Origin of the sequence: Pseudomonas azotoformans (assembly GCF_900103345.1) — a bacterium.
GTDB lineage: Bacteria > Pseudomonadota > Gammaproteobacteria > Pseudomonadales > Pseudomonadaceae > Aquipseudomonas > Aquipseudomonas azotoformans.
In genome coordinates this window covers 975430-1206115 of sequence record NZ_LT629702.1, presented here as the reverse complement: position 1 = coordinate 1206115, position 230686 = coordinate 975430, and the positions used below count along the sequence as shown (strand labels likewise).

At 61.4% G+C, this 230686-nt stretch carries 190 protein-coding genes and 2 pseudogenes (2 of these 192 running past the window's edge); 112 read left to right on the top strand and 80 right to left on the bottom strand.

The window, feature by feature from the left end:
- Positions 1-473, top strand: partial view of a hypothetical protein gene (locus tag BLR69_RS05165; protein WP_071495769.1) — the 3' portion only. The gene continues 55 nt to the left of window position 1, outside the view; only the last 473 of its 528 coding nucleotides appear in the window; its start codon lies beyond the left edge, outside the window; the stop codon is at positions 471-473.
- Between the two features lie 67 nt (positions 474-540).
- Here the strand turns inward: BLR69_RS05165 and BLR69_RS05160 are convergent, their stop codons facing one another.
- Positions 541-924 carry a hypothetical protein gene (locus BLR69_RS05160; RefSeq protein WP_071495770.1) on the bottom strand — a complete coding sequence of 128 codons (384 nt, stop codon included), beginning with the start codon at positions 922-924 and terminating at the stop codon, positions 541-543.
- A gap of 294 nt (positions 925-1218) precedes the next feature.
- On the opposite strand from BLR69_RS05160, the gene BLR69_RS05155 reads away from it, so the two are divergent.
- Positions 1219-1917, top strand: coding sequence for a hypothetical protein (locus BLR69_RS05155; RefSeq protein WP_232000954.1), 699 nt, complete (start codon positions 1219-1221; stop codon positions 1915-1917).
- A gap of 66 nt (positions 1918-1983) precedes the next feature.
- Here the strand turns inward: BLR69_RS05155 and BLR69_RS05150 are convergent, their stop codons facing one another.
- Positions 1984-2367 (bottom strand): hypothetical protein, encoded by a 384-nt coding sequence (locus BLR69_RS05150; protein ID WP_071495772.1) that lies wholly within the window; start codon positions 2365-2367, stop codon positions 1984-1986.
- 281 nt (positions 2368-2648) lie between these two features.
- The gene (locus BLR69_RS05145) at positions 2649-3671 is read right to left on the bottom strand and encodes an AraC family transcriptional regulator (protein ID WP_071495773.1); all 1023 of its coding nucleotides are present in this window, start codon (positions 3669-3671) and stop codon (positions 2649-2651) included.
- 167 nt (positions 3672-3838) lie between these two features.
- Between BLR69_RS05145 and efeU the strand changes: the two genes are divergently transcribed.
- From efeU to efeO (BLR69_RS05125), 4 genes are read left to right on the top strand one after another with little or no spacing between them, the layout of a single operon-like run.
- The gene (gene efeU, locus BLR69_RS05140) at positions 3839-4684 is read left to right on the top strand and encodes an iron uptake transporter permease EfeU (protein ID WP_071495774.1); all 846 of its coding nucleotides are present in this window, start codon (positions 3839-3841) and stop codon (positions 4682-4684) included.
- A gap of 10 nt (positions 4685-4694) precedes the next feature.
- Positions 4695-5897, top strand: a complete 1203-nt coding sequence (efeO, locus tag BLR69_RS05135) for an iron uptake system protein EfeO (RefSeq protein WP_071495775.1) — start codon at positions 4695-4697, stop codon at positions 5895-5897.
- 14 nt (positions 5898-5911) lie between these two features.
- A complete protein-coding gene (gene efeB / locus BLR69_RS05130; RefSeq protein ID WP_071495848.1) occupies positions 5912-7216 on the top strand; it encodes an iron uptake transporter deferrochelatase/peroxidase subunit in 1305 nt (434 codons plus the stop codon).
- 28 nt (positions 7217-7244) lie between these two features.
- Entirely contained in the window at positions 7245-8063 is an 819-nt protein-coding gene (gene efeO, locus BLR69_RS05125) for an iron uptake system protein EfeO (RefSeq protein ID WP_071495776.1), read from the top strand.
- 60 nt (positions 8064-8123) lie between these two features.
- Here the strand turns inward: efeO (BLR69_RS05125) and pssA are convergent, their stop codons facing one another.
- Positions 8124-9467, bottom strand: coding sequence for a CDP-diacylglycerol--serine O-phosphatidyltransferase (gene pssA / locus BLR69_RS05120; protein ID WP_071495777.1), 1344 nt, complete (start codon positions 9465-9467; stop codon positions 8124-8126).
- A 125-nt stretch (positions 9468-9592) separates the two neighbouring features.
- Here pssA and BLR69_RS05115 point away from each other — a divergent pair, with 125 nt between their 5' ends.
- Together BLR69_RS05115 and BLR69_RS05110 are read left to right on the top strand one after the other, a co-directional pair.
- Complete coding sequence (locus BLR69_RS05115; RefSeq protein WP_071495849.1) at positions 9593-10156, top strand: TetR/AcrR family transcriptional regulator; 564 nt, start codon at positions 9593-9595, stop codon at positions 10154-10156.
- Positions 10157-10208: 52 nt separating this feature from the next.
- Complete coding sequence (locus tag BLR69_RS05110) at positions 10209-10688, top strand: nuclear transport factor 2 family protein (RefSeq protein ID WP_071495778.1); 480 nt, start codon at positions 10209-10211, stop codon at positions 10686-10688.
- 71 nt (positions 10689-10759) lie between these two features.
- On the opposite strand, the gene BLR69_RS05105 is transcribed toward BLR69_RS05110, so the two are convergent.
- Together BLR69_RS05105 and BLR69_RS05100 are read right to left on the bottom strand one after the other, a co-directional pair.
- Positions 10760-11917, bottom strand: a complete 1158-nt coding sequence (locus BLR69_RS05105) for a PQQ-dependent sugar dehydrogenase (protein ID WP_071495779.1) — start codon at positions 11915-11917, stop codon at positions 10760-10762.
- Positions 11918-11929: 12 nt separating this feature from the next.
- Entirely contained in the window at positions 11930-12244 is a 315-nt protein-coding gene (locus BLR69_RS05100; protein ID WP_071495780.1) for a hypothetical protein, read from the bottom strand.
- Between the two features lie 185 nt (positions 12245-12429).
- On the opposite strand from BLR69_RS05100, the gene ku reads away from it, so the two are divergent.
- Both ku and ligD read left to right on the top strand, forming a co-directional pair.
- Positions 12430-13263: a non-homologous end joining protein Ku gene (ku, locus tag BLR69_RS05095; protein ID WP_071495781.1), complete on the top strand. Its 834-nt coding sequence runs from the start codon at positions 12430-12432 to the stop codon at positions 13261-13263.
- Between the two features lie 3 nt (positions 13264-13266).
- Positions 13267-15732 (top strand): DNA ligase D, encoded by a 2466-nt coding sequence (gene ligD / locus BLR69_RS05090; protein WP_071495782.1) that lies wholly within the window; start codon positions 13267-13269, stop codon positions 15730-15732.
- Positions 15733-15748: 16 nt separating this feature from the next.
- Here ligD and lpxO read toward each other — a convergent pair whose 3' ends face one another.
- On the bottom strand, positions 15749-16648 hold the full coding sequence (lpxO, locus tag BLR69_RS05085; protein WP_071495783.1) for a lipid A hydroxylase LpxO: 900 nt from the start codon (positions 16646-16648) through the stop codon (positions 15749-15751).
- Between the two features lie 278 nt (positions 16649-16926).
- Between lpxO and BLR69_RS05080 the strand changes: the two genes are divergently transcribed.
- On the top strand, positions 16927-17313 hold the full coding sequence (locus tag BLR69_RS05080; protein WP_071495784.1) for a TIGR03067 domain-containing protein: 387 nt from the start codon (positions 16927-16929) through the stop codon (positions 17311-17313).
- An 8-nt stretch (positions 17314-17321) separates the two neighbouring features.
- Here the strand turns inward: BLR69_RS05080 and BLR69_RS05075 are convergent, their stop codons facing one another.
- A complete protein-coding gene (locus BLR69_RS05075; RefSeq protein ID WP_071495785.1) occupies positions 17322-18134 on the bottom strand; it encodes a class I SAM-dependent methyltransferase in 813 nt (270 codons plus the stop codon).
- Positions 18135-18288: 154 nt separating this feature from the next.
- Here BLR69_RS05075 and BLR69_RS05070 point away from each other — a divergent pair, with 154 nt between their 5' ends.
- The 3 genes from BLR69_RS05070 to BLR69_RS05060 all read left to right on the top strand — a co-directional run bounded on the left by BLR69_RS05070 (position 18289) and on the right by BLR69_RS05060 (position 22653).
- Positions 18289-19527, top strand: a complete 1239-nt coding sequence (locus tag BLR69_RS05070) for an MFS transporter (RefSeq protein ID WP_071495850.1) — start codon at positions 18289-18291, stop codon at positions 19525-19527.
- Between the two features lie 142 nt (positions 19528-19669).
- Positions 19670-21256 carry an ABC-F family ATPase gene (locus BLR69_RS05065; RefSeq protein ID WP_028616043.1) on the top strand — a complete coding sequence of 529 codons (1587 nt, stop codon included), beginning with the start codon at positions 19670-19672 and terminating at the stop codon, positions 21254-21256.
- 221 nt (positions 21257-21477) lie between these two features.
- On the top strand, positions 21478-22653 hold the full coding sequence (locus tag BLR69_RS05060) for an MFS transporter (RefSeq protein WP_071495786.1): 1176 nt from the start codon (positions 21478-21480) through the stop codon (positions 22651-22653).
- On the opposite strand, the gene BLR69_RS05055 is transcribed toward BLR69_RS05060, so the two are convergent.
- Together BLR69_RS05055 and BLR69_RS05050 are read right to left on the bottom strand one after the other, a co-directional pair.
- Positions 22647-23684, bottom strand: a complete 1038-nt coding sequence (locus BLR69_RS05055; protein WP_071495787.1) for an alpha/beta hydrolase family protein — start codon at positions 23682-23684, stop codon at positions 22647-22649. The two genes, BLR69_RS05060 and BLR69_RS05055, sit on opposite strands and share 7 nt — an antisense overlap.
- A gap of 206 nt (positions 23685-23890) precedes the next feature.
- Entirely contained in the window at positions 23891-24502 is a 612-nt protein-coding gene (locus BLR69_RS05050) for an FMN-dependent NADH-azoreductase (protein ID WP_058426150.1), read from the bottom strand.
- Between the two features lie 231 nt (positions 24503-24733).
- Here BLR69_RS05050 and BLR69_RS05045 point away from each other — a divergent pair, with 231 nt between their 5' ends.
- Entirely contained in the window at positions 24734-25924 is a 1191-nt protein-coding gene (locus tag BLR69_RS05045) for an MFS transporter (RefSeq protein WP_071495788.1), read from the top strand.
- Here the strand turns inward: BLR69_RS05045 and BLR69_RS05040 are convergent.
- The gene (locus tag BLR69_RS05040) at positions 25890-26816 is read right to left on the bottom strand and encodes an AraC family transcriptional regulator (protein WP_071495789.1); all 927 of its coding nucleotides are present in this window, start codon (positions 26814-26816) and stop codon (positions 25890-25892) included. The two genes, BLR69_RS05045 and BLR69_RS05040, sit on opposite strands and share 35 nt — an antisense overlap.
- 157 nt (positions 26817-26973) lie before the next feature.
- On the opposite strand from BLR69_RS05040, the gene BLR69_RS05035 reads away from it, so the two are divergent.
- The 3 genes from BLR69_RS05035 (at position 26974) to BLR69_RS05025 (ending at position 29749) form a co-directional block, all read left to right on the top strand.
- On the top strand, positions 26974-28353 hold the full coding sequence (locus BLR69_RS05035) for an NAD-dependent succinate-semialdehyde dehydrogenase (protein ID WP_071495790.1): 1380 nt from the start codon (positions 26974-26976) through the stop codon (positions 28351-28353).
- A 134-nt stretch (positions 28354-28487) separates the two neighbouring features.
- Positions 28488-29396: a LysR substrate-binding domain-containing protein gene (locus tag BLR69_RS05030; RefSeq protein WP_071495791.1), complete on the top strand. Its 909-nt coding sequence runs from the start codon at positions 28488-28490 to the stop codon at positions 29394-29396.
- A complete protein-coding gene (locus BLR69_RS05025; RefSeq protein WP_071495792.1) occupies positions 29393-29749 on the top strand; it encodes an MmcQ/YjbR family DNA-binding protein in 357 nt (118 codons plus the stop codon). The genes BLR69_RS05030 and BLR69_RS05025 overlap by 4 nt, the downstream gene beginning before the upstream one ends.
- Here BLR69_RS05025 and BLR69_RS05020 read toward each other — a convergent pair.
- Positions 29738-30121 carry a DUF1294 domain-containing protein gene (locus BLR69_RS05020; protein ID WP_071495793.1) on the bottom strand — a complete coding sequence of 128 codons (384 nt, stop codon included), beginning with the start codon at positions 30119-30121 and terminating at the stop codon, positions 29738-29740. The two genes, BLR69_RS05025 and BLR69_RS05020, sit on opposite strands and share 12 nt — an antisense overlap.
- Entirely contained in the window at positions 30118-30948 is an 831-nt protein-coding gene (locus BLR69_RS05015; RefSeq protein WP_071495794.1) for an undecaprenyl-diphosphate phosphatase, read from the bottom strand. Before BLR69_RS05015 ends, BLR69_RS05020 begins: the two co-directional genes overlap by 4 nt.
- A gap of 219 nt (positions 30949-31167) precedes the next feature.
- Between BLR69_RS05015 and BLR69_RS05010 the strand changes: the two genes are divergently transcribed.
- The 3 genes from BLR69_RS05010 (at position 31168) to BLR69_RS05000 (ending at position 34127) form a co-directional block, all read left to right on the top strand.
- A complete protein-coding gene (locus BLR69_RS05010) occupies positions 31168-32802 on the top strand; it encodes a methyl-accepting chemotaxis protein (protein WP_071495795.1) in 1635 nt (544 codons plus the stop codon).
- A gap of 246 nt (positions 32803-33048) precedes the next feature.
- Positions 33049-33612, top strand: a complete 564-nt coding sequence (gene pnuC / locus BLR69_RS05005; protein ID WP_071495796.1) for a nicotinamide riboside transporter PnuC — start codon at positions 33049-33051, stop codon at positions 33610-33612.
- A complete protein-coding gene (locus BLR69_RS05000; RefSeq protein WP_071495797.1) occupies positions 33609-34127 on the top strand; it encodes an AAA family ATPase in 519 nt (172 codons plus the stop codon). The genes pnuC and BLR69_RS05000 overlap by 4 nt, the downstream gene beginning before the upstream one ends.
- A 109-nt stretch (positions 34128-34236) precedes the next feature.
- On the opposite strand, the gene ggt is transcribed toward BLR69_RS05000, so the two are convergent.
- Positions 34237-35961 carry a gamma-glutamyltransferase gene (gene ggt, locus BLR69_RS04995; RefSeq protein ID WP_071488448.1) on the bottom strand — a complete coding sequence of 575 codons (1725 nt, stop codon included), beginning with the start codon at positions 35959-35961 and terminating at the stop codon, positions 34237-34239.
- A gap of 160 nt (positions 35962-36121) precedes the next feature.
- Here ggt and BLR69_RS04990 point away from each other — a divergent pair, with 160 nt between their 5' ends.
- Positions 36122-36769 carry a TetR/AcrR family transcriptional regulator gene (locus BLR69_RS04990; protein WP_071495798.1) on the top strand — a complete coding sequence of 216 codons (648 nt, stop codon included), beginning with the start codon at positions 36122-36124 and terminating at the stop codon, positions 36767-36769.
- A gap of 120 nt (positions 36770-36889) precedes the next feature.
- Here the strand turns inward: BLR69_RS04990 and BLR69_RS04985 are convergent, their stop codons facing one another.
- The 4 genes from BLR69_RS04985 to BLR69_RS04970 all read right to left on the bottom strand — a co-directional run bounded on the left by BLR69_RS04985 (position 36890) and on the right by BLR69_RS04970 (position 42952).
- The gene (locus BLR69_RS04985; RefSeq protein WP_134434920.1) at positions 36890-40423 is read right to left on the bottom strand and encodes a molybdopterin cofactor-binding domain-containing protein; all 3534 of its coding nucleotides are present in this window, start codon (positions 40421-40423) and stop codon (positions 36890-36892) included.
- A complete protein-coding gene (locus BLR69_RS04980; protein ID WP_071495799.1) occupies positions 40423-40905 on the bottom strand; it encodes a (2Fe-2S)-binding protein in 483 nt (160 codons plus the stop codon). The genes BLR69_RS04985 and BLR69_RS04980 overlap by 1 nt, the downstream gene beginning before the upstream one ends.
- A 404-nt stretch (positions 40906-41309) precedes the next feature.
- Entirely contained in the window at positions 41310-41744 is a 435-nt protein-coding gene (locus BLR69_RS04975) for a MarR family winged helix-turn-helix transcriptional regulator (RefSeq protein ID WP_010210647.1), read from the bottom strand.
- 155 nt (positions 41745-41899) lie between these two features.
- Positions 41900-42952 (bottom strand): 2,5-dihydroxypyridine 5,6-dioxygenase, encoded by a 1053-nt coding sequence (locus BLR69_RS04970; RefSeq protein ID WP_071495800.1) that lies wholly within the window; start codon positions 42950-42952, stop codon positions 41900-41902.
- Between the two features lie 306 nt (positions 42953-43258).
- Between BLR69_RS04970 and BLR69_RS04965 the strand changes: the two genes are divergently transcribed.
- The 6 genes from BLR69_RS04965 (at position 43259) to BLR69_RS04940 (ending at position 49167) form a co-directional block, all read left to right on the top strand.
- Entirely contained in the window at positions 43259-44392 is a 1134-nt protein-coding gene (locus BLR69_RS04965; protein ID WP_071495801.1) for an FAD-dependent monooxygenase, read from the top strand.
- Positions 44389-45186, top strand: a complete 798-nt coding sequence (locus BLR69_RS04960) for an alpha/beta fold hydrolase (protein ID WP_071495802.1) — start codon at positions 44389-44391, stop codon at positions 45184-45186. Before BLR69_RS04965 ends, BLR69_RS04960 begins: the two co-directional genes overlap by 4 nt.
- Positions 45187-45200: 14 nt before the next feature.
- Complete coding sequence (locus BLR69_RS04955; RefSeq protein WP_010210656.1) at positions 45201-45953, top strand: maleate cis-trans isomerase family protein; 753 nt, start codon at positions 45201-45203, stop codon at positions 45951-45953.
- A 67-nt stretch (positions 45954-46020) separates the two neighbouring features.
- On the top strand, positions 46021-46653 hold the full coding sequence (locus BLR69_RS04950; protein ID WP_071495803.1) for an N-carbamoylsarcosine amidohydrolase: 633 nt from the start codon (positions 46021-46023) through the stop codon (positions 46651-46653).
- Positions 46654-46751: 98 nt separating this feature from the next.
- Entirely contained in the window at positions 46752-48062 is a 1311-nt protein-coding gene (locus BLR69_RS04945; protein WP_071495804.1) for an MFS transporter, read from the top strand.
- Between the two features lie 28 nt (positions 48063-48090).
- A complete protein-coding gene (locus BLR69_RS04940; protein WP_071495805.1) occupies positions 48091-49167 on the top strand; it encodes a nucleoside hydrolase in 1077 nt (358 codons plus the stop codon).
- Between the two features lie 8 nt (positions 49168-49175).
- On the opposite strand, the pseudogene BLR69_RS04935 reads toward BLR69_RS04940, so the two are convergent.
- A pseudogene (locus tag BLR69_RS04935) lies at positions 49176-49379 on the bottom strand (PLP-dependent transferase); the annotation flags it as partial.
- A gap of 541 nt (positions 49380-49920) precedes the next feature.
- On the bottom strand, positions 49921-51294 hold the full coding sequence (pdxR, locus tag BLR69_RS04920) for a MocR-like pyridoxine biosynthesis transcription factor PdxR (protein ID WP_071495808.1): 1374 nt from the start codon (positions 51292-51294) through the stop codon (positions 49921-49923).
- Between the two features lie 131 nt (positions 51295-51425).
- Between pdxR and BLR69_RS04915 the strand changes: the two genes are divergently transcribed.
- Genes BLR69_RS04915 through BLR69_RS04900 form a run of 4 tightly spaced genes read left to right on the top strand, consistent with a single transcriptional unit; the run spans position 51426 to position 54130 of the window.
- Complete coding sequence (locus BLR69_RS04915) at positions 51426-51902, top strand: carboxymuconolactone decarboxylase family protein (protein WP_071495809.1); 477 nt, start codon at positions 51426-51428, stop codon at positions 51900-51902.
- Positions 51895-52335, top strand: coding sequence for a GNAT family N-acetyltransferase (locus BLR69_RS04910; protein WP_071495810.1), 441 nt, complete (start codon positions 51895-51897; stop codon positions 52333-52335). The genes BLR69_RS04915 and BLR69_RS04910 overlap by 8 nt, the downstream gene beginning before the upstream one ends.
- On the top strand, positions 52332-52925 hold the full coding sequence (locus BLR69_RS04905; RefSeq protein WP_071495811.1) for an FMN-dependent NADH-azoreductase: 594 nt from the start codon (positions 52332-52334) through the stop codon (positions 52923-52925). The genes BLR69_RS04910 and BLR69_RS04905 overlap by 4 nt, the downstream gene beginning before the upstream one ends.
- 59 nt (positions 52926-52984) lie before the next feature.
- Positions 52985-54130: a MalY/PatB family protein gene (locus BLR69_RS04900; protein ID WP_071495812.1), complete on the top strand. Its 1146-nt coding sequence runs from the start codon at positions 52985-52987 to the stop codon at positions 54128-54130.
- A gap of 59 nt (positions 54131-54189) precedes the next feature.
- Here BLR69_RS04900 and BLR69_RS04895 read toward each other — a convergent pair whose 3' ends face one another.
- Positions 54190-58599 (bottom strand): hypothetical protein, encoded by a 4410-nt coding sequence (locus BLR69_RS04895; protein ID WP_232000953.1) that lies wholly within the window; start codon positions 58597-58599, stop codon positions 54190-54192.
- A 222-nt stretch (positions 58600-58821) separates the two neighbouring features.
- Here BLR69_RS04895 and BLR69_RS04890 point away from each other — a divergent pair, with 222 nt between their 5' ends.
- A complete protein-coding gene (locus BLR69_RS04890) occupies positions 58822-62172 on the top strand; it encodes a hypothetical protein (RefSeq protein ID WP_071495814.1) in 3351 nt (1116 codons plus the stop codon).
- Between the two features lie 37 nt (positions 62173-62209).
- On the opposite strand, the gene BLR69_RS04885 is transcribed toward BLR69_RS04890, so the two are convergent.
- From BLR69_RS04885 to BLR69_RS04870, 4 genes are all read right to left on the bottom strand, one after another.
- The gene (locus BLR69_RS04885) at positions 62210-62425 is read right to left on the bottom strand and encodes a TOBE domain-containing protein (RefSeq protein WP_003173733.1); all 216 of its coding nucleotides are present in this window, start codon (positions 62423-62425) and stop codon (positions 62210-62212) included.
- 138 nt (positions 62426-62563) lie between these two features.
- Positions 62564-63490, bottom strand: a complete 927-nt coding sequence (locus tag BLR69_RS04880; protein WP_071495815.1) for a FecR domain-containing protein — start codon at positions 63488-63490, stop codon at positions 62564-62566.
- Positions 63487-64005, bottom strand: a complete 519-nt coding sequence (locus BLR69_RS04875; RefSeq protein WP_071495816.1) for a sigma-70 family RNA polymerase sigma factor — start codon at positions 64003-64005, stop codon at positions 63487-63489. Before BLR69_RS04875 ends, BLR69_RS04880 begins: the two co-directional genes overlap by 4 nt.
- Positions 64006-64097: 92 nt before the next feature.
- A complete protein-coding gene (locus BLR69_RS04870; protein WP_071495817.1) occupies positions 64098-64715 on the bottom strand; it encodes an LbetaH domain-containing protein in 618 nt (205 codons plus the stop codon).
- Positions 64716-64828: 113 nt separating this feature from the next.
- On the opposite strand from BLR69_RS04870, the gene BLR69_RS04865 reads away from it, so the two are divergent.
- Positions 64829-65794 (top strand): threo-3-hydroxy-L-aspartate ammonia-lyase, encoded by a 966-nt coding sequence (locus BLR69_RS04865; protein ID WP_071495818.1) that lies wholly within the window; start codon positions 64829-64831, stop codon positions 65792-65794.
- Positions 65791-66171 (top strand): RidA family protein, encoded by a 381-nt coding sequence (locus tag BLR69_RS04860; protein ID WP_071495819.1) that lies wholly within the window; start codon positions 65791-65793, stop codon positions 66169-66171. Before BLR69_RS04865 ends, BLR69_RS04860 begins: the two co-directional genes overlap by 4 nt.
- Here the strand turns inward: BLR69_RS04860 and BLR69_RS04855 are convergent.
- Positions 66159-66785: a helix-turn-helix transcriptional regulator gene (locus tag BLR69_RS04855; RefSeq protein WP_071495820.1), complete on the bottom strand. Its 627-nt coding sequence runs from the start codon at positions 66783-66785 to the stop codon at positions 66159-66161. The genes BLR69_RS04860 and BLR69_RS04855 overlap by 13 nt on opposite strands.
- Positions 66786-66855: 70 nt before the next feature.
- Here BLR69_RS04855 and BLR69_RS04850 point away from each other — a divergent pair, with 70 nt between their 5' ends.
- A complete protein-coding gene (locus BLR69_RS04850) occupies positions 66856-67959 on the top strand; it encodes a DSD1 family PLP-dependent enzyme (RefSeq protein ID WP_071495821.1) in 1104 nt (367 codons plus the stop codon).
- A 107-nt stretch (positions 67960-68066) separates the two neighbouring features.
- On the opposite strand, the gene BLR69_RS04845 is transcribed toward BLR69_RS04850, so the two are convergent.
- The 7 genes from BLR69_RS04845 to BLR69_RS04815 all read right to left on the bottom strand — a co-directional run bounded on the left by BLR69_RS04845 (position 68067) and on the right by BLR69_RS04815 (position 77516).
- The gene (locus BLR69_RS04845; RefSeq protein WP_071495822.1) at positions 68067-69680 is read right to left on the bottom strand and encodes a GMC family oxidoreductase; all 1614 of its coding nucleotides are present in this window, start codon (positions 69678-69680) and stop codon (positions 68067-68069) included.
- A gap of 26 nt (positions 69681-69706) precedes the next feature.
- The gene (locus BLR69_RS04840; protein ID WP_008432553.1) at positions 69707-70924 is read right to left on the bottom strand and encodes a mandelate racemase/muconate lactonizing enzyme family protein; all 1218 of its coding nucleotides are present in this window, start codon (positions 70922-70924) and stop codon (positions 69707-69709) included.
- Position 70925: 1 nt separating this feature from the next.
- The gene (locus tag BLR69_RS04835; protein ID WP_071495823.1) at positions 70926-72236 is read right to left on the bottom strand and encodes an MFS transporter; all 1311 of its coding nucleotides are present in this window, start codon (positions 72234-72236) and stop codon (positions 70926-70928) included.
- A gap of 76 nt (positions 72237-72312) precedes the next feature.
- Positions 72313-73737, bottom strand: coding sequence for an aldehyde dehydrogenase (aldA, locus tag BLR69_RS04830; protein ID WP_071495824.1), 1425 nt, complete (start codon positions 73735-73737; stop codon positions 72313-72315).
- A 122-nt stretch (positions 73738-73859) separates the two neighbouring features.
- Positions 73860-75305, bottom strand: coding sequence for a mechanosensitive ion channel family protein (locus tag BLR69_RS04825; RefSeq protein ID WP_071495825.1), 1446 nt, complete (start codon positions 75303-75305; stop codon positions 73860-73862).
- A 68-nt stretch (positions 75306-75373) separates the two neighbouring features.
- Positions 75374-76234: a pirin family protein gene (locus BLR69_RS04820; protein ID WP_071495826.1), complete on the bottom strand. Its 861-nt coding sequence runs from the start codon at positions 76232-76234 to the stop codon at positions 75374-75376.
- A 76-nt stretch (positions 76235-76310) separates the two neighbouring features.
- Complete coding sequence (locus BLR69_RS04815) at positions 76311-77516, bottom strand: multidrug effflux MFS transporter (protein ID WP_071495827.1); 1206 nt, start codon at positions 77514-77516, stop codon at positions 76311-76313.
- 101 nt (positions 77517-77617) lie between these two features.
- Between BLR69_RS04815 and BLR69_RS04810 the strand changes: the two genes are divergently transcribed.
- From BLR69_RS04810 to BLR69_RS04785, 6 genes are all read left to right on the top strand, one after another.
- Complete coding sequence (locus tag BLR69_RS04810; protein ID WP_071495828.1) at positions 77618-78724, top strand: efflux RND transporter periplasmic adaptor subunit; 1107 nt, start codon at positions 77618-77620, stop codon at positions 78722-78724.
- A gap of 2 nt (positions 78725-78726) precedes the next feature.
- Complete coding sequence (locus BLR69_RS04805; RefSeq protein WP_071495829.1) at positions 78727-81810, top strand: efflux RND transporter permease subunit; 3084 nt, start codon at positions 78727-78729, stop codon at positions 81808-81810.
- A gap of 134 nt (positions 81811-81944) precedes the next feature.
- The gene (locus tag BLR69_RS04800) at positions 81945-86738 is read left to right on the top strand and encodes an RHS repeat-associated core domain-containing protein (RefSeq protein WP_083365844.1); all 4794 of its coding nucleotides are present in this window, start codon (positions 81945-81947) and stop codon (positions 86736-86738) included.
- Between the two features lie 7 nt (positions 86739-86745).
- Positions 86746-87162 (top strand): hypothetical protein, encoded by a 417-nt coding sequence (locus tag BLR69_RS04795; protein ID WP_071495203.1) that lies wholly within the window; start codon positions 86746-86748, stop codon positions 87160-87162.
- Positions 87163-87269: 107 nt separating this feature from the next.
- Positions 87270-87614: an RNase A-like domain-containing protein gene (locus BLR69_RS31465; RefSeq protein WP_307636825.1), complete on the top strand. Its 345-nt coding sequence runs from the start codon at positions 87270-87272 to the stop codon at positions 87612-87614.
- Positions 87611-87934 (top strand): contact-dependent growth inhibition system immunity protein, encoded by a 324-nt coding sequence (locus BLR69_RS04785; protein ID WP_071495204.1) that lies wholly within the window; start codon positions 87611-87613, stop codon positions 87932-87934. The genes BLR69_RS31465 and BLR69_RS04785 overlap by 4 nt, the downstream gene beginning before the upstream one ends.
- Positions 87935-88120: 186 nt before the next feature.
- On the opposite strand, the gene BLR69_RS04780 is transcribed toward BLR69_RS04785, so the two are convergent.
- From BLR69_RS04780 to BLR69_RS04770, 3 genes are all read right to left on the bottom strand, one after another.
- On the bottom strand, positions 88121-89350 hold the full coding sequence (locus tag BLR69_RS04780; RefSeq protein ID WP_071495205.1) for a M20/M25/M40 family metallo-hydrolase: 1230 nt from the start codon (positions 89348-89350) through the stop codon (positions 88121-88123).
- 47 nt (positions 89351-89397) lie between these two features.
- Complete coding sequence (locus BLR69_RS04775; RefSeq protein ID WP_071495206.1) at positions 89398-90456, bottom strand: diguanylate cyclase; 1059 nt, start codon at positions 90454-90456, stop codon at positions 89398-89400.
- 73 nt (positions 90457-90529) lie between these two features.
- Complete coding sequence (locus BLR69_RS04770; protein WP_071495207.1) at positions 90530-91162, bottom strand: LysE family translocator; 633 nt, start codon at positions 91160-91162, stop codon at positions 90530-90532.
- Positions 91163-91285: 123 nt separating this feature from the next.
- On the opposite strand from BLR69_RS04770, the gene BLR69_RS04765 reads away from it, so the two are divergent.
- From BLR69_RS04765 to BLR69_RS04755, 3 genes are all read left to right on the top strand, one after another.
- Positions 91286-92713: an aminotransferase-like domain-containing protein gene (locus BLR69_RS04765; protein WP_071495208.1), complete on the top strand. Its 1428-nt coding sequence runs from the start codon at positions 91286-91288 to the stop codon at positions 92711-92713.
- 213 nt (positions 92714-92926) lie between these two features.
- The gene (locus tag BLR69_RS04760) at positions 92927-93667 is read left to right on the top strand and encodes a response regulator (protein ID WP_028616631.1); all 741 of its coding nucleotides are present in this window, start codon (positions 92927-92929) and stop codon (positions 93665-93667) included.
- A complete protein-coding gene (locus BLR69_RS04755; protein WP_071495209.1) occupies positions 93664-94968 on the top strand; it encodes an ATP-binding protein in 1305 nt (434 codons plus the stop codon). The genes BLR69_RS04760 and BLR69_RS04755 overlap by 4 nt, the downstream gene beginning before the upstream one ends.
- 437 nt (positions 94969-95405) lie before the next feature.
- Here BLR69_RS04755 and BLR69_RS04750 read toward each other — a convergent pair whose 3' ends face one another.
- A complete protein-coding gene (locus BLR69_RS04750; RefSeq protein WP_076955316.1) occupies positions 95406-96335 on the bottom strand; it encodes a LysR substrate-binding domain-containing protein in 930 nt (309 codons plus the stop codon).
- A 235-nt stretch (positions 96336-96570) separates the two neighbouring features.
- On the opposite strand from BLR69_RS04750, the gene BLR69_RS04745 reads away from it, so the two are divergent.
- The 6 genes from BLR69_RS04745 to BLR69_RS04720 all read left to right on the top strand — a co-directional run bounded on the left by BLR69_RS04745 (position 96571) and on the right by BLR69_RS04720 (position 103946).
- Complete coding sequence (locus tag BLR69_RS04745; protein WP_071495211.1) at positions 96571-98214, top strand: ABC transporter substrate-binding protein; 1644 nt, start codon at positions 96571-96573, stop codon at positions 98212-98214.
- Between the two features lie 47 nt (positions 98215-98261).
- A complete protein-coding gene (locus tag BLR69_RS04740) occupies positions 98262-99215 on the top strand; it encodes an ABC transporter permease (protein WP_071495220.1) in 954 nt (317 codons plus the stop codon).
- A complete protein-coding gene (locus BLR69_RS04735) occupies positions 99212-100048 on the top strand; it encodes an ABC transporter permease (RefSeq protein ID WP_071495212.1) in 837 nt (278 codons plus the stop codon). Before BLR69_RS04740 ends, BLR69_RS04735 begins: the two co-directional genes overlap by 4 nt.
- 2 nt (positions 100049-100050) lie before the next feature.
- Positions 100051-101691 (top strand): dipeptide ABC transporter ATP-binding protein, encoded by a 1641-nt coding sequence (locus tag BLR69_RS04730; RefSeq protein WP_071495213.1) that lies wholly within the window; start codon positions 100051-100053, stop codon positions 101689-101691.
- An 84-nt stretch (positions 101692-101775) separates the two neighbouring features.
- Positions 101776-102945, top strand: a complete 1170-nt coding sequence (locus BLR69_RS04725) for a hypothetical protein (protein WP_071495214.1) — start codon at positions 101776-101778, stop codon at positions 102943-102945.
- Between the two features lie 125 nt (positions 102946-103070).
- Positions 103071-103946, top strand: a complete 876-nt coding sequence (locus BLR69_RS04720) for a LysR substrate-binding domain-containing protein (RefSeq protein ID WP_071495215.1) — start codon at positions 103071-103073, stop codon at positions 103944-103946.
- Here the strand turns inward: BLR69_RS04720 and BLR69_RS04715 are convergent.
- The 3 genes from BLR69_RS04715 to fae are packed head-to-tail and all read right to left on the bottom strand — an operon-like array spanning position 103893 to position 106931.
- The gene (locus BLR69_RS04715) at positions 103893-105377 is read right to left on the bottom strand and encodes an NAD-dependent succinate-semialdehyde dehydrogenase (RefSeq protein WP_071495216.1); all 1485 of its coding nucleotides are present in this window, start codon (positions 105375-105377) and stop codon (positions 103893-103895) included. The two genes, BLR69_RS04720 and BLR69_RS04715, sit on opposite strands and share 54 nt — an antisense overlap.
- Positions 105374-106408: an aldo/keto reductase gene (locus BLR69_RS04710; RefSeq protein WP_071495217.1), complete on the bottom strand. Its 1035-nt coding sequence runs from the start codon at positions 106406-106408 to the stop codon at positions 105374-105376. The genes BLR69_RS04715 and BLR69_RS04710 overlap by 4 nt, the downstream gene beginning before the upstream one ends.
- 10 nt (positions 106409-106418) lie before the next feature.
- Positions 106419-106931: a formaldehyde-activating enzyme gene (gene fae, locus BLR69_RS04705; protein WP_071495218.1), complete on the bottom strand. Its 513-nt coding sequence runs from the start codon at positions 106929-106931 to the stop codon at positions 106419-106421.
- A 300-nt stretch (positions 106932-107231) separates the two neighbouring features.
- On the opposite strand from fae, the gene BLR69_RS04700 reads away from it, so the two are divergent.
- Both BLR69_RS04700 and BLR69_RS04695 read left to right on the top strand, forming a co-directional pair.
- Positions 107232-108482, top strand: coding sequence for a ribonucleotide-diphosphate reductase subunit beta (locus BLR69_RS04700; protein WP_076955315.1), 1251 nt, complete (start codon positions 107232-107234; stop codon positions 108480-108482).
- Positions 108483-108632: 150 nt separating this feature from the next.
- Complete coding sequence (locus tag BLR69_RS04695; protein WP_071492556.1) at positions 108633-109121, top strand: DUF1289 domain-containing protein; 489 nt, start codon at positions 108633-108635, stop codon at positions 109119-109121.
- A gap of 35 nt (positions 109122-109156) precedes the next feature.
- On the opposite strand, the gene mdeB is transcribed toward BLR69_RS04695, so the two are convergent.
- Entirely contained in the window at positions 109157-111805 is a 2649-nt protein-coding gene (gene mdeB, locus BLR69_RS04690) for an alpha-ketoglutarate dehydrogenase (RefSeq protein ID WP_071492557.1), read from the bottom strand.
- 191 nt (positions 111806-111996) lie between these two features.
- On the opposite strand from mdeB, the gene BLR69_RS04685 reads away from it, so the two are divergent.
- From BLR69_RS04685 to BLR69_RS04675, 3 genes are all read left to right on the top strand, one after another.
- Positions 111997-112911 (top strand): class I SAM-dependent methyltransferase, encoded by a 915-nt coding sequence (locus tag BLR69_RS04685; protein WP_071492558.1) that lies wholly within the window; start codon positions 111997-111999, stop codon positions 112909-112911.
- Between the two features lie 149 nt (positions 112912-113060).
- On the top strand, positions 113061-113777 hold the full coding sequence (gene pcsA, locus BLR69_RS04680; RefSeq protein WP_071492559.1) for a phosphatidylcholine synthase: 717 nt from the start codon (positions 113061-113063) through the stop codon (positions 113775-113777).
- Between the two features lie 182 nt (positions 113778-113959).
- Positions 113960-114739 (top strand): TSUP family transporter, encoded by a 780-nt coding sequence (locus BLR69_RS04675; RefSeq protein ID WP_071492560.1) that lies wholly within the window; start codon positions 113960-113962, stop codon positions 114737-114739.
- Here the strand turns inward: BLR69_RS04675 and nudC are convergent.
- Complete coding sequence (nudC, locus tag BLR69_RS04670; RefSeq protein ID WP_071492561.1) at positions 114707-115540, bottom strand: NAD(+) diphosphatase; 834 nt, start codon at positions 115538-115540, stop codon at positions 114707-114709. The two genes, BLR69_RS04675 and nudC, sit on opposite strands and share 33 nt — an antisense overlap.
- A gap of 5 nt (positions 115541-115545) precedes the next feature.
- A complete protein-coding gene (locus BLR69_RS04665) occupies positions 115546-116358 on the bottom strand; it encodes a crotonase/enoyl-CoA hydratase family protein (protein ID WP_071492562.1) in 813 nt (270 codons plus the stop codon).
- Positions 116359-116550: 192 nt separating this feature from the next.
- Here BLR69_RS04665 and BLR69_RS04660 point away from each other — a divergent pair, with 192 nt between their 5' ends.
- Complete coding sequence (locus tag BLR69_RS04660) at positions 116551-117819, top strand: chloride channel protein (RefSeq protein WP_071492563.1); 1269 nt, start codon at positions 116551-116553, stop codon at positions 117817-117819.
- 62 nt (positions 117820-117881) lie between these two features.
- Positions 117882-118436 (top strand): UPF0149 family protein, encoded by a 555-nt coding sequence (locus BLR69_RS04655; RefSeq protein WP_071492564.1) that lies wholly within the window; start codon positions 117882-117884, stop codon positions 118434-118436.
- Positions 118437-118442: 6 nt separating this feature from the next.
- On the opposite strand, the gene BLR69_RS04650 is transcribed toward BLR69_RS04655, so the two are convergent.
- On the bottom strand, positions 118443-119072 hold the full coding sequence (locus BLR69_RS04650; protein ID WP_071492565.1) for a lytic polysaccharide monooxygenase auxiliary activity family 9 protein: 630 nt from the start codon (positions 119070-119072) through the stop codon (positions 118443-118445).
- Positions 119073-119403: 331 nt separating this feature from the next.
- On the opposite strand from BLR69_RS04650, the gene BLR69_RS04645 reads away from it, so the two are divergent.
- Positions 119404-120660, top strand: coding sequence for a 3-phosphoshikimate 1-carboxyvinyltransferase (locus BLR69_RS04645; RefSeq protein ID WP_071492566.1), 1257 nt, complete (start codon positions 119404-119406; stop codon positions 120658-120660).
- Positions 120661-120787: 127 nt separating this feature from the next.
- Entirely contained in the window at positions 120788-121177 is a 390-nt protein-coding gene (locus BLR69_RS04640) for a hypothetical protein (protein WP_071492567.1), read from the top strand.
- Position 121178: 1 nt separating this feature from the next.
- Here BLR69_RS04640 and BLR69_RS04635 read toward each other — a convergent pair whose 3' ends face one another.
- Positions 121179-121778, bottom strand: coding sequence for an NAD(P)H-dependent oxidoreductase (locus BLR69_RS04635; RefSeq protein WP_071492568.1), 600 nt, complete (start codon positions 121776-121778; stop codon positions 121179-121181).
- A gap of 70 nt (positions 121779-121848) precedes the next feature.
- Between BLR69_RS04635 and BLR69_RS04630 the strand changes: the two genes are divergently transcribed.
- Positions 121849-122442, top strand: a complete 594-nt coding sequence (locus BLR69_RS04630; protein ID WP_071492569.1) for a TetR/AcrR family transcriptional regulator — start codon at positions 121849-121851, stop codon at positions 122440-122442.
- A gap of 198 nt (positions 122443-122640) precedes the next feature.
- On the opposite strand, the gene BLR69_RS04625 is transcribed toward BLR69_RS04630, so the two are convergent.
- Positions 122641-123306 (bottom strand): GNAT family N-acetyltransferase, encoded by a 666-nt coding sequence (locus BLR69_RS04625; RefSeq protein WP_071492570.1) that lies wholly within the window; start codon positions 123304-123306, stop codon positions 122641-122643.
- A gap of 21 nt (positions 123307-123327) precedes the next feature.
- Entirely contained in the window at positions 123328-124233 is a 906-nt protein-coding gene (locus tag BLR69_RS04620) for a LysR family transcriptional regulator (RefSeq protein WP_071492571.1), read from the bottom strand.
- Positions 124234-124346: 113 nt separating this feature from the next.
- On the opposite strand from BLR69_RS04620, the gene BLR69_RS04615 reads away from it, so the two are divergent.
- The 3 genes from BLR69_RS04615 to BLR69_RS04605 all read left to right on the top strand — a co-directional run bounded on the left by BLR69_RS04615 (position 124347) and on the right by BLR69_RS04605 (position 128827).
- A complete protein-coding gene (locus BLR69_RS04615) occupies positions 124347-125561 on the top strand; it encodes an MFS transporter (RefSeq protein WP_071492572.1) in 1215 nt (404 codons plus the stop codon).
- A gap of 81 nt (positions 125562-125642) precedes the next feature.
- Positions 125643-126494 (top strand): CAP domain-containing protein, encoded by an 852-nt coding sequence (locus BLR69_RS04610; RefSeq protein WP_071492573.1) that lies wholly within the window; start codon positions 125643-125645, stop codon positions 126492-126494.
- A 152-nt stretch (positions 126495-126646) separates the two neighbouring features.
- Positions 126647-128827 carry a GAF domain-containing protein gene (locus BLR69_RS04605; RefSeq protein WP_071492574.1) on the top strand — a complete coding sequence of 727 codons (2181 nt, stop codon included), beginning with the start codon at positions 126647-126649 and terminating at the stop codon, positions 128825-128827.
- A gap of 280 nt (positions 128828-129107) precedes the next feature.
- On the opposite strand, the gene BLR69_RS04600 is transcribed toward BLR69_RS04605, so the two are convergent.
- From BLR69_RS04600 to BLR69_RS04585, 4 genes are read right to left on the bottom strand one after another with little or no spacing between them, the layout of a single operon-like run.
- Entirely contained in the window at positions 129108-130274 is a 1167-nt protein-coding gene (locus BLR69_RS04600) for a GGDEF domain-containing protein (RefSeq protein ID WP_071492575.1), read from the bottom strand.
- Positions 130275-130325: 51 nt separating this feature from the next.
- Entirely contained in the window at positions 130326-132563 is a 2238-nt protein-coding gene (glgB, locus tag BLR69_RS04595; RefSeq protein WP_071492576.1) for a 1,4-alpha-glucan branching protein GlgB, read from the bottom strand.
- Positions 132560-135907, bottom strand: coding sequence for a maltose alpha-D-glucosyltransferase (treS, locus tag BLR69_RS04590; RefSeq protein WP_071492577.1), 3348 nt, complete (start codon positions 135905-135907; stop codon positions 132560-132562). Before treS ends, glgB begins: the two co-directional genes overlap by 4 nt.
- A gap of 34 nt (positions 135908-135941) precedes the next feature.
- Complete coding sequence (locus BLR69_RS04585; RefSeq protein ID WP_071492578.1) at positions 135942-137930, bottom strand: alpha-1,4-glucan--maltose-1-phosphate maltosyltransferase; 1989 nt, start codon at positions 137928-137930, stop codon at positions 135942-135944.
- A 205-nt stretch (positions 137931-138135) separates the two neighbouring features.
- Between BLR69_RS04585 and BLR69_RS30885 the strand changes: the two genes are divergently transcribed.
- Positions 138136-138294, top strand: a complete 159-nt coding sequence (locus tag BLR69_RS30885; protein WP_166794340.1) for a hypothetical protein — start codon at positions 138136-138138, stop codon at positions 138292-138294.
- 207 nt (positions 138295-138501) lie between these two features.
- The gene (locus BLR69_RS04580) at positions 138502-139464 is read left to right on the top strand and encodes a M10 family metallopeptidase C-terminal domain-containing protein (protein WP_166794341.1); all 963 of its coding nucleotides are present in this window, start codon (positions 138502-138504) and stop codon (positions 139462-139464) included.
- A gap of 10 nt (positions 139465-139474) precedes the next feature.
- Here the strand turns inward: BLR69_RS04580 and BLR69_RS04575 are convergent, their stop codons facing one another.
- Positions 139475-139975, bottom strand: a complete 501-nt coding sequence (locus BLR69_RS04575; protein WP_071492579.1) for an MgtC/SapB family protein — start codon at positions 139973-139975, stop codon at positions 139475-139477.
- Between the two features lie 121 nt (positions 139976-140096).
- Between BLR69_RS04575 and BLR69_RS04570 the strand changes: the two genes are divergently transcribed.
- From BLR69_RS04570 to BLR69_RS04555, 4 genes are all read left to right on the top strand, one after another.
- Positions 140097-140336, top strand: coding sequence for a DUF3203 family protein (locus BLR69_RS04570; protein WP_071492580.1), 240 nt, complete (start codon positions 140097-140099; stop codon positions 140334-140336).
- A 184-nt stretch (positions 140337-140520) separates the two neighbouring features.
- Positions 140521-141930: a cytochrome c oxidase accessory protein CcoG gene (ccoG, locus tag BLR69_RS04565; protein WP_071492581.1), complete on the top strand. Its 1410-nt coding sequence runs from the start codon at positions 140521-140523 to the stop codon at positions 141928-141930.
- 31 nt (positions 141931-141961) lie between these two features.
- Positions 141962-143371, top strand: a complete 1410-nt coding sequence (gene mapR, locus BLR69_RS04560) for a GntR family transcriptional regulator MpaR (RefSeq protein ID WP_071492582.1) — start codon at positions 141962-141964, stop codon at positions 143369-143371.
- A 94-nt stretch (positions 143372-143465) separates the two neighbouring features.
- Entirely contained in the window at positions 143466-143906 is a 441-nt protein-coding gene (locus BLR69_RS04555) for a hypothetical protein (RefSeq protein WP_071492583.1), read from the top strand.
- A gap of 11 nt (positions 143907-143917) precedes the next feature.
- Here BLR69_RS04555 and BLR69_RS04550 read toward each other — a convergent pair whose 3' ends face one another.
- From BLR69_RS04550 to tpx, 7 genes are all read right to left on the bottom strand, one after another.
- The gene (locus tag BLR69_RS04550) at positions 143918-144664 is read right to left on the bottom strand and encodes an SDR family oxidoreductase (RefSeq protein ID WP_071492584.1); all 747 of its coding nucleotides are present in this window, start codon (positions 144662-144664) and stop codon (positions 143918-143920) included.
- A 54-nt stretch (positions 144665-144718) separates the two neighbouring features.
- On the bottom strand, positions 144719-146815 hold the full coding sequence (locus BLR69_RS04545; protein WP_071492585.1) for a putative bifunctional diguanylate cyclase/phosphodiesterase: 2097 nt from the start codon (positions 146813-146815) through the stop codon (positions 144719-144721).
- Positions 146816-147134: 319 nt separating this feature from the next.
- Positions 147135-148676 carry an efflux transporter outer membrane subunit gene (locus BLR69_RS04535; RefSeq protein ID WP_071492586.1) on the bottom strand — a complete coding sequence of 514 codons (1542 nt, stop codon included), beginning with the start codon at positions 148674-148676 and terminating at the stop codon, positions 147135-147137.
- The gene (locus BLR69_RS04530; protein WP_071492587.1) at positions 148673-151780 is read right to left on the bottom strand and encodes an efflux RND transporter permease subunit; all 3108 of its coding nucleotides are present in this window, start codon (positions 151778-151780) and stop codon (positions 148673-148675) included. The genes BLR69_RS04535 and BLR69_RS04530 overlap by 4 nt, the downstream gene beginning before the upstream one ends.
- Positions 151777-154878 (bottom strand): MdtB/MuxB family multidrug efflux RND transporter permease subunit, encoded by a 3102-nt coding sequence (locus tag BLR69_RS04525; RefSeq protein ID WP_071490594.1) that lies wholly within the window; start codon positions 154876-154878, stop codon positions 151777-151779. The genes BLR69_RS04530 and BLR69_RS04525 overlap by 4 nt, the downstream gene beginning before the upstream one ends.
- Positions 154875-156176, bottom strand: coding sequence for an MdtA/MuxA family multidrug efflux RND transporter periplasmic adaptor subunit (locus BLR69_RS04520; protein WP_071492588.1), 1302 nt, complete (start codon positions 156174-156176; stop codon positions 154875-154877). The genes BLR69_RS04525 and BLR69_RS04520 overlap by 4 nt, the downstream gene beginning before the upstream one ends.
- 231 nt (positions 156177-156407) lie before the next feature.
- Positions 156408-156908, bottom strand: coding sequence for a thiol peroxidase (tpx, locus tag BLR69_RS04515; protein WP_071492589.1), 501 nt, complete (start codon positions 156906-156908; stop codon positions 156408-156410).
- Positions 156909-157066: 158 nt separating this feature from the next.
- On the opposite strand from tpx, the gene BLR69_RS04510 reads away from it, so the two are divergent.
- From BLR69_RS04510 to BLR69_RS04465, 10 genes are all read left to right on the top strand, one after another.
- Positions 157067-158356 (top strand): glycosyltransferase, encoded by a 1290-nt coding sequence (locus BLR69_RS04510; protein WP_071492590.1) that lies wholly within the window; start codon positions 157067-157069, stop codon positions 158354-158356.
- Positions 158357-158428: 72 nt separating this feature from the next.
- Positions 158429-159334, top strand: a complete 906-nt coding sequence (locus BLR69_RS04505) for an AraC family transcriptional regulator (RefSeq protein ID WP_071492591.1) — start codon at positions 158429-158431, stop codon at positions 159332-159334.
- Between the two features lie 218 nt (positions 159335-159552).
- Positions 159553-160836, top strand: coding sequence for an ABC transporter substrate-binding protein (locus BLR69_RS04500; RefSeq protein ID WP_371858640.1), 1284 nt, complete (start codon positions 159553-159555; stop codon positions 160834-160836).
- 160 nt (positions 160837-160996) lie between these two features.
- Complete coding sequence (locus BLR69_RS04495) at positions 160997-161923, top strand: carbohydrate ABC transporter permease (protein ID WP_071492592.1); 927 nt, start codon at positions 160997-160999, stop codon at positions 161921-161923.
- Between the two features lie 10 nt (positions 161924-161933).
- The gene (locus tag BLR69_RS04490) at positions 161934-162764 is read left to right on the top strand and encodes a carbohydrate ABC transporter permease (RefSeq protein WP_003173672.1); all 831 of its coding nucleotides are present in this window, start codon (positions 161934-161936) and stop codon (positions 162762-162764) included.
- A gap of 22 nt (positions 162765-162786) precedes the next feature.
- Entirely contained in the window at positions 162787-163890 is a 1104-nt protein-coding gene (locus BLR69_RS04485; protein ID WP_071492593.1) for an ABC transporter ATP-binding protein, read from the top strand.
- An 18-nt stretch (positions 163891-163908) separates the two neighbouring features.
- The gene (locus BLR69_RS04480) at positions 163909-165390 is read left to right on the top strand and encodes a mannitol dehydrogenase family protein (RefSeq protein ID WP_071492594.1); all 1482 of its coding nucleotides are present in this window, start codon (positions 163909-163911) and stop codon (positions 165388-165390) included.
- Positions 165391-165529: 139 nt separating this feature from the next.
- A complete protein-coding gene (gene xylB / locus BLR69_RS04475) occupies positions 165530-167011 on the top strand; it encodes a xylulokinase (protein WP_071492595.1) in 1482 nt (493 codons plus the stop codon).
- Between the two features lie 12 nt (positions 167012-167023).
- On the top strand, positions 167024-167962 hold the full coding sequence (locus BLR69_RS04470; protein WP_071492596.1) for a carbohydrate kinase family protein: 939 nt from the start codon (positions 167024-167026) through the stop codon (positions 167960-167962).
- 84 nt (positions 167963-168046) lie between these two features.
- Positions 168047-168316 carry a DUF2790 domain-containing protein gene (locus tag BLR69_RS04465; protein WP_071492597.1) on the top strand — a complete coding sequence of 90 codons (270 nt, stop codon included), beginning with the start codon at positions 168047-168049 and terminating at the stop codon, positions 168314-168316.
- A gap of 109 nt (positions 168317-168425) precedes the next feature.
- Here the strand turns inward: BLR69_RS04465 and BLR69_RS04460 are convergent, their stop codons facing one another.
- Together BLR69_RS04460 and ilvA are read right to left on the bottom strand one after the other, a co-directional pair.
- Positions 168426-168692: a DUF1652 domain-containing protein gene (locus tag BLR69_RS04460; protein ID WP_071492598.1), complete on the bottom strand. Its 267-nt coding sequence runs from the start codon at positions 168690-168692 to the stop codon at positions 168426-168428.
- 208 nt (positions 168693-168900) lie between these two features.
- On the bottom strand, positions 168901-169932 hold the full coding sequence (gene ilvA / locus BLR69_RS04455; protein WP_076955314.1) for a threonine ammonia-lyase, biosynthetic: 1032 nt from the start codon (positions 169930-169932) through the stop codon (positions 168901-168903).
- A gap of 273 nt (positions 169933-170205) precedes the next feature.
- Here ilvA and BLR69_RS04450 point away from each other — a divergent pair, with 273 nt between their 5' ends.
- Together BLR69_RS04450 and map are read left to right on the top strand one after the other, a co-directional pair.
- Positions 170206-170406, top strand: coding sequence for a ParD-like family protein (locus tag BLR69_RS04450; RefSeq protein WP_003190946.1), 201 nt, complete (start codon positions 170206-170208; stop codon positions 170404-170406).
- Complete coding sequence (gene map, locus BLR69_RS04445) at positions 170406-171164, top strand: type I methionyl aminopeptidase (protein WP_071492599.1); 759 nt, start codon at positions 170406-170408, stop codon at positions 171162-171164. Before BLR69_RS04450 ends, map begins: the two co-directional genes overlap by 1 nt.
- A gap of 90 nt (positions 171165-171254) precedes the next feature.
- On the opposite strand, the gene BLR69_RS04440 is transcribed toward map, so the two are convergent.
- Positions 171255-172178 (bottom strand): magnesium transporter CorA family protein, encoded by a 924-nt coding sequence (locus BLR69_RS04440; RefSeq protein WP_071492600.1) that lies wholly within the window; start codon positions 172176-172178, stop codon positions 171255-171257.
- A 7-nt stretch (positions 172179-172185) separates the two neighbouring features.
- On the bottom strand, positions 172186-173772 hold the full coding sequence (locus BLR69_RS04435; protein WP_071492601.1) for a RimK family protein: 1587 nt from the start codon (positions 173770-173772) through the stop codon (positions 172186-172188).
- A gap of 94 nt (positions 173773-173866) precedes the next feature.
- On the opposite strand from BLR69_RS04435, the pseudogene BLR69_RS04430 reads away from it, so the two are divergent.
- A pseudogene (locus BLR69_RS04430) lies at positions 173867-174313 on the top strand (GNAT family N-acetyltransferase); the annotation flags it as partial.
- A 44-nt stretch (positions 174314-174357) separates the two neighbouring features.
- On the opposite strand, the gene sfnG reads toward BLR69_RS04430, so the two are convergent.
- Positions 174358-175482, bottom strand: coding sequence for a dimethylsulfone monooxygenase SfnG (gene sfnG / locus BLR69_RS04425; RefSeq protein WP_071492603.1), 1125 nt, complete (start codon positions 175480-175482; stop codon positions 174358-174360).
- Between the two features lie 253 nt (positions 175483-175735).
- Here sfnG and BLR69_RS04420 point away from each other — a divergent pair, with 253 nt between their 5' ends.
- The gene (locus tag BLR69_RS04420; protein ID WP_071492604.1) at positions 175736-176977 is read left to right on the top strand and encodes an acyl-CoA dehydrogenase family protein; all 1242 of its coding nucleotides are present in this window, start codon (positions 175736-175738) and stop codon (positions 176975-176977) included.
- Between the two features lie 730 nt (positions 176978-177707).
- Here the strand turns inward: BLR69_RS04420 and BLR69_RS04415 are convergent.
- Together BLR69_RS04415 and BLR69_RS04410 are read right to left on the bottom strand one after the other, a co-directional pair.
- Positions 177708-178493, bottom strand: a complete 786-nt coding sequence (locus tag BLR69_RS04415) for a sulfite exporter TauE/SafE family protein (protein WP_058424851.1) — start codon at positions 178491-178493, stop codon at positions 177708-177710.
- Positions 178494-178584: 91 nt separating this feature from the next.
- Positions 178585-179355, bottom strand: a complete 771-nt coding sequence (locus BLR69_RS04410) for a class I SAM-dependent methyltransferase (RefSeq protein ID WP_071495998.1) — start codon at positions 179353-179355, stop codon at positions 178585-178587.
- Positions 179356-179493: 138 nt separating this feature from the next.
- On the opposite strand from BLR69_RS04410, the gene BLR69_RS04405 reads away from it, so the two are divergent.
- The 3 genes from BLR69_RS04405 (at position 179494) to BLR69_RS04395 (ending at position 181396) form a co-directional block, all read left to right on the top strand.
- Positions 179494-180018 (top strand): DUF3455 domain-containing protein, encoded by a 525-nt coding sequence (locus BLR69_RS04405; RefSeq protein ID WP_071495999.1) that lies wholly within the window; start codon positions 179494-179496, stop codon positions 180016-180018.
- 185 nt (positions 180019-180203) lie between these two features.
- Complete coding sequence (locus BLR69_RS04400; protein ID WP_172832127.1) at positions 180204-180731, top strand: sigma-70 family RNA polymerase sigma factor; 528 nt, start codon at positions 180204-180206, stop codon at positions 180729-180731.
- Positions 180728-181396, top strand: a complete 669-nt coding sequence (locus BLR69_RS04395; protein ID WP_071496001.1) for an anti-sigma factor — start codon at positions 180728-180730, stop codon at positions 181394-181396. The genes BLR69_RS04400 and BLR69_RS04395 overlap by 4 nt, the downstream gene beginning before the upstream one ends.
- Here the strand turns inward: BLR69_RS04395 and BLR69_RS04390 are convergent, their stop codons facing one another.
- The gene (locus BLR69_RS04390; RefSeq protein ID WP_071496002.1) at positions 181397-182698 is read right to left on the bottom strand and encodes an ATP-binding protein; all 1302 of its coding nucleotides are present in this window, start codon (positions 182696-182698) and stop codon (positions 181397-181399) included.
- A 3-nt stretch (positions 182699-182701) separates the two neighbouring features.
- Positions 182702-183403 (bottom strand): response regulator transcription factor, encoded by a 702-nt coding sequence (locus BLR69_RS04385; protein WP_071496003.1) that lies wholly within the window; start codon positions 183401-183403, stop codon positions 182702-182704.
- A gap of 321 nt (positions 183404-183724) precedes the next feature.
- On the opposite strand from BLR69_RS04385, the gene BLR69_RS04380 reads away from it, so the two are divergent.
- The 8 genes from BLR69_RS04380 (at position 183725) to BLR69_RS04345 (ending at position 194196) form a co-directional block, all read left to right on the top strand.
- Positions 183725-184867, top strand: a complete 1143-nt coding sequence (locus tag BLR69_RS04380) for an efflux RND transporter periplasmic adaptor subunit (RefSeq protein ID WP_071496004.1) — start codon at positions 183725-183727, stop codon at positions 184865-184867.
- Positions 184868-184873: 6 nt separating this feature from the next.
- Positions 184874-187966, top strand: coding sequence for an efflux RND transporter permease subunit (locus tag BLR69_RS04375; protein ID WP_071496005.1), 3093 nt, complete (start codon positions 184874-184876; stop codon positions 187964-187966).
- Positions 187967-188112: 146 nt separating this feature from the next.
- The gene (locus tag BLR69_RS04370; protein WP_071496006.1) at positions 188113-188754 is read left to right on the top strand and encodes a DUF1345 domain-containing protein; all 642 of its coding nucleotides are present in this window, start codon (positions 188113-188115) and stop codon (positions 188752-188754) included.
- A gap of 254 nt (positions 188755-189008) precedes the next feature.
- Positions 189009-190073: a LacI family DNA-binding transcriptional regulator gene (locus BLR69_RS04365; RefSeq protein WP_134435006.1), complete on the top strand. Its 1065-nt coding sequence runs from the start codon at positions 189009-189011 to the stop codon at positions 190071-190073.
- 94 nt (positions 190074-190167) lie between these two features.
- Positions 190168-190950 carry a sugar phosphate isomerase/epimerase family protein gene (locus BLR69_RS04360; protein ID WP_071496007.1) on the top strand — a complete coding sequence of 261 codons (783 nt, stop codon included), beginning with the start codon at positions 190168-190170 and terminating at the stop codon, positions 190948-190950.
- Positions 190943-191884 (top strand): sugar kinase, encoded by a 942-nt coding sequence (locus tag BLR69_RS04355; RefSeq protein WP_071496008.1) that lies wholly within the window; start codon positions 190943-190945, stop codon positions 191882-191884. Before BLR69_RS04360 ends, BLR69_RS04355 begins: the two co-directional genes overlap by 8 nt.
- Before the next feature lie 45 nt (positions 191885-191929).
- A complete protein-coding gene (locus BLR69_RS04350) occupies positions 191930-193222 on the top strand; it encodes an MFS transporter (protein ID WP_071496009.1) in 1293 nt (430 codons plus the stop codon).
- Complete coding sequence (locus BLR69_RS04345) at positions 193219-194196, top strand: 2-hydroxyacid dehydrogenase (RefSeq protein WP_071496010.1); 978 nt, start codon at positions 193219-193221, stop codon at positions 194194-194196. Before BLR69_RS04350 ends, BLR69_RS04345 begins: the two co-directional genes overlap by 4 nt.
- 130 nt (positions 194197-194326) lie before the next feature.
- On the opposite strand, the gene BLR69_RS04340 is transcribed toward BLR69_RS04345, so the two are convergent.
- Positions 194327-195952 (bottom strand): methyl-accepting chemotaxis protein, encoded by a 1626-nt coding sequence (locus BLR69_RS04340; RefSeq protein ID WP_071496011.1) that lies wholly within the window; start codon positions 195950-195952, stop codon positions 194327-194329.
- A 234-nt stretch (positions 195953-196186) separates the two neighbouring features.
- On the opposite strand from BLR69_RS04340, the gene BLR69_RS04335 reads away from it, so the two are divergent.
- A complete protein-coding gene (locus tag BLR69_RS04335) occupies positions 196187-197614 on the top strand; it encodes a nucleobase:cation symporter-2 family protein (protein WP_058424869.1) in 1428 nt (475 codons plus the stop codon).
- A 12-nt stretch (positions 197615-197626) separates the two neighbouring features.
- The gene (locus BLR69_RS04330; protein ID WP_071496012.1) at positions 197627-198088 is read left to right on the top strand and encodes an LEA type 2 family protein; all 462 of its coding nucleotides are present in this window, start codon (positions 197627-197629) and stop codon (positions 198086-198088) included.
- A gap of 27 nt (positions 198089-198115) precedes the next feature.
- On the opposite strand, the gene BLR69_RS04325 is transcribed toward BLR69_RS04330, so the two are convergent.
- Positions 198116-199042, bottom strand: a complete 927-nt coding sequence (locus BLR69_RS04325; protein WP_071496013.1) for a carbon-nitrogen hydrolase family protein — start codon at positions 199040-199042, stop codon at positions 198116-198118.
- 206 nt (positions 199043-199248) lie between these two features.
- On the opposite strand from BLR69_RS04325, the gene BLR69_RS04315 reads away from it, so the two are divergent.
- Complete coding sequence (locus tag BLR69_RS04315) at positions 199249-200163, top strand: LysR family transcriptional regulator (RefSeq protein WP_071496047.1); 915 nt, start codon at positions 199249-199251, stop codon at positions 200161-200163.
- Here BLR69_RS04315 and BLR69_RS04310 read toward each other — a convergent pair.
- Positions 200135-200389: a hypothetical protein gene (locus BLR69_RS04310; protein ID WP_058424873.1), complete on the bottom strand. Its 255-nt coding sequence runs from the start codon at positions 200387-200389 to the stop codon at positions 200135-200137. The two genes, BLR69_RS04315 and BLR69_RS04310, sit on opposite strands and share 29 nt — an antisense overlap.
- Positions 200390-200552: 163 nt before the next feature.
- On the opposite strand from BLR69_RS04310, the gene BLR69_RS04305 reads away from it, so the two are divergent.
- Positions 200553-200873 (top strand): DUF883 family protein, encoded by a 321-nt coding sequence (locus BLR69_RS04305; protein WP_032887039.1) that lies wholly within the window; start codon positions 200553-200555, stop codon positions 200871-200873.
- 37 nt (positions 200874-200910) lie between these two features.
- Here BLR69_RS04305 and BLR69_RS04300 read toward each other — a convergent pair whose 3' ends face one another.
- A complete protein-coding gene (locus BLR69_RS04300) occupies positions 200911-201939 on the bottom strand; it encodes an Ldh family oxidoreductase (protein WP_071496014.1) in 1029 nt (342 codons plus the stop codon).
- A 189-nt stretch (positions 201940-202128) separates the two neighbouring features.
- On the opposite strand from BLR69_RS04300, the gene BLR69_RS04295 reads away from it, so the two are divergent.
- Positions 202129-207285 (top strand): dermonecrotic toxin domain-containing protein, encoded by a 5157-nt coding sequence (locus tag BLR69_RS04295; RefSeq protein WP_071496015.1) that lies wholly within the window; start codon positions 202129-202131, stop codon positions 207283-207285.
- Positions 207286-207303: 18 nt separating this feature from the next.
- Here the strand turns inward: BLR69_RS04295 and BLR69_RS04290 are convergent, their stop codons facing one another.
- Positions 207304-207573, bottom strand: a complete 270-nt coding sequence (locus BLR69_RS04290; RefSeq protein ID WP_071496016.1) for a PepSY domain-containing protein — start codon at positions 207571-207573, stop codon at positions 207304-207306.
- Positions 207574-207727: 154 nt separating this feature from the next.
- Here BLR69_RS04290 and BLR69_RS04285 point away from each other — a divergent pair, with 154 nt between their 5' ends.
- The 7 genes from BLR69_RS04285 to BLR69_RS04255 all read left to right on the top strand — a co-directional run bounded on the left by BLR69_RS04285 (position 207728) and on the right by BLR69_RS04255 (position 213758).
- Positions 207728-208723, top strand: a complete 996-nt coding sequence (locus BLR69_RS04285; RefSeq protein ID WP_071496017.1) for a FecR family protein — start codon at positions 207728-207730, stop codon at positions 208721-208723.
- A gap of 330 nt (positions 208724-209053) precedes the next feature.
- Positions 209054-209515, top strand: coding sequence for a hypothetical protein (locus tag BLR69_RS04280; protein WP_058424878.1), 462 nt, complete (start codon positions 209054-209056; stop codon positions 209513-209515).
- Positions 209512-210063 carry an adhesin gene (locus BLR69_RS04275; RefSeq protein WP_071496018.1) on the top strand — a complete coding sequence of 184 codons (552 nt, stop codon included), beginning with the start codon at positions 209512-209514 and terminating at the stop codon, positions 210061-210063. Before BLR69_RS04280 ends, BLR69_RS04275 begins: the two co-directional genes overlap by 4 nt.
- Positions 210064-210130: 67 nt before the next feature.
- Positions 210131-210880 carry a hypothetical protein gene (locus tag BLR69_RS04270; RefSeq protein ID WP_071496019.1) on the top strand — a complete coding sequence of 250 codons (750 nt, stop codon included), beginning with the start codon at positions 210131-210133 and terminating at the stop codon, positions 210878-210880.
- A 61-nt stretch (positions 210881-210941) separates the two neighbouring features.
- Positions 210942-211622, top strand: a complete 681-nt coding sequence (locus BLR69_RS04265) for a C39 family peptidase (RefSeq protein ID WP_071496020.1) — start codon at positions 210942-210944, stop codon at positions 211620-211622.
- 38 nt (positions 211623-211660) lie between these two features.
- Positions 211661-212404, top strand: a complete 744-nt coding sequence (locus BLR69_RS04260) for a hypothetical protein (protein ID WP_071496021.1) — start codon at positions 211661-211663, stop codon at positions 212402-212404.
- A 49-nt stretch (positions 212405-212453) separates the two neighbouring features.
- Positions 212454-213758, top strand: a complete 1305-nt coding sequence (locus tag BLR69_RS04255; RefSeq protein WP_071496022.1) for a hypothetical protein — start codon at positions 212454-212456, stop codon at positions 213756-213758.
- Positions 213759-213944: 186 nt separating this feature from the next.
- Here the strand turns inward: BLR69_RS04255 and BLR69_RS04250 are convergent, their stop codons facing one another.
- Positions 213945-215270: a sigma-54 dependent transcriptional regulator gene (locus BLR69_RS04250; RefSeq protein WP_071496023.1), complete on the bottom strand. Its 1326-nt coding sequence runs from the start codon at positions 215268-215270 to the stop codon at positions 213945-213947.
- Between the two features lie 344 nt (positions 215271-215614).
- Here BLR69_RS04250 and BLR69_RS04245 point away from each other — a divergent pair, with 344 nt between their 5' ends.
- On the top strand, positions 215615-215875 hold the full coding sequence (locus tag BLR69_RS04245) for a hypothetical protein (protein ID WP_058424885.1): 261 nt from the start codon (positions 215615-215617) through the stop codon (positions 215873-215875).
- Position 215876: 1 nt separating this feature from the next.
- Here BLR69_RS04245 and BLR69_RS04240 read toward each other — a convergent pair whose 3' ends face one another.
- The 4 genes from BLR69_RS04240 to gnd form a co-directional block, all read right to left on the bottom strand.
- Entirely contained in the window at positions 215877-220613 is a 4737-nt protein-coding gene (locus BLR69_RS04240; RefSeq protein ID WP_071496024.1) for a dermonecrotic toxin domain-containing protein, read from the bottom strand.
- 94 nt (positions 220614-220707) lie between these two features.
- Positions 220708-221553, bottom strand: coding sequence for a Cof-type HAD-IIB family hydrolase (locus tag BLR69_RS04235; protein WP_071496025.1), 846 nt, complete (start codon positions 221551-221553; stop codon positions 220708-220710).
- On the bottom strand, positions 221550-223073 hold the full coding sequence (zwf, locus tag BLR69_RS04230; RefSeq protein WP_071496026.1) for a glucose-6-phosphate dehydrogenase: 1524 nt from the start codon (positions 223071-223073) through the stop codon (positions 221550-221552). Before zwf ends, BLR69_RS04235 begins: the two co-directional genes overlap by 4 nt.
- Positions 223070-224053: a phosphogluconate dehydrogenase (NAD(+)-dependent, decarboxylating) gene (gene gnd / locus BLR69_RS04225; protein ID WP_071496027.1), complete on the bottom strand. Its 984-nt coding sequence runs from the start codon at positions 224051-224053 to the stop codon at positions 223070-223072. Before gnd ends, zwf begins: the two co-directional genes overlap by 4 nt.
- 270 nt (positions 224054-224323) lie before the next feature.
- Here gnd and BLR69_RS30880 point away from each other — a divergent pair, with 270 nt between their 5' ends.
- The 4 genes from BLR69_RS30880 (at position 224324) to BLR69_RS04210 (ending at position 229131) form a co-directional block, all read left to right on the top strand.
- The gene (locus BLR69_RS30880; protein WP_255337132.1) at positions 224324-224503 is read left to right on the top strand and encodes a DUF6026 family protein; all 180 of its coding nucleotides are present in this window, start codon (positions 224324-224326) and stop codon (positions 224501-224503) included.
- A gap of 161 nt (positions 224504-224664) precedes the next feature.
- Positions 224665-226422: a phosphoethanolamine transferase CptA gene (locus BLR69_RS04220; RefSeq protein ID WP_071496028.1), complete on the top strand. Its 1758-nt coding sequence runs from the start codon at positions 224665-224667 to the stop codon at positions 226420-226422.
- A 114-nt stretch (positions 226423-226536) separates the two neighbouring features.
- A complete protein-coding gene (locus BLR69_RS04215) occupies positions 226537-228765 on the top strand; it encodes a TonB-dependent siderophore receptor (RefSeq protein ID WP_071496029.1) in 2229 nt (742 codons plus the stop codon).
- 144 nt (positions 228766-228909) lie between these two features.
- Positions 228910-229131, top strand: a complete 222-nt coding sequence (locus BLR69_RS04210; protein ID WP_071496030.1) for a hypothetical protein — start codon at positions 228910-228912, stop codon at positions 229129-229131.
- Positions 229132-229220: 89 nt separating this feature from the next.
- Here the strand turns inward: BLR69_RS04210 and BLR69_RS04205 are convergent, their stop codons facing one another.
- Both BLR69_RS04205 and zapE read right to left on the bottom strand, forming a co-directional pair.
- Positions 229221-229712 carry a GNAT family N-acetyltransferase gene (locus tag BLR69_RS04205; protein ID WP_071496031.1) on the bottom strand — a complete coding sequence of 164 codons (492 nt, stop codon included), beginning with the start codon at positions 229710-229712 and terminating at the stop codon, positions 229221-229223.
- 172 nt (positions 229713-229884) lie between these two features.
- A protein-coding gene (gene zapE, locus BLR69_RS04200; protein WP_071496032.1) for a cell division protein ZapE crosses the window boundary here: on the bottom strand, positions 229885-230686 show its 3' portion. Its footprint extends 302 nt past the window's final position; 802 of the gene's 1104 nt are visible here — the last part of the coding sequence; its start codon lies off the right edge, out of view; its stop codon occupies positions 229885-229887.

Below are 230686 nucleotides of genomic sequence, written 5' to 3'. Positions count from 1 at the left end.
ACCCCATCAAAAACCCTGGGCAAGTTGTCAATCAATTCACCATCACCGAAGAAGCGGAGGCAACAGAAACTTTAAAACTCGTGCAGCAGGAAGACATCAGCGAGTTGAAGAATTCCCTGAAGGACTATGATATGACATCGATCAGCAGTGACGACCTCAAGAAAATCGGAAGCCAGCTTTATCGTAAAGGTCTCATTGATTCACGTGCTTTTTGGCTATTTATGGACGGCAGTCGAGCGGTTGATGCATACGGATTTCCGGCAGACACCCACGTTAAATTCAATGCGATTGCGTTATTCAATGAAACGTTGGAGGGGTATGTAGACTTGTTCAAAAGCAATCCCTACGTGGCGCGTCAGGAAGGGGCCTCGGATTTTATGAAAGGGCTGGTAACGGCTAATCATGCCCTCGCTGCTTTGTCCTATTTTGCGACCTCTTCAAATAATAAGTTATCGGTGGACGAGCGCGTCTAATTTCAGAATTAACGCTACAGGATACAGTGTGCCGAATAGCTGCCTGGCACACTGCACCTGCTCAGTTTCAACGACCGTATCTGACAGTGCCTGAATAGACTTTCGGCTCTGAACCTTCGTTACGCACCCTCACTCTATAGGTGCCAAACGGCCCCACCCAAAACGCGTTACTACCGATACTGTAGGTCAACCGCTGCCATGATCCGCCACCCACATCGCCTTCAATAAAGATCTCGGGCGTTTTGCCAGTTCCTGTGGGCGTTACCATCGCCTCAATGTTGGCATTCAAGCAGCCGTTCGAAGGGGTGATTTCAAATGGCCCTTTTGCTGTGACGGTCATCTCCGGCGGGATAATACCTCCATAGCTGTCAGTAATATAGGTACACAACGCCGACGCCTGCGCCGACATCAACATCAACCCCGCAAAAACCAACGCTAAACTACTTTTCATGATTTCCACCTCAAGCCATTAAAATTTTGGGTACTCATCTACCTGTTCTGTTTTTATTTACTCATAGGCTGCCCTCGATTCAGCAGCGCACACCCGCCATCGCGGGTAAGCGCAGCACATTTATCGAATCTTCCAATAGAAGTACTCAGGTACCGTGAGGATAACTATGCATGAAGAATAAACAGCGGCAAGCCGAGCACTTCCTAAAATAGCGAAGGACCTTTCTGTAGTCCCTTGAGACAAGTCAGGCGGTTCAGGACTTATCTAAAACAACGTCAGACAGTTCTGTCAGGCATGAAAGTAGTCCCACATGCATACACTCCTAATACCATGCCCGCCTGCACAACCCCACACAACCGCTCAACACTGACAATAACGCCAACCCAATACGAAACATTTTCAGCACTTAAGAAACTCACCAACTTGTCGACAACCCGATATAACCCCAACTATTTGAGGCTTTTTATGGTTACCTTATCAGCGACAGGTCAAGTGCAGAACTCAATGGCAACCCCTGCTTACACCATCAAAAATCCTGAACAAGTCGTGAACGCATTCACTAAGACTGAAGAAGCAGAAGCGGCGGAGACACTGAAGTTTTGGCAGCAGGAGCAAATCAGTGAATTGAAAAGTTTTCTGAAGGGCTACGACATGACTTCAATCAGCAGTGACGACTTGAAAAAAGTGGGTGGTGAACTCTACGACAAAGGCATTATTGATTCCCGCGCTTATTGGCTGTTCGTCGTAGGAAACGGAGCGTTTGATGCAAACGGACTTCCTACAGAGACCCATGTCAAATTCAATGCCGTCGCGTTATTTAACGAGCAGCTGGAGGGATATATAGACTTTTTCAAAAGCAATCCATACGTAGCACATCAGGAGGGTGCTTCAGATTTTATGAGAGGACTGGTAGCAGCGAATCACGCGCTCGCCGCATTGGCCTATTTCGCAAATTCTTCAAATGATGATTTATCAATTGACGAGCGTGCATGATTTCTGAATTTTTTCCACAGGATGCAGTGTGCCGGATAACTTCCGGCACACTGCATAGGTTCGGTTTCAGCGACCGTACCTGACACTTCCCGAGTAGACTTTTGGTACCGAATCGTCGTTATACACCACCACCCTGTACTTACCGAACGGACCAACCCAAGAAGCGTTGCTGCCGATGCTGAATGTCAACCGTCGCCATGATCCGCCTCCCACCTCGCCTTCGATATAGATCTCTGGGGTGTTCCCTGCACCGGTGGCTGTTACGATGGCATCAATACTGGCGTTCAAACAGCCATTAACGGAGGTGATCTCAAAAGGCCCTTTGGCAGGTATCGCCGTTTTCGGCGGAATAGTGCCGCCGTAGCTCTCCGTAATATAGGTACACAACGCCGACGCCTGCGCCGACATCAACATCAATCCCGCAAAAACCAACGCAAAACTACTTTTCATGATTTCCACCTCAAGCCATTAGGATTGTTGGTGTTCATGTAATCGTTCTGTTTTTATTTGCGCATAGGCTGCCCTCGATTCAGCAGCGCACACCCGCCGTCGCGGGTAAGCGCAGCACATTGATCGAATCTTCCAATAGAAGTATTCAGGTACCGTGAGGATAACTATGCACGAAGAATAAACAGCGGCAAGCCGAGCACTTCCTAAAATAGCGAAGGACCGTTCTGTCATCCGAAAGAAGAAGAATGTAAGTTATTTCCTAATCCCGCACATCCACGCCGTTACCGCTTGTTTGTTTCGTTCAAAATCAAATTTCGATAATGCCCCGGGTTCGACCCCACCCATTTACGAAACGCCTTATAAAACGAACTTGCATCGGCAAAGCCCAGTCGCTCGGCAATTTCGGCAAAGCTGATCTGCGGTTCCGCCAACCACACAATCGCCAGTTCCTTGCGCACGCTGTCCTTGAGCCCCTGATAGGTCTGCCCTTCTTCCGCCAGCCGCCGGCGCAGGGTCGAGGCAGAAATGCACAGGCTGGCGGCGAGGCCGCAAGTTTCCGGCCAGGTGTCGGGAGACATCTGGCGCAGGTCGTGCTTGATGCGGGTCGCGAGGCTGGCGGGGTCGCGGTATTTGACCAGGATGTTGGCCGGCGCGTGGGCCAGGAAGCGCTTGAGCTCCTCCGGGCTGCGCTTGATCGGCAGGTCCAGGCAGTCGGCGGAGAAGATCATGCGGGTGCGGGGCCGGTTGAAACGCAGGTTGTCGGAGAACATCACCTGGTAGTCATCGCAGAAATCCGGTCTTGCACACCGCAGTTCAATCGCCAGGATGGGGATCCGCCGCCCGGCCAGCCAACAGGCCACACCGTGCACGATCATCCAGTAGGTAAAGTAAGTGAAGGCGCGATTGGGTTCGGACTCGGGCTCCTGCAATACAATCTCCGCCAGGCTTTGTTGACGCACCAACTCGGCAGGCAGGCGCTCCAGCATCAGCGACAGAAATCCCAGGCCGGTTTCCAGCCCGGTGCCCAGGGTGGGTTGCGCCATCGCGGCACGGCAGAGAAACGCCAGGCTGCCGGACTTGAGTTTGCGCGGGTCCATGCCAAAGAACTCATCATCCATGCGTCGCGCCAGCAGGCGCCACAGGCGTGCGTAAGTAGTGGCCGAGACCCGCGCGTTGGGCTCGGCCAGCAGTGCCGGGTCAATCCCGGCTTTATGCAGCACTTCGGCACTGGCCGCGCCGGGTGCGCAGCTTTGCAGCAAGGCTTCGCGCACGAGGTGCAGGGAGATGGTGTCTTTTTCCGACATGGCGAAACGGGCATCCGGCGGCGCAAATAATGGCACGCATCATAAGGTGGGATGCGTTTTGCCACCACCGTTCAGCCACGGTTCAGCTATTGTCAAGATTGCCTGTTTAGTAATGAGTATCATTATGTTACAACTTAGCCTCCTATCTAGTTGTGACGCGGTGCCGAATGCTCGTTCCTTTTCTCATCATGCTGCGCGAAGGCATTGAAGCCGCATTGATCGTCGGCATTATCGCCAGTTACCTGCAACAGACCGGTCGTGGCCAGTGGATGCCTGCGGTGTGGATCGGCGTGTTTCTCGCCGCCGCGCTGGCCCTGCTGGTGGGTGGCGGACTGGAACTGGTCAGTGCCGAGTTCCCGCAAAAGCAGCAGGAACTGTTCGAGGGTATCGTCGGCCTGGTCGCCGTGGGCATCCTCAGTTCCATGGTGTTCTGGATGCGCAAAGTGGCGCGTTCCATCAAACACTCCCTGCACGAATCCCTCGATCATGCGTTGGCCGGTTCCAAACACCAGGTCACCGCGCTGATCCTCATGGTGTTTTTCGCCGTGGCCCGTGAAGGCCTGGAAACCGTGTTTTTCCTGCTGGCGGTGTTCCAGCAGAGCGAAGGCCCCGGCGCACCGATTGGCGCCCTGCTCGGCCTGATCCTGGCGATCATCGTCGGGTTCCTGATCTACACCGGTAGCATGCGCCTGAACCTCGGTGCGTTTTTCCGCTGGACCGGCTTGTTCATCCTGGTGGTGGCCGCCGGCATCCTCGCCAATTCGGTACAGGCCCTGCACGAAGCGGGCGTGTGGAATCACCTGCAAACCGTGCTCTTCGACTTCAGCGCCGCGCTGCCCATGGACAGCCCGCTGGGCTCGGTCCTGGCCGGCATGTTCGGCTATCAGGAAGCGCCCACCGTCAGCACCCTCGGCGCCTACCTGATTTACCTGGTGGTGGCTCTGGTGATGTTCTTCCTGCCCGCCGCGCCACCCAAGCCAGCCGCCACCCCCTCTTCCGTTTCCAGCCAGTAAGGACCGTCTCTTGTCCAACCCAACCCCTCAACCGGCTTCGCCACCCCGCGCCCTGCGCTGGGCCGTGGCGGGCTCGGTGGTCGTGATGATCGCCGCCGGTGGCCTGTTCTATTACGCCTCGCAACTGGCCGCCAGCAAGCGCCAGGCCAACCACAATGAAATCGCCGTGACCATTCATGGACACGCCTGCGAGCCGAATGAATTGACGGTCCCCGCCGGCCGCGCCAGCTTCCGCATCATCAACCGCTCCGACCGTGCAGTGGAGTGGGAGATCCTCGACGGCGTGCTGGTGGTCGAAGAGCGCGAAAACATCGCCCCCGGCCTGAGCCAGGTGATCAACGCCAACCTGCTGCCCGGTGACTATGCGATAACCTGCGGCCTGCTGAGCAACCCGCGTGGCACCTTGCACGTAACGCCGACCGCCGAGTCCGACGCCCAGGCCAAGGCCAAACCGTCGATGGTGGCGTTCATTGGCCCATTGTCGGAATTCCGCGTGTACTTGAGCGGCCAAGGCAGCGCACTGGTCAAGGCGGTCAGCGCGTTGCAACAGGCCATCGACCGCGGCGACCTGGCCCAGGCCCAAGCGCTCTATGTACCGGCCCGGGAGGCTTACCAACGCCTGGCCCCGGCATCGCAACGCCTCGCGCAACTGGACAACGCGATCAACGCCCGTGCCGACTATTTTGAAAAACGCGAACAGGACCCGGCCTTCAGCGGCTTCCATCGCCTGGAATACAGCCTGTTCCAGCAACGCAGCCTTGACGGCCTGGCGCCGGTTGCCCAGCACCTGCTGACCGACGTCAGCGCCCTCAAGCAACAATTGCTGGCCCAGTCCCTGCCGCCGGAGCAGTTGGTCAGCATCGTGGTGCGCAACCTCAACAGCCTGGCCGATGTACGCGCCATCAGTGGTGAAGAAGAACGCTACAGCCACGTCGACCTGAATGGTTTCGCCGCCAACCTGGAGGCCGCCCACAAGGTGGTCGAGCTGATGCGTCCGTTGCTGACCAAATCCGCCGCCGACCTGCTGCCCAAAATCGACAGCGCCCTCACCGCCTTCGACAGCGAGCTCAATGGTTTGAAAGTCGACGGCCAGTACCGCCGCTACGACAGCGTGACCGCCGATCAGCGCAAGCAGATCGCCGACAAGGCCAAGGCTCTGGCCGTTGCACTCGATGGAATCGACCCCGCCCTTGGCCTTTCCGGCCTGCAGTGAAGACGACCGCACACATGAGTGATTCAGAACACACCAACCTTCAGCGTCGCCGTGTCCTGCTGGGCATGGCCGCCACCGGTGCCGCAATTGCCGGCAGCGCCCTGACCTGCCCGGCCATGGCCGCTGCGGCCGAGCAAGTCACCACCGCGCCGCGCAGTGACAAGACCCAGGACCACCACGATTTCTTCGGCAAACACCAGAGCGGTATCGTCACCCCACGCCCGGCGTGCGGCATGATCGTGGCGTTCGACGTGCTGGCCAGCGACCGTGAAGACCTGGAGCGCCTGTTCCGTACCCTGAACGAACGCATCGCCTTTCTCATGACCGGCGGCACCGTGCCACAGGTGGACCCGAAACTGCCGCCCACCGACTCCGGCATCCTCGGCCCGGTGGTCACCCCGGACAACCTCACCATCACCGTGTCCGTAGGCGAATCGCTGTTCGATGAGCGCTTTGGCCTCACGGCAGTCAAACCCAAGCGCCTGAGCCGCATGGTCGGGTTCCCCAACGATGCGCTGGAACCGGCGCAATGCCACGGCGACCTGAGCCTGCAATTCAGCTCCAACACCCCGGACACCAACATCCACGCCTTGCGCGACATCGTGAAAAACCTGCCCGACCTGCTGCTGGTGCGCTGGAAGCAGGAAGGCAGCGTACCGCCCCAAGCGCCTGCCAAGCCCGGCGAGCCGGCCCAGAGCGCGCGTAACTTCCTCGGCTTCCGTGACGGTTCGGCCAACCCGAACTCCAACGACGCCAAGGCCATGGATCAGATTGTGTGGGTACAGCCCGGCAGCGACGAACCGGCATGGGCCGCCAACGGCAGCTACCAGGCCGTGCGCATCATCCGCAACTTCGTCGAGCGCTGGGACCGCACCCCGCTGCAGGAGCAGGAAAGCATCATCGGCCGGGTCAAGCCCACCGGTGCGCCCATGGATGGCCACAACGAAACCCAGGTGCCCGACTACAGCAAGGACCCGGAAGGCAAACTGACCAAGCTCGATGCCCACATCCGCCTGGCCAACCCGCGCACCCCGCAGACCCAGGCCAACCTGATCCTGCGTCGGCCGTTCAACTACTCCAACGGCGTCAACAAGAACGGTCAGCTGGACATGGGGCTGTTGTTCATCTGCTACCAGGCTGACCTGGAGAAAGGCTTTATCAGCGTGCAAACCCGGCTCAACGGCGAGCCCCTGGAGGAATACCTCAAGCCGGTCGGCGGCGGGTATTTCTTCACCTTGCCAGGCGTCACTGGGGCCCAGGATTTCATCGGGCGCACGCTGCTTGCTGCAACGCACCCTCAAACCACTGCCAATACCTGAAAAACACACTCAGAGCGGATACCGTCCCATGAAGAAGTCGACTATTGCGTTGTCGTTGTTGCTGACCCTTTCGCCGCTGGCAGCCTTTGCCGCCACCGCGCCGCTGGACCTGGTAGGGCCGGTGTCGGATTACAAGATCTACGTCACCGAGGAAATCGGTGAGCTGGTCACCCAGACTCAGGCGTTCACCGACGCCATCAACAAGGGTGACCTGGCCACCGCCAAGAAGCTCTATGCGCCGACCCGCGTGCACTATGAGTCCATCGAGCCGATCGCCGAGCTGTTCAGCGACCTCGATGCCTCCATCGACTCCCGCGTCGACGACCACGAAAAAGGCGTGACCGCCGAAGACTTCACCGGCTTCCACCGTATCGAATACGCGCTGTTCTCGCAGAACACCACCAAGGGCCTGGAAGCGCTGACCGCCAAGCTCAACACCGACGTCAACGACCTCAAGACCCGCGTCGACGGCCTGACCTTCCCGCCCGAGAAAGTCGTAGGCGGTGCCGCAGCGCTGCTGGAAGAAGTCGCCGCCACCAAGATCTCCGGCGAAGAAGACCGCTACAGCCACACCGACCTGTATGACTTCCAGGGCAACATCGACGGCGCGAAGAAAATCGTCGACCTGTTCCGTGGGCAGATCGAGAAGCAAGACAAGGCCTTCCTGGCCAAGGTCGACAAGAATTTCGCCACCGTGGACAAGATCCTCGCCAAGTACAAGACCAAGGATGGCGGTTTCGAAACCTATGACAAGGTCAAGGAAAACGACCGCAAGGCTCTGGTGGGTCCGGTCAATACCCTGGCGGAAGACCTGTCCACCTTGCGGGGTAAGCTGGGCCTGAACTAAGCAGCACAAAAAAAGACCCAGCCCTGTTGAAGGGGCTGGGTCTTTTTTTGCCTGCGGGTTTTACAGGATCCGATACAACAACCGCTCGATTCGTACCCGGCTGACCCGGCGCAGGAACTTGCCGACCGCCTCGGGATAATCAGGCAGCGTCTGCAAGTCCTGGTACCGTTCGATACGCGTGGTGTGCTGGAAAATCTGCGCCAGCTCGGTACGTCTCGGCTCCAGCCATTCGCCCTTGGGATCATCGATCAGCAAGGCGTTTTCCAGGTCGAGGCGAAACGCGCGCGGGTTGAGGTTGTTGCCGGTGAGCAAGGTGTAGCGCTGGTCGACCCACATGCCCTTGAGGTGGTAGGTGTTGTCGTCGTGGTGCCACAGGTGCAGGTTCAACTGGCCCTGGTCGATGTCGCGCTGATGGCGCTTGGCGAAGCGGCGCAGGCTGATCTCGTACAGGTACGGCAGCGCGGCGATCACCTTGAACGGCTCGCTGGGCGGGATGTAGAAGTCGTTGGCGGTCTTGTCGCCGACAATGATGTCGATCTTTACCCCACGCGCCAGCGCGCGGTTGATCTCGCGGGTCACTGGCAGCGGCAGGTTGAAGTACGGCGTGCAGATGGTCAGTTGATGCTGGGCACTGGCGATCAGCTCCAGGATCACCCGGCTCAACGGATTGTTCTTGCCCACGCCCAGCAGCGGGCTGACCGACAGATGGCCGTTGGGCAATTGCCCGGCGGTGGTGTCGTATGCGGCGTGCTTGAGACGGCTGCGCAGGTCACCGATGTCGTTGCGCAAGCTACGGGTGGTGGGCGGGTTGGGCAGGTCCAGGCGATGCACCGCCTTGGACGCCACAAGGCCGTGTTCCACCAGATGCTGCATGGAGTCGGCGAGCGGTTGGCTGTGGATCAGGTGGTAGCGGTCGTAGCGGTACTTGTCGAACTTGTGCAGGTACACGTTGTTCAGGCTCGCGCCACTGTAGAGCACCGTGTCGTCGATCACAAAACCCTTGAGGTGCAGCACGCCGAACAGCTCGCGGGTTTGCACCGGCACGCCATACACCGGCACCTCACTGGCGTGGTCCTGGGTCATGGCCTGGTACCAGGCACTGTTGCCCGGCTGCTTGCCGGCGCCGATCAAGCCACGCTGGGCGCGCAGCCAGTCGACCACCACCACGATATCCAACTCCGGTCGCGCTGCCTTGGCGGCGTGCAGGGCGTCGTAGATCTCCTGGCCCGCCTCGTCCTGCTGCAAGTACAGCGCGACGATGTAGATGCGCCGGGTGGCCTGGGGGATTTTCTCCAGCAGGCAGCGGCGATAGGCATCGGCGCCGCACAGCACGTCAATCGCATCAGGAGTGAGGGGAAAACCGCGCAGTTTGGGCAACAGGGAGCGTTTGAAGAACGACGGCATAAGGCTCGCAATGGGTCGAATCCGAAGAGGCCCCGAGCTTACACCATGGGGGGCCTCAGGTCTTGCCGTGGCGCATGGAAAAATTCTGATTGACCAAGAAGAACGATCGTTCTACTGTTCGCAACATGAACGACATGACCAGTAATGAAACCCGCGACATCATTCTCGACGTCACCGAAAAGTTGATCTATCGCCACGGCATCGCCGCCACCGGCATGGACTTCCTGGTGAAAACCGCTGGCGTCTCGCGAAAAAGCATTTACCGCTACTTCGCCAATAAAGACGATTTGGTGATTGCCGCCCTGCAGCGTCGCGACGAGCGCTGGATGCAGTGGCTGCGCACAGAGGTGGAATGTAGCGAAGGCACCGGAGAACGCCTGCTGGCGGTGTTCGATGCACTGAAAACCTGGTTTGGCTCCGCCGATTTCCGTGGCTGTGCCTTCATCAACACCAGCGGCGAAACCGGCGACCCGCAGGACCCGGTGCGCCAACTGGCCAAGGCCCACAAACAGAAACTGTTCGAGTACCTGCTCGAACTGTGTCAAGCACATGGCACCCCCGACCCTGAACGGCAGGCCGCGCACCTGCTGATCCTGGTCGATGGCGCCATTACCGTTGCCCTGGTGATGGGCGATTCAACAGCTGCCGATAATGCGCAATGCATGGCGCAAACCTTGTTGGGACTTTGATCGCACAACGGCGCAACTTTCAACCCACCCTGATTGTTTGAGGAACTGCCCCATGTCATCGACTGCAGAAACACGTCCGCCCCTGCCGCCGTTTACCCGCGCATCGGCCATCGAAAAAGTGCGTTTGGCCGAAGACGGCTGGAACTCCCGCGACCCCCACCGGGTGTCCCTGGCCTACACCCTTGATACGCAGTGGCGCAACCGCGCCGAGTTCGCCCATAACCGCGAAGAAGCCAAGGGTTTCCTGACCCGTAAATGGGCCAAGGAGCTGGATTATCGGCTGATCAAGGAGCTGTGGGCGTTTACCGACAATCGCATTGCGGTGCGGTATGCCTATGAGTGGCACGATGATTCGGGCAACTGGTTCCGTTCCTATGGCAACGAGAACTGGGAATTCGACGAGAACGGCCTGATGGCCAATCGTTTTGCCTGCATCAACGACATGCCGATCAAGGAAAGCGAGCGCAAGTTCCACTGGCCGCTGGGACGGCGCCCGGATGATCATCCGGGGCTGTCTGACCTGGGCCTGTAAACCTTGCCGGCGATGGCGTTGCTTGAATCGCCATCGCCGGCCAGCCGGGCGCCTAAAGGTTGTTGTCGGCTTCAGTCCTGATTGAGGCCGACTCGGTATAGCACGCCATCATCCTCATCTGTCAGCACATACAAAAAGCCATCCGGCCCCTGCCGTACATCGCGAACCCGCGCTTTCAAAGCGCCCAGCAAACGCTCCTCGTGAATCACCTTGTCACCGTCGAACTGCAAGCGGATCAGTTCCTGGCTGGCCAGCGCGCCGATGAACACATTGTGCTGCCAAGGCTTGAAGCGGTCTGCATCGTAGAATGCCATGCCGCTGATACCCGGTGATTTTTCCCAGACATGATGGGGCGGCACGGTGCCTTCCGCGGTCTTGCCTTTGGCTTCGGGAATCGGTGCCAGAGAGTAGTTGATGCCGTGGGTCGCCAACGGCCAGCCGTAATTCTTGCCACGCTCGATGATATTGATCTCGTCCCCCCCGCGTGGCCCATGTTCATTTTCCCAGATCGTGCCACTCCAGGGATTCAGCGCCAGGCCCTGGGGGTTGCGCTGGCCGTAGGACCAGATCTCCGGGCGCACGCCTGGCTGGCCGACGAAGGGGTTGTCATCCGGCACGCGGCCGTCGGGGTAGATGCGCACCACCTTGCCCTGCAGTTTGTCGAGGTCCTGGGCGGTCGGGCGGTCGTTGTTTTCGCCCAGGGTCACAAACAAATAACCGTCGCGGTCGAAGGCCAGGCGTGAACCGAAGTGATTGCCGGTGGACAGCTTCGGCTCCTGGCGCAGGATCACTTTGAAGTCGGTCAGGCCACTGAGGTCAGCCGCCAGACGTCCACGCCCTACCGCAGTACCGGCTGTTCCGCCCTTGCCGCCACCTTCGGCGTAGGAAAGGTAGACCATGCGGTCCTGCTTGAAGTCCGGCGACAGCACCACGTCCAGCAAGCCGCCCTGCCCTTTGGCCCACACTTCAGGCACGCCCGTCAGTGGCGCGGACAATTTCCCGTCAGGGCTGACAAAACGCAGGTGGCCAGGCCGTTCGGTGACCAGGAAACCTTGCTTGTCCGGCAGAAAAGCCACGGCCCAGGGATGGTCAAGGCCTTTGGCGATCGGCGTGACAGTGATGCTGCCTTGTTCACTGGGGAACTGCCGGGCATCGGCTGCGAAACTAGCCGTCAACGGCAGCAGAGAGGTTGCGCACAGCGCGGCTAGCAGGGTTTTGCGTAGAAACATAAGACGGAATCCTTACCGGCGATTGCCGTTGGCATCATAAGTGGGGGCTTTGGTTTCGGTGGCCGGGCGGCTGGGAGCGGCATCGCGCTTGGGGTAGCTGTTGCCAATGCCGCCGTTTTCCAGGGTCGGCGTGCGGGTGGTCGGCCCGGTCTGAATCCCGCGAATCGCCGGCGCGTTGGGCTGGGTGCCCTGCATGCTGTTGGGGTTGGCCCGGTGGATCGGGCCGTTGTTGGCGTTGTTGCTGCCGGGCAGGTTTTGCGCCTGGACCACAGGAACCAGGGCCAGGCCCAACAGCAGCGCTGCAACGTGACGCATACAAGTGTTCATTGACAAAGCCTCTCGGGAGTGAGGAGTACGTGCTTTCGATAACACGCTACGCCTTGGGTTCGGCTTTCGACACTAAATAGTTTCTCATCAGGTGTAACACGATCTGTCCGCGCATCCGCCTGGGGAAACTTTTCATACCGGCGCCGAGTCACCAGAACACAACCTCAACTCAAGGAATCGCACCTATGCCACGAGCCATCTGGAAAGGCGCCATCAGCTTTGGCCTGGTGCATATCCCGGTGTCGCTGGTCTCGGCCACTTCATCGCAGGGCGTTGACTTTGACTGGCTGGACAAGCGCAGCATGGACCCGGTCGGCTACAAGCGCATCAACAAGACCACCGGCAAGGAAGTCACCAAGGACAATATCGTCAAGGGTGTCGCCTTCAAGAAAGGCCGCTACGTGGTGCTCAGCGAAGAGGAAATCCGCTCGGCCCACCCCAAGTCGACCCAGACCATCGAGATCATCGCGTTTGTCGCCAGCGACCAGATCCCGCTGCAGAACATCGATACGCCCTACTTCCTGGCGCCGGACAAACGCGGTGGCAAGGTCTACGCGCTGCTGCGGGAAACGCTGAGCAAGACCCGCAAAGTCGCGCTGGCCAACGTGGTCCTGCACACCAAGCAACATCTGGCGGCACTCATGCCGCTGGAGTCGGCGCTGGTACTGGTGATGCTGCGCTGGCCTGCCGAAGTGCGCAGCCTGGACGAACTGGAACTGGGCAGCGACGTGACCAAACCCAGCCTGGCCAAAGGTGAGCTGGACATGGCCAAGCGCCTGGTCGACGACATGAGCGCTGACTGGAAGCCTGATGATTACCGCGACAGCTTCCAGGAAAAAATCATGGCGCTGGTGGCCAAGAAGGCCAAGTCCGGCAAGATCGAAGATGTGGAAACCCGCCAAGACAGTGAAGAGCGCAAGTCCGCCGACGTGATCGACCTGACGGAATTGCTCAAGCGCAGCCTGGCCGGCAAGCCCGCCAAGAAGCCCGCCGCAAAGAAAACCACCAAGGCCTCATAAGTCATGCCCAAGCCCCTGAGCGACTACAACCGCAAGCGCGACTTCGGCATTACCGGCGAACCGGCAGGCCGTGCGCCCGCAGGTAAACGCAAGGCGTCGGCGCTGTCCTTCGTGATCCAGAAACATGCCGCGCGCAACCTGCACTATGACTTTCGCCTGGAGCTGGATGGTGTGCTGCTCAGCTGGGCAGTACCCAAAGGCCCGAGCCTGGACCCTGCACAGAAGCGCCTGGCTGTGCATGTCGAAGATCACCCCCTCGACTACGGCAGCTTCGAAGGCAATATCCCCGCAGGCCAGTACGGCGCGGGTGAGGTCATTGTGTGGGACCGTGGCGTGTGGCAACCCCATGACGATCCGCGCAAAGCCTACGCCGCCGGCAAGCTCAAGTTCACCCTGGTCGGCGAGAAGCTGGCCGGCGATTGGGCACTGGTCCGCACGCGCTTGAAGGGCAGCGGCGATAAGGAGCAATGGCTGCTGATCAAGGAACAGGACGCGCAGGCACGCCCCGCCGAAGACTACGATATTGTCCAGGCCCAGCCGGACAGCGTGCTCAGCGCCGCCTCGGTGGGTAAACCCAAGCCTCGCGCAAAACCCCGGAAAACCAAGGCCGCCCTGCCAGAGCACTTCACCCCGCAATTGGCCACCCTGGTGGATCGCGCGCCCGAGGGCGATTGGCAGTACGAAATCAAGTTCGACGGTTACCGCATGCTCGCGCGCATCCGCGACGGCGAGGTGCGGCTGTTCACGCGCAACGGCCACGACTGGACCGACCGCCTGCCGCGCCAGACCAAGGCCTTGCAAGCTTTGAAGCTCAACGACAGCTGGCTCGACGGCGAAGTCGTCAGCCTCAACGGCGACGGCCTGCCGGACTTCCAGGCGCTGCAAAACGCGTTTGATATCGGACGCAGCCTGGACATTGTCTACTACCTGTTCGATGCGCCGTTCCTGGATGGCCAGGATCAGCGCGAAGCCCCCGTCGAGGATCGTCGTGCAGCGCTTAAGACTGCGTTGGCTGGCAGCAGAAGCAAACTATTACGGTTCTCCGAAGCCTTTACCGCCCATCACCGGGACATTTTTGAAAGCGCCTGTGACCTGGCCCTTGAGGGCGTGATCGGCAAGCGCCTGGGCAGCCCTTATGTGTCCAGTCGCAACGCCGATTGGATCAAGCTCAAATGCCGCCTGCGCCAGGAATTCGTGATTGTCGGCTACACCCGCCCGCAGGGTTCGCGCAGCGGTTTCGGTGCACTGCTGCTGGCAGTGAATGACACCTCGGGATTGGTGTACGCCGGACGCGTAGGCACCGGGTTTGATCAAGCGTCACTGAAGGCGATCCATGCGCAACTCAGGCCATTGGAGCGTAAGTCATCGCCCCTTGAAAAAGCCCTGCCCAGAGCCCAGGCCCGTAACGTGCACTGGGTGGAACCGACACTGGTCGGCGAAGTGCAGTTTGCCGAATGGACCCGTGAGGGGGTGATCCGCCAGGCGGCGTTTGTCGCGATGCGCACCGACAAACCGGCCGCACAGGTCATTCATGAGCAACCGCGCACGGTCAAATCCATGAAATCTGCGAAAAAAACCACCGGCACCGTGAAGATCACCCACCCGGACCGCGTGATCGATAAGCAGAGCGGCATGCAGAAGGAGCAATTGGCGCAGTTCTACAACAGCATCAGCGAGTGGATCCTGCCTTTTCTGCGTCACCGTCCCGTGTCACTGCTGAGGGCACCCGAAGGCATCGAGGGCGAGCAGTTCTTCCAGAAACATTCGGAGCGCCTGGCCATTCCCAACATCAAGCAGTTGGAACAGGCACTCGATCCCGGCCATGCGCGCCTGATGGAAGTCGACAGTACCGAGGCGTTGCTCGGGGCGGTGCAAATGGGCACCGTGGAGTTTCATACCTGGGGCGCCACTGTCGACAAGATCGAAACCCCGGACCTGTTTGTACTCGACCTCGACCCCGACCCCGCGCTGCCGTGGAAAAGCATGCAGGAAGCAGCGCAACTCACCCTTTCGGTCCTGGACGAGCTGGGCTTGCAAGCCTTCGTCAAAACCAGTGGCGGCAAAGGCCTGCACCTGGTCGTGCCGCTGGCGCGGCGGGACAACTGGGATACCGTCAAGGCATTCGCCAAAGCGATTGCCCAGTTCATGACCGAGCAACTGCCGGAACGTTTTACCGCGACGTCAGGACCGAAAAACCGGGTCGGCAAGATCTTCATCGACTACCTGCGTAATGCGCGGGGCGCCAGCACCGTGGCCGCCTACTCTGTGCGGGCGCGGCCGGGATTGCCGGTGTCGGTGCCGGTCAGTCGTGAGGAATTGAAGGGGTTGCGCAGTGCACAGCAATGGACAGTGGCCAACCTGCAGCAGCGTCTGGACGGGTTGCAGGGCGATCCCTGGGAAGGCTATGCCAATCGGCAGAAGATCAGCAAGAAGATGTGGGACAAACTGGGCGCTCATCCACCGAAGTGAATGACGCCCGAAACAGTCAGATCAGCAGGAAAATGGCCGCCAGCCCGGCAAAGATCGCCCATTTTTCCAGGTAATAACGTGTACGGTTGCGCTTTTTCAGCTCTTTACCGCGCAGCCGAATTTTGTACAGCCGGGTGAAGGCGCGGTTGAGGCCGCCCGTCTTGTCACCGGCATCGTTGGGCGAACCGGCAGCCGCCATCACGGTACGGCTGAACCAACGATTGAACGCTGCGGCCCAACGGTATTTCATCGGGCGCTCGATATCGCAGAACAGAATGATGCGGTTCTGTTGCGTGGTGTTTTCGGCATAGTGGATGTAAGTCTCGTCGAACATCACCGGCTCGCCATCACGCCAGTAGTAGTTCTCGCCGTCCACGTTGATGTAGCAGCCCGGGTCGTTCGGCGTGTCCAGGCCCAGGTGATAGCGATACGAACCGGCATACGGGTCGCGGTGGCGCACCAGCTTGGAGCCCGGTGGCAGTTCGGCGAACATCGCAGCCTTGATCGAACCGATGCCCTGCACCAGCTCGGTGGTACGCGGGCACAGTTTCATCGCCGATGGGTGGCTGTCGCCATACCATTTCAGATAGAAGCGCTTCCAGCCCGACTTGAAGAACGAATTGAAACCCACGTCGTTGTACTGCTCCGAACGCTTGATTTCGCCGGCGCGCAGCAGGTTCTGGCCTTCCTCGCGGATCTCCTGCCAATGCTCCTGGAGCGGGCTCAGGTCAGGGAAATCGCTGGGCGACAGATAGGGTCGGCTGGGCAGTTTGGAGAAGAGATAGAGAAAGCAGTTGATCGGCGCCAGGAAGGTCGAATGATCGCTGAGTTGGCGGCCCAGCTTATGCCGCACCCGCCCACGCACGTGTACATACGCAATCGAGGCAACGTAGAGAACAACAATGATGAGTTTCAAGGGATTTCGTCACAAGTCAGAAGAGAACAGGCTGCTCCTGCGTGCCCACAACGGACGAGGATGGATAGCAGCACCTGAAATCACAATTCACACAATCGGCACGACCGGCTGAGTGACCACCCGGCGCGTGGCCCTTTGCAGTTATTTAGCCACAGGTTGTAACCAAAAGTTAACTAAGAGTTGTGAAAAGCTGTCTTGCGAATGTGCTGCGTAATCAGGCCTCAAATGATAAAAGGCATCGCCATCGACGATTTCCCCTTCAACAAAAAGGAATTTGTATGTCATCCCTTTCAGACCCAGACTTTCAAGCCCTCCAAGGTGCGTGGGAGCAGATCTCACTCGAAGACAGCGGCCTGCTCAACCCCATCGACGCGCACACGGCCCCTGGCGCAATCACCACGATCAGCGGCGACGGCTTCGAAGTGAAGACGGTCAGCGGCGAGGTATTGCTGGCAGGACGTTTTTTCCTGGACAGCAGCACCGTGCCCAAGCGCATTACCTGGATCGACTCCATGGGTGATGACGCAGGCAAACACTTGCCCGCCAGTTATCGCCTCGACGGTGATGAATTTGTGTTCATTGCCGCCGACGAAGGTATGCCCAGGCCAACCACGTTCAGCACAGGCCCTGGGCAAACCATGCGCACGTTCGTGCGCCGCGACTGAAAGACGCCTTAGTCGAGACGCTTGGTAGCGGTCAAGGTAAAGCACATCGGTAATTGTGCGGGTTGGTGCTCGTATTGGTCGTAGAGTTCTTCGCGGTTGGAGTGGGGATACTCCTGCAGGTGACCGATCTGCAACTGGGCACCAACCGCGGCACTGACCACCTCGCCCAGGGTGTGCACATACCAATAGGACGTCGGCCCGGCCACTTCGCCCTGCCCCTCATAGACAATCGACTCCTGCAGTACGAAGGGCTCGCGCTGAAAGTAGGAACTGGCCGGCATGAACGGGTTTTGCGCCCGTGGATCGAACACCTCCAGAAACGGGTGGGTTTCGTACATGACCAACGTGCCACCCGGTTTCAGGGTGCTGGCAACATGCTGCATGAACAACGCTACATCCGGCATCCACCCCAACACGCCAATGGTCACCAGGGCGATATCGAAACGCCCGTGCAACGGTGGCGGCAGGTGATGGATGTCACTCTCGATGAACTGCGGGTTGTGCGGAGAGATATCAGCCAGTTCCCGGGCCTGCTGGAGGAACGCCGGGGATTGGTCCACGCCCACCACCGAGCGTGCGCCGAGGCCAAACAGCGACAGGCTTTCGCGGCCATTGTTGCAGCACAGTTGCACCACATCTTTGCCGGCCACGCCAACGTCTTGCAGCAGCCCGGTAATCGTAGGATCCAGGCAGGAAAAGTCCGCCTGGCCGACGCTGTTGAGCAACGCGTTCCAGGTGTCGGTGGCCTTGTGCAAACCGGCCGATTGATCCCAGGCGTCTTTGTTGCAGGCAATCGCCTGTTGAGCTGAGGGCATGTCCATTGCGTCTCCAGATAATCCATACAGAGGGGCTCAGAAAATAAGCCATGTACCCGCGGAATAAAACCCAGTTAATACACGAAACTTAACGCAATGCCTGCGGGTCACTAAGGCAATGCGTGTTCAGTCCATGAACGCCGCTTGCGAAGTGCTCGCCGTGGCCAAACATTCCGACCTGCGTAACACCTTGTCCCTCGACAGCCTGAATTTCTTCCTGGCGGATGTACGCGACGGACTCGGACCCTATCTGGCCATTTACCTGCTGGCCGTGCACCAATGGGACCCGGCCAGTATTGGCGTGGTCATGACCCTGGCAGGTATCGCCGCATTGATCACCCAAGGCCCGGCGGGCGCATTGATCGACCGCACCCGCAGCAAGCGCGCGGTGATCGCGCTGGCCGCCATTGTGGTGACCGCCAGTTGCCTGCTGCTGCCCTTTGTCAGTTCCTTCAGCCTAGTGGCATTGACCCAGGCCGCCAGTGCTGTCGCCGCCTCGGTGTTCGCGCCGGCGATTTCCGCGATCTCCCTGGGGATCACCGGGCCGCGCGCGTTCACCCGCCGCACCGGACGCAACGAAACCTTCAACCACGCCGGCAATGCCGTGGCCGCCCTGTTGGCCGGCGGCCTGGCCTACCTGTTTGGTCCGGTGGTGGTGTTTTACCTGATGGCGTTCATGGCACTCGCCAGCATCATCGCAATCAGTTGTGTGTCCGCCGAAGCCATCGACCATGAAGTGGCCCGCGGCTTTGACCCGGCACATCACACCGACCATGAGCAACCGTCCGGCATGAAAGTGCTGCTGGCAAATCGTCCGCTGCTGCTATTTGCCATCTGCTGCGCGTTGTTTCACCTGGCCAATGCCGCCATGCTGCCGCTGGTCAGCCAGAAGCTGTCGCAGATCAACCTGCAGATGGCCACGCCACTGACCTCGGCGTGCATCGTCGCCGCCCAGTTGGTGATGGTGCCGATGGCCTGGCTGGTCGGGCTCAAGGCCGACCTGTGGGGTCGCAAACCGCTGCTGATGGCCGGTTTCATGATCCTGCCGCTGCGCGGCGTGCTCTACACCTTGTCCAGCGACCCTTATTGGCTGGTGGCCGTGCAAATGCTCGACGGCATTGGCGCGGGGATCTTCGGCGCGCTGTTCCCGGTGATCGTCAAGGACCTGACCCAGGGCACCGGCCGTTTCAACGTCAGCCTGGGCGCCCTCTCCACCGTGTTTGGCCTGGGCGCAGCACTGAGCAGCAGCCTGGCGGGTTTCGTGGTGCAGCAGGCCGGGTACAACGCGGCGTTCCTGACCCTGGCCGGGGTCGCAGCGCTGGCCTTGGCGTTGTTATGGCTCGCAATGCCGGAGACCCTGGCGAAACCTTCCTTCGCCGGACATACAACTGTCGCCTGACATATGCGACAATGCGCGCCAAATTCCAACACACATCCCCCATTTTCTGCTCAGCGACCGGGTTTCGCGCCTTGATGTCGCTGTTGACGCATGCCTGAAGGCTCCTGCCGACACGCTCGCAACCCATTGATAGGTAAAGTAATTGATCTCCACAGCTAACATCACCATGCAGTTCGGCGCCAAGCCGCTCTTCGAGAATGTCTCGGTCAAGTTCGGCGCTGGCAACCGTTATGGTTTGATCGGTGCCAACGGTTGCGGCAAGTCGACCTTCATGAAAATCCTCGGCGGCGACCTCGACCCGTCCGGCGGCCAGGTCATGCTGGAGCCGAACGTGCGCCTGGGTAAACTGCGCCAGGACCAGTTCGCCTACGAAGAGTTCACCGTGCTCGACACCGTGATCATGGGCCATGAAGAACTGTGGAAGGTCAAGGCCGAGCGCGACCGCATCTACTCGCTGCCGGAAATGAGCGAAGAAGACGGCATGGCCGTGGCCGAGCTGGAAACCGAGTTCGCCGAGATGGACGGCTACACCGCCGAGTCCCGTGCCGGTGAGCTGCTGCTGGGCCTGGGTATTCCGCTGGAACAGCATTTCGGCCCGATGAGCGAAGTGTCTCCAGGCTGGAAACTGCGCGTATTGCTGGCCCAGGCGCTGTTCTCCGACCCTGAAGTGCTGTTGCTCGACGAACCGACCAACCACTTGGACATCAACACCATCCGCTGGCTGGAAAACATCCTGACCCAGCGCTCCAGCCTGATGATCATCATCTCTCACGACCGTCACTTCCTGAACAGCGTGTGCACCCACATGGCTGACCTGGACTACGGCGAGCTGCGCCTGTTCCCGGGCAACTACGACGAGTACATGACCGTGGCGACCCAGTCCCGCGAGCAACTGCTGTCGGACAACGCCAAGAAGAAGGCGCAGATCTCCGAATTGCAATCCTTCGTCAGCCGCTTCTCGGCCAACGCCTCGAAAGCCAAGCAGGCCACCTCCCGTGCCAAGGCGATCGACAAGATCCAGCTGGCCGAAGTCAAGCCATCGAGCCGGGTGAGCCCGTTCATCCGTTTCGAGCAGAACAAGAAGCTGCACCGCCAGGCCGTCATGGTCGAAAAAATGGCCAAAGGCTTCGACGGCAAACCGCTGTTCAAGGACTTCAGCTTCCAGGTCGAAGCCGGCGAGCGCGTGGCGATCATCGGCCCGAACGGTATCGGCAAGACCACCCTGCTGCGCACCCTGGTCAACGAACTGACCCCGGACGCCGGCAGCATCAAGTGGACCGACGCCGCGGAACTGGGCTACTACGCCCAGGACCACGCCCACGACTTCGAAGATGATGTGACCCTGTTCGACTGGATGGGCCAGTGGACCCAGGGCGAGCAAATGATCCGTGGCACCCTGGGCCGCATGCTGTTCTCCAACGACGAGATCCAGAAATCGGTCAAGGTGATTTCCGGTGGTGAGCAGGGCCGCATGCTGTTCGGCAAGCTGATCCTGCAAAAGCCGAACGTACTGATCATGGACGAACCGACCAACCACTTGGACATGGAATCCATCGAAGCGCTGAACCTGGCGCTGGAGAACTACCCGGGCACGCTGATCTTCGTCAGCCACGACCGTGAGTTCGTCTCGTCCCTGGCCACCCGCATCATCGAGTTGAGCGCCACCGGGGTGATCGACTTCAGCGGCACCTATGACGATTACCTGCGCAGCCAGGGTGTGGTGTTTTAAGAGCAGCCATTAGCTGCAAGCTGTAAGAAGAAGCCCTGTCCATCGTGACGGGGCTTTTTGCTTTTTTATGTAGGAGCGAGCTTGCTCGCGAAGAACTTAATAACACCGCAGTAAATCAGGCTGAACGCGTTATCGTTGATGATTTTCGCGAGCAAGCTCGCTCCTACAGAAAGGCAGGTTATGCCATCATGCCCGCACCGCCCGCCCGCGAACGAGTGCCCATGCCTGCCGCCGCCCCCAACTCGATATCGATCACCCTGCAGATCGTCTCCATCGTTTTCTACACCTTCATCGCGTTTATCTGCATCGGCCTTCCGATCGCGGTCATCCCTGGCTATGTGCATGAACAATTGGGTTTCAGCGCAGTAGTGGCCGGGATCACCATCGGTTCGCAATACCTGGCGACGCTACTCAGCCGCCCAATGGCCGGGCGCATGTCAGACAACGTCGGCACCAAGCGTGCGATTGTGCTGGGCTTGGCCGGGATTCTGCTGAGTGGTGTACTGACGTTCTTCGCCACGCTGCTGGCAAGCCTGCCAACGTTGAGCCTGGGTATCCTGATCGTCGCGCGACTGCTGCTGGGCGTGGCCCAGGGCCTGATCGGCGTGGGCACCATCAGTTGGTGCATGGGCGCCGTTGGTGCGGAGCACACCGCACGGTCGATCTCGTGGAATGGCATCGCCTCCTACGGTGCCATCGCCATTGGCGCACCGCTTGGCGTGGTGATGGTTGCGGAATATGGCTACAACAGCCTCGGCATCGCACTGACAGTATTGTCTGCGTTGGGGCTCGTACTGATCCGCAATAAACCGTCGGTGCCGGTGGTGCGCGGTGAACGGCTGCCGTTCTGGGCGGTGTTCGGACGTATCGCGCCGTTTGGCGCCAGCCTGTGCCTGGCCTCGATTGGCTACGGCACCCTCACTACCTTTATCACCCTGTACTACCTCAATCGCGGCTGGGCCGGCGCGGCGTACTGCCTCACGGTATTCGGCGTGTGCTTTATCCTGTCGCGACTGGTGTTTATCTCTGCCATCAGCCGTTTCGGCGGTTTCCGCGCAGCCATTGCCTGCATGACCATCGAGACCCTCGGCCTGACCCTGCTGTGGCTGGCGCCGTCTACCGGCGTAGCATTGATTGGCGCCGGCCTGACCGGCTTTGGCTTGTCGCTGGTGTACCCGGCGCTGGGTGTGGAAGCCATCAAGCAGGTGCCCAACAGCAGCCGTGGCGCTGGGCTGAGTGCGTATGCGGTGTTTTTTGACCTGGCCCTGGCGATTGCCGGGCCGTTGATGGGCGCCGTGGCGTTGAACCTCGGCTACGGCTGGATTTTCTTCTGCGCGGCGCTGTTGTCGGTCACCGCCCTGGGCGTGACCCTGTTGCTGATGCGCCGTGCTTATTGATCAGCCGTCTGCAAACCGGCGCGAGTGGGTTGGCCGAGTGTGTGGGTGAAGAACCGCCCCGCCTCGGAGATCAAGTCGCGGTGAATGCCTTCGCGGTCCACACCATCGGCATCGGTACAAATCGCCGGCATCGTCGCCAACTGGTCGCTGTCACACGGCGACAGGAACACAAAGTGCCCCGCCCCTGCCAATAGCTTGAAGTCCGGAGGCTCCGGCAGTTTGCGCGCCAACGCAGCCGCGTTCTTGTCCACCGCCACCAGTTTGTCGCCATCACCACTGTAGAGCAGCACCGGCACATGCACATCGGCTAGAGTGTGGCGACCGAACATCAGGCTCAGCGGTGCCATCAACATCAGGGCATGAATGCGCGGGTCGGATTGCGGTTGCAGGTCATCACGGTCCACCACCAGTTCGCCTTTGGTGGTGCAGGCGTCGCGATCTTCGGGGCGCTCCTGGCAGTAACGGCGCAGGCGGTCGAAGTCCGGCTTGGCGCCAGCCAGAATCAGCGCGGTCTCACCCCCGGCTGAGTAACCAATGACACCCACCTGATCCACGTTGACGAACGGCGACAGCATCGGGTCGCCGAGAGTGGCAGTGATCGCTTCGGAAATCTGGATCGGCCGGCCGTACAGGTTGCTTACCGTACCCAGGCGGCTGTGATCCTTGTAGTTGTCACCTGGATGCAGCACGGCCACCACCACAAAACCCTTGCGCGCCAGCGAAGTGGCCAGGTCATGCAGGGCCAATGGCGTACCGGTGTTGCCATGGGACAACATCAGCATTGGAAACCGGCCGATGGCGATCTTGGAGTCTTCGGTGGCGGCGACGTGATAAGCCCCCACCTGCGTGGTGTGTTCAAGACCGGTAGAGGGATAGAAGGCGATCGCCTTCATCGGTTGCAAGTCCAGCGGATCGAGAAACGTCATGCGATGGAAGCCCACACTCCAGTGAGGGTGCGGCGCAGGTGCGGCGTGCACTGAAATCAGGCCGCCGAGCAGGGAAAGAACCATAACAGCACAAAGACGCATCATGGGGATGTCCACCTTTGCTGCGTGAGAACCGACATATCGAAAAAAGTCCAGGGTGTTAAACCCATGCTTGCACAACCTGGGCCAAAGTAATGACAGCGCACAAACGAAAAAACTCCGTACTCCGTTCGTTTTGAGGCGAGCAGAATACAGAGTTTAGGCGCCCGGCTTCAGAATGAAACCGAGAGAAGGCGGAATTTACACAAGCCTTACGCGGCGGCGAACAATTGTTCGTTGATGACTACGTTGGCGTCGTTCAGGGACTTGCTGCGCACTTCATCACCGTAGGCCAGGCCTTCGGCACGCACGATTTCGATATCAGTGATACCCAGGAAGCCAAACAGCAGCTTCAGGTAGCCTTCGTGGGCAGCGCCCGAGGCCTGGCCGGCGTGCAGGCCGCCTGCAGTGGACACGATGATGACTTTCTTGTTGCCGCACAGGCCTTCAGGGCCAGCTTCGCTATAGCGGAAGGTCTGACCGGCGACGGCGATACGGTCGATCCAGGCTTTCAACTGGGTCGGAATGGTGAAGTTGTACATCGGCGCACCGACCACTACCGCGTCGGCAGCGAGGAACTCAGCCAGCGACGAAGCGCTCAGGTCAGCCTCATGCTTCTGCGCGGCATCACGCAGCTCAGCGGCAGTGCCCAGGGCACCGAGGGTCGCGCCGGAAAAGTGGTTGATGCCTTCGCTGGCCAGGTCACGGTAGGTCACTTCCACACCCGGTTCAGCCGCTTGCCAGGCCTTGACCACGCCCGCGCTGAGCTGACGGGACGCCGAGTTGTCGCCGAGGATGCTGGAATCGATATGCAACAGTTTCATGCGGGATCTCCAAGTGAGGATCGCGGTGAGGCGATCAAGTGAGGTTAATCCTACAGATGATCCGAATAAAGGATTAGACCGTTGAAACGCGACTGTTTGTCCCGCCAGTGAGACAATCCAACCACAGCATGGCCTGATCCAGCCGAGTTATTGCCCAATCCTCTGCAACGCTGGATTTGGCGACAGCTTCGCTGCATTCTCGCCGCCATTGCGATCACCATTGAGCCCGCCATGCAGCCACACGCCCCTGCCCTGACCAAGGGCCTGACCCTGATACTCGCCATCTGCTGCGGGTTTTCGGTCGCCACGATTTACTACAACCAGGCCATGCTGCCGCTGATTGCGGACACATTTGGGGTGTCCACCGCCCATGTCGGGCAGATCGCGATGCTCACGCAGTTGGGTTACGCCTGCGGGCTGTTGCTGTTTGTACCGCTGGGCGACCGCATCAGCCGTCGCACCTTGATTCTTGCGGTGTTGTGCCTGAACTTTGCCAGCCTGCTGGCCTCGGCCACCGCACCCTCCTATGCCGGGTTGCTGGTGGCGAGCGTGCTGCTGGGCCTCTCGGGTATCAGCGCCCAAGTGATCATCCCCGCCGCGTCCGACCTCAGTGACCCCACGCAAAAAGGTGCGGTGCTTGGCCTGATGGTCAGCGGCCTGTCCGCCGGTGGCCTGCTGGCGCGTACCGTGAGCGGCGTGGTCAGCGGCTGGCTGGGCTGGCGCGGCATGTTCGCCCTCGCCGCCGCACTGGATGTGCTGCTGTTCATGGCGATCCTGACGCGCATGCCCGCCTCGGTCTCCACCAGCAAACTGGCCTACGGGGCCTTGCTCAAGTCCCTGTGGGGCCTGGCGACGCAGTACCCCGCCCTGCGTCAATCGGCGATCAAGGCTGCGCTGGTATTTGGTGCGCTGAACGTGTTCTGGGGCTCAATGGCCGCGCTGCTGGCCGCGGCACCCTACGGGTTCTCCAGCGCCCAGGCGGGCCTGCTCGGGTTGTCCGCCATCGTCGGCATTCTCTGCGCCTCGACCATCGGCCGGCAGACTCGGCGCCACGGCGGTTTGCTGGAATGGCTCGGTATTACTACCGTGCTGGCGGCCTTCGTGCTGATCTACCTGTTCGGCCCCCAGGGCTGGTGGTGGCCGATCCTGATCGCGGCGACCTTCCTCGACCTCGGCAACCGCATCAACCAGCTCGCCAATCAGACCCGCGTGCTGGCCCTGGAGCCGGCCGCCACCAGCCGCCTGAACACCGTTTTCATGGTGGTCTACTTCATCGGAGGCGCCCTGGGCTCGGCCAGCGGCGCCTTTGCCTCAGCGCACTACGGCTGGCAAGGACAGGCGCTGACCGGCGCAGCATTCGCCGGGTTGGCGCTGCTGCTGACCCTGCTCAATGGGACGACACGTATATCGACGCCGACGTAGGCGCCGGCAACGCATAGGTGCGTTTCATCCACTGGATTTCTGCCTGGGGCGTGCGCCCGAAGAAGCGTTTGAACTCGCGACTGAACTGCGACGCGCTTTCATAGCCGACCTTGGCACTCGCCGTGGCGGCGGTGATATCGCTGCGCAGCATCAGCAAACGCGCCTGGTGCAGACGCGTGGACTTGAGGTACTGCATTGGCGAGGTGTCGGTGACCGTGCGGAAATGCGCGTGAAAGCTCGGCACACTCATCATCGCCTCCCGGGCCAACGCCTCCACGTCCAGATGCTGGGCATAACACCCATGGATCTTGCGAATCGCCCGCGCCACCTTGCCGAACTGCCCCTGGCGATTCAACGCGGCGCGCATCGAACCGCCCTGCTCGCCCGTGAGGATCCGGTAGTAGATTTCGCGCATCAGCGCCGGGCCGAGGATGTGCGCGTCCATCGGCGTACGCATGGCTTGCAGGAAGCGCAACAACGACTCACCGAGCAAGTCATCCATGGGCGATGAATACATGCCGCGCGGCTTGGCGTCGACCAGCGCCGGAAACTCATCCAGCGCCACCATCAGCTCCGCCGCGAGGGTGAAGTCCAGGCGCAGATACACCCCCAGCATCGGCTCGGCTTCACTGGCGTCGGTCTCCATGGTGAACGGCACCGGCACTGACACCACCAAATAGTGCTGGGCGTCGTACAGGTAAACCTCATCCCCCAGATATCCGCGCTTGCGCCCCTGGCAGACAATCACGATGCCGGGGTCGTACAGCACCGGCACACGCTGCAACGGGCGGTTGGAGCGCAGGAAGCGCACGTCGTCCAGTGCGCTCAGGTTATAGCCCTCGACAGGCGCCAGGGTGTCCATCAGCGCGACGATTCTGTCTGTACGGTCCATGGATCCGGGCCTCTGTGCAAAGTGCCACGGTAACGCGCAATCCACATCCACGCTACGTCCTCATAGGAATAGGCAATCAGCACATTGGAATGGATATTCGCTCAAACACTGTCTCTGCGTAGCCTGAAACAGCACTTTCAGCCCTCGGAGATTCCCCATGCTTATCGTCTACAACCCTGCTACCGGTGAAGAAGTCGGCCGCGTCGCCCAGAACACCACCAGCCAGGTCAAGGCCGCCGTCGACCGTGCCTGCGCCGCCTTTCCCGCATGGTCCTCCAGGCTGGCCAAGGAGCGCAGCGACCTCCTGCGCCGCTGGCACGACGCGGTCAAGGCCGACAAGGAAGCCTTCGCCGAATTGCTCTGCCGCGAAAACGGCAAATGCCTCAGTGAAGCCCGTGGCGAGATCGACTACGGCCTGGGTTTTATCGAGTGGTATGCCGAAGAGGCCAAACGCGTGTACGGCGACACGATCCCCACCCATGACCGCAACGCCAATGTGCTGGTGACCAAGGAAGCCATCGGCCCGGTCGCCGCGATCACCCCATGGAATTTCCCGTTCATGATGATCACCCGCAAGGTCGCCACGGCCCTGGCCGCCGGTTGCACCATGGTGATCAAGCCTGCCGAGGATACGCCGCTCACCGCGTTCAAATTGCTCGAATACGCCCGCAAAGCCGGGATCGCGGAAGGCGTGCTGGAGGTTGTAGTGGGCGATCCCAAGGCGATCGGCCTGATCCTCACGAGCGACCCGCGCATCCGCAAAATCTCGTTTACCGGCTCCACCGGCGTTGGCAAATTGCTCGCCGCACAATGCGCGGCGAGCATCAAGAAGATGACCCTGGAATTGGGCGGCAATGCGCCGTTTATCGTGTTCCAGGACGCCAACCTGGATGAGGCGGTGAAGGGGCTGGTCGGTGCCAAGCTGCGCAACTCCGGCCAGGTATGCATCTCGCCGAACCGGATCTTTGTGCAGCACAGCATCCTCGACGACTTCATCACGCGCGTGAAGCACGCCGTGGCCGAGATCGAAGTGGACCAGGGCCTGCGTGAAGGCTTTGTGGTCGGCCCGCTGGTCAATCAAGCGGGTTTTGACAAGGTCGTGCGCCTGGTGGAGGCCGCCAAGGCTGCCGGAGCCAGCGTGCTTATGGGCGGCAAACCCCACGCCAAGGACGGCCTGTTCTACGAGCCGACGATATTGACCGGCTTGCAGGACGACTCCCCCCTGGCCACCGAGGAGATCTTCGGGCCGGTGTTCGCCATCTACTCGTTCAAGGACGAAGCAGAAGTGATCGCCCGCGCCAACCAGACGGAATTCGGCCTGGTCGCCTATGCCTACACCAGCGCACTGGGGCGCTCGTTGCGCCTGTCGCGCCAGTTGGAGGCTGGCATGGTGATTCTCAACTCAGGGTCGGTCGGCACTGCCTCGGTGCCGTTTGGCGGGATCAAGCAGTCCGGGTATGGCCGTGAAGGCAGCTACTACGGGATCGAAGAGTACGTGCAGGTGAAGTATGTGTTGATGGCAGGCGCGCAGTTCTAACGCTCGCTGCACACCTGTAGGAGCGAGCTTGCTCGCGAAAATCCCGAGAACACCGCGATAAACCCGGTGCGCTGCGTTATCGTTGACGTTTTTCGCGAGCAAGCTCGCTCCTACAGTTCCCCCCGAGGCGGATCATGCAAGACCTCAACGACCTCTACTATTTCGCCAAAGTCGTCGAAGCCGGCGGTTTCGCCGCCGCCGGCCGGCTGCTGGGGATTCCCAAGTCGCGGCTGTCACGGCGTATCGCCGAGCTGGAAGAGCGCCTCGGCGCGCGCCTGCTGCAACGCACCACCCGCCAACTTACCCTCACCGCTGTCGGCGAGCGCTACCTGCGTCATTGCCAGGCGATGCTGCTGGAAGCGGAAATGGCCGATGAGGCCGTGGCCAGCATGTCCAGCGAGCCCCGTGGGCGACTGCGGGTGAGCTGCCCGGTGGGCATGGCCCAGCACATCCTGCCGGAGCTGGTCGCCGGTTTTCTTGCCGCCCACCCTCAGGTGCAGTTGGAGATGACCCTGGTCAACCGCCGCGTCGACCTGGTGGCCGAAGGCATCGACGTGGCCTTGCGCGTGCGCGAACTCGGCGATGAAGACCCGCTGTTGGTGACCAAACGCCTGCGCCAGGCCCAGACCGTGCTGGTGGCCAGCCCCGCACTGATGCTCGGGCGCCAGGTCGCGACCCTGGATGACCTCAAGCAGTTGCCGATTCTCGGCGCGCTGGAGGCGGACCGCCTGGTGCATCAACGCATTCTCGACCCCCAGGGCAACGCCCACGACCTGGCGATGGAAGCCCGCCTGGGTATCGACGACTTTATCGTGCGCAAAGCCAGCGCCATCATGGGCCTGGGCTTTACCGTACTGCCGATGATGTACTGCGAAGAGGAACTGGCGAACGGCCGATTGGTGCAACTGCTGCCCGAATGGTCGTTGCCCGGCGGTTGGCTGCAGGCGGTCTACCCGCATCGGCGCGGCGTGCTGCCGGCGATCCGGGCTTGGATCGACTACCTTGAGGAAGGCTTCAAAGGCTGTGGAGACCGCTTGCTATGAAGATGACCGAAGCACAAGTCGCGGCGTTCTGCCTGGCACTGCCCGGCGCGCGCGAAGACTACAAATGGGGTGGCGTGCGGGTGTTCTCGATTGCCGGCAACAAGATGTTCGCCCTGCAAAACCTGCGCGGTGACTCGCTGGCGTTCAAGGTCGACAAGGAACTGTTCCTGGGCCATGTGGACCGCCCGGGCATCCACCCGGCGCCGTACCTGGCACGAGCGCAGTGGATCATCATGAACACGCCCTACCCGCTGGGCGCCGAAGAACTGCGTGGCTTATTGCAACGCTCCCACCAGTTGGTAGTGAGCAAGTTGCCCAAGCGCACGCAGGTCGGATTGCTGCTAGAGGACTGAGAGCAAAGTGCCGCCGAGGAACAACTGGTCCAGCCAGAACACCTCATGCAGCAACACGATCACCCAGAACAGCACCTGGTAAGACACCTTGCGCGTCTTGTGCCGAAACACCTGCTGGGCAATCAACGCCCCCGGCCAGCCGCCCGCCAGCTCCACGGCGTGCAGGATGTTTTCCGGGGTACGCCAGCGGTCGGTCTGCGCCTTGCGCTTGTCGCTCCAGTACAGGAAAAACGCGATCACGCTGACCACGCCATAGGCCGCCAGCGGGATCAGCGTCTCGCCGCGATACCAGGCCAGCGCGGCCCCTATCAACGGCGCCGCGCACAACACTATAAAGATCGCCGCCTTCAAGCGCGGATACTGGATGTTCAAGGCTTGACCGCCGTCCAGTCGATCCAGCCGAACTGCCAGGTCGCCAGGATCAGCAGGCCGAACGCAATCCGGTACCAGGCAAATGCCGCATAGCTGTGGCTGGCGATGAACTTGAGCAAGCCCTTGACCGCGATCATCGCGAAGATGAACGAGGTCACGAAGCCGATGGCGAACACCGGGAAATCCGCCGGCTGGAACAGGTCACGGTACTTGTAGCCCGAATACAGCGCAGCACCGACCATGGTCGGCATGGCCAGGAAGAACGAAAACTCGGTCGCGGTCTTGCGCGACAGGCCGAACAGCAGGCCGCCAATGATGGTCGCACCGGAGCGCGAAGTGCCGGGGATCATGGCCAGGCACTGGGCGAAGCCGATCTTGATCGCATCTTTCCAGGTGATCTCGTCAACGGACTCGGCGTGGGTCCGGTGCTGGCGCCGCTCGGCCCACAACATGATGATGCCGCCGACCACCAGGGCGGTCGCCACGGTGATCGGGTTGAACAGGTAGTGCTTGATCAGGTCGGCGAAGATCACCCCCAATACCACTGCCGGCAACACGGCAATGATCAGGTTGACCGTAAAGCGCTGGGCATTGCGCTGGCTCGGCAAACCGATGACCACGTCGAGGATCTTGCGGCGAAACTCCCAGACCACGGCGAGGATCGCACCCAGCTGGATGATGATGTTGAAGGCCTCGAAACGCTCGCCGCCGAAGCCGATCAAGTCGGCAACGATGATCTGGTGGCCGGTGCTGGAAATCGGCAGGAACTCGGTCAACCCCTCCACAACGCCAAGAATCAATGCCTGTATGGCGGTCCAAAAATCCATGCTTCCCCCAAAGGTCTTGCTCTATGGCAAGCCTTGTTGATCTTTTTAATGGTTCACTGACGACAAGACCCGGGGCTGATTCTCAACCCCGGCACGCAAAAATCTTGTGAAAAATCAGACAGTATTCAGGTTTTCCGAATACAGGCCGAAAGCCTATCAGACAAGGCGGAAAAGTCGATGCGGCGCCCACAATTATAAAAAGCACGGAGTGACAGGACGATGAACAGTTTGCGCAATATGTCGATCAGCCGGCGTCTCTGGCTGATCCTGATAGTCGCCGTGCTGATGCTGCTGGCCCTGGGTTTGCTGATGCTCAAGCAGATCCACGGCGACCTTTACCAGGCCAAGCGCCAACAGACCCAACACGTGGTGCAGACCGCCAGCGGGATCCTGACGTTTTATCACGGCCTCGAAACCACTGGTGTGATGACCCGCGAAGCGGCCCAGAAACAAGCCCTGAGTGCCGTGCGCGGTTTGCGCTACGACCATGACGACTACTTTTGGATCAACGACCTCACGCCCGTGATGATCATGCACCCGGCCAACCCCAAGCTCGACGGCCAGAACCTCTCGGCCATCCGCGACCCCGACGGGTTTGCGGTGTTCAACGAATTCGTGAGCCTGGCCAAGGCCAAGGGCGCCGGCATCGTCAACTATCGCTGGCCAAAACCCGGTGCCGAAGCGCCGGTGGCCAAGACCTCGTACATCCAACTGTTCGAGCCGTGGGGCTGGATCATCGGTTCCGGCGTGTACGTGGACGATGTGCAGGCCGAGTTCAGCGGCCAGGTGTGGAAAGCCTCGTTTATCGGCCTGGGTATCGCGGTGCTCATGGCGTTGCTGGTGGCGCTGATCGCCCGCAGCATCGTGCGCCCGTTGCAGGACGCGGTGAACGCCATGGGCAACATCGCCAGCGGCGAAAGCGACCTGACCCGCAGCCTCGACACCCACGGCCAGGACGAAGTCACCCAACTGGCCCGGCACTTCAACAGCTTCACCGCCAAGCTGCGCCAGGTGGTCAGCCAGTTGCAGGAATGCGCCAACGCCCTGGGCCAGTCGTCCCAGGAACTGGGCACCAATGCGACCCAGGCCCATGATCGCAGCCAGCAACAGTCCCAGCAGATGGAACTGGTGGCCACCGCCATCAACCAAGTCACCTACGGCGTGCAGGACGTGGCCAAGAACGCCGAACACGCCGCCAGCGAAATGCGCGACGCCCAGGCCCAGGCGCAGCAAGGCCAGGTCAATATCGACGGCAGCCTGCAGCAGATCGACCAGCTCTCCGGCACCATCAGCCAGGCGGTGGAGGTGATCCGCACCCTGTCCGCCGAAAGCACCCAGATCGGCAGCGTGCTCGAAGTGATCCGCTCGATTGCCGACCAGACCAACCTGCTGGCCCTCAACGCCGCGATCGAGGCAGCCCGCGCCGGCGAGCAAGGCCGTGGCTTTGCGGTGGTGGCCGATGAAGTGCGGCTGCTGGCCCAGCGCACACAAAAGTCCACCGCCGAGATCCAGGGCATGATCGAGCGCCTGCAAGGCCACTCGGAGGCCGCGGTCAAGGTGATCAGCGACAGCCACAGCGCCTCGCAACTGACCATCGAGCAAGCCGGCCAGGCCGGGGCCAGCCTGACCGCCATCGGCCAGGCGCTGCGCAACCTCAACGGCCTCAACGCCTCGATTGCCAGTGCGACGCTGCAGCAGGCCCATGTGGTGGAAGACATCAACCAGAACGTTACCCAGGCGGCGGGTTTGTCCCACAGCACGGCGCTGGCGGCGGAGCAGTCGAGTGTGGCGAGTGCGCAGTTGCGTGGCCTGAGTGAACAGCTTGACGGCCTGTTGCGCCAATTCAAAGTCTGATGCCGCTTCTGGCGAGCCCGCTTGTTGTGGTGAGCGGGCTTGCCCCGCGCTGGGCTGCGCAGCAGCCCCAATAAATACGCCGCGTACTGCCTGACAGTAGGCGGTGCCGGATTTCAGGGCTGCTACGCAGCCCAACGCGGGGCAAGCCCGCTCGCCACGACAAGCCCGTTCATTACAGAGATAATGCCTACGCCAATCTTCTTTGGTTACAATCCCCGCCCTCTCCAACTTTCCCAAGGAACCACCATGTCCGGGCTTGAACTGTTCGCCGCCGCCCTCGGGGTGATCGCGGTATGGCTGACGGTCAAGCAAAACCCCTGGTGCTGGCCAATCGGGCTGGTGATGGTGTTGCTGTACACCTGGGTGTTCTTCGACGTAAAGCTCTATTCCGACATGCTTTTGCAGGTGGTCTACGCCGCGCTGCAGGTCTACGGGTGGTGGCAGTGGACCCGCGCCGGCGAGGTCAAGCAAGGACGCCAGGTCACCAGCCTGGGAGTGCCGGCGATCATCGCCAGCCTGGCCGTGGGTGCGGTGGGCAGCCTGCTGCTCGGCGCTGCCATGGCCCACTGGACCGATGCCGCGCAGCCCTGGCTCGACGCCGCCCTCACCGGCTTCAGCCTGGTGGCGCAGATGTGGATGGCACAGAAGCGCGTGCAGTGCTGGCCACTGTGGATCGCCGTGGATGTGATCTTCGTCGGGTTGTTCCTCTACAAAGGCCTCTACCTTACCGCCGCGCTCTACGCGCTATTCACCGTGATTGCCGTGCAAGGCTGGCGTGAATGGCGCGCCGACCCGGCGTTGCACGCATGAAGGTGGTGGTACTGGCCGGCCCGGAATCCAGCGGCAAAAGCTGGCTGGCGGCAGAGTTGCAAGCGCATTTCGGCGGGTTGATGGTCGGTGAATACGTACGCCATTTCATCGATCACCATCAGCGCGACACCACCCTGGCCGACATCCCGGCCATTGCCCGTGGTCAACTGGCCTGGGAAGACGCCGCCCGCGCCCGGCAGCCCGAACTGCTGATCCTCGACACGCACCTGCTGACCAACAAACTCTGGAGCCAGACCCTGTTCGGCGACTACCCCGCCTGGCTCGACAGCGAACTGCTGGCCCGCCACTACGACCTGCACCTGCTGCTCTCGCCGGACGATGTGGAATGGACCGCCGACGGCCAGCGCTGCCAGCCGGACCTGGCCGACCGCCAGGCGTTTTTCCAGTGCAGCCTGGAGTGGATGCAGCAGCATCAACAGGCGGTGCTGGTGATACGAGGGGATTGGCAAGCGCGCCGAACGGCGGCGTTTGCTGCGGTAGAGAAGCTACTGTAGGAGCGAGCTTGCTCGCGAAAAACGCAAGGGCACCGCGATAATCCAGAACGCCCGCGTTATCGTTGACGTTCTTCGCGTGCAAGCTCGCTCCTACAGTGAGCTACAGCGTTTAGTAACCCAGGGACAGGCCGGTATTGCGACGCGGGTCATTCGCCCCATAGAAGCGGTTGTTACCCACCGGCTTGCCATCCAGCGACGGTGCGCCGACCAAGATCGCCGCCAAGTGGTTGGCATCCTGCGGCCCGGCAAACTTGTGACCCCAGCTTTCGAGGATCTTCTGGGTGTCCGGGCTCACTGCAAACCGCTCGAGGTTGGTGGTTTCCGGCATCCACTGCTGGTGGAAACGCGGCGCGTCCACGGCTTCCTGGATGTTCATCTTGTAGTCGATGACATTCAGGATAGTCAGCAAGGTCGCGGTAATGATGCGGCTGCCACCTGGCGTACCGACGACCATCACGGCCTTGCCGTCCTTGGTCACGATGGTCGGGCTCATCGACGACAGCGGCGCCTTGCCCGGTGCGATGGCGTTGGCTTCACCCTGGACCAGGCCGTACATGTTCGGCACGCCGACCTTGACGGTGAAGTCGTCCATTTCATCGTTGAGGATCACCCCGGTCTTGCTCGCCATCACGCCCGCACCGAACCAGTCGTTGAGGGTGTAGGTGACGGACACCGCGTTGCCCCACTTATCGACGATGGAGTAGTGAGTGGTGTTGTTGCCTTCATGGGGCGACACACCTGGCTTGATCGCCTGGGAGTCACCGGCTTTTTGCGGCTCGATGGCGTCACGCAGTTTGGCCGCGTAGTTTTTGTCCAGCAGGTGTTCGATCGGGTTCTTCACGAAGTCCGGGTCACCGAGGTAGCTGTTGCGGTCCACATAGGCGTGGCGCATGGCCTCAATCTGGTAGTGCAGACCCTGGGCCGAGTGATAGCCCAGGTCGGCCATCGGGTAGCCTTCGAGGATGTTCATGATCTGGCAGATCACCACGCCGCCCGAGCTGGGAGGCGGTGCCGAAACGACATGGTAGCCACGGTAGTCGCACTCGATAGGCGCCAGTTCGCGGGTCTTGTACTTGTCGAGGTCGGCCTGGGTGATGATGCCCTTGCCGGCCTGGCTGGAATCCACCAGCGCCTTGGCCACCCAGCCTTTATAGAAACCGTCGCTGCCCTTGGCCGAGATTTCCTTGAGGGTCTTGGCCAGGTCCTTCTGCACCAACTTCTGGCCGACCTGCATCGGCTGGCCGTTGTGCAGGAAGATTGCGCGCATGTCCTTGTCTTTTTCAAACTCGCCGGTGGCTGTGTGCAGCAGGTCAATGTCGCCCTGCTCCAGCGCAAAGCCGTTTTCCGCCAGCTTGATCGCCGGGGCGATGACCTGGGCACGCTTGAGGGTGCCGTATTTGCTCAGCGCCAGCTCCATGCCCGACACGGTGCCGGGCACGCCGACAGCCAGGTGGCCCTTGGCGCTGAGGCCGTCGATGACGTTGCCGTCCTTGTCCAGGTACATGTCGGCGGTGGCCGCCAACGGGGCTTTTTCGCGGAAGTCGAGGAAGGTCTTGCGCCCGTCCGCCAGTTGCACGGTCATGAAACCGCCGCCGCCCAGATTGCCCGCCGCCGGGTACACCACCGCCAGCGCATAGCCCACGGCCACGGCAGCGTCGACCGCATTACCGCCGGCCTTGAGTACGTCGACACCCACATGAGTTGCCAAATGCTGGGCCGTTACCACCATGCCATTTTCACCGGCCACCGGGGCCTGGGAGGCGGCTTGCACACCACTGACGGTCAACACCAGGGCTGTGGCAATCAAGGTACGGCTGAAAGGTTGGTATTTCATCCATGGCTACTCTAGTTATTGAGACGCACCAAAATAGCCCGTTGCGGGTTTAATCCCCAGCGCAATGGCGTTTTTATTACAGAACTTGTCGGTCATAGAACGGACGTGAAAAAGCCCATGCTATATTTCGCGCCCTGACTGTCCTGCAAGGCGCTCTGACATGGTGATCAAGAAGACCGGCATCCGCGCCCAACAGGCCGACCAGACCCGCGCGCGCATCCTCCAGGCGGCGGTCAAGGTGTTCACCCGTGACGGTTATTCCGGCGGGCGTGTCGACACCATTTCCAAGGAAGCCGACTCCAACGACCGCATGCTTTATTACTATTTCGGCAGCAAGGAACACCTGTTCGTCTGCGTGCTGGAACACATCTATGAGCAGTTCAACAAAGCCGAAAGCAAGCTCAAGCTGGACCTGGACGCACCGGAGCAGGCCCTGCGCGACCTGGTGGCGTTTATCTGGAATTACTACGTCAAGCACCCGGAATTCGTGGCGATCCTGAGCATCGAAAACCTGCACCAGGGCAAGCATGCCCAGCAATCCGGCGAGATGCGCAGGTTGTCCGGGGAAGCCGTGGGCGTCTTGAAGCCGATCATCGAAGCTGGCCAGGCCCAGGGCGTGTTTCGCCAGGATATCGACCTCAAGCACGTGTACTTGATGATCGCCTCGCTCTGCTACTTCTATAACTCCAACCGGCATACCCTCAGCTCATTCCTCGGTGAGGACCTGGCGAACAAAGGGCAGCAACAGAATTGGCTGAGTTTTATCAGTGATTTAGTGATACGTGGCGTCACCCCGCCCTCCCTGTAAACACCCAATCAAAATGTGGGAGGGGGCTTGCCCCCGATACAGGTACATCAGCCAGCCTATGTCTAGCTGACCCACCGCCATCGGGGGCAAGCCCCCTCCCACCTGTTTTACCCCATTGCGTCAATGGGTACCGGGGTTGGCGCGCAGATGCGCCACCTTCTGCTCCACCCCCTTCCACTGCGGCGCATTCGGCGCAAATTGCCCGCGCAGATACGCCACCAGATCCGCCACCTGGCTGTTCGACAAACTGTCCTTGAACCCCGGCATATACCCCAGGTCCTTGGTCGCCGGGTTACTGATGCCTTGCAGAATCACCTTGATCAGGTTATCCGGCTGGTCGCTGTGCACATTGGTATTGGTCGCCAGCGACGGGCTCACCCCAAACAGCTTCGGTCCCAGCCCATCGGCATGGCAGGCCTTGCATGAACCTTCAAATACGCGTCGGCCATTGGGATTCGGCACGCTGACCGCGGCCGCCACCTGGGCCTCGGCTGCGGCTTCGCCATTGAGCGATGCCAGGTACACCGCCATGGCGCGAATATCCGCCTTGGGCAGTTTCGACAACTCACTCACCACCGGCCCCATCGGGCCTGCGGCCACGCCATGGGCATCGGAATAGCCGGTACTCAAGTAGGTGAACAACTGATCTTCGGTCCATGGCGTCGGCGCCTTCGACAGCCCTGTCAACGCTGGCGCCTCCCAGCCATCGACCATGCCGCCCGCCAGGAACGCCTTGCCGCCCTTCTCCGCGCCCATCCAATTGCGCGGTGAATGACAGGCCGCACAATGCCCCAGGCCATTGACCAGGTAATTGCCGCGATTCCATTGCTCGCCACGTTCAGGCCGCGGGGTGATTTCGCCACGCCGCAGGTTCAACGCGTTCCACCCCGCCATCAACGGCCGGATATTGAACGGAAAGCGCATGGCATTCGGCGTCGGCGCCTGGCTCACCGGCGCCTGGGACATCAGGTAGGCATACAGCGCCTGCATGTCCGCATCGTTGATATTGCGAAACGCCGTGTAGGGAAATGCCGGGTACAGGTTGCGCCCGTCGCGGCCAATGCCCTCGCGCATCGCGCGCTCGAACGCCGGGTACGACCAGGCACCGATTCCGGTCTTCACATCCGGAGTGATATTGCTGCTGTACAGCGTGCCGAAGGGGGTTTCCATCGCCAGCCCACCGGCATTGGTCGCACCGCCCGGTGCCGTATGGCACACCGCGCAATCACCGACTGCCGCGAGTAAGCGCCCGCGCTCCAGGGTGGCCTTGGACCAGGTGCCGGCGCTGGGCGGCGCAATCGGGGCGATTTCATTATGGAAGGGCCAGGCCGTCGCCAACACCGCGCCCAGGGTGGCGAACAGCGCGCCGAACCACCATTTGCGCCGTTTCTCCGGCGACTTGGCCGGCTCGCCCAAGGTGCCCGCATTCAGCGCCGCCAATACGCGCTCCGGGGTGATCGGCAACTCGCGAAACCGAATGCCGGTGGCGTCGTAGATCGCATTGGCAATCGCCGCCGCACTGGGCACCGACGCCGACTCACCGGCGCCCATCGGCGGCTGGTCCTGGCGCGGCATCATCATCACGTCGATCTGCGGTACTTCAGGGAAGGTCAGGATCGGATAGCCGCCCCACTCCTTGCTCGCCACCGTCGACTCCTCAAAGGTCACTCGCTCCTTCAGCACACGGCTGGTGGACTGGATCACATTGCCGTGGATCTGGTGCTGCACGCCGGCCGGGTTGATCATCATCCCCGAGTCATGGCCGATCACCACGCGGGTCACCGACACATCGCCAGTCTGCTTGTCGATGGCCACGTCCGCCACCCAGGCCGCCCAGGCCGCGCCGAAACCGGGAAACTTGCTGTGGATGTAGCGCGCGTAGGCAAAGCCCCGGCCACGCAGCAGATGGTCCTCATTGGCGGTTTGCATCGGCGCGGTGCGCGGCGTCCAGTTGGCGCGTTCGGCGGTGGATTTGACCAGGTCGATGGCGCGTTCGTCCTTGAGGTAGCGCAGGCGGTATTCCACCGGGTCGACACCGGCGGCGAAGGCCAATTCATCGATATAGGATTCGTGGGCGAAGGTGTTGGGCAGCGCCGACACACCGCGCATCCACGAGGCGCGCACAAGGGGCGCCATGTCGTTGATGCTCACGCGCATGTTGTCGATGTCGTAGGGCGGAATCGAGGTGCGGTCGCCCATCTCGAACATCGCCGCCACCGGTTCCACGCGGCCGGTCAGCAACAACGCCAGGGTTGGCGCACCGTTGGAGGGGTAACTGGTTTCAAAGTCGTAGGCGGCAATGCTGCCATCGGCGTTGAGGCCGCCATCCACATCCATCAACTGCGCAGTGCCCTTGGGCTCCCACAGGTGTTCCTGTTCACGGGTCAATTGCACGCGCACCGGTTTGCCGACTGCACGGGACAGCAGCAAAGCATCGGCACACACATCATCCGCACAATTGCGCCCATAACAGCCGGCGGCTTCCATGCGGATCACGTCGATCAGCGCCTCATCACACTCCAGCAGCCACGCCAGGTCGGCGCGCAGCAGGTGCGGGTTCTGGCTGCCCGACCACACCCGGCTGCCGGCCGGCGAGTAATCCGCCACGCCACAGGAGGGGCCGATCGAGCCGTGCATCTGGTACGGCCACAGGTAACTGCGCGGCATGCGCTGGCTGGCACCCGCCAGGGCTTCATCGACATGGCCCTGGTCAAGCACGGTGCGGCGCACGCGAGGGTTGTCGCGGATGGCCTGCTCGACATCACTCATGTCCGGCAAGGCGTGGTTCCAGGGCTTCCAATGCACCTGCAAGGCGCTGGCAGCCTTGATCGCCTGCTCTTCACGCAACGCGACCACGCCGACAAAATCGCGGATGACCACCACCGCAACAATGCCGGGAATATCGGCGATGGAGGACTCATCCACGCTCAACAGGCTGTTGCCGACAAAATCGCCGCAATCGAGCCCCGCATACGGTGGGCGGATCACCCGTCCATGGAGCATGCCCGGTACGCGCATGTCGTGCACGTAGGTCAGTTCGCCAGTGGCCTTGCCGGGGATATCCACCCGTGCGGCGCCCTTGCCCACCAGGCGATAGTCCGCAGTGGCCTTTAACGGCGCGTCACCGCTGATGCGCAGCTGGTCGTGCTGGCCGCTGACCAGTTCGCTATAGGTGGTGGTGCGCCCGTCCGGCGCTCGAATAACGCCAGCCTCCACTTTCAGGCTGGCGGTGCTCACGCCCCAGCGTCCCGCTGCCCGCGCCAACAGAAAACGTCGGGCTTCAGCGGCCGCGTTGCGCAGGGGAACTGCTGATATCTGCAACGTAGCGCTGGCAATGGTCGCGCCCTGGTTGGGCACGCGCTCGGTATCCCCAAGCACCATCTGCACCTGCTCCATCGCCAGGTCCAGTTCCTCGGCCACGACCTGCGCCAGTGACGTACGGATGCCGGTGCCCAGGTCCACATGGCCGTTGAACGCATACACCAGGCCGTCATCGTTGACCGCAATAAACAGCCCCAGCTCCTTGGGCTTGACCGTGGGCGTGCCGCCCTTGGCCACCGGCCCCGAGGGCGGCAGCACCTCATCGACGATCAACAAAACGCAGGCCTTGGCCAGCCATTGGTCACGGGAAAGCGGTAGGTTCGGCATGGTCATCAATCCACGGTCATCAGGCGGGCCGCACGCAGCACGGCGCGCAGGATTTCAATATGGGTGCCGCAGCGGCAGAGGTTGCCCGACAGCTCGTTGCGCACCTGGGCTTCGCTGGGGTTGGGGTTACGGTCGAGCAAGGCCTTGGCGGTCATGATCATGCCGTTGAGGCAGTAGCCACATTGCGCGGCCTGCTCATCGATAAAGGCTTGTTGCACCGGGTGCGGCGCCTGGCGCGTGCCCAGGCCTTCGAGGGTGACAATCTCGCGTCCCACGGCCCCCGACAACGGAAACACACAGGCGCGCGCCGCCACCCCATCGATGATCACGGTGCAGGCACCGCACTCCCCCAGGCCACAGCCATATTTGGGACCATTGAGTTCCAGGTCATTGCGCAGCACCAGCAACAGCGGTGTGTCCGCCATAGCGCTGACTTCGCGCCTTTGCCCGTTGACCTCAAGCGCTACTGTGATGTGCTGGCTGATCATGTGCTTCGCCCGTAACAGTTGGTGAAGTACTCACTACATGAAAAAGTCAAAAAAAAGCATCGCGGACCTGGGGCCTCGCGACACACTTGACTGGTGAAGTGGTTACTACATGAACTTAGAGCAAGATCGGTGCCAAGGGGTGTTGTGGCGAATGGGGATGTTGTGGTGAACGAGCTTGTTGTGGTGAGCGGGCTTGCCCCGCGTTGGGGCGCGAAGCGGCCCCGAAACCAGGCTCCGCGGTTTATTTGGAAGAATGCGGCGGCATTATTGGGGCGGCTTCGCCACCCAACGCGGGGCAAGCCCGCTCACCACAACATCCCCCCTCACCACAACAATCCAGCTCACCACAACAAGCCCGCGCGCCACAAAAACTGCGCTCACCACAGCATGCGCGCCTGCCCCAATCAGTCCTGGGGATCGTCAATCATCTTGCGCAACAGGAACAGTACCGCCACCCGTTCGGCCGGGTTGAGATTGCTCATGGTCAATTCACTGATCTGCGCCGCGCGCGGAGCGGTCTGGGCGACCAGTTCGGCGCCTGCCGGGGACAGGTCCACCACTACCTTGCGCTTGTCCTGCGGGTCCGGTTCCAGGCTGATCAGCTCCTTGGCCTTGAGCCGCTCGACGATCCCGCGAATGGTCGCCTGGTCCACGGCGGTCGCCTTGACCAACTCGGTCAGCGAACTTGCACCGTGATCGCGCAGTGCGCACAGCGTCACGAACTGCACGGCGGTTAGCTGGGAGTCGCCGACATTCTGCTGAAAGATCGCCAGGTGGCGCTGGTAGGCCTTGCGCAGCAGGTGGCCAACTTGTTCAGAAAAGACGTAGGAATCAGGCACGGCGGGGCTCGGTGGGTGGCTGGCGACGGGGAAACATATTACCCCTGTAGGAGCGAGCTTGCTCGCGAAGGTCGTCAACGATAATGCGGGCGGTCCGGATGAACGCGGCGCCTGTGCATTCTTCGCGAGCAAGCTCGCTCCTACAGAGGTAGGGCTCAGCGGGCCAGGGAGCCTGATGGGGCGACCACATCCCCCGCAATCACAACCGCCTCATCATCCAGGTACACGTCGCAATTACGCAGCGGAATATCCATATGGCACGGCGTCTTGCGTGTCCCGCCGACCTCGGTGTTCGGCCCGGTGGAGAACAGGAAATTGCCGTAGAACGCCCGCGCATCCATGCACATGCCGTCGTTCTTGTCGTGCAGGCCCATGGCCGTCCACTGCGCCCGTGGCTGCAGGCCCCAGCCGATATGGGAGATGCCGTACACCTCGGGGTCGTTGAAGTATTTCATGTAGTCACGCAGGTATTCGGCCTCGAACCCTCCATGGATTTGCGTGATGAAGCCCTTCTCGATTTCCAGGGTGATCTTCTCGCGGGTGTAGGTCTTGAAGGGCAGCAGGATGTCGCCGATGTCCAGCACCAGCACGCCCTCGGCGGTTTCTTCGTTGGGCCAGGAGAACAGGAAGCCGCTAGGCCAGTGGTCCCAGCGCCCCGGTTCATCGGCAAAGCCGTACTCGGTCACAGAGGGGTATTGCCCCAGGGCGGCACGGAAATCACTGCCGGCGCGGGATTTGACGTGGATCGAACGTGCCTTCTTCAACAACTGCTCGGCTGCCAGCACCCGCACCTTGTCTTCCTCGGTGGGCAGCATGCGCGCCAGCACTTCCGGCGGCTCCACGGCCAGCAGGATGCGCGTGCCGGTCTTGAGGATCTGCTCCTGCTCCGGCGAGTGCAGCAGCATCATGGTGTCGACGATCAGGTCCGCCGCCTCAAGGGCGCGCTGGGCGGCGATATTGCCGGTGAGTGCGGTGTCGCCGCAGTAGGCGGTCATGTCGTTGCCCATCGCCTTGGGATGGTTGAACGATGGCAACTCCACCGCATACACCTTGGCCCCCAGGCGCTGCGCAGCGTCCATCGCGGCACGCACGGTGCGCGGGTCGGAGTAATGGCTCTTGAGCACGGCGACGCTCTGGGTCGGGTCAACCTTGGACAGCTTCAACACGTGCTCGAACATCTGGGTCAATTCGCAATCGCTTACCGGCATTTTCCTGTCTCCTGTGGGCCTGCACCAAGTTCAGGCACTGCGCTTCACTCTAGTGCATTTTTATAGCGTACACGCCATTTAATAACGATGAGACCCGAATTAAGAACAGACTGCAAGCAGCGCACCACAACGTTACCTATCGAAACATTCCCAGTATTTGCTAGCCACATAGCGTTAAACAGGATAAATATGGCCAAAAAATAAATTTGCCAAGACAGGCTTCCCATTTCAAAAAATGAGCGTATACACTTTAAAACCTTGCGGACAGTCACCGCCAACAATCACAACGAAAGAGGAACACGCCCCATGGGAAGCACGCAAAAAATCGCCATCGTCGGCGCCGGCCTCGGCGGTGCCGCCGCTGCCACCCTGTTGCAGCAAGCCGGCTTCGACGTCGATGTGTATGAGCAGGCGCCGGAGTTTTCCCGGTTGGGCGCAGGGATCCACATGGGCCCCAATATCATGAAAATCTTCCGTCGCATGGGCATCGAAAAGCAGCTGGACCTGATGGGCTCGCACCCCGAGCACTGGTTCAGCCGTTGCGGCGAAAGCGGCGACTACCTCTCGCGCATCCCGCTCACCGGCTACGGCGCCTCCTACATCACCGTGCACCGTGGCGACCTGCATGCGCTGCAGATGTCCACCCTCAAGCCCGGCACCCTGCACTTCAACAAACGCCTGGAAAGCCTCGAAGAAACCGACACCCAGGTGCGCCTGACCTTCGCCGACGGCCAAGTGACCTACGCTGACATCGTGATCGGTGCCGACGGCATCAATTCCAAGATCCGCGAAGAACTGCTGGGCGTGGAAAAACCGCTGTACAGCGGCTGGGTCGCGCACCGCGCACTGATCCGTGGCGACCAGCTCGCCAAATACGATCTGAAGTTCGAAGACTGCATCAAGTGGTGGACCGAGGACCGCCACATGATGGTTTACTACACCACCGGCAAGCGCGACGAGTACTACTACGTGACCGGCGTCCCCCACCCCGAATGGGACTTCCAGGGCGCGTTCGTCGACAGCAGCCGCGAGGAGATGTTCGACGCCTTCAAGGGCTACCACCCCACCGTGCAAGCCTTGATCGAATCCACCGACAGCGTGACCAAATGGCCGCTACGCAACCGCAACCCATTGCCGCTGTGGAGCCGTGGTCGTCTGGTACTGCTCGGCGACGCCTGCCACCCAATGAAGCCGCACATGGCCCAGGGCGCCGGCATGGCCATCGAAGACGCGGCGATGCTCACCCGCTGCCTGCAGGAAACCGGCATCAGCGACTACCGCACGGCCTTCGAGCTGTACGAAGCCAACCGCAAGGAACGCGCCTCGCGGGTGCAAGCAGTGTCCAACGCCAACACCTGGCTGCGCACCCAGGAAGATCCGGCCTGGGTCTACGGCTATGACCTGTACGCCCAGGAACTGAAATCGGGGGTGGCCGCGTGAGCACCTTCCTTTACGGCGGCAACGTGCAGGCCAACGGTATTCGCCAGCATTACTTGCGTTACGGCGGCAAAGGCCCGGCGTTGATCCTGATCCCGGGCATCACCAGCCCGGCGATCACCTGGGGTTTCGTCGCGGAGCGCCTGGGCGAGCAGTTCGACACCTATGTGCTGGACGTGCGCGGTCGCGGGCTGTCCTCCACCGGCCCCGAACTGGACTACAGCGCGGACACCTGCGCCGCGGACATCGGTGCCTTTGCCGACGCGCTGAGCCTGGGCAGCTATCACCTGATGGGCCATTCCATGGGCGCCCGTTTTGCCTTGCGCAGTGCGGTCAAGCATCCCCGGGGCGTGAAGCGCGTGGTGCTGATCGACCCGCCGGTGTCCGGCCCAGGTCGGCGTGAATACCCGAGCAAACTGCCGTGGTACGTCGACTCGATCCGCCAATCCCTGGCCGGCATGGACGCCGAGGCGATGCGCGCCTTCTGCGCCACCTGGACCGACGAACAACTGCAACTGCGTGCCGAATGGCTACACACCTGTTATGAGCCCGCCATCGTGCGCGCCTTCAATGACTTCCACACGGTGGACTTCCACCAGGACCTGCCCCACCTCAAGGCCCCGGCCCTGTTGATGGTCGCCGGTAGCGGCGGGGTGATCCTCGATGAGGACATTGCCGAAATCCAGGACCTGCAATCGAACATCCAGGTCGCCCGCGTACCGAATGCCGGGCACATGATTCCGTGGGATGACTTCGACGGTTTCTTCCACGCCCTCGGCGACTTCCTCACACAATAAAAACGGAGACCACCATGCAGAAGCCTTACCGCATCGGCCAGATCGTGCCGAGCTCCAACACCACCATGGAAACCGAGATCCCGGCGATGCTCACCGCGCGCCAGGCGATCCGTCCCGAGCGTTTTACCTTTCACTCCAGCCGCATGCGCATGAAGCAGGTGCGCAAGGAAGAACTGGCGGCCATGGACGGCGAATCCGACCGTTGCGCCGTCGAACTGTCCGACGCCAAGGTAGACGTGCTGGGTTATGCGTGCCTGGTGGCGATCATGGCCATGGGGCTCGGATATCACCGCAACTCCGAACAACGCCTGCGCAAGGCCACCGCCGACAACGATGCCAACGCCCCGGTCATCACCAGCGCCGGCGCCTTGATCGAGGGGCTGAAAGTGATGGGTGCCAAGCGCATCGCCATCGTCGCGCCGTACATGAAACCGCTGACTGAGCTGGTGGTGAACTACATCCGTGAGGAAGGCTTTGAAGTCGTAGATTGGCGCGCCCTGGAGATCCCCGACAACCTCGAAGTGGCCCGCCACGACCCGGCCAACCTGCCGGCCATCGTCGCCGGCATGAACCTGGAAGGCGTCGACGTGATCGTGCTGTCCGCCTGCGTGCAGATGCAGTCGCTGCCGGTGGTGGCCAAGGTCGAGGCGCAAACCGGCAAGCCAGTGCTCACCGCCGCTATCGCTACCACCTACGCCATGCTCAAGGCCCTGGACCTGGAGCCTATCGTGCCTGGTGCGGGCGCCCTGCTCTCCGGAGCCTATTAACGTGTGGCGAGCGGGCTGCTGTGGCAACCCCGCTCACCACCGCAAACATGAATGAGGAGTTGAGAAGATGAGCGAACAATCCGCCGACGCCAACTACCAAGGCGTATGGGGCAACCGCATCGGCTTTGGCAAAAAGGCCGCGCTGCTGATGATCGACTTCATGCAGGGCTACACCACCGAAGGCGCGCCGCTGTTCGCGCCGGGTGTGGTCACGGCCGTGGCTGAAAGCGTGGAGCTGCTGGCCAGCGCGCGCCAGCACGGGATTGCGGTGGTGCACACCAATATCCGCTACCATCCCGGCCATTTCGTCGATGGCGGAATCTGGGTCAAGAAGGCCCCGGTGATGAAAGACATGGTCGAAGGCAACCCACTGGCGGCGTTCTGCCCCGAAGTATTGCCCCAGGCCGATGAAGTGGTGATCACCAAGCAGTACGCCAGTGCGTTTTTCGGCAGCAGCCTGGCGCCGATGCTGCATGCACAAGGCATCGACACCGTGGTACTGGCTGGCTGTTCCACCAGCGGCTGCATCCGCGCCACGGCGGTGGATGCCGTGCAACACGGGTTTCGCACCATCGTCGTGCGCGAATGCGTCGGCGACCGGCACCCGGCACCCCATGAAGCCAACCTGTTCGATATCGACAGCAAGTATGGCGACGTGGTGAGCAAGCAGGAGGCGATGCGCAAATTCAGGGAGCAATAAGGTTTTAGCCATAAAAGCGCCATAAGAGCGCGGTCCGCGACCCTACACCAACTGCCGGCTGTATAAAAAAACCATAAGTCACCGCCAGGAGACACCCGATGCCCATTGCGAATGCAGCGCCGGCGACCACGGTCGCCGATCCCGTCAACACGCTCTACCACAAGATCACCTGGAAGCTGATTCCGTTCCTGTGCTTCTGTTATCTGGCCGCCTACCTGGACCGCATCAACATCGGCTTCGCCAAGTTGCAGATGCTCGACCAGTTGCAGTTCAGCGAAACCGCATTCGGCCTCGGTGCCGGCCTGTTCTTTGTCGGCTACATCATCTTTGAAGTACCGAGCAACCTGGTGCTGGAACGGGTCGGCGCGAAGATCTGGATTGCGCGCATCATGATCACCTGGGGCCTGCTCTCGGCCTGCACCATGCTGGTCACCTCCACCACCCAGTTCTACATCCTGCGCTTTCTGCTCGGCGCCGCCGAAGCGGGCTTTCTGCCGGGCGTGCTGTACTACCTGACCACCTGGTTCCCCACCCACCGGCGCGGGCGCATCATCGCGCTGTTCATGATCGGCCTGCCGCTGTCCAGCGTGATCGGCGGCCCGCTGTCCGGCTGGATCATGGGCCACTTCGACCACATGGGCGGCCTGCGCGGCTGGCAGTGGCTGTTCCTGATCGAGGCAGTGCCCAGCGTATTGCTCGGCGTGCTGACCTTCTGGGCGCTGCCCAACACCTACCAGCAAGCCAAATGGCTGTCGGACGAGGAAAAGACCTTGCTGCAAACCGAGCTGCGCAAGGACGACGCCGATGGCGCCGCCAGCAAGCACAGCTTCCGTGACGGGTTTTTCAACCTCAAGGTATGGATGCTCGGCGGCATCGACTTCTCGATCCTGCTCAGCGCCTATGCCATGGGTTTCTGGATGCCAACCTTCATCCGCAACGCCGGGGTCACCGACACCTTTCATATCGGCGTGCTCACGGCCTTGCCGAGCGTCGCCGCCCTGCTCGGCATGCTGTTGATCGGCGCCAGTTCCGACAAGCACCGCGAGCGCCGCTGGCACATCATCGTGCCGTTTTTCATCGGCGCGGCGGCGATGGCCACCAGCACCTTCTTCACCCACAACGTGGCGGCCACCGTGGCGCTGTTCGCGATTGCCTCGGCGGCGATCATCGGTGCGGTGCCGGTATTTTTCAGCCTGCCGGCGACCTTCCTCAAAGGCACCGCGGCGGCCACCGGCTTTGCCCTGGCCTGTTCGGTGGCGAATATCGCCGGCCTGGTGAGCAACTCACTGATGGGCGTTGCGATCGACGTCACAGGCAGCAGCGCGGGTGCCTTGTGGTTTTTCGCCGGCTGCCTGATTCTCAGTAGCTTCCTGGTCATCGCCTTGCCGGCGAAACTGGTGAACCGTTGATAACCACAATTTTTTCGGATGAATCACCATGCAAGGCTTCTTGAAACGCTGTGCGTTGCTTGTCGCGGTCGGCCTGTGTGCCGGCACCACCCAGGCGGCAGAAAAGGTCATCTTCGACACCGACTTCAACGTGCTCAACGATGACGGCCAGGCCTTTATCATGCTCGCCCAGCTGCATGCGCAAAAACGCATCGAGCTGCTGGGCATAACCCTGGTCAGCGGCAATGCCTGGGTGGACCAGGAACAGGTCGACGCCCTCAAGGCCGTGGAACGCATGGGCGTGGAGAAAGAGGTGGGCGTCTACTCCGGCGCCGCCTACCCGCTGCTGCATGACTACGCCACTTATGAGGCGGAAAAGACGCTGTTCGGTTCCGGATGGCCGGGGGCGTTCAAACACCCTCGCCCGACTTCTCCTTCGCAGTTGGTCGCACCACCGGATGGTATGGCCACCCACACCCAACTGCGCAAGGAAACCGCCGCGCAGTTCATCGTCGACAGCGTGCGCGCCAACCCGCACCAGGTGACGATCCTCGCCGTCGGCCCGCTGACCAACGTCGCCCTGGCGATTCGCTCGGCACCGGACATCGTGCCGCTGATCAAGCGCATCGTGTACATGGGCGGCGCCCTGGAGATTCCGGGCAACACCACGCCGGCGGCGGAGTTCAACTGGTGGTTCGACCCGGAGGCGGCAAAGATCGTGTTGCGCTCGCCCATCGAGCACGTGATTTTCCCCAACGATGTGTGCGAGAAAGTCACCTTCGACAAGACGGTGTACCAGCGCGTGATCGCCCGTAAAGGTGCGATTGCCGACCTGTACAAGCATGAGTTCGGCCCGCTGTTCGACAAGGACCCGAGCTACCACAGCTTCACCTGGGACAGCCTGCCGGCGCTGTACCTGGTCAACCCCGCAATCGTCACCGAATCCCGCGACCTGTGGGTGGATGTGGACGCCACCTTCGGCGCCGACTACGGCCGCGCACTGGGCTACGCCAAAGGTGCCCCGGTGGGCACGCAAAAGGCCAAGGTGGTGTTCGGCGTGGACCAGAAGCAATTCTGGGATGGCTACGTCAACCTCGTGACCCTGCCGACCCCGGTCAAGCACTGACCGGCCGGGCGCGAGACCAGGGTGCGCGCACCGCGCAGGATCAGGTAGGCGTCGTCGGCACTCACCGCATTGCCGAAGGTGTCGCTCATGCGCCGCAGCGCCGGCCAGGCCGCCTGGGTGGTGGACACGCTGCCCATCATCACGTCGCTATGGCCGCCGAGGTATTTGGTCGGGGCCATGATGGAAATATCCGCGCCCTGCGCCAGCGGGCGTTACAGGGGTTGTGATTGGGTACATATCCGTTAGCGTGTTTGACGGGGCGCCTAAGATCAAAATCAAAAGCAGATCAAGAGCCAGAGCCAGAGCCAGAGCCAGAGCAAGAGCAAGAGCAAGAGCCAGAGCCAGAGCCAGAGCCAGAGCAAATCACCCTTCAACTGATACATGAAGATCAAACTGTGGGAGGGGGCTTGCCCCCGATGGCGGTGTGTCAGCCAACTCATCAGTGACTGACCCACTGCCATCGGGGGCAAGCCCCCTCCCACACTTTGACCGAGTACCAGCCATACAATCCGGTCGGCTCTAAGGCCGCCGCGCTCTTGCTTTTGATCTGGGATCGCCCCGTCAAACACGCTGGCCGAACGCAGGCTTGACTCCGTGGCTAGCCCACGGAGCCAAGCCGGAGTGAGGGAACACGGAGCCTAAGCGAGGTGCCGAGTGTTGGGGCAAGAGCCCTTTGCTTACTTTTGACTGGGCCGGCATTCCGGCTTTTCAAAAGTGAGCCGCTGTAAGAGCGGAACCCTAAGTAGCCGTTACCTAAATACCGGATATACACCCGCCAATCACATCACGCAAAACCATGGCAACCACAACCGCGTCAGACGCCGAAGCCACATTGGTAAACCCCATCAACACCCCCTGCCCCCGCCCAGCCTCAAGCGTCCAGGAAGACAACGCCTGCACCGCCAACCCCGCTCTACCAGCGGCCTCAACCACGACAAGGTCCGGCACATCCACCACCAACCGCGCCAGCAAATTGATCCCCCCCGCCTGCTCATCCACCCGCAGATACCCCGCGCAATGCACACGCAACGCCTCCACCAGATACCCCCTGCGCTGCGCATACAACTGGCGCATCTTCTTCAAATGCCGGGTGAAATGTCCCTGCTCGAGAAAATCCGCGGCCGTCAGCTGCAACAACTGCGCCCCACGCTGCTGCAATGCCTCGGCCGCCCCAGCAAACGCCGACACCAACGACTCAGGCACCACCAGATAACCCAAGCGCAACCCCGGAAACAGCATCTTGCTGAAGCTCCCTGCGTAGATCACCCGATCATCCCCATCCTGGCTCTTGAGCGCCGCCAACGGCTGGCCGCGATAGCGGAATTCACTGTCATAGTCATCCTCCACTACCCAACTGCCCTGCTCCCGCGCCCATTCCAGCAAGGCCTGCCGCCGCGCCGGGCTCAGCGCCACACCCAAGGGGCTCTGGTGCGCCGGGGTGACGATCGCCAGTCGCGCCTCCCGCCCCCGTGCGATGCCCTGCGCCACATCCAGCCCATCGCGATCCACTGGCACCGGCACCAGCTCCACACCGCGATGCTTCAACAACTGCCGTGCATGCAAGTACCCGGGGTCTTCAAACCAGCAGCGCTGCCCCGCCATTGCCAGCGCTTCGCAGACCAGGGTGAGGCCGCCCGCATACCCGGCACACACAAACACCTGCTGCGGCGTGCATTCCACGCCGCGATACAACGCCAGGTAGCTGGCAATCGCCACGCGCAGCGCCTGGGTGCCGCGCACATCGCCCATCGCCAGGCTGTCCGCATCGGTGCGGCGCACTTGCTGGGTGACCAGGCGTGCCCACAGTTTGCGGGGGAACGCATCCAGGGCGGGCAGGCCCATTTGCAACGGCCGAGGGCCTGACGTCACCGGCAGCGCAACCGGCATGGGTTTCACCGAGACCTGCGGCAACGCCTCGGCAATCACTGTGCCCGCTTGCCCGCGCGCTTCGAAGAACCCTTCGCTGACCAACAGTTGATACGCCGCCTCCACCGTACCCCGCGCTACCTTGAGTTCCTGGGCCAGCGCCCGCACCGAGGGCACGCGCTCGCCGGGGCGCAGTTGGCCCTGGTCGATGGCCTGGCGAAAACGCCGGTAGATTTCCTGGTATTTGGGCAGTGACGACATCGCAAGAGGCTCGGCGGGAAGACAGGGCGAAGTCTGATCATGTCCCAACCGACTTGTCCAATCATGCCCCTGTCAGCCCACCCGGCCAGCCACGAAAATGGCGCATCCCTTCACCGCCACAAGGATCGCTCATGAAACACCGCCTCGACTACGCCCTGGCCGCACCCGCCGGTTATAAAGCCCTGGGCTCGGTGCACAGTTATATCCACGGCTGCGGCCTGGAAAAAGAACTGATCGACCTGGTGTACCTGCGGGTCTCGCAGCTCAACGGCTGCGCCTATTGCCTGGACAGCCACTCCCGCGACCTGCTCAAGCTGGGCGTGAGCCTGGAAAAGATCATGTTGCTGGCCGCCTGGCGCGAGGGGCTGCCGCTGTACACCCCGCGTGAACAGGCCGCCCTGGCCTGGGCCGAGGTGGTCACGCCGGTCGCGCAAACCCAGGTGCCGGATGCGGACTACGCGCAGGTCGCAGCAGTGTTCAGCGACAAGGAAGTCGCCGACCTGACCCTGGCCATCAGCTTGATGAACGCCCTCAACCGTGTCGCCATCAGCTTTCGCAAAGTGCCGGCGGCGGTCAAGGCCCACCTGGAGAACCACAGCCATGAATGAACACGTCGAATTCGTCCACATGGAAACCGAGGCCGATTACCTCGCCAGCTTTGCGGTGATGCAGCAACTGCGCCCACACCTCAGCGACGCCACGGCATTCGCCGAGCAAGTCCAGCGCCAACGGCAAAACGGCTACCGCCTGCTCGCCGCATGGGAGAACGGCCAGGTGATCGGCCTGGCCGGCTACCGGCTGACCGAGAACACCCTGTATGGCCGCTTTATCTACGTGGATGACCTGGTGGTAGACGCCACGTTGCAGCGGCGCCGCCTCGGTGAACAACTGCTCGACCGCGTGCGTGAAGAAACCCGCGCCCGTGGCTATCGCTGGCTGGTACTGGACACCGGCATGCACATGGCCCTGGCCCAGCGCTTCTATTTCCGCCAGGGCCTGTTGCCCCTCGGCATGCACTTTTCCCAGGACCTCAGTCAATGACCCGCGCCCTGCTCCTCGGTTTCAGCCCCCACGGCAAAGCCGCGCAGACCTTCAAACTGGCCCGTGCCCTGCTGCGCGACCTGGTGCCGCACGCCGAGGTGACCGAGCGTGACTACGGCGGCCAGGCGCTGCCGCCGCTGACCCGTGAATACGCCAACGCACTCACCACATCCGGGGGCCTGAGCGGCAGTGCCACGGCACTCTCGGAACAATTGATCGTAGAACTGGAAGCCTGCGACCTGCTGATCCTGTGCACCCCAGTGCACAATTTCACCGTGCCGGCGGCGCTCAAGGCCTGGATCGACCATGTGGTGCGTATCCAGCGCAGCTTCACGGTGAATGCGCAATTCGCCAAGGTCGGCTTGCTGGAGGACAGGCGCACCTTTGTGCTGGTCAGCTCGGGTAACGCCCGCAAAGGCCATGAACCAGACTTCCTGACGCCGTACATGACCGCCATCCTGGCGACCGTGGGCATTGAGTCAGTGGATTTCGTGTACCTGCCGGCCATGGTGCGCGGTGAAGACGCTGTCAATCGCGCCCTGGAACAGGCGCATCGGCAACTGTCGCTCGCAATCAGCTCTGGCCTATAAAAATAATGGCGCTAGAATCAGCGCCATTCCTGCGCCTGACGCCCTGATACGAGCCCCCCATGAGCTTTGATTTCGACACGATCCACTCCCGCCTCGGCACCGGCAGTACCAAGTGGAACCGCTACCCGCAAGACGTTCTGCCGATGTGGATCGCCGACATGGACATCGCCGCCCCGCCCGCCGTGCTGAAGGCCCTGCACGCACGTCTCGACCAACAGGTGCTGGGCTACAGCGTCGCCGGTCCGGAGGTGCGCGAGGCAATCATCGCCGACCTGTGGGCCAAGTACGCCTGGCGCGTGCAGCCGGATGAGCTGCTGTTTTTGCCGGGCGTGGAGCCGGGTTTCAATATGGCGCTGCATGCGTTTGTCCAACCGGGGCAACCGGTGGTGCTGCAAACCCCCAACTACCGGCCGATCCGCCTGGCACCGGGGCATTGGAACCTGCCGCGCATCGAAGTGCCGTTCGAGCTGGTCAACGGCGAATACCTCACGCCACTGCCAGCGATGCGCCAGGCGCTCACCGGCGCCGGTGCGCTGTTGTTGAGCAACCCGCACAACCCCATGGGCAAAGTCTTCCCCCGTGAAGAACTGCTGGCCGTGGCCAATGCCTGCCTGGAACACGGCGCGTTGATCATCTCCGACGAAATCCACGCCGAGCTGTGCTTCGACGATCGCCGCCACATCCCCACCGCCAGCCTCAGCCCCGAGATCGCCCAGCGCACCATCACGCTGATGTCGGCGAGCAAGGCCTATAACGTCGCCGGCCTGAAGACTTGCTTCGCCGTGGTGCAGAACGCCGAGATCCGCGAACGCTTCAACCACGCCCGTTGCGGCATGGTCGACAGCGTCAGCCCCCTGGGCCTGGAAGCCACCCGCGCCGCCTACAGCAAATGCGCCGACTGGCTCGACGCCTTGGTGCAGTACCTGCAAGCCAACCGCGACTACCTGCTCAACGCCGTGCAGACCCGCCTGCCCGGCGTGGTCATGCACGCGCCGCAAGGCACCTACCTGGCCTGGCTGGATTGCAGCGCCCTGGGCCTGGATGACCCGCAGCAGTTCTTCCTGGAACAGGCCAAGGTCGGCTTGAGCGCCGGCATCGAGTTCGGTGATGACAGCCAGCAATTCGTGCGCCTGAACTTCGGCTGCCCACGGGCGATGCTGGAGGAAGGCTTGCAGCGTATGGAGCGCAGCCTGCAACAACGCTGAGATTGACTGGCACTGTATCCAGTGCCAGCCACCCCATGCTGTTGCTACTGCGCGGGGACTCAGGCTTGGGGCATGGGACCTTCGACTTTGACACTGTTGACCTGCACAACACGTGTGCCTGAACCAGGCTGGCGTGGCGCGTTGATTGCCATCATCACACCGTCATTGGTGATAAATGCGGGCCGTGCCTTGTCACTCGTTGAATCGCTGGGGAAAGCATTCTGGACCACCAGTTGACGTTCGCTTCCAGGCTCATCCCCCTTAAGGTTTACAGTCAAGTCCCCCGAGGCTGAAACCCTCCATCCCGACACCTGTGCCGAGCTGTAGTCCAACTTGATCACACTGTCGTTCGGGTCCTTGATGGTGACCCCCTTATCGCTTTTGTTGACGATGTAGGTATTGGGGCCGCCCTCTCCGACAATTTTAGCGCCGCCATTGATCACGACAACATTGGAGCCCTTGCCGGTCAAAACCACATCTTCCTTGCCGTTCAGGGTAAACAGATTGCTCTGGTCATCACCCACGATATAACTTTCGCCATTTTCAACTGTGGCGGCATTTGAAAACTCATGAAAATAGGCAATGGGAGAAGTACCTTCTGTTTTCGAGTCTGGCGTACTGACTGAAATCAACCCGGTCTTGAAGTCAATGACATGCCCTGAATAGCTGGCGGTTTTAGTGTCTTTGCCTTCGGCGTAAGTGGTGCTCAAGCTGCCGGAAAACACCAGTGTATTACGGCCCTCCCCCCCCCAGAGTTCAGTGGCTTTTTTACTGAATCCTTTATTATTCTGAGTATCCCAGACCTGCTCTGCCTGCTGCAGGGTCTGACGTGCATCAGCGCTAAAGATAACCGAATCATCAGCCTCTCCCCCACTGATCAGTTTTTTCCCTCCCCCCAACAAGAAGAAGTTGGGTTTGCTGAATACTCCCGCCACCTCGTCATCGCCATCGCCCAGGTCCCACAGCGTGGCCTTTCCTGACCCCTGTGCACCCTCCACAGGCTTGACTGACATGCCGTTCCAGGAGTCGGCAGGCGCATTGATACGATCATTACCCCCCCTGATGTTAACGGATGGGACTTTCCCATCCACTTTGATCAGGTTCAGCAAATAAGTGATCGGAAGCCACCAGTGCTGGCCTGTCAGGCCAACCTTTCCCGGCACCTGCGTGACGACTACGTCCCCAGCGCCAAATACAACACGTTCGAAATGGTCTTTGCCCGGGCCGTCCAGGAAGGCCTGATGGTATGTCCTCTTCTGCGTGTCGTACTCCTTGGCATATTTCGCCTCCAGATAAGGCTTCATGACATCAAAGCCAGGCTCAAACCCCAGGAATGTTTTCAGTCCGACTTCGAACTTTTTCGAACCGGACAGCGGCGTGTATTCATTGATGTCTTCCACAGTACGCACGGCCGAGTAAATCGCTTGTGCGGTCATCAATATTGCCGCCACTGCAAGTCCCACCGGCCCGGCAGTACTCGCGCCGGCCAGAAATGCGGCGCTCAAAGCTATCGAAGTCACCGCATTGGTGACGGCGAATGCACCGTTGACATAGTGATCCTGCGCTTCCTTACCGGTACTGCCAGCCGCTTTATTGAACGAATCGACGGCATTGTTGATATCAAAAGGAACACTGATAGCGGCGCTGGCCCCACCCGCAACCTTTCCAATCATCTTGCCTATCGTCGAGGACTTGAAGCCCATTATCGTCGGCGTCGTGGTTTTGACTGCCGACTGCGCCATTTTGTTGAGGCCAGCCTCTACACCCATCCCGACATAGTCAGACGCTACAGCGCCCGCTGCGATGGCACCCGCCGTCGTATCGCCACGTTGAAAACTCTCTATGGAACTGCGCAGCCCGTGGAATGTGCTGAAGGCCTGGAAGCCGAGGCCGGCGGCTTTAGTCGCCCCCGGCTTTCCCGATGTTTCTGCCGGGGAGAAAAAATTTGCGGGCAGCGGTTTGCCGCTGCCCTGCACGTCACGTATCTCAGCAGCCTGTCGTGATGTGTCACGTAGTTGCTTCTGGAAGTGTTCAGGGACGGGACTGCCGTCGCTACGGGTCGCCAAGGGAGCCGTGACAGGGCTGCGCTTGGCAGCAATTTCACTGACGATGGATGTCACGCGCGCCCCAACTTCAGGCGATGTCGACTTCAAAAAAGCCACAAGACGGTCGTAGTCGATTTCCACGTCGCCGCTGATACGCCCCTTGGCATCCATGGGCACTGTGTTTTCAACTGGCTTACCCTTGACGTGCACGCCCATTTTATAGAGTTCGACTCGGCTGACGCTCGCTTCCCCTATTTGCAAGGGCGCGCGGGTTTCATCAAGTGCTTGCAGGCGTTTTACTTCAGCCTCGTCAATCGTCCCCCCCGCTGTGGTCGGTGATGCTCCCGTATTGACCGGCAGAGTCGGCGTGCTCGGTGGCTGCGGGGTGGTGGGTGGTGGAGCGTTGGCTGCTGGAGCGAAAAGCCTATTGAGGGCAGCATCGGTTTCACTACCGACCTTTCCATCGTACACACGTGCGGTGAAGGTCTCCTCCATGAAATCACCTGGGCTTCTGGCGGCGCGTGCGCTGACGTTACTGCCTCCGTCGCGAAAGGGCTCCTTGTTGTTAACCACCTCAAGGAACCCTTGGGAGTCAGCTTTGTAATAGCCCAGCATCCCTAGCTTGCCCACAATCAGCGCAGCCTGCCTGGACGCTTCGACCTTTCCTCCGTCCGCCTGAGCTTGATGGCCGATTCGATCGGCGACCGTAGCGTCAGTTGCAGGGGGTGACGCAAAAAAATCATCACCAATGATCAATGTCGGCGGACTGTTAAAGTGCAGCCGCGTTTCTTGTTGATCGCCAGGGTTGGCAATAATCACCCTGACTTTTCCCCCGATCGCCTGCGCCGCTGCCGGATCGCTCTGCGCGAGCTTCTTCAGAGCGTCGTCTACAGCATCTCTTACCCGTACTGCCCTATCGGGGTCACCACCACCATTACTCTTTATATCAACGGTCTTGCCCTGAATGGCTTCACTTTGGAAATGCTTCGGCAAGCCGACTTTACCCTCGGCCAACTCCACACGATCTTGCTCCATACGCTCGAAAACATAGGGATACTCAACAGGCGTAGTTGCCTCGTTGATCGCACTGGTCAAACGTTTCCTGAGTGTCTCCATGGCCGGTACGAGCGCGGAAGCAGGGTGGCTGCTGATGAATAGATTGACGGCCTCCAGAACGGTCTTTGCCTGGTGATACTGCGGCATGCCTCTGCTGGCCTGCATGTTGTCCAGCCCTTGCACCACCCGCTCATAATCTTTGATGGCGGTGTGTTCGGGGGAATGCGCCTTGAGGTGGGAATCCTGAACCGTCGGCAGCCGTGAAGTATTGAGCACTGTGACAGTGTCCAGCCCACTCAGAGGACGGTCGTACATGAACTTGATGTCGTTGGATGCGCCGGATATCTGCGGAATGTAATCACGATTAAACACACTGATAAGATATTTCGGCTCACCCGGGAAGCCTTTCAAGGGTTGAATGAAATGTTTCAGAGCGGGGTCGGTAAATATCTTCGCCAGTACATCTTTAAATAGTTGCTCAGACACCGACTCAGTAAAACCCGTATTAGGATCACTGAAGTAATACGTACGCCCCCCCTTTGGGTCAACGATAACGCCAGCGGTCAGACGATGGCCCTCACTGCTGATCAAGAGCGTTTTGGTGGCAGGAGAATCGAGCAACTGGGGGGCGATATCTGTGTAGGGCGCAACCTTCACGGTAGCGGGATCATGCGCAACCCCACGTTTTTTTACACGGGCCTGTACCTCGGTAATTTTCTGGAAAAACGCCTGGGACTCCGGCGTATCCGGATTGGCAACCGCGTAGTAGAGGTTACTCAGAAAAGTCTCGTGTTTCCCTTCTGCCACCGCCAGGGAAAGTATATGTGAAAGCCCGGCACACTCACCTCCCGCTAGCTGGTTGACCATGGACAGATAGTAACTCTGTGGCGCAGGAGTGACCTTTACTCCATGGGTTGAGATTACCTTCGTGAAGGTAGCCAACGTGCTTTGAGTACGGTTGATAACCCGCTGCTCAGCCAAGCGCTGCAACGCGCCCATTTGCTCCGGGCTTAGTGTGTTATCCACCGCAAGCCTCATGAGCGCCACATCGCTCATTGATCTGGAATAACCCGGCAGTGCCACTGAAGCAGGCGCGTTATAACCTCGCAAGTAGTCAGCGCGGGTAAACTCATGTTTAGCGACTGTAACTTTTGCATGAAACAATTCGGGAACATCCGCATCCGGAATGCCGTTGGCGTGAGTATGTCGATCATCCCCGGATGCACCCGACACATCCCGACGCATGCGAATGTGGTCGGGTGTTCCTTTGTATTGGGCGCGGGGAACGTCACTATCAGGCAGATTGGCAGGCTGAGTAGTCTGCACGGCGATGGAGGATGATATCGGCACGGGAAGTCTCAAGGTCATGATATGAGGTTTACCATCCCTGTAGTAAATGGTCCTGACTCTGGCCAACCTATCGACCTGGCAACATTGCGCCCATCAGAGTTTTCCGCTCACGCCTTACAGTGGTGTGTACATTTATGTCGCCGGCAGACTCAATTCACAACTTTTCGCAACGAGCGCCGAACCCCTGCTGTTACTGTTTTTGCCGACCGCCGCAATCGGCAACAGCAGGAGTTCCATGGCATGACGACCCAGCCCCTCGATCGCTCGTCCGACCCCAAAGCCCTTCCCCGCACGCCGCCCAAGTCCGGCGTGCAGTTCCATGCGTTGCTCAAGCAAAGCGCCAACAACAAAAAGGTTGAGGCCCAGGACAAGCCACCATCGGGGCTGGATGCGAGTAAAAAAGACGGCTACGAACTCGCCGCCAAGGATGCCACGCCGCCCAAGGCATTGGCCGACTACAAGGCCATCGGCCCGCCCGATGAAGTCGGCCCTGGGCTGATCCGTTATGAAACCCAGGACGGCAAGAAAGTCATCGTCAGCGAACAGGACAGCCCCGAGCTGTTCAAGCAGGTCAGCCAGGACTTCAAGTCCCTCTCCGGCGTGATCGCCAGCCAGAATGCCGGCTACCAGAGCCTCGGTGCCGATGGCACTGCGCCGGGCAAACTCGCCGATTACAAATCCCTCGGCGCACCGGATGAAACCGGCCCGGGTGTGATCCGCTACGAGACCCAGGACGGCACCAAGGTCGTCATCAGCCAGCGCGACAACCCCGAAGCCTTCCAGAAAGCCAAGGACGCCTACGCCAGTTTCACCGGACTCGCCACCAGTGAAGACGCCGGCTATAAGCGCGCCAGCGACAACGAAGTGTGGCCGCCCTACGCCGGCACCACGGTGGGCCCTGTGGATGAAGTCGGCCCAGGCCTGATCCGCTTTGAAAGCAATGGCCAGAAAATGGTGGTGGCCCGCGACGACAACCCCAAGCTGTTCGACTACCTGGCCGGCCTGCACGCGGTCTACACCGACCCCGGCAAGAAAGCCGTGGTGGAAGGCGAGCTGAATAACGGCGCGGTACTGGCCGATGCCAACACCCCGGTGCCGGGCCTGAACGACTACAAGAACTTCAATTGGAACAACGACCAGAAAGACCACATCCTCACCTACGAGCTGCATGACGGCACCAAGGTGGTGGTGTCCTCCGACGTCAGCCCCGAGCTGTTCAAGAGCGTCGCCACCGCCAATGACACCTGGGCCAAGATCCACACCAGCGAAGGCGAAGGCTATAAATTGGCCGGGCCGAATGACTTCCTGAAAAACACCGACATCACCTTCGGCTCCCCGGATGAACTGGGCGACGGCCTGATCCGCTACGAAACCAGCGAAGGCAAGGTGATCGTCTCCAAGGAACTCAGCCCGCAGCTTTACGACGACGTGGCCGCCAAGTGGGAAGCCTGGAGCGCCAGTTCGGTGGACGACACACGTGCCAAGCACAACCTGCCCAAGGCCGATGACCTGGATGTGCTGAACCTGGACACCGGCGTGCACGCCGATGAAAAGGACGACAAATCACCGACCCTCAGCGTCAGCGAGCTGGCCACCACGCAACTGATCGACACCTACCGCGAAGGCGTGAAGAACGGTTCGATTGCCAAGGACGACCCGCGCGCCAAGCTGGTCCGCGCCCTCGAAGCGCAAGCCGCGTACCAGAACGGCCACGGCATCACCGGCTACGAAGAAGCCAAGCGCCCGTTCAACACCACCTGGCGCGAGTTCGATGACAAGCAGACCCAACTGACTTCGGCCGACATGCACGACATCATCGACGGCAAGGCCGTGCAGAAGCAGATCGGTGAACTGTTCAACGACCCCACCGTGCAGGCCGACTACAAGTCGAAGATGGACGAGGCCATCAACAAGCTGCCGAACAAGGACGAGATCAAGCAGAAGCTGCTGGACCTCACTTCCAACCCGGACTACGTGTTGTACCTCAAGGACCTGCAAAGCCAGGGCAAAACCTACGAGGCACAGAAAGACCTCAGCGATACCCTGACGTCGCTGTCGCTGTTCGACCCGGCTGCCGCCAGCAAAGCCGCGCAGAACATCCAGGCCGACGGCTTGACCACCGACCTGAATGCCATTCTGTCGGACCCGAGCAAAATCTCCGACGAGAACAAGGAGCTGGCCACCAAGGACCTGTTCGGCCTGCTCAAAGGCGTGCTCAAGGGCAACGTACTGGACTTGCCGCGCCGCACCCAGGAAACCCTGGAGAAATTCCTCAACGAAGGCCTGCAAGGCAAGGAAAAATCCGCCGCCGTCACCAAGGCCCTGGAAGAACTGGGCGCCGTGTACCAGAAAAACGGCGCGATCAGCGAAGCCGACCTGAAAACCGCCCTGAGCAAACCCTACATCCCGGTGGCCGATCGCGGCATGCTCGGCGAGGTGTTCAACACCCTCAACAGCAAGGGCATTCTCGGTTCCCTGGGCGCCGGTGTGAGCCTGTTCTCCGGGATTTACCAACTGGTGGGCAAAGGCGGCAAGCTGGGCGAAACCCCGGCGCAACGCATGACCATCGCCAAGGACTTCCTGAGTTTTGCCGGCGGCTCCAGCCACTTCGTGCGCCTGGGCGACAAGATCGGCGAAAGCCTGGGCAAAGGTGGCCTGGTGGACTTCCTAGGGCTGGACAAGACCCTGCCGGAGATCTGGGGCAAGACCGGCATGCAGGAGCCGAACTTCGAGTTTCGCGTCAGCGAACTGCCCTCGGATGTCAAAGCCAAGATCGCCACCGCCCTCGATGCGGTGCCGGACAGCCAGTACGACGGCATCTCCAAGCTGTTCGGCGAGGGCGACAAGGCGGTCACCGAAGCCACCGAGGGCCTGGCCACCCACCTGGATGACGGCCTGGCCGCTGCGGGTGCGGCCAAGCTGGGCGCGTCCAAATCAGCGAAGATCGCCGGTTCCGTAATCAAGGTGCTAGGCCCGGCCACGGACATTGCCGGCGGTTTTGCCGACATCGTACTGGGCGCGCTGGCGATCAAGAGCGGCGTGAAGGACAAGGACCCCTTGGCCCAGGCGGCCGGTGGCCTGCAAGTGGCCGGCGGTGCGTTCGGCGCATCCGCCGGGGTGCTCGGCGCTGCGGCGCTGTTTGGCGCGGGCACGGCGGCGGCGTTGACCGGGCCGCTGTTCCTGGTGGGCGTGGTACTGGCAGTAGTGGGCGGGATCATCGGCTACTTTGTCGACCACAACAAAAAACAGAAGGCCACCGAGAAGGAAAACGACTGGTATCGCGACCTGGCCGGCGACGGTCTGTTGCAGGACAACTGGGCCGACAAGGTCGAATACGCCCACTACGAAATCCACCACTACGGTGGCCGTGACACGCCGACCGACGACAGTATCTTCCGCTTCCAGCAATCGGAGTGGGAACACTTCGACGAGACGCCGCAGAAAGGCGGCTCGTCGAGCAATCGCCTGGATGGCGGCTTGCACAAGGGCTACAAAGACCCGAACGCAAAACCCAAGAGCCTGCCGACGGATGCACCGCCGGAGAGACCGCAGCCGCATCCACCGGGTGGCAGTGGACCGAAGATCGCTTGAGTCATGACCGCCCCCGCCTGAGTGCGGGGGCAGTCGTTTACAACTTGGCGATGGACACTTCGGTGGACTTCACAAAGGCAATCACTTCACTGCCCACTTTCAATTCGAGGTCACGCACCGAGCGGGTGGTGATCACCGAAGTCACAATGCCGGACGCGGTCTGCACGTCGATTTCCGACACCACTTCCCCCAGCAGAATTTCCTTGATCACGCCCTTGAACTGGTTGCGCACGTTGATCGCTTTAATGGTCATGTCGGCTTTCCTTCTGGCTGTTGGGTCAATCCGCACGAATGCGCAGGCCCTCAAAATGCGCTATCGACAACGACAATAAAAGGAATATATAACTCTTTATTTATTCTATATAGATATATAAGAATTACCGCACCCGCATCAGGTGAGCGATTTGCGCGGTGTCAGGGTGACCCAATAGCGTGTACGTGCGTGCAGTTCCAGCCCCAGGGTCTGGGCCAGCAAGTTGAGGATGCGGTCGGTGTCGTCCAGGCGAAAACTGCCGGTCACTCGCAACGTTTCCAGGCTCGGATCCCAGCGCAACACACCGGGACGATAACGTTCCAATTCCCGCAAGAAGTCGCCCAGCGCCTGGTTCTGTGCGGTCAGCACGCCGTCGCGCCAACCCAGTTGCAACACATCGAACGGTGCCCAGGCGCCGAGCCCGCCGGCTTGCAGCGAGGCTTGCTGACCACCCGGCAACGTCGCCATTTGCCCGTTCAGGTCGCGTACCTGGACCGCGCCCTTGAGCACCGACACCAGACAACCCTTGGCCAGCTGCCGGACACACACCTCGGCCTGGCTGACCCGCAATTCGCCATAGCGGGTCTGCACCGTCATCGCCGCCGCCCCGGGTACATTCAGCGCCAACTCACCGTCTACGAGTGTGATGCGCCGCTGTGCAAGGTCCATGTCCACTGCTGTCGCCGTGTTGAGCTGCAAGCTGCCGCCATCGGCCAAGGACATGCGCTTGCGCTCGCCGGTGGCAGTGTGCAGGTCGGCGCGCCACGCCTCGATGGGCAATTGGCGGCTGACCAGCCAGGCCGTTGGCACCAAGGCTGCGATACCCAATGCACGCTTGAGCACCGCGCGCCGCCCCGGTTGCGGACGGTCGAGACTGGCCATCGCCAGGGCCTGGGGCAAGTCGCTGAAACGCTGGCGCAGGGTCTGGGCTTTTTGCCAGGTCTGCTCGTGCTGGGGGTGGCTGTCTCGCCAGTGCTGCAACGCGGCGTGGTCACGCTCGGTGGCCGCGCCGGATTCGAGCAGCGCCAGCCATTGGGCGGCGGCGCGGGCAACGTCACGGCTCAAAGTTCCACCAGCAGGCAATGTTCGTAGGCTTGGGCCATGTAGCGTTTGACCGTACGTTCGGACACGTCCAGGCGCTCCGCGATCTCCCGATAGCCCAGGCCTTCCAATTGGCTCCAGAGGAAAGCACGGCGCACCGGCACCGGCAAACCATCCAGCAATTCATCCAGGGCTTGCAAGGTCTCCAGCACCAACCAACGCTGTTCGGGCGACGGCACGCAGGTTTCCGGAAGACTTGCCAAGGCATTCAGATAGGCCTGCTCAAGGCTGCGCCGCTGATGGAAATTCACCAGCAGGCGCTTGCCGACGGTCACCAGATAAGCACGCGGCTCCTGCATCTGCGCAATCGGCTGGGCGCTGGCGAGTACGCGCAGGAACGTATCCTGGCTCAGGTCGGCAGCATCCCAGGCGTTGCCCAGGCGCCGGCGCAGCCAGCTTTCCAGCCAGCTGCGATGGTCGCGGTACAGGCTCGACAAGGTCAGTTCGGGGGCGTGGGTCGGAACAACAGCATCATTCATGGCAAGCGACCTGCGCGGCGCGAGTGAGTCTCAAATGAGATTCATTCTATTTAATATCGCGCCGACTGACCATGATCTTTTCAACACGGTGTTTATAGGGAGGCTTCAGCATCGAACACCTGCCCGCGCCCCACCACACTGGCAGGCTTGAGCACCGCTCCCGGCGCCAACACCGCATTGGCGCCGATACGGCACTGATCACCGAGCAACGCGCCAAACTTGTCGCAACCGGTACGCTGCAACGTACCGTCGACCCGCACCCGCACTTCCTTGTCATCACGCTCATTACGGTAATTGGCGACGATGCTCCCCGCTTCCAGGTTGATGCCGTGCCCCAGCACCGAATCACCGACGAAATTGAAGTGCGCCAGCTTGCTGCCGCTGAACATGAAGGAGGTCTTCAACTCGGCACCCGGGCCGATGATGCAATGTTCATCCAGCCAGCACCCCCCGCGCAGCAGCGAACCACTGGCGATAAAGCAATGGGCGCCGATGATCAGGGGCGGCTTGAGCAGCGCACCCGGTTCGACGGTGGCGGTACGGTGGATGGCCATCTCATCCTGGATGACGTACTGGTCTGCCGGCAGTTCGGCCAGGAGTTGGCGAACAACGGCAGGCGCCTGGGCGGCCAGCGCCCAGGGCGCGAGGTCCGCCCACGGTGCCAAGGCAGATCGAGAAAAGTCGGCGATATAGTCGGTAAGGCGGATCAATGTTGAATCCTCCAGCGGTCAGAGAAGTGCAAAACGCTAACATGCACACAGCAACCTTTACTATTTGTCTTGTTATGGATATTTTATCCATATCAGCCAGTGAGGTTCGCCCCATGCCATTGCCGACTTACCACGACGTCATCGCCGCCGCCCAACGCCTTGACGGTGTTGCTCATCACACCCCAGTGCTCACCTCGCGCACCCTCGACACACTGACCGGCGCCCAGGTGTTCATCAAGTGCGAGAACCTGCAACGCACCGGTTCCTTCAAGTTCCGGGGGGCGTTCAATGCCCTGTCGCAGTTCGATGCACAGCAGCGCAAGGCCGGGGTGGTGGCATTCTCGTCTGGCAACCACGCCCAGGGCATTGCCCTGGCGGCGCAGTTATTGGGCATGCCGGCAACCATCGTGATGCCCAGCGATGCGCCGGCGGCCAAGGTCGCCGCCACCCGCGAATACGGCGCCCGCGTAGTCCTGTATGACCGTTTCACCGAAGATCGCGAGCAGATCGGTCGCAACCTGGCCACCGAACACGGCTTGACCCTGATCCCACCCTACGACCACCCGCACATCCTCGCCGGACAAGGCACCGCCGCCAAGGAACTGCTGGAGGCCACCGGCCCGCTGGATGCATTGTTCGTTGGCCTTGGCGGCGGCGGCATGCTCTCGGGCACCGCACTGAGCACCCGTGCCCTCGCGCCCGACTGCCTGCTGTATGGCATCGAGCCCGAAGCCGGCAACGACGGCCAGCGCTCGTTCCGCAGCGGCAGCATCGTGCATATCGACACGCCAGCCACCATCGCCGATGGCGCCCAGACCCAGCACTTGGGCGACTACACCTTCCCGATCATCCGCGACAAGGTGAACGACATCCTCACCGTGACAGATGCCGAGTTGGTCGGGGCGATGAAGTTCTTCATGCAGCGCATGAAGCTGGTGGTAGAGCCTACCGGCTGCCTGGGACTGGCGGCATTGCTCAACCAGGGCGACCGGTTCAAAGGTCAGCGCGTGGGCATTATCGTTACCGGTGGCAACGTCGATATCCAGAAGTACACCGCGCTGTTGAGCGAGGCGTCATGACCATCATCCAGACGTCCAACGCCGCCAAACCCGCTGGCCATTACTCACAAGCCATCCGCCACGGCGACACGCTGTACATCTCCGGGCAATTGCCGGTGAGCCCGGATGGACGGCATAACCTGTCAGCGCCGTTTGCCGATCAAGCCGACATTGCACTGGGTAATCTGCTGGAGATTTTGAAAGCTGCCGGCGGTACACCAGACGATCTCGTGAAAGTGACGGTGTACGTCGCTGGCGTCGAACACTGGCCTGCATTCGACCGCGTGTACGCCGCTGCGCTGGGCGACCACCGCCCTGCCCGCGCGGTGGTGCCGGTGCCCGAATTGCATCACGGATATCTGGTGGAGATTGAAGCCGTGGCGCGCTACTTGGCGTAGGTATAGACCGCTGCGCGCGACACGCCCAGATGGGACGCCACGGTTTCCATGGCCCGGCGAATGTCCAGGCAACCCGAGTCCTTGAGTTCCTGCATCAACACACGCCGGTCCGCCGTCTTCAGCGCACGCGGGGTGGTGGCCAGGCGTGCGGCGAACTGGTCGATCCGCGCACGGATCACGTCGGCGCCGGAAGGGTCCAGGGACTCGATGAGCTTGTCGCCGCTGACCGAGCCGAATTGCTCCAGCATGCTCTGCAAGCCCCGGAACAATGAGAGATCGACGTTCATGCACAACGCTGCGACGTACTCGCCGCCGGCGCCCTTGATGCCGATGGAGGTGCTTTTGACCTGGCGGCCGTCGCTGAACTGGTTCTGGTAGTTGGCGATGACTTGCGGGTAGTCGGGGTCGGCAATGCGCGCCAGGCCCAACTCGGTGGTCGGGTCGCCCGGCGCACGCCCGGACAGGTTGTTGTGGATGGCCAGGATCGAGTGCCGGGGGTCGCGCAAGTCGTGCAGCACCACTTCGCAGAAGGGGCTGAAGGTCTTGCTCAAGCCCTCGGCGATCTGTTCGAGCTGGCTGATCAAGTGAGTATCGTTGGGAGAGGTGTTTTTCATGCAAGACAACATATCCAGTCCTGGACAGGGCGTCAATTTACCCCCTGCCCCTCATTGTGGAGCCCGCACCATGGATACCCCCGCCGCATTGATCGACACGCTGAAAATGCAGCGCAATATCCAGCGCATGCAACAGCGTGCCAATGCCCTTGGCGTGCACCTGCGCCCCCATGTCAAAACCCATAAGTGCGCTGAAGTGGTCGCCGCGCAAGTCGCAGCAGGCGCCCGTGGCATCACGGTTTCGACCTTGAAAGAGGCCGAGTACTTCTTTGACCTCGGTATCGCCGACATCCTCTACGCCGTAGCGATGGCCCCGCACAAATTGCCTCAGGCCCTGGCGCTGCGTCGCCGGGGATGTGGCTTGACACTGATCACCGACAGCCTGGCCGGTGCCCAGGCGATCATGGATTTCGGCCAGGAACAGGGCGAAACCTTTGCGGTGATGATCGAGATCGACTGCGACGGCCACCGTTCCGGGGTGAAGCCGCAGGACCCGCTGCTGCTGGACATAGCCCGCCTGCTTGGGGCCAGCCTCACCGGCGTACTGACCCATGCCGGTGAAAGCTACGGGCTGGATACACCTGAAGCATTACAGGCCATCGCAGAGCTGGAGCGTGCGCGGTGTGTCGAGGCGGCTGAGCAGATTCGTGCAGCTGGAATGCCCTGCGCCCAGGTCAGCGTCGGCTCGACACCCACCGCATTATCCGCCCTCAACCTGGAGGGCGTGACCGAACTGCGTGCCGGGGTTTACGCCTTCTTTGACTTGGTGATGCACAACATCGGCGTGTGCCGTATCGATGAACTGGCGTTGAGCGTGCTGACCACCGTGATCGGCCATCAGCCGGAAAAAGGCTGGATCATCACCGACGCCGGCTGGATGGCGATGAGCCGCGATCGCGGGACGCAGTCGCAGAAGCGGGACTTTGGTTACGGCCAGGTGTGCGATGAACGCGGTGAGCCGATTGCGGGGCTACTGTTAAGCAGCGCCAATCAGGAGCATGGGGTGGTGCAATTGCAGGGTGGCACTGTGGATGTGGCGGCGCAGTTCCCGTTGGGCACGCGTCTGCGCATTTTGCCCAATCACGCCTGCGCCACAGGAACCCAATTCGGCAGCTATCACGTATTGCTGGACAATGGCGACAGACAGGTGTGGGAACGCCTACGCGGCTGGTAACCGATACCCTTGTAGTGAGCGAGCTTGCTCGCGCTGGAGTGCGCAGCGCTCCTGTTGTTTTTGGGGCTGCTTCGCAGCCCAGCGCGAGCAAGCTCGCTCACTACAGGTCAGGAGGCATCCTCCAGGATCAGGTCGGCGCCCTTCTCTGCCACCATCAACACCGCCGCATGGGTATTGCCCGACGTCACGTTGGGGAAGATCGACGCATCGACAATGCGCAACCCTTCCAGCCCATGCACCTTCAAGCGCTTGTCCACCACTGATACCTGCGGGTCCGAGCCCATGGCGCAGGAGCCGCACAGGTGGTAGATCGAGCCACTGTTTTCGCGGAAGTATTGCAGCATCTGCTCGTCGGTCTGCACCGCCGCGCCGGGCAACACCTCAGCCACGGTGATGCCCTTGAGGGCCGGCGCCTGCATGATCTTGCGCATCAACCGGCTGCCCTGGATCACCTCGTCGATGTCTTTCTGGGTACTCAAGTAGTTTGGGTCGATCAGCGCCGCGTCCCGTGGGTTCTTCGAGGCAATGCGGATGGTGCCACGGCTGGTCGGACGGCACGGGTTGAAGCACAGCAGGAAGCCGGAATACGGCTCGGGCTTGAGGCTGGCCTTGTTGTTTTTCGGGATCTGGTACGACAGCGGGTTGAAGTACAACTGCAGATTCGGGTCCTTCTGTTCCTCGTTTCCACGAAAGAAGCCCCCGGCCTGGTTGACGCTCATTGCCAGCGCACCCTTGCGCGTGAACAGGTACTTGAGGCCGAGTTTCAATTGGCCGAACAGCGAACTGAGTTCGTCATTCAATGTGGGGATATTGGCCTTGTAGTAGTAGCTGGCGCACAAATGGTCCTGCAGGTTCTCGCCCACGGCCGGCAGGTGCTTGACCAGCGGGATGTTGTGTTCGGCCAACATTCGCTGGTCGGCCACGCCGGACAATTGCAGGATCTTCGGCGTGTCTACCGCACCGGCACACAGGATCACTTCCTTGCGCGCGGTGAAGGTGCGCGCAACGCCGTGTTGGGTCACGGCAATACCGGTGGCGCGCTGCTGGTCGTCGAACAGCACCCGATCAACCAAGGCATGCAGCTCAACGGTGAGGTTCGGTCGCCCCAGCGCCGGATGCAGGTGGGCAAAGCTGCTGGAACACCGCTCGCCATTACGGGTGTTGACGTCATACAGGCCCGCACCTTCAAAATCAGGACCGTTGAAGTCGTCGCTGTGGGCATAGCCCAGCTGTTCGCAGCCCTTGAGGAACACGTCGCAGATCGGGTGGGTCTGGCCCTTCATCGGCGTGATGCTGATCGGGCCGCTGCCGCCGTGGTACTCGGTGTCGCCCAGCGGGTGGTTTTCCAGCTTGCGAAAGTACGGCAGCACGTCCGCAAAGCCCCAGCCGTCGTTGCCGTTGGCCGCCCAGTCATTGAAGTCGTGGGCCTGGCCGCGCACGTAGATCATCGCGTTGATCGAGCCCGAACCGCCTTGCACCTTGCCGCGTGGCGCGTAGATTTCGCGCCCGCCCAGCTGCTTTTGCGGCTGGCTGTAGTACATCCAGTTGAAGGTCGGGTTGTAATACATCTTGGCGAAACCAACCGGGATCTTGAACCACCAGGAACTGTCCTTGCCGCCGGCTTCCAGCAGCAACACGGAGTGTTCGCCCGAGGCGGACAGCCGGTTGGCGAGGATGCAGCCTGCGGCGCCAGCGCCGGCGATAATGTAGTCATATGTCATTCACGGTTACCGCATCAGTCGTTTTTTTAGCCCTTGGCGGGCGAGGTGTCTTTCACGTCAGCCGGGGTCGGTGCCATTTGCAGGTGCAGGCGTTCGCCGGTGTACGGCGTGTGCTTGCGTACCACGTCCATGTTCAGCTCGACGCCCAGGCCCGGCTCGGTGGACGGAATGATGTAGCCGTCCTCCCATTGCAACGGCTTGGTCAGTACTTCGGCGTGGAAGCCGCCCCAGGTCATGATGCTTTCCTGGATCAGGAAGTTCGGCGTGCACGTGGCCAGCTGGAAACTTGCCGCCGCGCCAATCGGCCCGTTGTACAGGTGCGGGGCGATCTGCGCGTAGTAAGCCTCGGCCATGCTCGCGATTTTCTTCGCCTCCAGCAGCCCGCCACAGCGCGCCACGTTCATCTGCAGGATCGACGCACCGCCGGCTTGCAGCAGCTTGAAGAACTCATACTTGGTGGTCAGGCGCTCGCCGGTGGCAATCGGGATGCTGGTCTTGGCCGCGACCTGGGCCATGGCCTCTTCCTGGCCGGGCGGCACCGGTTCTTCGAACCACAGCGGGTCGTACTTCTCCAGGCGCTTGGCCAGGCGGATCGCCGAGGACGGCACCATCTGCCCGTGGGTGCCGAAGAGCAGGTCGCACTTGTCGCCCACCGCTTCGCGGATCTTGCGGCAGAAGGTCTCGCAGCGCTCCAGCACTTCCAGCGAAATCTGGTGGCCGGAGTACGCGGTATACGGGCCGGCCGGGTCGAACTTCACGGCGGTGAAGCCTTTGTTCATGTTCTCGATGGCGCATTCGGCAGCCAGGTCCGGGTCGTCGTAGTCGTACTCGCCTTTGCTGTTGACCGGGTAAAGGTAGGTGTAGGAACGCAGGCGCTCGTTGACCTTGCCGCCGAGCAGCTCGTAGACCGGCTTGTTGGCGGCCTTGCCGATGATGTCCCAGCAGGCCATTTCCAGGCCGCTGACCACGCCCATCATGGTCAGGTCCGGGCGCTGGGTGAAGCCGCTCGAATAGGCCTGGCGGAAGAACCGCTCGATATGGTGCGGGTCATGGTTGAGCAGGTAGCGCTCGAACACGTCCTCGATGATCGGCAGCATGGCCTTGGGGCCGAAGGTGGCGGCGTAGATCTCGCCGACGCCTTCGATGCCGCAGTCGGTCTTGAGCTTGACGAACAGCCAGTACATGCCGCCGATGTGCGGCGGTGGGACGGCAACGATATGGGTTTCAAGGGCGACGATTTTCATCTCAGGCACCTGTCTGGTTGAATTTTTTACGGTTAATTCGGGCGCGCAGGGTCAAGGCCGCGAGAGTGCCGAGCACGCCGATGAACGCGATGTAGCCGAAGTACAGGTTGTAGCCGGCCTTGCCTGGGTAGGTGTCGGTCAGGTAGCCGTTGATCAACGGGATAAAGGTATCGGGCAGGTAACCCACCACCGAGACGATGCCAATCGCCAGGCCGGTGATGCGCAGCGGGATGTCGCAGCTGTCGAGAATCGCCCAGTACAGGCCGCGAATCGCGTAGGTCATCAGCCCGATGAAGATCACCGTGCCGATCAGCAGGCCCAGGCTGTTGAAGGCTGGGAACACGATCAGTCCGACCATCGCCAGGCTTACCAGGGCCAGCGCGACGATCAGCACCGAGATGTTGGAAAACCTGTCCCCCAGCCAGCCGCCGCCGATGCCGCCGATGGGGCGCATCCACAGCTTGATGGTGGTGATGGTGCCGGCCATCACGGCGGTCATGCCGCTGCCTTGCAGGTAGTCGGAGAAACTGTAGGTGGCCCAGAACATGTGATAGCCGCAGAACACGATGGCGGTGACCAGCCACAGCTCGGGGATTTTCACCAGGGTTGCCAGGTCGGCGAGCAGGTTGAACCTGCCCTTCTCTACCGCCGCTGTTTCGGCCAAGGATTTTGGGTCTTTGAGCAGCACCAGCACGCAACCGATGGCAATACAGGTGAAGGAATACAGGTAAACCACGTGCTTGAAGCCTTCGGCCGCCGACTGGCTGCGCGTTTCGGTGGCGTAAGCGAACAGGCCCAGGGCCACGGTCGCCAGCAGCGCTTCGACCAGCCCTCGCCCGCCATCGAGGATGCCGAAGAACCGGCCTTGCTCGCGGTGGTGGGCGATCATTTTCACGCGCTTGAGCACCGAGGCCCAGAACGTCAGGCCGGTGGTCAGGCCCCAGCAACCGAAGATGATCATCAGGCCGGTCATCGACGGCACGCTGGAGTACCACAGGCCCAGCGCACCGGTGGCGACCAGTGAGAAGAAGATCAGGAAGCGCGGCGGCAAACGGTCCGCGAGCCAACCACTGGGCAAATAGCTGAGCAAAAAGATCGTGCCGAGCATGGAGTACAGGTAGCCCAGCTCGCTGTGGTTGATGTGGAACACCTCAAGCATGGTGGTCTGGTAGACCTGGCGCAGGTAGAGGATCGGGTAGATCGCCCCTGCGGCCAGTACCAGCAGCATCAATTGGAAGTAGCGACTGGCGGTGTCGCTGTTTGCCGCGGACACGGCAACGGAAACCTGGGCAACGGGTGCAGGCTTGGACATCGTGTAGACCTCAGGCGCCCGATGCGCGGGCGCCCTGATAATTGTTTTTATTAAAGGTGCTGCGGGTATTCGTGGATCAGTACTTCATGACCACCAGACGGGTCTGGGTGAACTCAAGCATCCCGTGCTTACCGTCATCGCCGCCCAGCCCTGAGCGTTTCCAGCCGGCGTGGAAACCCTGATACGGGTCCGCCGGGGTGCGATTGACGTACAACTCGCCGGCTTCGATGGCGTTCGCCACTTTCATCGCCGTGCGATAGTTCTCGGTGTAGAGCACCGACGACAGGCCGAATTGGTGGTCGTTGGCCAAGGCCAGGGCTTCGTCGATATCGCGGTACTTGAGCACCGGCAACACCGGGCCGAAGATTTCTTCCCTGATGATTTCCATGTCCTGGCGGCAGCCGCTGAGCAAGGTCGGCGGGTAGAAATGGCCGGGACCTGCTGGCAGCACGCCGCCCACTTCCAGTACAGCACCGGCGGCGACGGCGCGCTCGACCATGGCGTGGATATTCTGTTGCGAACTGGCGTTCACCAGTGGGCCCATCAGGCTGGCATCGGTTGCACGGTCGCCAAACTTCACCGCGCTGATTTTGCTTTTCAGCAAGGCGAGGAATGGCGCGTAGATACTTTCGTGCACATACACCCGCTCCACCGCAGTGCACAGCTGGCCGCAATGGGTGGTCTTGGACGCGACGATGGCGCTGGCCGCCTGCTCCAGGTTGGCGTCGGCCTCGATGATCGCCGGGGTCTTGCCGCCCAGTTCCAGGGACGGCTTGGCGATGTTGGCCTTGCAGTAGTCCAGCACGATGCGCCCGGCATTCACGCTACCGGTGAGGGTAATCAGACCAACTGCCTTGTGGGTGCAGACGCTGGCGGCGGTGGCGTGGTCCATGGTCAGGATATTGATGACACCCGCCGGGATTCCGGCCTTGACCACCGCCTTGGCGATTTCGAACGCCGACAGCGGCGTGTTGTTGCTCGGCCGCACCACCACGGTGTTGCCCGCGATCAGCGCCGGGGCGATCTTGCGCAGCAGGGTGTAGACCGGGTAGTTGAACGGGATCAAGCAGGCCACGACGCCAATCGGCTCGCGTTGCAGGAACAGGTTTTCGTCCGGGGTATCGCTGGGGATGATCTCGCCTTCGATGCGCCGCGCCCATTCGGCGTGGTAACGGGTGATCTGCGCGGCGTAACGTGCTTCATTGCTGGCATCGCTGAGGCTCTTGCCGGACTCGCTGGCCAGGGCCGTGCCGATAGCGTCGGCGCAGGCGTCCAGGGCATCGGCGAATGCACGCAGGTATTCAGCGCGTTCGATACTGGTGAGTTTGCCCCAGGTTTTCTGGGCAATGGCGGCAGCGTCGACAGCAGCAATCGCCTCATCGGCCGTGGCGGCGCTGACATGGCCGACCAGGGTTTCGGTGGCCGGGTTGTAGACAGCGATCAATGCATCGCTGGCGGGTTCGACAAAATGACCGTTGAAAAAATTGCGCTGGAGTTGCATGTGGTTTGCCCAACGTTTTTGTTATCCGAGTGACATGCAGTTTTGTCATCGGCCAGCCGTTGGACAAACGATTTATTGCGTAGGGTAACGTGCAAAAAACGCAGGTTAGTCGGTTTTTACCCTCACAGACCGCGCTGGCGCAGCCACTGCAGGAAGCCCTTCTTCACCGGCACCACCGGCGCCTCCTGGGTCAAGGCCTGCGCGGCGTGCACGCGGAAGTCCAAGAGCGCCTTCATCGCCTCGCCGATGTCGTGGCGCGCATCCAGGCACGGCTTCAAGTATTCCTTCTCGATGCGGTACAGGGTGCAGAACGTCTTGGCCGAGAAATCCGCCAGCGTCGCCTCATCCGACAGGATCCCGGCCTCGCCGATCACCTCGCCCGGCCCCATGCGCCCGGCTTCGAATTTGTGCCCGCCCTTGGTCAGCATCACCGAGACCACACCCGACTCAACGATGAACAAATGATCGCTGACCTCCCCGGCCGGCAGGATCATCTCGCCGGCGCGATAGGTGTGCAGGGTCATGTTCTGGCTGAAGGTGTCTTTCTCTTCCTGGCGCAGGGTGGAAAAAATCGACGAACGCTCCAGTAACGCGCGCGCCGCGGACATCGCCGGTGGCGCGCTGTTTTCAGTGGCCGACAGCAAGCCGACGCCCGCCGCCTGCAAATGCCGGAAGGCCAGGTCGTACAGCTGGTTGCGCACTTCGCGCTTTTGGGCCATGGCCGGCACGAACCCGCTGATTTCATACTCGACGCCACCGCTGGCCGAGGTCTTGAACGCCACACTCGGCGCCGGCTTGCCCAGCAGCGGTCGACACCCTTGCATCGCCCGCTCCAGCGCTTCGATCACCGTTTGTGGGCGCGCATGGGGGCTGACCTGCAGGCTGACCGCCAGGCCAAACATGTCCGCCGGACGCGAAAAGTTGATGATCTTGGCCTTGGCCGCCAGGGAGTTGGGAATCACCGCCAGGCTGCCCTGGGAGGTTTGCAGGCGCGTGGCGCGCCAGTCGATGTCCGTCACCCGGCCTTCGGTGCCGTCGATGGAGATCCAGTCATCGATTTGATAAGGCTTGGTGGTGTTGAGGACGATCCCGGAGAACACATCGCTCAAGGTACTTTGCAGCGCCAGGCCGACAATGATTGCTACAGCGCCAGAGGTGGCGAGTACGCCCTTGACCGGCAGGTCGAGCACGTAGGCCATGGCAGCAATGATCGCAATCAGGAAGATCACCGCCCCCATCAGGTCCTGCAACAGGCGCCCGGTATGCCCGACCCGCTGCATCATGAGCGTGCCGAGCAACACCGTCAGCGTGCGCGCCGCGAACAGCCACCAACCGATCTGCAATGCCGTGGCGGCCAGGTGCAAGGCGGTGTTGTCCGCATAGGGCGCCAGTTGCATCGGGTTCATGCCGTCGTTGAACAGTACGGCGCTGAACACCGCAAAGATCACCAACCGCGCCGCCAGCTTCCAGTTGGCGAGATTGGCGGAAATAAGACGCCACACGGCGATGTCGATCAAGATCAGCGCCAGGGCAGACAACATCGGGTGATCAGCGATAAATGAGGGCATCCAGGCGACTCCAGGGCGAATGCCGTGAAGATCGCATGAAATGCCGCGCCAGGGTATAGCGGGTGTGCTTACATCTGCCCGAAACGACCCGACTGAAAGTCGGCGAACGCCTGATGAATCTCCTGCTCGGTGTTCATCACAAACGGCCCATGGCCAACGATGGGCTCGTCAATCGGTTCACCGCTGAGCAGCAGCACCTTGGCGTCGTCATTGGACTCCAGCGTGAGCTGGCTGCCATCGCGCTCGAACAACGCCAATTGCCCCTGGCGCGCGACCTCCTCGCCATTGACCAGCACCGTGCCGCGCAGGATCACCAGCGCGGTGTTGCGACCTTCGTGCAGGTCCAGGGTGACCGGCTTGCCGGGGTTGAGGCGCAGGTCCCACACGTCAATCGGCGTAAAGGTGCGGGCCGGGCCTTGGGTGCCGCCGAACTCACCGGCAATCAGGCGCAGCCGCCCGGCGCCGTTGGCCAGGGGCAGTACCGGGATGTCGCCATCCACCAGGGTCTGGTAGCCGGCTTCAGCCATTTTGTCCTTGGCCGGCAGGTTGACCCACAGTTGCACCATCTCCAGCGCACCGCCTTGGCGGGCGAAGGCTTCAGAATGGAACTCTTCGTGGAGGATGCCTTTGGCGGCGGTCATCCATTGCACGTCGCCGGGGCCGATGGTGCCGCCGGCACCGGTGGAATCGCGGTGTTCGACCTCACCGTCGTAGACGATGGTCACGGTTTCAAAGCCGCGATGAGGGTGCTGGCCGACGCCGCGACGTTGCTCAGTCGGGGTGAAATCGGCCGGGCCGGCGTGGTCCAGCAACAGGAATGGGCTGATGTGCTTGCCCATGGCGTCGTAGGAAAACAGCGTGCGCACCGGGAAGCCGTCGCCGACCCAATGGGCGCGGGGGCTGGTGTAGATGCCGATCAGTTTTTTCATGGTGTACCTCCAAAGTGCCTACACCATAAGGCTGCCAACTGTTGAGCACTAGCCGGCAAAAGCAGCCCTGTTCGTCCTACGTATAGGACAATCCCTTGACCTGACGTTGACGCAGCAGGTGAAACGCCACAAAGGCGATCACCGCGAAGCTGGCCTGGATGATGATCATCGGCGCGGCACTGCCGTCACGCAGCTGGCTGAGCAGGATGCCGCTGCAGGTGGCGCCGAACATCTGCGCGAACCCCATCAGCCCTGCCGCCAAGCCTGCACGATGTGCATTGGGCATGACCCCGCCGGTAACCGCGCCCGGCAACACCAGGCCACCGCCCAGGGTGACCAGGGCAATCGGGATGTCCAGGCCGAGCACCGACAGGCCGAACAGTTCGTAAATCACCACGGCCGACACCCCGCCAACCGCCACCATCGTCACGCCCATCGCTACAATCCGCTGCGGCCCCAGGCGCATGATGTTGCGGCGAGTATAGGTGGACCCCACGATCAGCATCGACACGATCAGGCCGAAATTGATGCCGTATTCCAGGCTGCTGAAGCCCAGCAGGTTGATGAACACCGCCGACGAACCGGCGATTACCGCAAACATGGCGCCATAGGTGCACGCCAATGCCACGGCGAACGCCCGGTACTGGCGGCCCTTGAGCAGGTCCAGGTATTGCCCGCCGAGGGTACGCCAGTGACCGGCCTTGGGGTCTAGGTAGTGGTTGCTCTCGCGAAAGAACAGCAACGCCAGCAACAGCACCACGCTGCCAATCGCCAGCGCCAGGAGGATCGGCGCGTGCCAGCCGAACAGCTTGATCAGCAGGCCACCGACCATCGGCGCCACCACGATGGCGTAGAGCATGCCGATCATGGTCAACGCCAGGGCCGGCCCGGCTTCGGCCTTCCACACATCCCGCACCACCGTGCGCGCCAGCACCAACGCAGCACAGGCGCCCAGGCCTTGCAGCACGCGGGCGGCAATGAACTGGTGGATGTCCTGCACCAGCAACATCGACAAGGTCGCCAGCACGTACAGCGCCAGGCCGCCGATCAGCACCGGGCGCCGACCAATGCGGTCCGACAGCGGGCCGAACAACAGTTGCCCAAGGCCGAAAGCGGCGACAAATGCCGAGAGCGCCATCAGTGCCGAACCGACTGGCGCAGCCAATGCCTGCTCGATGGCACCCAGGCCGGGAATGATCAATTGGGTCGAGACCTCACCCAGTGCCGTCAGGGCCACCAGTAGAAACAGCAAGCTTCGCGATGGGACCGGGGCGTTTGTCATGGGGAACATCCGGGGGGCTGGATTAATTTATATTTCGACCATAATATGCGTAAAAAATTATGTCCATAATTTTTTGCCCAATGGTTACCCCGGAGCCCGCCATGCACCCTCTCCCCCTGCGTCTTCTCACGCCCCTGGCCCTGTTGATGGTCCTCAATGGCTGCAACAGCAAGGCCGACACCGCCGCCGAAGCCCCCCCACCTCGCCCGGTCCTGGCTGCCAAAGTCGAAGCGGCCGGCACCCAGCAAAGCGCCTATACCGGCGTGGTCGCGGCACGTACCGAAAGTGACCTGGGCTTCCGGGTCGGCGGCAAGGTCATTGAACGCAAGGTCGACCCCGGCCAGCATGTGTCCCGTGGCGATACCCTGCTGGTGCTGGACATCGGCGACTTTGAACTGGCCCTGCGCTCGGCGAAGAACCGCGTCAGCGCCGCCCAGGCACAATTGCGCCAACGCCGTGACGACGAAAACCGCTACCAGCGCCTGGCCAGCACCGGTGCCGTGTCGCGGCAGATCTTCGACCAGTCGGCGACCAACCTGCGGGTGGCCGAAGCCGAACTGGCCGCGGCGCAATCCGATGCCAGCCAGATCGAAAACCGCCGCACCTACTCGGTGCTCAAGGCCGATGGCGACGGCATCATCACCGACGTCCGGGTGGACCGCGGCCAAGTGGTGGCTGAAGGACAGATCGTTGCGCGCCTGGCCCACGACGGAGCCCGTGAAGCCATCGTCAATCTGCCGGAAAACCAGCGCGACCAAGCCTCGCAGAAAGCCCTGGCCTTCCCCTTCGGCGCCCCGGACCAGGCGGTGACCGCCACCTTGCGCGAACTGTCCGCCAGCGCCGACCCGACTACCCGTACCTACCGCGCTCGCTACGTGTTGCATGGCACCATCGAGCGTTTCGCCCTCGGCTCGACCATCACCGTGCGCCTGCAAGGCAACGGCCAGGCCGCGCAAACCCGCGTGCCCATCGGCGCCTTGCAGGACGCCGGGCAAGGCACTGGCGTGTGGGTTATCGGTGCAGATGACACGATCAGCTTCGCCCCGGTGAACGTCGCCAGCCTCGGCCAGGAAGACGCACTGCTCGACAGCGGCGTGGCGCCCGGCCAAATCGTCGTCGCCCTGGGTGCACACCTGCTGCACGAGGGTGACGCCGTACGCCTGCTGCCCGCCCAGGCATTGGCCCTCAACCGCAAACAGGACAACTGAGCATGCGCGGTATCAACCTCTCTGAACTGGCGGTCAAGCACCGTGCGGTCACGTTGTTCCTGATTATTGCGATCCTCGCCGCCGGGGTGTTCTCGTTCGGCAAACTGGGGCGCGCCGAAGACCCGTCTTTCACCGTCAAGGTGATGACCATCACCGCCGCCTGGCCCGGCGCTACCGCCCAGGAAATGCAGGAGCAAGTGGCCGACCGCCTGGAAAAACGCCTGCAGGAACTGGACTACTACGACCGCGTCGAGACCATCGCCCAGCCGGGTTTCGTGTCGATGCGCATGACCTACAAGGAGTCCACGCGGCCCAGTGAAATCCAGGACCTGTTCTACCAGACCCGTAAAAAACTCAGCGATGAAGCCGCCAAGCTGCCCAAGGGTGTGATCGGGCCGTTCTTCAACGATGAATATTCCGATGTGTACTTTGCGTTGTACGCCCTGGAGGCCGAGCACCTGCCCCATCGGCAACAGGTGCAGATGGCCGAAGAATTGCGCCAGGGTTTCCTCAACCTGCCAGGGGTGAAGAAGGTCAATATCCTTGGCGAGCAGGCGCAACGGGTGTTCGTCGAGTTTTCCTATGAGCGCCTGGCGACGCTGGGCATCAAGCCGGAGCAGATTTTTTCGGCGTTGGCCGCGCAAAACGCCGTGGCGCCGTCGGGCTTCGTCGAGACCGCCGGGGCCCGCGCCTACATCCGTATCGACGGCGCGTTCGACAGCCTGTCACTGATCGAAAACGTGCCGCTGGAAGTCAACGGCCGCGTGCTGCGCATCGCCGATGTGGCCACCGTCAGCCGCGGCTATGAAGACCCGCCCAGTTACCGCATCCGCCACCAGGGCGACCCGGCGCTGATGCTCGGCGTGATCATGGAGAAACACTGGAACGGCCTGGAGCTGGACACGAGCCTCAAGGCCCAGGAAGCCAGAATCCAGGCCGACCTGCCGCTGGGGGTGAACTTCGCCAAGGTCTCCGACCAGGCGAAAAACATCAGCCTGGCGGTGAATGAGTTCATGCTGAAATTCTTCGTCGCCCTGGCGGTGGTGATGATCATCAGCCTGCTGGCGCTGGGCTTTCGCGTGGGGCTGGTGGTGGCCGCGGCGGTGCCACTGACCCTGTCGGTGGTGTTTGTGATCATGCTGCTGACCGGGCGTGAATTCGACCGCATTACCCTGGGCGCGTTGATCATTTCCCTGGGGCTGCTGGTGGATGACGCGATCATCGCCATCGAGATGATGGTGGTGAAACTGGAAGAAGGTTTCGACCGCATCCACGCTGCCACCTTTGCCTGGAGCTCCACGGCGGCGCCGATGCTCACCGGCACGCTGGTGACGATCATCGGCTTTCTGCCGGTGGGTTTTGCGCGCTCCGGTGCCGGGGAATATGCCGGCAATATCTTCTGGATCGTCGGCTTTGCACTGATTTCCTCCTGGCTGGTAGCGGTGGTGTTCACGCCATACCTGGGCGTGAAGCTGCTGCCGCAGATCAAGCCGGTGCCTGGCGGCCATGATGCAATCTACGCCGGGCGTTACTACCAGAAGCTGCGCACGCTTGTGGAAGCGTGCGTGCGTGGGCGCTGGCTGGTGACCGGGCTGGTGGTGGCGGCGTTTGTGCTGTGCGTGCTGGGCATGGGCGTGGTGAAGAAGCAGTTCTTTCCCAACTCCGACCGTTCCGAGCTGATTCTTGAGGTGTACATGCCGCCGGGCAGTGCGTTCAAGAGCACCGAAGCGGTGGCCGCACAGCTGGAAAAAGCTCTGCTGCAAGAGCCGCAAACCACGATGGTCGACACCTATGTGGGCGGCGGTGCGCCACGCTTTTTCCTGTCGCTGAACCCTGAACTGCCGGACCCGGCGTTTGCCAAGCTGATCGTGCAGACCCCGGATTCCCATGCCCGCGATGCATTGAAACTGCGCATGCGCGAGCGGATTGCGGCCGGTGAATTCCCGGCGGCACGGGTGCGCGTCACGCAACTGCTGTTCGGCCCGCCCGTGCCGTTCCCGGTAGTGTTCCGTGTCTCCGGCCCGAATGTGGATGTGCTGCGTGGCATCTCCGAAAACGTGCGCAAAGTTGTCGCCGCCAACAAACTGACCAAGGACGCCTTCCTCGATTGGGGCGAGCGCACCAGCGGGTATCGCCTGGTGCTGGATCAAGACCGCCTGCGCCTGCTGGGCTTCACGCCTAACGAGGTCAAATCCCAGCTCAACGCGTTGCTCAGCGGCAACCCCATCACCGAAGTGCGCGAAGGCAACCGCACCGTCTCCGTGGTCGCCCGCGCCCAGGGCAGCCAGCGCGAAGACCTCGGCAACCTCAACAACATGACGCTCACCAACAGTGCCGGCACCTCCGTGCCGCTGGCCCAGGTCGGGCATTTCCAGGCGGTGATGGAAGAACCGATCCTCAAGCGCCGCAACCGCGCAACCACCGTCGAAGTACGCGCCGACATCATCGACGGCGTGCAACCGCCCGACGTGGAAATGGCTGTGTACAAAGACCTGCAACCGCTGATCGCCAAGCTGCCGGCCGGCTACCAGATCGACATCGGCGGCCCGGTGGAAGAAAGCGCCAAGGCCAACGTCGCCCTGGCTGCGCTGTTCCCGATCATGATCCTGCTGACCCTCACGGTGATCATGTTCCAGGTGCGCTCGTTCGGCGTGATGTTCATGGTCTTCGCCACCGCCCCACTGGGCTTGATCGGAGCGGTGCCGACCTTGCTGCTCTTCAACCAGCCGTTCGGGTTCAATGCAATCCTGGGCTTGATCGGGATTGGCGGGATCCTCATGCGCAACACGCTGATCTTCACCGACCAGATCCGTCAGAATCAGGACCACGGCATGGCCATTCACGAGGCGATCGTCGAGGCCACCGTGCGGCGTGCACGGCCGGTGATCCTGACCGCGCTGGCGGCGGCGCTGGCGTTTATTCCGCTGACGTTGTCGGTGTTCTGGTCGTCCCTGGCCTACGTGCTGATCGGCGGGGTGCTGGTGGGCACGCTGTTGACGCTATTGTTCTTGCCGGCACTGTGCAGCCTGGTGCTGGGGCGGGAGAAGACGAGAGTTGTCGAAACGTCCCACGTAACCGCCGGATAAGCTCTACTCCCCTCCCCTGAAAAGGTCCGCAAAGTCCCTCGCCTGAATACACAGTGCGAGGGATTGCAGATGGACTTTCTGGTTGTTGGAGCTGTTTCTTGAACCCGGCCATTGGCAGGCTGGCCCTGACCCCAATGGATGTGAAGACGGTCGATGTCGAAAGCGTCTTTCGCGATTTCCGGGAATGCCTGAACACCTTTGACGAATGGGCTTCGAGCTTTTGGTGCTTTTCGGCGCTGGATGTCGAACAAGTCTTCAAGGTCGGGGATGAAGTGGCGCTGGTCGCGCCGATCAATCGTTCTCTATACCCAAGCACCACCGTTGCGACTTGCCAGGCCAACGGCAAGTTGACCCTGGTGCACCTGTTCCAAAGCACACGATTGGTCCCCATCGGCAACACGCCGGTGATGTTGCAGCGTGTCGACCCCAACGGCGGCCCACTGGGCGAGCCGATCCACAAGACCATCGGCCCGAGCGGCATTCTCGAAATCGACGAGTGCGCGCGCGACCAGCCATACCGGGTCAGCTTCTATCCCAACGTTTCCAAGGACCACGTCAAGGCACTGTATGCGTCTTATCAGTCGGTGATCGATGGGTTGGAAGTTCGCCTGCGCGAGGAGTGGAAAAACACCTTCGAAGCCCAGTGGAAGGACTACACGGACGCCAGCCCGCTTGATCAACGCAGGTTATTGGAGAAGGCCTTTCTTCATGGAATGGGTAAGGCGCTTTACAGCCTTTGGGACAATTTCACACAACTGTACGAGCTGCTGGCGGACCTCCAGAGCAACAGCCAGAAGCTGCTGCAATACATCTCCCAGGCCGAACTGGATGAACTGCTGAAACTGGGCAAGGACGCCATCGCCCAGGGCCTGCTCGTGCTCAGCGATGAGCCGTTGATGTTTATCTACCTGTCGGCGATCTGCAGCTGGATACGGATGTTGCCGCCGCAAGCGATGAGCGAGGTGATGGGGGAAGTCACCGGCGACGTGTTGATCGCTTTGCTGTTGGTGAGGGTTGCGGGAGCCATGGGCGTGACCGTGCGCCTGGGTGCCCAGGTGCTGAGTCACATCAAGCCTGGCCGGGCTCGCCAGTGGCTGGAGATGCTCGCGGAACAGTTGGTCGGGCCTCGGTTGGACGCGCATGTCGAGGCGGCCAGGCCGTTGCTGCTGGGGAGTCGTGCGACGCCGATCAGGTTGATTCCGGATGCGCCGTTGAAGGCTGGGGATCAAGTGGTTGCCAACGCGGTGCCGGTGGTGCGCAGCAAGTCCCAGCGAACCGTGCTGGTTCAGCAAGAGCATGTGGATGATGTGCCGGTTTCTGCTCGAAACCCGAATGGGGATGCGGCGGCGCCTGCGGACAAGACCGCCACCAACGGCTGCCCGGTGTCGATGGTCACCGGCGAGGAATTGCTGACCCTGACCGATGGGACGCTGGACGGGATCTTGTCGTTTGAGTGGACCCGGTTGTACCGCACCAGTGCGGTGGAAATGGATTGCGGGCTGGGGTTTGGCTGGAGTCACTCGCTGGCGCATCGGCTGGTGGTTGAGGGTGATTCGGTTGTTTGGACCGATCATGAGAATCGGTCGACGACCCTGCCCTTGCCTACGGCTTCTCGGCCTGCGATCACCAACAGTCTTGCAGAAGCGGCGATCTATTTGGGTTCGCTGCCTGATGAACTGATGCTGGCTCAGGCGTCACGTTTCTACCACTTTCGCGACGGTGTGCTGACAGCGATCAGCGATGCGTATGACAACCGCCTGCGCATTTCCCGCGATTTTCTGGGGCGTGTTGAGCGGGTGGATAACGGGGTCGGGCGCTCGTTGCATTTGCGCTATGCGTCGGGCCGCATCGTGGCGGTGGATTACCAGATTCATCGCGTCGTGGATGACGGTCCGTTTGTTTGGGTGACGGAGCAGACGGTTGTTTCCTACGCCTATGACGAGCTGGGACGACTGGTTTCAGCGACCAACGCGGTCGGCGAAAGCGAGGTTTATCGGTACGACGAACAGCACATCATTCTTGAACGCGGTTTGGCCGGTGGCGCGAGTTTTTTCTGGGAGTGGGAACGGTCTGGCAAGGCCGCGCGATGTGTGCGGCATTGGGCGAGTTTCTCGCAGATGGACACGCGTTATGCCTGGGATGACAACGGCCAGGTCACGGTGTTTAACGCCGATGGTAGCCAGGAAGTCTACGTGCATGACCAGCGGGCGCGGCTGGTGCAGCGGGTGGATCCGGACGGGGCCGAGCACTTTAAATCCTACGATGAAAAAGGCCGGCTGACGGTTGAGCAGGATCCGCTGGGAGCGATCACGGCGTATCAGTACGACGAAGCCGGGCGCTTGGTGGCGGTGTTTCCGGGGGACGATGAGCCGAAGACCTACGAACATGACAATGGGTTCGTACGGGTTGTAAGGCGGGGTCAGGCGGTTTGGAAGTATGAGCGCAATGACCAGGGCGATGTCATTCGCAAGATCGATCCTGACGGTCACGTTACCGATTACACCTACAACAAATATGGGCAGCTGATTGGAGTTTGGTACCCGGATCACAGCTGTCAGCGGCTGGTGTGGAACGAGCGTGGGCAGTTGCTTGAGGAGCAGTTGCACAATGGTGGGATCAAGCGTTATCGCTATGACGATCTCGGGCGGCAGATTGCGCGGGAAGATGAACACGGCGGGCTGACCCAGTATCAGTGGGACAGCGTGGGTCGGTTGACTCGCGTTGTGCTGCCAGGCGGCGAGTTCAGGGAATACAGCTACAACCCCTACGGAAAAATCACCGCCGAACGCGATGAACTCGGGCACGTCACCCGCTACGAATACGCCGACGGCCTGCACCTGATCAGCCGCCGCATCAATGCCGATGGTACACAGGTCAACTACCGCTACGACAACGCGCGGTTACTGCTGACTGAAATCGAAAACGAAGTTGGCGAGACCTACCGACTCCAGTACCACAACAACGGCCTGATCCAGCAGGAAACCGGCTTTGACGGTCAGCGCACGGCGTACGTGTACGACCTCAACGGCAACCTTCGGGAAAAGACCGAACACGGCGATGACGGCAGTCAGTTGGTTACCCGCTACGAGCGCGATTACGCCGGACGCCTTGTCAGAAAAACCCTACCCGATGGCAATACCGTCGATTACACCTACGACCGCCAGGGCAACCTCCTCAGCGTCGAAGACGGCCACTGGTCCCTGGCCTACGAGTACGACAGCCAAAACCGCCTCACCGCCGAACACCAAGGCTGGGGCACCCTGCGCTACGGCTACGACGCCTGCGGCCAGCTGCAAAACCTGCGCCTGCCAGACAACAACCGCCTCACCTTCAATCACGACAAAGGCGGTCACCTCGCCACCGTCGAACTGAATGGCTCGGTACTCACCTCACACCTGTTCAAGGCCGGCCGCGAACAGCAACGCCAACAAGGCCAACTGCTAAGCCACTACCAACACGACCACCAGGGACGCCTGTTCAACCAGAGCATCGTTGATGCCGAAGGCCCGGTCTACCGACGCCACTACGACTACGACAAATCCGGCAACCTCACCCGCCTGCTCGACACCCGCAAAGGCGAACACCGCTACCACTACGACCCACTCAGCCGCCTCACCCGCGCCGATCACACCCAAGGCGAGCAAGAACGCTTCGGCCACGACCCCGCCGGCAACCTGCTCATGCACAACCGCCCCGGCCCCGACATCGTCGCCGGCAACCGCCTGATGATCCAGGGCGACCACCATTACGACTATGACGCCTTCGGCAACCTGATTCGCGAACGCCGCGGTAAGGGCCATCAACTTGTCACCGAATACCGCTACGACTGTCAGCATCGTCTGATCGGCGTTAAGACGCCCAACGGCCAGACCGCCAGCTACCGCTACGACCCGTTTGGGCGGCGTATCAGCAAAACCGTTGATGGGATTACGACCGAGTTCTTCTGGCAAGGCGACAAACTCATCGCCGAACACCACGCGGATCGGCACCGCAGCTACCTCTATGAACCGGACAGCTTTCGCCCGCTGGCGCTGCTGGAAGGTTTCGGCCCCAAGGAAACCAAGGCCTATCACTACCAACTTGACCATCTGGGCACGCCGCAGGAACTCACCGCCCCGGATGGCGAAATCGTCTGGTCCGCGCATTACCGTGCCTACGGCGAAATCAGCCGACTCGACATCGGAAAAGTCGACAATCCGCTGCGTTTCCAGGGCCAATATTTCGATCAAGAAAGTGGGCTGCACTACAACCGCCATCGCTACTACAATCCGGATGTTGGTCGTTACCTGACGCCGGATCCGGTGAAGCTGGCGGGTGGGATCAATGCGTACCAGTACGTGCCCAACCCTACCGGATGGGTAGATCCGCTGGGCTTAAGTAGCTGCCCTGGCGACGAGTGTAAACCTAACGTTCCTCCTACCCCTCGGAGGCCTAACGTCGATGAAGGCGCACCTGCTCTACCTCAACTACCGCGAACTAATGGACAGTCGAGAATAGATGCACTGACAGAGGCAAATGCAAAACGAAGGGTGCTGAGCTGGGAGCAGGAATACGATATGCATACGGTTGAAAAGCATGGCCCAGAGATACCAGATAGCGCGTTAAAACAACGATCTATTGATGGAACAAATCCAACGACTGGGGAGAGCGGGTATATCAGCTCCAGCTCCCAATTTAACTCTTGGAAAATGCAACTCCACGCTATAAACAAGGCCTTGGGCAAGATGCATGGCGATTCGCCATCCCCCACAGGTTTGGATAATGCAGGCAACCCAGTGGTCGTGGTCGAACTGCCTGGGGCCGGGCGAGGCTATAAACCTAATACCGGGGACTTGAACAACCCCAGATACATTGAAAGCCTGGACAGAGCAGAAATCAGATTTGATCGACACAATCCGACTCGACCATTCACCGCTTTCCCGAAGTGAGCAGATCATGCTGAAATCCCCATTCATGGACACACCCTACACTCCTAATGTCTCTCATTTATTAGGAGCCTTATCGATATACGACCTTGAGGAAACGGTTGGAAAAGAGCTATGGAAGCATGACCCTAACAATCATCAAGACAGGGAAAAAATCATAATTTCTTTCGTCCTGAAAGACCTTATGCACCTTTCCTACAGGCATCGTTTTATACTGATTTCTGCTCTCAAAGACGCATTAGACAACCCCGACTTTGACTTTTCGAAAGAATTTGAGAACGATTACGACAAGTACATAACCATGGCTTGGACCGAAACAGAAATAGCCGACCCCCGAGGCTTCTTCGCCGACATCTATCGACTCGCCAACAAGGTCTGGAAGGAAGACCTCCAAAAAGCCAGCCTCGAAGACCAGTCAACCTGGTAACCCAAACACCGCCCTCCAAGGCAACACAACCCCTCTGTGGCGAGCAGGCTTGCCCTGCGTTGGGCCGCAAAGCGGCCCCAATCCAGGCGATGGGTGTTTTCAGGTAAATCAGCATTGTCTGTTTTGGGGCTGCTGCGCAGCCCAACGCAGGGCAAGCCTGCTCACCACAACAAGAGCCACACATCCCGGCAGCCTCAACCTTCCACGACAGATCAACAGCAGAGCGAGAAATATCGAGCGTACTGGATCAAAACAAAGTCAAAATCGGTAACTTTTTAAAAGGGACAAACAATCAAATTGTCATCATTCAAAAAACTGAACACCCCACAGGCACAAGATTTAAAAAGAACAGCACAACAGCCGTTTCGGGAAAGGAAATTTACCTGATAATCCGTAGAGACCATAACATGCATACTGGCTACCGAATTCATACTGGATTTCCAAACCCATGAATAAAGACTATCCCAAACTACAGCAGTTTCTTGCCTGCTACTTCAATCAAGACTGGGTTTACGACCACGAAAAAGCGGACGATGCTATTGAATTCTTTATCTCTGAATCATCTGAAGATACGATACTAGAAGTACAAGCAGAACTAAATAAACTAATGTGCAGCGGAAAGACAGAGCAAGAGCTTGAAAATTACTTATTCAGCGATATCGGTTGCTACTATTATTATCGTAGCGAATGGTCCGACGGACTAACTTGGTTGAGGCATGTTGTGTCAATCCTAAAAAACGGAACCCCTCAAATCAAAGATGAAAAAATCTAAATGGTGGCAAAGGGTGCTATATCCGCTCATGTGGCGAGCAGGCTTGCCCTGCGTTGGGCCGCGAAGCGGCCCCAATCCAGGCGATGAGTATTTTCAGGTAAACCGGCATTGTCTGTTTTGGGGCTGCTGCGCAGCCCAACGCAGGGCAAGCCTGCTCACCACAAAAGGGTGTCAATCAGCGGAAAATCACCGCTTCGAAAGCTCCATAATCATCCGACTCAACAGATACACCCGCGGCACCACACTCTCCACCTCCGCATACTCCTCCGGCGTATGAATATTCCCGCCAACAATCCCAAACCCATCCAACGTCGGCGTGCCCACCCCGGCTGACAAGCTGGCATCCGCCGCGCCGCCACTGCCTTCGATCGTCAAGGTCTTGCCCAACTCCCCATAAATCCCCTGGGCAATCGCCACCAATTTGTCCGACTCCGGCGTCTGCGGCATCGGTGGCAGCCCACGCTGCAAGCTGGTCTTCACTTCGGTTTCGGGGATCAGTTTGTTCGCCGATACCCGTGCCAGGTCTTGCTCGATGCGGTCAAACTCTTCCGGCAATGCCGCGCGCACGTCGGCCTTGGCGGTGGCCTGGTCGGGAATGACGTTGGTGCGGTCGCCGGCCTTGATCACGGTGAAGTTGATGGTGGTTTTCTTCTCAGCATCCCCCAGCTCGCCCAGTTGCAGGATCTGGTGTGCCGCTTCCATGGCGGCGTTGCGGCCGAGTTCCGGGGCGACGCCGGCGTGGGCGGCTTTGCCTTTGACTTCGACCACGGCGGTGGCGCTGCCTTTGCGCCACACCACCAGGCCGTCGGCTGGGCGCCCGGGTTCGAGGTTGAGGGTGACGTCGTGGGCCTTGGCGGTTTGGCGGATCAACTCGGAGGCGGCGTCGGAGCCGGTCTCTTCGCTGGCGTCGAGCAGGAAGGTGATTTGCGCGTAGTCCTTGAAGCCCTGGTCCTTGAGGACTTTGAGCGCGTAGATGCCGGCGACGATGCCGCCCTTGTCATCCATCACGCCAGGGCCATAGGCGCGGCCGTCCTTGATGTGGAACGGACGCTCGGCGGCCGAGCCTTCCTTGAACACCGTGTCCATGTGGGCCATCAGCAGGATTCGGGCTTTGCCGGTGCCTTTGAGGGTGGCGACCACGTGGCTGTTGTTGGCGGCCTTGTCCGGCACCAGCTGGATGGAAAAGCCCAGCTGTTTCAACTCATCCACGGCGATGTCGCGCACTTGGGTCAGGCCTGGTTCATAACCTGAACCCGAGTCGATATTGACCAGGCGCTCCAGCAGTTTCAGGGCGTCGGCCTTGTACTGTTCGGATTGGGCCTGGATCTGTTTATGGGGCTCGGCGCTGTAGGCCGGCACGGCGAAGGACATGGCCAGGGTGGCGGCCAGGAGGGTACGGCGGAAGGTGAAGAGCATGAACCGATCCTTGTTTTTGTTGGAAGGTGCCGCCACACCCTACCCCACTAGACCGATCGCAACCAACCCTCCTGCGCGGCACTGACACGATTGCGCCCACTGCTTTTGGCGTCGTACAAGGCCTCGTCGGCGTCATTGAGCCAACTGGTCGAATCCGCGTGGGTCGGTTGATACGGCGCCAGGCCGATGCTCAGGCTGGCGCGCAGGGTCGGGTCCTGGGCGTAGGCCAAGGCGTTGAAGCGATCGCGCAAGGCGTCCATCACTTCGGTGGCGCGGTTGAGCGGCATACCCGGCAGGATCACGCAGAACTCGTCGCCACCGTAACGCCCGGCCAGGTCGGTGGCGCGCAGGTTCTGGCGCAGCACTTTGCTCAGCTGGCGCAGGACGATATCGCCGGTGACATGGCCGTAGGTGTCATTGATGGTCTTGAAATGGTCAATGTCGATCAGCGCGATGGCGGCGCCCATGGAATCCCGGCGACAGCGTTGGAACTCGATTTCAAGGTGGTCCTTCCAGGCACCGTGGTTGAGCAGGCCGGACAAGCTGTCGGTGCGACTCAGGGCCAACAGTTCACGCTTGTGGCGGGCCAGGGTCACCGCCTGGCGGTAGCAGATCCAGCCCAGGGCCAATGGGTACAGCATCAGGATCGGCAGGCAGGCGTAGAGCTGCGCCTGGCTGGTGACGGCAATGAATGCCGGCGCGAAGATCAGCAGCGCCGCGCCGATACCCAGCCCCTGCGCCACCCACCCCGCCAGCATGAAGCGCGGACCGCCGATGGCCACGTTGTTCATGGTCATCATCGACAGGGTGGTCACGCTGGGCAGCGGGTTGAAGTGCATGGCGCCGACCCAGAACCCACCGCAAAAGGAATCAAACAGCAGGTTGCGCCGTTCACCGCGCAGTGCGTTGGTGGTGCGCAAGGTCAATTGAAACGCCAGGTGCGGCCAGATGAACGCGTTGATCACCATCCAGGCCCACACCCACCAGGCGGGGTCCAGGGGATACATCCCGAACACCACGCAGACAAAACCGAGCGTCAGCCCGAGGGTGCGGGATTTGTACAGCCGTGAAGCGAGCGGAAGTCCGTTTCCTTCTGCAGCTGACATGGCGGGGTGAAATCCTGAGTGAATGCCAGGAGTCTATCAGGGCACCGGCAATTCGCCACTACCACTCATAAGCTCAGTGGGCAAAGCCCCGCGCCAGCATCAACGCCACGCCCAACAGCAAAACAGCCGTGATGCGTTGCAGCAGCACACGCCGCCTGGGGTTTTCCAATACATGCTTGATGCGCTGGCCGAAGTAGCAATACAGGCAGCCGCTGGCGAATTGCAGCAACAGGAACGTCAGCCCGAGAATACCAATGTCCACCGCCGAACTGTGCCCCCCGACGCCGGCGAACTGCGGGAACACCGCACTGAACAGGATGATGGCCTTGGGGTTGGAAAACCCGGTGAGCAAACCCTTGCCGAACAGGCTGCGCGCACCCTCCACCGCACCGGCACGGTCCAGCGCCAGGCCGCTGCTGGTCCACTGTTTGTAGGCCAGGTAAAGGATATAGGCGACGCCGACCAGCTGGATGCCCTGGGTGATGGCCAGGTTGCCCTTGATCAACTCCGAGAAGCCCACAGCAAAGATCAGGATCGAAATCAGGTACGACACACTGGCGCCGATCTGCGCCGGGATCGAACGGCGCAGGCCGTCGCGCAGGCCCAGACTCAACAGCAGCAGGGTCATAGGCCCGGGGCTGAAGGTGATGGTGGCGCAAAACAGCAGGAAGTACAGAAACGAAGAAAGGGTCAACACGCTTGTCATGGCCACAGACCTGAGGAATAGAGCGCGCAGTCTAGGCAGTCGGCGTTGCGCAAAGCAGGTAAAGTGAGGCCTAATCCGCCCGAACTTCACCGGTAAAATCACCGGCAAAGATAAGGAAGCTGCATGTTCGTATCGGCCATCGCCTTTGTAGAGGGCACCCCCAAAGTGCAACAGATCGTCGAGGCGTTCAGCCAGGCCATCGAAAACGGCGAATGGGCACCCGGCAGCAAGTTGCCCTCGGTGCGCGAACTGACCCAGACCCTGGGCGTGAGCAAGTTCACCCTCAACGAAGCCCTCGACCGTCTGCGCGGGCGCAACCTGCTCACCTCCAGCCAAGGCCGCGGCTATTTCGTCGCCGCAGACAGCGTCCGGCCGGCCCTGGCCGCGTGGGTCGAGTTGCTGCCCCAGGACCTGTTGAGCGTCTTGCGCCGCCCCCTGGCCACGGTCTACGGCGACCTGCGCCCCGGCGGCGGTCACTTGCCCGAGGCCTGGCTGGACAGCGAAGCGATCCGCCAAGCCATGCGCAGCGTGGTGCGTGCGCCTTCGTTACGTATCGCCGGGATGGGTACGCCGGCCGGGCTGCTGCCGTTGCGCCAGGCGCTGCAACAGAAACTGCACGGCGAAGGTTTGTCGGTCTCGGTGGAACAGATCATCACCACCCCCAACACCGTGCAAGGCCTGGACATGCTCATGCGCCTGCTCGCACGCCCCGGCGACACCGTGCTGCTGGACACGCCGTGCTACTTCAACTTCCACGCCAACCTGGCGCTGCATGGGGTCAAGGTGGTAACGATCCAGCGCCGTCCCGACGGTTTTGACTTCGCGGCCCTCGAACAACTACTGGCAGAACATCGTCCCAGCCTGTACCTGACCACCAGCGTGCTGCAAAACCCGACCGGTCATACCTTCAGCCCCGGCCAGGCCTTTCGCCTGCTGCAACTGACCCAACAGTACGCTTGCCATATCGTCGAAGACGACCTCTACGGCGACCTGCACCCCAACCCACCGCCGCGCCTGGCAGCCCTCGCCGGACTGGACCAGGTCACTTACCTGTCGGGCTTCTCCAAGAGCCTGAGCGCCAACGCCCGCGTCAGCTTCGTGGTGGCAGCGCCGCAACTGGCGGCGAACCTGACCAACATGAAACTGATGAGCGGCGGTGTCACCTCCGAACTGTTCGAGCAGATCGTGTACCGCATGCTCAGCGAAGGCAGCTACGCCAAGCACCGCAAGCGTATGGTGCAGCGCTTGATGGAAGCCGGCGGACGGGTCGAGCAATGGCTCAAACGTTGTGGCTGCGAACTGCCGATGGGCTATGAAGGCGGAATGTTTATCTGGGCGCACCTGCCGCCCGGCGTGAACGGTGAACAGCTGGCCCAGGAAGGCTTGAAACAGGGCATGGTGCTGGCGCCCAGCACACTGTTTGGCTACGACGCGACACACCGTGACGCCATGCGTTTCAACGTGGCCCACAGCGATGATCCCCAGGTGCAGCAGGTGTTTGAAGCCCTGAGCAGATCCGCCACCTGTAGGAGCGAGCTTGCTCGCGAATAAACACAACAATAACGCGTTAAGGCTGGATGTCCGCAGTGCCTATGAGGTCTTCGCGAGCAAGCTCGCTCCTACAGGGTTAGGCGTTCGTGCCAGTATTTTTGCCTCGTCGTGTATCTCCTTATCGCCAGATACACTGCAATACAAAGGGCACAAGGCAAGGCCGTCGCCAATGGCTAGACTGCGCTCCAACGAGCATTTAACGAGGAAGGCAGCATGGATCATGTCGATCACATCCTGATCGTCGATGACGACCGGGAGATCCGCGAACTGGTGGGCAACTACCTGAAAAAGAACGGCATGCGTACCACGGTGGTCGCCGACGGCCGCCAGATGCGCAGCTTCCTCGACACCACCCCGGTGGACCTGATCGTGCTGGACATCATGATGCCCGGCGACGACGGTTTGCAGCTGTGCCGCGAGCTGCGGGTGGGCAAGCACAAAGCCACGCCGGTGTTGATGCTGACCGCACGCAACGATGAAACCGACCGCATCATCGGCCTGGAAATGGGCGCGGACGATTACCTGGTCAAACCGTTCGCCGCCCGTGAGCTGCTGGCGCGCATCAACGCGGTGCTGCGCCGCACACGAATGCTGCCGCCGAACCTGGTGGTCAGCGAAACCGGGCGGCTGATCCGCTTCGGCCGCTGGCGCCTGGACACCACCGCCCGCCACCTGCTCGACGAAGACGACACCCTGGTCGCCCTGAGCGGCGCCGAATACCGCCTGCTGCGGGTGTTCCTCGATCACCCCCAACGCGTGCTCAACCGCGACCAGTTGCTCAACCTGACCCAGGGCCGCGACGCCGATCTGTTCGACCGTTCCATCGACCTGCTGGTGAGCCGCCTGCGCCAACGCCTGCTGGACGACGCCCGCGAACCGGCCTACATCAAGACCGTGCGCAGCGAGGGCTACGTGTTCTCCCTGCCGGTGGAAATCCTCGGGGCCGAGCAATGACCTTAAGGTTTGGCTGGCCGCGTACCCTGGCGTCACAGTTGTCGCTGATCTTCCTGATCAGCCTGGTGTGCGCCCATGGCTTGTCCTTCAGTGCGCAGTTCTATGAGCGCTACATCAGCGCGCGCACCGTCATGCTGGGCAACCTGGAAAACGACGTGGCCACCTCGGTGGCGATCCTCGACCGGCTGCCCGCCAACGAGCGCGCCAGCTGGCTGCCGCGCCTGGATCGGCAAAACTACCGCTACCTGCTCAACGCCGGGGAAACCGGCGAGCCGATGCGCAGCGACGACGTGCCCATGGCCGCTACCTCGATTGCCGATGCATTGGGTGAACACTACGCGCTGACCTTCCGCGACATCCCCGGGATGCAGAAACACTTCCAGGCCCACCTGACACTGGCCGACGGCAACCCGATCACCCTCGACGTGCGCCCCTCCATGCTGCCCGTGGCGTACTGGCTGCCGGTGGTGCTGGTGCTGCAACTGGCGCTGCTGCTGGGCTGCACCTGGTTTGCCGTGCGCCTGGCCATCCGCCCGCTGACCCGCCTGGCGCGCGCCGTGGAAACCCTCGACCCCAACGCCCATCCCACGCCGCTGGACGAAACAGGCCCCACCGAAGTGGCCCACGCTGCGGTCGCGTTCAACGCCATGCAACAGCGTATCGCCGAATACCTCAAGGAACGCATGCAGATCCTCGCGGCGATTTCCCATGATCTGCAAACCCCGATCACCCGCATGAAACTGCGCGCCGAATTCATGGAGGATTGTGCCGAACGCGACAAACTCTGGAGCGATCTGGGCGAGATGGAACACCTGGTGCGCGAAGGTGTGGCCTATGCCCGCAGCGTCCACGGCGCCACCGAAGCCAGCCACCGCATCAACCTCGACGCCTTCCTTGACAGCCTGGTGTTCGACTACCAGGACATGCACAAACAGGTGAGCCTCAGCGGCAAAAGCGCGGTCGTACTCGACACGCGCCCCCACGCCCTGCGCCGGGTGCTGGTGAACCTGGTGGACAACGCCCTCAAGTTCGCCGGCGCCGCGCAGCTGGAAGTCGGGTCGACGGCCGATGGCGAGCTGTCGATCAAGGTGCTGGACAACGGCCCAGGCATTGCCGAGGACGAGCTGGTGCAGGTGATGCAGCCGTTCTACCGCGTGGAAAGCTCACGCAACCGCGGCACCGGCGGCACCGGCCTGGGGCTGGCGATTGCGCAACAACTGGCCGTGGCCATCGGAGGCTCCCTGACCTTGAGCAACCGCGCAGAAGGCGGATTGTGCGCACAGATCAAGATCAAGTTGTGACGTGGCACCGGTTAAAAACCCCATGTAGGAGCCGGCTTGCCGGCGATACAGACACCGTTGCAATCAGGCAGACCGAATCGATGCCATCGCCAGCAAGCCGGCTCCTACAGGACCGCGTATCTACGATGCGAAGCGAGTCGCTCTTGATCTCGATCTGGCTTTTGATCTTAGGCGCCCCGTCAAACACGCTGGCCGGAATTCGACAGGGATTTGGGGGGTAAACCGGCAGGGATGCCGGTTTAGCCGCCCCGCGCCATGGATGGCGCGTGGCGGCGGCCCCCCAAATCCCTGGCGGATTACGGGCACACCGAGCGTGAGCGAGGTGCCGAGTGTTGGGGCAAGAGCCTTTTGCTTACTTTTGGGCTTTTCAAAAGTGAGCCGCCGTAAGGGCGGAACCATAAGCGGCCATTACCCAAATAACGGATATGTACTCCCAATCAACTAACCGCCGTAGAAGGCTCCAACTGCCGCTGCGCCAACCAGATCTCCTCCTGCAACCACTGGCTGAACACCTGCAACTGCGGCATGTCCGTCTGCTCCGGCCGGGTCACCAGCCAATACGACTGATGCCCCTCCACATGCACATTGAGCACCTGGGTCAACTGCCCGGATGCCAGCTCCGCCGCCACCATATGCCAGTCGGCAATGGTGATGCCCAGCCCGTCGGTAGCGGCGCGGATCGCCAGGTCCAGCAGGTCGAACTCATAGCCGCCCTGGGTGTCCACGCCCTGGATGCGCGCCGCGTCCAGCCAGTGTTTCCACGTCAGGTAGCGCTGGTCCTCACTGGCCAGCACATGCAGTAACGTCATGCGATTGAGGTCGACACCATCGCTGCATTCACGGGCGTACAACGACGGCGCACACACGGCGATATGCCGCTCCTGGATCAACAGCGAACTGTCCAACCCATCCCACTCACCATTGCCAAATCGAATCGCGCAATCGAGGGTGCTGGTCTGCGCCAGGCTGTCCTGCAGGCACGTGGTGATGCTCAATTCAAGTTCAGGGTGGGCTTCGCGCAGGCGCCCCAGGCGCGGCATCAACCAACGGCTGGTGAAGGTTGGCGGCGCGTTGACGTGCAGGCGGTTGGAGTGGGTTTTCTGCTGGATACTGCGCACCGTCAACTCGATCTTGTCGAAGGATTGGTGCAGCGCACGCAGCAACACGCGGCCGGCGCTGGTCAGTTCGAGGTGATGGTGGCGGCGCTCCAGCAGGTGCTCGCCCAACTGTTCTTCCAACTGCCGAACCTGACGGCTGACCGCACTCTGGGTCACGTTCAACAGCTCGGCAGCCCGGGTAAAACTGCCGGTACTGCCGGCTACTTCGAACGCCTTGAGGGCATTGAGACCGGGCATTTTGCGTTTCATGACGAGCACTCGAAGACGACTGACGAGACGCCAAGCATCCCATGAGCCGTAGGAAATTTCCTAGCCAACATGATTTTTTGTATCAACCGGCGCGTCTATCTCGACGCCTTTAACCCGTGGCGCGGACTAACATGCATTTAACGCACGTTTAACCGCTGATTTAATCGTTTGTCGATCTTTGCGCGGATGACAAAACTGCGGGCATCTCTAATAAAAACAACATGAGAGCAGCCCCATGTCCGACTCCAACGTTCTAGCGACCCTGGACGGTAACGCGCCGCACCCCGCCGTCGACGCACTGTGCAACCAAGTGCAACGCGGCGAGATCAACCGCCGCCAATTCCTGCGCACCGCCGCCCTGCTCGGCATCACAGTGGCCAGTGCCTCCAGCTTCATCGGCTCGGCCCTGCTGGGCAACGACGCTCAGGCTTCCGACGGCACGCCCGCCCGTCAAGGTGGCAGCCTGCGGTTTGCCTGCGCCATCCAGGAAATCCAGGACCCGATGCTGATTACCTGGATCGAAGCCTCGAACCTGTTGCGCAACTCTCTGGAATACCTGACCTGGGTCGACGCCGACAACATCACCCACCCGTACCTGGCCGAAAGCTGGAGCCCCTCCGACGACCTCACCACCTGGACCTTCAACCTGCGCCAGGACGTGAAGTGGAGCAACGGTGACGGGTTCAACGTCGACGACGTGCAGCACAATATCCAACGCTGGATCGCCGCCGACTCCAAGTCGGTCAACCGCACCGCGTTCCAGGACATCAAGGCCTTCGAAAAAGTCAGCGACTACCAGTTCCGCCTGCACCTCAAGCGACCGATCCTGGCCATTCCGGAAATGCTCAACGCCTTCACCTGCGCCATCGTGCACCGCAGCTTCAAGGCGGGCGATGACTGGGCCAGGAACCCACTGGCCACCGGTCCGTTCAAGCTGGTGTCGTTTGCGGTGAACAAGCAGGCGACCTTCGCCAAACGCGCCGACTATTGGGACAAACCGGCCAACCTCGACGAATTGCGCTACATCGACATGGGCACCGACGTGTCCACCCACCTCGCCGCCCTGCAAGCCGGGCAAGTCGACGTGCTGTACCGCGTGACCGTGGCCGAACTGGACCTGGCCAAGCGCCTGCCCGGTGCACAGTTGCTCAGCTGCAAATCCGCGCAGACCGTGGTGATGCGTATGGCCTGCGACCAGCAACCGTTCACCGATGTGCGGGTGCGCAAAGCCGTGGTGCTCTGCGCCGACAACGCGCAAATGCTCAAGGTCGCCTATCGCGGCATGGGCACCCTGGGCGAAGACCATCATGTGGCGCCGTCCCATCCCGAATATTTCCCGCTGCCCAAGCGCGAACGCGATGTGGCGGCGGCGAAAAAACTCCTGGCCGAAGCCGGCTTTGCCAATGGCCTCGACATCGATCTGATCGTCGGCAACACCCAAGGCCGCTATGAGCAGGACTGCGCGCAGATTCTGCAACAGAATTGCCTGGAAGCCGGTATCCGCATCAACCTCAAAGTGGTGCCCGCCGCGCAGTACTGGCCGATCTGGGACAAGGCCGCCTTCAGCCTCACCTACTGGGCGCATCGCCCGCTCGGCGTGATGTCCCTGGAACTGGCCTATCGCGGCGGTGGCGCCTGGAATGAAAGCCACTACAGCGACCCGGCCTTCGATGCCGCCCTGGACAAAGCCATGGGCATCATCGACCCCAAACAACGCGCCGTGGCCATGCAAAACGTCGAGCAGATCCTGCAGGACGCGTGCGTGATCGTGCAGCCGTTCTGGGGCGACAAGTTCACCGCCGTGAGCAAAAAGGTACAGGGCTTCCAGGTGCACCCTTCCGACTTCTACCCCATGGGCAATGTCTGGCTGAGCGCCTGAATCACGGGCGCAACACCCTTCCCATCACCCGTCGGAGCATGCACCTGATGGCTCATTTTCTATTGCGCAAACTGCTGATGCTGCTGGCGACGCTGCTGTCGGTGTCGCTGATCGTGTTCCTGGCCCTGGAACTGAACATCGAGGACGTGGCAATCAACGTCCTCGGCCCCTACTCCGCCGCCGACCAGCGCGCGGCGTGGCTGCTGGAACACGGCTACAACCAACCCTTTGTGTGGCGCTACCTGGTGTGGCTCAAGGACTTCGTCAGCGGCGACTGGGGCACCTCGGTGTACTTCCGCGAGCCGGTGCTCAAGCTGTTGCTGCCCAACCTGTGGCAAACCCTGACCCTGGCCGGGCTGGCCTTGTTGGTGATGGTGCCGGTGGCGCTGACCCTGGGCATCTTCGCCGGGATCCGCCAGGGTTCGTGGGTCGACCGATTGGTGTCATTCCTGTCGATCGTCACCACCTCGATTCCGGACTTCGCCAGCGCGGTGTTCGTCTCGGCGATCTTTGTGTTCTGGCTTAACTGGCTGCCGGGCGTGAGCAGCATGAGCGACGGTTTCAGCGTGGTGGAACTGCTGCTGCCGCTGATGGTGCTGTGCCTGTTCGGCATCGGCTACCTGGCGCGCATCACCCGCGCCTCGATGGTCGAGGTGATGCAGGCGCCGTACATCCGCACCGCACGGCTCAAGGGTGCGTCGACCACGCGCATCGTGTTGCGCCATGCCCTGCGCAATGTGCTGATCGCGCCGGTCACGGTGATCATGCTGTACATCCCGTGGTTGCTGTCGAACGTGATCGTGGTGGAGGTGTTTTTCGCCTACAAGGGCTTCGGCTCGCTGCTCTACACCGCGTCGCTGAACCATGACGTCTACCTGATCGAAGCCTGCGCGATGATCAGCGGCGTGGTGGTGGGCGTCAGCAAAATCTTTTCTGACCTGGCCTACACCTGGCTCAACCCGCGCATCACCCTGCGCAGTCTCGGCGGAGGCAGCCAATGAACCTGCTCAAATCCTTCAAGCATCCCCTGGCCTTGCTCGGCCTGTTGCTGGTCGGCGGCTGGGTGCTGATTGCCCTCTGTGCACCGTGGCTCGCGCCCCATGATCCGCTGGAAAGCTTCACCCCGCTGCTCACGCCGATGACCGCTGGCGATGATGGCACCCGCTTTTTGCTCGGCACCGACATGATCGGCCGCGACATCCTCTCGCGCCTGATCTGGGGCACGCGCACCGTGCTGTTCTGGTCGATCCTCGCCACCCTCACCGCGTTTGCCGTGGGCATCGCCATGGGCCTGTGCGCCGGGTACTTCAATGGCTGGGTCGACGCTGTGCTGTCCTACGTGGCCGACACCGTGCTGTCGTTCCCGGTGCTGGTGCTGTACATCGTGATCATCATCGCCCTCGGCGCCTCGGCGCTGAACATCCTGATTGCGGTGACCTTTACCAGCGCCCCGGCGATCTTCCGCATCATGCGCGCGCTGACCATCGACATCCGTTCACGCGACTACGTGCTCAGCGCCATCACCCAGGGCGAAGGCTCGCTGCGCATCATGCTGGTGGAGATCCTGCCCAATTGCGGCGGCCCGCTGATCGTGGATTTCTGCCTGCGCATCGGCTACACCGCGATCATGATCGGCGCCCTGGGCTTTCTCGGCCTCGGCCTGCCGCCACCCACGCCGGACTGGGGCGGCATGATCAACGACGGCCGCGCCATGGCCATTACCTTTCCGCACCTGGTGATTTTCCCGTGCATCGCCATCTCCACCCTGATGCTCGGCTTGAGCCTGCTCGCCGACGGGCTGGACGAACACGCGCAGCAAGGCGCAAGGAGTTGAGCATGAGCAGCCATCAAACTGTATTGCGGGTCGACAACCTGTGTGTCGAACTGCCCAAGGGCGCCGACCGCAGCCATGCCGTGCACGGCATCAGCCTTGACGTGCGCAAGGGTGAAATTCTCTGCGTGATCGGCGAGTCGGGCTCGGGTAAATCCGTGCTGTCAGCGGCGATCATGGGCGACTATGCCAAGGGTTTGCGGCATGCTGGCGGGGTCATCGACTTTCTTGGCGACGATATCTGCACCCTCGACGAAGCCCGCTTGCGTGCCCTGCGTGGCAACCGCATCGCTATGATTTTCCAGGAGCCCATGGCGGCGCTCAACCCGGCGATCCGCATCGGCAAGCAAGTCGAAGAAATCTTCGACATCCACGCACCGCAGATGCCGGCCACCGAGCGGCGTGAACGCATGCTCGCGTTGCTGGAATCCACCCAACTGCCGGACCCGCCGCGCATCGCCAACAGCTTTCCCCATCAGTTATCCGGCGGCCAGTGCCAACGGGTGGTCATCGCCATGGCACTGGCGATGAACCCCGACCTGCTGATCGCCGATGAACCCACCACCGCACTGGATGTGACCACCCAGGCCCAGGTGCTGAAACTGGTGCGCGACCTGCGCGGGCGCGGGCAGCACGGCATCCTGTTCATCACCCATGACTTTGGCGTAGTGGCGCAGATCGCCGACCGCATCGCGGTGATGGAAGGCGGGCGCCTGGTGGAAATCGGCGAGCGGGACCAGGTGCTGAACGCACCGACCCATGCGTATACGCGCAAGTTGATCGCGGCCGTGCCGGCGTTGCACCCGGAGCTGCATGCGCCGAGTGCCGACGGCGAAATGGCGCTGCGCATCGAGCACCTGACCAAGACCTACAACGTCGGCGGCAGCGCGGTGGCGGCGCTGCGCGATGTGTCGCTGAACCTGCCACGGGGCAAGACCCTGGCGATTGTCGGCGAGTCCGGCTCGGGCAAAAGCACCCTGGTCAAAGCCGCGATCCGCCTGGTGGACAGCGACAGTGGCCATGTGTGGGTCGGCGACACCGACTTCCTCGCCCTGAGCGGCTCCGTGTTGGCGACCCATCGACGGCGTATCCAGATGATCTTCCAGGACCCGTACGGCTCGCTGAACCCGCGCCACCGCGTCGGCGACATCATTGCCCGCGCCGCGCAACTGCGTGGGTTGTCGGCCAAGGACGCCTGGGCCGAGGCCGGTGACTTGCTGGAGCAGGTCGGCCTCAAGCGCGACGCCCTGCAGCGCAAGCCCCGGCAGTTCTCCGGAGGGCAGCGCCAGCGCATCGGCATCGCCCGCGCCCTGGCTATGCGCCCGGAAGTGCTGATCGCCGATGAAAGCGTGTCGGCGCTGGACGTGTCGGTGCAAAAGCAGGTGCTGGAGCTGCTCGCCGAGCTGCAGAAGCAACTGAACCTGAGCATCCTGTTTATCACCCACGACCTGCGCGTGGCGGCGCAGATCAGCGATCACATCGCGGTGATGCGCCAGGGTGAAGTGGTGGAGTACGGCACCGCCGAACAGGTGCTGCTGCGTCCGCAAAACGCCTACACCCAAGCGTTGCTGGCCGCCGCTCCTGGCGCTTCTGAGTTGCCCGCCGGTGGGCCGCCGCTACGGCTGATCCGCCCCGCTACTCACTGAGTTCAACCCTTTTCCCTGCGTCGCAGCGTTCGCTGTGACAACGGGCTGCTGTTGCCCAAAAAAACTAAAAACGAGAGTACAACCATGCGACCAACGATGCGCTGCTTCACCCTCATCCCCGTGCTCGGCGCCCTCGCGGCGCCGGCCATGGCCGTGCAGGTCACCGACAACCTCGACCTCGGCGGCGCCATCCGTGCGCGCTGGGACTATGACCCGGATCGCGACATCCAGAAGTTCGGCCTCGACACCGTGTTCCTCAGCGCCAAATACAACTCCGACAGCTGGATCGGCGAGGCGCAATACCGTTTCTACGGGCGTTCGTATCCTTACCAGTACACCAAGAACTACGGCGATATCCAATTCGCCAAGTTCGCCTGGGTCGGCTACAAATTCAACCCCGAACAGCAAGTGCAGGTGGGCTTGAACACGGTGCCGTTCGGCCTGCAGCCGTACTTCGGCAGCACCTTCTACGAAACCCTGGGCAATGTGATCGGCCTGGAAGACGTGCAGCAAGTCGGTGCCAAATACGTGCAACAAACCGGCGACTGGAATATCCAGGCGGGCTACTACCTGCGCCCGGCGTGGCAAGGCAAAGGCACCAGCAAGGGCGTGACCTACTCCAGCGTGGTCTCCGGTGCCGACAGCTACGTGGCGGACGGCAGCGATAACCAGGAGCGCAACACCGTGGTGCTGCGCGTGGCCAAGGCCCTGGACCTGGGCGACTGGAAATCCGAAGTCGGCCTCTCCGGCCTCACCTCCACCCTGGAGAACAAAGACACTGGCAACGACGGCCGGCGCAACGCCGTGGCCATCCACTACCTGGGCAAGAACGGCCCGTGGGGCCTGCAATTGCAGGCGGCGCGCCAACAGATGTCGCCGCGCAACGCCGGCACCGACGAAGTGGTGACCCTGGGCGGCTATGACGGCACCTTCAACGTGGCCAGCCGCGGTAACCTGTATGTGGCGGACCTGAGCTATGACGTGGGCGGCAAGTACCTGTGGGACCAGGTCAGCGGTGTGAAGCTGTATGCCAACTACAGCGCCTTCGACAAATCCGCCGACGCGTTCAAGACGTCGCAGCGGGTGATCCTCGGCACGTCGTTTTCGTTCAGCAAATTGTGGATTGCGACGGAATGGCTGATCGGCAAGAACGATCCCTACATCGGGGGCAGCAGCTATACCCAGAGCCTGGGGGCTGGGGGTAGCAACCAGTGGGAGAACCAGCTGTATATGAACATTGGCTATTACTTCTAATAGGCCACTGACGCCATCGCAGGCAAGCCAGCTCCCACATTTGTAATGCATTCCCCTGTGGGAGCGGGCTTGCCCGCGAAGAAGCCAGCACAAACACCATAAAAACAATGTGTGGAACTCGAACCATGCGCCACCTCCCCGCCCTCAACATGCTCCGTGTCTTCGAAGAAGTCGCCCGCCATCGCAGCTTCAGCCAGGCCGCCGTGGGCCTCAACGTCACCCAGGGCGCGGTCAGCCGCCAGATCAAGCAACTGGAAGACTACCTCGGCGTCGCCCTCTTCATCCGCACGCCCCAGGGACTGTCCCTCACCGAAGCCGGCTTCGCGCTATCGCCGCACCTGAGCGACGCCTTCGACCACATCGAACGCGCCCTGCACGCCGTGCGCGTGCCCAACTTGCGCCAGCGCCTGCGCATCGTCGCACCGCCCACCTGGGCCACGCGTTGGTTGTCCGCGCATTTGCGACGCTTCTGTGAGCGCTACCCGGATATCAACCTCAGCGTCGCCCACCAGGCGACCCACGACAACCTCGCAGAAGTCGACTGCCAGATCCGCTTCGGCCTGGAACCTGCGGCCCATTGCAGCAGTGAGCTGCTGGTGATGGAGCGACACATCGCGGTCGCCAGCCCGGAGCTGTTCAGCGACGGCCAACCGCCCGACCTGCAGCGATTTGCGCTGCTGCATATCCTGCACGACGGCAAGCGCTTGAAGGTCTGGGAAAACTGGTTGGCGGCCATGGGCCGAGAAGACGTGGATGCGGGTCAGGGCCTGGAATTCAGCACCCTCGACCAGGTGATCCATACCGCCCTGGCCGGCGGTGGCCTGGCGGTGATCGACCGACAGATGATCGAACGCGAGTTGGCGACCGGCAGCCTGTTGCCGATCACCCCTATTGAGGTGATCGGCCCTTATGGCTATTGGTTGGATGTGGCGACGGATAAACAGGGCTTATCCAAGGTGCGGTTGTTTACGCAGTGGCTGGGGCAAGTCAGCAATCCCTGATAGCCCACCCATCAACAGGTACTTGATCTCCAGGTAGTCATCCAACCCATACTTGGACCCTTCACGTCCCAGGCCCGATTCCTTGATACCGCCAAACGGCGCGACTTCAGTGGAGATGATCCCTTCATTGATCCCGACCATGCCAGCCTCCAGGCCTTCGGCCATGCGCCATACGCGGCCGATGTCGCGGCTGTAGAAGTAGGCGGACAAGCCGAACGGCGTGTCATTGGCGCGTTGCAGCACTTCGGCTTCGTCCTTGAACCGGAAGCACGCGGCCACCGGGCCAAAGGTTTCTTCCTGGGCAATCAGCATGTCGCCGTTGGCCTCGGTGAGGATGGTCGGCTCAAAAAACGTTCCGCCCAACGCATGGCGACGGCCGCCGCACAACAGCGTGGCGCCCTTCTCCAAGGCATCACCGACGTGGGCTTCGACCTTGGCCAGGGCCGCCGCGTTGATCAGCGGGCCCTGCTCGGTTTCGCCTTCCAATGCACTGCCAACACGCATGGCGCTGACCGCCTCTGCCAGTTTGCGGGTGAAGGCATCGTACACGCCGTCCTGAATGAAGAAGCGGTTGACGCACACGCAGGTCTGCCCGGTATTGCGAAACTTGGAGGCCATGGCGCCTTTGACGGCGGCGTCGAGGTCGGCGTCGTCAAACACGATAAACGGCGCGTTGCCACCCAGTTCCAGCGAGACCTTTTTCAAGGTATCCGCCGCCTGGCGCATCAACAGTTTGCCGGTGCGGGTTGAACCGGTGAACGACAACTTGCGCACCACGCTGGAGGCTTGGAGTGCACCGCCGATTGCCACGGCATCGCCGGAGACGATGTTGAACACGCCGGCCGGAATGCCTGCCTGCTCGGCCAATACCGCCAGGGCAAAAGCCGATAATGGGGTTTCTTCCGAAGGCTTGAGGATCATCGTGCAACCGGCCGCCAGCGCCGGACCGACCTTGCGGGTGACCATCGCCAGCGGGAAGTTCCACGGCGTGATCGCCGCGACCACACCAATGGCTTCCTTGACCACGATGATGCGCGCATCGGCCTTGTGGCTCGGGATCACGTCACCGTAGGCGCGTTTTGCCTCCTCACCGAACCACTCCAGGAAACTCGCGGCGTAGACCACTTCACCCATGGCTTCGGCCAGCGGCTTGCCCTGTTCCAGGCTGAGCAAGTGGGCCAGGTCTTTCTGGTTGCTCAGCATCAGCTCGCTCCAGCGCTTGAGGCGCTGGCTGCGTTCCTTGGCAGTGAGCTTGCGCCAGGCCGGCAAGGCACGGTTGGCGGCGTCGATGGCCAGGTGGGTTTGTTCGGCAGCGGCGCGCTGTACATCGGTAATCAGCGCACCATTGGCCGGGTTGAACACTGGGTACGTCGGACCACCGCTGGACCATTGGCCGTCGATGTAGTTGCCAGTACGAATCAACGGGTTCATGCCACGGCCTCGGTCAGGTTGAAACGGTCCAGGCCCGGACGGGCCTCACGCAGGATGCGCTTGCCGGCGGTGTAGTCGTTGATCACATCGCACGGGGTGTAATTGCGTTCCAGCTCGTGCAGTTCCTCGGCATCCAGTTGGGTGTCCAAGGCCGCCAGCGCGCTGTCGAACTGCTCGGTGGTGTCGGCGCCTACCAGCATGACGTCGACGCCCGGGTGATTGGCGACCCAGGCCTGGGCGATCTGCGCGTTGGACACGCCACGGGCACGCGCCACGCGTTGCACCGAATGGGCGATGTCGAACGACGCCTGGTCGCTGTACATCTGCTGCGTGAAGAAGTCAGTCTGGTTGCGGGTCGACTGCACCTCGCCGGTGAGCAAGCCGCGAGCCAGCGGGCTGAACACCGAGACGCCCAGGCCCTGATCGCGGCAGAACGGGATCATCTCGCGCTCTTCCTCGCGGTAGGCGCAGTTCAATTGCAGTTGCATGTTGATCGGCTTGACCCAGCCGTTGCGCTCGCAGGCCATGAGGATCTTCGCCAACTGGCCGGTGAGCATGGTGGATACGCCGATGTAGCGCGCCTTGCCGGAATGCACGATGTCGTTCAGTGCGCTCATGGTTTCTTCCACCGGGGTATTCACGTCGAAGTAATGCAGCATGAACACGTCGACGTAATCCATCCTCAGGCGGCTCAGGGACGCGTCGATGCTGTCCAGGATGTGCTTGCGCGAATGGCCGCTGGCGTTGATGCCACTGCGGGTGCCGTAGCCGACCTTGGTGGTGACCACGAGGTCGTCACGTCGCGCCACGCGCTTGAGGATGCGCCCCACCACTTCTTCGCCGACGCCGGCGGAGTAGAAGTCGGCCAGGTCGATGAAGTTGACGCCGTTGGCCAGGGCGTGGGCGACGATGGGCTCGCTTTGCTTTTCGTCGAAGATCCACGGTTTCCAGTCCGGGGTGCCCATGTTCATGGTGCCCAGGCACAGGCGCGAGACTTGCAGGCCGGAGTTGCCCAAACGGGTGTATTGCATGGCAGTCTCCTCAGGCCTTGGGCGTGTAGAAAGGGTTGCTGATCTGGTTGACCACATCCGCCAGTTGCGCGGTGAACGGCGCTCCGGTCAAGGCCGCACGGATCGCGGTGCGGCAGGCGTTGTAGTTGTTCAGGTAGACCGCATCGAGGTCATCGCAGGCCGGGTTGACCCAGTTGGCGGTGACGATGGCCCACTCGTCTTCGGCTTCCGGCGGCAGGGTGCCGTCGAGCAAGGCCTCCAGGACCGCCTTGGCGATACCGGCCTGGGACGCGCCCCAGGTGGCGTTGCCGTGCAAGTCGCTGCCGATGGCGGCCTTGTTGACGTAGAGGGTCATGGGCTTGACCGGGATATTCGGCTGGGCGATCACCATGAACGGGCAATGGCCCTGGCTTGGGGACGCAAGGCTGTTGGCAAACGCCTGGCCGGCCGGGCCATTGCGTGGGCCGATCAGGATGTTGATGTGGGCCGCGTTGACGCCCGGGCCTTCGAAACCTTCGCCGATGTACAGATCCAGTGTTTTCATTGCGCAAACGCTCGTTGTTGTTATGGGGAGCTGGTTGGCGAATTTTTAGCACTGGCGGTGAAAACGGCCGTAACCATTAAAAGTCATGGGGCGGTGAGTTTTGCTCATACCCCTGCGACGACGGGTGCCGTCTTGTGCGTTGACCAAGTTTGTTACACACCATATAGTGTGCCAATAAACAGAACAGACCACTACATAGTGTGCAGTATCGGTATTTATCGACCACACTATGGGCAGTATTTCAATGCCTTGAAGCCTGCAAAAACACTTATTTTTCGAATACCAGGAAGGAGCATTTCCATGCTGAGTTGGGATGAAGTCGACAACGAAGACACCGGTGCAGCGGTGATCAAGGGCGCCAACGCCGGCCACGCCAGCGAAGCCAATATGGACCGCCTCGACGGTGCCGGCGCTGCTGCTGCGCTGGAAGCCCGTAACGTGACCGCCAACGACTCCGCCGCGATCATCCGCGCCAAGGCCGCCCTCGACAAACTCGACGTCGCCGAAGGCCTCGCCGAACTCGAAGGCGCCTCCGCCCGTGTCGCCGTTGACGAAAAGCGCATGATCAACTGCCGCGCCGACCTCAACCAACTCGTACCCTTCAAGTACGACTGGGCCTGGCAGAAGTACCTCGACGGCTGCGCCAACCACTGGATGCCGCAAGAGGTCAACATGACCGCCGACATCGCCCTGTGGAAAAACCCCGAAGGCCTGACCGACGACGAACGCCGCATCGTCATGCGCAACCTGGGCTTCTTCTCCACCGCCGACTCCCTGGTCGCCAACAACCTGGTGCTGGCCGTGTACCGCCTGATCACCAACCCGGAGTGCCGCCAGTACATCCTGCGCCAGGCCTTCGAAGAAGCGATCCACACCCACGCCTACCAGTACTGCATCGAATCGTTGGCCATGGATGAAGGCGAGATCTTCAACATGTACCACGAGATCCCATCGGTCGCCAAAAAGGCCGCCTGGGGCTTGAAATACACCCGTTCGATCTCCGATCCGAAGTTCGAAACCGGCACCGTCGAGACCGACAAGGAACTGCTGCGCAACCTGGTCGCCTACTACTGCGTGCTGGAAGGCATCTTCTTCTATTGCGGCTTCACCCAGATCCTGTCCATGGGCCGTCGCAACAAAATGACCGGCGTGGCCGAGCAGTTCCAGTACATCCTGCGCGATGAGTCGATGCACCTGAACTTCGGTATCGACGTGATCAACCAGATCAAGATCGAAAACCCACACCTGTGGGATGCAGAGATGAAGGAAGAAGCGACCCAGATGATCCTGCAGGGGACGCAGCTGGAGATTGAATATGCGCGCGATACTATGCCTCGCGGTGTATTGGGCATGAACGCAGCGATGATGGAGGATTACCTCAAGTTCATCGCCAACCGTCGTTTGTCGCAGATTGGCTTGAAGGAAGAGTATCCGGGGACGACCAACCCGTTCCCGTGGATGAGCGAGATCATGGACTTGAAGAAAGAGAAGAACTTCTTCGAGACCCGTGTGATCGAGTACCAGACTGGCGGCGCGCTGAGCTGGGATTAATCAACGACACAGACCTAACTGTGGGAGCGGGCTTGCTCGCGAAAGCGGTGTATCAGTTACCAGATTTATCAACTGACACTCTGCATTCGCGAGCAAGCCCGCTCCCACATTGGGTCTGCGGTGTTTTACAGACTTTGCAAATTGCCTCTTATGCCCAATCAAACCATCAAGACCCCCTGCATAGGCCTGTGCTCCACCGTCTACGGAGACCTGGTCTGCCGGGGCTGCAAGCGCTATCACCACGAAGTGATCCAGTGGAACGGCTACAACGCCGAAGAAAAACAGGCGGTGTGGCTGCGCCTGGAGCAACTGCTGGTGCAGGTGATGGCCAGCAAGCTGGAAGTGTTCGACGCGCACCTGCTGCGCCAGCAACTGGAGAATCGCAAGATCCGCTTTATGCCGCACCAGTCGCCCTATTGCTGGGCTTACCAGCTGATTGCGCGGGGCGCACGGGTGATTTCCAAACTGGAAGCGTATGGGTTGGGGTTGCTGCCGGAATTTCGTGAGCGCCCGCTGGCCGACCTGCGGGATGCCATCGACCGCGAGTTTTTCCTGTTGTCCGAAGCGCACTACGAGCGCTATATCGCCCCAGGTTTCCTCAAGGAAGCGTTTGGGCCGGCCCTGATAGCGACCCTCTAAAGACCAGCCCGCTCCCACATTTTGATTTGCGCCTGTCAGGAGTTCCAGGACGCCGCACGCTCCGTCTGTAAGCCGTACTTCTCAATCGCCAGCTGACACATCCGCGCATCCAACGCCGTCAGTGCCGCCAGCACGATGTGATACCGATCCACCTCAAAAAAATCGCGCAACGCCGCCCGCGTATCACTGCGCCCGAACCCGTCAGTGCCCAGCACGGTGTAACGCGAATCCAGGTACGACGCGATCATCTGCGGCACCGCCCGCACATAATCCGACACGGCGACAACCGGCGCCCCTTTGGGCAAGCATTCAGCCAAATGGCTGGTCCGTGCAGCCTCTTGCGGATGCAGGCGGTTCCAGCGTTCCACCTCCCGCGCTTCCCGCGCCAGTTCGCTGAAACTGGTCACGCTGAACACCTCGCTCGCCACCCGCCAATCCTCCGCCAGCAACTGCGCCGCCGCTTGCGCCTCGCGCACCAGCGTGCCGGAACCCAACAGGCGCACCTTGGCATCGACCGTACCTTGCAAGCGATACATGCCCTTGATGATCGCCGTCTCCACGCCTTCCGGGAGGCTCGGCTGCGGGTAGTTTTCGTTCATCAGGGTCACGTAGTAGAACTCGTCCACATCGTGCTCCAGCATCTGGCGCATACCGTGGTCGAGGATCACCGCGAATTCACCGGCAAACGCCGGGTCGTAGGCGCGGCAATTGGGCACGGTGGCCGCCGTGAGGTGGCTGCTGCCGTCCTGGTGCTGCAAGCCTTCACCACCCAGGGTGGTGCGCCCGGCTGTGGCGCCGAGCAGGAAGCCACGGGCGCGCTGGTCGGCAGCGGCCCAGATCAGGTCGCCGACGCGCTGGAAGCCAAACATCGAGTAATAGATGTAGAACGGCAACATGCGCAGGCCGTGGACTGAATAACTGGTGGCCGCCGCGACCCAAGAGCTGATGGCGCTGGCCTCACTGATGCCCTCCTCCAGGATTTGCCCATCGGTGGCTTCGCGGTAACTGAGGATCGAGCCGATGTCCTCTGGCTCGTAGCGCTGGCCCACGCTGGAATAAATGCCGATCTGCTTGAACAGGTTAGCCATGCCGAAGGTGCGCGCTTCATCGGCGACGATGGGCACGATACGCGGGCCCAGGGCCTTGTCCTTGAGCAGGTTGGTGAGCATGCGCACGAACGCCATGGTGGTGGACATCTCCTTGCCGTCGGCGGCCGTGGCAAAACCGGCGTAGCCCGATATCGCCGGCACAGCGACCGGCGCCGCGGCCTGGCCGCGACTGGGCACGTAGCCGCCCAATGCGTTACGCCGCTGGTGCAGATAACGCAGTTCGACGCTGTCGTCTGCCGGTTTGAAAAAGCTCAGGGATTCGGTCTGTTCATCGCTCAGCGGCAATTGGAAGCGGTTGCGGAAGGCGATCAGTGCATCGCGGTCGAGTTTCTTCTGCTGGTGGGTGGTCATCTTGCCCTGCCCGGCCTCACCCATGCCGAAGCCCTTTTTGGTCTGGGCCAGGATCACCGTGGGCTTGCCCTTGACCCGCCGCGCCGCGTGGTAGGCCGCGTGAATCTTGACCATGTCATGGCCGCCACGCTTGAGACGGTCGATCTGTTCATCGCTCAGGCCCTCGACTAGCCGGGCCACGGAGTCACTCTGGCCGAAGAAGTGCTCGCGGTTGTAGGCGCCATCCTTGGCGGCGAAGGTCTGGAACTGGCCGTCGACGGTGGTGGACAGGGTATTGACCAACGAACCGTCAGCATCCTTGGCCAGCAACGGATCCCAGTCCGAGCCCCAGACCAGTTTGATCACGTTCCAGCCGGCGCCGGCAAACAAGGCTTCCAGTTCATCGATGATGCGCCCGTTGCCGCGCACCGGGCCGTCGAGGCGTTGCAGGTTGCAATTGACCACCCACGTGAGGTTGTCCAGGCCTTCGCGGGCGGCCAGGGTCAGGGCGGACATGCTTTCCGGCTCGTCCATCTCGCCGTCGCCAAACACGCCCCAGACGTGGCGGTCGGTGGTGTCCTGCAAGCCGCGATGTTGCAAGTAACGCATGAAGCGCGCCTGGAAAATCGAACTGATGGGGCCGATCCCCATGGAACCGGTGGGGAACTGCCAGAAGTCCGGCATCAGCCAGGGGTGGGGATAGCTGGACAGGCCACGTGCGCCGCCCTTGGGCCCGCCGATCTCCTGGCGATAGTGTGCCAGGTCGGCTTCACTCAAGCGGCCTTCAAGGAACGCCCGTGCATAAATGCCGGGCGCGGAATGCGGCTGGTAGAACACCAGGTCACCGCCAAAGCCGTCGCTGCGGGCACGGAAGAAATGGTTGAAACCCACCTCGAACAAGTCTGCTGCGCTGGCGTAACTAGCGATATGCCCGCCGAGTTCGCCATAGGCCTGGTTGGCGCGCACCACCATGGCCAGGGCGTTCCAGCGCACCAGTGAAGCCAGGCGTTCTTCGGTAGCGAGGTCGCCAGGGAACGCCGGCTGTTGCTCGACGCTGATGCTATTGATGTAGGGCGTGCCGTGGCGCGGTTTCCAGTCGATGTGCGGGGCACTGGCATCTTGGGCCAGCAGGTCGAGAATTTGCCGTGCCCGTGCGGCGCCGGCGTTGGCCACCAGCGAGGCCAGGGCGTCGCGCCATTCATCCAGCTCTTGCTGGTCAATCAGCGCTTTCGTGAAACCGTTCATGGGCACCTCCGGGCTTTTTTTCCAGTTTATGTCGGCGCCGGAGGATATTTTGCCTGTTATCAGGCGCTGTTTTCAGCATTTTGAGCATGAATCACTGCGCCATGGCTTTTTCGCAGCACGTTGTGCTCAAGCCACCCACGACCCTGCAACTGTGTTTAAAATGCCGCCCGCTCAATGAATGACGTTTAACGATGAACCCAGACGCACTCGCCACCCTGCACGCTCATTTGCTCGCCGTCCTGCAAACGCCACCGAGCGAAACCCGCCGCCTGTTCCATGGCCGTGGTCGCTGCTGGCCGGGCCTTGAGCAACTGACGGTGGACTGGTTGCAAGGGGTGCTGCTGGTGTCGTTGTTCAAGGAGCCCGACGCGGCACAGCTGGACGCCTTGAAACAACTGCTGCACAGCCAGTTCGGCCGTTATACCGTTGCCCTGCAACACCGCTACCTGCCGCAAAGCACCACCGAATGGCTGGCGGGCGAGCCCGTCGAAGAGCAAATCATCGTCGAAGGCGGCCTGCTCTACCTGATCGACTTGGGCAAGAAACAGAATAGCGGGCTGTTTCTCGACATGCGCTACGGCCGTAATTGGGTGCGCGAACAGGCCAGGGGCATGCGTGTGCTCAACCTGTTTGCCTACACCTGCGGGTTTTCCGTGGCGGCCATCGAAGGCGGCGCCGCGCATGTGGTGAACCTGGACATGGCCCGCGGCGCCTTGAGCCGTGGCCGCGATAACCATCGACTTAACGGTCATGACTTGAGCAAGGTGAGTTTCCTCGGCCATGACCTGTTCAAATCCTGGGCCAAAGTGACCAACAGCGGCCCCTACGACCTGGTGATCATCGACCCGCCCTCGTTCCAGAAAGGCAGCTTCCTGCTGACCAAGGACTACCAACGCGTGCTGCGCCGCCTGCCGGATTTGCTTACGCCACAGGGCACGGTGCTGGCGTGCATGAACGACCCGGCCTTCGGCGAAGACTTCCTGATCGACGGCGTCACACGCGAAGCGCCGGGCCTGCACTTTGTGGAACGTCTGGCAAACCCGCCGGAGTTTCCCGACATCGACCCGCAAAGTGGCCTGAAGGCACTGGTGTTCCGCCAGGGCTGATGCCGAAACGTCTTACGCTTGCTACGCTAAGTGATACGCCGGGGCGGTGAACCTTCTTGCCCCCTTCCCGGTCGATACCTGCATTCCCCGGCCAGACTCGACGGCGTCACGTTGTCGGCTGCCCCGTTTCACCTTTTGGAGAACCGCCCGTGATATCGACCCTGCATGTAGCCAGACTAAAAGCCTGGGGCGCCCACGGCTTTACCGCCACCGGTGTGGTATTGGCCTTCCTGGCCACCCTGGCGCTGCTGGAAAACTCGCCGAAGGCCTGCCTGCTGTGGCTGGGCCTGGCATTGGTGGTGGACGGAGTCGACGGTTCACTGGCACGCCGGGTGAATGTCAGCACGGTATTGCCAAGCTTTGACGGCTCGGTGCTGGACCTGGTGATTGATTACCTCACCTATGTGTTCATTCCCGCGCTGTTTATCTACCGCTATATCGACCTGCCGGACTTCACCCACCTGTTTACGGTGTCGGTGATCCTGGTGTCGTCGCTGTTCTGCTTCTGCAACGTGAACATGAAGAGCAAGGACAACTACTTCGTCGGCTTCCCCGCCGCCTGGAACGTGGTGGCGCTGTGCGTGTATATCATCCAGCCGGAAGCCTGGGTCACCTTGCTCACGGTGATCGGCCTGGCCCTGCTGACCGTGACACCGATGAAGTTTTTGCACCCGTTCCGGGTAAAGCGGTTCATGCCGATCAATATCGCGGTGACCACGATCTGGTTGCTGTGCAGCTTCCTGATGGTGGTGGATTACCCGAACACCAACCCGTGGACGTTTGGGTTGTGGTCGGTGATGTCGGCGTATTTCCTCGGGATTTGTATCTGGCGCACGGCGCTGGAGTGGATCGAAACACACAAATGACCCGGTGAACACTCTTCAAATGTGGGAGGGGGCTTGCCCCCGATAGCGATGGGTCAGCTAAAGATGAGTTAGCTGGAGCACTGCCATCGGGGGCAAGCCCCCTCCCACATTGGTACTGCATAGATCAGGCGAGTAAGATGGCGGCCTTTCGCATAGCGCCCTGCCAAGAATAAGCCCTGCCCATGCCCTTCGAACTCAGCGTAGACCTCACCACCCTCGCCATTCTGGCGGTGGTCGCCTTCATTGCCGGATTCATCGACGCCATCGCCGGCGGTGGCGGCCTGCTGACCACCCCCGCCCTGCTCACCGCCGGCATGCCGCCGCATTTGGTACTGGGTACCAACAAGCTCAGTTCCACCTTCGGCTCGGCCACCGCGAGCTTTACCTTCTATCGCCGCAAACTGTTCCACCCGCGCCAATGGGTGCACGCCATCGTCGGCACGCTGATCGGCGCACTGACCGGCGCCGTGGTCGCCCACTACCTGCCGGCTGAAGCCCTGAACAAGATGCTGCCGGTGATTGTGTTCGCCTGTGGCGTGTACCTGCTGTTCGGCGGCACACCCAAGGCGCCGCTGGATGCCGACGCGCCGATCAAGAAGAAATGGCAGGCCACCCAGGGCTTCGGCCTGGGCTTCTACGATGGCGTTGCCGGCCCGGGCACCGGGGCGTTCTGGACCGTGAGCACGATGCTGTTGCACCCCATCGACCTGGTCAAAGCCAGCGGCGTGGCGCGCAGCATGAACTTCGTCAGCAACGCGGCGGCGCTGACGGTGTTCATCATCAATGGTTCGGTGGACTGGATCGTCGGCCTGGCCATGGGCCTTTCGGTGATGTGCGGCGCGTTTTTTGGCGCCCGCAGTGCGATCAGCGGCGGCGCCAAATTCATTCGCCCGGTGTTCATCACCGTGGTCCTCGGCCTGACCGTGCGCCTAGCCTGGCAGCACTGGTTCAGCGTGGCCTAGACGGCGGGCCAGGTAGAGGTCGATCAGGTAACGCGCAATCGAACGTGACGCCGGCAACGGCGGCAGGTCGTGGATGTTGAACCACTGCGCGTCCTCGATCTCATCGGCCTGGGGCACGATGTCGCCACCGGCGTACTCGGCGTGGAAGCCCAGCATCATCGAGTGCGGGAACGGCCAGCACTGGCTGCCCATGTACTGGATGTTCTTGACCTCCACCTGCACCTCTTCGCGGACCTCGCGGATCAGGCAGTCTTCGGCCGACTCACCCGGCTCGGCAAACCCCGCCAGGGTGCTGTAGACCCCGCTGACAAAACGTGGCGAACGCGCCAGCAGGATCTCGTCGCCACGGGTCACCAGCACGATCATGCTCGGCGAGATCCGTGGGTAGCTGCGCAGGTCGCAGGCCTGGCAATGCATCGCGCGTTCCCGTGGCACCTGGACCATGGCCTGGCCGCAACTGCCACAAAACCTGTGCTCGCGTGCCCAGGTGCCGATCTGCGCCGCATAGCCCAGCACTTTGTACAGGGTGTGATCGCCTTGCAGCATGAAGCCGCGCAGGCCCTGCCAACTGCAGCCCGGCACTTCGCCCGCCGCATCGAGTTCCAGCAGGTACACCGGCTCGCCGTCGAGGTGGCCGATGCCGTGTTCGGCAAACACCGACAGGTCCTGGCGCTTGAGCCATTCCCGGGGAAACAACGGGCCGTTGGTGTCATGCAAAAAGCCATCGCGGCTGCGGGCGACGGCCCAGCCGCCAGGGGTGTCGTTGTCCAGCAGCGTTGTGGTAATCCAGCCTGGGGTCATGTCAGTCAATCCACGAATTCGGGTTTCTGCTTGCTCATATGGGCCGCGATGGCCACGCGCAGGTCGTTGGATTGCAACATAGCCGAGTTCCAGGTGGCAACGTATTCCAAGCCGTCATTGACCGTGTGGTCACGCATGTAGCTGATCATGGCCTTGGTGCCGGTGACCGCAATCGGCGATTTGGCGGCGATTTCATGGGCAATCTCCATGACGCCGGCCAACAGGCTGTCCTGATCGGGATAGACGCGATTGACCAGGCCGATGCTGCGCGCCTCCTCGGCGCCGAACTGGCGACCGGTGTAGGCCAGCTCGCGCAGCATGCCGTCGCCGATGATGCGCGGCAGGCGCTGCAGGGTGCCGACGTCGGCGGCCATGCCGATGTCGATTTCCTTGATCGAGAATTGCGCGCCTTCGGCGGCGTAGCGCATATCGCAGGCGCTGATCAGGTCGATGGCGCCGCCGATGCAGTAACCCTGGATCGCCGCCAGCACCGGCTTGCGGCAGTTGTCGACGGCGTTGAACGAGGCTTGCAACTCAAGGATCTTGCGGCGCAGCAGGCGTGCGTTGCGGCCAACGTCCTTGCCAAAGTCATTGGCGACCGAGGCGAGCATCATCAGGTCGATACCGGAGGAGAAATGCTTGCCGGCACCGCTGAGCACCACGACGCGCACCGCGTCGGTGTCTTCGACCCACTGGAAGATGTCGATGATTTCGGTCCAGAACGCGGCGTTCATCGCGTTGATCTTTTCCGGGCGGTTGATCTGCACATGGGCAACGTTGCCGGTGAGTTCGACGACGAAAGCTTGGTATTCGGACATGGCAGTGATCCCTGACTGGCGAGTGATAAGGCCAGAACTATAACAAGTGTGTATGACGGCACATCGGCCAAAAACGGGACGGGCAAACGTAATGGAATGTTGTGGGCGCAAGGTTCATGCAGCCCCGATACATTTCATCCCGGAGGCCCGGCTTATCGGCTATACAATCAGGGCCCTTGCCTGGAGCCGTCTATGCCGTCCACGTTGCGTTCGTCGCTGATTCTTGCCCTGGTGGTGGTGTTGACCGGTATTGGCGCGGGCCTGGGCGGCATGCTCCTGGCCCTGCTGCTGCACGGTATTCAGCACCTGGCGTACGGTTACAGCCTCGACAGCCTGGTCAGCCATGAAACCTTTTTGTGGGGCGTGACCGCCGCCGCGCCGGAGCGCCGTTTGCTGGTGCTGGTGGTGTGCGGCCTGGTCGCCGGGTTGGGCTGGTGGACGCTCTATCGCTACGGGCGCCCGCTGGTGAGCATCAAGCAGGCGGTGTCGGAACAGATGCCGATCATGCCGCCCAAGACCACCCTCGCCCACGCGCTTTTGCAGATCATCACCGTGGCCCTCGGCTCGCCGCTGGGGCGTGAAGTGGCGCCCCGTGAGGTCGGTGCACTGGCCGCCACCTGGCTGTCCCAACGCGCCCGACTCGAACCGCCCATGCACCGCCTGATCGTGGCCTGCGGCGCGGGTGCCGGGCTGGCGGCGGTGTACAACGTGCCGTTGGGCGGCGCGGTGTTTGTACTGGAAGTGCTGGTGGGCGCATTCAGTTGGCCGGCGGCGCTGATTGCGCTGGCGACCTCAGCGATGGGTGCAGCGGTGGCGTGGATCGGGCTGGGGGCAGAGGCGCAGTACGTGGTGCCGCATTTTGTGCTGAGCCCGGCACTGATCGCCTGGGCCGTGGTGTGTGGGCCGGTATTCGGCGTGGCGGCCTATGCCTTCACCCGGCTGACCGGCGCAGCAAGGGCAAACGCCGCCAGAGGCTGGCGCCTGCCGGTACTGGCGCTGATCAACTTCAGCGTTATCGGCGGCCTGGCGATGCTGCTGCCGCAAATCCTCGGCAATGGCAAAGGCCCCGCGCAATTGGGTTTCGACAATGAACTGACCATCGGCCTGGCCGCACTGTTGCTGGTGGTCAAGGTGCTGATCACCAGCAGCAGCCTGCGCGCCGGGGCCGAAGGTGGCCTGCTCACCCCCGGCCTGGCGAATGGCGCGTTACTGGCGATCATCCTCGGCGGCGCCTGGAGCCTGGTGTGGCCGGGTGTGCCCCTCGGAGCGTTTGCAATCATCGGCGCGGCGGCGTTCCTCGCCGCCAGCATGAACATGCCACTGACCGCAATCGTGCTGGTGGCGGAATTTACCCGCGTCGACCATGACTTCCTGGTGCCGATCATCCTCGCGGTGGTCGGCGCGGTGTGCGTGAGCAAGCTGTGCCAACGCATGGAAACTGCTGGAAAAAAGCCGGCCTAAGCGCCATCCTTCGCGCTTTAAGCCGCCCCATTCGCGGCGCTCGACGTTGAAAGGATATGCCCATGCACGCCCAACCCCTCACCGCCGCCGAATTCGAGTTCATCGAAGACACCCTGCTCAAATACGGCGATGACCATTCGGTGCTGAACCTGGCCGAACTCGACGGCTACTTCACCGCGCTGGTGTCCAGCCCGGTGCAGGTGGATGTGGCGGAGTGGTTCCCGGCAATCTGGGGCGGCCAGAACCCGGAATGGGACAACATGGACGAAGCGCAACGCTTCCTCGAACTGTGCGTACGCCATATCAACACCCTTGCGGGGCAACTGGCCACCGACGCCAAGGGCTTCAAGGCGCGCTTCGACGAAACCGAACACCAGGGCCGCACCGTGACCCTCGCCGAGGAATGGTGCTTTGGCTACATCCGCGGCGCCGCCATCGGCAACTGGCCGGAACTGCCAGCCGGACAGGCTGCGCAGTTGGAGAAGATTTCCTGGTGCGCCGAGCAGGACAACTTCGAGTTGCCGGCCGACCTGGATGTAGACGCCCACCAACAGCGGGTCAGTGAAATCGAACCGGCGGCGCGGGCGCTACATGATTACTGGTCGAGCAAGCGTTAACCGGGCTTATTTGAAGTCCAGGTCAAACGCCTGGTAGAACGCGTTGCCGGTGTTGGCCACGATCCACATCAGCACCACCACATGTCGGCCTTGCTTGCCCTTGGGCAATGTCACCTGATGCTCGACCTTGGCTTTCAGTTCGTCGGCATGCTGGTAGTACGGCACCTGGGTATAGAAGTCCTCGAAGAACGGCTGGGTGTCCAATTGAGCGCGGCTGATGCGCTGTTTCGGGTCCCAGCCATCCTTGGTGATGAACCAGCGGTAACCACGGGTAACGTGGGCGGCGGTGTATTCCCACCGCACCTTGAAGACCTGTCCGGCCTCGACATTCAGCAATGGCCAGGTAAATGGCGTGTTGAGTTTTTTGCTCATCTCCTCGTCGGTGAAGTTGATGCAATCGCGCTCGTCGGTTTTGCCGCCGCTCAAGATATGCCCATCGGCTGGCGGCGTCACACTCTGGTCGTCGGTTTGATAGGGCGCGGGGAACGGCCCGGCAGTCAGCGCCGGGAAGTTCTTGCCGCCTTCCATTTCGTTGACTTGCCAGTTGCCCAGCAGCCCGCGTTCAACAGCCACCGAGCCACGGCTGGCCGGCGTCACGACGCGGCCATGTCTGAGTTGAGTCTGGGGTTTGTTCATTTCAGTCACTCCTTGATTGAAAACGCCCCAGGATGGGACGCGCTTTGAACTTACCCTATCGACCCAGCTTGTCCATCGAGGCGCCGCGTAGGAAAAGTTACACACCTCCTGCATTTCATTGACCGGACGCGTTTGTCCTGCGACCGGTTGGGGCGCACGCCTACCCTGCCAAGGGCAATCCGCCTACAGCGCGTCCCGATAATCGACAACCCTGCCGAAAATGCCGGCCGGCGGCGTTCCCTGCTCGACAAGCACTGTGTCTATGCCCGATTATTCGGGTCCGCCCGTCGGCCACTCCGTGCCACCTTGCCTTGATCAGGAGCCCTGTACCTTGAGTTCGCAGAAAACCGTGACCGTTACACCGCCCAACTTCCCCCTCAATGGCAAGGTCGCGCCCCCCGGCTCCAAATCCATTACCAACCGCGCCCTGTTGCTGGCGGCCCTGGCCAAGGGCACCAGCCGTCTCAGCGGCGCGCTGAAGAGTGACGACACGCGCCATATGTCGGTGGCCCTGCGCCAAATGGGCGTGACCATCGATGAGCCGGACGACACCACCTTCGTCGTCACCGGCCACGGCAAACTGCACCTGCCGGGACAACCGCTGTTCCTCGGCAACGCCGGCACTGCCATGCGTTTTCTCACCGCTGCCGTGGCCACGGTCGAAGGCACGGTGGTGCTGACCGGCGACGACTACATGCAAAAACGCCCGATCGGCCCGTTGCTGGAAACGCTCGGCCAGAACGGCATCCAGGTCGACAGCCCGACCGGTTGCCCACCGGTCACCGTGCACGGCGTCGGCAAGATCAAGGCCAAGCGCTTCGAGATCGACGGCGGTCTGTCCAGCCAGTATGTGTCGGCCCTGCTGATGCTCGCGGCCTGCGGCGAAGCGCCGATTGAAGTGGCGCTGACCGGCAAGGACATCGGTGCCCGTGGCTATGTCGACCTGACCCTGGACTGCATGCGCGCCTTCGGTGCCCAGGTTGAAGCGGTCGACGACACCACCTGGCGCGTGGCCCCGACCGGCTACACCGCCCACGACTACCTGATCGAACCGGACGCCTCCGCCGCCACTTACCTGTGGGCCGCGCAAGTGTTGACCGCAGGCCGCATCGACATCGGCGTGGCGGCGCAGGACTTCACCCAGCCGGACGCCAAGGCCCAGGCCGTGATCGCACAGTTCCCGAACATGCAGGCCACGGTGGTCGGCTCGCAGATACAGGACGCGATCCCGACGCTCGCGGTGCTCGCTGCGTTCAATAACACGCCGGTGCGCTTCACCGAGCTGGCCAACCTGCGGGTCAAGGAATGCGACCGTGTGCAGGCGCTACATGACGGCCTCAACGAAATCCGCCCGGGCCTGGCGACTATCGAAGGCGATGACCTGTTGGTAGCCAGTGATCCTGCGCTGGCCGGCACCTCGTGCACCGCGCTGATCGACACCCACGCCGACCATCGCATTGCCATGTGCTTTGCCCTGGCCGGGCTGAAGGTTTCGGGTATCCGCATCCAGGACCCCGACTGCGTGGCCAAGACCTATCCTGAATATTGGAAAGCCTTGGGCAGTCTTGGGGTGCAGTTGACCTATTGAACCCTGTAGGAGCGAGCTCGCTCGCGAAGAACGTCAACGATAACGCGGGTAACCTGACGAAACGCGGCGCCCTCGCGTTTTTCGCGAGCAAGCTCGCTCCTACAGTTTTGCTGTGACGGGAGGGTCAATGAACATTCGCCAACCCTGCCCACCCGGTGCCTGTGTCTGCGACCGCGAACAGCTGCTGGAGACGCCGGGCGCCGACCAGCGCATCCTCCAGCTCACGCGCCAGGAAGAGAAGAAGCTGCTCGACCGTCTTGAAGACCTCAAGAGCCTGCAAGACCTGGAGCGCATGCAACAGCTCATGTACCAGCAATTGGGCATCCGCGTGCATATCGCCCCCGGCCATACCGAGGTCAAGAGCATGCGCGGGATTCAGATCGTCATCGACGATTTGCCGGGGATGTGTCGCAAGACCCGCCAATCGATCCCGGCCGCGATCCGCCGAGGCCTGGAAAAACGCCCGGAAATCGCCTACCGCCTGCTGGACGCCCACGACCTGTTTCGCGAAGGTTGAATCAACCGGCGACTGCTTCGGTTTCAAACATGCCCCGGCCAACCGCCTTGGCTTTGTCCAAGTGAGCTTGCGCTGTGCCGCTTTCCGACTCCAGCAACAATTCGGACGTCACCACCTGCGCGCCACAGTAATCAAAAATCCCGTAGTCGATCTGCGTACGCATCGCCTTGGCATAACCGTGTCGATCAAAGGCATCGTCATCCGCCGCGCCCAGGGCCAGCAGGTGCACCTGCAGGTGCCGCAGTTTTTTCACCACCGGGGTATCGGGGCCGTAATCGATGGCCCAGCCGTTGACGAACACGCGGTCGATCCAGCCCTTGAGCAAGCCCGGCAGCGACCACCAATAGATCGGGAACGCCAGCACCAGGGCGTCGGCGCGGTCGAGGCGCGCCTGTTCCGCCAGCACGTCGGCCGGGGGCGTGGCGCGGCTGCGGTGGACCGCATGGTCAGCGGCGTTGTAGCGCGGGTCAAACCCTTCGGCGGCAAGGTCGGCGATCTCGAACGTGTGGCCGGATGCGTCGAGGCCGGCGGCCACCTGCGCGGCAACGCTGTGGGTGAGGGATTGCGGGTCGTGATGGGCAACAACAATCAACGCATGCATGACAAAAACTCCCGTTTAGGGTTAGGCTGGGCTTAAGTTACGATTAGTAAGTTACTTTTGGTATATAAGCATGTCAAGCCCTGCATCCCCTGCCCCACGCCGTCGCATGTCCCGTGAAGATCGCCTGCGCCAATTACTTGAAGTGGCCTGGCAACTGGTGCGCGATGAAGGCACCGACGCCCTGACTCTCGGCCGCCTGGCGGAGTTGGCGGGCGTGACCAAGCCGGTGGTCTACGACCATTTCGTCACCCGTGCCGGGTTGTTGACCGCGCTGTATGAGGACTTCGACGCGCGCCAGAACCAGGTGTTTGTCGACGCCATCGAGGCCAGCAGCGCCACGCTTGAGGATCGTGCCTGGGTGATCGCCGCGTCCTATGTGGACTGCGTGCTGTTGCAGGGTCGGGAAATTCCGGGGGTGATTGCCGCGCTCAGCAGCTCGCCGGAGCTTGAGACACTCAAGCGCCAGTACGAAGCGATCTTTCTCGATAAATGCCGCGATGCGCTGTCGCCGTTCGGCCGGATCTCCCAGGCGGGTCTAAGGGCGATGCTGGGGGCGGCGGAGGCGTTGTCCCAGGCGGCGGCCAGCGGTGAGATCAGCCGTGAAGAGGCGCAGCAGGAGTTGCTGGCGACCATCTTGGCGATGGTCAATCGTGGGCGTGTCTAGAAAGTTTTTGGTGACGACGCAACAACCGACACGGCGGCGGCAACTGACAGCTCACATTGCCACATTGTAGTGAGCGGGCTTGCCCCGCGTTGGGGCGCGAAGCGGCCCCAAGCAAGATCGCCGTGGTTATGCGGACAACTGGGGGGCTGCTACGCAGCCCAACGCGGGGCAAGCCCGCTCACCACAAAAAAAGTTCACTCAACGCCCGGCAACAAACACCTGCACCTTGCGCGCCAGTTGATCGAGGTGCCGATCACGCTGCTTCTCCGCGTCCACCATGGCGCGCTTGCCATGCTTTTGCAGCAGGTACGTATGAATCTGCCGCACTTCCAGCGAGCTGTAGATCGCTGCCACATCCAGCACCCCCATCAAGCCATCGGTGCCGTAGTCCCGCGTGTTCATCAATACCTGGGTGCCCCGTGCACCGCGCACTTGAAAGCCCATGCCCTCAAAGGCGGGCACCTTCTCCACTGAGCACGCCAGTTCCGCATGGGGATACCGGCTCAGTACGTCACGCATCATTGCGCGGGCCACACCCTGGCGCCGATAGCCGACTTGCACCGCCATGAACGCCACACCGCAGGCCTCTGGATCATCCTTCACGGGCAGGTACAGGCAAAAGCCCGTCAGCTTTTCGCCGTCCATTGCCACCACCAACTCGACCGCAATGCCTTTGGCACCGTTGAGCGCTTCGAGGTACAGGTGCACTTCAAAGCCCGTGGCGTATTGGTAGATGTTGTACAGCAGGTTGCTCGGCGGCAGCGCTACGCTGCTGATGTCAGTGAGGTTATCCACCACCAGTTGCAGGATCTGACTGTTGATCGGTTCGGGGCACGGGGTGGTGTAGCGGGTAAGGCTGTACATGCACATTCCTGGGGTTCAGCGTCAAGGCAGCGCGGATTGTACCTGTTCGGCGCATACCTCACGCAAACACCCGCGCAACCAACGGTGGGCAAGGTCGGCATCCAGCCTCGGGTGCCAGAGCATCGCCACGGTAAAGCCCGGCAGCGTCAGTGGCAGCGCAAAGCTGTACAGGCCTGCACGTTGATGGGTGGTGTAGCGCTCGGGCACGCTGGCGATCAGGTCGGTGTCGCGGGCCAGGGCGATGGCGGTGGCAAAACCGGCGACGATGGTGCTGATCTGCCGCGTGAGGCCCAGGACTTCCAGCGCATCGTCAATCTGGCCACGGTCCTGCCCGCGTCGGGACACGTAGACGTGCTGGCCCGCAGCGTAACGCTCGGCGCTGACCGTGGCCTGGCTGAGGGCATGGCCACTGCGCACCACGCCCACCAGACGGTCGCGGAATAATGCCTGGGTCAGCAGTTCCGGGCTGGCGCTGGGGTCGACCACGCCGGTTTCCAGGTCGACACGGCCTTCGCGCAGCATTGCACTGTCCTTGTCGGTCTTGTTGATGAACCGCAGGCGCACGCCGGGCGCCTCCCCGGCGATGCGCGCCAACAAGGCCGGGCCGACATTCTCGACGAACTCTTCGCTGGTGCGCAGGGTAAAGGTGCGCTCGACCTGGGCCATGTCCAGCGATTGCACGGGGCGTAGCGCGGCGTGGGCTTCCTGCACCAGGCGACTGACCTGTTCACGCAGTTCCACCGCCCTTGGCGTCGGCACCAGGCCCCGCCCGGCACGCACCAGCAATGGGTCGCCGGTGGTCTCGCGCAGACGCGCCAGGGCGCGACTCATGGCCGATGCGCTTAGCCGCAGGCGTTTGGCCGCCGCCGCAACGCTGCCTTCGGCGAGCAATGCATCCAGGGTGATCAGCAGGTTGAGATCGGGCATCGGTACTCCTCATAAGGCGTCACATGCAGGTATTAACTGCAATCCATGCGTCTTCCGCCATCTTAGGCCGCCCCGTAGATTTGTGACAGTTGCGTTCACTCAAGGAATCATCCATGCACACGTCTTCCCGTGGCAGCCTTGTCAGCCTGTCCCTGTCCATGTTGCTGGCCTCACTGGGCACCAGCATCGCCAACGTCGGTTTGCCCAGCCTGGCGCACGCGTTTGATGCCTCGTTTCACGCCGTGCAGTGGGTGGTGTTGGCCTACTTGCTGGCAATCACGGCGGTGATTGTGAGTGCCGGGCGCCTGGGTGATCGCCTGGGGCGCCGGCGATTGTTGCTCGCCGGGTTGGTACTGTTCACCGTGGCCTGTGGACTGTGCGGCATGGCGCCGGCACTTGAATGGCTGATTACCGCGCGCATCCTGCAAGGCCTGGGCGCGGCGGTCATGATGGCCATGGCCCTGGGCATGGTTGGCGATACGGTGACCAAGGAGCGTACCGGCCGGGTCATGGGCTTGCTCGGCACAATGTCAGCCGTGGGTACCGCCATGGGGCCAAGCATGGGGGGCCTGTTGCTCAGTGTGTGGGGCTGGCGCGCTATCTTCCTCGTCGGCATACCACTGGGATCGGTGGCCGCCGCCATCGCCTACCAGTATTTGCCGGTTGATCGGCCCTGCGCGCCATCGTCCATAGGCCGAGGTTCCTGGTCCTTCCTGAAGGCGCCAACGTTACGCGCCGGCCTGGCCATGAGTGCCTTGGTCGCCGCCGTGATCATGGCCACCTTTGTGGTCGGGCCGTTCTATCTGTCCCGCGGCCTGGGCCTCGCCCCTGAGTGGATGGGCCTGGCGATGGCGCTCGGCCCCTGTGTCGCGGCCTTCACCGGCGTACCGGCCGGACGTCTCACCGATCGCTTCGGCAGCCAACGCGTGACACTCGCCGGGCTGGGAGTGCTGGCCTGTGGTGCACTGCTGTTGTCGCTGGGGTCCGGACTGATCGCCTACCTTGCCTCGCTGGTCGTTTTGACGACGGGCTATAGCCTGTTCCAGGCCGCCAACAACACGGCGGTCATGAGCGATGTGGACAGCTCGCAGCGAGGCACTGTCTCGGGGCTGCTGAACCTGTCACGCAATCTCGGGTTGATCGTCGGCACGTCCGTACTGGGTGCAGTGTTTGCCTGGGCCAGCCCGGACGTGACTCGTGCCCTGCCCCAATCCGTGGCCTATGGCCTGCATACCACGTTCAGCGTGGCGCTGGGGTTGATCCTGCTGGCCAGTGTGATGGCATGGCGCCGCTTCAGCGCTTGTAACGGCCTCCAGAACACCCATTGAGGCAAAAAAACAAAAAAGGCGTTGCGCCAGACCGGGTTACATCGCGCATCATGGGCACTTTCAAGCTCAAGGGTAACGTCCATGCGCGTTCTGTCATTGATGATGGGTCTTACGACGCTGGCCGCCACTACGGTGTTCTGCGCCAGCGCGATGGCGAATGAAGAAAGTCAGTTGGTGCAACAGATCAACCAATACCGCAGCCAGGTGCAGCGCTGCGGCGACCAGGGTTCCCAGGAACTGCCACCGCTGGCCAGCGACACACGGCTGGTGCTGCCGGCCACCAATGTGGGCGACTTGCAGCAAGCGCTGGCACGCGCCGCGTATCCGATGGTCAACGTGCAGGCCATCAGCCTGTCCGGGCCCAAGGATGCCCAGGCGGCGATGAAGGCCGTGCGCGAAAGCTTCTGCCGCGTGGTGCTGGACCCGCAATTCGTCGATATCGGCGTGAGCAACAGCGGCCAGGACTGGCGCATCGTGCTCGCCCGCCCGCTGCTGACCAGTGGCCTGGGCGACTGGCAGACCGAAGGCAGGCAACTGCTCAACCTGATCAACACCGCGCGGTCTCAGCCACGGCAATGCGGCCCCCAGGCGTTTACCGCCACCACGCCGTTGTCGTGGAATGACGACCTGGCCGGCGCCGCCAACAGCCACACGCGCAACATGGCCAACGGCAACTTCTTCGACCACCTCGACCACGACGGCCGCACACCGGGCGACCGTGCGGAGTTGGCCGGGTACATCGCGAAGAACATCGGCGAAAACATCGCCGCCGGCCTGGACACGCCACGCAAGGTGGTCGACGGTTGGCTCGCCAGCCCGGGCCATTGCGCCAACCTGATGAACCCGCAGTTCCGCGAGCTGGGCGCGGCCTATGCGATGGACCCGAAGAGTGACGCGGGGATTTATTGGACGGCGGTTTTCGGCGCGCAATAAGCAGGTTTGCACATCTATCCATACGGATAGTGCATCAAATTGCTATCACCGCGATAATCCCGCTGAACTGCCAGCGGGCTTTCCGGTCTGTTGCTTGTCAGGCCCTCCCTTCCAGGCGTTAAACAGACCGCGGTAAACAAGGTGTTCTTGCAATGATGAATTGGCTGCAAAGCAGCAGCGAGATGGCTGAGCGGGTGCGCCAGCATGATTGGGCGAGTACGCCCCTGGGTCCGCTGGAACAGTGGCCGGATGTGCTCAAGACCACAGCCGCACTGTGCTTTGCCTCAAGCTTCCCCCAGGCCATCATTTGGGGGCCGCAGTTGATCACGCTCTACAATGACGCGTTTATCCCGATCCTGGGCGATAAACCCGACGCATTGGGCCGCCCTTTCAGCGAAACCTGGCACGAAGTCTGGGACCAGGTCAGCCCGATCGCCGACGCGGCCTTCCAAGGGCACGCGACCTACATCGAAAACTTCCCCTTGGTGATCGAGCGTGGTGCCGGGCCTGAACAGGCGTATTTCACGTTCTGCTACAGCCCGATCCGGGACCCCAATGGCAAGATCGTCGGCATGCTCGACACGGTCACCGAAACCACCACCACCGTGTTTCTCACCCAGCGTCTGGCGGCCCTGGACACCATCGGCAACGCGGTCGCCACCGCCACCGATGCCGAACACATCATGGCCACCACCACCCGCCTGCTGGCCGAGCACCTGCAAGTCTCCAACTGCGCCTATGCCGACATGGATGCCGACGAAGACGGTTTTACCATTCGCGGCAACTGGGCAGCGCCCGGCTCGCCGAGCATCGTCGGCCATTACAGCCTGGCCTCGTTCGGCGCCTTGGCGGTGCAGCGCCTGCGCGCTGGCGAGCCGCTGGTGGTGCAAGACAATCGCCTCGAGTTCACGCCTGAAGACGCCGCCAGCTATCAGGCCTTGGGCGCATTGGCCACCGTGTGTTTCCCGCTGATCAAGCACGGCCGTCTCACGGCGTTGATGGCCGTGCATGACAAAGCGCCTCGGGTCTGGTCACCCTACGACCTGGCGTTGGTGGGCGAAGTCACCGAGCGCTCTTGGGCGCACATCGAGCGCGTGCGCGCTGACGCCGCCGTGCGCGAAGGCCTGGCAGCCTTCACCGAACTCAATGCCACACTGGAACAACGGGTGCAGGAACGCACCGCTGCCCTCACCCAGGCCGAAGCTGCGTTGCACCAGTCGCAGAAACTTGAAGCCATCGGTCAATTGACCGGCGGCGTGGCCCACGACTTCAACAACCTGTTGACGATCATTCGCTCCTCGGTGGACTTCCTGCGCCAGCCGGGGTTGTCCGAAGACCGTCGCCAGCGTTACATGGGGGCGGTGTCCGATACGGTGGAACGGGCCAGCAAGCTCACCAGCCAGTTGCTCGCCTTCGCCCGTCGCCAACCGCTGAACCCGGAAGTCTTCGATGCGGGCCAGCGGGTCAAGAACATCGCCGAGATGCTCGAAAGCGTCACCGGCGCACGCATCCGCGTACAGGTGCAATTGCCAGAGCGCCCCTGCCATGTGCGGGTTGACTCCAGCCAGTTTGAAACCGCCCTGATCAACATCGCCCTCAACGCCCGGGATGCCATGGACGGCCAGGGCACCCTGACCCTGCGCGTCGCCACGCTCGACGCACTGCCGTGCATCCGCGGCGATGCGCAGGCACTCCAGCCATTTGTCAGCGTCTCCCTGACCGACACCGGCAGCGGTATTCCGGGCGATACCTTCGAGCGCATTTTCGAGCCGTTCTTTACCACCAAGGCGGTCGGCAAAGGCACTGGTCTGGGCTTGTCCCAGGTGTTCGGGTTTGCCAAGCAGTCCGGTGGCAACGTCGACGTGTCCAGCCGCGTGGGCCAGGGCACGGTGTTTACGTTGTACCTGCCGGAAGTGGCCCCGCAAGCAATGCCCGACGTGCAGCAGCAGGAGGATCTTGCGCCGGTCCACACCGCAGCGCAGCGCCATATCCTCATCGTGGAGGACAACCTGGAAGTGGGCCGCTTCGCCAACCAGATCCTTCAGGACCTGGGCTACCAAACCACGTGGGCCACCGATGCCGAACAGGCCCTCGCGCTGGCCGGTGCCGACGCCCGGGCCTTCGATGGGGTGTTTTCGGATGTGGTGATGCCCGGCATGACCGGCGTGGCCATGGCCAAGGTACTGCGTCAGCGGCGCCCGGACTTGCCGGTGGTGCTGACTTCCGGCTACAGCGAAGAGCTGGCCGACAGCGGCTACGAAGGGTTCGAGTTCCTGGCCAAGCCCTACTCGGCCGATCAGGTGGCGCGGGCACTGACAAAGGCGATGCCCTAGCGAACATCCGTGGTGAACGCGGGCTCCTGTGGTGAGCGGGCTTGCCCCGCGCTGGGGCGCGAAGCGGCTCCCTCTCTCAGGGCCACATCGCTGTTTCAGGTAGACCGAGGTGTTAGGATTGGGGCTGCTGCGCAGCCCAACGCGGGGCAAGCCCGCTCACCACAAAAAGCCTGTTCACCACAGCAAGCCCGCTCACCGCAGCAAGCCCGCTCACCACAGCAAGCCTGTTTACCACACAGGCCTGGTTGCCAAGGAAGCCGGCCGGCCACAATTTGAAGTCTTACTCCGCCACCGCCACCTGATTGCGGCCCTGGGCCTTGGCGCGATACAGCGCCTTGTCAGCCGTATTCATCAGGCCGTGCAGGTCTTGATCCTGAGTGTGGGTGGACGCAACACCGAGGCTGGCCGTCAACCCATGCACCGGCGCGGAGGACAGGCCGGAGATCGCCTTGATCAATTGTTCAGCGATAACCCGTGCGGTTTCCAGCGAAGTGTTGGGCAGCAACACCGCAAACTCTTCGCCACCCAGGCGGCCGTACACATCGGCCTGGCGGAACGATGCGCTGATCACCCCGCCAATCTGGCGCAACACCTGGTCACCGGCCTGGTGGCCGTAGGTGTCGTTGATTTCCTTGAAGTGGTCCATGTCCATCATCAGCGCACACAGCGGCTGACGATTGTGGCGGCATTGTTCGTACAACACCTGGGCATGCTCGAAAAAGGCGCGGCGATTCATCAGGCCGGTGAGTTCATCGGTCTGTGCGGCGCGAGTGGAAATGTTGTGGGCACGCTCCATTTGCCGGGTCAGGCGAAAGGCTTTCTCCAGGGCATCGGACAACTTGCGCGTGGCGCTCACCACAAAGGTGGAAAACACCAGTACCGCGACGGCCACGCCCACTTGCATCGAGGAAGGCTGGAACAGCAACCATAGGGTACATGGCAGTAAAACCAGGCCCATGGACCCCAGCGTCATATAGCGATAGGCCGAGTAACACGACACTGCACTCACCGACATGCCCACGGTGAACAGCATCACCAGCGCCTGGGAGAGCCGGTCATCGGTGGGCATCACCGCCAATGCGCCAAAGCCCCAGATACCGGCCGACAGCATCAGCGTGGTCCAGTAGCGGCGCTCCCAGCGATCCGGGGTGCGCTCGGCGTTGGGGCAACGAAACCACTCCATGAACATCTGCAGTCGCAGCAACGTCGAGGCTGCCAGCGTCAATAGCCAGATCAGCATGACTTGATGATCAAACCGGTCCCAACACAGCCAGCAGAGCATCATGGCGCCCAAGTAGCTGCCGAAGATGGCGGCAAATGACTGCCGGAACAGCTGGTGCAAACGATCGGTTCGCACCTGCTCCTCTATAAAGCAATCCTGGTCCTGCCCACGCCCAAGGCCATTCATGAAATTCGCCTGATTCGACTGCTGCGACAAAGGCGCCATTGTGGCACCCTGCCAGCAGCGTGGACAACAGAATCCAGCACAGTAGAGCCTTTAAAGCGCTTCCGGACGCAGAATCAACACGCCAAGGGGTGGCAGATTCAGCGCCAGCGACACCGCTTGACCATGACGGGGTTCATCCTGGGTGAACACCTCGCCCCCATTACCGTAATTGGAACCTGCGTACATATCGGCGTCACTGTTGATCACTTCGCTCCAGCGCCCGGCAAAAGGTACACCGACGGCATAACCCTCACGCGGCACCGGGGTGAAGTTGGCCACCACCAGCACCGGCTTGCCGTCCTTGCTCCAGCGCAGCCAGGCATAGACGCTATTGATCGCGTCATCGCCGATCAGCCACTGGAAGCCCTGGGGTGCGTCGTCCTGTTCATGCAAGGCCGGCTCTTCGCGGTACAGCCGGTTCAAGTCGCCCACCAGCTTTTGCACGCCTTTGTGCTCGGCGTATTGCAACAAGTACCAGTCCAATTGCTGGTCATGGTTCCACTCGCGCCATTGGCCGAACTCGCAGCCCATGAACAGCAGTTTCTTACCGGGATGCATCCACATGAACGCCAGGTAGGCGCGCAGGTTGGCGAATTTCTGCCAGCGGTCGCCGGGCATCTTGTCGATCAGCGAGTGCTTGCCATGCACCACTTCGTCATGGGAGATCGGCAGGATGAACCGCTCGGACCAGGCATACACCAGGCCGAAACTCAGTTCGTTGTGATGGTGGGCACGGTACACCGGGTCCTGCTGGATGTAGTGCAGTGAGTCGTGCATCCAGCCCATGTTCCATTTGTAGTTGAAGCCCAGCCCGCCCTGTTGGGTCGGCTGGCTCACGCCCGGCCAGGCGGTGGATTCCTCGGCAATCACCAACGCACCCGGCGCTTCCTGGGCCACCACGTCGTTCAAATGGCGCAGGAAGTCGATGGCTTCGAGATTCTCACGGCCGCCATGGCGGTTCGGCACCCATTCGCCGGCCTTGCGCGAATAGTCGCGGTAGAGCATCGACGCCACGGCATCCACGCGCAACCCGTCAATGTGGAAATGCTTGAGCCAGTGCAGCGCCGAAGCCAGCATGAAGCCGTGCACCTCGGTGCGGCCCAGGTTGTAGATCAGCGTGTCCCAATCCTGGTGGAAGCCTTCCAGCGGGTTGGCGTATTCGTACAGCGCAGTGCCGTCGAATTGCGCCAGGCCGTGGGTATCGGTAGGAAAATGCGCCGGCACCCAGTCGAGGATCACACCGATATCGGCCTGGTGCAGCGCATTGACGAAGTAGGCGAAATCCTGCGGCGAACCGAACCGCGCCGTGGGAGCAAATTGTGACAACGCCTGGTAGCCCCAGGAGCCGCCGAACGGATGCTCCATGATCGGCATCAACTCGACGTGGGTGAAACCCAGTTGCTGCACATAGGGAATCAGGCGTTCGGCCAGCTCACGCCAGTTGTATTGCCGGGCCACTTCGCCCGCCTCGTCCAATTCGCACTGCCAGGAGCCCACGTGCAGCTCATAGATCGACAACGGCGCGGTGGCCTTCTGCTTGTCGACCCGCGCCTGCATCCATTCATGATCCTGCCAGTCCACCTGCAACGGTTCGGCCACCTTGGAGGCAGTGTCTGGCGGCAACTGGGTGGCCAGCGCCACTGGGTCGGCCTTGAGCGGCAGGATCCCATGGGCACCGAGAATTTCGTACTTGTAGGCCGCACCCGGTTGCAGGCGTGGGATGAAGATCTCCCAGACGCCGGAAGGATGGCGCAAGCGCATCGGATGACGCCGACCGTCCCAGATATTGAAGTCGCCCACCACCGACACCCGCCGCGCATTCGGTGCCCACACGGCAAAGCGCACGCCCGCCACGCCATCGACGCTGGTCACCTGGGCGCCCAGGCAATTACCAAGGTCGCGGTGATTACCTTCGGCGAACAGGTACAGGTCCATTTCACCCAGCAGCAGTTGCTGGAAGCTGTACGGGTCTTCGGTGATTTGCTCACCACCGGCCCACTGGATTTTCAACAGGTACGGCTGACGGGTCTTGAACTGGCCGACAAACAGGCCCGGCACTTGGCTCGCGTCCAGGCTGCCCAGCGTCTCGCCGCCGTCGCGTGCCAGCACCTGCGCACTCAAAGCCTCGGGCAGGAATGCACGGATAAAATGGCCGCCGTGATCATCATCGTGTGGCCCGAGAATCGAGAACGGGTCGTGGTGTTCGGCGCGGACCAGCGCTTCGACGTCCTTGGACGCCGGCAATGCAGTCAGTTTCGGTTGCAGCGGTTCTTTATGTGTATAGCTCATGACGTCTCCCCACCGCGTGCAGTGTTCGATATAGGTGCGATACCGCTCAACAGGCCGTGCAACCCTCGCAGGGGCACCGGCAACCAGGTCGGGCGGTTTTCCGCTTCGTAAGCCACTTCGTACGCGGCCTTCTCCAGGCTGAACAACGTCAGCGCGGCGTCCTGGCCTTTGGCATCCTGCCAGTCATGCGCCAGTGTAGCCGTCGCCGCCTGATAAGCCCGGATAAAGGCCTGGCGTGCTTCCTTGAGGTAACGCTCTGTCACGCGTCTGCGCGCCTGGTCCGCCTCGGGCGAGTGATCCACCCCTTGAACATTCAAGGCCATTGCTGCCGCATAGTCGAAGGAGCGCAATACGCCGCTCACATCTTTGTACGGACTGTGCTTGCCACGTCGCTCATGCAACGGCCGCGCCGGCTCCCCTTCGAAGTCGATCAGGTAAGCATCGCCCTTCACCACCAGCACCTGGCCCAGGTGCAAGTCACCATGCACGCGGATGCGCAACCCGCCCGCCGTGGCTTTCGCCAAAGCCTGTACATGGCTGGCGATGGCTTTTTTCTGTGCCAGCAAATCACTGACCAGCGCTTGATCCGCCGGGTTCAACTGGCTTTGATGAAGTTTGAGCAAGTGCAGCGCACGGTCAAGTTGTGCGCCGACGTCCTTGGCCCAGGCCTGGGTGTCCTTGGCGGTGGCGGTTTCGGGTTTGAAGGCCTTGTCGGTGGTTTTTGCACCGAGCACCTGGTGCATTTCGCCGAGGCGCTGGCCGAGCAAGCCGGCAAAATCCGCCAGCTCGCCCAGGGCGTTGTAGTGTTGTTCCTGCTCGGAAATGGCCTCGGCCAGTTCGTCGCGGATCGCCCGCTCCAGGTTGTTCTGGGTCCAGCTCCAGGCGTCGCCCTGGTTGCTCAGGTAGCCCTGGGCAATCATCAGCAGGTTGTCCTGGCCCTCGGCGTCGTGGCGCACCATCGCCCCCAGCAGCGGCGAGATGTTCGGGTAGCCCGCAGCTGTCAGATAAGCACTCATCTCCAGTTCCGGGTGCACGCCGGAGGCAACTTTGCGGATCAGCTTGAGCACCAGGCTTTCGCCCACCACCACCGAGCTGTTGGACTGCTCGGCCGACAAGTAACGCACCTCGGACTCATCTGTCAGTTGCAGCTTGGCCAAATGCGGTGTGGCCGCAAAGCGCAGCTCGCCGTCGCCAGTCTCAAGCACGGTGCGCGCCTGCAAGCCCTGGATCACCGCACGGATGAAGTGTTCAAGGCTGAAGGCGTCGGTCACCAACCCCACCTGGCGCACCCGGCGTACACGGGCCAACGCCAATTGTTGGGGCAAGGCGCTGGTGAACTGGTCTTCACCGAGGAAACCGAACGGCAACTGGTAACGGCTGACCTGGCCTGCGGCCGTCACCTCGACTTCACTGAGCAACACCGGATGCTGCGGGTCTCCAAAGCGCACGCCGTAGGCAATGCGCACGCTGTCGATGGCCGTGTCCTTGCCAGCGAACCAGCGGCGCTTGGGCAACCACGCCGGCAGAGCGGTCTGTTCCAGGGACGCTCGGCAAGGCTCTTCCAACAATTCTTCCATGCGTTTTTTCAATACCAATGTGGTGAAGTCCGGCATGCTCTGGGCCGGTTCCACATGCCAGCTGGGCATCTGGTTTTCCGGCGCCAGCACAAACCAATAGAAGCCGTAGGGCGCCAGGGTCAGCAGGAAATTCAGCTGGCCGATGGGCGGGAACGCATTACCGCCAAGCATTTCCACCGGCACCATGCCGGCAAACGCCGACAGATCCAGTTCCGCCGCCTGGGCACTGCGCGACACGTTGGCCACGCACAAGATGATCTCGTTGCGCCCGTCCTCACCGATGAATTCGCGGGTATAGGCCAGGATGCGCCGGTTGCTCGGCGAGAGCATCTTCAAGCTACCCCGGCCAAACGCCTTGGACTGCTTGCGCACCGCCAACATGCGCCGGGTCCAGTTCAGCAGTGAATGCGGGTCCTGGGCCTGGGTCTCCACATTGACCGACTGATAGCCATATTGCGGGTCCATGATCGGCGGCAGCACCAGGCTGGCCGGATCGGCGCGGGAGAAGCCGCCGTTGCGGTCGATGGACCATTGCATCGGCGTGCGCACGCCATCGCGGTCACCCAGGTAGATGTTGTCGCCCATGCCGATTTCATCGCCGTAATACAGGGTCGGCGTACCGGGCATCGACAGCAGCAGGCTGTTGAGCAACTCCACACGACGACGATCACGCTCCATCAGCGGCGCAAGACGCCGGCGAATACCCAGGTTGATCCGCGCGCGCCGGTCGGCGGCGTAGTAGTTCCACAGGTAGTCGCGCTCTTTGTCGGTGACCATTTCCAGGGTCAGTTCATCATGGTTGCGCAGGAAGATGGCCCACTGGCAATTGGCGGGAATCTCCGGAGTCTGGCGCAAAATATCGGTGATCGGGAAGCGATCTTCCTGGGCCAGGGCCATGTACATGCGCGGCATCAGCGGAAAGTGGAAAGCCATGTGGCACTCGTCGCCGTCGTCGCCCTTTTTGTCACCGAAGTACAGCTGTGTGTCTTCCGGCCACTGGTTTGCTTCAGCGAGCAGCATTCGGTCGGGGTAATGGGCGTCGATCTCGGCGCGGATCTGCTTGAGCACGTTGTGAGTCTCAGGCAGGTTTTCGTTGTTGGTGCCATCGCGCTCGATCAAATAGGGGATCGCGTCCAGGCGCAGGCCGTCGATGCCCATGTCCAGCCAGTAACGCATCACCGACAGCACGGCTTTCATGACCTGCGGGTTGTCAAAGTTGAGGTCGGGCTGGTGCGAGTAGAAACGGTGCCAGAAGTACTGGCCGGCGACCGGGTCCCAGGTCCAGTTGGACTTCTCGGTATCGAGGAAGATGATGCGCGTGCCGTCGTATTTCTGGTCGTCATCCGACCACACGTAGAAGTCCCGCGCCGCCGAACCGGGCTTGGCCTTGCGTGCCCGCTGGAACCAGGGGTGCTGGTCGGAGGTATGGTTGATCACCAGTTCGGTGATCACCCGCAGACCACGCTTGTGTGCCTCGGCAATAAAGCGCTTGGCGTCGGCCATGGTGCCGTAGTCACTGTGTACGCCTCGGTATTCAGCGATGTCGTAGCCATCGTCGCGGCGTGGCGAGGGGTAGAACGGCAGCAGCCAGATAGTGTTGACGCCGAGGTCGGCGATGTAATCGAGCTTGGCGATCAGGCCGGGAAAGTCACCGATACCGTCATTGTTGGAGTCGAAATAGGATTTGACGTGAACCTGGTAGATCACCGCGTCCTTGTACCAGAGCGGGTCTTTGATGAAGGTGGCAGCGTTGGGTTTCTTCGCCATTGGAAACTCCTGAAATACTTGAACCGCGCGGGGCTTAAGAGGTGGTGATACGCCAGATCCCGAACGGCATCTGCGGCTCCAGCCGTGTCCACTGGTGCTTGCCATACCAGGTCCAGCGGTGGCCATTCATCAAGTCTTCGCCCTGGGTCTGGGCATCGTCCGGCAGCCCCAATTCCCACAGCGGCAACTCGAAGTTGGCCTCCTGCGCGTTGTAAGGGTCCAGGTTGACCGCCACCAGAATGAAGTTGCTGCCATCCTCGCTGCGCTTGCCGAAATACAGGATGTTGTCGTTCCAGGCGTTATAGAGCTTAAGCCCCAGGTGCGTCTGCAGTGCCGGGTTCTGCCGACGAATGCGGTTGAGCTGGGCGATCTCGGCGATGATGTTGCCGGGGGCGGTGAAATCCCGTGGGCGGATTTCGTATTTCTCCGAATCCAGGTATTCCTCTTTGCCCGGCACCGGGGCTGCTTCGCACAGTTCGAAACCCGAATACATGCCCCATAGGCCCGAGCCCATGGTTGCCAGCGCAGCGCGGATCAAAAAGCCCGGGCGCCCAGACTCGTGCAGGAAGCCAGGGTTGATGTCCGGTGTGTTGACGAAGAAGTTCGGCCGGTAGCATTCACGCCACGGCGATTCATTCAACTGGGTCAGGTACTCGCTCAACTCGGCCTTGGTATTGCGCCAGGTGAAGTAGGTGTAGCTCTGGGAGTAGCCGACCTTGCCCAGACGCGCCATCATCGCGGGTGTGGTGAACGCCTCGGCCAGGAAGATCACCTCGGGGTACCGGGCGCGCACATCGCTGATCAGCCATTGCCAGAACGGCAGCGGCTTGGTGTGGGGATTATCGACGCGAAAGGTCTTCACGCCCTCTTTCACCCAGCCCACCACGATATCGCGCAGTTCGGTCCACAAGCTCGGGATCGCATCCGCCGCGTAGAAGTCGACGTTGACGATGTCCTGGTATTTTTTCGGCGGGTTCTCCGCGTATTTGATCGTGCCGTCCGGGCGCCAGTTGAACCAGCCCGGGTGCTCCTTGAGCCATGGGTGGTCCTGGGAACACTGGATGGCGAAGTCCAGGGCGATTTCCAGGCCATGCTCGGCAGCGGCCTGGACCAGGCGGCGGAAGTCGTCACGGCTGCCCAGTTGCGGGTGGATAGCCTCGTGGCCGCCCTCCTCGCTGCCGATCGCATATGGGCTGCCCGGATCATCGGGGCCGGCGGTCAGCGAGTTGTTCCTGCCTTTGCGATGGCTGCGCCCGATGGGGTGGATCGGCGGGAAGTACAGCACGTCGAAGCCCATGTCATGGATCATCGACAGGCGCGAATGCACGTCATTGAAGGTGCCGTGGCGTGCCGGATCGTCGGTAATCGAACGCGGGAACAACTCGTACCAGCTGGCAAACAGTGCCGCTTCACGCTCCACATCGATCGGGTACACCGTGCTGATGCTCAGGTAGGCGCGGTGATCGGCCTGGGTCATCAAATGTGCACTGTCTTCGTGCAGGAACTGCGCAACCTGCTCGGTTTCCAGCAAGCCGGAGAGTTCGTGGTGCAGCAGCATCAGGCGGTCGCGCAGTTCGTTGTCACTGCGTTCGGCGGCCTGCAGTACCAGGCTGCGGCCTTCCTGCAGCTCCAGGCTGACCGGCACGCCGGCCTCGTGCTTCTTGCGCAGCTCGTAGCAAAAGCTGGCGAAGGTGTCGATCCAGGCTTCGATGCAGTATTCGTGGGGGCCTTGCTGGGCGACGGTAAACGCGCCCTCCCAGCCATTATTGCCCACGTCGTTCATGACCACGCTGTGCCAGCTTTCGTCCTGCAACGGGCGCCAGCGGATCAGCACGGCCAGCTTGTCATGGCCGTCGGCAAACACCTTGCTGGTGACGTTGACCCGCTGGCCGACCACGGCCTTGACGGCAAATTCGCCGCCGTCGATCACGGGGGTGGTGCTCTCGATCGCGATCCGCGGCAGCAACAGCGCCTGGGACAGCGGCAATAAGGATGGGTCTGGAACCTGTGTTTCAGCAGTCATCGAGCATCTTCCCCTTACGCCCTGTGGACGCTCTTTGCTTGATCCGAAATTCTGATACGGCCGCGCTCTCCCTGAGCAGAGCCGTCATAGGTCCGAGCCTGCGCGCCGGTTAAAAGTTCAGGTGGATGTGCCGCCATTGGGCGGGGAATCAATTCGCCCTGGCGGCTGTCCACCGATAGAGCAAAGCACAAAGGAGGCCACACCGATGAATATCCCGATCCCGGCTGAAACCCCGGACCCGAATATCGATAACCCGACCTTGCCACCGACCGAGCCAGAGCCGATTCCGGAAAAAGAGCCACCGGAAAACCCGCCGCCGTCGGTGGAGGAGCCGCCAACAACGATGCCGCCAGTGATTGTCTGAACATTGTCAGAAGTGGAGGGTTCGCTCGTGCGCAGACATCGCTTCAGGCGCACGGGCGAACGGTTGAGAAAAGTAAAATTTCCCACTCAGCTGTCAGACCCGTCCTAAGCTCTAGCGATGCTACTCACTCTTACACTCATCCCGAGAGGGCGCATAACCACCGCCTTGGCTATATCGTGCAACCACAAGCCTCACGAGGATGAATCAATGTCGACTATCTATCCCCAGCAGGGCCGCTCATCGCCCGGCGTGCAGCCCACACTATCCAACTCCACGCCCGGCCAACCTGGGCTGACGTCTGAGCGTATCAATGGGCTGCTAAAGTCTGGCCCCAATTGGTCCATGCCCCCCAAACAGCCCGAGCCGGCACCGAACACACCCGCACCTCGAGCATCTTCTGGGCCCGAGGCGCGCAACGCGGCGAGCGAGCTTGAAACACTGTTGACCGAAACCAATATCGAAAAGGCGTTGCGCGAGCCAGATTCCAACCAAACCAAGGAATTACTTGAGCGGTCCAAGAAGCTTGCGAACGCAATCGAGATGAACACCCCTCACTCGGCGGCAAACGCCAAGACGCCTTGGGCATCCGTCAACCAGTTGTCCCATGACAAGATCACCGCACAGGCCAAAAAAGTCATCAACGAGATGAGAGAAAGGCATATACAACAAATCGAGCTCGACAATTTCTCTCAGGTTGCAAAGGCATTTGATAGCGACGGGGTGGGGGATAGCGTTGCGTACATGAACAACGCACAAAATGGCCTTGCCGACCTCAAGCAAAAATTTTCCAGAATCGAGGCAACAGCCAAAAAAATTGAGGAGATGGGCACACAGTTGAACGCGACGCTGCGCTCATCACCTGCCAATACACCCTATAACGCTGACGCCGAAACCTACCGTTATGGTTCGCTCAGCGAGTCCCCATTGAATGCGCCCAGCGAAATCAAAAACTTCAACAACAACGACAAAATCGACCTGACCAACATCCAAAAACAGCTGAACACGCCATTGCACCTGGTGGAAAAATTTTCTGGAGCCCGTGGTGAAATGCAAATCCATTACCTGCCGAGCACCCACACAAGCGTGCTCATCGTGGCGAACGATCCCGGAAAACCCCCTATGGTGATCAAGGTGTTTGGCGAGCTGCGTTATCAAAATCTGGTCACCTGACCAGACCTTGTTACCCAGTTTTCTTCTCCAGAAGCTTGACAATCCTCGGCATCACATTGAACACCACCAGGGCCAATAACGTACTGAGCACAGCGGTCGACTCGCGCCCCAACCCCGCCGCCACCCCAATGGCGGCGGTCATCCACAACCCGGCTGCCGTGGTCAAGCCTTTGACGTGCTGGCCCTCTTCATCCTCCTTGCCTTTGAGAATGGTGCCGGCACCGAGGAACCCGATTCCCGCGATCACCCCCTGCACCACCCGGCTCATTGCGTCCGCCTGATTTCCGGACATCTGCGGCACCATCACAAACAACGCGGCGCCCAGCGCCACCAGCATGTGGGTGCGCACCCCGGCGGCCTTGCCCTTGCTCTCGCGTTCAAAGCCGAGGATACCGCCCAGCACTGCGGCGATCAGCAGGCGCACGGTGATCTGGGTGAGTTGCCTGGCGTCGCCAATGTCGGCGAATTCAGCCTGCAGGGTTTGCCACACTTCATGCCACCAGGCGTCCATGGATGCCGTCCTTTGTCGTTATTGGTAAAGGATGGACAGCAGCGACCGCCAGTCAGTTGCCTGGAACCCCTGCACATCACCGCCCCCTAACCTTGCATAGCCCATGAGAAAGGAGATCGGCATGCCCTTACGTATCGAAAACCAGCTGTGTTACTTCATGCTCGACGACAACGGCCAGGAACAGAGCTTGCCGGCGACGCGGGTCAATATCGTGACCGACACCGACAAATCCATGTCCTACGTGGAATTGGCAGCCGAGCGGATCTATATCACCGAAGCCGAGGCCGACGCATTGACGGTCGCCGGAGCCCACGATGGGCGCCAGCATGTAAAGGCCGAAGAATCGGGTTCGCTGATTTGATTGATCTGTATCAACGCACAGGTTACAGCGCTGCACCCTAGGCGACACAGGGTGCAGCACATTGTCGCAGCACGCCGCACGCAGCCCATCTGATCCGCTTTTTATCACCCTACCTGAGTCTGTTATGCAAACAGCGTCCCGCGCATAGTTCATCGGCCTGATGGAGGCTGATGAGCGAACGACCATGAGCGAAAGAATCCCAACCGTGGAAACCTTTGAGCCCATACACCCGAAGAAGGTGAAGGCCAAATCCAGCGACAACCTGATTCATACCCGCAGTTTCACCGGCCTGTTCCGCACCTTGCGCGTAGGCGGTGCAGGCTTTCTGTTCCTGGCGTTTTTCGGCACCGTCTGGTTGAACTGGGGTGGACGGCAGGCGGTACTGTGGGACCTGGCTGAAAGCAAATTCCACATTTTTGGTGCCACGTTCTGGCCGCAGGATTTCATCCTGCTATCGGCCTTGCTGATCATCTGCGCCTTCGGTCTGTTTGCGATCACCGTGTTCGCCGGCCGTGTGTGGTGCGGCTATACCTGCCCGCAGAGTTCATTCACCTGGCTGTTCATGTGGTGCGAGAAAATCACCGAAGGCGAACGTAACCAGCGCATCAAACTGCAAGCCGCGCCCTGGAGCTTGAACAAACTGGCGCGGCGCTCGGTCAAACACACCTTGTGGCTGGGCATCAGCGTCCTGACCGGGCTGACCTTTGTCGGCTATTTCACGCCAATCCGCCCCCTGGCCAGCGAACTGCTGACCTGGCAGATGGGCGGCGTCAGCCTGTTCTGGGTGTTGTTCTTTACCGGCGCCACATACATCAACGCCGGCTGGCTACGCGAAGCGGTGTGCATGCACATGTGCCCGTATGCGCGGTTCCAGAGCGTGATGTTCGACAAGGACACCCTGACCATTTCCTACGACGTGGCTCGCGGCGAACACCGTGGCCCGCGCAAACGTGAAGTGAAACCCGCCGATGTCGGCCTGGGCGATTGCATCGACTGCCAGCTGTGCGTGCAGGTCTGCCCTACCGGTATCGACATCCGCGACGGCCTGCAAATGGAATGCATTGGTTGTGCGGCGTGCATCGACGCCTGCGATTCGATCATGGACAAGATGGGTTACGCGCGCGGCCTGGTGAGCTACACCAGCGAACATCAACTGCAAGGTGGCAAGACCCATCTGCTACGGCCGCGCCTGATCGGCTACAGTGCGGTGCTGCTGGTGATGATCGCAGCCCTGGTGGTGGCCTTGGTGGAACGGCCGATGGTCTCGCTGGACGTGACCAAGGACCGTGGCATGTTCCGCGAGAACGCCCAGGGCCTGATCGAAAATATCTACAGCCTCAAGGTGATCAACAAGACCCAGCAACGCCAGGACTATCGCCTGGAACTAGTGGACGCCGAGGGCTTCCAGTTGCAAGGCAAGACTGAGATCAGCCTGGCACCGGGGGAAATCGTCGACGTGCCGGTGTCGGTAGCATTGCTGGCGGATAAACCGGCGAGCAGCTCGCAGACCTTGCGCTTCAAGGTCTCGGATGTGGACGAGCCGTGGATCCAAAGCGCTGCCGACAGCCGCTTTGTGGCGCCGCTGAACCGCTGAAAAACACAATTGAAAAGTTAATTGGGCTCCCATGAAACGCTACGAAAAATTCGCCGACGACATCGCAGAACTGATTCGCTCCGGCGTGCTTGGCCCCGGCCAGCGGGTGCCCTCGGTACGTTATGCCAGCCAGACGTATGGCGTCAGCCCGTCCACGGTGTTCCAGGCCTACTACCTGCTGGAGCGCCGTGGCCTGATCCGCGCACGGCCGCGTTCCGGCTACTTCGTCAACACCCACGCGCCTAGCCCGTTTTCCGAGCCGGTGGTGAGTGAGCAAGTGCACGAGTCCACCGAAGTGGACGTGAGCGAATTGGTGTTCTCGGTGCTCGACTCGATCAAGGACCCCAACACCGTACCCTTCGGCTCGGCGTTCCCCAGCCCGATGCTGTTCCCGTTGCCGCGCCTGGCCCGCTCCCTGGCCAGCGCCAGCCGGGAAATGGACCCGCGCCTGGTGGTGACCGACATGTCGCCGGGCAACCCGCAGCTGCGTCGGCAAATCGCCCTGCGCTACATGGTCGGCGGCCTGATGCTGCCCATGGAAGAGCTGCTGATCACCAACGGCGCCCTGGAAGCCCTCAACCTGTGCTTGCAAGCTGTCACTGAACCAGGTGACCTGGTCGCCATCGAAGCGCCGGCGTTCTACGCCTGCCTGCAAGTGTTGGAGCGTTTGAAACTCAAGGCAGTGGAGATCCCCGTACACCCGCGCGACGGCATCGACCTCAACGCCCTGGCGCAGTCCCTGCAGCGCTACCCGATCAAGGCCTGCTGGACCATGACCAGCTTCCAGAACCCCATGGGCGCGACGCTGCCGGAAGCAAAAAAGCAGGCGCTGGTGGAACTGCTACGCGAGCATCAGGTGCCACTGATCGAAGATGACGTGTACGCCGAACTGTATTACGGGCAACAGGCCCCCAAACCCGCGAAGGCCTTCGACACAGAGGGCCTGGTGATGCATTGCGGTTCTTTCGCCAAGAGCCTGGCTCCCGGCTATCGCGTGGGCTGGGTGGCGGCCGGGCGTTTTGCACAGAAGGTCGAACGCCTGAAACTGATGACGTCGCTGTGCCCCTCCATGCCAGCCCAGGCAGCAATTGCCGATTATCTGCAGCACGGCGGCTATGACCGGCACTTGCGCAAGTTGCGCTATGCCCTGGAAGAACAGCAAAGCGCCATGCTGGCCGCCATCGCGCGCTACTTTCCGGCACAGACGCGGGTGAGCCAACCGGCCGGCGGGTACTTCCTGTGGCTGGAGTTGCCGGAGCAGACGGATTCGTTGAAGTTGTTCCAGATGGCCCTGGCGCAGGGCATCAGCATTGCGCCGGGGCCGATCTTCTCGGCGACCCAGCGCTTCAGGAACTGCATTCGCCTGAACTATGGCAGTCCGTGGACAGAGGCGTCGGAAAAGGCGATGGAGACGTTGGGGCGGATTGTGCGGTCGTTTTAGGTAACGGATATGTCCGTTTTAGTCGTAACACAGTCACTGGAACCTAACCCGGCATGATGCCAACCAGTGACTTCTCCTTGATACCGAGCTCCTCATGTACACCAACAATCGCCCTGCAATCACCCTACACCTCACGGAGCAGAATTGGCGCAATGCTCCCAGCCACCCGGAAGGTCGACCATCCGGCGACCAACGTAGCGCCAAACAGATTATCAACGCCAATCCGGCGGTCAAACATCTATTACGGCGCCGAGACAGCTACCCCACTACCGACCTGCTCAAACTTCAACTGGGTGACTGGACTTCCGCGAATCCCAGCGCCCGTTCGCGCGCCGATGCAGCCTACAACCTGGCTCGGGTGGTCAACTTCCTGGATAACGTGAATGACCGCACAGTGGGCCACAGCGAAAGTCGCGATGGCAAAATCAACGGTTTTCACAATGCGGGCTATTCCACCCGCAAAAACTCGGAGGCACGCTTGCTGGTGGCCTTTGCGGAACAGGGCTACGAGGTGCTAAGAAACCTGGGCGCATGAATGCCCGGACTTCAGCGGCCACCGCCCAGATCGAGGAACGTCCCGGTGGCATACGACGCCTTGTCCGACAGCAGCCAGATAATCGCTTCTGCCACCTCATCCGGGCGCCCGCCACGGGCCATGGGGATACCGGATTCGAGTTTGCTGACCCGGTCCGGGTCGCCGCTCAGGGCATGGAAGTCGGTGTAGATGTAGCCAGGACGCACCGCGTTGACGCGAATGCCCTCACCCGCCACTTCTTTTGATAGGCCAATGGTGAAGGTATCGAGCGCGCCCTTGGAGGCGGCATAGTCGACATACTCACCGGGCGAGCCCAAGCGCGCCGCCACCGACGACACGTTGACGATGCTGCCGCCCTGCCCGCCATGTCTGGGCGACATGCGCAGCACCGCGTGCTTGGCACACAGGATCGGCCCCAGCACATTGGTCTTGATGATTTTCAGGATACGGAACTCGGACATTTCATCCACACGGGACTTGTGTCCCACAGTGCCGGCGTTGTTGACCAGTGCGGTGACACGGCCCAGTTCGGTGTCGACACGGTGGAACAGTGCAACCACTTCATCTTCAATGCTCACGTCGGCGCGCACGGTAATCGCCTGGGCGCCCAGGGCGCGGACTTGTTCGAGCACACGGTGGGCAGCCTCTTCGTCGGACTGGTAGTTGATGCAGATGCGATAACCCTGGCGAGCGGCCAGCAATGCCGTCTCGGCGCCGATCCCACGACTGCCTCCGGTGATGATGACGACTTTGTCCATGCGTTCGGTCTCCTGATTCAACCTGATGTATAGGGTTGAACCCGATACTAACCGTCACGCACGGCTTTTGTCAGGCGCTAAAGCACCTTCGGCACGCTGGATATCGACCATGAAACCGTCGGCGGGCAGCGGGTGACCCAACAGGTAACCTTGCAGGGAGTTGCAGCCCAGACGTGTCAGGAAGTTCTGCTGCACGTCGGTTTCCACGCCCTCGGCGACAATCCGCAGCCCCAGGGCCTGGCCAAGGGCGACAATGGCCGAGACGATAGCCGCGTCGTCGCTGTCGTGTTCCAGGTCGCGCACAAACCCACGGTCGATCTTCAACTCGTTGGCCGGCAAGCGCTTGAGGTACATCAGGCTGGAATAACCGGTACCGAAGTCATCGATGGACAGATCGACGCCCATGTCCGACAACTGCTGCAACACCGTCATGCTCGCATCGGCATCGCTCATGGCGGTGGTCTCGGTGATCTCCAGGGTCAGGTTGTTGGCGGGCAGCTGATGGTGCTCAAGGGCCGCCGCCACGCTCTTGACCAACCCGGCGTGACAGAACTGCAGCGCCGAGAGGTTCACGGCGATGCGCCAATCTTCGTAGCCCTGGGCGTACCACAGGCTCATTTGACGGCAGGCTTCATTGAGCACCCATTCGCCGATGGGAATGATCAGCCCGGTCTTTTCCGCCAGTTCGATAAACGTCGCCGGCAACAACAGGCCCTGTTGTGGGTGCTCCCAGCGCAACAGCGCTTCGGCCCCCACGGCAATGCCACTGGCCGCGTCGAACTTGGGCTGGTAGTACAGGCGGAATTGTTGTTGTTCGACGGCATTGCGCAAGTCCTGCAACAACTGCAATTGCTTGCGCGCGTTGGTGTTCATCGACGCATCAAAGAAGCTGTAGCCGTTCTTGCCCATGCCCTTGGCGTGGTACATCGCGGCATCGGCGTTCATCAGCAATTCCTGGGGATTATTGCCGTTGCCCGGGAACATGGCGATGCCCACGCTGGCGGAGATCTTCAGCTCATGTTCGGCCACCTGAAAGGCGCGGTTGATCAGCACCACCTGGCGCTCGGCCAGGCCGAGGGCATCGTCCGGCTGGGTCAGTTGCACCAGCAATACGAACTCATCGCCGCCGATGCGCGCCAGGGTGTCGTGGCTGCGCAAGTCTTCGCGCAGGCGCTGGCCGACTTCGCGCAGCAGCTGGTCGCCCATATGATGGCCAAAAGCATCGTTGACCGGCTTGAAGCCGTCCAGGTCGATGAACATCAGCGCAAAGCAGCCGCCCTGCTCTTTCACCGCCTGCATGGCTTGCTGGATGCGGTCGGCGAGCAAGGTGCGGTTGGGCAGCCCGGTGAGCATGTCGTGCAGGGCCAGGTGGGTCAGCTCCTGGTTGGCCTGGCTCAGGGAGTCGGCGAGTACCGCCGTGCGCGCTTCCAGGCGTGCGTCGAGCAACGAAGTCAGTAAAGCGATGGCCAGCACCGCCAGGGTGGTGACCAGCACCAGGTTATCCAGGCCCTTGCCGCTCAACCCGTTCAGTGCCGCCCCGCAGAAGCTTTCATCGGCAAAGCGGGCCGCTGCCATGCCGGTGTAATGCATGCCGACGATGGCAAACCCCATTACCACCGCCGCCCCACCACGGGCCAGGCGCACATACGGCGTATTGCGGCGCAAATTATGGGCGATCCACAGCGCTGCGCCGGAGGCCACCACCGCGATCAATAACGAAGCGCCAAACAACGTCGGGTCGTAGTCGATGCCCGGCGTCATGCGCATCGCCGCCATGCCGGTGTAGTGCATGCTGGCAATGCCGGTGCCCATGATCAGCGCCCCCAACCCCAGCTGCCAGGCCGGCAGGCGCGGTTGGCTGACCAGCCATAGTGCAAAGCCGCTGGACAGCACCGCAATCAGCAACGACAGCGCGGTAATCCCCAGGTCGAAGCCCAGGGCAAACGGCAAGCGCAAAGCCAGCATGCCGATGAAGTGCATCGACCACACCCCCACCCCCATCGCCATGGACCCGCCAGTGATCCATAAATAAACGGCGCGCCCCTTGGCGGTGGCGATGCGCCCGGAAAGGTCCAGCGCGGTATAGGAAGCGAGGATCGCGACGAACAGTGAGATCACGACCAGTGAGGGCGAATAACTACCGATGAGCATGGGACTTCTCGTGCACAGCGAGCCCGAGAGGCCCGTGCGAAATGGCAAAGCGGGCGATTGTAGCGAGAATAATTCTTGAACAGTTGATTAATTATCAGAGCGCCATTAGTGGCATTTTGACGCCAATCCTATGGCTCAGAAACGAGGGTTTGCTGAGGTCAAATATGGCGGTGGGCGGTGGTGAGCGGGCTTATTGTGGTGAGCGGGCTTGCCCCGCGCTGGGCCGCGCAGCGGCCCCAAAAAACGGGAGCGCTACGCACTCCAACGCGGGGCAAGCCCGCTCACCACAGCAAGCCCGCTCATGGGATCGAGTTCATCGCTAATTTTTGTCGGCAATCGGCGTCTGTCCATCCCAGCCACCGCCCAAGGCGGCGATCAGTTGCACACTGGCCACCAGGCGCGTCTGCAGCAAGGTCAGCACCGTGCGCTCGTTGCTCAACGCCGTGGCTTGCACGGTAACCACATCCAGGTAGGCAATCAGCCCGGCCTTGTACTGGTTCTGGGTCAGGCGCAGCGACTCGCGTGCTGCCGCCAGCGCTTCGTTGCTGACCACCGCCTCGTCCTCCAGCACCTTGAGTTGCACCATATAGTTTTCCACTTCACGGAAACCATCCAGCACAGTCTGGCGGTACTTGGCGACGGTTTCGTCATAGGAGGCCACGGTGCGGTCGACTTCCGCCGAGCGCTGGCCGCCATCGAACAGGGTCATGGCCAGCTTCGGTCCCACCGACCAGAAGCGGTTCGGCAGGCTGATCCAGTCGGCGTAGGTGCTGCTGGAATAACCACCGGCCAGGCTCAGGGTCAGGTCCGGGTAGTAGGCAGCCTTGGCCACGCCGATATTGGCGTTGGCGGCGATCACCGAGCGTTCGGCCGAGGCGATGTCCGGGCGCCGCTCAAGCAGTTGCGAAGGCAGGCTCACCGGGATCTGCGGCAGTGCCGGGATGTCTTTGCTGACCGCCAGGTTGAAGTTGGCTGGCGCTTCGCCGATCAATACTGCAATCGCGTTTTCCAGCTGGGCGCGCTGCCAGATCAGGTCGATCAGGCTGGCCTGGGTGGTCTTGAGCTGGGTTTGCGCCTGGGCCACCGCGTCCTTGCCGGAAACACCGGCGCGGTACTGGTTTTCGGTCATTTGCAGGGAGCGCTGATAAGTCTCCAGGGTCGCTTGCAGCAGGCGCGTCTGTTCGTCCATGACGCGCAGTTGCAGGTAGCTTTGCACCAGTTCCGATTGCTGGCTCAGGCGCATCGCTGCCAAATCCGCCGAGCTGGCTTCGGCGCTGGCCTCGTTGGCCTCCAGGCCACGGCGCAACTTGCCCCAGATGTCCGCCTCCCAGCTCACGCCCAACTGTGCGTTGAGGGTGTCGCGAATGCCGCTGCTGGAACTGCTGAGGCTGGCGCTGCTGCTGCCGGTGCCCTGGCTGGCGCGGGTCTTGCCGGCGCTCAGGTCAACGGTGGGGTAAAACGCCCCACGGGAACTGCGCACCAGCGCCTGGGCCTGACGAAAGCGTGCTTCGGCCTGGGCCACGGTCTGGTTGGAACTGTTCAGGCGCAGCACCAGGTCATTGAGCTGGCGGTCGCCGTACAACTCCCACCAGGCACCACGGGCCAGGGAATCGCTGGGCGTGGCTTGGCGCCAGCCCTGGGCTTCCTTGAATTGTGCCGGTTCGACCACGTCCGGGCGTTTGTAGTCGGGGCCAACGGCGCAGGCGCTGAGCAACAACGCCAGCCCTACTGTAGGAGCGAGCTTGCTCGCCAAGGTCGTCAACGATAACGCGCCAACCCGGGAGATACGCGGTGCCTGGGCGTTTTTCGCGAGCAAGCTCGCTCCTACAGTGGAGCCGGGGGCGTTGGTTGAATCGGTCATAGCGCAGTGTCCAGGGCAGCATCGGTCCGCACGCCGCGCCAGGCGTTGAAGCGGTGGCGCGCGCGGTCGAGATAAAGGTAAACCACCGGGGTGGTGTAAAGGGTCAGGACCTGGCTGAACACCAGGCCGCCGATAATGGTCAGGCCCAGCGGACGACGCATTTCCGCGCCATCGCCGGCACCCAGCAGCAACGGCAAGGCGCCGAGGATGGCCGCCAGGGTGGTCATCAGGATCGGCCGCAAGCGCAGCAGACAGGCACTGCGAATCGATTCGAGCGGGCCCATGCGGTCATTACGCTCCAACTGCAATGCCAGATCGATCATCAGGATCGCGTTCTTCTTCACCACGCCGATCAACAGGAACAGGCCCAGCAGCGAGATCAGGCTGAACTCGCCTCCCGTCAGGTAGATGGCGAGCATGGCGCCGACACCCGCCGACGGCAACGTCGAAAGGATCGTCAAAGGATGAATGTAACTCTCATACAGAATGCCCAACACCAGGTACACCGCCACCAGCGCGCCGAGGATCATGAACGGCTGGCCCTTCTGCGTGGCGGCGAAGGCATCCGCGGTGCCAGCCATCTTGGCGATCACATCTTCCGGCAAGCCGACCTTGGCAATCGCCCGCTCGATGGCGGCTGTGCCCTGCTCCACCGTCACGCCGGGCGCCATGTCGAAGGCGATGTTTTCCGAGGCGAACTGGCCTTCGTGGCTGACGCGATCGTCGGCCAGGCTGTTCTCGTAATGGGCAATGGTCGACAACGGCACCCGTGCCCCCGTGGACGTGATCACCTGCATCTGGTTGAGGGTGATCGGGTCCTGGGCGTATTTCGGGTTGACCTCCATCACCACCTGGTACTGGTTGAGGCTGTCGTAGATCGTCGAAATCTGCCGCTGGCTGTAGGCGTTGTTCAGTACGGCCGTGACCATGTTCATGTCGATCCCCAGGCGCTTGGCCTGGTCGCGGTCGACAATCAATGTGACCTGCGCAGCGCCCCGGCCTTCGCGGGCGTCGATGGCGGTGAGTTCTGGCAACTCGCGCAGGGCTGCGACCACTTTCGGGTACCACAGGCGCAGTGCCGCCAGATCGCCGCTTTGCAGGATGTAGGAATACTGCGCGCTGGTCTGGTCGCGACTGCCGCCAAATTGCAGGTCCTGGTCGGCCATCAGGAACAGCCGACCGCCCGGTACGAGCGGCACGTCCTTGCGCAGGCGCTCGATCACCGCCTGGGCAGAAATCTTGCGCTCACTGATGGGCTTGAGGCGTACCAGCATCACCGCGTTGTTGGTGCCGTTGTTGCCACCAATGAAGCCGGCCACACTGAGCACCGCAGGGTCCTTGAGCACTGCCTTGCGGAAGATCTCCATCTTCGGCTGCATCACGCTGAACGACAGGCCGTCATCACCGCGCACAAAGCCGATCAACTGGCCGGTGTCCTGCTGCGGCATGAAGGTTTTCGGCACCACCACGTACAGCGCCACGTTCATGCCGATGGTCAGCAACAGGCTGAGCAGGGTCAGGCGTCGATGGCGCAGCACCCAGTCCAGGCTGGTGGCGTAGCCGGCGACCATGCGATCGTTGACCTTCTGGCTCCAGCGCTGCAAACCGGTCATCTGCGTTTTGACATGGGGTTTGAGCCAGCGCGCGCAGAGCATCGGGGTCAGGGTCAGCGAGACAATCAGCGACACGATGATCGCCGCCGACAGGGTGATGGAAAACTCGCGGAACAGGTTGGTGACAATCCCGCCCATGAACAGGATGGAGAGGAACACCGCCACCAGCGACACGTTCATCGACAGCAAGGTAAAGCCGACTTCCTGGGCGCCCAGGTACGCCGCCTTCATCGGCGGCACGCCTTCGTCGATGTGCCGGGAGATGTTCTCCAGCACCACGATGGCATCGTCCACTACCAGGCCGGTGGCCAGGATCAACGCCATCAGCGAAAAGTTATTCAACGAGAACCCGTACAGGTACATCACCGCGAATGTGCCGACCAGCGACACGGGCACCGCCAGGGTCGGGATCAGCGAGGCACGGAAGTTACCCAGGAACAGGTACACCACCAGGATCACCAGCCCCACGGCAATCAGCAAGGTCATCTCGGCTTCGTGCAAGGTGGCGGTGATCACGGGCGAGCGGTCCATGGCCAGGCTCAGCTTGACGTTGGACGGCAGCACCGCCTGCAACGCCGGCAATTGCGCCTTGATCTGCCGCACCGTCTCGATGATGTTGGCGCCGGACTGGCGGTTGATCACCAGCAGTACCGCCGAGTCGTTATTGAAGAAGCCGCTGTTGTAGCGGTCTTCCACACCGTCGCTGATCCTGGCCACATCCCCCAGGCGCAAGGCTGCGCCATTCTGGTAGCGAATCAGCAGCGGCTCGTAGTCCTTGGCTTTTTCCAACTGGTCATTGGCCTGGATCTGCCAGTTGCGCTCGCTGTCTTCCAGGGAGCCCTTGGGCCGGCGCTGGTTGGCGTTGGCAATGGTGTTGCGCACATCGTCGAGGGCCACGCCGTACTGGTCGAGAGCCTTGGGTTCCAGTTCGATGCGCACGGCCGGCAAGGAGCTGCCGCCAATCTGCACTTCGCCCACACCCGGAACCTGCGAGAGGCTCTGGGACAGGATGGTCGAGGCCAGGTCGTACAGCTGGCCCTTCTGCAACACGTCCGAGGTCAGCGACAGCACCATGATCGGCGCCTGGGACGGGTTGATCTTCTTGTAGGTCGGCATGCTGCGCATACCGCTGGGCAGCAGGTTGCGCGAGGCGTTGATCGCCGCTTGCACTTCCCGCGCCGCGCCGTTGATGTCGCGGTCGGAATCGAACGCCAGGATCACCCGGGTCGAGCCCTGGCTTGACGAACTGCTCATGGTGGTGATGCCGGCAATTGCGCCGAACGAACGCTCCAGCGGCGTGGCCACGGTAGACGCCATCACCTCGGGGCTGGCACCGGGCAAGCTGGCCGACACCACGATCACCGGGAAGTCGATCTGCGGCAGCGGCGATACCGGCAGCAGGTTGAAGCTGACGCCGCCGAGCAACAGGATCGCCAGGCTCAGCAGCATGGTCGCGACCGGCCGGCGGATGAAAGGTCCGGACAGGTTCATGACTCAACCGGCTCCAGGCTTTGCGGCTCTTTGCGCCAGCGGCGCCCGAGGCGGTCGAAGTACAGGTAGATCACCGGGGTGGTGAACAGCGTCAACACCTGGCTCACCAGCAGCCCGCCGACCATCACCAGGCCCAGCGGTTGGCGCAACTCAGCGCCGGAACCAGTGGCCAGCATCAACGGCACCGCGCCGAACAACGCTGCCAGGGTGGTCATCAGGATCGGCCGGAAGCGCAGCAGCGCCGCCTGGTAGATCGCGGTCTGCGGGTCGAGGCCCTGGTTGCGTTCGGCGTCGAGGGCGAAGTCGATCATCATGATCGCGTTCTTCTTGACGATACCGATCAACAGAATGATGCCGATGATCGCGATCATGCCCAGGTCATTGCCGCTGAGCAGCAAGGCCAGCAACGCCCCTACCGCCGCCGATGGCAAGGTCGAGAGAATGGTGATCGGGTGGATGTAACTCTCGTAGAGCACACCGAGCACGATGTACATGGTGACCACCGCCGCCAGGATCAGCAGCAAGGTGCTCGACAGCGAGGCTTCGAACGCCTGGGCCGCGCCCTGGAACTGGGTCTGCACGCCCACCGGCATGCCGATGTCTTTCTGGGTCTGGTTGATCAGCTCCACGCCTTTGCCCAACGCAACGCCGGGGGCCAGGTTGAACGACATCATCACCGCCGGGAACTGGCCGATATGCGCAATCGCCAACTGCGCCTGGCGCTGTTCCACGTGGGCCAGGCTCGACAAGCGCACCTGGCCGCCGTCGGTGGTCTTCACATGGATCTGGTTCAGTGCATCAGGCCCCAGGGTTTCACCGGACTGGGCCTGCAACACCACGCGGTACTGGCTGGCCTGGGTGTAGATGGTGGAAATCTGCCGCTGGCCGAAGGCGTCGTACAGCGCATCGGTGATGGTCGACACGCTCACGCCCAGCCGCGAGGCGGCATCGCGGTCGATCACCAGGTAAACCTGCAGGCCTTTGTCCTGCAGATCGCTGGCCACATCCGTGAGTTCCGGCAACTGACTGAGCGCATGCACCAGCTTGTCGCTCCACAACGCCAGCAGCTCGGCGTCCGGCGAGGACATGCTGAACTGGTACTGGGTACGGCTCACGCGGTCTTCGATGGTCAGGTCCTGCACCGGCTGCATGAACAGGCGGATGCCCACCAGCTTGTCGATCTCCGGCTGTAAACGGGTGATCACCTGGGCTGCGCTCAGGTCACGCTGTCCGTGGGCCTTGAGGTTGATCAACAAACGCCCGCTGTTGAGTGTGGCGTTGTCGCCATCCACACCGATATAGGACGACAGGCTTTCCACCGCAGGATCAGCCAGGATGATCTTGGCCAGTTCCTGCTGGCGCTGACTCATGGCGGCGAAGGAAATCGACTGCGGCGCTTCGGAAATACCCTGGATCACGCCGGTGTCCTGCACCGGGAAGAAGCCCTTGGGCACTACCAGGTACAGGAATACGGTGAGTCCCAGGGTGGCGATAGCCACCAGCAGGGTCAGCGGCTGGTGCTTGAGCACCCACTGCAACATGCTCCCGTAACGCGCGATCAACCAATCGATCCAGGCACCGCTGGCCTTGTAGAAACGCCCCTGCTCTTCCTCCTTGGGCTCACGCTTGAGCAGGCGCGCGCACATCATCGGCGTGAGGGTCAGGGACACCACCAGGGAAATCAGGATCGCCACCGCCAGGGTGATGGCGAATTCGCGGAACAGGCGCCCGACTACGTCAGCCATGAACAGCAGCGGGATCAGCACGGCGATCAACGAAAGCGTCAGGGAAATCAGGGTGAAGCCGATCTGCTTGGCGCCCTTGAGCGCCGCGGCCAGCGGCGTTTCGCCTTCCTCGATATAGCGCGAAATGTTCTCCAGCATCACGATCGCGTCATCCACCACGAACCCCGTGGCGATGGTCAGCGCCATCAGCGTCAGGTTGTTGATGGAGAATCCGGCCAGGTACATCACGCCAAAGGTGCCCACCAGGGATAGCGGCACGGCGATGGACGGGATGATCGTGGCACTGACCCGGCGCAGGAACAGGAACGTCACCATCACCACCAGGGCGATGGCGATGAGCAATTCGTGCTGCACGTCTTTGACCGAGGCGCGGATGGTCTGGGTGCGGTCGGTGAGCACCGTCACGTCGAGGCCGGCCGGCAGGTTGTCGGTGATGCTCGGCAGCAGCGCCTTGATGCGGTCCACCACCTCGATCACGTTGGCCCCCGGCTGGCGCTGGATATTCAGCAGCACGGCCTGGTTTTCATTGGCCCAGGCAGCGAGGCGTTCGTTTTCGGCGCCGTCGACGATCTGTGCCACGTCCTTGAGGCGCAATGGCGCGCCGTTGTTATAGGCCAGGATCAGTTCGGCGTATTGCGCGGGCGAGACTAGCTGATCGTTGGCATCGAGCATCGACACACGGGTCGGCCCGTCGAAATTGCCCTTGGGCTGGTTGACGTTGGACGCAGCGATCAGCGTGCGCACATCGGACAGGTTCAAGCCGTTGGCCGCCAGGGCCTCGGGGTTGACCTTGATGCGCACCGCCTGGCGCTGGCCGCCGGCGATGCTGACCATGCCAACGCCGCTGATCTGCGCGATTTTCTGCGCCATGCGCGTATCGACCAGGTCATTGAGCTTGGGCAGCAGCATGGTCTTGGAGGTGATCGCCAGGGTCAGCACCGGAGTGTCCGCCGGGTTGACCTTGTTGTACACCGGCGGCGCCGGCAGGTCCTTGGGCAACAGGTTGGTGGCGGCGTTGATCGCGGCCTGCACCTGTTGCTCGGCGACATCCATGTTGATGTCGAGGTTGAAACGCAGGGTCAGTACCGACGCGCCGCCGGAACTGGTGGAGGCCATCTGCGTCAGGCCGGGCATCTGCCCGAACTGGCGCTCCAGCGGCGCGGTGACCGCACTGGTCATCACGTCCGGGCTGGCGCCGGGGTACAGGGTCATTACCCGGATCGTCGGGTAATCCACCTGGGGCAAGGCCGACACCGGCAACAAGCGGTACGCGATGATACCGGCCAGGACAATGGCCAGCATGCTCAGCGTGGTGGCGACCGGGCGAAGGATAAACAGCCGCGACAGGTTCATGAACCGACCTTTTGCGCCTTGCCGGCGGTGACGCCGGTCTCCCCTTTAGCCCCAGGCTTGCCTTGCAGGTGTTCGGTCGGGGTGGTCGGCACTTCGTTGCTGTCGTTGACCACTTCGATCTCGCTGCCATCCTTCAAGCGGTCGGTGCCTTCCAGTACCACGCGGTCACCGGCCTTGAGGCCCTCTTTGATCACGGTGTTGTCGCCATCGGTATCGCCGACCACCAGGGGCTGCATCTTGACCTTCTTGTCACCATCCAGCACGTAGACAAAGGTGCCGGTGTTGCCGAACTGGATCGCCGCCGACGGCGCCAGCACCACGTTATGCAGGGTGTCGACCAGCAGGTGCACATTGACGAACTGGTTGGGGAACAGCGCCTGGTCCTTGTTATCGAAGCGCGCCTTGAATTTCAGGGTGCCGGTGGTGACGTCGATCTGGTTGTCCAGGCTTTGCAGCACGCCGGTGGCCTGTTTCTTCACGTCGCCACGGTCCCAGGCCTCTACAGGCAGCTTGTTGCCGGCGTGGTAGCGGGTGAGCACGGTTTCCAGGGTGTTTTCCGGCAGGGTGAAGGCCACGCTGATCGGCTGGGTCTGGGTGATTACTGCGAGGAAGGTGGTGTCGTTGGCCGCCACCAGGTTGCCCACGTCGACCTGGCGCAGGCCGACGCGGCCGCTGATCGGCGCACGGATCCTGGTGAATTCGAGGTTGAGCTTGGCGTCATCCACTGCGCCCTGGTTGGTCTTGACCGTGCCCTGGTATTGCAGGACCAATGCTTCGGCGGTGTCCAGGGTCTGCTTGGCGATGCTGTCCTGGGCGTACAGGTCGCGGTAACGCTGCACGTCGACCTGGGCGTTTTTCAGCTGGGCCTGGTTCTGCATCAGCGTGCCCTGGGCCTGGAGCAAGGCGTTCTGGTAGCTGCGCGGGTCGATCTCGGCGAGCAGGTCGCCGGCCTTGACCATCTGGCCTTCTTCAAAGGCGATCTTCACCAGCTCGCCGCCCACCCGGCTACGCACATTGATGGTATTGAGCGCGGTCACGGTGCCCAGCGCCTTGTAGTACACCGGGAATTCTCCCAGCACGGCTGGCGCCACGCGCACCGGCACCGGGCCGGCGGAGCCGCCGAACCCCGGGCGCATCATCCCCGTCTTGCCGGCATGGCCCGCAGGCTTTTCGGCGCCATCCTTATGGCTGCCGGGCCAGAACTTCCAGCACAGGCCGGCAATAACCAGCAGCACAAGCAGGCCGAACAGCCAGCGGCGGGACTTACGGGGGGAGGATTGCATGGAATGATCAACCATTGGGCGCGAGAGCTTCTTCTTTGGGAGGCTGAAAGATAAGCACTGGGGCGCATTTAGAAAAGCGCCTTTACCGGCTATTTACCTTGGGCTTACAACTTTTAACTTCTGATCTTAGTCTGCCCGCTATTTCGCTAAGCAGTTGAGGCACAAATAAAAACGGCCTGGACTAGGCCAGGCCGCAATCATGCATCAAGCGTGTTACTGCAAAACGACAGTAACGTACCGAAACAGTTACTTCAAAACAGCCAGGGCTGCTTCGTAGTTCGGCTCCTGGCCGATTTCCGCAACCAGTTCGCTGTGCAGCACGTTGTTGTTCTCGTCCAGCACCACCACGGCGCGGGCAGTCAGGCCCTGCAGTGGGCCGTCGGCGAGGGAAACACCGTAGTCGACAGCGAAGTCGGCGTTGCGGAAGTCCGACAGGCTCAGCACATTGTCCAGGCCTTCGGTGCCGCAGAAACGCTTCTGGGCAAACGGCAGGTCAGAGGAAATGCACAGCACGACCGTGTTGGTCAGGTCGTTGGCCTGGGCGTTGAACTTGCGTACCGAGGTCGCGCAGGTCGGGGTGTCAACGCTTGGGAAGATGTTCAGCACCTTGCGCTTGCCGGCGAAGGTTTCCAGGGAAGCCTGCGACAGGTCGACAGCAACCAGGCTGAACTCAGGAGCGGTGGAGCCGGTTTTCGGCAGTTCGCCTTCAACCTGGACAGGATTACCACGAAGGGTGACTTGAGCCATGAACAGAATCCTTATGCTGGGTTTGATGAAACGAATTCGAGAGGCGGAAGTTAACCACAAAGTGCGATGGCTACCTACCGCCAGACATAAATTGTCATGCCGCCGGTTATGGTTTAATTGCGCGCCGATCGCCCTGCCCTTCAAGGAACCTGTTGTTGATGAATCAGCCTGCCACCAAAGTCCTGGTCATTGGTTATGTCTGGCCGGAGCCGCGTTCCTCGGCCGCAGGCGGGCATATGATGCAGATTCTGCAGAGCTTTCTGACCCAAGGTTGGGACATAACCTTCAGCAGTCCCGCGACCATCGGCGAGCACAAGGCCGACTTGCCTGCATTGGGCATCGCCGAATGCGCCATCGAGCTCAATAACAGCAGTTTCGATGATTTTATTCGCGAGTTGGCCCCGGATATCGTGCTGTTCGACCGTTTCATGATGGAGGAACAGTTCGGCTGGCGCGTCGAAAAATGCTGCCCCGGTGCCCTGCGTGTCCTGGAAACCTCCGACCTGCAAAGCCTGCGCGACGCACGTCACCAACACTTCAAGGACCACCTTAAGGCACACCCCGACACCGAGGACTTCAGTGCGCTGTTCTCCCCGGTGCTGCACGAAGCGTTTCGACTGATGGCCGAGACCGACCTGGCCAAACGGGAAATCGCGGCGATTTACCGCTGCGACATCAGCCTGATGATCTCCGACGTTGAAATCCGTCTGCTTACCGAGCACTTCAAGGTGCCGCCCGCCCTGCTCCACTGGTGCCCGCTTATGCTGGAGCGGCCGACCGAGCCCTTCGCGCCATTTGAAGAACGCGCCCATTTCCTCAGCATCGGCAACTTCCGCCACGCGCCCAACTGGGATGCGGTGCTCTGGATGAAAAACAGCCTGTGGCCGCTGATCCGCCAGCAACTCCCGGGAGCGCAACTGCACATTTATGGCGCCTACACCCCGCCCAAAGCCACGGCCTTGCATAACCCGGCACAAGGGTTTCATGTGATGAACTGGGCCGAAGACGCCTTGCAAGTGATGACGGCGGCGCGCATCTGCCTGGCACCGTTGCGGTTCGGCGCCGGGATCAAGGGCAAGCTGGCGGATGCAATGCTCTGCGGCACGCCAAACGTCACCACGCCAATCGGCGCCGAGGCCATGGGGGATGAACAGCCATGGCCTGGTGCAGTAGAACAAAGCGCGCCTGCCCTCGCGGCGGCGGCGGTGGCGTTGTATCAAGACCGTGAACGCTGGACCCAGGCCCAGGAAGACGGTCGCCAACTGCTGGCCCGGCGGTATGACCAGAACATTCATGGCCCGGCGCTGGTGGCCTGCCTGGAGCAATGCCGTCAACACCTAACCACCCATCGCCGCGATAACTTCACTGGCAGCATGCTGCGCCACCACGCCCATAAAAGTACCCAGTACATGTCGCAGTGGATCGAGGCCAAAAACCGCAACGTATAAACATCGACGCTGGCGAGGTCGTGCGCAAGGGGGCATTATCCTACGCAGCAACCACAATAAAGCGACGGCAGCATGACCCGAGCAACGCGCATCACCGACCCTTCCTACGAACTGATGGACGACCACAACGGCCTGTCCATCATCTATCGCCAACACGGTTTCCCTTGCCCGCTGGTGCGCTGGCACTTCCACAAGGAATACGAGCTGCACCTGATCGTCGCCAGCTCCGGCAAGGTGTTTATCGGCGACTATATCGGCAACTTCTACCCGGAAAGCCTGTTCCTCACCGGCCCCAACCTGCCCCACAACTGGATCAGCCAGGTGGAAGAAGACGAGGTGGTGCCCAAGCGCGACATGCTGGTGAACTTCACCGATGAACTGTTCGAGCACGGCAGCCACATCTTCGCCGAACTCAAAAGCCTGGCGCCGCTGCTGGAACGCGCGCAGTACGGCATCGAGTTTCGCTGCAAAAAGACCATCGCCCAGGCCATGACCCTGATGCAGCGCATCGAGGACGCCCAGGGCATGGCGCGCCTGGGGCACTTCTTTATCCTGCTGGAAGTGTTGAGCGCCTGCGAGGACTACCAACTGCTGTCCGGTGTGACCACGCCGCAACTGGCCGATGAACACAGCATCGACCGCACCAACCGTGCGGTGGATTACATCTTCGCCCACTACGCGCGCGAGTTGCCGCTTGAAGAAGTGGCGGAATACCTGGGGATGAAGCCGACTTACTTCTCTCGCGTGTTCAAACAGGCTACCGGGCGTACGTTCATCGAATTCGTCAATCGCTTGCGTATCAGCAAATCCTGCGAGTTGTTGGCCGATGGGGATAAAGCCGTGACGGATGTGTGTTTCGAGTCGGGCTTCAACAATATTTCCAACTTCAATCGGCGTTTTCAGCAACTAAAAGGCATGACCCCTTCCCACTACCGGCGCCTGGCGGTACAGCGGCTCACCGAACAGAACCTGGCTTAATAGTTTCAGCCGGCTTGAGCCCGAGTGCAAAAAAGTATCAGTGCCAGTGCGCCCAAGGATTTGTCACAACCCCATTTCAAGGCTGTAATCAACGCACACTCTTCCTGACTCCTTGTAGGAAGACACAACAACAATAACTGTCCTTCTGTAGCCCCCTGGGCGCGGAAATGGAGTGCGCGATGAAGTTCACAGCAAAAGCACTGCTTGTCTCTACCTGCATGACCACCTGCATGACCCTCAGCGCCGTCAGCTTTGGCGCGCAGACCCTGACCATTGCCACCGTCAACAACAGCGACATGATCCGCATGCAAAAGCTCTCGAAAACCTTCGAGGCCGAGCACCCGGAGATCAAGCTGAACTGGGTGGTGCTCGAAGAAAACGTGCTGCGCCAGCGCCTGACCACCGACATCGCCACCCAGGGTGGGCAGTTCGACGTGTTGACCATCGGCATGTACGAAGCTGCACTGTGGGGCGCCAAGGGTTGGCTGGAGCCGATGAAGGATCTGCCGGCGTCCTACGACCTCGACGATGTATTCCCTTCAGTGCGTGACGGTTTGTCCGTGAAAGGCTCGCTGTATGCCCTGCCGTTCTACGCTGAAAGCTCTATCACTTATTACCGTACCGATCTGTTCAAGGACGCCGGGCTGACCATGCCCGAGCACCCGACCTGGACCCAGATCGGCGAATTCGCCAGCAAACTCACCGACAAGAGCAAAGAGCAATACGGCCTGTGCCTGCGTGGCAAAGCCGGTTGGGGCGAGAACATGGCGCTGATCACCACCCTGGCCAACGGCTACGGCGCGCGCTGGTTCGATGAGAAATGGCAGCCGGAATTCAACGGCCCTGAATGGAAGGATGCGCTGAACTTCTACGTCGACAACATGAAGAAATCCGGCCCGCCGGGCGCTTCCAGTAACGGTTTCAACGAAAACCTGGCGCTGTTCAACAGCGGCAAGTGCGCGATCTGGGTGGATGCCAGCGTGGCCGGCTCGTTCGTCACCGACAAGACCCAGAGCAAAGTGGCTGACCATGTCGGCTTCACCTTTGCCCCCCACGAGAAGACCGACAAAGGCACGTCGTGGTTGTACTCCTGGAGCCTGGCCATTCCAACCAGTTCCAAGGCCAAGGACGCCGCCAAGGTGTTCACCAGCTGGGCCACCTCCAAGGAATATGGCGCTTTGGTTGCCAAGACCGATGGCGTGGCCAACGTACCACCAGGCACGCGCAAGTCGACCTATAGCGACGAATACATGAAAGCCGCACCGTTTGCCAAGGTGACGCTGGAATCGCTGAAAGTTGCGGACCCGACCAAACCGACGCTCAAGCCGGTGCCGTATATCGGTATCCAATTGGTGACCATTCCTGAATTCCAGGCGATCGGCACCCAGGTCGGCAAGTTCTTCTCGGGCGCGCTGACCGGTCAACAGACGGTGGATCAAGCCTTGACCGCCGCACAGACCACCACCGAGCGTGAAATGAAGCGGGCCGGTTATCCCAAATAAAGTGGGTACACCACTGTAAATGTGGGAGCGGGCTTGCTCGCGAATGCAGTCTTCCAGTTGATGTATCCGTGACTGACGCACCGCATTCGCGAGCAAGCCCGCTCCCACACTGACCGCGCTTCGATTCTAGCTCTGCATGTACCTGACTGGTTCTGATCCTATGAATACCAACACTGCCCAAGTGCAAACCGCCGTGCCGGACAAGCCGCGCAAAAACCGCCTGGCCAACCCCGGCTGGTTCCTCGTCAGCCCCTCGGTGGCCTTGCTGCTGCTGTGGATGATCGTGCCGCTGGGCATGACCCTGTACTTTTCGCTGATCCGCTACAACCTGCTCTACCCCGGTGAAAACCAGTTTGTCGGGCTGGAGAACTTCACGTATTTCGTGACCGACTCGGGCTTCCTGCCGGGTGCCACCAACACCCTGTTGCTGGTGGGCAGCGTGCTGTTGATCAGCGTGGTGTTCGGTGTGTTGATCAGTGCCTTGCTCGAAGCCAGTGAGTTCTTCGGTCGCGGGCTGGTGCGGGTGTTGTTGATCTCGCCGTTCTTCATCATGCCCACCGTCGGTGCGCTGATCTGGAAGAACCTGATTTTCCACCCGGTGTCGGGGATTCTCGCCGCCGTGTGGAAGCTGTTCGGTGCCGAGCCGGTGGACTGGCTGGCGCACTACCCGTTGCTGTCGATCATCATCATTGTGTCGTGGCAATGGCTGCCCTTTGCGATCCTGTTGCTGATGACCGCCATGCAGTCCCTCGACCAGGAACAGAAGGAAGCCGCGCGCCTGGACGGTGCCGGCGCCATCGCGATCTTCTGGCACCTGACCCTGCCTCACCTGGCCCGGCCGATTGCCGTGGTGGTGATGATCGAGACGATCTTCCTGCTCTCGGTGTTTGCCGAAATCTTCACCACCACCAACGGCGGCCCCGGTTACGCCTCGACCAACCTCGCGTACCTGATCTACAACCAGGCGCTGGTGCAGTTCGACGTGGGCATGGCCTCGGCCGGCGGCTTGATTGCCGTGGTCATCGCCAATATCGCGGCGATCATCCTGGTGCGGATGATCGGCAAAAACCTGACTGACAAGCCTTGAGGGCCGCGCCATGACGCTTCAACAATCCCGCCGCCTGCAAAGCCTGTTGCTCGGCACCCTGGCCTGGGCCATCGCGATCCTGATCTTCTTCCCGATCTTCTGGATGGTGCTGACCAGCTTCAAGACCGAAATCGACGCGTTCGCCACACCGCCACAGTTCATCTTCACGCCGACGCTGGAGAACTACCTGCACATCAACGAGCGCAGCAACTACTTCAGTTACGCGTGGAACTCAGTGCTGATTTCCTTCAGCGCCACCGCCTTGTGCCTGCTGATCTCGGTGCCGGCCGCCTACTCCATGGCGTTCTACGAAACCCAGCGCACCAAGGGCACGCTGCTGTGGATGCTGTCGACCAAGATGCTGCCGCCGGTGGGCGTGCTGATGCCGATCTACCTGCTGGCCAAGAGTTTTGGCCTGCTGGATACACGCATCGCCCTGATCATCATCTACACCCTGATCAACCTGCCGATCGTGGTCTGGATGGTTTACACCTACTTCAAGGACATCCCCAAGGACATCCTCGAAGCCGCGCGCCTGGATGGCGCGACCCTGTGGCAGGAAATGGTCCGCGTGCTGCTGCCGATTGCCAAGGGTGGCCTGGCGTCAACCGTGTTGCTGTCGCTGATCCTGTGCTGGAACGAAGCGTTCTGGTCGCTGAACCTGACCTCGTCCGCCGCCGCGCCGTTGACCGCGCTGATCGCCTCCTACTCCAGCCCCGAAGGGCTGTTCTGGGCCAAGTTGTCCGCCGTGTCGACCCTGGCCTGCGCGCCGATCCTGATCTTTGGCTGGATCAGCCAGAAACAGCTGGTGCGCGGTCTGTCCTTCGGCGCCGTTAAATAATAATTCCTAGCGGAGGCCCATCATGGCCAACCTGAAAATCAAGAATCTGCAAAAAGGTTTCGAAGGCTTCTCGATCATCAAAGGCATCGACCTGGAAGTGAACGACAAGGAATTCGTGGTGTTCGTCGGCCCGTCGGGCTGTGGTAAGTCCACCCTGCTGCGCCTGATCGCCGGCCTGGAAGAAGTCAGCGAAGGCACCATCGAACTGGACGGGCGCGACATCACCGAAGTGACCCCGGCCAAGCGCGACCTGGCCATGGTGTTCCAGACCTATGCGCTGTACCCGCACATGAGCGTGCGCAAGAACATGTCGTTTGCCCTGGACCTGGCCGGTGTCGACAAGAAGCTGGTGGAAAGCAAAGTCAGCGAAGCGGCACGCATCCTGGAACTGGGCCCGTTGCTGGAGCGCAAGCCCAAGCAACTGTCCGGCGGCCAACGCCAGCGTGTGGCCATCGGCCGGGCGATTGTGCGTAACCCGAAGATCTTCCTGTTCGACGAACCACTGTCCAACCTTGACGCCGCCCTGCGCGTGCAGATGCGCCTGGAGCTGGCGCGCCTGCATAAAGAGCTGCAGGCGACCATGATCTACGTGACCCATGACCAGGTCGAAGCCATGACCCTGGCCGACAAAGTCGTAGTGCTGAACAGTGGCCGTATCGAGCAGGTCGGCTCGCCGCTGGAGCTGTACCACCAGCCGGCCAACCTGTTTGTGGCGGGCTTCCTCGGCACGCCGAAGATGGGCTTCCTCAAAGGCAAGGTCACCCGCGTCGAAGGCCAGGGCTGCGAAGTGCAACTGGATGCCGGCACCAGCATCAGCCTGCCGTTGAGCAGCGCCACCCTGAGCGTCGGCAGCGCGGTGACCCTGGGCATTCGCCCGGAGCACCTGGAAATCGCCGCGCCGGGCCAAACCACCCTGACCGTCACCGCCGACGTCGGCGAGCGCCTGGGCAGCGACACGTTCTGCCACGTCATCACCGCCAATGGCGAGCCGCTGACCATGCGGATCCGTGGCGACATGGCCAGCCAGTACGGCGAGACGCTGCACCTGCACCTGGACCCGGCGCATTGCCATCTGTTCGACACCGATGGCGTGGCCGTGGCCCGTCCACTGCGCGCTGCCGCCTGATTTCGCGAGATTGAGCTGATGAAACTGAATAAACACAACCTCACCCAGCTGGCATCGCAAGTGAAGCTGCCCACCTATGCGATTGCCAGCACCACCCAGGGCATCGCCCATATCGGCGTCGGCGGTTTCCACCGTGCGCACCAGGCGTATTACACCGATGCGCTGATGAATACCGGCGAAGGCCTGGACTGGAGCATCTGCGGCGTCGGCCTGCGTGCCGAGGACCGCAAGGCCCGCGACGACCTGGCTGGCCAGGACTACCTGTTCACCCTGTACGAGCTGGGCGATACCGACGACACCGAAGTGCGGGTGATCGGCTCAATCAGCGACATGCTGCTGGCCGAAGACGGCGCCCAGGCGCTGATTGACAAACTGGCCGACCCGGCGATTCGCATCGTCTCGCTGACCATCACCGAGGGCGGCTACTGCATCGACGACAGCAACGGCGAGTTCATGGCCCACTTGCCGCAGATCCAGCACGACCTGGCGCACCCGGGCGCACCGAAAACCGTGTTCGGCTTTATCTGCGCCGCATTGACCCAGCGCCGCGCCGCCGGCACCCCGGCGTTTACCGTGATGTCCTGCGATAACCTGCCGCACAACGGCGCCGTGACGCGCAAGGCGCTGCTGGCGTTCGCGGCCCTGCACAACGCCGAGTTGCACGACTGGATCAAGGCCAATGTGAGCTTTCCCAACGCCATGGTCGACCGTATCACGCCGATGACCAGCACCGCCCACCGCCTGCAACTGCACGATGAACACGGCATCGACGATGCCTGGCCGGTAGTGTGCGAACCCTTTGTGCAGTGGGTGCTGGAAGACAAATTCGTCAACGGTCGCCCGGCCTGGGAAAAGGTCGGCGTGCAGTTCACCGATGACGTCACGCCCTATGAAGAAATGAAGATCGGCCTGCTCAACGGCAGCCACCTGGCGCTGACCTACCTGGGCTTTCTCAAGGGTTATCGGTTTGTGCACGAGACCATGAATGACCCGGTGTTCGTGGCCTACATGCGCGCCTACATGGACCTGGACGTCACACCGAACCTGGCGCCGGTGCCGGGCATCGATTTGACCGAGTACAAGCAAACGCTGGTGGACCGTTTTTCCAACCAGGCGATTGCCGACCAGCTGGAGCGGGTGTGCTCGGATGGCTCGTCGAAATTTCCCAAGTTCACCGTGCCGACCATCAACCGGTTGATCGCCGACGGGCGCGAGACGGAGCGTGCAGCCCTTGTCGTTGCCGCCTGGGCGCTTTACCTCAAAGGCGTGGATGAAAACGGCGTGAGCTACAAGATCCCCGATCCGCGTGCCGAGTTCTGCCAAGGGCTGGTGAGTGATGATGCACTGATCAGCAAGCGCCTGCTGGGTGTGGAAGAGATTTTTGGCACGGCTATTCCCAAGTCGGCCGAGTTTGTGGCAGCGTTCGAGCGGTGTTATGTGAGCTTGCGCGATAACGGCGTGACCGAAACCCTGAAGCATCTCCTGAAGAAACCGACCTAAACATGTGGGAGGGGGCTTGCCCCCGATGAGGGAGTATCAGTTGATGCATCTTTAGCTGACCCAGCGCTATCGGGGGCAAGCCCCCTCCCACATTGGAATGCATGGCCAACTCGAACAATAAACTGCTGAGCACACCCTTATGACCCAGCAAAACCTGTTTCTCGGCATCGACTGCGGCACCCAAGGCACCAAGGCCATCGTCCTCGACGCCACCAGCGGCAAGGTACTCGGCCTCGGCGCTGCGGCGCACACCCTGATCAGCGGCGCCAACGGCCGCCGCGAACAGCACACCCAGGAATGGCTCGACGCCTTTACCGAAGCCACCCACCGCGCCCTGCAACAGGCCGGTGTGGACGGCCAGGACATCCTCGGTATCGGCGTGTCCGGCCAGCAACACGGCCTGGTATTGCTGGATGAACACGGTGAGGTATTGCGCCCGGCCAAGCTGTGGTGTGACACCGAAACCACGCCTGAAAACGAGCGCCTGCTGGCCTACCTGGGCGGCGAGAACGGCTCGCTGGAACGCCTCGGCGTGGCGATTGCGCCGGGCTACACCGTGTCGAAACTGCTGTGGACCCGCGAACAGCCCCCGGAGCTGTTTGCACGCATTGCGCATATCCTGCTGCCCCACGACTACCTCAACTACTGGCTCACCGGCCGTGCCGTCGCAGAATACGGCGATGCGTCGGGCACCGGCTACTTCAATGTGCGCAGCCGTGAATGGGATGTGGACCTGCTCAAGCACATCGATCCCAGCGGCCGTCTTGAAGCGGCGCTGCCGGCGTTGATCGAGGCGAATCAACGCGTCGGTACGATCCTGCCGGCCATCGCCGAACGCTTGGGCATCAACCCCAATGCCATCGTTTCCAGCGGCGGCGGCGACAACATGATGGGCGCTATCGGCACCGGTAATATCGCGCCCGGCGTGATCACCATGAGCCTGGGGTCCTCGGGCACGGTGTATGCGTTTGCCGACCAACCCAACGTCAGCCCGCAGGCTTCGGTCGCTACCTTCTGCTCATCCAGCGGCGGCTGGTTGCCATTGATCTGCACCATGAACCTGACCAATGCCACCGGGGTCATCCGCGAGCTATTCGACCTCGACCTGGCCGCGTTCAACGCCCTGGTCGAGCAAGCACCGATTGGCGCCGACGGCGTAAGCATGCTGCCGTTCCTCAACGGCGAACGCGTACCCGCCCTGCCCCACGCCACCGGCAGCCTGCACGGCCTGACCATGACCAACCTGACCCGCGCCAACCTGTGCCGCGCCGTGGTCGAGGGCACTACCTTCGGCCTGCGCTACGGCCTCGACCTGCTGCGCCAGACCGGCCTGCGAAGCCAGAGCATCCGCTTGATCGGCGGCGGCTCGAAAAGCCCGGTGTGGCGCCAGATGGTCGCCGACATCATGAACACCGAAGTGGTCTGCACCGAACAAAGCGAAGCCGCCGCCCTGGGCGCGGCGATCCAGGCGGCGTGGTGCCAGTCCGGTGAAGCGCTGGCCAGCCTGTGTGACAAATGCGTGAGCGTCGACCCGGCCAGCCGTACCCTGCCAGTGGCGGCCAGCGTGGGCGCCTACCAGCAGGCTTACGAGCGCTATCAACAACTCGTGGCAACCCTTTAAGAGCGAACGACTATGTATCTGGTGTGTGGTGAAGCGCTGTTTGATTTCTTCAGCGAGGAAGATGCCAGCGGGCAGGCTTCCAAGGTCAACTACAAGGCGATTGCCGGCGGTTCGCCGTTCAACGTGGCGGTAGGCCTGCGCCGCCTCGGTGTCGAAGCCGGGTTGTTCGGCGGGTTGTCGAGCGACTTCCTCGGTCGTCGCCTGTTGCAGGTGCTCAAGGATGAAGGCGTCAGTGAACGGTTCCTGGTGGAGTTCGCCGCGCCGACCACCCTGTCGATGGTCGCCGTGGGCGCCGATGGTTCACCGCAGTACAACTTCCGTGGCGGAGGTTGCGCCGACCGGCTGCTGGAAATCGCCCATCTGCCTGCCCTGGGCGATGATATTCGCGGCCTGCACATCGGCTCGTTCTCGCTGGTAGTGCAACCGATCGGCGACACGCTGCTGAACCTGGTCAAGCGCGAAAGCGGCAAGCGCCTGATCAGCCTCGACCCCAATGTGCGCCTCAATCCGCAGCCGGATATCCAACTGTGGCGCGACCGCGTGGCCGAACTGGTCAAGCATGCCGACCTCATCAAGGTCAGCGACGAAGACCTGCACCTGCTCTACCCCGATCAATCGCCGGAAAGCGTGCTGCAGGGCTGGCTGCAACACCGTTGCCAATTGGTGTTCCTCACCCGTGGCGGTGACGGCGCCAGTGTCTTCAGCCGCCAGCACGGCAATTGGTCTGCGCCGGCGGTCAAGGTGGTGATGGCGGACACGGTGGGTGCCGGTGATACCTTCCAGGCTGCGCTGATCGCCTGGCTGACCGAGCAGCAGCTGGATTCGGTCGACGGCCTGCAACAGCTGACCCGTGCACAGATCGACGCCATGCTCGGCTTTGCCATCCGCGCCGCCGCATTGACCTGCACCAAGACCGGCCCGGACCTGCCTTACCGTCAGCAGCTTAAATGAAGCTTTTGTCAGCCAACTAAACATTAATCGATGGTTAATCCCGCAAGTCGACAGTGAAGTGGTACCCACTTGCGGAGCACCACCATGAAACTGCGCACCTTAATGCTCGGCGCCAGCCTGGCGCTGGCAGCCGTGTCAGGCCTGGCCCAGGCCGACGATCAAGTCGCCACTGTCAAACCCGTGCCCTACCACTACGGCCTGCCGATGAACATCGACAAAGTCCTGGCCATGAACGAAACCCCGACCGATGAATGCAAAGTGATCAAGGCGGATATCAAGTTCTTGGACAAGGCCGGCAAAGTCGAAGACGTGAGCTATCGGAAGATGTCCGACGCCTGCGACTTCCAGAATTGAAGCCAACCACTGTAGGAGCGAGCTTGCTCGCGAAGACCCCATAGACACCGAGGGCTACCAGAAGCGCTGCGTTATCATCGGCGATTTTCGCGAGCAAGCTCGCTCCTACCTAATAGGCGCGCCCTCCTGCTCTTTGCAGGGTGGGTGCATGGCTGTGCTTGAGGTCTTCACGCAAGCCGGTGATCAGGTTACAAATGGCCCGACTGCTGTCGAGTTTATCGGCATTGATGCCTTTGACTTCCAAATCCACCCGGTCACGGTCATGGTCGTCGTAGACCTTGATCGTCAGCGAAGCATCTTCGGCTTTGGTGCATTCGCACCGTTTGGGCAGGAAACTTCCTTCAATAATGCTGCGAAGTTCTAATTCCGAAAGCATGGTCAACCTCTCCTTTTCTGAGACTGCCAACAGATTGTTATTAAACCCACGGGCGCTCGCCCGCTGCGTCTTGCCGACCCTGGAAGACGCTTGTAACACCCAAGCCTACTCGGCAAAATCGGCCATCGTTGTAACCTTTCCTCATAAGCGATGGGCCGGGTTATATAAGTAAAGCAGCGTTGTTTAAATCGTCGTCGATTGGCTGCGATTAAACGTTTAACCCTGAACGTGCGCTTTGCGCGGCAACTCTTTCAGCAACATGTCGCAAACTATCGAAGTTGATATTCGCCCCCGAATTGACCGCCACCAGGGTCTGCCCCTGTACGCCTCTCATGGCGACGTACTTGCGCACACCCGCCACCGCCAATGCGCCGGAAGGCTCGGTGATAGAGCGGGTATCGTCATAGATCAACTTGATGGCGCTGCACAATTCGTCGTTGCTGACGGTGATGACTTCATCCACCCAATGGCGGCAGATTTCAAACCCGTAGGCGCCGATCTGCGCCACTGCCGTACCGTCGGCAAACCCGTCGACACTGGGCAGCACCACCCGCTCCCCCGCTTGCAGCGCCGCCAACAGGCAGCTGGAGCCTTCGGGTTCGACGCCGATGATGCGCACCTCGGGGCGCAGGTATTTGACGTAGGCGGCGATCCCGGCGATCAGGCCACCGCCACCCACGGGCACGAAGATCGCGTCCAACGCGCCCTGTTGTTGACGCAGGATCTCCATGGCCACGGTGCCCTGGCCGGCAATCACATCCGGGTCATCGAAGGGCGACACGAAGGTGGCGCCGGATGACTCGGCCAGTTGCAATGCATGGGCCAGGGCAAAGGGGAAACTCTGCCCATGCAACACCGCTTCAGCACCGCGAGAACGCACGCCGAGTACCTTGAGTTCCGGGGTGCTGGCGGGCATCACGATGCGCGCCTTGATCCCCAGCTCCCGCGCCGCCAGCGCTACACCTTGCGCGTGATTGCCCGCCGACGCCGTAACCACGCCCCGGGCCTTTTGTGCATCACTCAACTGCATCAACTTGTTATAGGCGCCGCGGATCTTGAAGGAAAAGGTCGGTTGCAGGTCTTCACGCTTGAGCAGCACCTGGTTGCCCAGCAAGGCCGATAGCGCGGGCGCGACCTGCAACGGCGTACGCACCGCCAGGTCGTAGACCGGGGCGGCGAGGATCTTCTTCACATACTGTTCAAGCAAGCCCGTGTCGGCGGTCTCGGGGCGGGTACTCATGGCTGTCTCCTGGCTTTTTGTAAAGGGCCCGGGAGACGGAAAAACAAAACCCGCCTCAAGGGCGGGTTTGGGTGCAGCCGTGCGCTATCCCGCCAAATGAGGAATGGCGGTAATAATGCTTGGCTGGCTGCGAAAGGTTTGAAAAGTCATGTCACGAAACTAACCGGCGGCCCGCGCCCAAGTCAATGGCCTTGCGCCATTTAGCGGCCGGGGGTTTACGCCAGATATACGAAACATATACGCTTTGTATATCAACCCAGCACAGTGAACACCATGGGCATCGTCAAGATCACCGACCAACTGCACGAACAACTGCGCCTGGCCAGCGCCGCGATGGACCGCTCCATCAACGCCCAGGCCGAATTCTGGATCAAGATCGGCCTGCTCGCCGAGCTCAACCCCCACCTGCCCTACAACGAGTTGATCAACAAACTGTTGCTGGACAAGCCCGATCTGATCCGGGGGCGCAGTTGATGATCAAGACTGCCGCACAACTGGCCGTGATGCGTGAGTCCGGGCGCCTGCTGGCCCAGGTCTTCAGCATGCTCGATGGGTTCGTCGCCGCCGGCCGCTCCACCCTGGAGCTGGACGCCGCCGTCGAAGCCTTCATCCGCAATGACCTCAAGGCCCGCCCGGCGAGCCTGGGCCAATACGACTACCCCTTCTGCATCAACACCTCGATCAACGAGGTGGTGTGCCATGGCATGCCCAGTGCCAAGGAAATCCTCAAGGACGGCGATATCATCAACATCGACATCACCCTGGAAAAAGGCGGCTTTATCGCCGACTCCAGCAAGATGTACATGATCGGCAGCGTCGCGCCCAAGGCCCGGCGCCTGGTGGAACAGACCTTCGAAGCCATGTGGGCCGGTATCCGTCAGGTCAAGCCCGGCGCGCGCCTGGGGGATATCGGCCATGCGATCCAGAGTCACGCGCAGGCCAACGGCTACAGCGTGGTGCGTGAATATTGCGGCCACGGGATCGGGCGCGAAATGCACGAAGAACCGCAGGTCCTGCACTTCGGCCGCCCCAGTACCGGGCTGGTATTGCGCGAAGGCATGGTGTTCACCGTCGAGCCAATGCTTAACCAGGGCAGCTCGAAAGTGCGCAGCCTCAAAGACGGCTGGACAGTCGTCACCAAGGACAACAGCCTGTCGGCGCAGTGGGAACACACCGTGGCGGTGACGGCGGACGGCTTTGAAGTCCTGACCCTGCAACCCCAACCCTTGTAGGAGCGAGCTTGCTCGCGAAGATCGCCCAGACGCCGCGTTAAACCAGGAGACTTGCGTCATCGTTGACGTTTTTCGCGAGCAAGCTCGCTCCTACAGTTTGATGCGCGTGAGGCCCAGGACCATCAATCCTCCGCCTAGCCCCATCGCCAGCAGGAACAGCGGATACGACACCCACCACGGCGTCCCCGCCGTCATCATGCTGAACTCCGACATGCCACCGATGCTCGCAATCAGGTTGAGCGGCAGGAATACCACGTTGATCAGCGTGAGCTTGCGCAACAGGTTGTTCATGCTGTTGTTCATCAGGTTGCCGCGCGCGTCGATCAGCCCGGAAAACACATTGGAATAGATCTCCGCCTGTTTGTAGCACTGGTGGTTCTCGATGATCAGGTCATCGATCAAGCCAATGATCTCAGCGCTGAAATGCTCCTTCTCTGCGTGGTTGCGCAGCCGCGACAGCACCGCGCCGTTGCTGTGCAGCGCGTTGATGTAATAGATCAGGCTTTCGCTGAGGCTGAACATCTGCATCAGGTGGTGGTTGCTCATGGACGCATTGAACTGCTGCTGCAGCTCGCGGGCGACCAGCTTGATCACCTTGAGGTGACCGAGGTAATGGTGGATGTTGTTCAGTAGCAGGTCGAGCAGCACATCCAGCGGCGTGTGCAGCGGACGGCGCTTGCCCAGGCCGGTCAGCGGGGTTTCGTCGGTGGCGATCACCAGCAGGCGGCTGGGGGAAAACAGCAGGCCGCAGGACGACACTTCGAACACCAGGTTGCCGCCGCCAGAGTAGTTCTCCGGGCGTTTCCAGATCAGGAACAGATTGTCAGGGTGAAACTCGATGCGCGAGACTTCATCCGGGTCCAGGGCCGAGGCCAGGGCGTGTTCATCCAGTTTGTGATGGTCGCGCAGCCACTCACGTTCGGCCAGGTCAGGGTTGTTGAACAGCATGATCGGGGCTGCGTCACTCTCCCCGCCCTGCAGCTTGCCATCGATCAGCTCGAAACGCTGGATCATCGCCGGGTCACCAGACCTGGCCCTGACGCTTCAACTCCAGGCGCCGCACGAACTCCTCCAGCACCAGGCCATACAGGTCGTCCTGCAAGTAGGCGTCCTCGATGCCCGCATCCAGGTTCGGGTTGTCGTTGACCTCGATGACCACCACCTTGTCACCGGACTGCTTGAGGTCGACGCCGTAGAGGCCATCGCCGATCAGGTTGGCGGTCTTCACTGCCAACTCGACCACAGCCCTGGGCGCTTCATGCACCGCCAGGGTGCGGCATTCGCCGTTGATGGCCTGGCCGATGGCCTTGTGGTTGTAGATCTGCCAATGGCCCTTGGACATAAAGTACTGGCAGGCGAAGATCGGCTTGCGGTTGAGCACGCCGATGCGCCAATCGTATTCGGTGTAGAAGAATTCCTGGGCCAGCAACAGCACTGAATGCTCGAACAACTCGGCGGTGGCCTTGAGCAAGGCTTCCTGGCTTTCGACCTTGATCACGCCACGGGAAAAGCAGCCGTCAGGGATCTTCAGCACCAGCGGGAAGCCCAGGCGCTCGCCGACCCGCTCGAAGTCTTCCGGTCGCTCCTTGTACAGAATTTCGGTGGCGGGCATGCCCAGTTGGTGGCTGTTGAGCAAGTCGGTGAGGTAGACCTTGTTGGTACAGCGCAGGATCGACGCCGGGTCGTCCATCACCACCAGGCCTTCGCTTTCGGCTTTCTTGGCGAAGCGGTAGGTGTGGTTGTCGACGCTGGTGGTCTCGCGGATCAGCAAGGCGTCGTACTCGGCCAGGCGCGAATAGTCCTTGCGCTCGATCAACTCCACATCGATGCCCAGGCCCCTGCCCACGCGGATGAAATTGTCCAACGCCTTGGCATTCGACGGCGGCAATTGCTCCTGGGGATCGTGCAGGATGGCCAGGTCATAACGGGCCAGGCGACGTGAGCGCGGCTGGCGCCAGATCTTGCGGCTGAAGTTATCCAGGGCGTGCGCGAATTGATCTTCCTGATCATCGCGCAACTTGTGCAACACCCCAGACTTGACCCCTTCTATGTGCCAGCCGTTATTCTTCTTGAAATCAACTAGCAGGATCGGACACGGGAACGCTTCAAATAACTGACGGGCCAGGTCCTGCAACGGTTCTATATTGGTCCGACCAAAGTAAAGTGTCAGGGTAAAGCCTTCGGTATTGCTGTAAAGATGATGACTCAAGGCTTTATCGAGGGTTTTATCCAGGTCATCCAGGGCCAGGCCGTACAGCGACTTCTTGGTCAGTTCGCTGATGGTGCGCACCGACGGAATCACCTTGTGCCCACGGGCTTCGGCCAGCAGCGAGCAGTAGTAACCGTGCCCCAGGTACTTGTAGCTGCGGCACAGGTTGATCACCTGCACACGCTTGCCGGTCTCGGTTTCCCGGGTCTGTTCCAGGTATTCCTGGGCGGTGACGATGTCTTCGCTGGGGAAGTAGGAGGCCCAATCTTCCTTGCGCTCGACAATAATCACGACTTGACGGGTTCCTTTGAGTGCGGCAGAAAAATAACCTTTGTCAGTTATTGTCGTCGCGACTGTTTGCTCCGATACTTCACGCCAATGACCTTGTACCGCCGACATAATAATTGATCCGCTTTAGAGAACTCGACCTTTTCTATTAAGCACGATCTTTTAGAGAAGTCCCGTTTCATTACGCAACTTTTACGGCGGTTATATGGCTCTTTGCTTTCGCGTTGCAACCCTCTGCGATGTGCCTCGATTACTGGCACTGGAACAGCAGTGTTTCACCACCGACCGGCTGTCATTACGCAGTTTCGAGTGGATGGTCAGCCGCGCCCACGGCCAGTTGCTGGTGGCGGAAAATGACGGGCAGTTGCTCGGCTATGCGCTGGTGCTGTTCCGTCGGGGCACCTCATTGGCGCGCCTGTACTCCATCGCCATCGCCGAGCATGCACGGGGCATTGGCTTGGGCAAGCAGTTGCTGAACCGCGTGGAAGCTACCGTCGTGGCACGGGGTTACACCCGCCTACGCCTGGAAGTACGCGCCGACAACCCCGGTGCTCTGAGCCTCTATGAGCGCAACGGTTACCGGCGCTTTGCCCTGATCGACGATTATTACGAAGACCACACCCCCGCCCTGCGCCTGGAAAAGACGTTGCTCTCTGTAGGAGCGAGCTTGCTCGCGAAGATCGCCCAGACGCCGCGTTAAACCAGGAGACTGGCGTCATCGTTGACGTTTTTCGCGAGCAAGCTCGCGCCTACAATGGCCTTGGCTTCCAGCTCACGCACCAGCGGCAACACGCGCTTGCCGAAATACTCGACTTCTTCCTGGAAATGCAGGAAACCTGCGAGCACCAGGTCCACCCCCACCGCCTTGAGCGCGACGATGCGCTCGGCAATCTGCTGCGGTGTGCCGATCAGGTTGGTCTTGAAGCCATCGTTGTACTGCACCAGGTCCTCGAAGCTGGACTTGGCCCAGTTGCCCTCGCCCTCCGGTGACGCCTTGCCGGCCTGTTTCGCTGCATCACCGAAGGCATTCACCGCTTCCGGATCGGCCTTGTCGATGATCTCGGCCAGCACGGCGCGGGCTTCTTCCTCGGTGTCGCGGGCGATCACGAAGGCGTTGACGCCGACTTTGACCGAATGGTTGTTCGCGGCGGCCTTGGCACGAATGTCATCGACCTGGGCCTTGATGCCTTCCGGGGTGTTGCCGTTGGTGAAATACCAGTCCGACACCCGCGCTGCCATGTCCCGCGCCGCCCGCGAGCTGCCGCCCTGGAACACTTCCGGCTGGCCCAGTGGCTTGGGCTTGAGGGTGTAATTGTTGAACCGGTAGAAGTCGCCCTTGAAGGTGAAGTCATCCTGGGTCCAGATGCCCTTGAGGGCGCGGATGAACTCTTCGGAGCGGCGATAACGCTCGTCGTGCTCCAGCCAGTGTTCGCCAATGGCCTGGAACTCGCCCTTGAACCAACCGCTGACGATATTCACCGCGATGCGGCCGTTGGTGAGCTGGTCGATGGTCGCCAATTGCTTGGCCGCCAGCGCCGGTTGCCATGGGCCGGGCAGGATCGCGGCGATCACCTTGAGCCGGGTGGTCGCGGCCAGCAACGCGTGACTGAACGCCACAGACTCATGCTGGTTCTCGGCGCCGTAGCCGGCAGTGAAGCGGATCTGGGTCAGGCCGTACTCGAAGCCGGCAGCCTCGGCCAGTTGCGCCAGCTTGCGGTTGTAATCGATGCCCCAGTGGGTGCGTTGTTCGATTTTGCTGACCACCAGCCCACCGCTGACGTTGGGCACCCAGTAGGCAAATTTCACGGCGTGTTGAGTCATCGGACGGTACCTCGCACAAAAGGGATGTACGAGGGCTTGAGCAGCAAGCGTGCCAGGCCGGGGAAACGCCCAGGCCGGGCGGCTTGGGCCGGATACCCGGCGCCATCGCCAGTGTGTTGGATTGCGTCGGTTTGTCGATCCGCTGTTGCCAGGGCAACAGTGGCCCGGTGTTTTTCCCCGTAAATACGCGCCCGGGCACCCGGCACGGACTGTGCAATCCCCTCTGCATCGATCACTGCCCAGGAACCTCGCCATGACCGAACATCACGTCATCAACCCGCTGTCCACCGGCGTCGACTACCCCGCGCTGGCGGCACGCTTTCGCCCGATCTTCCAGCGCATCGCCGAAGGTGCCGTAGCGCGCGAACACAACCGCGCCCTGCCCCATGAGCCGATCCAGTGGCTCAAAGAGGCAGGGTTTGGCGCCGTCCGCGTGCCGGTGGAATATGGCGGCGGTGGTGCTTCATTGCCGCAGTTGTTCGAACTGCTGATCGAACTGGCCGAAGCCGACTCCAACGTGCCCCAGGCCCTGCGCGGGCACTTCGCCTTTGCCGAAGACCGCCTGAATGCACCGCCCGGCGCCGGCCGCGACCTGTGGTTCAAGCGTTTCGTGGACGGCGATATCGTCGGCTGTGCCTGGACCGAAATCGGCAACGTGGCCATTGGCGACGTGGTCACCCGGGTCAGCCCCGACGGCGACCAATGGAAGCTCAATGGAGAGAAGTTCTACAGCACCGGCAGCATCTTTGCCGACTGGATCGACGTGTACGCCCAACGCAGCGACACCGGTGGCGACGTGATCGCCGCGACCCGCGCCCGTCAACCGGGCGTGGTGCACAGTGACGACTGGGACGGCTTTGGCCAGCGCACCACCGGCAGCGGCACGTCGCGCTTTAGCGATGCGGTGGTGGAGGCGGACAACGTGATCGACTTTGCCACGCGCTTCAAATACCAGACCGCGTTCTACCAGTTGGTGTTGCTGGCCACCTTGGCGGGTATCGGCCGTGCGGCACTGCGCGATGTGGCGCATCAGGTGCGCAGCCGCAAGCGCATCTACAGCCATGGCAATGCGGCGCATGTCAGCCAGGATGCGCAGATTCAACAGGTGGTGGGTGAAGTGGCGGCGCTGGTGTATGCCGCCGAGGCGACTGCGTTGAAGGCGACGTTGCCGGCGCAACGGGCGTATGTGGCACGGTTTGGGGGGGATGATGCGGTGGAGCGCGAAGCGAACGTGGCAGCCGAGATTGAGTCGGCTACCGCGCAGGTGGTGGTGTCGGGGTTGATCCAGCGGGCGACCAGTGAATTGTTCAATGCGTTGGGGGCTTCGGATGTGCGTCAGGGTAAGGCGCTGGATAGACATTGGCGGAATGCGCGGACGGTGTCGTCGCATAATCCGGTGATTTACAAGGCGCGGATTGTGGGGGATTGGGTGGTCAATGGGGCGGAGCCGCCGTTTGTTTGGCAGATTGGGAATGGGCCTGGTGTAGTGGGTTGAGGTTTTTGACTGTGTGTATATCCGTTATTTAGGTGATGGCGGATATTGGTTCCGCCCTTACGGCGGGTCACTTTTGGAAAAGAGCCCCAAAAGTAACCAAAAGGGCTCTTGCCCCAACACTCGGCACCTCGCTTAGGCTCGGTGTGCCCGTAATCCGACAGTGATTTGGGGGGCCGCCGCCACGCGCCATCCATGGCGCGGGGCGGCTAAACCGGCATCCCTGCCGGTTTACCCCCCCAAATCCCTGCCGAATTCCGGCCAGCGTGTTTGACGGGGCGCCTAAGATCAAAATCAAAAGCAGAGCCAGAGCCAGAGCCAGAGCCAGAGCCAGAGCCAGAGCCAGAGCCAGAGCCAGAGCCAGAGCAAACCACCCTTCAACTGATACATGAAGATCAAACTGTGGGAGGGGGCTTGCCCCCGATGGCGGTGTGTCAGCCAACTCATCAGTGACTGACCCACTGCCATCGGGGGCAAGCCCCCTCCCACACTTTGACCGAGTACCGGCCATTCAATCCGGTCGGCTCTAAGGCCGCCGCGCTCTTGCTTTTGATCTGGGGCGCCCCGTCAAACACGCTGGCCGAACGCAGGCTTGAATCAGTGGGTAACCCGGCAGGACGCCGGGTTAGCCGTCCTGGGCCAGGGATGGCCCATGACGGCGGCCCACGGATTCAAGCCGGAGTGAGGGCGGAACCATAAGTAGCCGTTACCGAAATAACGGATATACCCCCAATCAAAAAGCCAATTTATAGCCAATGGCCATGAGCATAACCGCCAAACAAGGCCGCAACACCCCGTCCGGCAGCTTCCCCGTCATATGACTACCGACATAGATCCCCGGCAAAGACCCCATCAACAAAAACCCGAGCAGATGCCAATCCATATTCCCCATGCTGGCGTGCCCCAACCCGGCCACCAAAGTCAGCGGCACCGCATGCGCAATCTCCGTCCCCACCAGCCGCCGCGTAGCCAGAAACGGATACAGGATAAACAACGCGACCGTCCCCAGCGCACCCGCGCCAATGGATGTCAGCGCCACCATGGTGCCGAGGATCGCCCCCGTCACTACCGTCAGCGCATTCAGATTGCGCGGGCTCATGTGGTAGCTATCACCCGCATGCCGCTGGGCAAAGGCCAACAGGCGGTTCTTGAACAGAATCGCCAACGCCGTCAGCAGCAACACCACACCAAGCGCCTGCTTGATCACCGCATTCATCGCACTGGGATCGGTATGCAGGCTGGCCAGGAACCACAGCGTCAGCAACACCGCAGGCACGCTGCCCAGGGTCAGCCAGCCGGTGATGGTCCAGTCGATGTTCTTGTTCTTGCCGTGCACCAACACCCCACCCGACTTGGTGATGGCGGCGTACAGCAGGTCGGTGCCTACCGCGGTGGCCGGGTTGATGCCGAACCACAACAGGATTGGCGTCATCAACGAACCACCGCCCACACCGGTCATGCCCACGATAAAACCCACGATCAGGCCGGCAACCACGAAACCAAAATTACCCACATCCATTACAGCTACCTGCGGCCTTATAAATTTCTGGCCGCAGGATAGCGATTTTTCTTATAACGACTTATACCAATATGATCTGACTTTATGCCTTTTAGACCAGTCGATGACAGACGTAAGCCTGGGTCTGATACGGGAAGGCCACGGTGTCGCGCCCTTTCAAGGCAGGATGGGTGTCGATCAGCGCCTGCAATTGCGCAGTGACGCGGGCCTTGGGCTCATCGGCCAACGCGGCAATGAAGCTCACGGAGAGGAAACGATCCATGATCACCTCCTGAGGGCTGCCGACATGGTTGTAGGGGAAACAGGTCACTTCGGGTTGGGAGAAATACTTGCCGCTGAAGGCATCACGCCAGCGGCCGGTATGAAAGCGCGGTGTGTCGCCCTCGTACGGGGTAATGATGTCGGTGATCGCGGCGACCCAATCCACCGATTCATCCCGCACATTCCACACCAGGCCAAGGCGGCCGTCAGGCTTGAGCACGCGATGGATTTCCGCCAGGGCCGCCTCGGTGGAAAACCAGTGGAACGCCTGGGCGCACACCACTGCATCGGCGCTGGCGGCTGGCAAGGGGATGGACTCAGCGGTGCCATTGAGCAGGCGCACATCCGGCAGCAGTTTGGTCAACTGCGCGCCCATCGCCGCCACCGGCTCGACCGCAATCAGGGTCGGTGCCAGGGTGCTGAGCAAACGGGTGAACTTGCCGGTGCCGGCGCCCAGGTCAATCACGCTGGACTGCGCGCTGATGCGCAATGTGTCGGCCAGCCAGCCCGTGAGTTGCCGCGGATAATCCGGCCGCCCCTGGGCGTAGGTAACGGCCTGGGTAGAGAAACCTTGTTGAGCAGACGTGTGCACACCAGTCATTGCCAATCTCTCCTCGGGTAAAACGGGGGCACAGTGTGCGCCCTCTGAGGTTTATTTTCTAATCGCTGCATCCAATCGTGCTCGCCGTGGGTAGTCCTTTCAGTCACCCCGCTGTTTTACTGAAATGGAGAAGTACCCATGAACGCTAAAGCACTGTTCTGCCTCACCGCCCTGCTCGCCGCCGCGCCCGCCGCCTTTGCAACCCAGGCCGACTTGCCCGACAGCATCAAGGTGCCGGACGGCCACAAAGTGGCGTTGGAAACCACCGGCGTCGGCGAAATCACCTACGAGTGCCGTGACAAAACCAACGCTGCCGGCCAGACCGAGTGGACGTTTGTCGGGCCCAAGGCGGTATTGAATGACCGTAGCGGCAAACAAATCGGCACCTACTTCGGCCCACCCGCCACCTGGCAGGCCAAGGACGGTTCGAAAATCACCGGCACCCAATTGGCCGTGGCACCCTCCGGCGCGGGCAACTTGCCGTATCAACTGGTCAAGGCCAACCCGGCCGAAGGCAAGGGTGCGATGAGCGGCGTGAGTTACATCCAACGCGTCGCGCTCAAGGGTGGCGTGGCGCCGAGCAGCGCATGCACTGCGGCCAACAAGGGCAAGCAGGAAGTGGTGAAGTACCAGGCGGATTACATCTTCTGGGCGGCCAACTGAGCAAAGTCGGCTACGCTGGCTCAAGGAAACCGTCCCCGTCCCTGTAGGAGCGAGCTTGCTCGCGAAGAACTCAAGAACGCCAAGCGCACCCTGGATGCCTGCGTTATCGTTGACGTTTTTCGCGAGCAAGCTCGCTCCTACAGGGGGCGGGGCGATCGTTAATGTGGTGCCAGGAATCCGTGTCTTTGCCAGAGATGACTTTTGATTACGAAGCCTGCCTGCAGGCCTGCGCCCTTGGTGACCAACACGCCTTGCGCCAGCTCTACGAGCAGGACAGCAGCCGCTTGCTCGGCGTGGCGCTACGCATCGTCCGGGACAAGGCCCTGGCCGAAGACATCGTGCATGACGCGTTCATCAAGATCTGGCGTGGCGCCGGCAGTTTCGACCCCAGCCGCGGTTCGGCCCGTGGCTGGGTGTTCAGCGTGACCCGGCACCTGGCGCTCAATGTGGTGCGCAATCACTACCGCGAAACGCCGTTGGGCGAAGAACACGAGCAAGTCGCTGCCGCCGACACCTTTGAATTCTCTGCGCGCTCCGGGCAAATCCACACCTGCCTGGAGCAACTCGACCCGGCCCGTCGCACGTGCATCCTGCATGCCTATGTCGACGGTTTTTCCCACAGCGAAATCGCCCGGAAACTGGACACCCCGCTGGGGACCGTCAAAGCCTGGATCAAACGTAGCCTCGCCGCGTTGCGGGAGTGCATGGCATGAGCAACCCTCTGGACGAACTGGCCGGCGAATATGTACTGGGCACCCTGCCCGGCGAACAGCGCGCCGAAGTGGAGCAACGACTCAAGCACGACGCCGAGCTGCGCGCCGCAGTGGACGCCTGGGAGCAGCGTCTGTTGCCGCTGACGGCCTTGGCGGAACCCGTGCCGCCCTCCGCTGAATTGTGGCGACGCATCGAGCGCCACACGGCCAGCGCCCACACCCCCTGGTGGAACCTGCTGGCCGTGTGGCGCGGCCTGGCCGGTGCCGGGCTGGTCACCACACTGGTCCTGGCCGCACTGTTGCTGACGCGTCCACCCGCCCTTGAACCCCGCTTTGTAGTGGTGCTGGTCGCGCCGCAAAGCCAGGCACCGGGCTGGGTGATCCAGGCCAGCAATGACCAGCAGATTCAGTTGATCCCCTTGGGCGTGGTGGAAGTGCCAGCCGACAAGGCCTTGCAGTTCTGGACCAAGGGCGATGGCTGGCAGGGGCCGGTGTCGTTGGGGCTGGTCAAGCCCGGCCAGACACTCTCGGTGCCGCTGGACAAGCTGCCGCCGTTGACGCAGAACCAGCTGTTCGAGCTGACCCTGGAAGACTCACGGGGCTCGCCGACCGGCAAGCCCACCGGGCCGATCCAGGCAATCGGTCGCGCGGTCAAGGTGCTCTGATCAGCCGGCGCTGGGCAACCACACCCGGAACCGTGCCCCGCCCAATGGCGAAGCCAGCGCGGTCAACGTGCCGCCCTGGGCTTCCAGGGCGCGCCGGCTGATGGCCAGGCCCAGGCCGAAACCACCGGTGGCGCGATCACGGCTGCGATCCAGGCGGTAGAACGGCTCGAAGATGCGCTCACGCTGGTCGAGCGGGATGCCGATGCCGTCATCGTCCACCCAGATTTCACAGCCTTTGGCGCAGACGTTCACGCCGACCTGAATGCGTTTGTCGCAGTAACGCGTGGCATTGCGCAGCAGGTTCTGCAAGGCGCGGGCGGTGAGGCGCGGGTCGAGGCTGAAGCGCTCCACGGCGCAGTCGAGCGCGACATCAATGACGATCTCGGGGTTTTCCAGTTCGTCGTCGACGCTGCCCAGTACGCTGTCGATAAACTCATCGAGCACCACCTCGACCCGCTCCGGCAGTTGCGCCGGGTTTTGCAGGCGGCTGTAGGACAGCAACTCCAGCACCAGCTCATCCAGCTCGCGGATATGCGCCACCAGGCCATGCAGGCGTTCGCGGCTGGCCTCGGGCAAATCTTCGGACAGCGCCAGGGCCAGGCCGAAATCCAGACGCGTGAGCGGCGTGCGCAGCTCATGGGAAACGGCGTTGAGCAAATCGCGTTGCTGGTTGAGCAGGTGCTCGATATCGTCGGCCATGGTGTCGAACACCGCCGCCAGGCTGCCGATGCTGGAGCTGGCCGGCAGGTGTGTGCGTTCGGCCAGGTTGCCCCGACCCAGTTGCCCGGCCGTGCTTTTCAGGCGTTCCAGGTCGCGCCAATGCGGGCGCAGCCACACCAGCAGGCAGGCCAGCAACGCGGCGACGATCAGCACGTTGATCGCCCAATACAGCACGTTCATGTCCATCGGGTCGGGCGGTATGGTCAGCTTGACCACGAATTGCTCATTGATCGGCGAGCTGATCTGCTCCATCCAGCCCCATTCGCCCAGGCGCACCACCGACTTGCCCTGCTCCAGCAGTTGCTCTTCCGCCGGGGTGTAGCTGGCGTCCTGGCGCAACAATAATTGCACTTTCAGCGGCGCAAAATCGCGGCCCAGTTGCTCGGTCACCTGTGACCAACGCTCCACCGGCGCCCGCTGGTATTGCTTGACGATCAGCTTTTGCTGGCCGCGGGTCTGCTCGATGTTGTAGTTCATGTAGCGGTGTTCGAACAGCTGGATCACCAACGAAGGGATCAGATAGATCGCCAGGCTGTAGGTAACAATGGTGATCAGGTAGAGGCGTAGCAATACACGAAACATGGCTCAGCATTCCCACTCGGAACGGCTGAACAGGTAGCCCTTGCCCCACACCGTCTTGATCTTGCGCGCCTCGCCGGCGTTGTCGTCGAACTTGCGGCGCAGCTTGGAGATGGCCACGTCCACCGACCGGTCGGTGCCGTTGAACTCGATGCCACGCAGGCGTTGCAGGATCTGGTCGCGGCTGAGCACTTCGCCGGCATGCCGCGCCAGCACCACCAGCAGGTTATATTCGCCGCTGGACAACTCCACCGCCTGGTCGCGCCAGGTCACGGTGCGCTCCGACAGGTCGATGCACAGGTTGCCCATGATGATCTGGTCGTTGGCCACCTGGGGCTCGGACAGGCTGCTGCGACGCAACAAGGTGCGGACACGGGCGAGCAGCACACGCGGCTCGCAGGGCTTGGTCACGTAGTCGTCGGCGCCCATTTCCAGGCCCAGTACCTGGTCGTGGCTGTCATCGCGGGCGGTGAGCATCAGGATCGGCAGGCCCGCGGAGTCGGCACGCAGCAAGCGGCACACCTGCAGGCCGTCGAGGCCGGGCAGCATCAGGTCGAGGATCACCAGGTCCGGTGGGTTCAGGCGTGCGCGTTCACGGACATGATCACCACGGCTGAGCACGCTGACGTGGTAGCCATTGCGTTCCAGGTAGCTGGCAATCAGCTCGGAAAGTGCGGCGTCGTCTTCCACCAGGAGGATGTTGGGCATAAAAGTGTTTCCAGAAAATGCAGTTGTTGGTCGTACACAAATCCCATGTGGGAGGGGGCTTGCTGTGGTGAGTGGGGCTTTCCCGACGAGTTCACAGCAGATCGATAGGGCTGCTCCGCAGCCCAACGCGGGGCAAGCCCGCTCACCACAGCAAGCCCCCTCCCACATGGCATCTCCAGTGTTTGCAGGATTGTGCAAGGATATACGCCCCCGGCGCCCCGCGCGCCGCACCTTACATTTCTTCACACACGAGCTACACAGCTTCACAGCACCACGGCGCAGGTGACTTTAGGATGCGCCAGTCAATATTGGGATAAGAGCATGTCGAAGAATCTGTTTGCGCCATTTTGCCTGCTGGCCCTCACCCTGGCCCTGAGCGCATGTGGTGACTCTGCCGCCGAAGCGCCGGAAATGCCCCTGGCCAAAGTGCGCATCGAAACCCTGGAAGCCAAGCCGCTGTCGATCAGCAGCGAACTGAGCGGGCGCATTGCCGCGCCGCGCATCGCCGAAGTGCGCGCACGGGTCGCCGGCGTGGTAATGCAACGGGTGTTCAAGGAAGGCCATGACGTGAAACAGGGCGACGTGCTGTTTCGCATTGACCCCGCGCCGTTCAAGGCCGACCTCGACAGCGCCCAGGCCAACCTCAGCAAGGCCGAGGCGGATGCGTTCAAGGCGCGCCTGCAGGAGCAGCGCTACAGCCAATTGGTGGAAGGCAACGCCATCAGCGGCCAGGACTACGACAACGCCCGCGCCGCCGTACGCCAGACCAACGCCGAAGTTGCCGCCAACAAGGCCGCCGTGGAGCGCGCCCGCTTGAACCTGGGCTACGCCACCGTGACCGCGCCGATTTCCGGGCGCATCGGTCGTGCGCTGGTCACCGAGGGCGCGCTGGTCGGCCAGAACGAGGCCACGCCGCTGGCGATCATCCAGCAACTGGACCCGATCCACGCCGACCTGACCCAGTCCAACCGCGAACTCAACGACCTGCGCCGCGCCTTCCGCGCTGGCAGCCTGAAGCAGGTTGGCCAGGACCAGGCCAAGGCCACGCTGATCGAGGATGACGGCAGCCTGTACCCACTGCCGGGCAAGTTACTGTTCGCCGAGATCAGCGTCGACCCGGGCACCGGGCAGATCATCCTGCGCAGCGAGTTCCCCAACCCGAACCTCGACCTGCTGCCCGGGAGCTTTGTGCGGGTGCGCCTGGAGCAAGCCGTCGACAAGCAAGGCATCAGCGTGCCGCAACGCGCCATCACCCGTGACAGCGCCGGTATCCCGATGGTCTTGCTGCTGGACGCCGAGCAGACCGTGAGCCAGCAGCCGGTGGAGTTGGGTGCGGTGGTCAACGATCGCTGGATCGTCAGCAGCGGCCTCAAAGCCGGTGACCGCATCATCGTCGAAGGCCTGCAGCACGCGCGCCCCGGTGAAAAAGTTGAAGTGGACGACAGCCCGCTCGTAAAGGAATAACCCGCCATGCCGCAGTTCTTTATTGACCGCCCGATCTTCGCCTGGGTGGTCGCCCTGTTTATCCTGCTGGCCGGCTTGCTGGCCATCCCGCAGTTGCCGGTGGCGCAGTACCCCAACGTTGCGCCGCCCAAAGTCGAAATCTACGCGGTGTACCCTGGCGCTTCGGCCCAGACCCTGGACCAAAGCGTGGTCAGCCTGATCGAGCAGGAGCTCAATGGTGCCGATCACCTGCTGTATTTCGAATCCCAGAGCAGCCTGGGTTCGGCCACCATCACCGCCACCTTCCAACCGGGCACCAACCCGGAAATGGCCCAGGTGGATGTGCAGAACCGCCTCAAAGCGGTAGAGCCGCGCCTGCCGCAAGCGGTGACCCAGCAAGGCTTGCAGGTGGAGAAAGTCTCCGCCGGTTTCCTGCTGCTGGTGACCCTCACGTCCAATGACGGCAAGCTCGATGACGTGGCGCTCAGCGACTACCTGGCGCGCAACGTGATGAACGAACTCAAGCGCCTCGACGGTGTGGGCAAGGCCCAACTGTACGGCGCCGAGCGCGCCATGCGCATCTGGATCGACCCGCAGAAGCTGATCGGTTTCAACCTCACGCCGGCTGACGTCAACGCCGCGATCAGCGCGCAGAACGCCCAGGTTTCTGCGGGCAGCATCGGTGATCTGCCGGGCACCAATACCCAGGAAATCACCGCCGCGATCCTGGTCAAGGGCCAGTTGTCGACGCCGGCTGAATTCGCCGACATCGTGCTCAAGGCCAACCCGGACGGTTCCACCGTGCGCATCGGGGATGTGGCGCGGGTGGAAGTCGGCAGCCAGGAATACCAGTTCTCCACCCGCCTGAACGGCAAGCCCTCCACCGCCGTCAGCGTGCAGTTGTCGCCCGGCGCCAATGCGTTGAGCACCGCGACCCTGGTGCGGGCCAAGATGGACGAGCTGTCGCGCTATTTCCCGGCCAATGTGGAATACAAGATCCCGTACGACACCTCGCCGTTCGTCAAGGTCTCGATCACCAAGGTGGTCTACACCCTGCTGGAGGCCATGGCGCTGGTGTTCGCGGTGATGTTCCTGTTCCTGCAGAACGTGCGCTACACCTTGATCCCGACGCTGGTGGTGCCAATTGCGCTGATGGGCACCTTCGCCACCATGTTGCTGCTGGGCTTTTCGATCAACGTGCTGACCATGTTCGGCATGGTACTGGCCATCGGTATCCTGGTGGACGACGCGATTGTGGTGGTGGAGAACGTCGAGCGGATCATGGCCACCGAGGGCCTGTCGCCCAAGGAGGCGACGAAAAAGGCCATGGGCCAGATCACCGGCGCCATCATCGGTATCACCCTGGTGCTGGTGGCGGTGTTCCTGCCGATGGCGTTCATGGCCGGTTCGGTGGGGGTGATCTACCAGCAATTCTCGCTGTCGATGGCCACCTCGATCCTGTTCTCGGCGTTCCTCGCCCTGACCTTGACCCCGGCCCTGTGCGCCACCTTGCTCAAGCCGATCCCCCAGGGCGAGCACCATGCCAAGGGCGGTTTCTTCGGCTGGTTCAACCGGCGTTTCGATCAGTTCACCGACCGCTATGAAGGCTGGGTGGCCTATGCCCTCAAGCGCAGCGGCCGCTACCTGCTGATCTACCTGGTGTTGCTGGTGGGCCTGGGGTGGATGTTCAGCCGCCTGCCCTCCTCGTTCCTGCCAGTGGAAGACCAGGGCTACACCATCACCGACATCCAGTTGCCGCCGGGTGCGAGCAAGAACCGCACGGTGCAGGTGGCCGAGCAGATCGAAGCGCACAACGCCGAGGAGCCTGGGGTGGGTGACACCACCATGATCATGGGCTTCAGCTTCTCCGGTTCCGGGCAGAACGCAGCGCTGGCGTTTACCACGCTCAAGGATTGGTCGCAGCGCAGCAGCGATGACTCCGCATCGTCGATTGCCGACCGCGCCAACATGGCCTTCAGCGAGCTGAAAGATGCCGTTGCCTACGCGATCCTGCCGCCGCCCGTGGACGGCCTGGGCACCTCCAGCGGCTTCGAGTTCCGCCTGCAGGACCGCGGTGGCGTGGGCCATGCCGCGTTGATGGCCGCGCGTACCGAGTTGCTGGCAGCGGCCGCAAAAAGCCCGATCCTGGCCAACGTGCGCGAAAGTGCGCTGGCCGAAGCACCGCAAGTGCAGCTTGAAGTGGACCGCAAGCAGGCCAACGCACTGGGCGTGTCCTTCGCGGACGTGGGCAATGTGCTGTCCTCGGCGGTCGGTTCGGCCTACATCAATGACTTCCCCAATCAAGGCCGCATGCAGCGGGTGGTGGTGCAGGCCGAAGGCGACCAGCGCAGCCAGGTGGCGGACTTGATGAAAATCAACGTGCGTAACAACGCCGGCAAGATGGTGCCACTGTCCGCCTTTGTCGAAGCCAAATGGACCCAGGGCCCGGCTCAGTTGACCCGTTACAACGGCTACCCGGCCATCGCGATTTCCGGCGAAGCCGCTCCGGGGCACAGTACCGGTGAAGCCATGGACGAGATCCAGCGGCTGGTTAGCCAACTGCCCGCCGGCCTGGGCCAGGAATGGACCGGCTTATCGTTGCAGGAGCGCTTGTCCGGTTCCCAGGCCCCGATACTGCTGGGCTTGTCGCTGCTGATCGTGTTCCTGTGCCTGGCGGCGTTGTATGAAAGCTGGTCGATCCCGACCTCGGTGCTGCTGGTGGTGCCGCTGGGTGTGCTGGGTGCGGTACTGGCCGTGGCCCTGCGTGGCATGCCCAACGATGTGTTCTTCAAAGTGGGCCTGATCACCATCATCGGTCTGTCGGCGAAGAACGCGATCCTGATCATCGAGTTCGCCAAGGACCTGTACGACCAGGGTGAAGACCTGATGAGCGCCACCCTGAAGGCCGCGCGCTTGCGCTTGCGCCCGATCATCATGACCTCGCTGGCGTTCATCCTCGGCGTGGTGCCGTTGGCGATTGCCACCGGCGCCAGTTCCGCCAGCCAGCAAGCGATTGGTACCGGCGTGATCGGCGGCATGATCACGGCAACGCTGGCGGTGGTGTTTGTGCCGGTGTTCTTTGTGGTGGTCATGAAGCTAGTGAAGAAATCTCCCCGGTAAACCGAGTTAAACCCTGTGGGAGGGGGCTTGCCCCCGATGCGGTATGTCAGCTGAACCATTTTTCACTGATACACCGCCATCGGGAGCAAGCCCCCTCCCACATGATGAGGTACAGTCAGTTGACCCACTGTCAGCTGTGAGCCGCCATGCCCTTCCTCGCCCGCACCCACCCTCGCCTCTCCGCCGCCGCCGTGCTCGGCCTTGCCGTGGGCATCCTGGCGCCGGCTGACACCCTCGTCAGCAAAGTCCTCATTGGCTGGAACGCCGGGGTCTGGACCTACCTGGTACTGATGCTGTGGCTGACCCGTCGCGCCAAGGCCGAGGACGTGAAGCGCATCGCCGAGGTCGAAGATGAAAACGCCGGGCTGGTGCTGTTCACCGTGTGCATCGCCGCCATCGCCAGCCTGGCGACCATCACCTTCGAACTGGTCGGCAGCAAGGACCTGGCCACCACCGAACGCCTGCTGCACTACGGCTTTACCGGGCTGACGGTAATCGGTTCATGGTTGCTGATCGGGGTGATTTTCAGCGTGCATTACGCCCGCCTGTATTACACCTGGGACGGCAAGGAGCCGGCGCTGCGCTTTGCCGAGGGGCTGCTGACTCCCAACTATTGGGACTTCCTGTATTTTTCGTTCACCATCGGCGTGGCGGTGCAGACCTCGGATGTGGGTGTGGCCACGCGAAGCATGCGCAAGGTGGTGCTGGGGCAGTCGTTGATCGGTTTTCTCTTCAATACAGCGATCCTGGGGTTTTCGATCAATATCGCGGCCGGGCTGTTCGGCTAATGCTGCACAAACCTTCTGGCGCTTCACCCGGCGCTGGGCGCCAATAGCCTCGCGGGTATTTCGTGCGGCCACGGCCATGCAACGTTTCAACCGAAGTATGGCCCTGCTGCTATTGGCCACGACCTGGTTGGGTGTGCGGGTCTGAACGTACCGATCATCTGACCTTGCTCTGCACCTTCTTGACGACTTTGCTGGTTTAGTGCTTTCCTGAAACCGGTTTCAGTCATTCCAACAAGAAAAGAAGGTCGACGACCGTGAACAACTTCTCCGCCGCCCAGCGCAGCCGCGTAACCATGCTTGATGTGGCCGAGCGCGCCGGCGTGTCCAAGGCCAGCGTGTCGCGCTTTATCGGCGATGACCGCGCCCTGCTCTCCGATGCCATCGCCCTGCGCATCGAACAAGCCATCGACGAACTCGGCTACCGCCCCAACCAGATGGCCCGTGGTTTGAAGCGCGGGCGCACGCGCCTGATCGGCATGCTGGTGGCCGATATCCGCAACCCCTATTCCATTGCCGTGATGCACGGCGTCGAAACCGCCTGCCGCCAGCACGGCTACAGCCTGGTGGTGTGCAACACCGACCGCGATGACGCGCAGGAGCGCCAACACCTGGCGGCGCTGCGTTCGTACAACATCGAAGGGCTGATCGTGAACACCCTCGGCCATCACTTGGACCAGTTGCTGGAACTGCAACGGGAAATGCCCCTGGTGCTGGTGGACCGCAAGGTCGAGCCATTGCACAGCGACCTGGTCGGCCTGGACAACCCGGCGGCAGTGCGCATGGCCGTGGACCACCTGGACCAACAGGGTTATCGGGATGTGTTGCTGGTGAGCGAAGCCACTGACGGCACCAGTTCGCGGTTGGAGCGCCTGAACAGTTTCAAGGCTGAAATCGCCAGCCGCCCGGCATTGACCGGCGCTGTGCTGGAGTTGGATGAAACACTGCAAAAACACCTGCACACCTTTCTTGCCAAACCTGGCCCCAAGGCACTGTTCTGTGCCAACGGCGTCGCAGCGCTGGCCTGTACCCTTGCGCTGAAGAGCCTGGGTTGCAACCTGTTCGACGACATCGGCCTGATCGCCCTGGATGACCTGGACTGGTATCCGCTGGTAGGCACTGGCATTACCGCCCTCGCCCAGCCGACCGAGGCGATTGGCGCCAGTGCCTTCGACTGTCTGCTCAAGCGTTTGCGGGGCGATACAACCCCGACCCGCACCCTGGATTTCCTGCCTGACCTGATTATCCGAGGCTCCACCACCTCTGTAGGAGCGAGCTTGCTCGCGAAAAACGCCAACGATAACGCAGCAATCCTGGTTTAACGCGGCGCTCTCAGGTTTTTCGCGAGCAAGCTCGCTCCTACAGGAGTTGGGTTTTTACAAGAAAAAATGAAACCGGTTTCAGAGGTAAACAACAATGCATAAATACCCCGTCTCCATAAGCCTTTCCAGCTACGGCGCAGACTTGGTACGCCAACAAGGCCAGTTGAGTTTTGTCGAGGTTCTCGCCGCCGCCGGCGCCCAGCGCATCGAATGGCGCGAAGAGCTTTTAACCCACGAACAGCCCACGGAACTGGCCGAGGCCGCGGCGCAACAGGACCTGGAATCGGTGTTCTCATCGCCCCTGGAACTGTGGGTCGCCGGCCGCGCCCAACCGAATGCCGAACTGGCAGCGACCTTGGACCGCGCGCAGGCTTACGGCGCGCAATGGCTGAAAGTCTCCCTCGGCTACTTCACCGACACCAACGACCTGCACAGCCTGCACGCCCTGCTCAGCCGCCACCCCGTGCAGTTACTGGTGGAAAACGACCAGACCCTGCACGGCGGTCGCATCGAGCCGATGCAACGTTTCTTCAGCGAAGTCGAGCGCCTGCGCCTGCCGGTGAAAATGACCTTCGATATCGGCAACTGGCAGTGGCAAGACCAATCCGCCCTCACCGCCGCGCGCCTGCTGGGCCGGCATGTGGATTACCTGCACTGCAAGGCCGTGGCCCGGCGCCCGGACGGCAAGCTGGTCGCGGTGCCGCCGGGCGCCACCGACCTGCATCTGTGGGAACAACTGCTCAAACATATGACTCAAGGGATTACCCGGGCGGTGGAATTCCCGCTGCAAGGCGATGACCTGATCGAGATCACCACCCGGCACATTGCCGCCCTCGCCATCCTTGGCCAACCGCGCGTGGAGAATGCCCATGTCTGAGATCGATATCCTGTCGTTTGGGGAAACCATGGCGATGTTCGTCGCCGAACAGACCGGCGACCTGGCGCAAGTGGCGCAGTTCCACAAGCGCATTGCCGGGGCCGACAGCAATGTCGCCATCGGCCTGTCGCGCCTGGGGTTCAACGTGGCCTGGCTGAGCCGGGTGGGCAATGATTCCCTCGGACGCTTTGTGGTGGAGACCTTGAGCAAAGAAGGCCTCGACTGCCGGCATGTGGCGGTCGACCCGTTGCACCCCACCGGTTTTCAGCTCAAGTCCCGTGAAGAAACGGGTGATGACCCCCACGTCGAATATTTCCGCAAAGGCTCGGCGGCCAGCCATTTGTCTGTCGCCGCTATCAGCCCTGCCCTGCTGCAAGCCCGCCATCTGCACGCGACCGGCATTCCGCCAGCGTTGTCCGACGGCACCCGCGAGCTGTCTACCGAACTGATGACGCAGATGCGCAAGGCCGGGCGCAGTGTGTCGTTCGACCCCAACCTGCGCCCGTCGCTGTGGGCCAACCAACAGACGATGATCCGCGAAATCAACGCCCTCGCCGGCCTGGCCGATTGGGTCCTGCCGGGCTTGAGCGAAGGCCGCCTGCTCACCGGCTTCGATGACCCGGCCGATATCGCCGCCTTCTACCTCGACCAGGGCGCCGAAGCCGTGGCGATCAAGCTCGGCCCGGACGGCGCCTACTACCGCACCCAGATGGACCAGGGCTTCGTCGCCGCCGTGCGGGTGGACAAGGTGGTCGACACCGTTGGCGCCGGCGATGGCTTTGCCGTGGGCATGATCAGCGCCCTGCTGGAAAACCTCAGCTTCCGCGAGGCGGTACAGCGCGGCAACTGGATCGGCAGCCGCGCCGTGCAAAGCCGTGGCGATATGGAAGGCCTGCCCACCCGTTCAGAGTTACCCGCTCGATCCGTTGCCTGATTCATTCCCTGTTGCCACAACTACAACAAGCTCAGGAGCAACCCCATGGACACCGTGAAACTCGCCACCCGTCGTTGGTGGTACATCATGCCCATCGTTTTTATCACCTACAGCCTGGCGTACCTGGACCGCGCCAACTACGGCTTCGCCGCCGCCTCCGGGATGGCCGAAGACCTGATGATCACCCCCGGCATGTCGTCGTTGCTGGGGGCGCTGTTTTTCCTTGGCTACTTTTTTTTCCAGGTACCGGGGGCGATCTATGCGCAGAAGCGCAGCGTGAAAAAGCTGATTTTCGTCAGCCTGATCCTGTGGGGTGGCCTGGCCACCCTGACTGGCGTGGTCTCCAACGCCTACATGCTGATCGTGATTCGCTTCATGCTCGGCGTGGTGGAAGCGGCGGTGATGCCGGCGATGCTGGTGTACCTGTGCCACTGGTTCACCCGTGCCGAACGCTCGCGCGCCAATACCTTCCTGATCCTCGGCAACCCGGTGACCATGCTGTGGATGTCGGTGGTGTCAGGCTACCTGGTGCAGCATTTCAGCTGGCGCTGGATGTTCATCATCGAAGGCCTGCCGGCGGTGCTGTGGGCGTTTATCTGGTGGAAGCTGGCGGATGAGAAGCCGGCCCAGGCCAAATGGCTGAGCGACGCCGAGAAACAAGACCTGGAAAGCGCGCTGGCCGCCGAACAGGTGGGCATCAAGGCGGTGAAGAACTATGCCGAGGCATTCCGCTCGCCCAAGGTGATCATCCTGGCCCTGCAATTCTTCTGCTGGAGCATTGGTGTGTACGGCTTCGTGTTGTGGCTGCCGTCGATCCTCAAGCAAGGCTTGCAGATGGACATGGTCGAGGCCGGCTGGTTGTCGGCGTTGCCGTATCTGGCGGCGGTGATCGGCATGCTGGTGGTGTCCTGGGGCTCGGACAAACTGCAAAAACGCAAGCGCTTCGTGTGGCCGCCGTTGCTGATCGCCTCCATCGCGTTCTACGCGTCCTATGTGCTCGGCGCCGAACACTTCTGGTGGTCGTACACCCTGCTGGTGATTGCTGGCGCGTGCATGTACGCGCCCTACGGGCCGTTTTTCGCGATTGTCCCGGAAATCCTCCCGGCCAACGTCGCCGGCGGTGCCATGGCGCTGATCAACAGCATGGGCGCCCTCGGTTCGTTCAGCGGTTCGTACCTGGTGGGCTATCTCAATAGCAGCACCGGCTCGCCCGGCGCCTCGTACCTGCTGATGAGCGGCGCGTTGCTGCTGTCAGTGGTATTGACGATTTTTCTCAATCCCGGTGCCAGTGACCGCACACCGGCGCCCAACCTGGAATTGAAGGTAAAGACCGCATGAAAAAGTCTGTCGTGTTGTACAAGAAACTCTCCGCGCCGTTGATGGCCCGCCTGCATGAACAGGCCGATGTCACCCTGATCGAAGCCCTGGACGAGACCGGCCTGGCCAAGCTGCGCGATGCCCTGCCGACCGCTCACGGTCTATTGGGTGCCAGCCTGCGCCTGGACGCCACGCTGCTGGACCTGGCGCCACGACTGGAAGCGGTGGCGAGCGTGTCGGTGGGCGTCGACAACTACGATATCGACTACCTCACCGGGCGCGGCATCCTGCTCAGCAACACCCCGGACGTGCTCACCGAAACCACCGCCGACACCGGCTTTGCACTGATCCTGGCCACCGCCCGGCGTGTGGTCGAACTGGCCGACATGGTGCGCGCCGGCCAGTGGAGCAAGAATATCGGCCCGGCGCATTTCGGCAGCGATGTGCACGGCAAGACCCTGGGTATCATCGGCATGGGCCGCATCGGCGAAGCCCTGGCCCAGCGTGGGCATTTCGGTTTCGGCATGCCGGTGATCTACCACAGCCATTCGCCCAAGCCCTTGGTGGAAAAACGCTTTGGCGCGCAGTACCGCAGCTTGAACGATCTGCTGCAACAGGCCGACTTTGTCTGCCTGACGCTGCCACTCACCGCTGAAACCGAGAAGTTGATTGGCGCCGAACAATTCGCGCTGATGGGCCCGGACACGATCTTCATCAATATCTCGCGGGGCAAGGTGGTGGATGAGGCGGCGCTGGTGGAGGCGTTGCAACAACGCACGATTCGAGCGGCGGGGTTGGATGTGTTCGAGCAGGAGCCGCTGGATCATGGCTCGCCGTTGTTGCGCTTGAACAATGTGGTGGCCACGCCGCATATCGGCTCTGCCACCCATGAGACGCGGGAAGCCATGGCGACGTGTGCGGTGGAGAATCTGTTGCAGGCGCTGGCGGGTGAAAAACCGAAAAACCTGGTGAACCCAGGCGCCTGGAAGCAATAGTTTCTGACACCACACAGGGCAAATGTGGGAGGGGGCTTGCCCCCGATGGCGGTGTATCAGTCAGCCAATGTCTAGCGGACACATTGCAATCGGGGGCAAGCCCCCTCCCACCTTTTGACCCTATTTCAGGTCAGATAACGAACCGCGCCACCATCCCATTCAGGTCCACCGCCAACCGCGACAGCTCATGGCTAGCCGCGCTGGTCTGGTTGGCACCCGCCGCCGACTGGGTCGCCAGGTCGCGGATATTGACCAGGTTGCGGTCCACCTCACGGGACACCTGGGCCTGTTCTTCCGAAGCGCTGGCGATCACCAGGTTACGCTCGTTGATCAGGCTGATGGACTGGGTGATCTGCTCCAGGGCCACACCGGCGGCGCGGGCCATTTCCAGGGTGTCCTGGGTGCGCTGGTTGCTCTGTTGCATGGACTGCACGGCTTCACCGGTGCCGTTCTGGATACCGGCGACCATTTTCTCGATTTCCTGGGTCGACTGCGCCGTGCGGTGGGCCAATGCCCGCACTTCGTCGGCCACCACCGCAAAGCCACGCCCGGCCTCACCGGCACGCGCCGCTTCGATGGCCGCGTTGAGCGCCAGCAGGTTGGTCTGCTCGGCAATCGCGCGGATAACGTCCAGCACCTTGCCAATGTCACGGCCTTGGGTGGCCAGGCCTTCGATCATCGCGGCAGTGTTCTGCACGTCCTGGGTCATGGTCTGGATCGCGCCGACGGTTTCCACTACACGGTCGCGCCCTTCCCTTGCCGCCTGGTTGGACTGGGTCGACGCCTCGGAGGTGGACACCGCGTTGCGCGCCACTTCTTCCACCGCCGCCGTCATCTCGTTGACCGCCGTGGCGGCCTGGTCGATTTCATTATTCTGTTGCTGCAGGCCCTTGGAGGCTTCCTCGGTGACCGCGCTCAGCTCTTCAGCGGCAGACGCCAGTTGCGTGGCCGACCCGGCAATGTGCTGGATGGTCTGGCGCAGGTTGCCTTGCATGGTCGACAGGGCGTTGAGCAAGCGCGCCGGTTCATCCTTGCCGTTGTCTTCAATGGTCTTGGTCAGGTTGCCACCGGCGATGGTTTCGGCCACTTCCACGGCTTTGCGCAAGGGGGCGACGATACTGCGGGTGAGCAACCAGGCCAACAACACAGTAAGCAATGCCGCTGCAACCGAAACCGCAATGACGCCCGTGATAGCGCTGTTGTAACTTTGCCCGGCGTCCTCGTTGGCTTGCTTGGCATCCGCCGCATTGATGGCGATCAGCTTGTTCAGTTGCTCGCCCATCTGGTCGGTGCCGTCCTTGATCCGCGTGTTGATCAGGGCACGCATGTCATCGACCTTGTTCTGCTTGGACAGCGCCAGCATTTCGGCCTGGGCCTTGAAATAGTTGTCCAGGGTGGCCGTGAACGTTTTGTACAGAGCGGCCTCCTCCGGGCCGGCCGGCATGGCGGCGTAACTGGCCTGGGCGGTTTTGACCTTGTCGGCCAGCACGCCCATGCGCACTTCAGCTTCCTGAAGGCCAGCCGGTTCACGGTTGACCAGTACGCGGAAGGAGAGAATGCGCAGGCGCAGCACGTTTTCAGTGATCACCGCCAGTGACGTCACGCTGGGTAGTTGGTTGGCACTCATGTCCACCGAGGCCTGGCGAATCAGCGTCATACGGTTGACCGCAAACACCCCCAATACAACCACCAACACAGCAATAAACGCGAAACCAAGAGAAGCGCGAGGAGCGATATTCAGATTACGGAGGGACATAGGGGTGCTCTCAGAAGTAGTGTTTGCGAGCGTCCCTGCCGCGAAACGATCCGTCAGCGTCAACGCGCTGCTCGGACCTTGGTCACCACTGTTGTCGTTAGTATGTGGGCCTGACCACGCTATCGGCTGGTGCTATGGTTTCCCGCAGGGGGCTTTATAAATATTTTTTTACACTTCTGACGACAGGCAGTTTCTGGCATCCTGCGCCTCCATTTTCTGACCCGAGCCCGCATTTTGTCTGACGCTCAAGCTCCGCGCCCCCGCTATAAATCCGACCTGATCTACGGCCTGGAAGACCGCCCGCACTTCACCGCCGCGATATTTGCCGCACTGCAGCATGTGTTGGCGAGCTTCGTCGGGATCATCACGCCTACGCTGATCGTCGGCGGCGTGCTGGGCCTGGAAAGCGAAGTGCCGTACCTGGTGAGCATGGCGCTGTTCGTGTCGGGGCTCGGCACCTTTGTGCAGGCGCGCACCTTCGGCCCGATCGGCTCGGGGCTGTTGTGCCTGCAGGGCACCAGTTTCTCGTTTATCAGCGTGATTCTCAGCGCGGGCTTCATGGTCAAGGCCCGGGGTGGCGGCACCGACGAGATCCTCTCGACGATCTTTGGCATCTGCTTTTTCGCCGCTTTCATCGAGGTGGTGCTCAGCCAGTTCATCGGCAAGCTGCGCAAGCTGATCACCCCGGTGGTCACCGGCACCATCATCACGCTGATGGGCTTGTCGCTGATCAAGGTGGCGGTCACCGACATGGCCGGCGGTTTTGGCGCCAGCGACCTTGGCGCGGCGAGCAACATGGGCCTGGCGGCGCTGGTACTGCTGACCATCGTGGTACTCAACCGCTTCAATAACCCGTTCCTGCGCCTGGGTTCGATCGTGATCGGCCTGACCCTGGGCTTCGTCGTGGCCTGGCTGCTGGGCCGCGTGGACATGGCGGCGCTGCCCGAGGTGCCGTTGATCAGCGTGCCGGTGCCGTTCAAGTACGGTTTCTCGTTTGACTGGGTGGCGTTTATCCCGGTGGCGGTGATCTTCCTGATTTCGCCGCTGGAAGCAGCCGGTGACCTGACGGCCAACTCGATGATTTCCCAACAGCCGGTCAAGGGTCCGCTGTATATCAAGCGCATCAAGTCCGGGCTGCTGGCCGATGGCCTCAACTCGGCGATGGCCGCCACCTTCAACAGCCTGCCGATGGTGACCTTCGCCCAGAACAACGGCGTGATCCAGTTGACCGGCGTGGCCAGCCGCTACGTGGCGTACTTTATCGCCGGGCTGCTGGTGCTGCTGGGGCTGTTCCCGATGATCGGCGCGGTGCTGCAACTGATGCCCAAGCCGGTGCTGGGCGGTGCCACGCTGATCATGTTCGGCACCGTGGCCGTGGCCGGGATCAAGATCCTTGCCGAAGCCGGGCTGCACCGGCGCAATGTGCTGATCGTGGCGATCTCCCTCGGCATGGGCCTGGGGGTCGCCGCGGTGCCGGAAGTATTGCGCGAGCTGCCCAAGGCGCTGCACAACATCTTCGAGTCGCCGATCACCGTGGGCGCTTTCTGTGCAATCCTGCTGAACATTTTCCTGCCGGAAGAGTTCATAGAGCTGGAAGAAGATGAATTTGATCCGGAGTCCTCTACCCTCAAAGTGATGCAGGACCCGGACGTCACGAAATAGGAGCACCTTTGTATGCGCAGGCTCATGGTTGTATCGCTGTTGTTGCTGACCTTGAGCGCCTGTGCGCTGTTCCCCAACCGTGATCCGGTGAACATCAATGTGGTGGGCATCGAGCCGCTGCAAAGCCAGGACCTGGAAGTGCGCTTCGCCGTGAAGCTGCGGGTGCAGAACCCCAATGAAACGGCGATCGACTACAACGGCGTAGCCCTGGACCTGGAGGTCAATGGCCGGCCGTTGGCGTCGGGGGTGAGTGACCAGAGGGGCTCCATCCCACGTTTTTCCGAGACCGTCCTGATGGTGCCGGTGAGTGTTTCGGCATTTTCCGTATTGCGTCAGACCCTGGGCCTGAGCCAGACCCAGAGCCTGAACAACCTGCCCTACGTGCTGCGGGGCAAGCTGGCGGGTGGGCTGTTCGGCACGATGCGCTTTGTGGACCGTGGCACGCTGGACTTGCCCAATACCGCCACTTGGTAATCGACACGGCTCCCCACAGGATTCTGCTCAATCCGTCAGGTAGCGCACACCTGGCTTGGCGCGTTCGTCCACTACCAATTCGAAGACATCCGGCCGGGCGTAGTGGCCCACCACGTCATAGTCATACCGCGCGCGTACCAAATCATCCGTATTGATTTGCGCCGTCAGCAGCCCGGCTTCGCCCAGCAGCGGCCCGGCGAGAATGTCGCCCATCGGCCCGACAATCACGCTGCCGCCCGCAATCAACGGGCGCTCCGAAGGCCAGTTGGCCACCTCGATGCCCAACGCCCCGGGCGAAGCCTGCACCTGACAGGCACTGACCACAAAGCAACGCCCTTCATGCGCCACATGGCGCATGCTTACCTGCCACATCTCGCGCTCATCCACCGTCGGCGCGCACCACACTTCAACGCCCTTGGCATACATCGCCGTGCGCAACAACGGCATCATGTTTTCCCAGCACACTGCTCCACCGACCCGGCCCACTGCGGTGTCGATCACCGGCAGGGTCGAGCCGTCGCCCTTGCCCCAGATCAGCCGTTCGGTACCGGTGGGCATCAGCTTGCGGTGCTTGGTTACCAGGCCGCCCGCCGGTTCGAAATACAGCACGGTGCAATACAGGGTGCTGCCGCTGCGCTCGATCACACCAAGTACCAGGCTGGCACCGGTACGCGCCGACAGGCCGGCCAGCACCTCGGTTTCCGCGCCCGGTACATCGATGGCATTGGCAAAATAACGGGCAAAGGCTTCGCGGCCTTCCGGCAGGCGATAACCCAACTGTGTGCCGAAGGCCTCACCTTTGGGATAACCACCCAGCAGCGCTTCAGGCATCACCACCAATTGCGCGCCGCTGCGCAGGATCGCGTCCTCATAACTCAGGATTTGCGCCAGGGTTTCGGCCTTGCCGCCAGGCAAGGAGCCAATCTGCAAAGCGGCAACAGTAGACATGGGCATCCGGTTCACTCCATCAGTCGGGCTTGAGCAATCCCCTATAGGAGCGAGCTTGCTCGCGAAGAACGTCAACGACAACGCGTGCATCCTGGATAAACGCGGCGCCTGCGCGGTCTTCGCGAGCAAGCTCGCTCCTACAGGAAGATCGGGGTTGCCCATTCTCCCGCCAGCCTCGATCATGAATAAAGCCCACTTCAATGCTGAATGATATGAGCCAAATGAATATCGCCCAGGTCGATCTCAACCTGCTGAAAACCTTCGAAGCCCTGCACGACGAATCCAGCGCCAGTCGCGCAGCCTTGCGCCTGGGCGTCACGCAATCGGCGATCAGCGCGGGGTTGCGGCGCTTGCGCGAGGTGTATGGCGATCAACTGTTCGTGCGTACCGGGCGCGGCCTGGCGCCGACGTTGCGGGCCAACCAGTTGAAGCCGGTGATCAGTGAGGCGCTGGACCGCTGTCGGCAGAGCCTGGCAATGGTCAATCCGGATAACCAGCAGTATCAGGGCCGCTCGGTGGTGCTTGGGTTATCCGATGATTTCGAGCTGGCCTATGGCCGCCGTCTTATACAAGCGATTGCACAGCGTGCGCCCAAATTGCGGGTGATTTTCCGTCAGACCCACAGCCAGATCGTCGCCGGTGCCCTGCTCGACCGCACCCTGGACCTGGCTATTACCGCCGGCGGTTTTGCCCAGGGCAGGCTGAGCCGCCAGGTGCTGGGAGAAGGTGATTACCGCTGCCTGATCGATTCGGACCAGGCACACATCAGCCTGGACGAGTTCGTCACGCGCGAGCACATTCTGGTGTCGTCAGGCGGGTTTATCGGCATCACCGATGAAGGCTTGGCGGCGCAGGGCCTGAGCCGCCAGGTGTGTGCGTCGACCAGCCACTTTGCCGCGCTGCCCTTTTTGCTCAAGGGCAGCCAAGCGGTAGCCACCATTCCGGGGCATGCGGCACAGGCCATTGCAGAGATGACCGGCCTGCGCGTGTTGCCCTGCCCGCTGGCACTGCCGCGCTACCCGGTGGAGCTGGGCTGGCGTACCCAGGCGCAGCTTGATCCGTTGTTGCTGAAAGTGCGTGAAGCGATCGTCGCAAGCTTTACTTGTTGGCCGCCATCAGCTTGTTGACTTCGCTGCGCACCATGTTGGAGAACTCCGGCGGCGACATGCCGTCGAGCTCTGCGCGGACCCATTCGGCCCACTTGCCCTTGCGCTTGGCGCGCTCGCCGAACAAGCGTGCGGCTTCGCCCTTGGCCTTGCCCAGGTTGGTCTGCCACAGGTCGTAGAGGCGGGACTTTTCATCTTCCAGCTCGGCGCGTTCGGCGAGGGTCTTGTTGGCGAGATTGAAGCTCATGTTGATTTACCTGCTGCACAAATAGGCGACATCTTACACTGTAGGTCGAAATTTCCTGATCCGGATTTTGCTCAAGAACAGGCAGCGGCAAAAAAACTGCAACTTTTGCCGCTGGCCGATACTCCATTGTTCACTGTCACATTCACTCGCAAGGAGTCACACAATGGCCCGCAAAACCGCTGCCCAAGCCGTCGAAGACCAAATCAAGGACCAAGCCTTCAGCGAACTGACCGCGCTGATCGAAGAGTCAGACAAACTGCTCAAAAGCAGCGCCGCCCTGGTGGGCGAAGAAGGCGAAACCCTGCGTGAGCAGGTCGCCATCAAGCTCAAGCAAGCCCTGGACTCGGTGTCCAATGTGCGCGAACGCAGCAAGCCGGTGGTGGACGCCACCGAGACCTACATCGGTGGCCACCCATGGCAGACCGTGGCGATTTCCGCAGGTTTTGGCCTGGTGGTCGGCCTGCTGCTCGGTCGCCGCAACTAAGCAAGCAAGACGGGCTGCGCCAGCGGCGCAGCCCTGTTTAAAGTCCCGCGATCTCCTGCAAGTGTTCCAGCTCTTTGCGATCGATCTCGATCCCCTGCTCCTGCGACTTCGCCCGTGTGCGATGGCGCCGATCCCCCGGCAACCGCCGCAAACCCACCGCATGCATCTGCCGCACCAGTTCCTGGCTGCGCTCGGCGAACGCTTGCCCGGCGGTCTTGCTCGGGTCGATCACGATCAGCAACTGGCCGGTCCAGGGTGTGCGTGCGCCCGGGTGATCGGCCCAATTGAATTCGAAGGAGAAATTGCCGCCGGTCAACGCCGCTGCCAGCAACTCGACCATCATCGACAGCGCCGAGCCCTTGTGCCCGCCAAACGGCAGGAGTGCGCCACCTTCCAGGATCGCCTTGGGGTCCTGGGTCGGCTGGCCCAGGCTGTCAACCCCCATGCCCGGCGGCAGGCGCTCGCCTTTACGCGCGGCGATCTGTACATCACCGTGGGCAATGGCGCTGGTGGCTAGGTCAAATACAATCGGCAAGCCATCGGCGCGGGGTGCGGCAAAGGCGATGGGGTTGGTGCCGAACAACGGGCGGTCGGCGCCATGGGGCACCACACAGGTCATGCTGTTGACCACGCTCAGGGCCACCAGGCCTTCTTCGGCGAACGGCTCGACATCCGGCCACAGGGCGGCGAAGTGGTGGGAATTATGGATCGCCATCAGCGCAATGCCAGCACTGCGGGCTTTCTCCACCAGCAGCGCGCGGGCGGCTTCGAGCGCCGGTTGGGCAAAGCCGTTGGCGGCGTCCACGCGAACAAACCCTGAGGCGACATCCGTGACCACCGGCACCGCCTTGCCATCCACCCAGCCGCTGGCCAGGGTGCTGAGGTAACCGGGAATACGGAACACCCCATGGCTATGGGCGCCATCGCGCTCGGCACTGGCGCAGTTGTGCGCCAGGATCGCGGCCACCTCGGGGGAGGTGCCATGGTTCACGAAGACCTGATGAAGCAACGCCACCAGTTCGGTAAAGCCGATGCGGGCCGTAGCCTGCTCATGGACCTGTGACATCTGAAGCTCCGATTTTATGATTGGAAGGGGCAACCAGCGTGAAATCCAGGCCCACGATTAAACAACGCGGCCCGCGCATGCTGTCAACGTCTGTTTGTGCATCGGCCCCCACCGCTGCACTTATTTACCGCCGAGCCCGAACCGGCCGTCCTTACCCTGAGGCCTTCATACAATGACGGTGAGTATGCAATGGCCCGGGTCACCCCTCCCTACTTCTTCGATGAATTCCTGCTGCCCATAAAACGAGACGAACCCACACCGCGAGAACGTGCGCTGGGGTTGACCGTCAAGGACCTGGACTGGCTGCATCGCCTGTATTACGCGACCGACCACGCACGCCGAAACCCGGTGCACCAGGAAGCGCCCATGGTCGTGGAAAGCCTGCTGCTGGAAGTGAAGCAGAAACCGGACATTCCCCTCGCAGGGGCCTTCATCATGAGCCCCAGCCCCGACGGGCAAAAGGCACTGCTCTATACGCCCTATGACGGCCTGGAAGTGTTCGACAGCCGCGCCGACTTGCTCACCGAGATCACCGAGCGCCTGAAGGACCGCTCCCGGCGCGTCGACTTGCTGCGCTTGCTGTCGATTGCCCAGCGCGCAACCCTGGACGCTGCCAAAGCACCGACCGTGGCGGCACAGGCCATTGAAGGCCCGGTGATGGAACATCAGGAGCAGGCGATCCAGCACGCCCAATTGCACAACGTGCAAGGCATGCTCGACCAATTGCGCCGTATTCCCGGGCTGTCAACGATGCTCGACACGTCCCTGGCCGTCATGGCGCGCGCCTACTTCCCCAGCCTCGATCACCGCGATACACGCATGAACAGCTTTGCGCTCAGTTACATAGCGCCTACTGCCGACCCGCAATGGCTGGCCTCCGTGCCGTTGAGCGAGGCCTTGCTGCACTATTACTTGAAACAGACCTGGCCCATCGGGCAGACGCGCACCTTTACCCATCCCAAACAGGTCACTTCGGGCTGGACGCCGACCCAGGTGGCCGAGGATCAGCGTCGCTGGGAAAGCGTGGTGGAGCAGACCGCGGGCATCCTGTCGAAACTACTCGGCAGCCTGTTGCAGACCTACTGGAACGAAGACTTCAACAGCGACCGTTCCCGCTTGGGGCTGGTGGCCCAGACCCTCAGTGACACGTTCCGCGCCGACCTGTTGCTCAAGCGCCAACAAGGCATCCTGAGCGCCGAAGACAGCCAGCAATTGCTGGCCATGTTTCTCCCGGACGCGGCAGCGCGCACCGCCCATGCCGAGAACCTGCGCGTCGAAAAGATCCGCGTCAGCGCGCCCTCCCAGCACTATGTCGACCTGGCTGGCACACTGATGATCAGCAATAGCCACGCCTACCTGTACACCCAGACCCGCGGCTTGCAGGTGCTCAAGAACATGGAGGATCTGAACGCCACCTTGATCAGCATGCTCAAGGCCAGCGGGCATGAGGACGAGTTACTCAATTTCCTGTCCCTGGATGAACGCAATGTGCTGCTCGGCCTTGACCCGCTGCAGATCATCGGGGTGCCCATATCCGGCGATATTTTCACTGAGCTGGCCGAGGACATTACGGCCAAGCAACTGAGCAACATGGAGTACGCCTTGGGCCTGTACCGTCGCAGCGACGGCCAGGTGAACCTGGAAGCACTGCTGGACTGCGCCCTGGATGTACGCGGCCTGATCGACCATCGCCTGCACACGCAGGACGCCGGCGGGCGCTGGAGCCTGCACCCCATTACCAGCAGCAATGGGCGCCCATCCACGGTGCAGGCCGAACGCGCCAAACAACACTGGCAGCAGTTGAACACAGTTGAACAGGCACTGGCCTCGGACCGTGCGGCGCATCCGACACTCAGACGGTTGGCAGCCCATGCGCTGAATGCGGAGCTGGATAAACACCAACTTCCGTTGATGGCCGACGGGGTGAATATCAATACCTACGCGACCACCGCACAACCGCGCGAAGAACGTGCTCCCCTGCGCTCATTGAATATGGTCGAGCACTTCATCGAGCGCCTGGCGCAGGAAGCCGTTTCGGTCCCCGAATCGGCCACTGTCGGGTTCTACAGCGCACCCCGCAGCGGTATCGCTGAGCAGTTGAACAGCCTGACCACGACAACCTTCAACACAATCATCGACAGCGCGATGGTGACCTTCGCCAACCATGATGTACGCCCACTCCCGCAGATGTTCCTCAACAGTCATCGCGCTCACCTGCGGCACGCCCTGATGCTCGGGCTGCGCAGCGAGGCAGAACTGCGCCGGTTGGACAACACCCTCAGGCAGCGTGGCCAGGAAATGCTCGACACGGTGTTGCGCCCCGACAGCCTGGAGCGGGTGAAGCGCCACGCCTTGAATGGCTTTCTGCCAGACGCCTACGGGCTGACGCTGATGGTTGATGCCGACTCCCCCCCGCAGCCGTTGGCCAACTGCCTGGTGCTGACCGAACGCGGCGGCACCGACCCGCAGCGCTCCGGCCAGGCGGTGCTGTGGACGCCCCGCCGCGGTCATGAAGTGTTCAACTCCATACAGCACCTGCGCGAAACCTTGCAAAAACGCCTGCAAGACACCATCCAACGCCTGCCCTTCCTGGAAAACCTGCCGAATCGCCTGCGCACGCCGCACCAGGCCTACACCCTTGGCCCACTGCAACGTATCGACGACGACCTGCTGGACAACCGCCTGCAAAGCCATACCGACACCCTCACCGATAACGTCGATGCGGTGCTGGCGATGAACCTTGGGGCGCGGCGCCTGCAGGACTATCTGGACGTGGTAATGCAGCAGGCGCTGCCCACCAACCTGCCCAGGGCCATACAACTGGCACGGGCCATGGCCAACCAGCAGGCGCTGCCGGTGTGGCTGGGGATGGCGGCGCCCGATGAGCAGATCCTGCACGCCGAATTGCTTGAGCAATATCGCGTCAGCGCACCGGATGAACAGGATTACCTGCACGGCATCACACCGCTGAACGAGCAGGTCAGCGCTGCATTGGTCACGCTGCTGGAAGCACGTTTCCCAGGCCTGGGACTGCACCCCGACGACATCCTGGTCCCGATCCGCAAGGCGCTGAACGGCAACACCCAGAGCCTGACCGACTTTGCCCAGCGTCACCTGCCCGACCTGCAGGCCGATGAAATCCATCCACGCTCGCGCACCGCGACACCCTTGCCCGCGACGCTGGACGGCACAGCGGTGGTACAACTGGTGCAGCAGTTGGATCTCAAATCGGTGTATCAGACGTGGCTGACCACCCATCTGCAGGCCACGGACAAAGACGCACAAACACGCCGGCAACGCTACTGCCGGCAGCTGCCCTGGCAGTTGCTGCAATACGCCCACGAGGAGAAGCTCGAAGAACGGATTTCCGCCACCGCCTGGGGGTTTATCCAACAGGTCTTCGACATGCCCGACGCGGTCGCCCGTGCGCAAGTCAGTGGCGTGACAGCGTGCATTCGCCCCTTGCGACTGGTCGCCACGGCCGGCGCGTCGGTGGCCGAGGTGCAGGGTGTCTACCTGATCGGGCCGCAGACCAATGCCACAGGCCCCTGGGTGTTATACGCGCCCTACAGCCCGCACCATGTACTGCGCGAGTACGCTCGGGAAGAAGACTTGCTGAGTGAACTCACCACCCCAGGGCACTTGCAGGAATGGGTTCTCCAACAGTTGGACCCGCCGCACCAGGCCACCTACCGAAACCTGCTGGCGCAGCATCGGCGCGACACGGCGGACATTCGGCTGGGGTCTGCTCGCATCCTGGGCAATATTCTCATGCGCCTGTTCAAGGACAACGTCGTACTGCTGACGAAAATGCTCGCCTGTCAATTCGACAAGCAAGGCGCGGCGCAATGGGGAGTGGTCGGTCGCCTGCTGCACAAGGGGGTTCCGAATGCGCTGACCTTCATGGCCGGCAAGCTCGCGTACCCATTGGTGGTGTGGCGCAGCTACAAGCTGTTCAAGGCCTCGAGTGAACACTTGCAACAACATCGCTGGGGCGAGGCACTCAGGACCTTTGTCGGCGGCGTGGCCGAATTGGCGTCCTTGCGCAAGGCGCTCAACCGGCTATACCCGGACAGTGAACCTGCGACCACCTTTGATGACAATGACTGGACGCAGGCCTCTGCGACTACCACCCTCGCCACGCTGGATATCACCGCCCCGCAGCGCACCCACCTGCTGGCGTTCGAACAACACGAAGTCGCCCTGACGGACCTGAGGCACGACCCCAAGACCCAGGTCTATCACGATGTGGACACTGGCCGGGACTACGTGCCGGTGGCAGGCAAAGTCTACCCGGCGCGAAACGCCGGTACCCACTGGCGTATCCACCGCGATGAAGAGTCAGGGCCTGGGCTGGCGCTTACGCCGTCCAAACAATGGGTGCTGGATTTGCGAAACCGTGATCCTCGTTTCGGCAAATCGATGTCGCGGTTTGCCGGCCGGGCCGCGACTCGCATGGGGGAATGGGGCTCGATCAATATCGAAGCGGTCGGCATGACGCAGATCGCCGCACTGTCCAGTTGGAAAGCCCAGTGCATCAACGAGGCGCTCAACGTCACCACGTACTACGCGGTGACCTGCAAACGCAACATCCTCAACTTCGCGCTCACGCGCGACCCGCTGAGCCGGTTGGGCCGCTTTTTTACCGAGCTGTTCGGGGTTCATGCCTTGACGCCCGATCACGTCGGCAAAGTGGAAACACGGATCGATGAGGTGTTGAACGAACTGGTGAACCCCACGTTGATCAATCCTGACTCGATACGCTTTGTCACGGGGACCGCGCGCTACAGCCCGGAACACTTGATTGCCTTCACCCTGCCCGACGACATCGACAAAAAAATCTATTTGCTCGACCGTTTTTTTGCCCCTGATCTGGACATGTACCAGAACCGCCTGAATGCGCCGTTCAACATCATGGCCCACGCACGCGCCACGACCTTGATCCACGAGTTGACCCACCTGGTGTCTGACTCTGAAGACTTGGCCTACCTGGACAGCATGCGGCCGTTTACCGACCTGATCAATGTGCAATCCCCGCGTGGCAGGCAACTCCATGCCGAACTGGATCATTTGCGCTTGAACGCCCTGTCTACCCAGACACCCGGCGTCATCTTGTTCAAGGTCTGGGACGATTACGCGCAGCAATTCGAAGAACTGGGCAGACGCCACGCCTCCCGGACCGCACGCACCCGGGTGTTGAACATCACCGGCGCCAAGACACTCGACGATGCGCGCCAGGTATTCATGAGTGACGACAGCAAACGCATCAACATCATCCTGGCCAACGCCGATTCAATCGCCTACATGATCACTCACCTGGGTCGAGAACTGGACCCGGGAGCCTGAGCAGCCCCCGGGTGGATATCAGTCTTTCTGATCGCGAATGACGTTGCTCGAAGCCCCATCTATGCGGGCTTCGTACACCACGCCATCCGCCTTGCGGCCCTTGACTTCCCAATAGCCGTTATCATCGGCTTCGGCGCCGTAGACCTCGACGTAACCGGCCTTGGTCTTGGCCACCTCGATGGCTTTTTCAATGGTGATCCAACCGGCGCCCGGGCGGTCGGCCATGGCGGCGCCGGCGCTGAGCAATGCGGAGGTTGCACACAGGGCGATTAATGTTTTCTTCAGCATTTTCGTACTCCATTGGTGGTAATGACTGACACGTGTCCTGAAATTTTTAGGCGCATCCAAACGAGAATAAGTTCCAATTGATGTGCAATCGCCATGATGGCTGTTCTCGCCGTCCCTTCCAGGAGGTTAGAATGTGCGAAATCAGGACGAGTTAATGAGCGAAAAAGCCCTTTCAGAAGCCGAATATGACGCTATCACCGACGCCGCCGCGCATTGGTGCATGCGCCTGCATGCGAGCGATTGCACGCCCGGCGAACGTCAGGCCTTTGCCCAGTGGCATGATTCGCACCCCCTGCACGCCTTTGAATACGCGGCGATGCTGGAGATCTGGGACGTCGCCGACCACCTGCCGCGCAGCGACACAGCGCCGGTGGTGGTGCCATTCAAACCGCGCAGCCGTTTGCGCACCTATGCGGTGGCAGCGGCTATCTGCCTGGCCGCACTGCCCCTCGCCGCCTTTACCGGCTGGCAAGCCGGCTGGCTGCCGAGTTCCTATGAACGGTTCGATGCTGCCAAAGGCCTGCGCCAAGTGACGCTCGGCGACGGCAGCCAGGTGGAACTCAACCTGGGCACCGAACTGGTCTACAGCAACTACAAGGACCAGCGCCGCGTCACCCTGAACAAGGGCGAGGCGTTCTTCAAGGTCAGCCATGACAGTGCGCACCCGTTTGTCGTGCACGCCGGCGCGGGCCAGGTGCGCGTGACGGGTACCCAGTTCAACGTCTGGAAATATGAAGACCAGGTGCGGGTGATGCTGCTTGAAGGCTCGGTGCAGATCAGCAGCGACCAGGTGCACGGCAGCGTCCCCCTCACCCCTGGCATGCAGGCCAGCTATCAACAGGGCGATGCCACGCCCCGTGTGCAGGCGATCAGCCCCAACGACACAGCACTGGCCTGGCGCCAGGGCAAGCTGATCCTCGACAACCTGGCCCTGGCCGATGCGTTGCCGCTGATCAACCGCTACCTCAGCAAACCGGCGATGCTGGCCGACGCCAGCACCGGGGCGATTCGCATCGGTGGCATCTACAACATCAACGAGGTCAGCAACCTCATCCCCTCCCTGCCCAAGGTTTTGCCGGTCTACCTGACCCAGAACCAGGACGGCAATCCCGTCCTCAATTCCATTCCGCGTAAAGCCCCCAAAGGCTGAGCCTGTTGCGTCGTGCTTTAGGCTTCGTTGCGCCCGCACTGTCCATTTTTTTTACACACACCGTCCCTGGATCGCCCGTGCACAGCGGATTCATCGTTTCGTCATGCACGGTGTTACAGCGCTGATACAACGGGGTGAAGCGGTTGTGCAGTGGCTGGAGAGCCGGGGCTTTGATGGCGGTTGTCTCATGGCTGATACAGCACGGCCATCATTTTGCCTTGCAGTTATCGCAAGCCTTTGAAAAACAGTAATAAATCAAAAGCGGCACGGCTTCTGCTCTTTCCCTGACAACGCTGTTTAGGGTCAGCGTGAAGAATAAGGAATGCCGCCGTGATCACACTCACTCAAGGTTCGATGAACGTACTGCTGGCCAGCTGTGTACTCAGCGCCAGTATCAGTCTTCCAGCCCTGGCAGGTGACGGTGTGATCGTGACGGGCCGCGACGTACAGGGCCATATGTATGGCCGCTCGTCCTTTGGCCCGGATCCTTACCCCCAGACCGCCAACGCCAATCCCAGCCGAGAAATCAACAGCGCCCTGTCGGGCGAGTTGAGCGACCGTGACTTCGGCGGCGTCAGCAGTGGCCTGGGCATCACTCGCACCGCCCTCCAGCCCAACAGCAACCTCACCGGCTTGAGTGCCACGCAAAACGGCATGTCCACGCTGGGAGCAGGCGCAGCAGCCAGCCGCTCGGGCGGCAGCGGCAGCATGGGTGGGCAGATCAGCGATTCGATTCAGCGCGGCATGGCGCCCCTGAACAATTTGGGCGGCATGCTGGGGGGCAAACCATGAAACGCTCCCTGTTCATTCTGGCCATGCTGGGCAGCGCCGTGGCCCTGGCCGACAACAGCGCCGTGATCAACAACAGCGGCAAGGACTACACCGGCAACCTGATGATCAACCAGGCGGCGGGCAACCAGCAGCAAACGGCGAACAACCGCGCTGTCACGCTGGGCGGCCAGGCCACCACCGGCAATATCCAGAGGATGGACGGCAAGGTCGATCCTGCCCTGAACGCCAAGGCGGCGATCGAGGGCACTTCTTTTACCAATGGCAACGGCATGTTGGGCGTCAACCAGTCCGCCGGGGCCAATAACCAATTAGTCAATGCCGTGCGGATCAGCGTCAATCCTGGCCCGCAAGCCATCGACGACAGCGTCCTGTTGCAACAGAACACGACGACGCTGGCAACCGACTCAGGGCTCACCCCCACCACTGGCAGCCGCCAGGTCGTCACAAGCGACCAGGCCTTCACCGGCAGCCGAGGAGTGATACAGGTGAACCAGAGTGCCGGGGTGGGGAACCGAGTGGCTAACACCCTGGGCATCACTATCAAGTAACAGCTTGGTAGCACTAGCTAGACCGTACCAACACTTAACCAACTAATTAGAAGCAAGGAGAAACACCATGAAACCTCAAATGGCTCTGAAACCAATGGTTTTCGCGCTCGCTGCACTCATGGCTGCTGCAGCTCAAGCAGGTGGTGGCGGCTGGCATCCAGCGCCTCAACCTACCGGTGTGGTTGCCTCCGTGGTTACGGACGTACAAAACAGCATCGGCAACAAGTTCGATGACACCAAGACCGAAAATAACGCGTCTAACGACAACTCGGTGAACGGCAACAGCGGTAACGTCGGCGTTAACGTTCAATCCGGCAGCGGCAACCAAGCTGACAACTCTGGCGCGATCTCCAGCGCCAAGGGCGACTTTGCTACCGTTTTCGCGGTAGTCGATGTCAACCAAAACAGCGCGCTGAACAACTTCATCAACAAGGGCACTCAAAACAACGCCTCCGTGGATAACGGCATCAACGGCAACTCCGGCAACGTGGGTTACAACGGTCAAGCCGGTCAAGGCAACCAAGGCAAAAACAACCTGGCGATCACCACAGCTGATGGCAAAAACATCGCAGCGGCCGCCAATACCGAGCAAAACTCGCTCGCCAACAACTACCTCAACACGGCGGCTACCAGCCACGGCTATGGCTATGGCGGCAAACCTCAGTATGTCTCCAACAACTCGAGCCTCGACAATTCGGTTAACCGCAACTCCGGCAACGTAGGTGTGAACCTGCAATCCGGCGCCGGCAACCAGGGCAGCAACAGCCTCTCTGTAGGCCAAGGCTGCAGCGTTTGCGGCAGCGGCGTGCGCTTCTGATCCAACGGGGCCTTGGCAACAAGGCCCTTTTTTATTCCAGTGTCCATTAGGTCAGCCGATCATGCGCCTCGCGACCCTCACCCTCTTGATGCTGCTCACCGGCCCGACCTGGGCAGGCACCATGGCGATTTCCGCCATGCCTGGTGGCGCAGTCATCTACAAGAAGGTCGAGAGCATCCGCGAACGCCGCTTCGCCAACCTGGTGGAACAGAAAACCGATTTCAGCTGCGGTGCCGCGGCACTCGCAACCATCCTGCGCCAGGGCTATTGGCTCGACGTCGATGAAGACCACGTGATCAAAGGCATGCTGGTCAATGCAGACCAGGACCTGGTTCGCACCCAGGGTTTTTCCATGCTGGACATGAAGCGCTACCTCGAAAGCATCGGCATGCGGGCCAGGGGCTACAAGATTTCGCCGGACACCCTGGTGACCGTGAAAATCCCCGTGGTGGTGCTGCTGGAGATTCGTGGCTACAAGCACTTCGTGGTGTTGCAACGCGCCGACAAGGACTGGGTCTACATCGGCGACCCGGTGCTGGGCCACAAGCGCTATTCGCGCGACGACTTCGTCAAGGGTTGGAACGGCATCGTGTTCGCCGTGCTGGGTGAAGGCTACGACAAGGCCAACGCCTTGCTCGACCCGCCCACACCGCTGACCGCCAAGAACCAAGTCAATGAGTTCAGGCCCGTAGGCGATGCCGAGCTGATGGATTTCGGTTTCATCCAGAGCGACTTCTTCTAAGAAGCGCAATAAGGGGCAGGACGCTCCAGGAGCAGAAGATGAACACTTCCCGTTGGCTGACGGTCTTGTGTCTGGCAGCCTCAATGCCCGCTTATGCTTCATCGGCATTCAAGCCGATCGAACTCAAGGATTCGGAAATGGCCGAGTTGCGCGGCCGTTATGTGATGCCGGGGCGGATCATCAGCTTCGGTATTGTCATGAGCAGCACCTGGACCAATGCCGTGGGCGATAACATCACCGGCAAGGCCAGCATGCAAGTCGACTCATCGACCATTACGCCGCAGTTCTACGTGCAGACCACCGGTTCGACCGGTAACGGCACCAACCCGAGCACCGGCACCGGTAACGTCACCGGGGGCGCTGGCCTGGGCACCGGCACAGGCGTGACCCAGAGCGTACGCGCTGCCGGCGACAAAAACACCGCCTACAACAATGTCGGGATCAACGTCACTGAAAACGGCTTTGCACCTTCCAATGCCGCGCAGTCGGGGCAGGTGCTGGTGGCCGGCGGTACTGTCACCGGTGACAGCGCGGCAGGCCGCGTGAGCGTATCGGCCAACAATGGCGGCCTGCAGATGGCGATCCAGGCCAATCATAACCAAGGCAACAGCCTCCAGCAGATTGGTGGCGGCCAGGTGCTGCAAGGCACGGTACTGACCGGCAAAAGCAACTTCGTCAACAACATGACCCAGCTCAACGTGGTAATGAATAACGGATTGAACAACCCCGCGTTGAACTGCAACCTGGATCAACTCAAAGGCCTACGCACTCTCGGTTATTGAACTACGCTGACCCTCGACACTTTCGCATTAGAAAAGGACGGCTTATTTCATGCATCGATCGTTATCGCTACGTGCGGTGGTCTGTTTAAGTACGCTCTTGCCCGCATCCATGTTGTATGCCGCGCCAGACGCCGATATCGAGACCCTCAAACAGGAACTTCTGGAGCTCAAGCAGCGGTACGAAGTGCAGCAAAAAGCCCTGGCGGTGTTGGAGCAACGGGTGCGCCAGGTCGAGGACACGCCGGCGACACCAGCACCCAAACGCCTGGCCAAATCCCCGGCGGACTTTCAGAAAGCCAGCGGTGCCACCGTGGCAGGCACGGGAGCGGCGGCGGCCTCCGGCGGTGCGGGCGGTGGCGGCAGCTCCTATGGGCAGTCGCTCAAGGACGATTCGGCGCCTGCGCAAAGCGTGAGCAACCTCTATAACGAGGCCAGCGGCTTCTTCGGCAACGGCAAATTCAGCTTTGAAACCGGGATCACCTATGCGCGTTACGATGCGCGCCAATTGACGCTCAACGGTTTCCTGGCGCTGGACTCGATCTTCCTGGGCAATATCAACCTGGACCGAATCAAGTCGGACAACTGGACCCTGGACCTGACGGGGCGCTACAACGTTGACAACCGCTGGCAGTTCGATGTGAACGTGCCGGTGGTGTACCGCGAGTCGACCTACCAGTCGGGCGGCGCCGGCAACAATGCCAACGCCACCTCGGAAGAATCGGTGAGCCGTGACCCGACCATTGGCGACGTCAACTTCGGGGTGGCCTACAAGTTCCTCGACGAAACCCCCACCCTGCCGGATGCAGTAGTGTCGCTGCGCGTCAAGGCGCCAACGGGTAAAGAACCGTTTGGCATCAAGCTGGTCAGGTCAACCGCCAACGACAACCTGTATGTGCCGGAAAACCTGCCCACCGGTAATGGTGTCTGGTCGGTTACGCCAGGTATCTCGCTGGTCAAGACGTTCGACCCTGCGGTGCTGTTTGGCTCGTTCTCCTATACCCACAACTTTCAAGAGTCGTTTGACGACATCAGCAGCGACGTCAACCAGAAAGTCGGCGGCAAGGTCAGCCTGGGCGACAGCTTCCAACTCGGTGTGGGCGTGGCGTTCGCCCTGAACGAGAAGATGAGTATGTCGTTCTCGGTCTCCGACCTGGTGCAACGCAAGAGCAAGCTCAAGCCTAACGGTGGTGACTGGCAGTCGGTGGTGTCCAGCGATGCCAACGCCGGTTACTTCAACGTGGGCATGACCATTGCGGCGTCGGATAACCTGACGATCGTGCCGAACCTGGCGATCGGGATGACGGATGATGCGCCGGACTTTACGTTTAGCCTGAAATTCCCTTACTACTTCTAACCGGCCGCACCTGTAGGAGCGGGCTTGCCCGCGAAGAACGTCAACGATTACGCTCGGCAGCAGGATTGATGCGGTGCCTTTGCGTTCTTCGCGAGCAAGCTCGCTCCTACAGTAGTCAGTTTTCCGCACACAAGGAAAAGCCCCGCAACGATAAGGGTCGTTGCGGGGCTTTTCGGTTTACCCGCCCTAGCGGATCTGGTGTTTGTGCAGCAACCGGTAGAAGGTGGGCCGGGAAACACCCAGCACACGGGCGGCGACACTCAGGTTGTCACTGTGCCGGTCGAGCACATCGCACAGCGCCTGGCGTTCGGCGCGGTGCTTGTAGTCTTCCAGTGTAGCCATCGGCGGCGAAATTGCCTGTTCGGCCTGCAATCCCAGATCAACGGCCTCGATCTGGCGCCCTTCGGCCAGCACCAGGCCACGGCGCACGCGGTTGGCCAGCTCGCGTACATTGCCCGGCCAACCGTGTTTTGCCATCGCCACCAGGGCGCTCTCGCTGAAACTGCGTGGGCGGCGACCCGTCTCCTGGCTGTAAAAGCGCGAAAAGTGGTTGGCCAGCATCGCCACGTCACCATGACGCTCACGCAACGGCGCCGTCACCACTTGCAGGACGTTGAGCCGGTAATACAAGTCTTCGCGAAAAGCTCCCCTTTCGACTGCGGCCTCCAGGTCGACGTGGGTCGCGGCCAACACCCGCACATCCACGGGAATGGGCTGGCTGCCGCCGACGCGCTCGATCTGTTTTTCCTGAAGGAAGCGCAGCAGGTTGGCTTGCAGCTCCATCGGCAAATCGCCGATCTCATCCAGGAACAGCGTGCCGCCGTGGGCCGCTTCAATGCGCCCGACCTTGCGCTGATGGGCGCCGGTAAACGCGCCCTTCTCATGGCCGAACAACTCGGATTGGATCAGGTGTTCCGGGATCGCCCCGCAGTTGATCGCGACAAAGGGCTTGGCATGCCGCTGGGACTGGCGGTGCAGCGTCTTGGCCACCAGCTCTTTACCCGTGCCGCTGTCACCACGGATCAACACCGGTGATTCGGTGGGCGCCAGCTTTGATAGTAGTTTGCGCAGCTCACGGATCGCCCGGCTGTCACCCAGCAGCTCATGCTCCGGCTCATCCACCAGGGTGTGGCCCTTGCCGCGCAGGCGCGCCATGCCGAAGGCACGGCCCAGGGTGACCTGCACCCGGGCCACGTCGAAGGGCAAGGTGTGGAAGTCGAAAAACCACTCGCAGACAAAATCACCCACGTTCTGCAGGCGCAGTACATCCGGGCTGAGGACGGCAATCCACTCGGTGCCGCTGCGGCCGATCAACTCCTTGACTGCTTCGGGGCGCTCCAAGTGGGAGGGTTGCAGGCGTAACAGGCCGACATCGCAGGACCGCTCGCCAACCGCCTCCAATGGGCAACTGTCGACCGCCCAGCCGGCCGTACGCAAACCGGGCAGCAGGTCGTGGCAATCGTCACAGGGATCAACCACTAGCAACCGACGTTGAACGGGGGGCACACCCATGACTGTTCCTTGGCGTCAAAATTGTTAAAGTTATTTAGAAACAACGGTTTGTGACGCCTGCGGCTAACACTAGCAAGGTCTTGACGCACCGCTTGTACCGTTTCGCTATAAGTCGGGGCAAAAAGCCACTTCTGCGCGCCTTTGCCGAAATAGTTGGGTTATGCCGAGACTTTCATTCAGCTTTCAAAACAGCCGCTTACATGACGTCAATCACTAAAAGTTGAAAATAGTTGCTCTAACATGTGACCCGTACCCCGCCATCGTGCATCAGTACAAGTAACCCGCCGCACGGTCAGCCCAACCGACGGCAATCACTTGAATGGGCATTTAGAGAGACGACCCACATGAACGCCCCGCTCCGCATCAACGAAGCTCTTTTGATCGCAGACCGTGCTTTCCAACCCTTTCAGTGCGTGGCCTGGCATGACGGCAATGGCGCCCTGAGCCTGAGCGTCATCGACCGCACCAATACCCGTATCGGCAGCCGGCAACTGGATGCGCGCACTTATTCCAACCCCGCACAACTTGAAGACTTGCTGTTGCAGGCGCGTGCCGAGTTGGACAAGAGCGGCTATCAGTTGCAAGCCTGGGCCATGCCGAAGTAACTCAGCGCACCCTTGAGCTGACGTCTTCGCTAAAGAACACCGTTTCGGCAACTTCGTGATCAATGTTCGAGCGCAGAACATTGATCAGAAGTTCCCGGTTAGACGCGTGGTCTTTCATTTTTTGATAACCGATGTGCCGTTGTTCATAGCGTTTGAGATGCCCACGGATAAAGTGGTAACCAATAATGCGCGCAGCTTGGGTCCTATAGTGGAAGCGGGCCAGCCATAAGGGCCGACCGGTGGAGCTTTCGCGCACCGTAAACTCCCGAATCAACGGACGCGCCGACGGCAACTCCAGCATATCCACCTTCTTCGCCTTATAAGAAAGTTGCAGCAACCCTTCCGACGTCGGTGAATACCTTAAAATCATCCGGTCACGCATCACCGAGGCCTGCGCCATAAACTGAATAATCTCGTCATACAGCTCGGCGGGGGTGTGCTTGAAAAATGCCAGCAGGTCCTGATGCCTGGGCGAAACCGGCGCTACTTTGAGCGCGTCGATAAGCAGATCCCGTTGCTGGCTCATGCGTTTGATCGCGTTAATCCATTCGCCACGCGCCAGACGCGGCGACATCCTGGGCACGGATTCCAACTCGCAGATCAGCCCGTACTGGCGCCTGGCATCTCGCCACAGCCGTTGCGCCTCACCGCCGATTGTCTCCAAGGACTCGACGACGTCGACAGCCTCGGCCTGCGGCCGGACACTTGGCTGCATCGTCCATACCGGCGCCTCCTCGGTCCCCAGACGTTTGAAAGTAAAGGCACGTCGTTCATCGAACGGCTCCAGCAGGTCAAGGTATTCCTGTTTTGCATCAGGTACGGCTGGACTGCGTCGATTGCCGATCAGCGGTCCTTGCGTGACCTCATCAATCAACATCCCGGGGCTTTTGCGAACTGTGCCGGAAATTGCCTCCAGGTTAGCCTCCTCATACTGCCGATACAGCTCGATCAGCTCTTCCTCCACTGAACGTTGCAGTTCTTTGACAAAGGCGCGAAATCTCCCTAGCGCCTGGGGGACGACATACATTGGGAAGGGACTCAACTGGTAAGCCAGGCGGTGATAGGCCAGCACCAACGTATCCAGCACGTCATTGGCGACCCGCAACTGGTGATCCAGATTGAAACCGCCCTTGATATACAGCTCCCGATAGGAGAGCAGCTTCATGCTGCATAGCGTGCTGACCTCCTGAATCAGGTTCAGCGTTGCGTCCCTGACGACAGTCACCCGCCCATCAAAACATTGCAAGGCCAAGGTACGCAGGTGCAGTTCCCGCCACATCATGGACATGCGCCGACCCGCCCAGTCCGCCCAGTCCGCGCTGTCCAGCGCGGACACTGCGATATCCAAGGCCTTGCCGGTGCGCTTCATTTCTTCAAACTGCCGCTCGGCATCCTGGCACGCTTCAATCGCGTCCAGCTGTAACGTCGCGTAGTCGGGTAACCTGGCTGCAAAACCACGCCAGGTCTTGGCATCCAGAACCACGGCACTCAAGTTCTGTGCGTCGAACGTCTCAGCACCGAGTTGATCCTCATGGAGCAGCACCGCACGTTTACTGGCGAGCAACACCGCCCTGTTACGCCGGGCCTTGACCGCACCCGCGCTGAACCGGTTGTACAGCGCGCTGAACTCTCTGACCACTTTCAACCGCCGACGCCGGGTGAGTGCCTCCATCAAGGCAGTAGAACACCACAGCGTAGTGTCCGCCCTGGCCAACTCTTCCTCGATCAACTCCCGAGTTCCGGATTCGGCACTTCGCGCATTCAGCGCCTGCAGCGTCGTGGTGTCGGGGAAGTTCTGGTCTGCAAACTGCAGGACCAGTTTGTCGTACTCTTCATCGAGCGTCTTGCGTCGTTGCTCATCACTTTTGAGCTGCGCCAGCCGGTGTTTTTCCTGGTCGAGCGCGTCCTGAAAGTCGTGGGGCATTGCCGGCTCCGGCGAAAACGACCATTCTCCCTCGGTGCTGGGCACCACTTGCGGCCCCAGGCGGTTTACCAAGTCATCGTTCACCACGCGCGTGACGCCATCGTGCTCTTCAACCTTGAACATGTCCCCATCAATGCTTGCGTACAGGCTTCCACCCGCGCGGAACAGGCCGCGTTGCTTACCCGTGCTGATACGCTCGGCAAACGGCAGCGGCCTGACCTTGTACAGCGCCAACTCCGCCAAACGAATCACCGACAGCCGTCGGTACAAACCGCTCCACAACTGCTCCAGCTCAGGATCCCCCCGCACCAATTCCTCGGGACCGCGTACCGTTGGCAACTGCACCGTTGGCGTTCCGATACGACTGGTCTGCCCCCCTTCGGACAGATACTCCGGTGCCTCACTCCAGCTCATTTCAATGCTTTGCTCCAGATCGGCGCCCTGGGCCAGGTCGAGCAAATCATCCGCTTTTGATCGCCCAGCGACTTTGGTGGAAACACGGCCGCGACTGAGCAGCAGCAGACCGATATTCAACAACAGGTCCGCCACGCTGGAGACTTTGTCTTCGGCATCCTTGTCACCGATGGAACTGAGGTCCTGCACCACCGACCACGTCAGGAAAAGCCAGCCCAGCGCCCGCCCCGCGGGACCGCCGTAAAACGTCAGCAGCAGAAGCAAACCCACCCCGAACAGCCACTTGACCCAGTCCCAGAAGGCGTCGAGTTGGGAGGACGCCGAAGGCTGCGTCACACTCAAGGTGGTCTCAACACTGCTTTCGAACAGCGCTGCCAGATAGTCCCCCTCGACTTCCATATCGGCCAACGCGACCCCCTCGCCAGACCACAATGACTGGTTGAAGTCGACCCGCTCGAATGCAGCAAGACTCGGCGCAGTCAGGTCTGGCACCAGGTAGCGCGCCCGCGCCGACGCCGGCAACCAGGCCAACACCTGAAACTGCAACTGACCTGGGCTGGCGATGGCAGCCAGCAGCGCGTCTGCGGTGGCAAACTCGATGAACTTCACGTCGCACATCGGCCGGTAGAGGACCTGCGGGCCTTCGCCAAGGCTGCGCGGGCCGATGATGAACATGTTGCGCACTTCATCAGGCGCTTCCCCCACCGCCGGCGTGAAGGCTAAAGGACGCAACACCACCGACTCGGTTTCAGCCGTGCTCGGTTGAAAAATGGCCGCCACGTTCACATAGGCTTTACGGGAAAACGCCTTTGGGTACTTGAGGTGGTATTCGAGTGCCAGCATGGGCACTTGCAGGCGCAATTGCTCGATAAACCGCGCCTTGCGCCAGAGCAGTTCGCGCGGGTTGTCCTTGAATTTCTCTTTGATCACGCGACCGTAGCCACCCCGGACGTCCGCACGCCCAATCAGGCTTATCGCGTCACTGGGCGCGAGCCACACCGCCGGGTGGCCGGGGGCTGTCGTGAGTGTGACCCGGCTCGGATCAAGCGCCGTCAACGCCAACCATGAGAACTCACTGAGGGTCCAGCTGCCGTGGGTGTAGAGCGGCGGCAGCTGCCACAACAAACCGGGCTGCGCGTGCAAGTCACGCTCATCGAGTTCGATCATCACCTTGACGAGATCCGGATCGATCACTGGCCGGTCCGGATAGTCCTTGGCCAATTGTGCCGACAGCGCCTGGCGGGCGTAATCCAGCAGCGAGGGAACGCCTTCGTCAAACGGCCGCCAATCCGGTTGCCGAATCTGCTTGGCCAGGTCGATGGCGTAGCGGCTCATCTGCCATTGCAGGTCGACGGGAGCCTGCAACAGCCAGCCTGGGAGCGCATCACGCAGGCGCTGGATGAGCGCAGAGCCGATGGGGGCGCTGTCGAAGTCACGGGTGATCACCTCGACCGCACGCGCCAATACGTCCTGCGGCTCGGGTATTGAACGCACCAGCGGCAATACCGCCTTGATATCCGCCAATTGCTTGGCCAGGAAGGTCAGGCTGAAACTGTGAAAGATGTTCCCGGCCGGCTGGTACAGGCGCCACTGCATCGAGTGGCCTGGAGCGATTTCGCTTAACAGGTTGACCAGCCAATCACCCAGTTGCGCCAGGGAGTCGAAGCGCTGGATGCCCCTGGACAGGGTGAACAGCAACACGGTGGTACGTTCGCCGTGCTGCTTGACCAACACCAGCCCGCGCAGCATCTCCAGGTTCATCGCCCCCCGCTCGCCCCATTGATCGATGATATAGGCATGCCCATCGACCGGCTGGAAGCGCGAAGTCGACAACGAGCGGCTGACCAGGCTGATCACCATGTCCAGCTCTTGCCCAGCAAGCGAAGCGTGGGTCGCCGCATCCAACAGTGCATTCCTGAGGGTATCGGCCAGCCACAGGTAGCGAATGGTTTGATCGTTGCCCGGGCTCATCCAGTAATCCACCAGCGCTTCCTGGTAGCACTCGAGCAACAGCGGGCCTTGCTGATTGAGCACCTTCTCGATGTCACGCACCTCAACCTTCTGAGGCAGGGTCACACCCTGGGCATTCTGCGCAATGAGCTGGCCCTGGCTGAAGTCGATAAACTGCCCGGTGGCGCAACGCTCGATCAGGGCATCGGGCAAATTCTGCGCGTCGTGGCCTTCAAGCACGAAAGCATGGTTGTCATAGCGGTACACCGGTGTGAGCAGCATCGGCCCCGTGTGGTTGATCGGCAGCCAGTGATAGCGAGTAGGCAGGCTGTCCGCCATCACCCGCAGGGCAACCTCTTGCAATGAAGGCCGTGAGGCAAAGTAATCGAGGATTTTACGGGCAAGCTCAATGGCAAGCTCGCTGCGGGCAAACGAAGACGGGGCAGTCATGGAGGGTTCCTTGCTGATAAAACGCCCCGGGGTGCGGGGCGCAAGATTCAGCGTCCATTGTTGGCGTACTGCCCTGCCTTATCGCTGTAACTGTCTATCGTATGACTGCGGCCCCGTTGCGGTCGGCCAGGATAAACCGCTCTATCGCCTCAGCAGCGCCATCCTCGACGTTACTGCCAGTGACCACACTGGCCTGGCGCTTGACGGACTCTTGCGCCTGCCCCATCGCAATCGACAACCCGGCCACCTCAAACATCGCCGGGTCATTACCGCCATCGCCTATCGCCGCGGTCTGCTCCAGTGGTATGCCAAGGTGCGCAGCCAGGGTCTTCAGGGCTTCACCCTTGTTGGCCAACATCGCCGTCACATCCAGATAAACCGGTTGTGAACGCGAGACCTGGGCCAGCCCCTGTACCTTGGGCTGCAACTGCGCTTCCAACTCGACCAGCCGTTGGGTGTTGTTGCTCGCGGCGACGATCTTGTCGATCCGATCCAGGTAGGGTTCGAAACTCTCCACCACCACCGGCCCGTAGCCGAGGCCATCGGCTTCGCGCTGCACCATCGGCCCGGGCGGATCGCGACGCAGCCAGTCACCGTCGGCAAACACCCACACTTCCACGTCCGGCTCGCCCGAAAACAGCGCCAGGGTGACCAGCGCCGCTTCCGCCGGCAAATGGTGGGCAACCAGGATGCTGCCATCCGGGTTGATCAGCGTGCCGCCGTTGAAACCCGCTACTGGCACATCGATACCGAACGTTTCGATCAGGTGCAGCATCGCCTTGGGCGGACGCCCGCTGGCCAGGCTGAAAACCACCCCGGCGTCACGCAGCGCACGCACCGCGTCGGCGGTGCGCTGGCTGAGGTGGTGGTCCGGATGCAGCAAGGTGCCGTCCACGTCACTGAGGATAAAACGGATAGGATGAATCGCTGCATCACTCATCCGAGGCTGTGCCACGTGCGGCCATCTCGGGCCAGCAACGCGTCGGCAGCGGCCGGGCCGTCTTCACCGGCCTTGTAGGCCTGGATGCCGTCGTCTTCCTTCCACGCATCCAGGAAGGGTTGCACCGCGCGCCAGCCGTTTTCGATGTTGTCGGCACGCTGGAACAAGGTCTGGTCGCCGGTCATGCAGTCGTAGATCAGGGTTTCGTACCCGGTCGACGGTTGCATTTCGAAGAAGTCCTTGTAGGCAAAACCCAATTGGATATTGGCCATGTCCAGGGTCGGCCCGGGCTTTTTCGCCAGCAGGTCGAACCACATACCTTCATTGGGCTGGATCTGGATTTTCAGGTAGGTGGGCTTGAGTTCGTCGACCTCGGTGTCACGGAACTGCGCATAAGGGGCCGGCTTGAAGCAGATCACGATTTCGGTGTCGCGCACGCTCATGCGCTTGCCGGTACGCAGGTAGAACGGCACGCCGACCCAGCGCCAGTTATCAATCATCACCTTGAGCGCGACGAAGGTCTCGGTGCTGCTGTCCGGCGCCACGTTGGCTTCTTCCCGATAGCCCGGCAGTGGCTTGCCACCGATTTCACCGGCGGTGTACTGCCCGCGTACCGAATTGGCCCGCGCATCCTCCAGGGACCAGGGCCGCACGGCACCGATCACCTTGGCTTTTTCACCACGTACGGCGTCGGCACCAAAGGCTGCGGGCGGCTCCATGGCCACCATCGCCAGCAACTGGAACAGGTGGTTGGGCACCATGTCGCGCAGGGTGCCGGTTTTTTCAAAGAAATTGCCCCGGGTTTCAACGCCGACAGTTTCGGCAGCGGTGATTTGCACGTGGTCGATGTAATGGTTGTTCCAGAACGCCTCGAACAGCACGTTGGAGAAACGGCTGATCAGGATGTTCTGCACCGTTTCCTTGCCCAGGTAATGGTCAATACGGTAGATCTGCTTCTCGCTCATCACCTTGAGCAGGCAGGCGTTCAGCGCCTCGGCGGTGGCCAGGTCGGAACCGAAGGGCTTCTCGATGACCACGCGCCGGAAGCTGTCGTCGGTTTCCGTCAACAGCCCGGCGCTGCCCAGGCGCTGCACCACTTCACTGAAGAAACGCGGCGCGGTGGCCAGGTAGAAAACCGCGTTGCCGGTGCCACTGTCGGCGATCTTCTGGCCGATGTCGGCGTAGGTGCTGTCGTCGAGGAAGTCGCCCTCGACGTAGCTGATGCCCTTGGCCAGTTGCGCCCACAACGTTGGATCCAGGGCGTTATCGGCATTGCCCTTGACCTTGCTCGCGGCTTCGGTGCGAATGAAGTCTTCGAGTTTCTTGGCGAAGTCGGCGTCGCTGATGGCGTTGTGATCCACGCCGACAATGCGCAAGCCATCGCCCAGCAGGCCATCACGGCTGAGGTTGTACAGCGCCGGCATCAGCAGGCGCTTGACAAGATCACCATGGGCACCAAACAGAAACAGCGTGGTGGGCGGAGCGGGTTCGGCCTTGGGTTTCTTGCCGTTGGTGGTCATTTTTTGGAAGTCTCCACGTGACCACCAAAGCCGAAGCGCATGGCAGACAGCATTTTGTCACCGTAAGTGCTCTGCTGGCGCGAACGGAAGCGGGCGAACAGCGAAGTGGACAACACCGGCACCGGCACGGCTTGTTCCATGGCGGCTTCGATGGTCCAGCGGCCTTCGCCACTGTCGGCCACGGAGCCGGAGTAGCCGTCGAGTTTCGGGTCGGTGGCCAGGGCGTCGGCGGTCAGGTCCAGCAGCCAGGACGAGACCACGCTGCCACGGCGCCACACTTCGGCGATGTCGGCGACGTTCAGGTCGAAGCGCTGGTCTTCAGGCAGGTTTTCCGAGTTCTTGGTCTTGAGGATGTCAAACCCTTCGGCAAACGCCTGCATCATCCCGTACTCGATGCCATTGTGGATCATCTTCACGAAGTGCCCGGAACCGGCAGGGCCTGCGTGGATGTAACCCTGCTCTGCACGCGGGTCGGCGCTGGCGGAACGGTCCTTGGTACGCGGGATATTGCTTAGGCCCGGGGCCAGGCTCTTGAAGATAGGATCAAGGCGCTGCACGGTCTCGGCGTCGCCACCGATCATCATGCAGTAGCCACGCTCCAAGCCCCACACGCCGCCGGAGGTGCCGACGTCGACATAGTGCAGGCCCTTTTCCGCCAGGGCCTTGGCCCGGCGCACGTCGTCCTTATAGTTGGTGTTGCCGCCGTCGATGATTGCATCACCGTCTTCGAGCAGCGTGCTCAGCTCATTAATGGTGTCTTCGGTGGGTGCGCCAGCTGGCAGCATCACCCATACGGTGCGCGGCTTTTGCAGCCCGGCAACCAGGGCCTGGAGGTCGGAAACGCCGGTGGCGCCCTCTTCGCTCAGGCCTTTTACAAAGGCTTCGTTACGGTCGTAAACAACGGTGGTATGCCCATTGAGCATCAGGCGCCGTGCAATATTCCCGCCCATGCGGCCTAGTCCGATAATCCCCAGTTGCATGTGCTGATGCTCCTAACTACTAAAAAATGTGTGACATAGTTTATAGCGCAATGCGGCTAATGAGGGTTAGTCCAGCGCGGATACCGCTAGTTTCATGGAAAAAAGTTGCCATCGTTTCAGCATCACGGCACAAAAAGTCACACGACCATCAAAAATAAAAAAGTTCCATTGCCCACAAAAAGAATTCAGAATTGCCTCCGACTGCTGCCGAGAACCTCGACTCATGCGTTCTGGCACACCGCGACACACCGGCTATTTGCGAGGTAAGCAATGAGCACTGCACAGATGACACGTCCGCCACAGACCCTCTACGTCACTATCCGTCGCGACGAGTTGCGCCAGTTGAAAGACGAGCGCGAACAGTTGCAGCAGGAAGTCCTGCGCCTGCGTGCCCATATCATCCAGGCCCAACTGGACCAGCCCGCCGGTGCGCAACCCGCGCTCTGCTGAGCCCCGTCATCGTTTTGTAAGATAACTGCTACAAAAATCTCACAAAGTTTTCACACGCCGTTCCCGATACTCCAGCCCCCAAGGGCCACCCCATGCAAGGGTGGCCTCTGTTGCGTGCAGCCCTGCGCGTCAACTGAAAAATCACCGGGTTGGAGCGCTGGATGGCGATGTTCAAACGCAGCACCACGTCTGCGAAAGGCTTTGATTGGGCCGGCCTGGGCTGGCTTTTCCTGTTTTTCTGGTACTTCTCGGGTATTACCCAACTGCTGATTCAACTCAGTGGTACAGCCGGTTTCAGTGGGTTTCGTCAAGCATTCTTCATGAGTGCCATATGGCTGGCCCCCCTGCTGGTATTCCCTCGTCGCACGCGCCTGCTCGCCGCCCTGATCGGTGTGATCCTGTGGGCCTGCTCCATGGCCAGCCTGGGTTATTTCTTCATTTACCAGCAGGAATTTTCCCAAAGCGTCATCTTCATCATGTTCGAGTCGAACATCTCTGAAGCCGGTGAGTACGCCACGCAATACTTCGCCTGGTGGATCGTGCTGGCGTTCATTGCGCACACCGCCGTGGCTGTTTTCCTGTGGACCCGCGTGCGTCCGGTATACCTGCCGCGTGGCCAGGCGCTGCTGGCGGCCACGGCAATCCTGGTGGGCGTCATTGGTTACCCACTGGTCAAGCAGATCGCCCGCAGCGATACCCTGGGCGACGCGATGGATCGCTTCGAATCGCGTATCGAGCCCGCCGTGCCGTGGCAGATGATCGTCGCCTACCGCCGCTACACCGAGCAGTTGGACAACATGCAAGGCATGCTCGACAGCGCCAGCCAGATCCCGCCCCTGACAAACCTCAAGGACACCATGGCCGGCCAACCGTCGACCCTGGTGCTGGTGATCGGCGAGTCCACCAATCGCCAGCGCATGAGTCTCTACGGCTACCCGCGCAACACCACGCCAGAGCTGGACAAGCTGCGCGACCAACTGGCGGTGTTCGACAACGTCATCACCCCGCGCCCCTACACCATCGAAGCGCTGCAACAGGTGCTGACCTTTGCGGACGAAGAAAACCCGGACCTGTACCTCAAGACGCCGTCCATCGTCAGCGTGATGAAACAGGCCGGCTACAAGACCTACTGGATCACCAACCAGCAGACCATGACCAAGCGCAACACCATGCTCACGACCTTCTCCGAACAGGCCGACGAGCAGGTGTACCTGAACAACAACCGCAACCAGAACGCCCGCCAGTACGATGGCGACGTGCTGGCGCCGTTTTCCAAGGCCCTGGCCGATCCGGCCGAGCGCAAGTTCATCGTGGTGCACTTGCTGGGCACCCACATGAGCTACCAGTACCGCTACCCCCCGACCTTCGATAAATTCACTGACCGCCAGGGCGTGCCGGCGGGCATCAGCGACGACCAGTTGCCCACCTACAACAGCTACGACAATGCCGTGCTGTACAACGATTTCGTGGTGTCGAGCCTGATCAAGGACTACGCCAAGACCGATCCCAACGGCTTCCTGCTGTACCTGTCGGACCATGGCGAAGATGTCTTCGACTCGGCCGGCCACACCACCCTGGGACGTAACGAAGGCAAGCCGACGGCGCCGATGTACACTATTCCGTTCATGGCCTATGCCTCGCCGAAGTGGCGCGAAACCCACGACTGGAGCTTCGCCAGTGACTTGCAACGGCCCTACACCAGTTCGCAATTGATTCACACCTGGGCCGATCTGGCCGGACTGAGCTTCAACGAACTGGACCACACCAAGAGCCTGGTGAGTGACAGCTTCAAACCACGCCCGCAGATGATCGGCAACCCCTACATGCGCCAACAGAAACCGCTGATCGACTTCAGCCTGATCAAGCCGAAAAAGGCCAATCCGACTGATGTAGTACTGCAGGAAAAGCCAGCCTTGTAACAGAAAGATAACAATCATTCTCGTTTAAGCCTAAAGTTCCCCCTCTCCTTTCGTCTTTGAACCAAGGCCTTTTCCGACCGGAAAGGCCGCAAAGACGACAAGGAGTCTTCCGCGATGTTCGCGCCTTTCACCCGTTCCATGACGTTCACCCTCGGCCTCTTCAGCGTGGTCGCAAGCCCCGACCTGCTGGCTGAAACCGACCCCGAAAACAAAGCCCTCGAGCTGCGGGCCACCAACATCACCGCCGAGGGCCTGGGAGCCACCACCGAGCACACCGGTGCCTACACCACCGGTTCGATGAGCACGGCCACGCGGCTGAACCTGTCGGTCAAGGAAACCCCGCAATCGATCTCGGTGATCACTCGCCAGCAGATGGATGATTTCAATCTCAATACATTGACCGAAGTGCTACGCCAGACCACCGGAGTCAACGTCCAGCACAACGACTCCGACCGTGTGTCCTATTCCTCCCGTGGCTACGGCATCAACAACTTCCAGATTGACGGGATGCTCAACACCTTCGGCTACATGAAGTCCGATTCCGACACCATCATCTACGACCGCATCGAGGTGGTTCGCGGTGCTACCGGCTTGACCACCGGTGCGGGTGACCCCTCGGCCACAGTCAATATGGTACGCAAGCGCCCCACCGCCCAGTGGCAGGCGAAAACCGGGGTGAGTGGTGGCAGCCATGACAACTACTACAGCTACGTGGATGTCGGCGGCCCATTGGCGTACGACGGCAAGCTGCGCGGGCGTACAGTGCTGGCCTATCGCGACAGCAAATCCTTCCGCGACAACTACGCGCTGCAGCGGGCAGTCGGCTACGGCATCCTTGAAGGCGACCTGTCGGACGACACCGTGCTGGCGGTCGGTTTTGATTACCAGGACAAAAAGGTACAGGGCACATCCTGGGGCACTGTGCCCTACTGGAACAGCCAGGGCGGCAAGGCCGGGCTGTCACGCTCCACCAATATGGCCGCGCACTGGAGCTCCTGGCCGCTGACCGACAAGACTACCTTTGCCAGCCTCGATCACCGCCTGGATGGCGACTGGCACGTGAAGGCGGCCTACACCCATCGCCAGAGCGATACGGACGGCAAGGTCTACTACGGCGGCGCGGGGTTCCCCAACGACGACCGCAGCGGCATGACCGCCTGGGCCAGCCATATGCGCGGCACGTCGAGAATGGAGGCGATTGACCTGAACCTGGCTGGCAGCTATGCGCTGCTGGGCCGTGAACATGAACTGATGATGGGTTATGGCGAGGCCACGCAGCGGGACGTCTCGCCCGTGATGCGCAGCAGCATCCCGGGCGGCTACTACAGCATCGAAGACTGGAAATACATGGGCGGGATAGGCAAGTTCGCCGACACCGTGACCGGGCTCAAGGGTGAGCACAGCAGCAAGCAACAGAAAGCCGGCTACCTGGCCACGCGCCTGAGCCTGACCGAGCGCCTGCATGCGGTACTCGGCAGCCGTTATGGCAGTTGGGAGCTGGAAAGCGCAGCGCCTGAATACGCTGCCAATGACCAATTGCTCAGGGCCAACAAGACCCGCCAGACCCACAACGATATGTGGACGCCCTACGCCGGTCTGCTCTACGACATCACACCGGAGTACACCGTCTACGCCAGCTACACCGACATCTTCAAGCCGCAGAGCCTCAAGGACGTCAACGAGAAGTACCTGGAGCCCGTGGTGGGCAGCAACTATGAAGTGGGGCTCAAGGGCAGCTTGCTGCAGGAGCGCTTGAACGTAGCGGCCGCCTATTTCTGGAGCAAGCAGGACAACGTCGCGGAACGGGATGACTCCGTACCGCCGAACCCGATCACGGGCGAGGAGTACTACAAGTCAGGCGGCAAGGGTAACAAGGTGAGCGGTTTCGAGCTGGAGGTGGCTGGCGAAGTGCTGCCGGACTGGAATCTCACGGCCGGCTACACCTATACCCACTCGGTGAACGGCGCGGACAAACGCAACAACACCGGCCAGCCGCTGAACCTGCTGAAGGTCTCCAGTGCCTACCGGTTACCCGGTGCATGGCGCAACCTGACGGTCGGCGGTGCCGTGAACTGGCAGAGCGATATCCATGAATTCAGCAACCGGCCGACGGGGGCTCGTGACAGCAAGGGAAACCGGATCACCACACGGGCAAAGATCACCCAGCAGGCCTACAGCGTGGTCAACCTGATGTCCCGCTATCAGTTCGATGAACATGTTACGGCGTCGCTAAACGTCAACAATCTATTTGATAAAAAGTATTACGAGCGCGTTGGTTTTTATAACGGCGTGTATTGGGGTGACCCACGCTCGATCACCTTGGCATTGGACTGGAAGATGTAGGACCTTTTAACCAGAAGTTAACGAAATTGTTAGCTTTTGGTTTTTTTGGCGTTAATTCCTACTTAATAAACTCCCTCCACACTTGCCCCATGAATCTGATCAAGGACAGAACGGATACCGATCACACTTACCGGAAACACTGCCATGAAACTCTCCACCCTGATGCTTGCCAGCCTGATGACCCTGACCTCCGCCGCCGCCTTTGCCGAAGGCGGCTCGGAGCGTTCCAAGGCGTTCTACAACGACTTCACCTTCGTGCAGCAACAAACCCACGGCACCGCTGCACAAACCGCGCTGGCCGATGGAAAGAACGTGAAGAAAGAAACCGCTGACCAGTCCGCTGCCGAGCAACAACCAAACACTTGATTTAACCGTAATACCCTTTGCCATCCCGCTCCTTTGGTCAAGGTCAACTTGGCGCCATTTAATGGCGCCTTTTTTTTGCCTGTTATTTATTAAAGCGGTTTGCTCCAGAACAACATTCGCCCGTGGGCCGGATCAAACATCGAATCATCAAAACCAAACTTTCGATACGCCGATTGAGCCACCGCATTCCCCTCCAGTACCTCCAGGGTAATTTTGCAGCAGCCACGCTGACGGGCGATTTCCTCGACCTTTTGCAGCATTTTCTGGCTCAGCCCCAAACCACGGAACGCATCCATCACCGCCACGTCGTGGACATTGACCAAAGGACGGCAGGCAAACGTGGAAAACCCTTCAAAACAATTCACCAGACCCGCCGGTTCTCCGCCGACAAACGCCAGTACGCTGAACGCATGTGGGCGCTTTGCCAGTTCGCCTGGCAGTTGCTCCAGGAGGTCGGCGGGCAGGCTGTGGCCACCGCCCATCGGGTCTTCGGCGTAATGGTTGAGCACGCGGCCGATGGCGTCGGCATGCACGGGGTTGGTGTAGCTGGCTTGCAGCACCAGGATGTCTGGGGTGTCCATGTCCTTCCTCGATCACGATTACAAGGGATTCGGCTCCCTGTGAGGGGCACGATTGTAAGCGTGGAGCAGGCGCCAGATGAAGGAGATTAACTACAAATATGCGCATGAAAGGCGAAGGTTACGCGGTTGAAAAAGCGCAATCGCACGATTCCTGGATTTTTTCGTACGGGCGTCAGCCGAAACGCTGCAACTGCATTTCTTGCAGGCGGCTGAGTGTCCTGCGGAAGGGAAACTCCAGGTAGCCCTCGGTGTAAAGGCGCTCCAGCGGCACCTGGGCCTCGATGAACAACGGAACTTTACGGTCGTAGCACTCGTCCACCAGGGCGATAAACCGGCGCACGCTGTCATCGTGCACCGACAACTCCGGCAACTCGCGATCACCGGCCACTACGCGTTGCACGCCATCCTCAGTGCCGCGGGCAATCCGGCCAGGACGTTTTTGCGCACTCAGGTTGGGAACTTCACCGAGCAGGATGGGCTTGAAGCGATCGCACAGCAGCATGAAATCCATGGCCGCCAGCGGTTGCTCGCACAGGTCGGCGTAACGGCACCAGAGTACGGTATCGCTGGACTGCACGGCGACGATGGCGCGATGCCCCACCACGAGCGGCCCGCTGCGAGTCGGTTGACCTTGGGCCAGGCGCTGGAACACGCCCGCCAGCGCCTCGGGTTGATTGACCCAGTAGCGCTGAATACCCAGGCCCGGATGCAACCGGTGGTCCTCTCCCCCATCCACCGCTACCACCTGCATGTGCTGCTTGATCGCCGCAATGCCCGGCAAAAAGCGCTCGCGGTTGAAGCCATCGGCATACAACTGGTCAGGCGGTTGGTTGGAGGTGCAGACCATCACCACGCCTTCTTCGAACATCACCTGGAACAGCCGCCCGAGGATAATCGCGTCGCCGATGTCGTTGACGAACAACTCGTCGAAACACAGCACGCGCACTGCCTGGCTCAGTTCCCGGGCCAAGGCC

Coding starts and splice junctions, on each gene's coding strand:
- BLR69_RS05160 (WP_071495770.1), bottom strand. CDS start 924: ATGAAAAGTAGTTTAGCGTTGGTTTTTGCGGGGTTGATGTTGATGTCG.
- BLR69_RS05155 (WP_232000954.1), top strand. CDS start 1,219: ATGAAAGTAGTCCCACATGCATACACTCCTAATACCATGCCCGCCTGC.
- BLR69_RS05150 (WP_071495772.1), bottom strand. CDS start 2,367: ATGAAAAGTAGTTTTGCGTTGGTTTTTGCGGGATTGATGTTGATGTCG.
- BLR69_RS05145 (WP_071495773.1), bottom strand. CDS start 3,671: ATGTCGGAAAAAGACACCATCTCCCTGCACCTCGTGCGCGAAGCCTTG.
- efeU (WP_071495774.1), top strand. CDS start 3,839: ATGCTCGTTCCTTTTCTCATCATGCTGCGCGAAGGCATTGAAGCCGCA.
- efeB (WP_071495848.1), top strand. CDS start 5,912: ATGAGTGATTCAGAACACACCAACCTTCAGCGTCGCCGTGTCCTGCTG.
- efeO (WP_071495776.1), top strand. CDS start 7,245: ATGAAGAAGTCGACTATTGCGTTGTCGTTGTTGCTGACCCTTTCGCCG.
- pssA (WP_071495777.1), bottom strand. CDS start 9,467: ATGCCGTCGTTCTTCAAACGCTCCCTGTTGCCCAAACTGCGCGGTTTT.
- BLR69_RS05115 (WP_071495849.1), top strand. CDS start 9,593: ATGAACGACATGACCAGTAATGAAACCCGCGACATCATTCTCGACGTC.
- BLR69_RS05110 (WP_071495778.1), top strand. CDS start 10,209: ATGTCATCGACTGCAGAAACACGTCCGCCCCTGCCGCCGTTTACCCGC.
- BLR69_RS05105 (WP_071495779.1), bottom strand. CDS start 11,917: ATGTTTCTACGCAAAACCCTGCTAGCCGCGCTGTGCGCAACCTCTCTG.
- BLR69_RS05100 (WP_071495780.1), bottom strand. CDS start 12,244: ATGAACACTTGTATGCGTCACGTTGCAGCGCTGCTGTTGGGCCTGGCC.
- ku (WP_071495781.1), top strand. CDS start 12,430: ATGCCACGAGCCATCTGGAAAGGCGCCATCAGCTTTGGCCTGGTGCAT.
- ligD (WP_071495782.1), top strand. CDS start 13,267: ATGCCCAAGCCCCTGAGCGACTACAACCGCAAGCGCGACTTCGGCATT.
- BLR69_RS05080 (WP_071495784.1), top strand. CDS start 16,927: ATGTCATCCCTTTCAGACCCAGACTTTCAAGCCCTCCAAGGTGCGTGG.
- BLR69_RS05075 (WP_071495785.1), bottom strand. CDS start 18,134: ATGGACATGCCCTCAGCTCAACAGGCGATTGCCTGCAACAAAGACGCC.
- BLR69_RS05060 (WP_071495786.1), top strand. CDS start 21,478: ATGCCTGCCGCCGCCCCCAACTCGATATCGATCACCCTGCAGATCGTC.
- BLR69_RS05055 (WP_071495787.1), bottom strand. CDS start 23,684: ATGATGCGTCTTTGTGCTGTTATGGTTCTTTCCCTGCTCGGCGGCCTG.
- BLR69_RS05050 (WP_058426150.1), bottom strand. CDS start 24,502: ATGAAACTGTTGCATATCGATTCCAGCATCCTCGGCGACAACTCGGCG.
- BLR69_RS05045 (WP_071495788.1), top strand. CDS start 24,734: ATGCAGCCACACGCCCCTGCCCTGACCAAGGGCCTGACCCTGATACTC.
- BLR69_RS05040 (WP_071495789.1), bottom strand. CDS start 26,816: ATGGACCGTACAGACAGAATCGTCGCGCTGATGGACACCCTGGCGCCT.
- BLR69_RS05035 (WP_071495790.1), top strand. CDS start 26,974: ATGCTTATCGTCTACAACCCTGCTACCGGTGAAGAAGTCGGCCGCGTC.
- BLR69_RS05030 (WP_071495791.1), top strand. CDS start 28,488: ATGCAAGACCTCAACGACCTCTACTATTTCGCCAAAGTCGTCGAAGCC.
- BLR69_RS05025 (WP_071495792.1), top strand. CDS start 29,393: ATGAAGATGACCGAAGCACAAGTCGCGGCGTTCTGCCTGGCACTGCCC.
- BLR69_RS05015 (WP_071495794.1), bottom strand. CDS start 30,948: ATGGATTTTTGGACCGCCATACAGGCATTGATTCTTGGCGTTGTGGAG.
- BLR69_RS05010 (WP_071495795.1), top strand. CDS start 31,168: ATGAACAGTTTGCGCAATATGTCGATCAGCCGGCGTCTCTGGCTGATC.
- pnuC (WP_071495796.1), top strand. CDS start 33,049: ATGTCCGGGCTTGAACTGTTCGCCGCCGCCCTCGGGGTGATCGCGGTA.
- BLR69_RS05000 (WP_071495797.1), top strand. CDS start 33,609: ATGAAGGTGGTGGTACTGGCCGGCCCGGAATCCAGCGGCAAAAGCTGG.
- ggt (WP_071488448.1), bottom strand. CDS start 35,961: ATGAAATACCAACCTTTCAGCCGTACCTTGATTGCCACAGCCCTGGTG.
- BLR69_RS04990 (WP_071495798.1), top strand. CDS start 36,122: ATGGTGATCAAGAAGACCGGCATCCGCGCCCAACAGGCCGACCAGACC.
- BLR69_RS04985 (WP_134434920.1), bottom strand. CDS start 40,423: ATGACCATGCCGAACCTACCGCTTTCCCGTGACCAATGGCTGGCCAAG.
- BLR69_RS04980 (WP_071495799.1), bottom strand. CDS start 40,905: ATGATCAGCCAGCACATCACAGTAGCGCTTGAGGTCAACGGGCAAAGG.
- BLR69_RS04970 (WP_071495800.1), bottom strand. CDS start 42,952: ATGCCGGTAAGCGATTGCGAATTGACCCAGATGTTCGAGCACGTGTTG.
- BLR69_RS04965 (WP_071495801.1), top strand. CDS start 43,259: ATGGGAAGCACGCAAAAAATCGCCATCGTCGGCGCCGGCCTCGGCGGT.
- BLR69_RS04955 (WP_010210656.1), top strand. CDS start 45,201: ATGCAGAAGCCTTACCGCATCGGCCAGATCGTGCCGAGCTCCAACACC.
- BLR69_RS04950 (WP_071495803.1), top strand. CDS start 46,021: ATGAGCGAACAATCCGCCGACGCCAACTACCAAGGCGTATGGGGCAAC.
- BLR69_RS04945 (WP_071495804.1), top strand. CDS start 46,752: ATGCCCATTGCGAATGCAGCGCCGGCGACCACGGTCGCCGATCCCGTC.
- BLR69_RS04940 (WP_071495805.1), top strand. CDS start 48,091: ATGCAAGGCTTCTTGAAACGCTGTGCGTTGCTTGTCGCGGTCGGCCTG.
- pdxR (WP_071495808.1), bottom strand. CDS start 51,294: ATGTCGTCACTGCCCAAATACCAGGAAATCTACCGGCGTTTTCGCCAG.
- BLR69_RS04915 (WP_071495809.1), top strand. CDS start 51,426: ATGAAACACCGCCTCGACTACGCCCTGGCCGCACCCGCCGGTTATAAA.
- BLR69_RS04910 (WP_071495810.1), top strand. CDS start 51,895: ATGAATGAACACGTCGAATTCGTCCACATGGAAACCGAGGCCGATTAC.
- BLR69_RS04905 (WP_071495811.1), top strand. CDS start 52,332: ATGACCCGCGCCCTGCTCCTCGGTTTCAGCCCCCACGGCAAAGCCGCG.
- BLR69_RS04900 (WP_071495812.1), top strand. CDS start 52,985: ATGAGCTTTGATTTCGACACGATCCACTCCCGCCTCGGCACCGGCAGT.
- BLR69_RS04895 (WP_232000953.1), bottom strand. CDS start 58,599: ATGACCTTGAGACTTCCCGTGCCGATATCATCCTCCATCGCCGTGCAG.
- BLR69_RS04890 (WP_071495814.1), top strand. CDS start 58,822: ATGACGACCCAGCCCCTCGATCGCTCGTCCGACCCCAAAGCCCTTCCC.
- BLR69_RS04885 (WP_003173733.1), bottom strand. CDS start 62,425: ATGACCATTAAAGCGATCAACGTGCGCAACCAGTTCAAGGGCGTGATC.
- BLR69_RS04875 (WP_071495816.1), bottom strand. CDS start 64,005: ATGAATGATGCTGTTGTTCCGACCCACGCCCCCGAACTGACCTTGTCG.
- BLR69_RS04865 (WP_071495818.1), top strand. CDS start 64,829: ATGCCATTGCCGACTTACCACGACGTCATCGCCGCCGCCCAACGCCTT.
- BLR69_RS04860 (WP_071495819.1), top strand. CDS start 65,791: ATGACCATCATCCAGACGTCCAACGCCGCCAAACCCGCTGGCCATTAC.
- BLR69_RS04855 (WP_071495820.1), bottom strand. CDS start 66,785: ATGAAAAACACCTCTCCCAACGATACTCACTTGATCAGCCAGCTCGAA.
- BLR69_RS04850 (WP_071495821.1), top strand. CDS start 66,856: ATGGATACCCCCGCCGCATTGATCGACACGCTGAAAATGCAGCGCAAT.
- BLR69_RS04845 (WP_071495822.1), bottom strand. CDS start 69,680: ATGACATATGACTACATTATCGCCGGCGCTGGCGCCGCAGGCTGCATC.
- BLR69_RS04840 (WP_008432553.1), bottom strand. CDS start 70,924: ATGAAAATCGTCGCCCTTGAAACCCATATCGTTGCCGTCCCACCGCCG.
- BLR69_RS04835 (WP_071495823.1), bottom strand. CDS start 72,236: ATGTCCAAGCCTGCACCCGTTGCCCAGGTTTCCGTTGCCGTGTCCGCG.
- aldA (WP_071495824.1), bottom strand. CDS start 73,737: ATGCAACTCCAGCGCAATTTTTTCAACGGTCATTTTGTCGAACCCGCC.
- BLR69_RS04825 (WP_071495825.1), bottom strand. CDS start 75,305: ATGCCCTCATTTATCGCTGATCACCCGATGTTGTCTGCCCTGGCGCTG.
- BLR69_RS04820 (WP_071495826.1), bottom strand. CDS start 76,234: ATGAAAAAACTGATCGGCATCTACACCAGCCCCCGCGCCCATTGGGTC.
- BLR69_RS04815 (WP_071495827.1), bottom strand. CDS start 77,516: ATGACAAACGCCCCGGTCCCATCGCGAAGCTTGCTGTTTCTACTGGTG.
- BLR69_RS04810 (WP_071495828.1), top strand. CDS start 77,618: ATGCACCCTCTCCCCCTGCGTCTTCTCACGCCCCTGGCCCTGTTGATG.
- BLR69_RS04805 (WP_071495829.1), top strand. CDS start 78,727: ATGCGCGGTATCAACCTCTCTGAACTGGCGGTCAAGCACCGTGCGGTC.
- BLR69_RS04800 (WP_083365844.1), top strand. CDS start 81,945: ATGGATGTGAAGACGGTCGATGTCGAAAGCGTCTTTCGCGATTTCCGG.
- BLR69_RS04795 (WP_071495203.1), top strand. CDS start 86,746: ATGCTGAAATCCCCATTCATGGACACACCCTACACTCCTAATGTCTCT.
- BLR69_RS04785 (WP_071495204.1), top strand. CDS start 87,611: ATGAATAAAGACTATCCCAAACTACAGCAGTTTCTTGCCTGCTACTTC.
- BLR69_RS04780 (WP_071495205.1), bottom strand. CDS start 89,350: ATGCTCTTCACCTTCCGCCGTACCCTCCTGGCCGCCACCCTGGCCATG.
- BLR69_RS04775 (WP_071495206.1), bottom strand. CDS start 90,456: ATGTCAGCTGCAGAAGGAAACGGACTTCCGCTCGCTTCACGGCTGTAC.
- BLR69_RS04770 (WP_071495207.1), bottom strand. CDS start 91,162: ATGACAAGCGTGTTGACCCTTTCTTCGTTTCTGTACTTCCTGCTGTTT.
- BLR69_RS04765 (WP_071495208.1), top strand. CDS start 91,286: ATGTTCGTATCGGCCATCGCCTTTGTAGAGGGCACCCCCAAAGTGCAA.
- BLR69_RS04760 (WP_028616631.1), top strand. CDS start 92,927: ATGGATCATGTCGATCACATCCTGATCGTCGATGACGACCGGGAGATC.
- BLR69_RS04755 (WP_071495209.1), top strand. CDS start 93,664: ATGACCTTAAGGTTTGGCTGGCCGCGTACCCTGGCGTCACAGTTGTCG.
- BLR69_RS04750 (WP_076955316.1), bottom strand. CDS start 96,335: ATGAAACGCAAAATGCCCGGTCTCAATGCCCTCAAGGCGTTCGAAGTA.
- BLR69_RS04745 (WP_071495211.1), top strand. CDS start 96,571: ATGTCCGACTCCAACGTTCTAGCGACCCTGGACGGTAACGCGCCGCAC.
- BLR69_RS04740 (WP_071495220.1), top strand. CDS start 98,262: ATGGCTCATTTTCTATTGCGCAAACTGCTGATGCTGCTGGCGACGCTG.
- BLR69_RS04735 (WP_071495212.1), top strand. CDS start 99,212: ATGAACCTGCTCAAATCCTTCAAGCATCCCCTGGCCTTGCTCGGCCTG.
- BLR69_RS04730 (WP_071495213.1), top strand. CDS start 100,051: ATGAGCAGCCATCAAACTGTATTGCGGGTCGACAACCTGTGTGTCGAA.
- BLR69_RS04725 (WP_071495214.1), top strand. CDS start 101,776: ATGCGACCAACGATGCGCTGCTTCACCCTCATCCCCGTGCTCGGCGCC.
- BLR69_RS04720 (WP_071495215.1), top strand. CDS start 103,071: ATGCGCCACCTCCCCGCCCTCAACATGCTCCGTGTCTTCGAAGAAGTC.
- BLR69_RS04715 (WP_071495216.1), bottom strand. CDS start 105,377: ATGAACCCGTTGATTCGTACTGGCAACTACATCGACGGCCAATGGTCC.
- BLR69_RS04710 (WP_071495217.1), bottom strand. CDS start 106,408: ATGCAATACACCCGTTTGGGCAACTCCGGCCTGCAAGTCTCGCGCCTG.
- fae (WP_071495218.1), bottom strand. CDS start 106,931: ATGAAAACACTGGATCTGTACATCGGCGAAGGTTTCGAAGGCCCGGGC.
- BLR69_RS04700 (WP_076955315.1), top strand. CDS start 107,232: ATGCTGAGTTGGGATGAAGTCGACAACGAAGACACCGGTGCAGCGGTG.
- BLR69_RS04695 (WP_071492556.1), top strand. CDS start 108,633: ATGCCCAATCAAACCATCAAGACCCCCTGCATAGGCCTGTGCTCCACC.
- mdeB (WP_071492557.1), bottom strand. CDS start 111,805: ATGAACGGTTTCACGAAAGCGCTGATTGACCAGCAAGAGCTGGATGAA.
- BLR69_RS04685 (WP_071492558.1), top strand. CDS start 111,997: ATGAACCCAGACGCACTCGCCACCCTGCACGCTCATTTGCTCGCCGTC.
- BLR69_RS04675 (WP_071492560.1), top strand. CDS start 113,960: ATGCCCTTCGAACTCAGCGTAGACCTCACCACCCTCGCCATTCTGGCG.
- nudC (WP_071492561.1), bottom strand. CDS start 115,540: ATGACCCCAGGCTGGATTACCACAACGCTGCTGGACAACGACACCCCT.
- BLR69_RS04665 (WP_071492562.1), bottom strand. CDS start 116,358: ATGTCCGAATACCAAGCTTTCGTCGTCGAACTCACCGGCAACGTTGCC.
- BLR69_RS04660 (WP_071492563.1), top strand. CDS start 116,551: ATGCCGTCCACGTTGCGTTCGTCGCTGATTCTTGCCCTGGTGGTGGTG.
- BLR69_RS04655 (WP_071492564.1), top strand. CDS start 117,882: ATGCACGCCCAACCCCTCACCGCCGCCGAATTCGAGTTCATCGAAGAC.
- BLR69_RS04650 (WP_071492565.1), bottom strand. CDS start 119,072: ATGAACAAACCCCAGACTCAACTCAGACATGGCCGCGTCGTGACGCCG.
- BLR69_RS04640 (WP_071492567.1), top strand. CDS start 120,788: ATGAACATTCGCCAACCCTGCCCACCCGGTGCCTGTGTCTGCGACCGC.
- BLR69_RS04635 (WP_071492568.1), bottom strand. CDS start 121,778: ATGCATGCGTTGATTGTTGTTGCCCATCACGACCCGCAATCCCTCACC.
- BLR69_RS04630 (WP_071492569.1), top strand. CDS start 121,849: ATGTCAAGCCCTGCATCCCCTGCCCCACGCCGTCGCATGTCCCGTGAA.
- BLR69_RS04625 (WP_071492570.1), bottom strand. CDS start 123,306: ATGTACAGCCTTACCCGCTACACCACCCCGTGCCCCGAACCGATCAAC.
- BLR69_RS04620 (WP_071492571.1), bottom strand. CDS start 124,233: ATGCCCGATCTCAACCTGCTGATCACCCTGGATGCATTGCTCGCCGAA.
- BLR69_RS04615 (WP_071492572.1), top strand. CDS start 124,347: ATGCACACGTCTTCCCGTGGCAGCCTTGTCAGCCTGTCCCTGTCCATG.
- BLR69_RS04610 (WP_071492573.1), top strand. CDS start 125,643: ATGCGCGTTCTGTCATTGATGATGGGTCTTACGACGCTGGCCGCCACT.
- BLR69_RS04605 (WP_071492574.1), top strand. CDS start 126,647: ATGATGAATTGGCTGCAAAGCAGCAGCGAGATGGCTGAGCGGGTGCGC.
- BLR69_RS04600 (WP_071492575.1), bottom strand. CDS start 130,274: ATGGCGCCTTTGTCGCAGCAGTCGAATCAGGCGAATTTCATGAATGGC.
- glgB (WP_071492576.1), bottom strand. CDS start 132,563: ATGAGCTATACACATAAAGAACCGCTGCAACCGAAACTGACTGCATTG.
- treS (WP_071492577.1), bottom strand. CDS start 135,907: ATGGCGAAGAAACCCAACGCTGCCACCTTCATCAAAGACCCGCTCTGG.
- BLR69_RS04585 (WP_071492578.1), bottom strand. CDS start 137,930: ATGACTGCTGAAACACAGGTTCCAGACCCATCCTTATTGCCGCTGTCC.
- BLR69_RS30885 (WP_166794340.1), top strand. CDS start 138,136: ATGAATATCCCGATCCCGGCTGAAACCCCGGACCCGAATATCGATAAC.
- BLR69_RS04580 (WP_166794341.1), top strand. CDS start 138,502: ATGTCGACTATCTATCCCCAGCAGGGCCGCTCATCGCCCGGCGTGCAG.
- BLR69_RS04575 (WP_071492579.1), bottom strand. CDS start 139,975: ATGGACGCCTGGTGGCATGAAGTGTGGCAAACCCTGCAGGCTGAATTC.
- BLR69_RS04570 (WP_071492580.1), top strand. CDS start 140,097: ATGCCCTTACGTATCGAAAACCAGCTGTGTTACTTCATGCTCGACGAC.
- ccoG (WP_071492581.1), top strand. CDS start 140,521: ATGAGCGAAAGAATCCCAACCGTGGAAACCTTTGAGCCCATACACCCG.
- mapR (WP_071492582.1), top strand. CDS start 141,962: ATGAAACGCTACGAAAAATTCGCCGACGACATCGCAGAACTGATTCGC.
- BLR69_RS04555 (WP_071492583.1), top strand. CDS start 143,466: ATGTACACCAACAATCGCCCTGCAATCACCCTACACCTCACGGAGCAG.
- BLR69_RS04550 (WP_071492584.1), bottom strand. CDS start 144,664: ATGGACAAAGTCGTCATCATCACCGGAGGCAGTCGTGGGATCGGCGCC.
- BLR69_RS04545 (WP_071492585.1), bottom strand. CDS start 146,815: ATGCTCATCGGTAGTTATTCGCCCTCACTGGTCGTGATCTCACTGTTC.
- BLR69_RS04535 (WP_071492586.1), bottom strand. CDS start 148,676: ATGACCGATTCAACCAACGCCCCCGGCTCCACTGTAGGAGCGAGCTTG.
- BLR69_RS04530 (WP_071492587.1), bottom strand. CDS start 151,780: ATGAACCTGTCCGGACCTTTCATCCGCCGGCCGGTCGCGACCATGCTG.
- BLR69_RS04525 (WP_071490594.1), bottom strand. CDS start 154,878: ATGAACCTGTCGCGGCTGTTTATCCTTCGCCCGGTCGCCACCACGCTG.
- BLR69_RS04520 (WP_071492588.1), bottom strand. CDS start 156,176: ATGGTTGATCATTCCATGCAATCCTCCCCCCGTAAGTCCCGCCGCTGG.
- tpx (WP_071492589.1), bottom strand. CDS start 156,908: ATGGCTCAAGTCACCCTTCGTGGTAATCCTGTCCAGGTTGAAGGCGAA.
- BLR69_RS04510 (WP_071492590.1), top strand. CDS start 157,067: ATGAATCAGCCTGCCACCAAAGTCCTGGTCATTGGTTATGTCTGGCCG.
- BLR69_RS04505 (WP_071492591.1), top strand. CDS start 158,429: ATGACCCGAGCAACGCGCATCACCGACCCTTCCTACGAACTGATGGAC.
- BLR69_RS04500 (WP_371858640.1), top strand. CDS start 159,553: ATGACCACCTGCATGACCCTCAGCGCCGTCAGCTTTGGCGCGCAGACC.
- BLR69_RS04495 (WP_071492592.1), top strand. CDS start 160,997: ATGAATACCAACACTGCCCAAGTGCAAACCGCCGTGCCGGACAAGCCG.
- BLR69_RS04490 (WP_003173672.1), top strand. CDS start 161,934: ATGACGCTTCAACAATCCCGCCGCCTGCAAAGCCTGTTGCTCGGCACC.
- BLR69_RS04485 (WP_071492593.1), top strand. CDS start 162,787: ATGGCCAACCTGAAAATCAAGAATCTGCAAAAAGGTTTCGAAGGCTTC.
- BLR69_RS04480 (WP_071492594.1), top strand. CDS start 163,909: ATGAAACTGAATAAACACAACCTCACCCAGCTGGCATCGCAAGTGAAG.
- xylB (WP_071492595.1), top strand. CDS start 165,530: ATGACCCAGCAAAACCTGTTTCTCGGCATCGACTGCGGCACCCAAGGC.
- BLR69_RS04470 (WP_071492596.1), top strand. CDS start 167,024: ATGTATCTGGTGTGTGGTGAAGCGCTGTTTGATTTCTTCAGCGAGGAA.
- BLR69_RS04465 (WP_071492597.1), top strand. CDS start 168,047: ATGAAACTGCGCACCTTAATGCTCGGCGCCAGCCTGGCGCTGGCAGCC.
- BLR69_RS04460 (WP_071492598.1), bottom strand. CDS start 168,692: ATGCTTTCGGAATTAGAACTTCGCAGCATTATTGAAGGAAGTTTCCTG.
- ilvA (WP_076955314.1), bottom strand. CDS start 169,932: ATGAGTACCCGCCCCGAGACCGCCGACACGGGCTTGCTTGAACAGTAT.
- BLR69_RS04450 (WP_003190946.1), top strand. CDS start 170,206: ATGGGCATCGTCAAGATCACCGACCAACTGCACGAACAACTGCGCCTG.
- map (WP_071492599.1), top strand. CDS start 170,406: ATGATCAAGACTGCCGCACAACTGGCCGTGATGCGTGAGTCCGGGCGC.
- BLR69_RS04440 (WP_071492600.1), bottom strand. CDS start 172,178: ATGATCCAGCGTTTCGAGCTGATCGATGGCAAGCTGCAGGGCGGGGAG.
- BLR69_RS04435 (WP_071492601.1), bottom strand. CDS start 173,772: ATGTCGGCGGTACAAGGTCATTGGCGTGAAGTATCGGAGCAAACAGTC.
- sfnG (WP_071492603.1), bottom strand. CDS start 175,482: ATGACTCAACACGCCGTGAAATTTGCCTACTGGGTGCCCAACGTCAGC.
- BLR69_RS04420 (WP_071492604.1), top strand. CDS start 175,736: ATGACCGAACATCACGTCATCAACCCGCTGTCCACCGGCGTCGACTAC.
- BLR69_RS04415 (WP_058424851.1), bottom strand. CDS start 178,493: ATGGATGTGGGTAATTTTGGTTTCGTGGTTGCCGGCCTGATCGTGGGT.
- BLR69_RS04410 (WP_071495998.1), bottom strand. CDS start 179,355: ATGACTGGTGTGCACACGTCTGCTCAACAAGGTTTCTCTACCCAGGCC.
- BLR69_RS04405 (WP_071495999.1), top strand. CDS start 179,494: ATGAACGCTAAAGCACTGTTCTGCCTCACCGCCCTGCTCGCCGCCGCG.
- BLR69_RS04395 (WP_071496001.1), top strand. CDS start 180,728: ATGAGCAACCCTCTGGACGAACTGGCCGGCGAATATGTACTGGGCACC.
- BLR69_RS04390 (WP_071496002.1), bottom strand. CDS start 182,698: ATGTTTCGTGTATTGCTACGCCTCTACCTGATCACCATTGTTACCTAC.
- BLR69_RS04385 (WP_071496003.1), bottom strand. CDS start 183,403: ATGCCCAACATCCTCCTGGTGGAAGACGACGCCGCACTTTCCGAGCTG.
- BLR69_RS04380 (WP_071496004.1), top strand. CDS start 183,725: ATGTCGAAGAATCTGTTTGCGCCATTTTGCCTGCTGGCCCTCACCCTG.
- BLR69_RS04375 (WP_071496005.1), top strand. CDS start 184,874: ATGCCGCAGTTCTTTATTGACCGCCCGATCTTCGCCTGGGTGGTCGCC.
- BLR69_RS04370 (WP_071496006.1), top strand. CDS start 188,113: ATGCCCTTCCTCGCCCGCACCCACCCTCGCCTCTCCGCCGCCGCCGTG.
- BLR69_RS04360 (WP_071496007.1), top strand. CDS start 190,168: ATGCATAAATACCCCGTCTCCATAAGCCTTTCCAGCTACGGCGCAGAC.
- BLR69_RS04355 (WP_071496008.1), top strand. CDS start 190,943: ATGTCTGAGATCGATATCCTGTCGTTTGGGGAAACCATGGCGATGTTC.
- BLR69_RS04350 (WP_071496009.1), top strand. CDS start 191,930: ATGGACACCGTGAAACTCGCCACCCGTCGTTGGTGGTACATCATGCCC.
- BLR69_RS04345 (WP_071496010.1), top strand. CDS start 193,219: ATGAAAAAGTCTGTCGTGTTGTACAAGAAACTCTCCGCGCCGTTGATG.
- BLR69_RS04340 (WP_071496011.1), bottom strand. CDS start 195,952: ATGTCCCTCCGTAATCTGAATATCGCTCCTCGCGCTTCTCTTGGTTTC.
- BLR69_RS04330 (WP_071496012.1), top strand. CDS start 197,627: ATGCGCAGGCTCATGGTTGTATCGCTGTTGTTGCTGACCTTGAGCGCC.
- BLR69_RS04325 (WP_071496013.1), bottom strand. CDS start 199,042: ATGCCCATGTCTACTGTTGCCGCTTTGCAGATTGGCTCCTTGCCTGGC.
- BLR69_RS04315 (WP_071496047.1), top strand. CDS start 199,249: ATGAGCCAAATGAATATCGCCCAGGTCGATCTCAACCTGCTGAAAACC.
- BLR69_RS04310 (WP_058424873.1), bottom strand. CDS start 200,389: ATGAGCTTCAATCTCGCCAACAAGACCCTCGCCGAACGCGCCGAGCTG.
- BLR69_RS04305 (WP_032887039.1), top strand. CDS start 200,553: ATGGCCCGCAAAACCGCTGCCCAAGCCGTCGAAGACCAAATCAAGGAC.
- BLR69_RS04300 (WP_071496014.1), bottom strand. CDS start 201,939: ATGTCACAGGTCCATGAGCAGGCTACGGCCCGCATCGGCTTTACCGAA.
- BLR69_RS04295 (WP_071496015.1), top strand. CDS start 202,129: ATGGCCCGGGTCACCCCTCCCTACTTCTTCGATGAATTCCTGCTGCCC.
- BLR69_RS04290 (WP_071496016.1), bottom strand. CDS start 207,573: ATGCTGAAGAAAACATTAATCGCCCTGTGTGCAACCTCCGCATTGCTC.
- BLR69_RS04285 (WP_071496017.1), top strand. CDS start 207,728: ATGAGCGAAAAAGCCCTTTCAGAAGCCGAATATGACGCTATCACCGAC.
- BLR69_RS04275 (WP_071496018.1), top strand. CDS start 209,512: ATGAAACGCTCCCTGTTCATTCTGGCCATGCTGGGCAGCGCCGTGGCC.
- BLR69_RS04270 (WP_071496019.1), top strand. CDS start 210,131: ATGAAACCTCAAATGGCTCTGAAACCAATGGTTTTCGCGCTCGCTGCA.
- BLR69_RS04265 (WP_071496020.1), top strand. CDS start 210,942: ATGCGCCTCGCGACCCTCACCCTCTTGATGCTGCTCACCGGCCCGACC.
- BLR69_RS04260 (WP_071496021.1), top strand. CDS start 211,661: ATGAACACTTCCCGTTGGCTGACGGTCTTGTGTCTGGCAGCCTCAATG.
- BLR69_RS04255 (WP_071496022.1), top strand. CDS start 212,454: ATGCATCGATCGTTATCGCTACGTGCGGTGGTCTGTTTAAGTACGCTC.
- BLR69_RS04250 (WP_071496023.1), bottom strand. CDS start 215,270: ATGGGTGTGCCCCCCGTTCAACGTCGGTTGCTAGTGGTTGATCCCTGT.
- BLR69_RS04245 (WP_058424885.1), top strand. CDS start 215,615: ATGAACGCCCCGCTCCGCATCAACGAAGCTCTTTTGATCGCAGACCGT.
- BLR69_RS04240 (WP_071496024.1), bottom strand. CDS start 220,613: ATGACTGCCCCGTCTTCGTTTGCCCGCAGCGAGCTTGCCATTGAGCTT.
- BLR69_RS04235 (WP_071496025.1), bottom strand. CDS start 221,553: ATGAGTGATGCAGCGATTCATCCTATCCGTTTTATCCTCAGTGACGTG.
- zwf (WP_071496026.1), bottom strand. CDS start 223,073: ATGACCACCAACGGCAAGAAACCCAAGGCCGAACCCGCTCCGCCCACC.
- gnd (WP_071496027.1), bottom strand. CDS start 224,053: ATGCAACTGGGGATTATCGGACTAGGCCGCATGGGCGGGAATATTGCA.
- BLR69_RS30880 (WP_255337132.1), top strand. CDS start 224,324: ATGAGCACTGCACAGATGACACGTCCGCCACAGACCCTCTACGTCACT.
- BLR69_RS04220 (WP_071496028.1), top strand. CDS start 224,665: ATGGCGATGTTCAAACGCAGCACCACGTCTGCGAAAGGCTTTGATTGG.
- BLR69_RS04215 (WP_071496029.1), top strand. CDS start 226,537: ATGTTCGCGCCTTTCACCCGTTCCATGACGTTCACCCTCGGCCTCTTC.
- BLR69_RS04210 (WP_071496030.1), top strand. CDS start 228,910: ATGAAACTCTCCACCCTGATGCTTGCCAGCCTGATGACCCTGACCTCC.
- BLR69_RS04205 (WP_071496031.1), bottom strand. CDS start 229,712: ATGGACACCCCAGACATCCTGGTGCTGCAAGCCAGCTACACCAACCCC.